Source organism: Amycolatopsis sp. QT-25 (assembly GCF_029369745.1).
GTDB lineage: Bacteria > Actinomycetota > Actinomycetes > Mycobacteriales > Pseudonocardiaceae > Amycolatopsis.
Window position 1 is genome coordinate 4800321 of sequence record NZ_CP120210.1, and the last position, 230686, is coordinate 5031006.

Consider the following 230686-nt stretch of genomic DNA (forward strand, 5'->3'; position numbering starts at 1 on the left):
CGAGGCGCGAAGACGCAGCCGTGCCGGCTTTCGCCGGGGCTGGGGGCGCGTCCGGGGATCGGGACGAGGTGCTGGCGGTGGGTCGCGGACGGCACGGCGGCCAGCAGGGCGCGGGTGTACGGGTGGGTGGCGCGAGTGAGCACGTCGCGGGTGCTGCCGCTTTCGACGACCTCGCCGCCGTACATGACGGTCACCTGGTCGGCGACATCGGCCACCACGGCGAGGTCGTGGGACACGTAGATCGCCGCCATGTCGTGGTCACGGCACAGATCGCGGACCAGCTCGAGTACGCGTGCCTGCGTGGAGACGTCGAGGCCGGTGGTCGGCTCGTCCAACACGATCAGCCGCGGCCCGGCCGCGGCCGCCATGGCGATGGCCGCCCGCTGCTGCTGCCCACCGGAGAGCCGGCGAGGACGGCGGTCGAGGAACGCGTCGTCACTGGGCAAGCGCACGGTGTCGAGCAATCCCCGGACGCGCGACAGCGCCGCACGCTTGGGCAACCGCAGTCCTTCGGTCAGCTGGGTCGCGAGGCTCAGACTCGGATTCAGCGCCGTCGCCGGATCTTGCGGGACGTAGGCGACCTTGACCCCCCGTGTGCGGCGCAGCACCTTTTCCGGCAGGGTGAGCAGGTCGACACCGTCGATGATCACCCGTCCGCCGGTGATCGTCGCGCCATTCCTGGCGAACCCGAGCAGGGCCAGCGCGAGCGTGCTCTTGCCGGAGCCCGACTCGCCGACCACGCCCATGACCTCACCGCGGCCGAGTTCGAAGCCGATGTCTCTGACGATTTCGTCGCCGGTGGCGTCCAGTGCGACCGTGACGCCGGAGATGACCACTTCTTTCCGCATTTCAGACCCTTCCCTCCGTACGGCCGACCGCTCTGGCGACGGATTCGGCGACGAGGTTGCCGCCCAGCGCCATCATGAGGATCAGCGCGATCGGCGCCAGGACCGGCAAGGGAGCGACCGGCAGGCCGTCCTGGTTCTCCCCGACCATCCGGCCCCAGTCCGCCGCGGGCGGCGCGACACCGAAGCCGAGGTAGCTCAGCGACGCGATCGCCGACACCGCCCAGACCAGCCTCATTCCGGTCTCCACCATGAGCGGCGAGGTCACGCCGGGAAGCACCTCCCGGAGCAGGATCCGCCTCGGTGGCAACCCGTTCGCTTTCGCCCAGAGCACGTACTCACTGCCGACCACCGGGAGCGCCGCGCCGCGCATCACCCGGGAGACACCGGGCACGAACGCCACGCCGACGAGTACGGCGGTCAACAGGGTGCTACGACCGAGCATGGACACGAACAACAGGACGAAGACGATCTCCGGGAAGCTCAGCAAGACATCCATGGATCGCATGAGCACCGCGTCCACACCTCCACCGCGGTAGGCGGCGGTGAGGCCGACGGCGCAACCGAGGAACACGCCGAGGCCCGCGGCGAGAACCGCCATCCAGGAAAGGGTGGCTCCCCCGTTCAGCAGACGGCTCAAGACGTCGCGTCCGAGAATGTCGGTGCCCAGCAGGAACCTCGCGGTCGGAGTCTCCAAGGGCTGCCCGACGATGGCGTCCGGGGCGTAGCGGGCGAAGAAGTGTCCGAACGCGACCACGAGTGCGACCACCGCGAGCAGCGCGAGGCCGAGCCGGGCCTGCCCGGTGCGCAGAGCGCGGTCGAGCACTGTGACCTCCCGGGTTCTCATCGCTGCCTCCCCATCATCGCGAGGACGTCCGCGAGCAGGTTGAAGACGTAGTACGCGGTCGCGAGGATGAGGGTGCCCACCTGCAGCACGGGCAGGTCATGGGAATTCACGGCGCTGACCACCGCCGTGCCGAGCCCTGGATACGAATAGACGTACTCGACCACCACGACACCCGTGACGGTCACCGCGGTGACGAGGCTCGCGGCGGGGAGGCTCGCCGCGATCGCGTTGGGCAGTGCGTGCCGGAACAGGATCCGGCGGCCGCTGAGTCCTTTGAGGACCGCCATCTGGACGTACTCGCTGTTCATCGCGTCGATGAACGAAGCCCGGACCAGGCGGCCGAGGTACAGCACACCCATGAGCGTGAGCGTGGTGACCGGAAGCACCAGTCGTGCCGGATACCACCACGGCATGTCTCCTGGCGGGATGTCGGAGACCCCGGGGAGCACGCCGAAGACCGAGGTCGCGAAGAACGCGATCAGCAGCATTCCCACGACGAACGCGGGCAGTGCGGTGAAGAGCGAGGACACCGCGACGAATGCCCTGTCCAGCGGGCTGTCCCGCTTGTGCGCGCTGAAGACACCGATGACCACCGCGAGCGGGAGGATCAGCACCATCGAGAAGAGGCCGAGGGTGAACGAGTTGAGCGCCCTCGGGCCGATGATGTCCGCCACGGGCTCACCGTTCTCCAGGGATGTGCCCATTTCTCCGGTGAGCACGCCGGTGAGCCAATGCCAGTACTGGGCGGCGAGCGGCTGGTCGAGACCGAGCCGGAGGCGGAGATCCGCCACCTGCTCGGCCGTCGCGTCCTTGCCGAGGACGATCCGCGCCACGTCTCCCGGCAACGCCTGCGTCACGAGGAAGAGCAACATCGAGACCAGCACGAGAATCAGTACCCCGAGAAGGACCCGGCGCACCAGCCATGCGACCGTCGCGGATTTCGAACCGGCCGACGACCGTGTTGTCGGATGAGACATGCCATCCCTTCCCGGTCAGCCTGCGACGGTCACGTTCGTCAGGAAGGTGAGCGAGCGGCCGTTGACGTCCGGCACCAGCCCCCGGACGGTGCCGCGATGCGGCAGGAGCACGTTGACGAACGCGGGGGTGATCATCGCGCCCTGTTCGTGTTCGATCCTGTGCATCCGGTTCATGATCGAACACCGCTCCCGCTCAGGCGCCACGAAGAGTTCGTCGGCGAGCCGGATGAACTCGGCGTTGTCCCAGTGCGTGGCGTTCGCCACGCGACCCGGCAGCAGTGACCCGATCACGGTCGGCAGGTAGGGAATCGGGTTGAAGTCGATGAACACCGGCCATTTGGTCCACTTGGACAGGAACTCCGGCACCGTCGGGACGTCGACGGTGACCTGCACGCCGGCCTTGGCGGCGTTTTCGGCGAACACCTGGGCCAGTTCCTGCATACCGGGCAGCAGGCCGTCGGTCGTGATGGAGAAGGACAGATTCGACTGGCCCGCTTCGGCGAGCAGTTTCTTGGCCTGTTCGATGTCCTGCTTGCGTTGCGCGATACCCGGGTCACCGCACCGGGGGGTGCCTCCTTCGTGGTCGTTGGCCACGCGGCCGTACCCGCCCAGCGCGTTGGACACGACCTGCTCACGGTCGATCAGCAAGCGCAGCGCCTCGCGTACCCGGACGTCGTCGAAGGGCGCGACCGTGGTGTTGAAGCCGATCCGCAGGGTGAAATCGCCCTTGCTTTCGAGCACCTGGATGTCGTTCTTGCCCGCGAGAGACTTCGCGATGGCCGGGGTCGCGCCCGATGCCACGTCGACCTGGTCGGACAGCAGGGCATTGGCCTGTGCCTGCTGGCTCTGGAACTCGATGATGTCCACGACGTCGAGCTTGGGCTTCTCGCCCCAGTACGCGCCAAATCGCTCCACTGTGGACTGCCGGCCGGCGGTGAAGGACTTGACGGCGAACGGCCCGGTCCCGATCGGTTTCGCCGGCGCCGAGCCCGCCTTGGTCATCGGGAGCAGGACGTTCGCCCAGATGTCCTTGAACGGCGCGAAAGGTTTGTTCAGTCCTACCCGGACAGTCGTCTTGTCGACCGCCGTGACGGCGTCCGGGTCGACCCGTTCGAGGAACGCCAGCCCCTGTGCGGCGTGCGCCGGGTCGCGCAGGTACTTGATGCTGGCCACGACGTCGGCGGAGGAGAATTCGCTCCCGTCGGTGAACTTGACCCCGGGCCGGAGCTTGATCGTCCACTCGGTGTGATCGGAGTTCGGAGTCATGTCCGTGGCCAGCCGCCATTCCACCTTGCCCGCGGGGTCGAGGTGGGTGAGGCCCTCGTAGAGGAGAGCGCTTCGTAGCTCCTGGGTGGGACTCTGGTTGCTCGCATACGGGTCGAGGGTCTCGCCCGGGTCCGTCGCGGCGGCGATGCGCAGCCTCCCACCCGTTCCGCTCGCGGCCTGCGGCGGCGGAGCGCAGCTCGTGAGGGCCGCGGCGATGAGCACGGCGCCCAGCAGGGCGGGCGAGCGACGTCTTGGCCCGGCAACGGGCTCGGGGTGAAGGGGAATGCGCAACACTGGGCAACTCCAGTTCCGGACGAACGGATCAGAATTTCTAAGCGATTAGATCGCTCCTCACCAGCCGGGTCTCGGCCAAGTTCCGGCACAGAGTACGTCGTTTCTCTCCCGAGGGGAAGAGCATCGACAGCTCTATCTAAGCGCTTAGATGATTGTTAACCTCCCTCTCGACCGCCACGGGAACCACCTGGAGGAGACCCATGACAAGTCCGTACGAGCACCTGTTCGTGAGGAAGATGCAGAGCTGCATCGACGACCTCGTGAACGAAGGTGCCGCCGCCGGTGTCGTCGAACCGGACAACGTGGGCCCGGCGCTCGCGCTGATGCGCTCGGAGCAGGTCCCGGAGAGCAAGATCCACCTGACCTACACGTGGATCAACGAGTGCGACACTCCAGTGCACTGGGTCAAGGAGCACGAGCACGACTACGACGAAGTCCTGATCTGGCACGGCAACGACCCGAACGACGTCGACGACCTCGGTGCGGAGATCTACCTCGACATCGAAGGTGTCCGGCACACGATCACCACGAGCGGCTCGGTCTACCTCCCGGCGGGCATCCGCCACTGCCCGCTCGGCTTCATCCGCGTCGACCGCCCGTTCCGGTTCAGCGCCCTGTCGCTGAGCCCGAACTACGCATCGGACGAGCACGAGCCCGCGCGGTGAGCAGCCGGTCCCGCCGTGACCGCGGCGGGACCGGCGTGGTCACACGCCCGAAGCCGCGTCCACCCGCGAAGTACCGGCGGCCGCACCGGGCTCGCATCCGCACGTCACACCGATGCTGAGCGCGCCGTCCAGGACCACCAGCGCCCCTGAATCCGGTTCGTCCAGCGCGTCGAAGGCGCGGACCGCGAGTTCTTCGAGCGGGAGGCTGATCGTGGTGAGCGGAAAACTGCCGAGCCGGGCCTCGCGGATTCCGTCGAAGCCCACGACCGCCAGGTCTTCGGGTACCCGCAGGCCCAGGCTCGTCGCCGTGCGGATCGCCACGAGCGCCTGCTCGTCGGTCGTGGCGTAGATGGCGTCGGGCCGGTTCTCGCTCTGGAGTACCTGTCGCACCGTCCGGCCCACTTCGAGCCGGTCGAACGAAGTCCGGACGAGTCTGCCCTCGGTGGGCAGGCCCGCGTCGTCCATGGCCTGGCGCCAACCGCCCTCCCGGCCGTGCGCCGGGCCCACGGCGATCTCACCGGCGACGCAGACGATGTCCCGATGGCCGTGCCAGAGCAGGTGCTCGACGACGAGCTTCGCCCCATCGAAGTCGTTGAAGACCACGCTCGGCGAAGCGGCCCCAGTGGCAGCCCATTGCACGTACACCCGGGGCGTTTCGTCCTCCTGCTGCGGTTCCTCGCCGGTCGTCACGAAGATCCCGCGGGGTCGCAGCTCCGAAAACGCCACGCCGTACTCGTCCGCGCGGGAGGGGTGGTAGCCGGTGTTGCCCAGCAACGTGAGCAGGCCACGGCGACGCCCTTCCGCCTCGACGCAACGCGAAAGCTCGCCGAAGAACGCGTTCGCGGTGTCGGGCACCAACAGACCGACGAGGTTGGACCGGCCACCGCTCAACGCCCCGGCGAGCGGGTTGCGCCGGTAGCCGAGCATCCGCATGGCCTCTTCGACCTTGATGCGAGTCTTCTCCGCGACCGGACGAGGCCCGCCGTTGACCACGTAACTGACGACCGCCGTCGAAGTCCCCGCGAGGCGGCTGACATCCAGCAGGGTCGGCCTGCGCGTCCCTTTTCTTCCCACGCTGCTGCTCCCCTGATGTCACGCCGGGAATCCGGTTGTCGTCGCCAGCCTAGGACACGGGGGCGGACAGCGTCCGTCACCGGCCTGCCCGCGAATCGTGAGGGAAACGGGAGTAAGCGTCCTGTCATGCCGATGTGACCTGAGGCGATTTGACGGGCGTTGAAACCTGGCGACTCGTCGGCCGGCCGGATCCCGGACTTCACGGCACTTTCCGAATGTCACGACGGCCCGCGGGGTCCACGGGACGGACACCACCACCGTGCCACCGCCTTGTTCGTGGCACCGCCGATCCCGGCGAGCGCGGCTGCGGCCACCAGGCGACCCAGCGTCAGGCCGATGATCACCGCGGCCACTGATTCGATCACCGCGGCCCGTACCACCTGCGGCCGGGTCAGGCAGGTTCACACTGTCCAAGGCCGCGACGCCGTTCGCACCGGATCCGTACAGCCGGCTGACCTGCCGCAGCTCCACCGCAGGACTGTTCACTGTCGCAACCTTCCGGTGGCCAGCACCCAGGCCACGGGCACCGCCAGCGGAATCGTCGTGAGCACCGTGACGGCCGTGACGTTCACCTCCGCCGGCAGGAAGCCGACCAGCAGGGCCAGCACCATGTTGTTCCCGGCGTGGGCGAGGCTCGCCGTCCAGACACTGCCGCTGCGCACCTGCAGCCGGCTCAGCAGAATCAGCACGTACGCGACATCCTGGCCAAGCTCGACCTGCCACCGGCCGAGGACACCAACCGGCGGGTGCTCGCCGTCCTGACCTACCTCCGAGCCACGACCTTCTGAGACAGGACACCTGCACGCGACCGCACGTCGTCGACGAACACGTACGGGGCTTCGCACCGGACTGGAGCACGGGCCCTTCGTGCCTGAACCACGCCCACGATGTCGTCGAAGATGCAGTATTTCTACAAAAGGAGACCAGTTCACCTGACAACTCTTCGGCGAGCAGCGGGCCGTGACGTACTCTCCTGATCCCCGATAACGTGGAGCCGACGGCCATGCTCAAGGGCTCGACACCGGCCGCAGAGGACGTCAGCGAGAAACCACCTCTACGCCGTCTGAACTGGTGGTAGGCGCATGTGTCGCCGACCAGAACCGCACGAGTGAACAGGATCGGGTATGACCGACGATGTGGCCGGCCAAGTGATCAAGGCCGAACAGGATCGGATCCAGTGTCTCCTCGACGTGGATCGCGGCACCTACGACCGCTTGCACGCCGCGGAGTACCGCTTGTGCACTCCGACCGGCACCGTGTGGACGAAGGCCGAATACCTGGACCTCCTCACCACCGGGCGCGTCGCCTACCGGGAACTGCGGCTGATCGGCGACGTGGACGCCATCGTCGGCACCGACGTCGTCGTCCTCCGCTACCGGTGCGTCATCGAACTCACCGTCGACGGCGCGGACATCCCGCGGCACGAGGCCTGGCACACCGACGTCTACACCGATGCCGGCGGCACGTGGCGTTGTGTCTGGTCGCAAGCCACCGGCATCATGGACCTTCCGCCGGCCGCATCCTGACCTGGCACGTCACGCAGGCGGGCTCGGTCGAGCTTGCTTCATCGCCGCGGGGGTGCCGGGAGCGTAGGCGTTGACGACCGGGGGTGCCGTCGGACGGCTTCGTCCGCTCGAAATCCCCTTTGCCGATCGCGACCGTCGTCATGTACGGCCGGGGTCTCTTCGGCCCAGACGTAGGTGGTGTCCCTCCCCCTCGGCAGTGGAGAAGTCGGGTTTCGTCGGCTGTGCCGGTGCGCCCCGGCCGACACGGGCAGGGCCGTCCGCCTGCCCATCCGACATCGACACAGGCAGACCACCGGCCGAACGAGTGACATCGCGATCCTGCCCCGTCCACGCTCTCCGCTGTCTCGAACACCACGTGACCACCGTCGACGGGGGGGGTACGAGAATGAGCAAAAATCCGGACTCGGCGGACGACGGGGTCGATTCGTCTTTCCCGGTGGACATCGACTTCGAAGTCGATCAACTTACTCAGCGAGTCTCCCGGGCGGCGGAGGTCAACCTCCGCCTGTCGAAACGCCCCGAACAACGGCGGGTGCACTCCACGGTGGCGAACTGCCTTGCTTTCGGTCGCGCCGGGAACGAACCGCTCGGCGCGATCCTGTCGGTGGTCGACGAACTGGTCTCCAACGCCTACCGGCACACCGCCACCCCCGGCGAACTCCGCATCATTCGGAAAACCGACGACATGCTGATCGAAGTCACCGACAGCGACCCCGACGTGGAGTGGATGACGGCGAGTACCGACGAAGCATCCCGCTCCGGTCACGGGCTTCGTCTTGTCACCCACCTGTCGCTCGACTGGGGTGTGTCACCCGAAGGATCCGGGAAAGTCGTATGGGCACTGGTACCGGCGCAGCTGTACTTCGAGCGGTGAACACAGCGCCGGTGATTGCCCGAGCCTGTTTCCCGGCAGCCGAGGCGGAAACTAGTCACCCGCGAGGATTTCGGCCAGCCGGAAGGTGTCTTCGAGGTAGCGCTCATAGGGGAAGCCGGCCGCGACGAGCGCCTCGCGGAATTCGTCGTAGAGCGGTTTACCCGCGGTATGGAAGGCTTTCCGGCCGAGTTCGGTGAGCTGGACCAGCCTACGCCGCGCGTGGTCCGGGTCGATGGTGATCCGCACCAGACCGTCCGCTTCGAGCGGCCGCAAAGCCCGGCTGATCGCCGGATCGGAGATCGACAGCGCCTGGGCGAGCCGATGTTGCGTCGTCGGCTCGATTTCCTCGAGAGTGCCCAGAAGCCGTATTTGACTGTAGGTCAACCCGTCGAGGTCATCGGCGCGCCGCCGGGTCGCTTCACCCATCAGCATGACCACGCGGTGCAGCAGGTCTGCGAGTCCGTCATCCACGACCTCACCATACCAGAGTGTTGACTAGTTAATATTAACTAGGTAAGACTGACTGCATGGACAAATTCTCTTACTTCGCCCAATCCGCCTTCCCGCTGGTCTGGATCATCGTTCCCGCCGTTGGGGCCTTCCTCCGGGCCCGCCACGCGACGTCACCTCGGGAACGGCTCGACATCTGGCAGCGCTGGTGGGCCATCGGCGCCTTCGGCTGCGGCAGCCTGTGGATGACGGTCGCTTTCCTGGCCTTCCCGGACGTCATGGCCACGGCGATCGGGTTCGACCGGACGCCGTTCATGTTCGAGATCGCCTTCGCCAACCTCGCGCTGGCCGTCCTGGGTTTCCGGGCCGCCTCGGCGTCCGCGCGCGAGCTGCTCACCATCGGCCTCGGCGGCGCGATGTTCCTCTGGGGAGCCGTGATCGGGCACGTCTACCAATGGTTCGCGGGCGGTGACCACTCCCCCGGCAACACCGGCGGAGTCCTCGTCACCGACCTCCTGATCCCGGCGGTCATGATCATCCTGGCCGTGCGAGCACGGCGGCTCGCGCCCGCCTCACGACCGGCCGCGGAAATCACCGCCTGAGAACGCGGGAACTGTTCCTCACCATGACGACCCAGCCGGACCACACGATCGAAAAGGCCGCCGCCGAGCGGCTCACCGTCTTCGCCGACGCGGTGATCGCGATCGCGCTCACCTTGCTGGCGCTGGATCTCCCCGTCCCCCACGGCGACACCACCGACGCCATGCTGAGTTCTATCTCGGCTCACGGCAAGGAATACCTCGCCTTCGCACTCGGTTTCGTGGTGATCGCCGCCCACTGGCGCGCCCACCACGAGATCTTCCCCTATGTCCGCTCGTCGAGCGGCCGCCTGATCAGCCTCACCCTGGGATGGCTGTTCATGCAGGTCCTGATGCCGTTCGCGACGCGGGTGATCACCGCCGAGGGAGCGTTCCCGCTCCGGTTCAGCCTGTACGCGATGGTGCAGGTTCTGGCCTCCGCGTCGTTCGCGCTGATCATCCGGGAGATCCGGCGCGAGCACCTGTACCGGACCGACGGCCCACCCGCGGTGTTCGCCCAAAGCCTGCTGCGCAGCATCTGCTTGGCCGCGGTGTTCGGGATTTCGATTCCGGTCTCGTTCCTGACCGGGGACACCGGCGCGTATCTGTGTTGGCTCCTGGCGCCGATCGCACTCGCCGTCGCCCGCCGCGTGCAGGGCCGCAAGTCGTCCGGCAATTGATCAGGACCACCCCGCGAAGCGGTCAGGCACCGTTTTCGTCTCGGCTTGGACGCCGTCGATTCCTCGCGGAGCGACGGAATCCGGGCAAGTTCGGGGAGGTCCGCCTACCCCGCGGGCGGCGTTCACCAAATGGGGACCATGGAATCTGTATGCCTTCACCACTTCCGCACTCCGGCGCAGCAGACCTCCAGCTTCCGACAGAATCTTGTCTTGTCGAAGAGAGTCAAACGTGTCGTGTCCGGGCCCGGGATCGTCGCCCTCCCACGAATTTGCTCAGGACTGGTGACTGCGTGGATTGCGGGACGTCAGATCTACCACAATCCACACAGTCCCACTTCACCAGCCCGATCATGAACTCCGCGCTGGATGCTCCCTCGCCCCACCGCCGGCACACCCGCGAACACGACACGCTTGACTCTTCTTCAAGGCCTCTTCTGACTGGGCTGTCGAAACCTTGCCGAGTCACCACTATTTCGTCCACCGCGTTCGCCGGCATCACCGCCGATTCGAATGGTGCGGGCTCGCGGCGGACCGACGGCTCCGATCCGAGGCCATGTCAACCAATCTCGCAAGCGTCCTTCCGCGCTCTCCGGAGCCCACGCGGACTTCTACCGGCTCCCCCGGAAGAACAGAACAGCGAGGCTCCGGTGGTTTCGACGACTCGCGGTAGCTCTGGCGAGTACCAGATCCACCATCATCCGCTGATTGTCGCGCCGGTCGGCGAAGTCCCGGACTTGTCCTCGACTGAATCTTCGGGCTTGGCTTCACCATCGAAGCGGTGGCGCAATTCTTCGACAGCGTGGGCGATTTGGCCGAGTTCGGTCAGCACAGCCCGATTGACCGTGCGGATGGCATCGGCTTCCTCTTCCGCGCGGGAGAGAATGAGCTGCGCCTCGCGACGAGCGGCCCGTTCGATCGCCTCGCGGGTCTTTTCCGCCTCGGCGGCCGTTTTCTCGGCTGCCGCCAGCAGTACGTCGCTTTCCTTGCGAGCCTGTTCCTTGATCTCCAGGGCTTCGGTCTTGGCGACCGCGAGAATCTTTTCGATTCGCCTCCCCAAACCGTTGGCCTGGTCCGTTTGCGCGGTTCGAGGCGCGGGAACCTGGGCTTTCGCGAGCCTGCGCTCCGCCGCCCTCCGCGCCTTCTCCTGCCGGTCCACGCGTTTCTCCGTCGCCCGCACGTACTCGTCCACCTGGCGGCGATCGTAGCCACGCAGGACGATCGGGAATCGGACGTCGGACTCCGTTGTTTCGTCGGCTTCGGACAGCATACTTTCCATGCGCCCAGTGTCGGCCAAGACAAGGGGACCGGCAATCCGAAACGTGCTGTCGGCACTACCCGAGAGCACTTTCGGGGCGTATTCCCACGAAGAAAGAGGCATCGCCGCGGCGAACCGGCAGACGTGACGACCGGTCACGTGCATTCCTCTCCAGGGCGCCGTTCATTCCTTGACGGAGGCGCACCGATCTGGACAGACAGGCCATGCCGGTCGCCACCAACGAGCGACGCATGTCGGTTCGCACAGCACTTTCCCACTGAACCATCCGAAGACGGCAGTTTCACCCATACCCGGTCGATGGTGTTCCGCCTTCCCTCCCCCTGCGGAAGTGGGAATACGTCACCGTTATCGCCCTGGACCAGGTTCGCCGTTTGATCGCACCCATATTGCGTCAGTCCACGACAATGATCGAGGCCGCATCAGCAACCAGATCCAGCCGCTATCAGCCCCCTGATCGAGTGCCGCCTTCGTTCTGCAGGGGGCTCACACGAACCGACCTTCGATGCCGGGTATTGTCCTCCTGATCGTGTCACGAAGCCTGCTTCACTGGAAACGAACGTAAACCGGTATACCGGGCGAGGCATCTCGAACCCACGGGTTTCCGCCCGGCGTACCCGAGAGAGCGAACATCCCTTGCCGTGACCCCTGGAAAGCAGCCCCGAGGTGTTCACGGACAGGTGAAAGTGGGCCCCGGTGCGGACTTATCGACTTCACCTCTGGTCGAGCCCAGGTTCGAGTCATCGGTGCGCCGACGCACGATCCGCTGATTTCACGATCCGCAAGCGTCAAGCGCTTACGCGAAGTTTCTTCGCTTACGCGCCGAGTCTTGTCACCCAGGATGTGGCCGCCGAGGCAGCCGAGCCGCCGGCGTGCGAGGTCCAAAGAGTCACACGTGACCTACCGCGTTCTTCTCGGCTGCTCCTGTCGAGTCACGCGCCGCGGGACAGGCGCGGAAGTACGTCCGCTTTCCAGCCGTCGAAGAAGGCGTCCTGATCGGGCCCGATCTGCTGGACGTACACCTCGTCGAAACCCGCGTCGACGAACGCCTGCACCTTGTCCAGATGTGCCTGCGGGTCCGGGCCGCAAGCGAACTGGTCACGCACCATCTCCTCGGTCACCAGCTCCGCCGCGGCGGTGAAGTCGGCCGGATTCGGAAGTGTCGACGGCAGCTTGCCCGGAAGCAGTTCGTTGCGCCACCGTTGATGCGCGGTGCGGACCCCGGCCGCTTCGGAGTCCGCCCAGCAGACCTTCATTCCACCCTGCACGAGGCGGCCACCTCCACCTTCTCGCCGGTAGAGATCGACCAACTCGGCATCTGGGGAGACCGTGCAGAACCCGTCCCCGGCCCGTGCGGCGAGTTTGGTGGCGGCGGGCCCGAACCCCGACACGAAGATCGGCACCGGACGCTCGGGCAGGGTGTAGACGCGTGCGTGGTCGACCGTGTAGTGCGTGCCCCGGTGACTGACCACCTCACCCGAATGCAGGGCACGAATGATCTCGATCGCTTCTTCCAGCATCTCGAGCCGGACGGGCGGAGGCGGCCACTGCTCCCCTGTGACGTGCTCGTTCAGCGCTTCGCCGGTGCCGACTCCCAGGGTGAACCCGCCGCGACACTGCACTGCCGCCGTGGCCGCCGCCTGGGCGACGACGACCGGATGCGTGCGGATGAGCGGACAAGTGACCGCCGTCGTGATCGGCAACGACGTCACCTCGCTGAGCGCGCCGATGACCGACCAGACGAACGGGCTCTGCCCCTGCTCCTCGATCCAGGGGTGGAAATGATCGGAGATCCACAACCGATCGAATCCGGCCGCTTCGGCCTTGCGAGCCTGCTCGACCAATTCGCGCGGGCCGAACTCTTCGCACGAGAGAAAGTATCCGACGCTCACCATGAGCCTGGGTTTCCCTGGATGATCATCGGTAAACCCGGCGGAGGCGGAATCGGCTCGCTTCCGACTCCGGCCCGTTACCGGGACAGGCGGTTCGCCAGCAGCCGCTTGCCTTGCTCGGCGCCTTTGCGGCTCTCCGCCTGGGCACGGTTGAAGAAGTCGGCCAATTCTTCGTCTCCGTCGCGCTCGGCGTCCTTCGCATACGTCTCCATGCGCAGAGCGTTGGACAGACAGGCTTCGGTGAACCAGATGAGGTTGTAGTGCTTGTCCTTGGTGCCGGTGACTTCGCCGGTCTCGGAGTTCGCCACGATGGCTCCTTTGCTCGTCGAACCGACCGGATACCCGGCAGACACGGTTTCATACGCGGCCGAGGGAAACCCACTGTCGGTCCCTGTCGCGGAGCGGTGCCGAGACGCGCCCGCCCAGTGAACGAATGGCGAAAGCCTTTCACTCTGGGTGACAGGCTTTCTGGCGCTGAGGTTTGCGTGAGTTCTGAACCCTGATCGTGTGTCATCCTGTCGTGATTCCGCCGAGAACGTCGAATCGAGCAAAAATCGCCGACCCTTCCCGCGCGAGACGTGATCGGCGACCTCTTCGGTGGATGAGCGAGGTCACCTTCGCCATAGCCCCCGCATGGTCGCAGCACGTCCGGCGGAGGACTTCGCAACCGAGCGCCCCGTCGACTCGCGCCCCGGTCGCTGTGGAGCCGTGTCTCGTCCCGGATTCTCCGTGGTGCCGAGAAAGCTTCGACCCGGCAGATCCTCCAGCCGTTCGAGGCCGACACGCAGGACATCCGAGTGCACTGCCCGGTTTGGTGGCGGGCCGGCTCGGGAAGTACGTGCACATGTCGAGACCGGTGGACGAGCAAGCGACCCCGACGGAACGACGACACCGAGGCCGAAGGTGGGTGTCGAGCCACGGCGGAGTGATGAGTCTTGCCGCGGCGGTGTTCTTCGGCGCGATGGGCGTGGGGTACGGCTCCGACAAAGACGGTGAAGTGAGCTGGGTGAACCCGGTGATGGCGGGAGCATCGGCGTGGTGTTCGGTGCGTTGCTCGGCTATGGCCTGTCGATGGAAGTCCGTGATTCGAAACCGAAAGGCGCGCGACGCGTGCTGGTCGTCGTCGGGCTGGTGTTCTGTGCCGCGGTAGTCCTGGGGATGCGGTACCTCCGATACCGGACGTGACTCACCGCGATCGTCGTGCCGAGCACACGGACCCCCCGGCAGGGACGACGGTGGCACTTCCCCCGCTGCGCGCGACAAAGCATGGCGTTTCGCTTCGAGCCGTCGAGCACACGGTGAAGGGGTGAGCCGTCCGCGTATCCGGTCAGTGGCGCTGAGCCGTGACTCGTGGCCCGCTCAGCCCCAGGGTCGCGAACGTGCCGAGGACGGCGGCCCCCAGTGCCACGAAGATACCCGCGGGCAGATCGGGGGTGTCGTGGCCGAGCGCGACGGTGCCGATCACCGTCGTGCCGAGCGCGGAGCCGAGTTGCGGCGCGGTGTTGAGCAGGCCGGACGCGATGCCGCGGTCCGTCTCCCCCACCACGGCCGTCCCGGCGTTCGTCGCCGCCACCGAGGCCGAGCCGAGACCGCTTCCCGAGATCGCGAGTGACACCGCGAATCCCGCCGTCGAACCGGCGCGCAGGGCGATCAGCCCGATCACCAGTGCCGCCACGACAGCGCCGAACGAGCCGAAGGCGACCGCTCGGGCACTGAGCCGGTCCAGCAACCGAGTGCCGAGCCAACTCCCGCAGACGACACCGAAGCTGAAGGGGCGATCAGGAATCCGGTCGTCCCGGCCGGCAAACCTTGCTGCTGCTGGAAGAGCACGCTGGCGGGCGTGGTGGCGAAGGTCAGCGCGAACGCCACCGCGAGCGCGGCGTCGAACCGCAGGGCGCCGGCCAGACGCGCCGGGACCAGCGGCTCGGTGGCCCGCCGCTCGACCACCACGAAGCCCGCCAGCAGACCCACGGAGATCACGAGGGCGATCGCGCGGCGACGACCAACCGGGCCCCGGCGCCGTGCAGATGCCGCACCAGATGCCCGCCGACGAAGCCGAGCCCGCCGGGGACGACGATGGTTTCCTTTTCTTCGGTCGACATGTTCGTTCCTCTATCGAACGCGATGAAGTCTTTTCGGCAGCACGGAACACCGCTGCCGGGCGAAAGTCGATTCAGCTGCTGATCGCCAGCGCGCCGCCGAGGCCGACGAGCGCCGTCCCGGTGACCCGGTCGAGCACCTTGCGCGGGCCGCCGCGGCGCATCAGGCCCGACAACCGGGCCGTGAGCAGCACGAACAGTCCCCACCAAAGGATCCCCAGTGCGATGTCCAACCCGCCGAGCAACAGCACCTGGGGCGCCACCGCGGCGTCCCGGTCGATGAACTGGGGCAGCACGCTCACGAAGAAGAGGGCTGCTTTCGGGTTGAGCACGTTGGAAAAGAACGCCTGGCGGAAGATCCGCGACGGGCGTTCGGCCACCGGTTCGTCCGCTTCCTCGGCGGGCTTCCCGTTCGCCGGCTCACTCTTCCAGGACTTCCAGAGTGCCTGTGCCCCCAGGTAGACCAGGTACGCGGCTCCGACGAGCTTGAGCACGGTGAACGCGATGGAACTGTGGAGGAGAGCGGTCGAAACGCCGAGGGCCGCGGCCGTCATGTGCACGGCCAGGCCGCACTGGACACCGATCGCCGCGACGAATCCGCTGGAGCGCCGCCGCGCCGCATAGCGCAGGATCACCATCCAGTCCGGGCCCGGAACGACGTAGGCGACCATGACCACGCCGATGAACACCGCCAGCGTCCCCGCGCTCATCGTCCTCCCTCTCCCGGATTTCTTCGCACGCCTCGCCCGTCCGTGTTCCCGATCATGGGCCGCTCCAATCACCCGTCCGGCGGCCCTCGGATCGACGCCACTCGGAAGCAGGTATCCGGCATCGGCTCAGCCCTGCCGCGGTTTCGCGATGGAGAATCGGTACAGCATCTCCACTTCGTGTCCGTCGCCGAGTTCCCCGGTGCCGAACAATTCGCTGATCTCCGATTGCCCGTCGTATTGGGCGACGGGTTTCCGCATCAGCATGATGATGGCCCTGTTGCCGGGGTTGACCGTCGTTTCGAAGGTCCGCGCGCCTTGGGCGCGGACGCGGCGGGTGATCTCGTCCATCATCGCGAACGCGAGCCCGGTACCGGCCGGTCCTGGTTGATCGCCGACTGCCAAGCGAAGTAAATGGCCGGATAGCGCGGCGGCCGGTACCCGGTGACGAAGCCGAGGATCGCGCCGTCGTGCTCGGCCAGCAGGGACGTCGACGCGAAATCGCGGCACCAGATCAGATACGCGTACCGCGTGTCGACGTCGAGCCGCCCGGAACGGCGGACGAGATCGTGCACGGCGGCCGTCCCCGGCCGTCGACGGCCGCAGGGTCACCTGCCGCGCGGTCGGTCCGGTGAGTACGGAGGTCATCGTGCCGCCTCGATTCGTGCGGTCACGGCGGTTCGAGACAGGACGGGGCGTGCTCGCCGTTCCACGTCGCGACCCGGTCCGTCGGTTCGTGTGGCTGGCTGTTGAAGCCACGCCAGGCCCTTCGGCGATTTCGCGCCTGCCTCCGACTTCAGCACGCCAAGTCTGCTTACCTCTCGATAGAACGCTCATTGCCACTCACGGCCACAAGCGGTCAAGCACCGCACGCCCGATCGCCGCATGGCGGGTATCGCCGAAGATTTCCTGCTCTCGCTCGTCGCTATCGTCCAGCGACTCGGGGACAGCACGCCGGACTTGCTCCCGCCTGCACAGCGCAGGCGAGTGCGGGCCGCTTTCCGTGTTCAGCGTCTCCGGGTGGGAGTGCGGTGCGGGGCTGTCGGCCGCTTCGCGGTCGTCGTGGTGCGACGAGTCGTGGTCCGCGTCGTCTCGGGCGTCGGCTGGGCCGTGGTGGTCACCGGGGTTTCCGGCGGTGACGACGGCAAGGTCTTCACGGGGCCTGTCGCCACCGTCTTCGGGATCTTCGGGCTTGTCGCGGGCACCACTTGGCCAGTCCCCGATCCGCCTCCGGCGCACGCGCCGAGCACCATGCCCGCGCCCACGACCAGGCCACACCACCACACCCGCATGGCTCGGACCCTAACAGCCGTCACCGACGGATCGATCTTCCTCACGACGGAAAGAAAAGCGATGTCCCGGCGGCCTTCCCAAGGAGCCGAAGGGCGAACGTGTCGCGCCCGGACGCGGGAGCGTGCCTTCCCACGATCCGGCTCAGGACCGGCGTTCGTGGATTCCGAGCCGATGGCTTCCTTCACCACATCGAACACAGCGAAAGTCGAGTTTCAACTGGTGCAGTGAAAAGATTAAGACTGTTTGTGCAGGTCAGAGGCTGCAGAAGCGCAACGAGGTATGGCGCGTGCATGCCACAGGAGGCATGCACTCGTCAGAAGTCGTCCGCTTGCCAGTCGATGCCGTCCGGCCGCTCGCCGCCCGTGGACAGGAACTGGTGAGCGGCCTTCCTGACCTCGGAAATCGGCAGTTCGGCGTCCTCCGGGAACTCGGTGTCCGAGCCCATGTAGTAGTAGATCGTTTCGGCGTCGTCCGACTTGGCGCCGCGCGAGTAGTACGCATCGACTGAGGGATCGGTGGCACCGGAGCAGTAGAGAACACCCCGTCCGCGGGCACCGTCCAGCCCGACGTTGAGCACGGCGCGCCCTGGGTCGCCAGCCACGGTCAGCTCAACGAGGTTGGGGCGCCGCGTTGCTGCTAGGACGTCAAGAACCGCGTCTAGATCTGCGGCGGTCTCGACCTGCGTAGGTCCGGGTGCTTCACGATCGAACCAGGCCACTAGTGCCACCACGGGCGGGCTCCTCCCTCATAACGCTTGACATATGGCGTGCCGTCCGGCTCGACACCATGGACCGTGAGCGCGGACCCGTCCGGCAGCAAGATGGGGACCAGGGTGTCACAGCTCAAGAGGCCTTCGCACGGGACATTATTGATCACCACCGTCGCCTCGGTGATGCCCTCGTGAGCCATCCTCGCGGCGAGCTTCATCTCGACGTCCGACGTCCTCAACGGCTTCCGCGGAATCCCCTTTTCCTGAAGTTGCTTCATGGCGAGGGAAGCGTCCTCGTCGCGCCCGCTGATCGTCTCGCGCACCGTGCCATCCGGGCCAACCCACCGCCCATGAGTCTTGCGGCCGCGATCATCGGGCTCAATGGGGTCGGGGAGCTGCCGTCTCAACCGCTCGACGTTCTCGTTTGTCAAGCGCCCCGGCGAGCCTGCTTTCCGTCTATGAGTTGCGGGCTGCGCCCCCGCGGAAGGAGACGGCGGGTTGGACCTAGGCCTGTTCATCTCTGCGATGTAGCCCTGAACGCTGGCAACCTGCTGTTCAAGGTGCCGGACCATGGTGCGAATCTGTGACTCAATCTCGACGTAATCCTAGGCAATTCAGAGATAGCTGAACCATCGGTGACCTGCCTCAGCTCAACTGCTATCTCAGCGTGCGTCTCAGCCGTCGCGGCCAGCGCGGTCACTGCCTGCTTGGTGGTCTCGACTGCTTTTCCGAGGGTGCCGAGATACTGAGCGAGAGCGCTTAGCTCACTGCCCATGCGACCACTCCGCCCCTTGTTCGCGATCAACTCGTCCGACAAGGTTGCGCGATCCGGTATCGCCCGGATCGTGACTATGGGCCATACGTGACGGTAGCTCTTTGTAAGGCGTCAAGCACACCATGTTGCAGACGCCTCTCGGCCTGAGAGCCTGTTCAGCTAGGATGAGTCCTATCCTTTCGCGGTGAGGGCCGCCCCCTTCGGATCGCCGAGCCGGGCCACGATCAGCGCGAGTTTCCGATCGCTGATGATCGGCTACCAGACTCCCTTGCCGACGATCTTTTTGCGGAACACCCGCAACCCGGCGATCACGGGGCCGAGCGCGATGTTGCCGACCTTGGACACATTCCACTCCCGAGCAAGGAATGCACCCACTGTTCCCGGTTCAGCTGCTGCGCGACCTGCGACGGAGTGTCTTCCCGCATTCGCACCAGCGCCTCATACGCCGCCTCTTGCTGCTCGGTGGATAGCACGTCGATGAACTTCGCCCAGCCGGGCTCGTCCTTCGACAGGCGCTGCAACTTCTTCACGTGATCCGTACGCCACGCATGACCGTGAGCGCACGGCACACCCGCCTCGATCAGCTCCCGCACCAGCACGGACGCGTTCGGTTCCTCGATCAGCCGATCCACGATCGCCTCCACGAACGGCACCGTCTCCGGATCCACCTCGCGATACGCCTCACCCGTCCGCTGGTCATAGACGATCTGGTAGCCATAGCCCAGCGGACCAGCCCACAGCCCTTCCAGCGCGCGAGCCTCGACACCTCGGCGTCCGCCTGCGGATCTTCTCCGACTCCCGCTCTGCGTCCACGGCGTCCTCGGCGGTGTCGATCCGGTCGTCCGGATCGTTCATGTCATAGGCCCAGTAGCCGCCGACCTTCTCCAGGATCTCCCGCAGCCGGGCGAATATCGACAGATTGCGCTGAGCCCGCGAGTTCTCCCACGTCCACAGCAGGTTCGCCCGCCCCGTCGACAGCAGGCGCAATGCCTCGGTGCAATCCTGCCGCTCCTCGGTCGCGTACCGCGATGCCGACAGGTTGTGGTCCAGCAGGACCGCCACGACAGTGATGCTGGACCCGCGTTTCCGCAGGTCCAGCACCTTGATCTACTTGGGTGTCGTTCATGAGTTCGGGAACCTGAGTTGAAAGGCCGCCAAGGGAGCCATCACCCCACCGGTACACCCCGAACCCCCCGATATCTCGGGCCAGGCACGCCACCCGATTCAGTGGTGTGGCCGCCGGGACAACGGTCTATCCGTCGAGTACCCCGGTACCGAGGAAGTCGGGAACGTGCGTGCCCAGGCCGCTTTCGCGGGCACGCCGGTGGACGAGATCCGCGAGGGCGAGGTCCAGCGCGCCGAGGCCGAAGGGCGAGAAGACGGTGAGGGTGTCCGGGTTTCGCCGGTAGCGATCGCCGTCGAGGAGGAGTTCGCCGAGCGAGTGGGCGATGAAGTCGCGATTGCCCGCCCGCTGCTCCGCGAGATGCAGTGACGTGGCGGCCCGGCAGACGTGGTCGGCGTCATCGACGACGTTGGTGCTCGCCAGGATCGTCTCCGGGGTGAGGTCGCGCAGCGACAAGTGCAGGATCAACGATCCCGGCCGACAGCGCGAGACGTCCAGATGCGGGACCGTGGCGCTGGTCGCCAGGCACACCAGCGGGTGTGCGGCGAGGGCGTCCTCGACTCCGGTGGCGACGTCGACCTTCATCTCCGGCCAGCGGGTGGTGCACCGGTCCGCGAAAGCGCTCGCCCGCGCGGGGTCGAGGTCGAACAAGGTGACCGAATCCAGCCCGGCGTACAGGGCACGCAGGAAGGTCAAGACCTCGAAGTTGATCACGCCGCAGCCGATGAGGGACACCCCGGCGCCGGTCGCGCCGAGGGTGGCGGCGGCGACCGCCGCGCTCGCCGCGGTGCGCCGCGCCGAAATGGTCGCGCCTTCGAGGAACACCTCGGGATGGCCGGTCCGCATCGAATTGAGGATGATCGCCGCGGACGCCCGGTCCAGCCCGGATCGGACGTTGCCGGGGAACGACGACACCCACTTGACGCCGGCGACCGGCGCCTCGGGCGTGTCCAGGTACGCGGGCAGCGCGATGATCCGGTTGCGCTCGTCGCCGGGGAACCGCAGGAACACCGAATGCGGAACGGCGGACCGGCCCTGGGTGTGCAGGACATAAGCCGCGCGCACGGCCGCCAGCACTTCTTGCTCCGCACCGTCGAGAACGCGCCGGACATCGCCTTGGGACAGGATCAGCATGTTCTCAGCCTGACGCGCCGTGGCCGGCTTTCGCAGGGAAGAAAGCGCAGAGAATCGACCGGGGATTCTCCCGGTGGTCAACGGTGCACGGCGACGAATCGCAGTTCTGCGGTGTACCGGTTTCCTTTGTCGTCGGTCAGCCACGCTTGCTCGGGCGAGGGCAGCATTTCCGTGATCGACAAGCGGCCGGCCGGGTCCTGCCGCACCAGCCGTCGGACCGCTTTGGCGAAAACACCCACATAGACCGGAGCGTCGAAATCGACGTAGAACGGACGAGGCTCTCCCGGCGAGACCACGAAGACGAATCTCGGCAGCCCGAGGCTTTCCCGCCACCTGCGAGCCAGCACGAATCGCCGGGCCTCCGACTTCTCCGACACGAAACCCAGTGATTCCGCCGGAACCGACCACGACTCCCGTGCCACCACCAGCTTGTCCACCGTCACCCGAGGGGAATGGTCTGCTTCGGGCATGATCCGGAACAGGTCCATCGCCAGCGTGGTCAGCACGTGACCGAACGCGTCGAGCGCGTCGAACTCCGCGCCGTCGGGCAATACGGCCATCAGCCGGTCCCCTCGCGCTTCCACCAGGACCTCGGCGCTCGACACGGCCCGCTTCCGCTCCGGGTCGACGGTATGGTCCACCAAGGCCACGTAGTAGTCCTCCGGCCGGTCCAGCGAATAGCGGATCCGGGCGGAGAGCCGGGACCTGTGTTCCTTGGGCAGCATCGGCAGCAAACGCGGACCGGGGAAGTCGGCCGCGGTTTCGTCGAGCAGCTCACCGCGCGCCGGATGCTGGTGGACGAACAGCGAAGCACCGAGGGTGTTCGACGCGACGTGCAGTTCGCCGAGCACCCACTCGGTAGCGGCACCGGGAACGACGAAGACGTCGGGACTGAGGTAGCGGGCCATGTCCCAGCCGGGGACCGGATCGCCGAACTCGTCCCGCACCCGGTCCGCTATGTCCACAAAGGACTTCCGGACGCGCCGGGCGCCATCGGGGACGTCGAGGACGCGTGCCCACCGGGTGGCCAGCTCCCGACGGAGCGCCGCGGCCTCGGTCACCGCCGTACCGTGCAGGATCGGCATGCACGCGAACCAGAACGCGGCCAGGTCGACGGGCCCGGCCGCCGCGAGACCGGTGTGGACCTTCCGCGCGTGACCCAGCACCGTGTCGGCGAGCCGCGCGGTCAACCAGGTCGCGCTGGTCAGCAGCAGGTCGATCGGCTTGAGCTCGGCCAGCAGATCCGTGCCGAGCCGCGTTCGCGCCGCCCGGACACAGTCGGAATAGACCAGGCCGCGGCACGGGGCGGTGTTCGTGCCCTTGACGCGAGTGGCGGCCGAACCGGTCGTCGCCGTGAAGTCGCTCTCCAGCGCGGCGAGTTCGACGGGCAGCTCCGCGGCGGTCGCCGTCCGGACCCGGTCACGGCCGCGTTCCAGTGCGTCCAGCCGGGTGAGCCACTGCTCACGGAGGCGGATATCGCCGACGGACGCCAGCCAGCTCCGCAGGTACCGCTCGGGGTACGCGCTCGCCGGGACGTCCAGCCGCCAGACGAGGACCTTGAGCCGCACCAGCTCCGTCACGGCGGCGGCCACGTCGATCGCCGGACCCAGTTCGTGCTGGATCGCCCGCGCCGAGCGGACTCCGTCGCACAGTTCGAGAACGGGACGGAGTTCCGCGGGAATCACCTGGGGGGATCGGCCCGGCAGACGAACCAGTTCGCCGGTCACCCGCACGAAGGGCACCCGGCGTGGCGCCATCCAGATCCGGGAGCGCGGATCGGCACTGATCGCGCGGGCCACCACGTCGACCGCCCAGCCGGCGAAGTAGACGTTCGACGTCGTGATCAGCGCGGAACCGGGCTCGACCTCGACTCCGCTCGCCGCTTCGTCCCAGCGGCCCCAGCCCACCGGTCCGAAGAAACCGATCGTGTCGTTCTTCACGCAGAACCGCTGCCAGTACTGCGCCACCAGTTCCTCCCGCTGGCGAGGCTTGCTGGTCCGGCCCGCCACCGACGGCTCCCACGCGAGGAAGGACTCCACACCGGTTCGCCAGATGGTGGAGTTCTGCCATTCGACGGCGGCCCGGAATCCGGGCGAGGACGCGATCGCCTGGAGCTCGACGGCCGTTTCCACGGCCGTGGTCGCGAACTGCTTCTCGAACACGTCCCACGCCGGACCGGACAACCGCACGTCCGCGCCGAGCCGGTCCGCGGCCGCCGCCAGTCCTCGCTCCGCGAGCCTCAGCACGCCTGCCGCGGGGAATCCCGCGCCACGCACCGCGAACTGGTCCCACAGCCGCCACTTCCCGCTCAACCAGACCATGTCCGCAACGCTCCTCGGGGCTATCGGATGTCGGCACGGCAGCGCCGCGGGGTGTTCCCACCGGACACGATGGCGACGGCGCGGCCGGTGAACCGCCTCCGCAAGGCACCGGCGAGGGCGACGCTCCCGCTCGGTTCGGCCTCGACCCCGTCGCGACGCAGCAGCGCCATCGCCGCCAGGATCTCTTCGTCGGTGACTTCGATCAGCTCGTCGACCCGGCGTCGGATGATCGGGAACGGGATCTCGCCCGGCCGCTGCCCGCGCAGCCCGTCGGCCACGGTGCGGGACGGCGGCAGCTCGACCGGGCAGCCGGCCGCCAGCGAGCGGGCGTAGCGCCGGGCCGTCGCCGGCTCGACGCCGACGATCCTCGGCGCTCCGCGCAGTCCCTCGGCGGCCAGGCACACGCCCGCCAGCAGCCCCCCGCCGCCGGTCGGCACGAAGATCACGTCGAGGTCCGGTACCGCGTCGAACACCTCCAGCCCGACCGTGCCCGCGCCGGCGACCACCGACCGGTGGTCCGAGGACGGCACGAACGCCGCGCCGGTACGGGCGGCGTGCTCGCGCGCGAACCGGTCCCGTTGGGCCACCCCTCCCGGCACCTCGATCACCCGCGCGCCGAGCCTGCCGATGATGGCCGTCTTGTCGGCGGCCGCGCCATCGGCGACGACGACCGTCACCTCGACGCCCAGCTCCGCGCCCAGCCGTGCGACGGCGATCCCGTGATTGCCCGACGAGCCGGTCACCACGCGGGCGGTGGCGAGATCGAGCATCGCGTTCGCGGCGCCGCGGGTCTTGAACGAGCCGCCGTGCTGCAGATGTTCGGCTTTGAGCAGGATTCCCGGCAGGCCGTCCGGCACCAGCAGCGGTGTGTGCCGGATCCGGCCCGCGGTCCGCCGTGCCGCCGTCAGCACGTCCGCCGCGCCGAGCCGGGGTGCTTCGACGGTCATCGGACGGACTGGTCGACCGCGACGAAGCGTAGTTCGGAGGTGTACCGATTCCCCTTGTCGTCGGTCAGCCACGCCTGCTCCGGTGACGGCAGCATTTCCGTGATCGACAAGCGGCCCGCGGGGTCCTGACGCGCCAGCCGCCGCACCGCCTTCGCGAAGATGTTCACGAACACCGGGGCGTCGAAGTCCACATAGAACGGACGAGGCTCCCCGGGCGCCACCACGAACACGAACCGCGGAAGCCCCGCTTCGGCACGCCACCGGCGAGCCAGCACGAACCGCCGCGCCTCCGACTTCTCCGACACGAAATCCAGGGATTCCACCGGAACCGACCACGACTCCCGTGCCACCACCAGCTTGTCCACCGTCACCCGGGGCGAATGGCCGTCGAGAGGCCGTAGGGCGAACCGGTCCATGACCCGGTTGGTCATCGCGTTGCTGAACACGTCGAGCAGGTCGAATTCCGCGCCGTCGGGCAGCATGGCGACCAGCCGGTCATCCCGGTCTTCCACCAGGACGTCGGCGCTCAGCACCGTCCGATCCCGCTTCGGGTCGACCGTGTGGTCCACCAAGGCCACGTAGTAGTCCTCAGGCCGGTCCAAGGCGATCCGGCTGCGCGCCGACCATCGCGGCGGCTGCTCCTTCGGCAGCATCGGCAGCAGACGCGGACCGGGGAAGTCGACCGCGGTCTCGGCGAACAGCCGCCGGGCGTCCGGATGCTGCATCACCCACAACGAGGTGCTGGCGGTGTTCATCGCGACGTGCAGTTCCCCGAGGACCAGCTCGAAGTTCCCGCGCGCCACCTCGTCGGCGTCGTCGGCCACGACCAGGACGTCGGGGCTGACATAGCGGGCCTGTGGCCAGCTCGGACCGGTTTCCCCGAACTCGTCCCGCACCCGGTCCGCGATGTCCACACTGGACAACCGGACCCGCCGGGCGCCGACGGGGATCCGCAGGATCCGCGCCCAGCGTTCGCGCAGCTCGTCCTGGATGCGGTCGATGTCGGTGATCGACCCGCCGTGCGGGGCGGGCAGGCACTCCATCCACAACGACGCAAGATCCACGCTGCCGTCCCGTTCGCGCAGGCGGTCGTACGCCTGCCGGACGCGGTCGCCGACGGCCCGTGCGAACCGGCCCGTCATCCAGCGGGCGGCGGTGAGGCACAGGGCGAGCGGGGTCAACTCGTCGCGGATCGCGGCGCCGATCCGGACCGTGGCGGATCGGCGGCAGTCCGCGTAGATCAGGGCCCGGCACGGTGCCGTGCGCGTGCCCTTGGCGCGTTGCGCCGCGACCTGGGTCAGCGCCTCGAACTCCTTCTCCAGCGCGGTGAACGCCGCGGACAGGGCGGTGGCATCGGCACCCGCCGCCTTGATCCGGTCCCTTCCGTGTTCGAGGACCGCCACTTTGGCCAACCCGTCCCGGCGCAGGTCCGGGTCCGTGATCCGCTCCAGGACCGATCGCAGGTACTGTTCGGGATACGCGCAGGTGGGCACCTCCAGCCGCCATACGATCAGCCGTCGCCGCACCAGTTCGTCCAAAAAGGACATCACGGTGTCTTCGATCGCCCCTCGCCCGAGCCCCGCCGCGATCTCCGAGGGACGACGGGTTCCGTCGCAGCGCGCGAGGATCTCCCGCTCCAGCGGCTCGAGCCGGTCCGGACGCCGTCCTGGCATCCGCACCACGTCCCCGGTGACCCGGACGAACGACACCCGGCGCGGCGCGATCCAGGCGCGCAGCCGCGGGTCGGCGCCGACCGTGCGGGCGACCGCGTCCACCGCCCAGCTCGAGAAATAGACGTTCGACTCGGCGATGAGGCCGGATCCCGGCTCGACGACGACCCCTTCGGCCGACTCGTCCCAGCGGCCCCAGCCCACCGGTCCGAAGAAGCCGATCGTGTCGTTCTTCACGCAGAACCGCTGCCAGTAGTGCGCCACCAGCTCCTCGCGCTCGCGCCGTTTGCTGGTACGTCCGTCCACCGAAGGGTCCCACGCCAGGAACAGGTCGATGCCCCGGTGCAGGAGGGCGGGGTTCTGCCACGCCACCGCGGCTCGGAAAGCAGGCAACGCGGCGATCTCCTGCAGTTCTTTGACGTTGTCCACCATCGCGCCGGTGAACAGTTCTTCGAACGCGGCCCACGCCGGGCCCGCCCCGTCGGCGAGTCCGTCCGCCGCTTCGGCGAGCCCGAACGGCGCCAGCCGCAGCACACCGGCGGCGGGGAAGCCGGGACCTCGCAGGGCGAACTCCCGCCACAGCCGCCATTCGCCGCCGGGCAGCAGGACGTCTTCAGGCATCGCGCACCGGATCTTCCCGGGTCTCGGTGCCCGCGCACCACGCGAGCACGGCTCGGGCGCTGTGATACTTGTTCTCGGCCAAGGTGAACGCGAGGCTAGCCGGTCCATCGAGGACTTCCGCGGCGACCTCCTCCCCGCGATGTGCGGGGAGGTCGTGGAGGAACACCTCCGCGCCGGACTCGGCCATCACCGCCGTGCCGACGTGGAACGGGGCGAACACCGCACGCCAGTCCGCCGTGTGTTTGACCGTTCCGGTGGTCTGCCACCTTGTGGTATAGACCACGTCGGCCTGCGGGAGGTCCGCCATGTCGTGTCGCTGTTCCACCAGCGCGCCACTGCGCTTGGCGTTGAGGTCGGCATGGTCGAGGAACCTTCGGTCGAGGCCATAACCCGGTGGTGTGCGCAAGTAGAGGGACGTGTCGCGGTAGCGGGACAACGCCAGAGCCAGCGCCGACGCGGTGTTGTTGCCCTCCCCGACGTAGAGCACGCGCAGGCCTTCGACCCGGCCGAACCGCTGGGTGAGCGTGGTGAGGTCGGCGAGGGCCTGGGTGGGATGCTCGTCCGCGCACATCGCGTTGATCACCGACATCCGCCTGCTCACGGCGTAGGCACGAAGCTCGGCCTCGCCGCCGGAGGTGCGCACGACGAGCATGTCGAGCATCCCCGACAGCACCGCGGCGGTGTCCTCGATGGTCTCGCCGGTGTTCTCCTGAAGATCACCGGGGCCGTAAGTGATCAACTTCGCGCCGAGCCGGAGTGCCCCCGCCGAAAAAGACGTCCGAGTTCTGGTGGAGGTTTTGCGAAACAAAATACCCGCAACCGAATTGCGTAACGGGCGTTCGTCCGTCCGGTGGCCGAGTGCGTACTCGACGCCGCGACCGACGATCCATCGCAGGTCTTCGTCGTCGAGATCATTGAGGGAGATCAGGTGGCGGCGCGCTGGTTCGGCCATGAGAACCTCCGAGGTGTGCTCGCCTCAGCCTGGTGCCGGAGGTGTTGGCCTGGCAGGGAAAGAGCGGCAGCATCCGCGCGGGCACCGGCTGCGCGTTTGTCCCTGCGGCTACGAACAGCGTCGTGACTACGGTGAAATTCACGCGAAGTGAGCAAGAACGCATCGCGGAAACTCTCGATTTCATGCTTAGTGAGGAAGACAACCGGCCTGCCACCCGCTCAAAATGAGCACCGGTCGGACGGGGAAGGGGAAAAGGATGGGAGAGCCCGCGAGGGTGAGTGTGGACGCGGCCGATCCGGTACTCGAAGCGGGTATCGGCTGCACACTCAACGGCAGCCCGGAGCTCACCGTGGTGACGAACGGTGAGGAATCGGACGCCACGGTCGTGGTCGTCGACCTGGTGGACGACAAGGTGCTCGACGTGGTGCACTCCATCCGGAACCAACCGCATCGGCCCGAGATCGTGCTGCTGGCCACCGAACTTTCGCCGGGTGAGGCGCTGCACGCGATCGCGGCGGGCGCGCACGGTCTGCTGCGCCGCCGGGAGGCCACCGCGAACCGGCTCTCCCGCGCCGTGCTCGCCGCGATCGTCGGTGACTGCACCATGCCACCGGACCTGATCGACCGGGTGCTCGAACAGGGCATGGAGAACCCGGCGCCCGACGCGCCGCAGACGTGGGCGCGCGGCGGGCTCAACGAACGCGAGCACGCCGTGCTACGCCTCGTCGCCGAAGGATACGAGACCGACGAGATCGCCCGGCGGCTGTCCTATTCGGCGCGCACCGTGACGGCCGTCGTGCACGACATCACCCAGCGGTTCAGGCTGCGCAACCGGGCACACGCCGTGGCCTACGCACTACGGGCCAGGTTGCTGTGATCAGTGTGCAGGTCCACGCCGGAGGCGCACTCGTCCGGGAAACCGTGGTCGAGAAGTTGCGGCAGGCGGGGATCCTCGTCGCGGCCGCGGCGGACACCGTGGTGGTGGCCGCCGGCGGCACGATCGACGAGGCGTTGAACGCCTGTCCCGCCACCCGCCGCTCGGCGGGTCATCGGTTGATCGTCGCCGCGGACACGCTCAACCCGGCCGGTGTCCTCCGCGCCTTCCGGGCCGGGGCACGGATCCTGTTGCAGACTCCCGAAACGACGCCCGCGCAGTTCGGCGCCGCCGTGCACTCGGCCATGCACGGGGAAAGCAGGCTGCCCTACGGGCTGCTGGTCCGGTTGCTCAGCGGTGGCGCCGAACTGGCCATGCCCGTCGGTGTCCACCCGGTCGCGCCCTTGACCGAACGTCAGCTCACGGTGCTCACGCTGATGGCGGACGGGCACGGCAACGCCGACATCGCGCGGAAACTGTCCTGTTCGGAGCACACCGTGAAGAACGTCATCTACGAGCTGATGGCGCGGCTTCAAGTGCGCAACCGTGCCCACGCGGTCGCGCACGCGGTCCGCGCCGGGTTGATCTGACCGGCGGGCTCAGCTCGTCGGCAGGAACTCCGGTGGCCGTCGCGCCCGGGTGGCCTGCTCGAACGCGTAGGCCAGCGCCAGGACGGTCGGCTCGCTGTACCGGCCCGCCATGATCGAGAGGCCGACCGGCAGCGGACCGACGAACGCCATGGGGACGGTCACGTTCGCGTAGCCGGACACCGCGGCGGGTGTGGACGAGCCGAACGGGTAGGCGTCGCCCTTGCCCAGCGTGGTCCGCCACGCCGGCCCGTTCGTCGGCGCCACGATCGCGTCCAGCCGATGCGCGGCGAGCGTGTCGTCCAGCCCGCGCCGCGCCGCTCCGGTCGCTTCCGCACGCAGGCGCAAATACTCCGGATCGGTCAGATCACCGCTCGTGGCCTGGGCTTCTTCGAACAGCTCCTGTCCGAAGTGGCCCATCTCGGTGTCCGCGTTGGACTGGTTGAACTCGATCAGTCCCGCCAGATCCGCGGGATGATCGCCGGGGGTCGCCGCCAGATACTCGTTGATGCCGTGCTTGAACTCGTACAGCATCGACGGCAGCTCGGAGCGGCCCACCACGTCCAGGCCCGGGATGCTCACCTCGACCGGGATCGCGCCGAGGGACGCCAGCCGCTCCACGGCGCGGGTGAACACCGCCACGGTTTCCGGGCTGGTGCCACCGGTCGCGTCCCAGACACCGATCCTCTTGCCTCGCAACGCGTCGGGATCCAGGAAGCGCAGATAGTCCGATCGGACCGGACCGCCGTCGGTGGCCGGGTCGCGGGCGTCCGCACCGTTGAGCACCCCCAGCAGGACGGCGGCGTCGGTCACCGTGCGGGCCAGGGGCCCCGCGGTGTCCTGCACCCCGGAGATCGGCACCAGGCCATGACGGCTCACCAGGCCGATACTCGGTTTGACGCCGACGACCCCGTTCGCGCCCGCCGCGGAGACGATCGAGCCGTTGGTCTCCGTTCCCACCGCGACGGTGGCCAGGTTCGCGGCGATCGCCGCGCTGGAACCGCTCGACGAGCCGCAGGTGTTGCGGTCCAGCACGTAGGGGTTGGCGGTCTGCCCGCCGACCGCGCTCCAGCCACTGGACGAGCGGCGGTCGCGGAAGTTCGCCCACTCCGAGAGGTTCGTCTTGCCGAGGATCACCGCCCCGGCCGCCCGCAGCAGCTTGACCAAATGGGCGTCGGCGGCCGGGCGTGCCCCGGCCAGCGCGAACGAACCCGCCGTGGTCCGCTGCCGGTCCGCGGTGTCGATGTTGTCCTTCAGCAGCACCGGGATGCCGTCCAGGAGACCACGCGCCCGGCCAGCTTCGCGGCGCTCGTCACTCGCCGCCGCGAGGTTCGGCGCGTCCGGGTTGGTCGTGATGACCGAACACAACCGCGGGTCGAGCCGGCGGATGCGGTCGAGGTAGAACGCCGTCAGCTCCGCCGAGGTCAGCCGACCGGCGTCCATCGCGCGCCGCAGGTCCGGGATCGTGGCCTGTTCGAGGTCGATCCCCGCGAGCGTGGGCGGTTCGACCGGAGCGGGCGCGGAAGGGTGCGCGTTCACGGGGACGCCTCCTCGGTGGCCTCCATCAGCGTGGTCAGCAACCCGGCCAGGCCGGACACGTGCGGCGGGCGCAGCACTCCCATGTGGTCGCCGCCGACACGGTGGATCTTGAGCCCGCCCGGCGCCAGCTTGACCCAGCGGTCCCGGTACTGCGCGTAGCTCTGCCCGAAGTTGGTCTCGTGCAGGCCGTCGGCCAGCTCGTCGCCGACCAGCAGATGGGTCCGGCCGGGGTACGGGCGCTGGCGGTAGCCGAGCATCGCCTGGGTCAGCTCTCGCCAGACCCGGATCCGGCGCGGCCAGAACGGGTCACCCGGCACCGGTGGTTCCTTCGTGCCCTCGTCGATGATGTAGTCCAGTACCTCGGCGAACTGGCGCCGGATCTCGGCGAGTTCGTCGGGATCGGTCGTGGAGTTCAGTTCCTCCAGGAGTTTCTCGCCACGGACGAACATGGCGGTCTCCTCCCACATGTTCTCCCGCTTGTAGAAGTCCTGTGCCGGGTCGAGCAGCATCAGCGTGAGACGGTCGCCGTCGCGATGCAGGATGCGGGCCATCTCACCGGTGACCAGTCCCCCGCCACACCAGCCGAGCAGGTGATAAGGACCCTCCGGGCACACCGCGCGGATCTGCTCCACGAACAACGCGGCCACACTCGCGATGCTCTGCGGCGACGGCGTGTCCCGGTGCAGGCCGGGCCATTCCAGCGCGGCGACCGGACGATCGACGCTCATGTGCTCGGCCAGCCGCACGTACCAGAGGCCACCACCCGGGTACATGCAGAACAACGGTGGTTTCGTACCGGTGCGGCGCAGCCATACGACGGCGTCCCGCGCCCAGGACGCGGCCGATTCCATCGCCGCCGCCTCGGTGGGCGGGAACCCGCCTTCGCTGGCCGGGTCCACCGCCGCGGCCAGGTCGATCACCGTGCGGTGCTCGTAGAAGTCCCGCAGCTCGACCGGGAGGCCGTGCTCCTCGCGGAGTTCGACCAGCACCCGGATGATCAGCAGCGAGTGCAGGCCCAGATCACTGAACGGGACGTCCACCCCCACGCGGTCGATGCCGAGCCCCTTGGCCAGCGCGGTGGCGATGATGTTCTCCACCGCGGTCCGCGGCGCCAGCGCGGCACGTGCGGTGGCCGTCGGTTCGGGCAGGGCCTTGGTGTCGAGCTTGCCGCTCGGGGTGGTGGGCAGTTCGGCCAGCACCACCCACGCGGACGGGATCAGGTAGTCCGGTACGGCACCGGCCAGCAGACCGGGCAGCCCGGACGGATCGAGTCCGTCGTGGGCGGGTACGAGGTACGCGACCAGTTCTTGGTCGCCGCGGGCGGTCCGGCGGGCACGCACGGCCACGTCGCGCAGCTCGGCGTGTGCTCGCAGCACCGCTTCCACCTCCCCCGGCTCGACGCGGTAGCCGCGGATCTTCACCTGGTCGTCGGCCCGCCCGGCGAATTCCAGCACCCCGTCGGGCCGATAGCGGGCCAGGTCGCCGGTGCGGTACAGCCGGCGGCCGTCGGCATAGGGGTCCGGCACGAACCGGTCGGCGGTCAGGCCGGGGCGGCCGCGGTAGCCGCGGGCGAGCTGGGCGCCGCCGATGTACAGCTCGCCGAGCACGCCGACCGGGACCGGCTCGAGGTCGGCGTCCAGCACGCGCAGCACGGTGTTCGGGCCAGGCCTGCCGATCGGCACCGGCCCCGCGTCGAGCTCCCCGATCCCGCTCACGTGCGAAGTGCAGCCGACGGTGGCCTCGGTCGGTCCGTACTCGTTGTCCACCAGGACGTCCGGGGCGTGCCGGATCCAGGCGGTGAGCATGTCCCTGGTCAGTTCTTCACCGCCCACGACGAGCCGGGACGCCGCGCCGGCGAACGCCTCGGCGGGCAGCATCTGGGTGAGCGCCACGAGATGCGACGGCGTGAGCTTGACCAGATCGAAGCCGCCTCCGGACAGCACCGAGACCAGCGCCTCGATCGCCGGTGTGTCGTCGTCGGGGGTGAGGGTGACCGTCCCGCCGGACAGCAGCGCCGGGAACAGCGAGGTCGCCGGCAGGTCGAAAGCCATCGAGGAGTACAGCGGCGAGTCCGCCGAACCGGCTGTACCGGCACGCCAGCACAGGTAGTTGACCAGATTGCGATGCTCGACCATGACTCCCTTCGGAGTCCCCGTCGAGCCGGACGTGTAGATGACATAGGCGAGCGTCGACGGCGTCGCGGTCCGGCCCAGATCGTCGTCCGGCTGGGCCGCGACGGCCGGGTCTGCGGCCAGGACCGCCGCGGTGCCGGGCACTCGGCCGGTCAGCGCGGATTCGGTGACCACCGTGGTCGCGCCCGCCTCGGCCAGCACCGTGGCCAGCCGTTTCGCCGGGTGTCCCGGGTCGAGCGGCAGATAGGCCGCGCCGGATTTGAGCACCGCCAGCAACGCGGTGACCAGCTCCGGACCGCGGCGCAGCAGCACGCCGACGACCGTTTCCGGGCTCGCGCCCCGCTCGCGCAGGTGACGTGCCAGCTTGTTCGCGCGAGCGTTGAGCTCGGCGTAGGTGACCGTCGTTCCGTCCGCGCAGCGCAGCGCGGTCGCGTCCGGGGTGCGCGCGGCCTGGCGCTCGAACAGCTCGTGCACGCACGCGTCCGGGTATTCGGCGACCGGCCCGTCCGCGAACGACATCAACCGGTCGATCTCGGCCGGGGCGATCGCGGCGCCGCGGACCTCGCCGTCCGGATCGGCGGCCATGGCCTCGAGCACCCGCCGGTACATCGCGGCGAGGGCGGGCACGTGGTCCGGAGCGATCCGGTCCGCCTGTGCCCGGAAGTGCAGAACGCCGGGGAAGCTCCACACGTCCACGCCGAACCCGTTGTAGCTCTCGTCCACGATCTTCGCCGTCTCCACCCGCTGGGTGTCGAAGACGTGGAAGTCCAGGTAGGCGAACGAGATGTCCACCAGCGGACGACCTGCCCCCCAGAGCCGCTGCAACTCGCCGAGCGGGAACCGCCGGTGCGGCCAGACCGCCACCTCCTCGGCGAACACCTGCCGGACGAGGCCGGCCCAGGTCCTGGCGGTCAGGTCGACGCACACCGGCAGCGGGTTGAGATGCATCCCCCTGGCGAGTTCACCGCCGGGTTCCTCCAGTCTGCCGTTGTGCACCAGCCCGGTGTGGAACCGGTTCGATCCGCTGATCGTGCTCAGCACCTTGAGGTGCGCGGCGAACAGCACGGTCTTCAGCGAGGCGCCCGCCACCGCGGCCAGCGCACGCAATCGGGGTTCCAGGTCGGCGTAGCGCACGCTGACCTGATGGGGCAGGCCGTCCGCGCTCGGCGCCGCCGCCCACCCGGGCGGCAGGGTGACCGGGTCGTAACGGTCCAGCCGCTCGCGCCAGAACTCCCTGTCCACAGTGGACTCCAGGGAACGTTTCTCGTGCGCGATGAAGTCGGCGAACCGTACCGGCGCCTGTTCGGGGAACGTCGGCGCGAGCCCGTCCCTGAGGCTGCGGTAAGTGTCCAGGAGCTCTTCGAGCAGTGAGTGGTGACTCCAGCCGTCGAGCACCGCGTGACACTCGATGAACGACAGCGTCCAGCGGCGCTCGGCGGTCTGATGCACGTGGAAACGCACCAGCGGCGCGCTCGTGACGTCGAGGGGACTGCGGCGGCTGTCGGCGACGAACGCCGCCAGTATCTCCTCCACCCGCGCCTCGGAGATCTCGCGCAGATCGTCGTGACCGACCTCCATCGGGGCGGTCCGGTGCACGAGCTGCATGGGCACCCGGTAGGTGGTCAGATCGAAGCTGGTGCGCAGGATCTCGTGCCGCCGCACCAGCAGCGCCGCCGCTTCCCGCAGCGCGGACAGCGAGAACGGCGCGTCGTCGACGATCGGGAACAGCGTGATGTTGTGGTAGAGGCTGACCTCCTTGTCCGCCACCATTTCGTAGACCATCGCGGTCTGGCCCATGGACATCGGATAGGCGTCGTCGAGGTCTTCCGGCAGCGCCTTCCGGTCGGCTTCCCCGACCAGCTCGAACGGGGCGACCCGCCGGTCCTCCACCGGGCCGGCCGCCGTCCCGGTGAACCGGGTCAGGCTCTCGACGGTCTGGTGCAGCAGCAGATCCTGCACGGTCACCGGAAGACCTCGCTTGCGCAGCAGCCCCACGACCTGGATGGCCCGGATGGAGTCACCGCCCAGTGCGAAGAAGTTGTCGTGCACCCCGACCGAGCCGACGCCGAGCGCGGTACCCCAGACTTCGGCCATGGCTCGCTCCGCGGGGTCGCGGGGCGCGACCGGACCGACGGGTGTCGCGTGGTCCACCGCCGGTTCGGGCAAGGCGGCACGGTCGATTTTCCCGTTGGCGGTCAACGGAAAGCGGTCCAGCGGCACGAACGCCGCGGGCACCATGTAGGCAGGCAGCAGCCCGCTGAGATGGTCACGCAGGTCCGCCGCGGCGAGCCGATGACCGGCGACCGGCACGGCATAGGCGACGAGGCGGTGCTCCGCTTCTCCCGGACGGCGGCGGGCGAGCACCACGGCGCGAGAGACCGACGGGTGGCCCGCGAGCGCCGACTCGACCTCGCCCGGTTCGATCCGATGGCCGCGGATCTTCACCTGGTCGTCGGCCCTGCCCGCGAACTCCAGGTCGCCGTCGGGAGTGCGGCGGGCGAGGTCACCGGTGCGGTACATCCGGGCACCCGGACGCGGCGCGTACGGATCGGGACCGAACCGGTCCGCCGTCAGTGCCGGATGGCCGAGGTAACCGAGCGCGAGGCCCGGCCCGGACACGTAGAGCTCGCCGCGCACCCCGATCGGCACCGGCTCGAGGTTGCCGTCGAGCAGGTACACGCGCAGGTCGGGCAGCGGCCTGCCGAGGGGACTGCGCGGGCCCGCCGTGCTGTCCTCGGCACGCAGCCTGCGGTAGGTCACGTGCACCGTCGTCTCGGTGATCCCGTACATGTTGACCAGGGCGGGCCGCTCGTCACCGAAGCGGGCGAACCACGGCGCCACGTCGGCCACGTCGAGGGCCTCGCCACCGAACACCACGGCCCGCAACGCCAGCGACTCCGGCGGGGTCTCCGCCTCGGTGACCGCGTCGACGAGCCGCCGGAAGGCCGACGGGGTCTGGTTCAGCACGGTGACGCCCTCGGTGCTCAGCAGGTCGAGGAAGTCCCAGGGGGAACGGGAGATCTCGAACGGCACGACGACGGCCCGCCCGCCGTGCAGCAACGCGCCCCACAGCTCCCACACCGAGAAGTCGAAAGCGTAGGAGTGGAACAAGGTCCAGACGTCGGACGGGCCGAAGGCGAAATCGGCGGCGCACGACCGTAGCAGCCGCAGGACGTTCGCGTGAGTGACCGGAACGCCCTTCGGCCGTCCGGTGGATCCGGACGTGTAGATCACGTACGCCACGTCCCCCGGTCCCGCCAAGGAGCCCAGGTCCGTCTCCGGCCAGTCGCCGGGCTGGTCGAGCAGCACCGCGGTGACCGGCTCGTCCGTGAGCCATCCGGCCGGCTCACCGCGGCTGACCACGATGCCGACCTCGGCGTCGGCCCGCATCATCGCCAGCCGCCCGGCGGGCAGGGACGGGTCCAAGGGTACGTAGCCGGCACCGGATTTCAGCACACCCAGCAGGGCGACCACGAGGTCGAGCCCCCGGTCGAGGGAGACGCCGACCAGCCGTCCCGGCGCCGACCCGAGCGAGCGGAGCCGGTGGGCAAGCCGGTTGGCCCGCGCGTCGAGCTCGGCGTAGGTCAGCCGTGCGCCGTCACAGCTCACGGCGACGGCGGCGGGGTTTTCGGCGAGCCGGGCCGCGAACACCTCGGTCAGGCTTTCGTCCGCGGGGAAGGTCGTAGCCGGGCCGTTCCCGGCGGCCAGCAACCCCTCGCGCTCTTCGTCGGTCAGCATGGCGAGACCGTGGACGCGGCCCGTCGGCTCGGCGGCGATGCTCTCCAGCAGGCGCACGAAGTGACCGGACATGCGGCGAGCCGTCGAGGAGTCGAACAGGGCCGTGGCGTACCCCAGGCGCCCGGTGATCGAACCGTCGGGCCGGGTGGCGAGCGTGAGGTCCAGATCGTATTTCGCCACGTCCCAGCCCGGGGATTCCGGTTCGGCACCGAGGCCGGGCAGCCGCTGTGGCACGCCCTCGTCACCGAGCTGGAACACCACCTGGAACAGCGGGGTGCGGGACGGGTCGCGCTCCCCCACGAGTTCGTCGACCACCAGGTCGAAGGGCGTGTCCTGATGGGTGTAGGCGTCGAGCGCGGTCGCCCGCACCCGCGACAGCAACTCGGTGAAGGACAGGTCCGCGGACAGGTCGGCGCGCTGGGCGATCATGTTGACGAACATCCCGACCAGACCTTCGGTCCGGTCCTGCGCACGTCCGGCGACCGGGCTGCCGACGACCACGTCGGGCTGCCCGCTGTAGCGGCCGAGCAGCACCTGGAACGCCGCCAGCAGCACCATGTACGGCGTCGCGCCGTGTTCTCGGCCGAGGCGGGTCAGGGCTTCGGCCAGCGGGCCGGGCACGAAGACCGGCACGGTGGCGCCCGCGCTGTCGCGGACCGGGCCCCGCGGCCGGTCGACAGGCAGTTCGAGCGGGCTGCTCCCGTCCAGCTGCTTGCGCCAGTACTCGATCTTCTCGGTGAGCCGACCGCCGTTGAGGCGATCCCGCTGCCATACGGCGAAGTCGCCGTACTGCACGGCGAGCGGTTCGAGCGGAGACGGCCGTCCGGCGGCGAACGCCGCGTACAGTCTGTCCAATTCGGACAGAAGAATCGACTCCGAGACACCGTCCGACGCGATGTGGTGCACGGACAGGAGAAGCACGTGGTCCACATCGGACAACCGGACCAGCAAGGCACGCAGTGCCCATTCCGCGGACAGGTCGAGTGGGCGGGCACCGGCGTCGGCCAGCGCGCCTTCGAGTGACTCCGGCCGGTCCGCGAGGTCGAGCCGCTCGAAGGGCACCGGGCCCGGCTCGTCGACCACCTGCACGGGCTCGCCGCCGGGACCGTCGGCCAGGTACCGGGTCCGCAACACCTCGTGCCGGGCGACGACCTCGTCCAGGGCCCGGCGCAGCGCCGGCTCGTTCACCTCTCCGCGCAGCCGCAGCCGCACCGGCATCAGGTAGTCGGCGCCGCCCGGTCCGGTCTGGTCGAGCAACCACAACCCGCGCTGCGCGAACGACAGCGGCAGCGGCCTGTCCCGGGGCACCGGGACGATCCCGCCGCCCGCCTCCGGAGTGCCGGAACCTCGCAGCCGTCGCCGCAGCAATTCGGCACGGGGGTTGCCTCGGGTGTCCATGAGCCGCCTTCCTGTCCTGCCACCAAAGACCGGGAGCCAGGGATGATCGGTCGAGGATGCCCGGCCGCCGCGGGCTCGCGGCAGGGTGAAGGTGGCGCGCGTTCACGCAGCCGATCGCGCGCCGGAGTACCGATCCTTCTCTGTGCGGGCACGCCGGTGGCGGTAAGCATCGGGTGCATGGATGCCCAGACGCCGCCGCTGCGCCGAAACCGCGACTTCGTGCTGCTGTGGACCGGATCGGCGGTGTCGATCCTGGGCTCGAACGTGTCCAACGTGGCCTACCCGCTGCTGGTACTCGCCTTGACCGGCTCGGCGGCCGACGCCGGCCTCACCGGATTCGTCTCACTGCTGCCGCAATTGCTCTTCCAGCTGCCCGCGGGCGCACTGGTCGACCGGTTCGATCGCAGGCGGACGATGATCTACTGCGATCTCCTGTGCGGCCTGGCGCTGAGCACCGTCGTGGTGGCACTGCTGTTCGGACGGCTGACCCTGCCGCACATCCTCGTGGTCGGTTTCCTCGAAGGCACTTTCGCGGTGTGCTATCGCCTGGCCGCCGCTGCCGCCGTGCCCAACGTGGTCGACCCGTCCCAGGTCGCCCAGGCGCTGGCCCACAACGAAGCCCGCCGCCGGGGCGCGGCCATGCTGGGCAAGCCGCTCGGCGGGATGCTGTTCGGCCTCAGCCGCGCGGCGCCGTTCGTGTTCGACATCGCCAGCTACCTGGTTTCCGTGCTGACCCTCGCGCTGATCCGCAAGGATTTCCAGGTCCGGCGCGACACCCCGAACCGGCGCCCGCGGGGAGCCGAGTTCACCGAGGGCGCGGTCTGGTTGTGGCGGCAGCCGTTCCTCCGGACGACCACGTTCCTGATCGCCGGCAGCAACCTGTTGTTCCAGGCACTGTTCCTGACCGTGATCGTGATCGCCACCGACCACGGCGCGTCACCGTCGATCATCGGTGTCATGCTCGGCATCATCGCGGTCGGCGGGGTACTCGGCTCGCTACTCGCACCCGCGGCGGCCAGACGGCTGTCACTGAAGACGGTCGTGATCGGGGCGAACTGGGTCTGGCTCCTGCTGGTGCCGCTGCTGGCACTGGTGACGGAACCGCTCCTGCTCGGCGCGGTGTTCGCGGCGATGGCCTTCGTCGGTCCACTGTGGAACGTGGCGATCTCGGCCTACCAGCTCGAAATCACCCCGGACCACATCCAGGGCCGGGTGCTCGCCGCCGCGGGCATGATCGCCTTCGGGGCCGTCCCGCTCGGCTCGCTGATCGGCGGCGTCCTGCTGAGCAAGGCCGGCGCCACCACGACGGTGTGGCTGTTCACCCTGTGGATGGCGGCGCTGGCGCTGACCACCGTGATCAGCCCGGCCGTCCGGTCGGCGCCGAAGCTGGTGGACACCCCTTTGGCCGCGCCGACGAAACGGTGACGCGCTGAAGGCAGGGAAGGCACTTCGGCAGGGCGAGGTTCGGCTTTCGTCGATTGTGCCGGCGCGCCCAGTACATGAAGGCCCCCTTCCTTGCGCTAGACGCAAGGAAAGTCAACTTCGGACTTACGCAGTGAAGCAGCCAAGTACGGTTTTCGCTGGTCAACGGGGTGTAGCCGCGCAGACTTCGCCGGGCAACACCACTGTCTCGCTACAGCTAGTAGCGCCTAGTGCCCGTATAGATACAGTGCGTCGTAGTGTGCGGTGGACTCAAAGGCCCGTCCGCTAGTCTTGTGGCGGACCTCTCAATGAGAGGTCCGCAGGTGGAAGGGCAGTTGCCGCGAACAAGGATGGTCCCGAGATGGCCGACGACTTGCCAGCTGACGCACCCGTCGGTGCGCGAATCCGGTACTACCGCGACAAGCGAGGCATGTCTCGCCCAGTACTTGGCGGCCTGGTGGGCAAGGGGCCCGACTGGGTTAAGGCGGTGGAATCAGGGCGCCTTCAGACACCACGGCTGCCCATGCTGCTCAGGATTGCGCAGGCGTTGGAGCTCAATGACCTCGCCACGTTGACCGGCAACGGAGATGCTGTCCCCGTTGCACTCTATGCGGGCCCGCGACACTCGGCGCTTTCCGATGTTCAAGCTGCGCTGACTGAGTATCGAGTGTCTCTGAAAGCCGAAGCGCCCTCCGTGTCACACCTCATGGAACGGCTCCGCTCTGCGTGGCTAGTGCGTCACTCCTCATCGGATCATCGAACGCAACTGGGTGCACTCCTGCCAGGCTTGATTCGAGATGCGCAAGTTGCCGCTCGGGTGCTACGGGACGGTGAGCGTCGCGAGGCGCGACGGTGCCTAGCAGGCGTGTACCAGCTTGCGGATTTTTACGTGGCTTACCAACCAGCGCCCGAACTGGTTTGGATGGTTGCTGATCGCGCGCTCACCGAGGCGCAAGAAGCCGACGATCCCTATTTAATCGGAGCCGGAGCATGGGCGATGGTCCAGGCTCTGCGAGACGCTGGGCGATGGGACGAGGCCATCGACCTAGCGACTGATGCCCGAAACTCTCTTGCGCAGCACCTTGAAACTGCCCCCGACAACTGGCGAGGCATGGTAGGAGCACTAGATGCCGAACTCGCATACGTACACGCCCGGCGTGGTCGTCACGGACTGGCATGGGGCCATTGGGAAGAAGCCGAACGAGTAGCACGACAGCTCGGCCCTGACTACCGGCACACCCAAACTAGTTTCTCTTTAAGTGTCATGTCAGCACATGCCGTTACGCTAGGCGTTGAGTTGCGGCGCAATGGTGAAGCATTGCGAGCAGCTAACACCTTCGATCCGACCACGATTCCTTCCCTTGCCCGACGTGGTCGACACCTAATCGAGGTGGCGCGCGCGTATGCGCTCGAAGGGGACGGCGATGCTGTCTTCAAGCTCCTTGAGCGGTCGCAGGCAGTAGCGTCCGAGACGATCAGCTACAACGGATTCGCCCGCGACATGCTGATTAACTTGAGGAAGAAGCCTCCCGTCGGACGAGCAGCTGAAGTTCGCCGACTGTGCAACCGAGTCGGGCTGGCCGCATAGACCAATCGAGTGAGGGTACAAACTGTACCTCTCGCAGCCCTCGATCGCCCTTACGTTTTCGCGTGTGACAGCACGCGATGGCGCCCACCCTGTCAAAGCCTGGGTGACTAGTAAGTGCCGTTGGCGACTTCATGCCCGGACACGCAAAGATCCCGCCCGATCCGTGCTGTCACGCTTTCGTGTTGCTCGCTTGAGCTGTATCCGCGAGCCGGTGTGAGGGGCGATGATGGACAGCGCAAGGGTGAACTTGGGTGGCCTTCTCTGTGGCCTGTTAGTGGCGTTGTTCGCCTTGGGGTATGCCTGGTGGCTGACCTGGGACAAGTTCTTTCGATCTATCGGCAGGCACGCCAATCCCACCGAGTTCACGTCCTGGAAGACGCTGAAGGGGACCGTCGCTGATCGGGACCGGGCGGAGCGGAGAGAAGGTCGGCGCCGTTCGGGCGACGTTCGTCCTCGTCGGCCGGTTGATGCGGATACAGCGGTGTTCCCGCGCGTTGAGGCGTTGCCGAAGGTCCCGCGCGAGGTGCACCGGGCACCTGTCGATCCGTCGTTCCTGGATGACGTGACGCGGCCTGACCTGCCCGTCGTGGACGCTGAGCCGCCGACGAAGCCGAGTTACGAGCTGCCGCCCGGCTCGGTGTTGAGCGTCGGGAACCTACCGGAGGAGCCGCCTCCGCGGTTCACCCAGATAACGGCGAGGAAGGTCTTGCCGTGTAGCGCCGGTGACCGAGGGCTCGCAGTTCGTTTGCCTAGGCAGTCGTCTTCGCGCGAAGCACAGCGACCCGGAAACGAGAACTTCGAGCGGACTGCGAGGTGAGGGCGCTGTCTGTGGACGAACTCTTGGGTGAACTGGCGCGCCGGAGGTGGACGGTATATCTGTTCGGGCCGAAAGGGGCGCCGGAGTTGATCGCTGCGACGTTTCAGTGGCCGACGTGTGCGGATGTGCTGATTCTCCGGAGTCAGGACCGCGCAACCGCCTACCGCGTTCCCACGTCGGACGACACCGATGTGTTCATGCCCGAGATCGTGTTCTGGCAGTACCACAGTGACCCGGAGTGGACGCTTCGGGCGGTCCTGACCATCGGAGCACCCGGTCATTTCGACGCGCCTCTGGCGATTCTCCAGCCACACCCACTGTGCCGAATCCCCGTCGCGAAGCGACGGCCGGTCACGATCCGCCCGGCCGGACTCGTCCCCAGCCCCGCACCACGGCAGGTGCGGTGACAATGAAAACAGCATCAGGAGGTCATCATGGTCCAGCAAGTCCCTGCCCCGAGTGGACGTCACGACAGGGGCGACGACGACTCGCAGACCGACCACACCAACCAGGGCTCGGACGGTCACACCACGGAGAGCGGGGACGACAGGTGACGAATGCCGCCAGAACCCCTGCGGATTTGGTGGCGGAGCTGGACCGGTCCGGCGAACTGCCCGCCGGTCTCGGCCCGCTCCTGACGGCGGTCCCCCGCGAGGACTTCATTCCGGCGCGGGTGTGGGTGAAGCGGCGGCCGGTCGACCGGTCGGCCGACCCCGTTGACTGGATGAACGCCGTGTACTCGGACACCGCCATCGTGACCCAGTACGACGACGGCCGCATCGAGTGGCCGGACGTCGGGGACTATCCGACATGCTCTGCCTCGCAACCGTCCGTCGTGGCGAAGATGCTCAAGGAACTGCGCGTCGAGGAAGGTCACTCGGTGCTGGAGATCGGCGCGGGGACCGGGTTCAACGCCGCCCTTCTTCGCCAGATCGTCGGCTCCTCCGGGCGAGTGACGACGATGGAGGTTGACCGGGATCTGGCTACGTGGGCCGAGGGTTCTCTTCTCGCGTCCGACTGTGGCGATGTCTCGTTGATCCCGCAGGACGCCACGTTCGGCTGGGAGAAGAACGCCCCTTACGATCGGATTATCGCGACTGCGGCTGTCCATCTCGGGCGGGTTCCTTACGCCTGGGTGGAGCAGACCACGCCCGGCGGTTTCATCCTCGCTCCCGTCCGGACGGACATGACCGGTGGACCGCTCGTCCGGTTCACGGTGCACGGCGACGGGACCGCAACCGGGAGGACCCTCCCGATGGGTGTGGTGTTCATGGAGTCGAGGTCCCAGCGGTCACCGGATGTGCCGGACCATCTCCCGGAATGGGACCACGGCCCGGTCATCGAGTCCGAGGCCGCCATCCTTCCGTGGTCGCTCCTCGATGATCCGTCGGCACGCTGGGCGCTGGCGGTCGCGATGCCCGGATGCCGGGCGGGTGTCCAGGACCCCGATCCCCGAGGTACGCGCCAGGTGTGGTTCCGCGATCCGGTCACTCACTCCTGGGCCTCGGTGCGGGAGGTCCGCATGGGCGAGTGCACAGTCCGCCAGAGTGGCGTCCGCCGGCTGTGGGACGAGGCTCAAGCCGCCTACCGCTGGTGGCGTTCCAAAGGTGACCCCCACATCACCACGTGGACGTGGACCATCACGCCGGACAACCAGAGCATCACCCTGCCGTAAGTCGTGTCAGGGCAAGGGCACCGTGATCGGCTTGCCCTGTCCAGGGAAGCGCGTCGCGCCCCCTTCGTCTGCGACCCGCCACACGTTTTGAATGGGCCATCAACAGGACTCGCCGTCGTTGGGTCGATTACCTGCAAGGAAGGGGAAGACGCCTTTTCGGAGGTTGGTGATGAGCTCTCGGCCGCTGCGTCTGTGTAGCCCCCCGCCAGGCGCGGCGGCCGAGGTCCAACCCCGTCGTCATGTAGGGACGGCGGTTGCTCGGGGGCGGCCTGACTCCCCGCCCCCGAGCCTTAACTCACTGGGGAAAGTCTTCGTGCCTTGAGAAGAAGGGCGCGGGGTGTTGCTGGAACGATCAGAAAGAGGAATGTTGAGAAAGACGATTCTTGCGGTAACTGCGGCGGTTCTCGCCATGCCCGGCCTGGCCGGCGTCAGCCCGGCGACGGCGGCCGACGATGTTCAGCCGAACCTCGTCGGTGGCCGGGAAGCGACCGGGAACACCAGTTGGATGGCGTCGCTTCAGTCCGACGCCCCGGCGTACAACCGGTTCAACTTCCACGAGTGCGGCGCCACCGTGCTGTTCCCGAACTGGGTGGTGACCGGCGCCCAGTGCGTCACCGACATGCCCGGCGTACCCGACCGGGTTCCCGTCTCGGCGAAGAAGTTCAAGGTCCGGGTGGGGTCGAAGGACCGCACGCGCGGCGGGGAAACAGCGAAAGTCGTGAAGATCGTGGTACATCCGGGCTGGAAGTGGGGCGAAGGGGCACCCGGCAGCAAGGTCAGTGACGTCGCGATGCTCAAGCTCGACCACCCGGTCAGCGCGCAGCCGCTGCAACTGGCCGGGCAGGCCGCGCGTGCGGGCGACCGGATCAGGCTGTACGGCTGGGGTAGCGCCCAGCCGGACGGCGACCCCACGAACCTGCCGAAGAAGCTTCAGCAGCTCGACACAACCGTGCTCGGCGCGGCCGAGTGCGCCAAGGGCGACCAGTCCGAAGGCGAGATCTGCACGGACAACCCGCACGGCACCGATGGCCCCGGCCCTGGAGATAGCGGGAGTCCCGCCGTAGCGGTCGTGAACGGCGTTCCGCGGCTGGTCGGTGGATGCAGCCGCGCCGCCGGAGCCCGGTTGCCCGGCGTCTTCCCCACCATCTATACCAGCACGCCCGAGTTCCGGAAGTGGCTCTACGACACCGCGCGCGGTACCCCGGCCGCCTGACCGGTCGTGAAGTAAGCAGGGTGGGGCGCTGGCATCAACAGCGCCCCATTTTGCTCAACGAGGCGTCTCCGGTGGGTCGACGTCGCGTCGCCGCTGTTCCAGGTCGTTCAGAAGCTGGGCCAGGTCGGTGGTCATGGGGGTGCCTTCGCTGATGAGGGCGGCGAAGGCAGGGTGGGTGACGAGCCGGTATGGCTCGTCGGGCGGCAGCGTTGCAGGCGGCACGACGTTGACGAGCGGCAGCTCGTTCACACGCTCGTCGGTCACGTGTTCCTCCCCTTGAACCGCCTCGGCCGGATCGGCGGCCCGAGGCAGCGTCACGCGTTCGTGGGTCGTCTGGTCCCCGCCCGGCATGTTCGCCGGTCCAGACGGCCTTGCTGCTTGTGTTTGTTGTGGATTCAACCTACCCCACTGGCGCCTTCCACCTGCGGAAATAGCACAGAGGCGGACGCCTGGTGTGCGACTGGCGACAAGCTGTTAACACTGTCGGGCAGTCGCACGATAGGGATGCTGCTCGAAGCTCTCGACTATGGCGAGTAGGCGTTTCTGGTCGCAGTCGGGTAGCTCGCGGAACCGGTGGATGAGGTCGATTTCAGCCGCGCTGAAACTCTCGCCGGTGTCGAACTGGGCGTCTCGCACGAACGCTTGGCTGACCTCGTCCAGCGGGGCGCCGAGCGCTTGCTCGAAGCGCTCCATCACGTCGAGGCGTGGTACGCGTTGCTTCCGGCCCGTGGATGACGGTTTCAGGTAGTAACCGAGCGCGCCCTCGTTCAGTCCGGCGGCCCGTTCGATCTCTTTGATTGATCGGCCATTCGCGTAGCGCTGGACCAGGGCGGCTATGTGCGTGTGTGGTTCCGCCATGAGTGAGAGTCCTCTCGCGGCTTCCGTGCCGATGATGGGCGACCGAGGCCACTCGCCCGGTGACGCGAGTTGCCCGGACTGGCACGCCGGTGGTGATGATGTGTGGGACACCAAGCGTAGCCAAAGCTTCCTTAGAACTCGCTGTGCGCGACAGAGTACACGCGGCAACAAAACGACACTGACACGTCGAGCGCGAAGATCACTTGACGCGCTTGGGCTTTTTCGAGAAGCTGGCCTTTCTCGGGCGTCAGGCCCGAGCACCGCCATTCCGCGGGGCCGCTAGGGGGCGGCGCCGCCGGTCCGATGTGGTTTGCCCGCGTTGGACCGGCGGTGCTCGGGCTTGACTCTCGTTGCTACGCAATAGGGCTAGGGACTCCAGACCTTTGGTCCCATGAGGAGGCGGGGAAAGATGACGAGCGCGACGCCCACGACGGCGCGACGCAGCGTGCCGGGCAAGGCGGTGGAACTGACTGGGCTCTCCGCAGTGATTGACGCCCTGACCGAGGCGAAAGAGCGCGTGAAATTCTACGAACAGCTCTGTGATGATCTGGAGGCACCAGTCAAGGCGCGCATGGGCGACGCCGAAATCGGCTTGATCGACGGCGAGCCGGTGGTCAGCTACAAGTCCACCGTCCGGTCGGGACTATCGCAGAAACTCCTGAAAGAACGGTTCCCGCTGATCGCGCTGGCGTGCACGTCGAACGGCGTGGTCAGCACCTTCCGGCTCCTGGGCGTGTGAGCGCCGCCGCCGCGCGGGACGAGCACGCCAGTGCCGGCCAGGCCCAGCCCGGCGAATCGCCGCAGCCCGTTGCGGCGGCCCAGTTGGTGCCGCTGGCCGAGGCCATGCTCGACCACGCACGCCACGCAAGCGACGCCGCCAAGGCGGGCGACGCGGAGACCGTGAACGCGATTTCCGCCCTGTTGCTGGTCGAACCGAGGAATCAGTCCGCCGTGCTGGCGGTCGTGTCCGCGATTGTGGGCGACGCGATGGCAGATCCCTTCCGGGAGACCACCGCGAACCGCTGGCGAGGGTTGTTGCCCTCGTGGATCGCGCCGCCGCTGATCGGCGCGACGGTCAACCGGCTACGTGCCGCCGGGTTGCTCGTCGCGACAGGCCGATACGTTCGCTCAACAGACACAGCCGGACGCAACGGCAACAAGCTTCAGCCCGTCTACGCGCTGGACCTGGCCGCCCTGCCCCGTGAACCATTCCGGGACCAGGACGCGACCGGGGAACCCGCCTGATGATGGGTGCAGCTCGCCACGCAGACACCGAGGCCGCACGCCGGTGTCTGCGTGGCGCCCTGCTCGCTGAAGAACTGAGCCCGCAAGGGCGTGAACTCGTCGTGACCTGGTTGCACCAACGCGGGTGCACCGACCTCGACACCGCTCGGCGGACAGGTATGACCACCTACACCGCCGCCCGGATTCGCGCACGGCTCGGCCTGGCCTGCCACCGGTAGGCCAGGCCGCCGGGCTCGGCTTTCGCTTCCACTCGCACAGTGCAGCGCTTCACGCTGCCCATTTTCGGTTCCATAGGGAGTTTTTGTGGCGCGTGACCACGCCCGTATCTACCTGCGTATCTGGAATGATAAGGAATTCGTCGCTCTCTCACTCGCGGCGAAGATGATCTACGTACAGCTCATGACACAGGTCAAGCTCTCCTACGCCGGGGCGCTGGACCTGTCGGTGAAACGGTGGAGCCGGACGCACCCGGACCTGGATCTGGCCGAGGTGCGCGCGGCGCTCTCGGAGCTGGACGCCGCACGGTTCGTGGTGATCGACCAGGACACCGAGGAACTGCTCGTCCGGTCGTTCATCCGCAACGACGAGCTGTACAAGCAGCCGAACATGCTGCGCGGCGCGCTGCGCGTCGCGTTCGAGATCGAGTCACCGATCCTGCGGGCCGCGCTGGCGGCCGAGCTGCGGCGCCTGCCGGTCGAGATCACCGGCCCGGCCCCGCTCGTGGCGGCCGAGGCGCTGGAGGCCGGAGCACCCGAACTGCCGCCGGAGGTCAAGGCCGCGATGACGATTCGCGGCACGGGCCGCCCACCCGCTGCCACGCAACCGGCCACCGGCCAGCCCGCCGAGCCTCCTGCGGCCCCGGCTAACCCTCCGGCAAACCCTTCCCGAAACCCTTCGCCGAAGGACCTGGGAGAAGGGAGTAGGGAGCGGGAGACCGGAGAACTCTCCCTTCCGTTGCGTAGCAAGAAAGTGGGGTCACCCGCGCCCGCTCCACGCGGCGCGCGTTCTGCCGGAGAACCCGCCGCCCGGCAAGGTGAAGCCGATCACACCCGTAACGGAAGCTCGCTACGGCAGGAGCGCCGGACCGAGGCTGCGCGGCTGGTGGAGTTCTACGCCGAGTCGGTGCCCGCGCGTGTCCGGTCCCAGCTTGTGGCCGAGGTGATTCCGTTGCTGCGCGAGGGAATCACCGGTGCGGTGATCGGGTCTGGGCTGGCGGCCTGGTCGACCAAGACCTTGCCGCCCAGTTTCCTGCCCATGCTGGTCGGTGAACGGATGCGCGCCGGTCGCGTCGCGGGTACCGATCCGAAAAAGAGGGCTCGGGACGCGGAGATGGTCCAGCGTTTCGAGGGTCTGCGCGCGTCCGCGATCGCCGAGGACGAACAGCACGGGGTCGGCCTGGCCGTCCGGCAGGCCCGGCCGCAGCACGCCGACGCCGACCAGCTCGCCGCGATCCTGGACGCCGCGCTGGCCTCGGCCGTCGACGAGCGGGCGGCGTGATGGGCACGATCTACGCGGTCATGAGCCGCAGCGACGTGCGCGGTCTGCTGACCCGCCACACCGACACGCACGTGACCGACGACCTGGTGACGGCCTGGCTGTCCGGCCTGGCCGGATACAGCCTCACCGAATGCCACGCGGCGATGAGCGCGATGGGGACCAGCGCGCGCCGGGCGACCCCGTCCGACGTCGCCGGAAGCTGCGACGCGGCGCGCGACCGTTCCGCGGAGCAGGCCCCGTCGGGGCCGGCTGCGGCTTCGACGGCGATCCCGCCGCAGCGGGGCGAACGCCCGGCCACCGAGCGGGACTACCACCGGCAGGCCGGGATGCGCGGCATCCGCACCGCCTACGAGGTCATGGGCTGGCGGCGCAACCCCGAGCACGATCTCGCCCGCAGCGTGGAGTGCCCGTTCTGCAAGGCCAAGGCGTGGGTCGTGTGCGGTCCGCTGTCGCGCAACCGCGCCGGAGTGCGGGAGCTGCGCGACAAAACCACCCGGATGCATCCGTCCCGCCTCGAGTTCGCCCGAGCACAACTCGCCCGCCAGGCGGTCAGCACGCCGCAGGCTGAGAAGGAGACCGCACGATGATCACCCGCACCACCCCGGCCGAGGACCAGGAGACCCGGTGCGTACTCGGCTGCCGCACGCGCACGGGAGAACCGTTCCCGGCCCAGCAGGGCTACCGCACGTGCGATCCGTGCGCGGACGAGCTGCGCGCCGACATTCAGGAACTCGCGCGGCTCTACCCCGAACTCATCCGGGCCGCCGTGCCCGGCGGAGCGTCGACCAGCGGGCGGGTCTCTCCCGGCTACGGGTCGCGGTCCCCGGCTCGGGACAGCGTCCTGGTCCTGACCGATCGTCGCACCCGCGCCGAGGACGACGGCGACGCGCATTCGGTGCTGGAAATCCTGTCGAGCTGGGCGGACAACATCCGCGAGGACACCGGCATGGGCGTGCCCGACCCGGCCGCGCGGCGACAGGGACAGCTTTTGGTCGGGTGGCTGGACTTCACCGCCGACCAGCCGTGGGCGGGCAAGCTCGACACTCCACTCGGCCAGCTACGGGACGAGATCGCCGAACAGCTCGGCCTGAGCGCCCGCACCGTCCACGGAGAGACCGCGTTCCTGGTCGAGTGGTTTGACTACGTCACCCGCCAGTACTGGGTCAGCGACTTCGCCGAGGAAGTGCGCGGTCTGCTCGCCACGGTGCGCGCAGCGACCGGCACGGCCGAGTCCAGCATCCCGGTCGGCACATGCCCGACGCTCAACGAGACGACGCAGCGGCCGTGCGGTGCCCGGCTGCGCGTGCGGGCCGAGGCTGACCGGATCACCTGTCCGAGGTGCCGGACGCGATGGCCGCGTGCGCACTGGGACGAACTCAGCGACGCACAGGGCACACCGCTGTCCGACGTCGCGGCGCTCTCGGCATGGCTGGACGTCCCGGCCGGAACCCTGCGGCGCTGGCGCAGCGAAGACGGATGGGCCAATCACGGGTCCCGGCGGCGCCCGCTCTACGAACGCAACGCCGTGCTGACCTCCTGGCAGCGTCGCCGCGGCGCACTCCTGGCCGGCTAAGAGGTGGCGAGACCGGTCGACCGCCCCGAAGGGTGGCTAGAACCGGCCGGTCTCGCCCGCTTCACCGTCATCACGGAGGAAGCATCGCCAGTATATGGGGCGGGTCACACACCCTCACCAACCCTTCCCTTTGGCGCCAACATCAGATATAGTTCTTGTTGTTGGGAACGGACCTAGAACCCCGCTCTCAGCGCCACATCACCGTCATCGCAAACGGAAGGAATCCGTTGAACCACAACGTAATTGAGTGGTGGGTACTCTACCGCTACACGGAGCTGAACAACCACCTTGACGGCTACCCGCAGGGCACGGTTCCCCGGACCGAGGACCCCGAGCCCGTGACCATCTGGGAACCGTCGATCGTGCGCTTGCTGGCGGACATGACCACTGGCAGTGAGCCGTGCGTGTTCTGCTTCGAGCGGAAGCAGGCGACCTGCCCCGGCATGGCGCTTCACGTGGCTATGGAACGCGATCGGGCCGAACTGGAAGCGGGTGCCGAACTGCACACGGCCAAGGTCAAGCTTCCCGACGGGCTGGACTGGCGGCTGGCGATGCTGGCTATTAAGCGCTTGATCCTGGACCGGAAGGTCATCTCTCAGCAGTAGGCCGAGGGCTAGCCCGCACGGGGCGGCGGAAGCGAAAACCCTTCCGCCGCCTCACCTTCCAGTATTGCCCGGCAGTCAACCGGGCAAGCCGATCGGCTGCCGGGTCTCGCAATCCGTGAGCCCGAGAGGAAACCTTCCATGACTGACCGCAATGGACAACCACGCCCGCGTCAGGTCTGGGTCGTCTACAGCCTGCCGCAGCCCCCGAACGCTCCCATTCCGTCCGTGCTGTGGACGCTGCCCGTTCCCGTGAGTGACACGGAGCCGTGCAGTCAATGCCGCCGGATCGAGCACGAGGGACCGTGTCCCGGCCCGAAGGCGCACGCCTTCGCGCAGCACGCACGGCTGAGCTTGAGGACCGGCATCCGGCCGCTTGAGGTTGACGTGTTCGAGCTGCCTCCGCACGTGTCGTTGATGATGTGCGCAACGCACCTGTTCACGCTGATTATCAAGCGTGCCAACGGAAATCAGTCGTCCTCGGACGACTGACAGCGGTACCGGAATCCGCGCCTGATCGCAGGGATGGCCCGCCTCAACGGAAACGTGGGGCGGGTCACCCCTGCACCCCTTCCGCCTGTCCTTAACATCAGATATAGTTCTTCTTGTCGGGAACGGAACTAGAACCCCGCTCCCGACAACCACAACTCACCGTCATCACTGGAAGGGAAACACCATCATGGCTACCACTCCCAACATCGCTGACCGGGTCCGCAAGCTGCTGGACAAGGCCGAGGACAACGCGGTCACCCCCGAGGAGGCCCAGACCTACGCGGCGAAGGCCGCCGCGCTGATCGCGAAGTACAACCTCGACACCGCGACCCTGCGCCACCGCGAGGGCAAGCGGCCGGAGCCGATCAAGCTCCTTCAGTTCGAGATCTCCGGCCAGGGCTGGCACGGCAAGGCCCGCGCTTCGCTGGTCTACGCGGTCGCCGAGGCGCACGGCTGCTCGGTGTGCACGATGGGCAACAAGATGAACGGCAACGCCCGGTGGGTCCTGATCATGGGACCGGCTGCCACGCTCAAGGCGCTGGAACTGCTGCTGCCCTCGATCCTGCTTCAGGCCGAGACTCAGGGCATGGCCGCAGCCAGGGCGCACATGGCCGAGCGTAAGGGCATGTTCGACACCGCCGCTAACGCCAACATCGAACGCCGCACGTTCTTCCGCTCCTACCTGCCCGGCTACGGCCGGGGCGTCGCGGACAAGATCGCCGCCTCCCGCGCCGAGATGGCCGAGAAGGTCGCGGGCAAGGCCGGGGAACTGGTCCTGGTGTCCGACGCGGAGCGGACGCAGGCGGCTTTCGAGAAGAAGTTCCCGAACCTCGGATTCAGCCGGGAAGACAAGCACAGCGTCGCCGGGGCTGACGCGGGCCGCCGGGACGGCCGCACTGCCGACACCGGTCAGAGCAAGGTCGGACGCAACGGAAAGGCCGCGCTGAACGGCTAGTGACCAACCCGCCGCCCCGGCTCCGACTCGGAGCCGGGGCGGCCTACTACCCTCAACACCAGCACGAGACAGGCCAGGGAGGGGACGGAGTTCACGTGATACCGGCGGGCCGCACGCTCATCACTCAAGAGGACATCGCTGCACTGCACGGCATGAGCCTGCGCACGGCACGGCGAGCCGACCCGCCGCCGTGGGACCAGCCGGGACACCCGGAGCAAGTCAATCCCGTTCGCGGCCGGACACACCGGAAGCTCTGGGATGCCGAGCAGGCCGCTGCGTTCGCGCGCGGCGAGCCGGTGCCCGTACTTCCGGCACTCGGCAATCCGGGGGATCTGCTGGACCGGGTCGAGGCGGCCGAGGCCGCAGGGATCACGCCCGCCACGTGGCTGCGTTACGAGAGCGCCGAACGCGAACGGTCCCGCGCCGAGGGTGAGCGCCCGCTCGTTCCCGCGCCGGACGAAGAACACGGCGGCGTGCCCTTCTGGCACCGCAGCACGGTGGAGACCTACCGTGCCGAGCGCGAACAGCCCGAGCGCAGACACAGCGGCGGCCGACCGGCCGGAGCAACCGACAAGGCCCCGCGCGGCGAGCTGGCCGCGCGCGTGGCCGAGCTGCTGACCGAAACCGGCGACGACGGGCTTCCGCTGACCGTCGCGGAGATCGCCCGTCGCCTCGGTGTGCACTACACCACGGCGCACAAGTACGTCTCTGCTGCCCGCGACTAGAACCCGGTTGCGCCTGACCTGCACCGAACGCTAGATTGATCATGTTGGACCCGTGTGCGTGCACGGCATTCCTTTGAGACTCGGTTGAGAGCCCCGGCTACTACCCCTCGGTAGTCGGGGCTCTCCCGCGTTCACACGCGGACAGAACGGTTCCAGGGCGGTGAGTACATGCCCGCCTGGTCCGGCAGTAATCGCGCGTCCCGCCTCCCACGTGACTGGCCGCGCCGCCGTACCCGCATTCTGCGACGCGATCCGGTGTGCTGTCTGTGCTTGGTGGCGTCCTCGACCGAGGTCGACCACATCACTCCCGGCGACAACCACTCGGACGCGAACCTGCAAGGGATCTGCTCCCCGTGTCACGCCACCAAGAGCGGACGCGAAGGCGGCCGGGCCGCCGCTGCCCGGCGGCCGTCCGCGAACCGTCCACCCGAACCACACCCCGGATTGATCGAGAGGTGAACCCATGCGCGTGCTGTTGCTGCGCTCCCTCGGCGGACACCCCGCCCGCACCATCGTGGACCAGGACCAGGCCGCCGCCGAGTGGCTGCTCACCACCGGCATGGCCGTAGCCGCACCCGACACGGCGGCCGAGCCCGCCGAGTCCTCGACCACCGAGCCGATCGGCCCGGCCGAGACCGAGACCGCCGCACCGGCCGAGCCGGTGACCAGCACCGCCGCGTCACGTGGTCGGCGGTCCTCACGCACCGCCACCCCTGGGGGGTGACCCCTTCGCCGCAGCGCAGGCCCACCGGTTAGGCATAGCACCTCGCGGTGTGTACGAAACTCCGGCGATCTCGCCAGTGCATCCGGGTGCCGGCCTCGGCGTGAAAGACACGGCGGGCTCGGCACGCCGCTTCCGCGGCGCGCCGACCCCGCATCCGGCAATGTCGGTTTACCTCCTGCTGACGAGCTGGACCAGGTATGCCAGGAGACCCGGCCCGCCGACGATGACCATCGCGAGGGCGAGCGCCCCCGTGAGGACAAGGAGACAGACCAGCCGCCGGTACCGCTTCGCGCAGCTCAGAGCGTTATCTGCGGCTCCGGCCAGCGTGTCAGGTTGGTGAGAGTCGTGCGGGCATGATTTGCCACATCGACTACACTTGCACATACGCAATATCTCTTTTCTCGCCTGGAAGCTAGTTTTGAGTTGTTGCGCAGGGACGTCTAGCAGCTGTAACTGTTAGGCGTCCCGTTTATTTTATGTAAACTATAATTTGACACTTCCTTTTGTTGTAATTTATAGATTACAAGGGCTCAAATATTAAACATGGCCCTAAACTCATTAATGAGTTAGGGCCTCTAGTACGGCTGCGACGGAAAAGTAGGGATAGAACCTGACTGGGTCGCGTGCCCGCGACCCGGCCTCAATGCGAGGCCCATCCGTCTCGGCCAGCTTACCCCGCTCCTTCCGCTGTCGGCGGTGGGGTGGCAGCCGCGCCGCGCCAACCTCTGACCTGCTGGGAGGTGACGCGCACATGGCCGCCACCTCCCCCCGTCCCCGGACCAAGGATGCCCGCGAACCCGACTTCCGTCCGATCACCGACGTCCCCCGCCTCGACCAGCTCTCCGCCCGGACTCTGGCTCGCCGAGCCTGCGGAGCGGCCCCCGCCCGGCGGACCGCACGCTGACCCGGCCGTCCCGCTGCTGGTTGCTCCGTGCACCTGGCACGCGGCGCAGTACGCGGTACTGCGCTGGCACTACTCGCAGAAGATGCCGAGAAGCAAGATCGCCCCGTTCGGGGTCTGGGAGCACGGCGAGTTCACCGGCGTGGTGATGTTCGGCCGGTCCGCCACGGCCGCGCTCGGCAGCCCTTACGGCCTGGATCAGACCGAGTGCGTGGAGCTGCTGCGCGTCGCGCTGCGCCCGCATGAGCACCCGGTGACTCAGATGGTCGCGGCCAGCCTGCGCCAGCTCCGGGCCGCGTGCCCCGGCCTGCGGCTCATCGTGTCCTACGCCGACACCGCCCAAGGCCACAGAGGCGGGATCTACCAGGCCGGGAACTGGATCTACGCCGGTTCCACCAACCCCACGAACGCGTCCTACGTCGTACACGGGCAGCTCGTGCACGGCCGGACCCTGCGGCACATGGCCGTCCACCGGCCGAGCGGGGAGACCGCCGAGGAGTTCGTTCGCCGCACCGTGGACCCGAACGTGCGCCGGGTAGTCGAGACCACGATCAAGCACCGCTACCTGTATCCGCTGGACCGCGCGATGCGCCGCCAGGTCACCCCGCTGGCGAAGCCGTACCCGGCCGCCCCTGCCTGAACTGGGGGTGAGCCGTGGCGATCACCGGACGGCCGCCCTCGGCCAACCCTCGCAACCGCAACCCCAAGGCATACGACTGGACCACGGTCGAGGCAGTCCCGTTCGACGGGGACTCGCCGGAGCTGCCGCGCAACGGCCGGAAGAAGTGGCACCCGGAAACGCTGGCGTGGTGGGACGCGGTCCGCCGGATGCCGCACTGTCGCCTGTGGACGGAGACGGACTGGCGGTTCGCGATGGAAACCGCGGTGCTGGTCGACGCGTTCTGGCGCGGCGAGGCCAACCGCGCCGCCGAACTCCGGCTGCGCGCGGCCAAGCTCGGCCTGACCCACGAGGACCGGCTCAAGCTCCGCATCCGCTACACCACACCCGGCGACGACACCGATGCCCCACCAGTCCCGGACGCTGCGGCGGTGACCCGCCTGGACGAGCGGCGCAGGAGGCTCGGCGGTGCCTCGTGAACTCGTCTACGCACCCGGCCACGACCGGGACCGGTCGCTGGGCTGGCTGGCGGCGGCCTGGACCGAGCACTTCACCGTGCACGGCCCCGGTGACGTCCAAGGCGATGACGTCGACCTGGACGACGAGTTCGCCGGGTTCCTGATCGACACCTACGCCCTCGACACCAACGGACGCCGCCAGTACAGCCGCGCTGTCCTGTCCCGCGCGAAAGGCCGAGCCAAAAGCGAAATCGCTGGGTTCGTCGGGCTGTTCGAGGCGTTCGGCCCGTGCCGGTTCTGCGGCTGGGCCAAGGGCGGCGAGACCTACCGGTGGCGAGACTTCACCTACACCTACGCACCCGGCGAGCCGATGGGCCAGCCGCTCATCTACCCCTACATTCGTTGCCTGGCAACCGAAGAGAGCCAGACCGGCAATACCTACGACGTCATCCATTTCAACCTGACCGAGGGCCCGCTCGGTGAAGACCTGCCGAATGATGCGGCCGGGCTGACCCGTGTGCTGCTGCCTGGCGGCGGGGAGATCGTCCCGTCTACCGCCAGCTCCTCGGCGAAGGACGGCGGCAAGGAATCGCTGGCGATCTTCGACGAACCGCACCTCTACATCACGCCCGAGCTGCGGCGGATGTTCAAGACCGTGGACCGCAACCTGCGCAAGCGTAAGGCCGCCCAGCCCTGGGGCCTGTTCACGTCCACGATGTACCAGGGCGGTCAAGACTCCATCCTCGAAGCCCTGGACCGGCAAGCGAAAGCGATCCGCGAAGGCCGTACCCGCTCGGCCCGGCTGCTGTGGGACCACCGCGAGGCCCCGGCCGCTGTCGCGCTGACCGATATGGACGCGATGGTGGCGGCGCTGCGGGAGGTCTACGGCCCGGCCGCCGAGTGGATGGATCTTCGCGGAATCGTGGAAAACGAGTTCTGGGACCTGACCAAGGACCCGGAAGAGAGCCGCCGCTACTTCTTCAATCAGCGTTCCTCTGCGGCCTCGGCGTGGACGACGGCCCCGGAATGGTCCGCCTGTCACGACCCCGAGCGACCCCCGCTGGTCGACGGGGACACCGTGGTGATGTTCTTCGACGGCAGCAAGAACGACGACGCCACCGGCCTGGTGGCGGTGCGCATGTCCGACGGGCACGCCGCCGTGCTGCACTGCCAGGAGAAGCCTGAAGGCCCCGCCGGGGCCGGCTGGGAGGTCGACCGGGCGGCCGCCGATCTGGCGGTTCGGACGGCGTTCGACCGGTTCGACGTGGTCGGGTTCTTCGCCGACGTCCGCGAGTTCGAGTCCTACGTCGACACGTGGGGATTCGAGTTCGGGGACCGGCTGCTGATCGACGCCACCACCGGCCGCAGCCGCGCGGCCGTCGCGTTCGACATGCGCGCCAAGGTCCCCGAGTTCACCCCGGCCGTGGGCCGCACCCTGGCCGAGATCAAGCAGAAAGCCCTGACCCACGACGGGGACACCCGGCTCACCCGGCACGTGCTCAACGCGCGGCGCCTGCCGACCCGCTACGGCGTGCTCATCCGCAAGGAAACGCGGGACTCGCCGCACAAGATCGACCTTGCTATCTGCCTGATCGGCGCCCGCCACGTCCGACGCCTGGTCCTCGCCTCCCCGGAATGGGCCAAGCGCGGACGCAAGCGCACCGGCAAACTCCGCGTCTTCATTTAAATCGCTTCAAGATGAATAGCCAGAAACGAGCCCTAAGAGGTGGATTGGCGGCGACCAGTTTGTCCATTGAATTCTGCATTTCAGCTAAGCGTTCAAAGCCCGATCCGGTCCTAGGATGAACTTTCCACGTTTTCCCGCTGTTATCTTGTACGCGGACCTCTTTGACGATCATTGCCGCTGTCATTGTGCTCTCGTCGTCCATTTGAATCTTAGACTGAATGTAGCGACCTGTAATGATATTGCTTGAGCCTACAATTTCTTTCGTCTCACCTGGAGGAATGGTGGCGTGGCTCAAGTTACCCTTAAAGTGCAGCGGTCGCGGCTTCCGATATCCAGAGGTTTTCTGAAGGTCAGCAAGGATTGCGAACACCTCGTAGTCCACCGAGATTACATATACAGGCAAGTTGCTAGCATTCTTAATGTACAAGATCGGCGTTATCTGAGTTCTTTCTTCGCCAGATTGCATGAACGTCCCAGAGGTAACCTCCCCCCAGAATCCTGTGCTGTCGAGCTGTTGTCGTCTTTTATGGGTTCGATCGCGAAAGATTACATACGCGGCAGCGGAAAAGGATGCTGCCGTGAACCACGATGGCACATTTCCCCAGTCTAAGCCCAGATAACCCACGTCGCCCTCTCTGTTGCCTCGTGGCTCGGTCCAACCGGAACGCTTCATGTTACCGATCTGAGGGAGAGGAGGTATCTGCTTGCCGCTCAAAGTGTCCGAAGCTGTCGATATAGCACACCGCATCGAATCCGTCTGGCCGGACCGGGCCCGCAACGACCGGATTCATCGTTACGTTCAAGGTGATCATGATCTGCCGTTCGCGCCGCGTTCGGCGCGTGCCGCTTACCGGTGGTTGCTGGATCGGTCTCGGACGAACTGGTGTCGTCTGCTGGTCCAGTTGCTGAGCCAGAACCTGTTCGTGGACGGCTACCGTGCGCTCGGCGACGACCAGGCGGACGAGCCGCTGGGCTGGTCGCACTGGAGCCGCAACGGCCTGGCGCGTCGCCAGGCCGCAGTGCACCGCGCGACCCTGAAATACGGCTGGTCCTACACCACCGTCTTGCCGGGCGACACGGCCCCGTTGATCCGGGGCGTGTCTCCGCGCAACATGACCGCCGTCTACGCCGATGACGCCGATCCCTGGCCGATCTACGCCTTGCAACGGAAGACGTCGTGGACCCCGGACGGACCGCGCCAGGTCTACCGGCTGCTGGACGATCGCGCTGTCTACACCCTGGCCGAGAATGACCCCGGCAAGGGACCGTCCTATCTCGACCACGTCGAGCATGGGCTCGGGGTGTGCCCGGTGGTGCGGTTCCTGGACGAGGACGACCTCGACGCCGACAGCCCCGGCGTGGTCTCGCCTGTGCTCGATATCCAGGACAGGCTGAACTATCAGACGTTCCTGTTGATGACGACCGGCGAGCATGGCGCGCACCGGCAGCGCTGGGCCGCCGGGCTGGAACTGGACGACGACGAGGAACCGCCGATCGGCCCGGACCGGCTGCTGCACTCCGACAGCCCGGAGACACGGTTCGGGACGTTCGATTCCACGGACATGACCGGCTATGTGGCGGTCCTGGAACAGATCCTGCGGCATCTGGCCGCGATCACTCAGACTCCGGCGTGGGCGCTGCACGGGTCGTTGTCGAACCTGGCGGCCGACACGATCGACGCCGCAGACGCCGGGCTACAGCGCCGCGTCGGTGAACGGAAGACGTCTTACGGGGAGTCGTGGCAGCAGACGCTGCGGCTGTCCTGCCTCGCAGCCGGGGATGAGGCCGGATGGCTCGACACCACGGCCGTGGTCCGCTGGCGCGACACCTCGACCAGATCCCTGGCCGCTGTGGTCGACGCGTGGGGCAAGGCCGTGCAGATGCTCGAAGTCCCGGCCCGCGCAACGTGGGAACGCCTTCCGGGTGTCACCGATCAGGACGTCCGCCGCTGGGAGCAGATGCCTGCCACCCCGGACGGGCACGCGCTGCTGGCCGACAGCCTGAGCCGCGCCACCGACCCGGCCGGGCGGTGATCGGTGGCCGTCACCTCGGCCGGACGCGCGGCCACCACGGCGCACCGGCTCGCCCAGGGCCGGGTCTCGGCGCGGGTCGTCGCTGACGTCCTCGGGCTCTGGCGGTCGCTGGACCCGTTACGGCTGGTTGACCCCGCGTGGATGGGCCAGGTCCTGACCGCGCTGGCCCGGCACCGCGAAACCTCCGCCGAGCTGGCCGCGAGCTACTACCGTGACTTCCGGCGAGCCGAGGTTCCCGCGGCTGCGGCGTTCACGCCGTCCGCTGGGCTGGCCGGCACTTCCTCGCCGTGGCGGGGCCGGGCCGTGACGTCGTTGCGTGTCACTGGCACCCGCCTGGTGGCGCGGCTGATCCTCGGCGGCTGGGACCCCGCGCGAGCCTTGGACAAGGCCGGGCCGGGTGTCGCGGCCGCGAGTTCCCGCCACGTACTCGACGCGGGCCGTGAGTACGTACAGACCGCGCTGCGGGCTGATCCGGTCGCGCGCGGATGGCTGCGCGTCACCGGCGCGGACCCGTGCTCGTTCTGCGCGATGCTCGCCAGTCGCGGAGCGACCGGGAAACCCGTTCTCTACCGCTCCGAGCGGTCCGCCACGACCTCGTCCAAGACCGGCGAGGAGTACCACGACGGATGCCATTGCCAGGCCGAACCCGTGTTCGGCCCCGTCGTCTTGCCCGAGGCGTCCCAGCGGTTCGCCGCGCTGTGGGAGACCTCGACCGAAGGGCTGTCCGGCAAAGCCGCCCGCAACGCCTTCCGTCGCGCTTACAACGCCGCCCGTCGCGGCTGAGCGCCCCCTTGACCGGCCGCCCGCCCGGATTCCCACGACAGCCCAACAGCTTCTCCCCGCTGTCGCATGGAGAAACCGGGCGGGTGGCCTTCCACCCCCGCCCCTGTCCACCGACTTTTCCTTTGGAGATCGAGCAAATGTCCGACGCACCTGCGGCCGAGCCCGGCCAGCCCACCGAGACCCCAGCCGCGCCCGCAGCCCCGGCCGCTGATGCGCCGGTCGTCCCGCAGCAGCGCCCGGCAGCGGAGCCTGCCGAGCTGGCGGCCTTGCGTGATCAGGCCCAGCAGCTCACCGAGCAGGCCGCCGCCGCGCAGCAGCGCGCCGAGACCGCCGAACTCGACCTGTCCCGGCTGACCGTGATCCGCGCCGCGCAGCTCCCTGACGCGCTGGCGTCCCGGCTGACCGGCAGCACGGCCGAGGAACTGACCGCCGACGCCGCCGCCCTGGCTGAGGTCATCACGACACTGGTTGCGGCGGCCCCGGCCCCGCGCATGGCGGGACTGCCGCCGGTGGAAGCGCTGCGCCCGGCGGCCAGCGCCCCGGCCGACCCGGTCGAGGACACCCCCGAGCAGATCAGCCGCCTGGTCTGGGGCAAGTAGCCCCGGCCCCGCCGTCACCCTCCTGTCCCGCTACTCATTGGAGAACCGCACCCGTCTATGGCTAACAAACTCCTCACTCCCAAGCAGATCGCCGCCGCCTCGATCGCGGCCCTGACCCAGCAGACCGTCCTGGCCGGGACCACGTGGCGCGACGCCGAAGCCGACTTCAACGGCAAGCAGGGCGACACCGTCACCGTCCGCACCGATACCGTGGTCGGCCCGGCCCGGACGTTCAACCGGGCCGAGAACAAGCCCATCGTGGTCGATGACGTCGAAGAGAAGTCGGTAGACGTCAAGCTGGATACCTACCTGTACAAGGGAATCAACCTCCCCGACGAACAGCTCACGTTGCAGATCAAGGACTTCGCGAAGCAGATCTCTACCCCGCAGGCCAAGAGCGTGGCCATCGGGGTGGAAACGATGGTCGCCGGGCAGATGAACGCCCTGTCCTCGTCCGTCACCGTGAAGGCGGACGGCTCCGACATTCACACCCAGATGATCCGGGCCCGCGCGCTGCTGAACAAGGCGGGCGTGCCGTTCGATCAGCGCTGGTTCGCCGTGTCCACCGAGCTGGAATCCATGCTGCTCAACGATCCGCAGAAGCGGCTGGTCCCGGTCGACGCGTCCGGCTCGCCCGATGCGCTGCGCGAAGCGATCATCGGCCGCCTGTACGGGTTCACCGTCCTGCCATCCAACTACCTCGCGGACGGCTCCGGCGTCGCCTACCACACCACCGCGTTCCCGCTCGTGACCCGCGCGCTGGACGTCCCGGCCGGTGCGACGTTCGGGCAGGCCATGACCTACGGCGGGTTCGCCATGCGCCTGATCCGCGACTACGACCCCGGCTTTCAGCAGGACCGGAGCGTGGTCTCGACACTGGCGGGCACGAGCACCACCGTGGACGACGGCACGGTCAAGCGCGCCGTGCGGTTCACCACCGCCCCGGCGGCGTGACCGAAGCCGCGGAACCGGCCCCGCTGGCGACCCTGGACCAGCTCAAAGCCCGGCCCGGTGTCGTCATCGTCGGCACGGACGCCGAGGCCCGCGCGCTCACGGCCCTGATCGACGCGTCGAACCTCGTGCGCGCCGAGCTGCCGCCCGCGCTGCTCGTGCCGACCGTCCCGCCCGCCGTCGTCACCATCGTGTGCCAGGCGGCGGGCCGGGCGGTCCGCAACCCCGAGGGCTACCAATCCGAAACGGCCGGGCAGTACACCTACCGCTACGGCGACGACGCCACATCCGGGGTCTACCTCACCGCCCACGACCACAAAGTCCTGCGGCGCCTGGCCCGCCGCAGCGGCCTGCGGTCAGTCCGCACCCCGTATGCGGCCGAACCGGACTACCTCGGCCCGCGTGCCCTGCCCGTCCTCGGCCCGGACGGGCAGGCGGCCGAGCCGTTCCCGTGGGAGGAGCCGCCCCGGTGAGGCTGCCGCACCAGCTCGTGGTGATCACACCCCGCGAGGTTCCCGACGCCTACGACAACCCCACCCCGGCCCTGGACTACGGCCCGGACGCGGCCCGGCGCACCGTCGCCGGGCTGCTCCTGCCCCGTGACACCCGCAGCGGCGGCACCGACGCGTCACCCGGACGCGTGGCGGTGACCGGGGCCTGGTGGCTGCTGACCACCGAACCGATCCGGGCACGCGAACGGATCGTCTTCGACGGTCGCACCTTCGCCGTCGAGGGTGAGCCCGCACAGTTCGCGCCCCGGCCCGGATTCGTCCACTACGAAACCGTCCTGACCCACACAGAAGGCTGAGACAGGGGGCAGACTCATCGCCATACCCCGCATCTTCGGCATCACGATCGACTCGGACGGCGCGCGGGAACTGCTGACCTCCCCGGAGGTCGCCGAGGCCGTGCGCGCCGCCGCGCAGCGGGTGGCTGACACCGCCAGCGCACAAGGCCACCGCGTCACCAGCGGGGCCGCGCTGCCGGTGAAGGTCATCACCGAGCTCGCCACCGACCGGGCCTCGGCCACCGTTGCGATCACCCACCCCGCAGGGGTCGGCATGGAAGCCCGGCACGGACTGCTCAAGCGGGCCGCCGAGGCGTGCGGGTTCGAGGTGACCGGCCTCGACCCCGGCGACGCAGGGTGAGCCCGCTCCCGCCGGTCCCGCTGGACGTGGCCGAACTGGTCGTGCGGAGCCTGCGCGCCCAACTCGCGACCGTGACCGACCCGGCCGCCGCGCGAGTGAAGGTCTCCACCGAGACCGGGCGCGGCCACGACGGCGGACCCCCCTCCCTGCCGTGGGTACTCGTCGCCGAAGACGGACACGGCTGGGACTGGCCCGCTATCCAGCGCACCGTCATCCGGTTGACCTGCTGGCACCGCGACACCCACACGGCGAAGCGACTCGCCGGCATCGCACTTGGCCTGCTCTGCACACCGACGGCGACCGGAGCCCTGTTCCAGGGCGAACCGGTCGCCGCGCCCATCGCGGGGATTGACCCCTACACAGCTGGGCCGCTGGCGACAACCACCGCTACTGTCCGCGCTAGAACACCAACTTAAGTTGTTTACGGCGACGGCCGTACCTAGAGATCAGTCGTCGATATCCGGCTCTGTTTGACCGCGCTTCTTCGCGCAGTCAGGACAATAGTCCGCACTCCAAGTTCCACTGTGCTTGGCGTTGCATTCCTTGCAAGTAAGCTCCGACACGGCGACCAACGTAGACTCCTAGTTTGATAGTTAAAGAACGATCACTGACTCATGGTTATTCAGGTATGGGACCGATAATATCCCCGGCCTCCTTCAGGAAGACGCGCCATTTCTCGGCCTCGGCGTCACCGTGCCGTTGCATGACAATCGCCCAGCTTTGCATGATCCATCTCATGAAGTCCTTGAAGATGTGCGCATTTCCTGGCGGCAAAAGTTCGTGGACTGCGCGAAGCCGATTCAAGATCTCTTCTTTTTCAGTGTTCGATATTGGCCTCTCGTCAACTGAGCGCTGCCAGGCTCCAATCTCCTCAAATAGGACACTCAGCCTGTCCGTGTCTGTCATATTTCCACCTAGCCGTAGGCGATGGACGCTACCCGATCAGCCTGTAGTCGCCACGACGCGTGTTTGTGTTACAGCTCGCCTTACATCACTTCTCAAAATACTGAAAACTGCCGGAGGTCCAATTTTGGCAATGAACAGCGCGCTTGTGCGCGTCCCTGGTACCGGCGAGGTGTCTCTCGCGGCCCCGGATACTCCGGAACCGGCTGACGCTACGGTGCCTCTGGGGGCTGCGTGGTCCGGTTTGGGGCTATCCACCCCGGATGGCACCACGCTGTCCCGGAAAGTGGAGAAGGAGGGCACGGAACACTGGCAGCAGCTCACCCCTGCCCGCTACATCTACAAAAGCCAGGAACTCACCGTGGCGTCGGTGTTCCAGGAGACCAAGGGTGAAGTCCTGTCCGCCTACTTCGGCGGGATGAAGTTCGCCGCCGTGGGCACCGGCACGAAGACCTACCGGGCGGAGATTAGCTCGATTCCCAAGAGCGACGTTCGCGCGCTCTGTGTCGATTGGACGGACGTCGTCTCCGATGAGGAGGTCTACAGCCACCGGCTCTACCTGCCGCGCGCGGAGGTCTCCGAAACCGAGGACTCCCAGTTCTCCCGGACGCAGGAAGCCCGGTGGGGGATGACGTTCTCCGCACTGGCCCCGCCGAAGGGCAAGACCTACATCGCCGTCTGGCTGACCAACGACCCGGCGGTTCTCTTCGGTGCCCCGGCCGTCGCGACCGGCGCACTCGACGTCATCACCGAGGACCAGCCGCGCGCGAAGTGATTATCTTCGGACGTCGCGCCACACCAACATTTCCTCACCCCGAACCCACTTCACCGAAGGAGCACCCACCTGATGGCGACTCGACAGCGCGCGGAAGCGACCGGTAAGCCCGCCTCTCCTGGCGCGGTTCTGACCGTGACCTGGCGCGGTAAGCGGTTCACGCTGCCCAGCGCGCAGGAGTTCCCGCTCGAAGCGCTGGAGGCCGAGGAAGAGGGCAAGCACTTGACCGCGCTGAAGCTCATTCTCGGCGGAGACCAGTACGCGACCTGGCGTGCCCTGGCCTCGACGGCCGCTGACGCCGAGGACTTCTCGTCCGTGGTCATGCGGGAGCTGGGGCGGGGAAACCGGTAACGGTCGCCGCGCTCCTCGCGGACGAGGCGACCGCCGAAGCACTCGAAACTGATCTGCTCCGGTACGGGGTCGACCTGCTCGACCTCTACCGGGGCGGCCTGTCCTACCGGCGCGTGTGTGCGCTGGTGACCCACCTTCCCGGTGACGCGGCCGTGTGGCGGGTGCTCGACCCGCGCAGCGGCTGGACCCGCGCGGATCTGCTGGCCTCGGTCACCGAACGCCGGATCACCGCCCTGTGGGCCACCGTCGCCAGCGCGCTGGGCCAGGAGATCACCGATGCTCAGCTGGCCGACCCGGTGGAGGCGTTCACCACGCCCGCCACCCCGAGGTCCGCCCGCGCTCCTGCGGCCGGCTCCGGCGAACCGGAAGTGAAAAGTCTGCGGGAGATCGCGGTATGGATGCGTAGCGGGTAACACCCCCGGCAACTGGGCGGGGGTGAGCGCCCGGTGGCGACGGTCGGTCACGCCTATTTCAAGCTCATGCCCAGCCTGCAAGGGCTCGGCCGTGAGATCCGGGACCAGGTCCGGCAGAACGAGCGCGACGCGCCCGCCGTCACACTGACCGCGCAGGTTCAGACGGCGCTGCTGCGGGAGCAGATCCGCGCTGCCGCCCGTGAGGGCAACGAGTCCGCCGTGCGGCTGCTGGCCGAACTGGACGCGGTCCCGGCCGAAACCGAGTTCCAGCGGCTCATGCGGAACCTAAGCGGTCACTCGGTCGCGATCAAGGCCGTGGCGGACAAGTCGCTCGGCGCGACCGTGCGCGGCCTCGGTGCGCTGGACGACGGCCTAAACCGCACCACCGCCGGGTTCACCCGCATGACGCTGTCGGTGGGCGCGTCGGTGCTCAAGTACGCCGCGCTGGCCGCCGCCGTCGGGCAGGCCGTGACCGTGCTGGGCGGCCTCGGCTCCGCTGCGGCTACCGCCTCGGGCGCGCTGCTGGTGGTGCCCGCGGCTGGACTGGCCGCCGCTGCGGCGATCGGCACACTCAAGCTCGGTGTCGCCGGGTTCTCCGACGCGCTCACCGAATCCGACCCGGCCAAGTACGCCGAGGCCATCAAGGGTTTCGCGCCGTCGATGGCGGCGGCCGCGAACGCAGCCCGCGCGCTGCGCCCGGAGCTGACCGGCCTGCGGCAGACCGTGCAGCAAGCTCTGTTCGCCGGGCTCGCGGGCGAGATCACCGGCCTAGCCGGTACCTACCTCCCGTTGTTGCGTGCCGAACTGGGCGGCATTGCGACCGGTTTGAACGCCGGGGCGCTCGGGTTCACCGCGTTCGCCCGCGAGGGCCGCACGGTCGGTGACGTCCGTGCGATCCTCGACAACACCTCGACGTCGCTGAGTGCTGCGGCGGCCGGTGTCCGGCCGTTGCTGCAAGCGCTGAGCGATATCGCGGCAGTCGGTTCGGAGTTCCTGCCGGGATTCGGCGCGGGACTGGCCACCGGCGCGCAGCGGTTCGCCGACTTCATCGCCGCCGCCCGCGAGTCCGGGCAGTTGCGCGGGTGGCTGTCTGCTGGGTTGTCCGCGCTTGGTGACCTGGTGACCGTCATCGGGAACCTGGCTAAGATCGCCGGAGCGGTTTTCGCTGCTGCCAACGCTTCCGGCGGCGGTTTGCTGTCCACATTGGCCGAGATCACCGGCCAGGTGCTCGCGTTCGTCCGCTCCGCCGAAGGCGCGGGCGCGCTGGCGCAGATCTTCACCGGTCTGCACGCGGTCGTGTCCGGGCTGTTGCCGGTGCTGGCGGCGATCGGTCAGGCCGTGGTGACCTCGATAGCCCCGGCGATCGCGCAACTCGGCCCGATCATCGGGCAGGCGTTCACCGCGCTCGCCCCCGCGATCGCGCCGCTGGGGCAGGCTCTCGCCGCGCTGGCTCCGGTCCTTGGCGCAGCCGCGCAAGCGCTGGCGGCCATTCTGGTGCCCGCGCTGGCCGCTCTGGCGCCGATCGTGTCGGCACTGGCTCCGGTTATCGCGCGAGTCGTGGGGCTGTTCGGTGACGCGCTGGGGTCAGCTATCGCGACGATCACACCCGCGCTCGTCCAGCTCGCGGGAGTTCTCGCGCCGCTGGTCGAGGGTTTCGGCGGGCTGCTCGTGGAAGCGCTGCGGCTCGCTGCTCCGGCGGTCGCGCAACTGGTGTCCGCGCTGGCGCCGTTCGTCGCGCAGCTCGGTGGTGCGCTGCTGCAAGTCCTCTCGGCCGTGCTGCCGGTGCTGTCCGCGCTGGGCGGGGTGGTCACTTCGGTCGTGCTGGCTGCGCTGAACGCGGTCATGCCGGTGCTTCCCGTTGTGGTGCAGACGATCCAACAACTCGCGGGTGTGGTGTCGACCGCGTTGCAGGCGGCCACTCCGGTGCTCGCGGAGGTCGGCGGTCTGCTCGGGGTGATCGCCGGTCAGATCCTCGCCGCGCTGCTGCCGGTCATTCCGCCGCTGGCGCAAGCGTTCCTCGGGATCGTGACCGCGCTGCTGCCGATCCTGCCGCCGCTGCTGCAACTGGTCTCCGCGCTGCTGCCGCCGCTGCTGGACCTGGTGACTTCGCTGCTGCCGGTCATCGTGCAAGCCGCCGACGTGTTCAGCCAATTGGCAATCGCGGTCACACCGCTGATCGTTCAGCTCAGTGAATTCCTGATGCCGATCATCCTGCAACTGTTCGACGTGGTGAAAGGAAAGTTCGCCGCGATCGTCGAGGTCATCTCCGGTGCGCTGTCCGTGATCTCCGGCGTCATCTCCGTGGTCACCGGCTTGATCTCCGGCGACTGGGAACAGGCGTGGACCGGTGTGAAGAACATCGTCTCCGGCGCCTGGCGGATGATCACCGGAACCGTTCAGCACAGCATCGGCGGGCTGCTCGATCTCGTCGCCAGCATCCCCGGCCGCATCTTGAATGCGCTCGGTGACCTGGGTTCGTTGCTGTACACCGCCGGACGCAACATCATCGCTGGTCTAGTCAACGGCCTGACGTCCGCGTTCGGGTGGGTCCAGGATCGCTTGTCGGACCTGACGGACTGGATCACGGAGTGGAAAGGCCCGCCAGCCAGGGACAAAGTCCTTCTGACGGCCAACGGGCGGCTCATCATGGGCGGCCTGCTCACCGGTCTGCGGGACGGCGAACCGCAACTTCGTAGCTACCTCACCGGCTTGACGGACTCGCTTCCGCTGAACGTGTCCGGCGAGGTGTCCGCCACCGCCGGGTCGAGCGTGGCCGGCCAGCGGGCGACCGCCGGGGCCGCGGCAAGCCTCCCCGATTCAGCCGCGTTCCTGGCGGCCGTGACCGCCGCTGTCACCGCCGGTGTGGTCGCTGCTCTGGACGGGTCGCGGATGCAGGTCGACGGTGCGGGGTTAGCGCGGCTGGTGAATCAGACCAACGCTGTGAATGCCCGCCGCTGACTGTCACTCCACATAGGACGGGGGTGGTGTGCATGGCTGACGACCCAGTGTTCTGGCTCGGGCCGCTGTCCTTGCTCCGGGCGCTGCCCTCACCCGCGCTCGGCAGCGGCCCGCACGCGACCCCGGTCCGGGTCGGTGGGACACACCGCACGCTCAACGGCACACCCACTGTCGACGTGCTGGGCCGCAAACGCACGTGGGTGCTGTCCTGGCCGTATCTGGACGCCGAGACCTTCGCGTTCCTCGATGCCATCGACGCCGGGACGCTGGCCGACACCCCGCTGTGGCTGATCGACCCTGCCCGCCCAAACCGGCTACCTGAGCAAACCGCCTCCGGTGGCTCCGCCCGGCGCAGCACTGTGAGCTTCACACCGGTCGGGAGCACCGATCTCAGCTACCTGGCGGGCACAGTCCCGACCGGGGTTGGGTTACCGCTCGGCGGCGGGCTGAGGTTCATGCGGCCGCAGAACGGCGGGCAGATCATCACCGGTGACCGGCCTCCGGTGCTCGCCGGGGAAACGGTGACCTTCTCGGCCTGGTGCCGGGGTTTGGCACCGGTCGCTGTGTTCGTGACGTTCACGTCCGCCACGGGCACAGCACTGGGCACGGTCGAGTCCCCGTCTATCTCGCTCGGTGGCCGCTGGACCCAGGTTGCCGTGACAGCGACCGCACCAGACACCAGCGGCCCGGCGGTCACGTGCGCGGTCGGAGTGAACACCACCTCCCCGCTACCCCCGTCATACGTGTTCACCACCGGATGGCAACTGGAGTCCGCGACTGAGCCCGGCCCGTTCGCCATCGGCGGCGGCGCGGCCGTGGTCGTCATCGAGTCGCTGAAGGTGTCCTACCCGCTGCCCGGCTCCTACGCCGCCGAGCTCACGTTGTTGGAGGTGTAGTTGCTCTCCACCGGTAACCCGCACACCGACGCCGCACTCGCCGACGCTGTCACCTCCCGGAACCGGCGTGTGCTCTGGTCGCTGACCGCCGACGTTGGCAGGACCGGGAAGTTCGACCACCCGTGGTCGGACCTGTCCGGGCTGGTATCGGACCTCACAATCAACCGTGCCCTGGCGGGTGATCTTCCCGCGGAAACCACCTTGGTCGAAGGGTTCGCCTCAGCGTCGCTGACCGCGACCCTGGAAGGCCGTATCGGCGCACACGATGTGATCGACCTCTTCGGCGCCTACCGGGGAAACCCGCAGTGGGCAGGCGTGGCGGTGCGGTTCGACCTTGGCCTCGACACCCGGTTCGGGCCGGTCCTGCTGCGCCAGTTCACCGGCACCGTGCGTGCGGTCACCTCCCGCACCGCCGCACGGACGGTCACCCTGACCGCCGCTGACGGTGCGGACAGCCTGCGTGCCGGGGTCACACTTCCCGTGGCGGGAGCCGATGGCATCGCTTTGGCCGCGCTCGGCGAATCCCGATACCGGCCGTGGATGAACACGCAATGGGTCATCGACACCGCGTTGCGCGCCAACGCCGTGTACAACTCACCGGCTCCGCTGCCTTCGGCGATCCTGTCCGCGACCTGTCACGGCTCACTGGCGCCGGAGATCGGGACCTACGGTTCCCCGTACTCGACAGGAACCGGCGGGTACACCGGACCACTGTGGACACCGGGAAAGTTCGGGCTGCTCGCCGCCAACGGCGGGGGTCCCATCCCACTCCACTCAGGCGCCTACATCACCACCGCACGCGTGACCTTCCAGCACGGAACCGCGCTCGGCCTGGGCGCGTTCGTCCACTGCGGAACGGAGGCGAAACTCCCGGACGGTCTCCCCTCGGCGGGGCTCATCGAAGTCAACGCCGGAATGACGCGGCTGCTGCGCCTGACCCTCAACGATACCGGCACCGTATCCCTGATCGTGCGCGACGGCGCGAAGGAATACATCTTCAACCATCCCACCGTCCTGCCGGGACAAGCCTGGCGCTACATCGGTGTTCACGTCCAGTTCGTCGGTGACGCCACCACCATCAACACGGTCGTGATGCGCTGGAACCTCGACGGCGTCATCACCAACGCCACCCTTCCCGTGTCCCTGCCCGCGAACAGCTCCACCACCTACCCGGCCGCGCTGGCCGGACTCAACGTCCTCCGCCCGATCAGCAACGTGCAGGTCTGGAACGCGACCCAGCAACCCCTGGACACCGGATGGCCGGACAAGGCCACCTCGGTGTCCGACATCGACCCCGGTCTCGGCGAACTCACCCACCTGCCGACTGTGGCGGGACAAGACTCCTGGGACCTGATCAAGGAAGTAGCCGCAGCCGAGTACGCGGTTGCCGGATTCAACGAGAACGGCCGGTTCTTCTTCCTGAACCGGGACACCCTCACCGCTCGCCGCGCCCTGCCACCCACCTCCACAGTGGACGACAACACGCTGAAAGACGTGTCCGCGACCATTAGCATGGACACCGTCCGCAACGAGATCACCGCGTCCGCAATCCCCGCCTACACCGGCGGCCAGGTCCCGGTCATCACCGCCACCGCGCTGGACGAATGGAATGTCAACCCGAGATCCACCGTCGCACGGACCGTGCCCCTGCCTGACAACACCGTCTCCGTTCTCGACGGCTTCAACACCGCGATACCCCCGATAGCCACAGCGGACTGGAACAGAGGCGCGCCCAACGGATACTGCGCCGCCCGCGCGGACGGCACCGGAACCGACGTGTCCTCGGTGTTCGTCACCGTCGCCCAGACCACTCCCACCAACGCCCTGGTGACGGTCAAGAACGACAACTTCTTCGCCATCCGGCTGTCCACCACCGGAAGCAACCCCCAGCCCGCTCTGCGGATCGCCGGACTCCGGATCACCGCCGCGCAGATCCAGACCGCTACCGTCACCGACAGCGCCTCGATCCAGACCAACCGGCGCCGATCCCTGTCGCTGCCCTCCAGCCGGTGGCGGCACCGCATCGAACCCTTGCGCGCGCTGGCTGCGAAGCTGCTCGGGGAACTCGCCAAGCCCCGTCCCGTGCTGGACGAGATCCCCGTCGTCGGCGACCCGCGCCGCACCCTGCTCGACACCGTCACCCTGTCCGATCCCACCGGACTGGGCACCACCACGGCATCCGTGGTCGCCATCACCCGGCACCTGTCGGTGACCGACGGCCTGAGCGACAGCATCACCGTCCGCCCGACCACATAAGACGGTCTCTGGTGGCTGACTGCTCAACCACCGAGACCGCACCCCGCGAATAGCCGCACATGACTGCGGTAAACCCTCGGCGCGCGAAAAGTCTGGAGGTGAACTCATCACCCCCGAATGGCTCACAGCGCTGGCCGTCTTCCTCGGGCCCGCGACCGGTGCCCTTACCGGATTGCTCGCTGCCCGCCGCGCGATCCGCACCGCCCGCACCTCGGCCGACCACCAGGCACTGGCCGCGCTGCACACCGGATATCAGGCCCTGCTCAAAGACCGCGCGACCCACACCCGCGACGTCCTGGCCGAGCTGACCGCCGTCAAGGCCGAACTGTCCGCCGTGCGGCAGGAAAACGCCCGGCTCCTGATCGAACTCGGCGCGCTCCGCGCCCAGCTCAACCGACCCATACCCACTGATTTCCCGCTACAGCAAGGAGAATGAGCCCTGACCGACTACGGTATCGACGTCTCACACTGGAATGCCGTCACCGACTGGAACGCGGTACGCGGCAACGGCATTTCGTTCTGCTCGTTCAAGCTCACCGAAGGCACCGCCTACACCGACACCACCAGCCCCGGCCGCATTCCCGCCGCCCGGGCTGCCGGGATCGCCGCAGGCGGATACCACTTCGCCCGGCCCGGCAACATCGGCGGACAGGTCGATCACTTCGCCGCGAGCCTGCGCGCGGCCGGCCTGCTCGGCGGTGGCGCGCTCGCCCCGATGCTCGACATGGAAGCCGCGGAACTGCGCGGTGGCGCGAACGGATTCGTGCGCGACTTCATCGGCCGCCTGCGCGCGGCCACCGGTATCCGCCGCGTGCTCGTGTACGCCAACCTCGACTGGTACCGCAACGTCCTGCGCCCCGGCGACTGGATCGACCCGGACGTGCTGCTGTGGATCGCCCGCTACAACGGCGACCCCGGCCGCCCCGGCTGGGCACACCCGCAGCTCGCGGTACACCAGCACACCCAACAGGGCCGCGTGCCCGGCGTCGCGGGCAACGTCGACCGCAACGCCACCGTGGGCGGCTACAGCCTCGCCAGTCTCACCCTGGACGGCTCCGCACCCACCCCGCCGACCCCGGCACCGCCGCCCCCGCCGCCTGCCGCTGGAGGCGGCACCTACACCGTGCGTTCCGGGGACACCCTCTCCGGCATCGCCGCGAAATTCGGCACGAGCGTGGCCGCCCTGGTCGCGCTGAACGCGATCAGCAACCCGAACCTGATCCATCCCGGACAGACCCTCCGCCTGCCCGGCTCCGGGGACAGCGGCGCCCGCCGCTACCAGGTCCGGCGCGGAGACACCCTCTCCGCGATCGCGGTCCGCCACGGCACCACCGTGGCCGCCCTCTGTGCCCGCAACGGCATCGCCAACCCCAACAAAATCCAGGCCGGTCAATGGCTGGCGCTGCCGTAAACGGCACCGCCACGTCCGCAGGTGCCGGCAGCGGCGGGCACCTGCTGCTGCTGGTCCTGGCGGTCTACGCCGCCTGGAAGCTCGGCCGCGCGTTCGTGGGCGCCTATGACCTGATCGACAACCTTCCGCCCCGTCCCAAACGAGAACAAGGAGAACCACACCTCATGTCCCGTTTCCCGCTGCGCGTCGCCGGTTCCATCGTCGGCGCGCTGACCGCACTGGTGTCCGGCTTGGTCGGCTCCGGGCTGTTCACCGCAGACCAGGGCAGCGCCGTGACCGGTATCATCACCGGTGTGATCACCCTGCTGGCGACCTTCGGCGTGGTCGTCTCCACCGAAAAGAAGGTCACCCCGCTGGTCGACCCGCGCGACCAGCACGGCGACCCGCTGGTGACCGCACCGGCACCCAAGCAGGGCAAGCCGCTGGACTGGGGGACCTTCGATGCCTGACACCACGAGCGGACCGGTTGCGCTGGTCCCGCATTCCGCGCTGACCCCGGCCGAACTCGCTGCCGTCCACGCTCGGGCCGCAGCCGAGGACGAGCACCCGTTCACCGACAGCCAGCGCGACCAGTTGCGCCAGATCTTCGGCCCGGCCGTCCGCCGAATCCAGACGCGCACGCCCGAGTGACCTGCTAGGTTCGATCATGCGGGTCAGGACGGACTTACACGCCGGTCCAGACCCGCACACAACCACAAAGCGGCCCCGGTACTCCACGCGAGTACCGGGGCCGCTTTCGTTGTATCCGGGTCTTCTTATGCCGCCACGGCGTCCCCCGTGTCTTCGACGTCGTCCACACCCGGAATCGGCGCGGGCCGCCCCAGCCACGACACCGTGATGTGATCGGGGTTGAACGGAGCCCGGCCACCCGCCGTGCGCAGCAGCCGGGGCCGCACCACTGCGCGCAGGACCGCCCGTTTCTGGCTGACCGACAGCGTTTCCCACACCTCGGGTGCCTGCGGGCCGACCAGTTCCGCCACGGTCGGAGATATCCCGATCTGCCGGGCGCGTTCCTCGGCCGCCTCGATCTTCGGCACGAGCTTCGCCTCGATCCTCGACAGCCGATCCGGCGACAGCTCGCCATCGGCGGCCTTATCGGTGAACCCGTCCAACCGCGCGCGCAGATCCTGTGCCGTCTTCACGGCCTCGGTCAGGTCTTTGGCCTGCCCCTCGTACTGGAAGAACTCCCGAGCCGCGTCCGAGGCCAACCGGCGCAGCACCCGTTCGACCACCACAGAGTCCGTCTTCGCCATGTTCCTGGACACATGGCCGTCCGGGCATCGGTAGGTCTTGCGCGCGTCGGACTTGCCCGTGGTCACAGGCTTCTCGCACACACCGCACAGCAGGATGCCGGAGAGTAAGTACTTCACCCGCGCTCCGTCTTTGACCCAACGCCTGCTCGGATCACCGATCTTCGCCACCACCGCGATGTGCTCATCTTCGCTGATGATCGCTTCCCACGTGCCCTTGCCGATCACCTTGCCCCGGAACACCCGCAGAGCGGCAAGCGCAGGATTCAGCCCGATATTGCGGACCTTCGCAGCGTTCCACTCACCCGGCATCGGGTGAGCCCACTGACCCTTGTTCATGTCCTTGGCCACTTGGGACGGCGACTCGGTTCGTACCCGCATCAACACCTCATACGCGGATTCGAGCTGTTCCGGCAACAGGGTGGCGGTGAACTTGGCCCAGCCTTCCGCGTCCTGCGACATGAGGTGAAGCTTGCGCACATGATCGGCCCGCCACCGAGTCGCCCGCGCACACGGCACACCGCGCCGTTGCAGATCCAGCGCGAGAGCGGTCTCGTTCCCGGTCTCGATCAAGGTGAGCACGATCTCCCGCGCGTACTCGCGTGTGGTCTCGTCAACCTCACGCCCGGCCTCCCCGGTGTCGCGGTCGTAGAAAATCCGGTAGCCGTAGGACAACGGCCCGGCCCAAAGCCCGTCCATCGCGCGAGCCTCGACACCGCGACGCACCCGCTTCCGAAGCTTCTCCGTCTCCCGCTCGGCGTCTACCGCGTCCTCGGCCGTGTCCACCCGGTCATCCGGGTCGTTCATGTCATACAGCCGATCGTCATAAGCCCAGTAACCACCAACGTCGACCAGGATCTTGCGCAGCCGCACGAACACGTCCAGCTCACGCTGAGCGCGGCTGTTTTCCCACGTCCACAAGCAGTTAGCCGCTCCGGTCGCGAGCAACCGGAGAGCTTCCTCATAGTCTCCACGGGCCTCGGTCGCGTACCGCGACGCTGACAGGTCGTTGTCCACCAGCACCGCGACGACCACGGCCCCGATCTGCTGGCACCATTTCCGGCCCTGAGCGATCTGCGAGGCAACCGAGATCTTCCGGCCCTTGCCGTCCTTCGACGCACGCGCATAGATCACTACAGCCAACCGGAGAGTGCCCCCGGTAGCCGCTTCACGCAGCCGACGATTCAGCGCTTTACTCACCGACAACCCCCAGTCACTCGACGCGGACACTCCGACACGAGCAAAAACCTGCCGTGCTGATCAAGTCTAGTCGAGAAACCGCAGGTCAGCGACCATTTTGAGGTGTGGTGGCCGCCGTGTTTCCGCGTGTCGACCGAGGTCGCGGCCCCAACCGGGGAAGATGGGGCTTGAACCCGCGTATCCGCAGGTCCAGGCCACTTCTTGGGCTCTATCAGGTTCATGGTTTAGCAACGTAAGTTGCAAGACAGCGAAGGGGGCCTTCATGTACTCCACAAGAGAAACCACGGCGGCGGCTTAGCGACACAGGGATCGTGAGTAATTTTGCGGGGTAAGGCAAAGGTGCCGTGTGGGTGGCAAGTCCGTGAAGGCCTCCTTGAGGGACCCAGGGTCCCTCAAGGAGGCCTTCACGGACTTCACGACCCGGCACCGGCGTCCCCTGTCAGCAGGGAGCACATCCGAAGGTGGCGAAGGGTTTCTTCCCTACCTTCGGAGTGGCGAAGATGCTTTCACGAACAGCAAACCGCCTACAGTGCGCAGAGCTCAAATCGGCATCGACATCAGAAAAACGTCCTTTGTGGACATGCTGAGAATGAGGCCACGACACCCTCAATAACGCGTCAGGACCTCTTCGGGTTCGTCCGAAGGGACACCACCGAAGTGGGTCGTGACCCAGCCGTCGTCGTAGATCGTGTCGAGATACCGCTCGCCCCGGTCGGGCAGGACGATCGCGCAGTTGGCGCCGCGTGGCACCAGCTCGCGGACGCTGTGCACGGCGGCGACCACCGCGCCGGACGAACCGCCCGCGAGGATCGCTTCGCGGGCGGCGAGCCGACGGCAACCGCGCACGCTGTCCACGTCGGCGACGTGCACCACCACGTCGGCCAGGTCGTCCGCGTGGTGTGCTGGGCGGACGGCCGCGCCGTGGCCAGGGATCAGCCGGGGGCCGGGAGTGTCGGCGAAGATGGCGCTGCCCGCGGCGTCGACCGCCACGATGGTCACCGGCAGGTCGTTGGCCCGCGCGTACTCGGCACAGCCACGCAGTGTCCCGCAGGAACTGGTGGCACAGAACAGGAAGTCGAGGGTACCCGGCATCTGCCCGACGATCTCGCGCATGGTGGTCCGGTGCGCCGCCGGGTTCCCGGGGTTGGCGTACTGGTTCGGCCAGTAGGCGTGCTCGAGACGTTCGGTCAGCTCGCGGATGCGGCGGAGGCGGACCGGGAGGTAGTCACCGGTGACCGGATCGGCGTCCTCGATCATCTCGATCTCCGCGCCCAGCGCGCGCATGATCGCGAGATTCTGCTTGCTGGTGCGGGGATCCACCACGCAGACGAAGCGGATCCCGTGGTACCGGCACACCTGGGCCAACCCGATTCCCAGGTTGCCCGAGCTGGATTCGACCACCACCGAACGTCCGGCGACGAGCCGTCCCGCCTGGATCTCACCGCCGAGCATGGACAGTGCGGCGCGGTCCTTGCTGCTGCCGCCGGGATTGTGCCCCTCCAGCTTGGCGAACAGCCGGAACCCCGCGGACGGGTACAGCCTGGTCAGTTCGACCAGCGGCGTCGCGCCGATCGTGGCGAGCACACCCGCCGGTTCGTCCTCGTTCAGGTCCATGGGAGTTCGCCGGCTCACCCCGTGGTCGGATCGAGTCGCCGTCGCAGGCTCAGAGGCCGCATGTCGGTCCACACCTCGCCGATGTGGGCGAGGCACTCCTCGCGGTCGCCGCGCGTCCCCTCGGCGCGCCATCCCGCCGGCAGGTCACGGTCGGACGGCCAGATCGAGTACTGCTCCTCGTGGTTGACCACGACCAGGTAAGCACGCTGGTCGGTCTGCTCCTCGCGCATGGGTGTCTCTCCTGGAAGTCACTGGCGCACCCGGCTGTCGGTTCACCGGTGGGTCGAGCCTGCCCGCGAGGGTGTGCGCGGGTGCAGAGAAGAACGCGCAGAACCTCCGGCACGGCGGTGGGGTCCGCACTACCCGTCATTCTCTTCTGGGGCACGGGCCGAGCGGACACGATGGCGGACATGACCGCTGTACCGTCCGTCTCCCCGGCAAACGACCCGTCCGGGCAGGAACGCGCGCTGCCCTTCGTGGTGACTCCCGGCCAAGGCGAGGCCAAGGACGTCGCCTCACTCCCGGCCCGCCGCACCGCGATCCGGGACCGGCTGCTCGAACACGGCGCCGTGTTGCTGCGCGGGTTCGACGTCGACGACGTCGACGGGTTCGACACCACCGTCCGCGCGCTGGCGGGCCCGCCGCTGACCTATCAGGAGCGTTCCTCGCCCCGCAGCACGATCAAGGGGCAGGTGTACACCTCGACGGACTACCCGGAAGCCGAGGAGATCTTCCTGCACAACGAGAACTCCTACCAGGCCGCCTGGCCGCTGAGCCTGTTCTTCTACTGCGTGCGGCCTCCGGACACCCTCGGCGCGACGCCGCTCGCCGACACCCGGCGGATCCTCGCGGCGATCGACCCCGCCGTACGGGCGGAGTTCGAGGCCAGGGGCTGGATGGTGACACGGAACTTCACCGACTCGTTCGGGTTGCCGTGGCAGCAGACGTTCAACACCACCGACCGCGACGAGGTCACGGCCTACTGCGCGCGCAACGGTGTCGAGACCGAGTGGCTCGACCGGAACGGGCTGCGCACCAGGGCCCGGCGCCAGGCCGTGCACCGGCACCCGGTCACGGGCGAGGCCGTGTGGTTCAACCACCTCACGTTCTTCCACGTCACCACGCTGGCCGAGGACGTCTGCGCCGGGTTGCGCGCCATGCTCGCCGAGGAAGACCTGCCGACCAACACCTACTACGGCGACGGGGGCACCATCCCCGACGAGGTCGTGGCTCACCTGCGGGACTGCTATCGGACCGCGTCCCGGCGCTTCGACTGGCAGCGCGGCGACGTGCTGATGGTCGACAACATGCTCTCCTCGCACGGCCGTGAACCGTTCACCGGTCCCCGGAAGATCGCCGTGGCCATGGCCGAACCCTCGACCGGCGAAAACGGTCGGTAGCACCGGACACGAAAGGCTGGCCATGGTGGAAAGCGGGGACGTCCACCCGTTGTCGTCGGCGCAGGAACAGCTGTGGTTCATCGATCAGCTGCGTTCCGGCGCGGCCATCGAGCATCTGCTGTCGGCGACCCTGCGGTTGCGCGGCGACCTCGACGTCGAGGCCCTGACCGCGGCGTTGACGAAGATCGCGGCACGGCACGCGGTATTACGGTCCCGGTTCGACACGGTGACCGGTACCGCGGTGCGGATCGTCAAGGATCCCGCGCCGGTCGAACCGGCCAATGTGGACCTCACGGGGCTGCCGCCCGGTGACCGGGAAGCGAGTCTGCGGGAGATCCGGCTGCGCGATCTGCGCACCCCGATCGACCTGCGCACGGAACCGCCGTGGCGGGTCACGCTGGTCCGGCTCGCCGAAGACGAGGCGGCCCTGGTGATCGCCGTGCACCACATCGCCTTCGACGGCTTGTCCTGGAGCGTGCTGGCGAGGGAGCTCGACGCGTTCTACGGAGCGGCGGAGCTGCCGGAGCCGGGCCTTCAGTATCACGAAGCCCTGCGCCGCCACGAGCGGAAGGCCACCGACGGCGGGCTCGCGTACTGGGTGGACCGGCTGGCCGGACTCGGCCCGCTCGAACTGCCCACCGACCGGCCCCGGCCCGCCCGGTGGGCGGCCGACGGCGACTGTGCCGACTTCGTCGTGCCCTCCGCCCTGGCCGCGAAGCTGCGGGAGCTCGGCCGCACCCATCGCGCGACCCCGTTCATGGTGTACCTGGCCGCCTACCAGCTCCTGCTCTCCCGCTACGCGGGCCAGGACGACATCGCCGTCGGCGTCTCGGTCTCCACCAGGCGTCCGGACGAGTTGTCCCTGATCGGGATGTTCCTCACCACACTGGTGCTGCGTGGTGATCTGTCCGGCACACCGTCCTTCGCGGAAATCCTGGGGCAGGTGAGGAAGTCCGCCCTCGAGGCGTACGCGCACCAGGACGTGCCGTTCGATCAGGTGATCACCCGGCTGGAGCCGGACCGCGACCCGTCCCGGAACCCGGTGTTCCAGGCCGGGATGGCCTGGTATGACGCCCGTCGCCGGCCCTACCGGCTGCCCGGTCTCGACGTCTCGTTGTGCCCGCCGCTGTGGGCGGCCTCGGCCTTCGACCTGTCGCTGCACCTGGCCCAGTTCGCCGACGGCTCGGTACAGGGTCAGCTCATCTTTCCGACGAGCCTGTTCGACCGTGCCAGGATCGACCGGATGGCCGCCAACTACCTGCGGCTGCTCGAAGAGATCACCGCCGCGCCGGAGGGCCCGGCACCGCTGCTCGAACTGGTCGCGGAAGCCGAACAGGACCGGTTGCGGTCCTTCGGCACGGGCACGACCGAGCCGGCCGGGCGGTCCTTGCCGGAGCTGTTCTTCGACCAGGCGGCACGATCCCCCGCATCCGTGGCTGTGCTGTCCGATGTGGACGAAGTGAGCTACGGCGAACTCGCCGCGCGCGTCGACGCCTTGGCCGGTCACCTGCGACAGCACGGCGTCGGCACGGAGACCCCCGTCGGCGTCGCGCTGGACCGCGGCACCGATCTGGTCGTCGCGTTGCTGGCGATCCTCACCGCGGGCGGCACCTATGTCCCGCTGCCACCGGACCATCCGGCCGGACGTCTTCACCAGATCGTCGCCGACACCGGTGCCACGCTGGTGCTGTCGCACTCCACTGTGGACGTCCGACTGCCGGACACCCTCACCCGGATCGATCTTGACGGGCATCGGGACACCATCGCCCGTCACACCCTCGCCGAACGCCCGGTGATCCACGGCGCGCAGATCGCCTACGTCGTACACACCTCGGGTTCGACCGGCACCCCCAAGGGTGTCGCCGTCACCCACGGCGGCATCCGCAATCGGGTCCTGTGGTCGGTCCGCACCCAGCTCACCGCCGCGGACCGTGTCCTGCAGAAGACCACGATCGGGTTCGACGCCTCGCTGTGGGAACTGCTGGCGCCGTTCGCCGCCGGTGCCACGCTGGTCATGGCGCCGCCTGGCGCCCACCGGGATCCCGCCGCGATGGCGGGGGCGATCGTCCGGCACGGCGCCACGATCCTGCAACTCGTCCCCTCGGTCCTGCGCCTGCTGCTCGACGAGCCCGGCTTCGCCGAATGCGCGTCGTTGCGCCTGGTCTGCTCGGCAGGTGAGGCACTGCCGGCTTCGCTGTGCCGTCGCCTGACCGCGCTGCTCGACGTGGAGGTGGAAAACACCTACGGCCCGACGGAATGCGCCATCGACGTCACCGCGTGGCGGTACCGGCGTGAAGGCGAGGACGGCACCGTGCCCATCGGCACGCCCTTGTCGGGAACCCGGGTGTTCGTCGTGGACGCCTCGGATCGGCTCGTGCCGATCGGGGTGCCGGGTGAGCTGTGCGTCAGCGGCGCCGGCCTCGCCCGCGGCTACGTCGATCGCCCGTCTCAGACGGCCCGCCAGTTCACCCCGCATCCCTACCCCTCGGTTCCCGGCGAACGCTGGTACCGCACCGGCGATCTGGTTCGCTGGCGACAGGACGGAGTGCTGGAGTTCGTCGGCCGCGTCGACGACCAGGTCAAGATCGGCGGCGTGCGGATCGAGCCAGCCGAGATCGAGGCCGCGCTGTGCGCGCATCCGGGTGTCGCGGCGGCCGCCGTCGTCCCCCACTGGACTCCAGCCGGGGACACCACTCTCGTCGCCTACGCGGTTCCCGCCGACGGGCCCCTGCCCGCCGACCTTCGCGAACACCTGGCCGCGCGGTTGCCCGCACCCATGCTCCCGCGGGCCGTCCACGCCCTCGACGCACTCCCACTCGGTCCGAACGGCAAACTCGACCGCGCCGCGCTGCCCGCGCCGGACAGCGCCCCCGAGTCCACTTCGGACGATCGCACGGCTCCGCACACACCGACCGAAGAGCTGGTCGCCACCGCGATGGCCGAACTGCTCGGGGTCGATCACGTCGGCGTCCGCGCCGACTTCTTCGCCCTCGGCGGCCACTCGCTGCTCGCGATCCGGCTCGTGCTGAGACTCCGGCGTGAGTTCGGTGATGAGCTGACGGTCGGCGAGCTGTTCGACGACCGGACCGTCGAACGGCTCGCCGCCCGGCTCGACGCGAGCACCACCGGCACCGCCCCCTCGGTGATCCGGCCGGTCCCGCGCGACCGGAACCTGCCGTTGTCGTTCGCCCAGCAGCGGATGTGGTTCCTCGACCAGCTCGACCCGGGCAGCGTCGAGTACCTGATCCCCTTGGCCTTGCGGCTTTCCGGCCCGCTCTCCGTCGAGACGTTCCGGGCCGCGCTGGACCGGCTCGCCGCCCGGCACGAGGTGCTGCGCACCCGTTACGCCGACCAGGACGGCGAACCCGTGCAGATCGTCGACCCGCCGGGACCGGTCGCGTTCCGTCTCGTGGACCTGACCGGCGAGCCCGCCGCGGCGCGCGAGCTGCTGGGCCGGGTTTCGGGCCGTCCGTTCGACCTCGAACGCGAGCACCCGCTGCGCGTCACCGTGATCCGGGTGGCCGAAGACGAGCATCTCGTCGCGCTGACCCTGCACCACATCGCCTTCGACGCCTGGTCGATGGCCATCCTGTTCCGGGACCTGAACGAGCCCCACGGTCAGGCGCCGCCCCTCCAGTACGCCGACTTCGCCGCCTGGCAGCGATCCGAACGGTCCCTCGAGGACATGGCGGACCAGCTCCGGTACTGGCGCGGCAGGCTCGCCGGGCTCACCCCGGTCGAACTGACCACCGACCGGCCGCGCCCGGCGCAGCGTGACCCGCGCGGGGACACCGTTTCGGTCACCGTCCCGGTGCCGGTCGCCCGTGCGGTGACCGAGCTGGCCGCCCGGCAGGGCGCGACACCGTTCATGACGATGCTGGCCGCGTTCCACGTGCTGCTCGGCCGCTACACCGGGCGCACCGACGTCTCGGTCGGCACACCGGTGGCGGGCCGCACCCGGCAAGAGACCGAGGAATTGCTGGGCCTCTTCACCAACACCTTGGTCCTGCGGGCCGACCTGTCCGGCTCGCCGACCTTCACCGAGCTGCTCGACCGGGTGCGGCGTGGCTGCACCGAAGCGTTCGCCCATCAGGACCTGCCGTTCGAGCACCTCGTCGACGCGTTGCAGCCGGACCGGGACCTGTCGCGGAACCCGCTTTTCCAGATCATGTTCGAGCTGGAAAATCTGGAGAACAGGCCGGGCACCCTGTGCGGCACCGCCGTCCGGCCGATCCCGGCGGGCGCCTCGGTGGCCAAGTTCGACCTCACCGTGTCCGTCCAGCAACGCGACGGCGGCGAGCTGCGTTGTGTCTTCGAGTACGCGACCAGCCTGTTCGACCGCGCGACCATCGAGCGGATGGCGGGGCACTACCTGCGTCTGCTGGCCGACATCGGAGCCTCCCCGGATCGCGAGCCGGCCGAGTTGGAGGTCCTCGCCGACGACGAACGCCGGCGCCTGCTGCACGACTGGTCCGACCCGGATGGCGAGCGACTGTCCACGTTGGACCCGACCGGCGAATACCCGTTGTGCGTACCCGAGTTGGTCGAGCGACAGGCGGCACGCCGTCCCGACGCCGTGGCCGTGGTCTGCGGTGGTCAGCGGCTGAGCTATGCCGAGCTGAACGCGCGCGCCAACCGGCTCGCGCGGGTGCTGCGGTCACGCGGGGCCGGACCGGAGACCGTCGTCGGGGTCTGCCTGGAGCGTTCGCTCGACGCGGTGGTGGTCCTGCTGGGCGTGCTCAAATCGGGCGGTGTGTACGCCCCGTTCGACCCGAGGCACCCCGCGGAACGGCTGGGCTTCATGCTCGCCGACGCCGGCGTACGGCTCGTGGTGACCACCCGCGAGTTCTCCGGGCGTTTCGGCGACCACGAGGAACTGGTCGTAGACGGCGTCGAGTGGTCCGACGGTGACGCCACGAACCTGGACGTCCGGCCGGATCCGCGCACGCTGGCCTACCTCATCTACACCTCCGGCTCGACCGGGCGCCCCAAGGGCGTCATGACCGAGCACCGGTCCTACGCCCACCACTGCCGCGTGATCGCGGACGCCTACACCATCGGCTCCGACGACCGGGTGGTCCTGTTGTCCGCGCTCACCTTCGACGTGTCCATGGACCAGATCGGCGCGACCCTGCTCGCCGGCGCGACGATCGTGGTGAGCGACCCGCTGTTCTGGACCCCGGCCGAACTGCCCGCCAGGCTGGCCGAGCACGGGGTGACGATCATCGACACGACGCCCGCCTACTACCGCGAGGCGATGCGTTACGGCCCGGATCTGCTGGCAGGACTGCGCTTGATGAACGTCGGCGCCGACGTGGTCACGGTGGACGACGCGCGGATGTGGGCGGAATCCGGCCTGCCGGGACGGTTCCTGTGCAGCTACGGGCCGACGGAGGCGACCATCTGCTCGGTACTGCACCCGGTGACCGGCGGCCTCGACGGCCTGCCCTCGGGCGCCGCGATGCCACTCGGCCGGCCGGTCGCGGGCACCCGCGCCTACGTCGTGGACGCCGAACTCCGCCTGGTTCCCACCGGGGTACCCGGCGAGCTGTGCCTCGGCGGGGTCCGGCTGGCCCGCGGCTACCACAACGACACCGCCCGCACCGCCGAACGGTTCGTCCCGGATCCGTTCGGCCCGCCGGGAGCGCGGCTCTACCGCACGGGTGACCTGGTGCGGCACCGTCCGGACGGGACGATCGAGTTCCTCGGGCGCATCGACCAGCAGGTCAAGATCCGCGGCCTCCGCCTCGAACTCGGAGAGGTCGAGGCGGCCCTGCTGCGGCACCCGGACGTGGACGCGGCCGTGGTGGTCACCACGGCGGACCCGGCGGGCGAGCCGCTGCTGGCCGCCTACGTGGTCGGCGAGCCCGGCGCGGAGGCGTTGCGCGAACATCTGCGCACCCTCCTGCCGGAGTACATGGTCCCGACACGCTGGGCGAAACTCCCCGCCCTGCCGCTGACGGCGAGCGGGAAGGTCGACCGGAAGGCCTTGCCCGCGGCGGAGCCGACCGCGTCCGGTACCGGCCCGGCCGAGGCGCCCCGAAACCCTGCCGAGCAGCTCATCACCGAGATCTGGTGCGAGGTGCTCGGTGTGGACCGCGTCGGGGTGACGGACGACTTCTTCGCGCTGGGCGGGCATTCGCTGCTGGCCACCCGCGTCCTCGCCCGGCTGCGGAGCGCGTTCGCCGTGGAGCTCCCGCTGCGTCGCCTGTTCGAAGCCACCACGGTCGCCGAGCTGGCCAGGGCGGTGACCCAGGCTCTCGAAGACGAGATCGCCGGGCTCTCCGACGCCGAGGTGGCGCAACTGCTGGCAGGCGAGCCGACATGAGTTTCGTCGACGACCTGTTCGCCCATCCCGCCGGGGCACCCGCGATCCGCACCCCGGACGGTCACCTGAGCTACGGGGAGCTGACCGACCGGATCCAGCGGCTCGCCCGGATCCTGGCAGGCCACGGGCTGGGACCCGAACGGGTGTGCGCCATCGCCGTCGGCCCCGGCGTGGACGCCGTGATCGCGATGGCCGCCGTGGCGCGGGCGGGCGGCGCGTTCCTCGCCCTCGACGCCGATCTCCCGCACGCACGGCTCGAAGCCATGTGCCGCACCGGCGGCGCGTGGATGCTGGTGACGACGACGGTGCTCGCCGGACGGCTCTCACTGCCCACGACCGGCCCGGTCGTGCTGATCGACCGGCTCCCATCACCGGCCGCGGCGACGCGCTCGCCCGAGGTCACGCCGCGCACGCTCGCCTACGTCAGCCACACGTCCGGGTCGACCGGTGCGCCGAACGCCGTGCTGATCGAACACGGCGGCCTGCGGTCCTATCTGCGCGCGATCGGTACGGACAACGGGCTGGGGCCGGGAACGGTCACCTTGCAGGTGGCCCCGGTCGGTTACGACGCGTCGATCCGCGACGTGTTCGCGCCGCTCGTCGCCGGGGGCTGCGTGGTGCTGGTCCCCCGCGCCAGGCTGCTGCGGCCTGCCGAGTTCGCCGATACCGTGCGCGCTTTCGGCATCACCACGCTGCTCAGCGTGACCCCGACCTTCCTCGGCTTCCTGACCGGACACGAGGCCGCCGCGGCGGCGTTGCGGACGGTCGGGCTGATCGTCTCGAGCGGGGAGTCGCTGGTGCCGTTCCTGGCCTCCGGCGGCAGGCGGCTGCTGCCGGGCGGGCTGGTCAACCAGTACGGCCCGACCGAGTGCACGATGACCTCGACCCGGTACCCCGTCCCGCGCGACCCGGTGACGACGGCCGACGTGATCGGCACGCCGATCGACGGCGTGTCGGTGTGGCTGCTCGGTCCGGATCACCGGCCGGTACCCGACGGCGCCACCGGCGAACTCCACATCGGTGGTGTCGGTGTCGCACGCGGCTACGGCGGACGTCCCGCCCTGACCGCCGAACGGTTCGTCCCGGATCCGTTCGGCCCGCCGGGAGCGCGGCTGTACCGCACGGGGGACCTGGCCCGGCGACGCTCCGACGGCACCCTGGTGTACCTGGGCCGGATGGACCGCCAGCTCAAGATCCGCGGCCACCGGGTGGATCCCGCCGAGATCGAAGGCGCACTGCTGACCCATCCGGCCGTGACCGGCGCGGTCTTGACGGCGGACAAGGACGAACGAGGCCGGATCTCCCTCAGCGCACACGTCGTAGGCGAACTGGCCGACGTCCCGGACACCGCGCTGCGCGCCCACCTGGCCGAAACCCTGCCGCCGCACATGATGCCGCGCCGCTTCGTCCGCATCGCCCGCGTACCCACCACCCACAGCGGCAAGATCGACCGAGCCGTACTGACCCGGACCGACGAGAACGGATCACCATGACCACCACCCGCGGCCTGCCCGAGCTGATCGTGTCGCTGTACCGCGATTCCCTTGGCGACGACACCTTGGACGCCGACAGCGACTTCTTCGAGTCCAACGGGGACTCACTGGCCGCTTTCCAGATCACCGCGGGCCTGCAGGACGCCCTCGGGATCGAGGTCTCGGTCGCCCTCGTCTTCGCTTATCCGTCCCCGGCGGACCTGGCGGCCGTCCTCGCTTCGGACCGGCAAGAGCTTTCCTGAGTACGTGGCGGATCGTTCGGCCCGGAGCCGATCGACCTGCCACTCACGGCACTTCCTTTCGCGCCGTCGCGAGGAGGACCGGGTCACGTTGGTCATGAATGGCGATTCGGGCTGAAGCCAATCAGGTCTCAGGTACCTACCGTCGGGCGGCACGCGTGCTCCGACGGACGACACCGGTGATTGGATGGACGACACGCGTGTCCAGCCGGACGACTCGCGGCAGGACCGGTCGCTTCGCGTGTCGCCCATCCAGTCACGCGCGTCGTCCGTCGGAGCACAGGTGTCGTCCACTCAGTCACGCGAAACCGACTCGGCTGGGTGGCGACTGGCGTTTCGGGTTCTATCGAGGGGTACGGAAAACTTGACTTCATGAAGTCGGAAGCAGGCGCGAAATCACTGAAGGGAGCTGATGCGCCTCATAGTCCACAACGGACATAACGCCTCTCTGCGCGCCGCTTCAAGGGCTTTGCCTGAGGTCGCAAGTGGTAACGATCGCCCTAACGACACTTATCCCTCACGACCCCCGTGCCCCGTAGTTCTCTCTCGCGGGGGTACATGAAGGCCCCCTTCCTTGCGCCTAGCGCAAGGAAGGGGGCCTTCATGTACCCCAAGGTCGCCCCCGGGCGCACCGGCGCAGCCGACGAAACCTCCGCGCGAGGCTACGCATGGACGGTAATGGGTCAGACCCCGGCGATAGGGCCTTCAAAGCTTTGGCGGCCTGACACGTTTGGCTTACCCCTCAATAACCCGAATCGCCACTCACGCCCCCTTGACGAGTGCGGTCCGTGCGACGCACCCAAGACCGCCCGCCGTTCGGTCCAGGTCACCGATCACCGCTGAGCCGTAGCCTGCAATGGCCGATCCGGGTCAGGTCATCGCGACCAGGGTCCGCCGCTTGCCCGTGAACGGCTCGCGTCCGTGCGCCATCAGCATGTTGTTGATCACCATGATGTCGCCCGGTTGCCACGGGAACGCGTAACCGACCTCGTCGTAGGTCGCCTTGATCGTGGCCAGGTCCGCCTGCGGGATGGGCGAGCCGTCGGCGAAGTACGCGTGGCGGGGCAGGTCCTCCTCGGGATACAGGTCCAGCAGCGCCTCGCTGACCTCCTCCCCCAGGCTCGAGACGTGGAACAGGTTGGCCTGGTTGAACCACACCGTCGCGCCGGTGTGCGGTTCCGTGACGAAGGACGGACGCACGTGCCGCGTGCGCAGCCCCTCGTCGGTCCATTCGTACGTCTGGCCGTTGCCGGTGCAGTAGTCCTCCACCGCCTGGCGGTCGTCGGTCTGGAACGCCTCCTGCCAGGTCAGCCCGAGGCCTTCACGGAACGCCCGCGCGTAGGTGACACCGCCCTCGAACCGCTCGCGCAGGTCGGACGGCAGCAGGCGGTACATCGCGCGGCTGTCGGCGATCGGCGTCGCGCCGCCGGTTTCGGCCGCCGTGTCGCACAGGAAGAACAGGCGGGCGGGCCAGTGCGCCGAGTACGAGTTCTCGTTGTGCATCGGGATCGACTCGGCCGCCGGGTACTCCGTCGAGGTGTAGATGTTGCCCGAAACCACCGACCGCGGTGTCGATCGTTCCGTGTAGGTCAACAGCGAGCCGCCGATCTCCTCGGTGACCTGGTTGAACACCGCCAGATCGGCGGGCATCCCGCGCAACAGGATCGCGCCGTGCTCGCGCAGCCGGTCCTGCAGCGCTTCGCGGTGCGCGCGCACCCAGTCCGGACCCGTGGCGGCGTACACGGTGAGCTTCGTGTGTTCGTTGCCCTCGACGTTATAGGCGCTTTGGGCGCTGCCGAGGTTCGCCGCGAGTTCGGCGGTCATGATTCCTCCAGTTCGAATCGGATCAGCTTGGCGGCCTCGGCGTGCAGGGCGGCGAGGTCTTCGGTGTCGGCGAACCCCGCGGCGAGCACGTTCACCGCGTAGATCTCCTGGTCGTCGGTGAGCAGTTGGCCGGGGCGCACGATGGTGACGACCTCCAGGACCTCGGGCAGATCGGCGACCTCGTCGGTGCCGTCGACGCGGACCAACCGCCCGGTGCCCTCGGCGTAGAAGATCAAGTAACCCACCGGCACCGGCAGGCCCGCACCTCGTGCGGGCGGTGGCGTGCCCAGCGCGAGCGACACGGCCTCGGCGATGACGTCGATGCCGGTCGCGAGCTTCAGCAGCACCGGCTGGGCGCCGCCGGCCGGGCGGCCCGCGTTCACCTCGACGATCGTCGGTCCCAGTTCGGCGTCGTCGATCAGTTCCACATGCGCGCACGTGTTGTCCAGGCCCAGCGCGAGCACGGCGGCCGTCGCCGCCGCGAACAGCCGCCGGGTGTCCTCTTCGGACAGTTCGAGCGGCGGGCAGACCATGCCCAGCTCGAACTTGCGCTCGTCGATCAGCGGCTTTTCCACCACGGCCACCGGCTCCGCGACACCGTCGCGCACCAGGACGTCGACCGCGTACTCCGGGCCGCGCAGCATGCCTTCCACGAGGAACGCCCTCACCGGGTCGATCGGCGACGGCCCACCCCCGACGAGCCGGTGGTACCGGGCGTCCTCCGACAGCGGCAACCGCTCGGCCAGCAGCCGGTACGCCGCCGCCAGTTCGTCCACGGTGGACACCGTGCGCACGAGATTGCTCGCCGCGCCGTTCACCGGTTTGACGATCGCCGGGAACCCGACCGCCGAAGCCACCGACGCCGCCTCGGACTCGGCGGAGATCAGCGCGCAGCGCGGCCCAGGCAACCCGGCCGCAGCCAGCGCCTGCCGGACCGCGAACTTGTTGTGCGTCAAGGTGAACACCGACGCCGGGCAGCGCGCGACACCGAGCAGTTCGGCCGCACGGGCGACGCTCGCGATGATCCCCTCGGCGACGGTCAGCACCCCGGCCGCACGAGTGTTCCGCGCCCGGATCGCCTCGGCCACGGCTTCGGCGTCACGGACGTCGTCGACGAAGACGAAGCCGTCCACCAGTTCCGTCAGTTGTGCCTGTTCGGCCGGTTCCAGGGGCTGGGTGACCAGCTCGACCCGCAGCCCGGTCGCGCGCACGGTGGCCATGACGTCGGCGAACCACTGCCCGGCGGTCTCCCGGACCACGAACGCGGTGCTCACACGTCCTCCAGTTCCAGCCGGACGAGCTTGCTCGCCTCCGCGTGCAGGGCGGCGAGGTCGTCGTGATCGGCGAATCCGGCCACGACGAGGTTGACCGCGTAGGTCTCTTGTTCGTCGGTGAGCACCTGCCCCGGCGAGACGGTGGTGACGACGTCGATCACCTCGGGCAGCTCGGCGATCTCGTCGAGCCCGCCGATGCCGGTCAACCGGCCCGAACCGGCCGCGTAGAGGATCAACATGCCCAGTGGGATCGGCAGTTTCGCGGGTTCCCGCACCGGCGGTGGAGCGCCCACCGCGAGCGCCGCCAGCTCGGCGAACACGTCGATGCCGGTGCGCAGCTTGGCCAGCAGCGGCATGATCGACCCGGCGGGCCTGCCCGCGTTGACCTCGACGATCGTCGGGCCGCGGCCGACGTCGTCGATCAGCTCGACATGGGCGCAGGTGTTGTCGAGCCCCAGCGCGCGGACGGCGGCGACCGCCGCCGCGGTGACCAGCCCGGCCCGGTCACCGGTGAGCCCGGCGGGCGGGCAGGACAGCGCCAGCTCGAACTTCCGCTCGTCGATCAGCGGCTTGTCGAGGATCTCGACCGGCTCGGCCACGCCATCGCGGACCAGCACGTCCACCGCGTACTCCGGGCCGGACAGCAATCCTTCGACGAGGAACGTCGTCGAGGGGTCCAGTGTCCCCAACCGGCGGTGGTAACGCGGATCCGCGGACTCGGGCAGCCGCGCGGCCAGCAGCTCGTACGCGGCCGCCAGCTCGTCCACAGTGGACACGACGCGGACGAGATTGCTGCCCGCCCCGTTGACCGGTTTGACGATCGCCGGGAGCCCGACCGCCGAAGCGACCGGAGCCGCCTCGCCGGCCGACGAGATCAAGGCGTGGGCGGGCCCGGGCAGCCCGGCCGCGGCGAGTGCCTCCCGGACGGCGAACTTGTTCGCGCACAAGGCGAACACCGACGCCGGGCAGCGCGTCACCCCCAGCAGTTCCGCGGCGCGGGCGGTGCTCGCGATGGCGCCGTCCGAGCCGGTGAAGATACCGGCCAAGGCGTCGCCGCCGATCTCCCGGACCTTCGCCGCGACGGCTTCCGGATCGTGGACGTCGTCGAGCGCGACGACGTCGTCCACCACGCCGTCCAGCGCGGCCCGCTCGTCCGCGTCCAGCGGCGGGGCGAGCAGCACCACGCGGTGCCCGGCCGCCCGCATCGCCGGCGCGACCTCGCCGACCCAGTGCCCGCGAGCCTCCCTGATCAGCACTGCCGTGCTCATGCGGCTTCCTTCCCGGCGAGCTTGCGCTCCCGTTCCTGCGCCCCCACCAGATCGTCGGGCAGCGAATCGGGCACCTCGGTGTCGAACCGCCGCAGCCGCCGCATCGAGAACCCGCCCACGTTGATCAGCAGCAGGAGCAGCGCGAAGACGACATAGGCGAGCCCGATGCCCCGGGTCTCACCGGTACCGAGCAGTGCGCCCGCCGACCCGGCCAGTGCTCCGCCCGGCGCCAGCAGCGGCGAGAACCAGCCGACGGCCAGCGGCGCCAGCACGGCGAACCCGATCGGCAGCGTCGACCACGTGATCGTCTGGTTGATCGCGAACACCCGGCCGTGGAACCGCTGCGGCACCTTGACCTGCACCAGCGTCGCGTAAATGCCTTGTGACACCGACATCGCGGCGGCCAGGAGGAACACCCCGGCCGCGACGACGATCAGCGACGGCCGCAGGCCCATCACCAGACTGCCGAGCGCGATCCCGATGTTGCCGGCGAGCACGCCGACCATCCGCCGGTGCCGCGGGCCGCCCCACAGCGCCATCCCGATCCCGCCTGCCACCGCGCCCACGGCCTCGGCCAGCGCCACCTGCGCGACGTCGGTGACCGAGCCGAACGACAGCACGAGCGGCGAGACCAGCACCAGCGCGGGGGCGAGGAAGACGTTCGCCAGCGCGAAGTACAGCAGCATCGTGCGGAAGCCGCGGTGGTTCCACGAGTACCGCAGCCCGCCCGCGATCGCGGTCAACAGCGGTTCGCGCGGGCGCCAGCCCAGCAGATCCGGGAACCGCACCAACAGCAGGCCCACGATCGCGAACGCGTAGCTCGCCATGTCCAGGATCAGGATGCCGGAGAGCTGGATCGTCGCCAGCAAACCGGCCGCGAGCACCGGCATCAGCAGCTGGGCGAACCCGGTGGACAGCTGGGCGAGGCCCATCGCGTGCCCGAGGTACTGCTTCGGCACCAGCTGCGCCACCGACGACTGATAGGCGATGCGCTGGAACGAAGCGGCCACCGACCCGAGCGGGATCAGCACGTAGAACAACCACAGCTGGACGTGCCCGGTGATCAGCAGCAACGCCAGCACCAGCTGGATCCCGCCGGCGACGCTGCTGGCCGCGATCATGATCCGCCGCCGGTCGCCGCGGTCGACCAGTGCGCCCGCCACCGGCAGGACGAGCACGCCGAACAACAGCGCGAGCGCCCACAGCAGGCCGAGGTCGGCGACCGAGCCCGTGCGGGTGTAGAGCCAGATCGGCACCGCGAACGACGTCAGCGCCGAGCCGGTCGAGGACACCAGCTGCCCGACCGTGATCGTGACGAACCGGGCCATGCTCGGCCGCACCACGGGTTCGTGGTCCATACCTGCCCGATAGGTCTCGTGCACCGCCCAGGCCGCGTCTTCACCGCGGGCCCGGACGTCGAGCTCGCCGGGATCGTCCAGCGCCGGGTGCACGCGCGTGACGATCTCCGCGAGTTCGTCGGCCCGATAGCGCAGGAAGAAGTGCCCCGCCCGGTCGAGCACCACGAGCGCGGTGGTGTCGGTGAGGAACTCCCATTCCCGGTACCGCTCGGTGTAGTAGTCGGTGACCGGGTCCTCGGAGCCGACCACCGACACGATCGGCGCGCGCAACTTGGCCACGCGGGCGTCGAGCAGGCCGCTGAAGTACTCCTCGGCGGCACGGCTGTCGGCGCGCATGTTCGTGATGATCCGGTCGGCCTGCGCCGGGTCGAGGTCGTCGGTGTCGACGCCCATGCCCTTGAGCCAGTTCGAGTAGTACCGGTTGCTGCGCAGCTTCTCCAGCCGGGTGCGCAGGGTGCCCACCGGGCCCTTCACGCGGGCGAACGGGAAGATCGCGCCGATGTAGACGACCTCCAGTTCACGTCCGCGCTCTTCGAGCAGGCGGGCGACGGCGACGGCGAGCGCGTTGCCGACACCGCAGTGGCCGTAGATGGCCAGCGGGCCGTCGACGCGATCGAGGATTTCGGTGGCCAGCCGCTCGACCAGGTCGTCGAAGGGCACGGCCTCTTCGGACAGTCCGACGTCGTGGCCGGGGATGGCGACCGAGTAGAGCGAGTAGCCCTCCGGGAGCGCGTCGGCCAGCGGCTGGTAGACGATCGCGCTGCCGCCGCCGTAGGGGAAGCAGACGTAGGTCAGCGTCCGCTGCGTCGTCGGCTTGGTCAGCTCGTAGAGCAGGTGGCGCGGCCGGTCGGCGGTGTCACCGTCCATGAAGGACGCCAGCTCGCGGATCGTGCGGTGCTGGAACAGGTCCATGACCCCGACCTGGCCTGCCCCCGCCTTGCCGATCCGCGCCACCACCTGGGTGGCCAGCATCGAGTGGCCGCCGAGATCGAAGAAGTCGTCGTCGACGCCCAGTTCGCCCACCTTGAGCACTTCCCGCCAGATTTCGGCCAGCAGGGTCTCGACCGGGGTCGACGGCGCGACCAGTTGCTTGGTCGCGTCACGGGACGCGACCGGAGCGGGCAGTGCCTTGCGGTCCAGTTTGCCGTTCGGGGTGAGCGGCAGTTCGTCGAGCGGGACGAACGACGGGGGGACCATGTAGTCCGGGAGGCTCCGCTTGAGCGCCGTCCGCAGCGCGCCGGGTTCGGCGTCGCCGACGACGTACCCGACCAGCCGCTTGTCCCCCGGCGTGTCCTCGCGGACGATCACGGCGGCGTCGCGCACACCCGGCTGGGCGCGCAAGGTCGTCTCGATCTCCCCCAGCTCGATGCGGAGGCCGCGCAGCTTGACCTGGTGGTCGATCCGGCCGAGGAAGGCGATGGTCCCGTCCGGGCGCCAGTGCGCGAGGTCACCGGTGCGGTACATCCGTCCACCGTGGAACGGGTCGGGCACGAACCGCTCGTCCGTCAGCTCCGGGCGGTTGTGGTATCCGAGGGCGAGGCCGACGCCGGCGATGTGCAGTTCGCCGGGCACGCCGACCGGGCACGGCCGGCCGGCACGGTCGAGCACGTAGATCCGGATGTTCTGGATCGGCGCTCCGATCGGCACCGACGCGACCTCGGCGAGCGCGGCGGGCGTGCAGTGCCAGGCGGTGACGTCGATGGCGGCCTCGGTCGGGCCGTAGAGGTTGTGCAGCTCGCAGTCCGGCAGCCGCCGGGTGAACTCGCGGGCGGTGTCGAGCGGCAGTTCCTCGCCGCTGCACACGACCCGCCGCAGCGCCGTGCAGGTCTCGACGTCCTGCTCGGCAAGGAAAAGCGTGAGCATCGACGGCACGAAGTGCGCGGTGGTGATGCCTTCGGACGCGAGCAGCTCACGCAGGTACGCGGCGTCCTTGTGGCCGCCGGGTTCGGCGAGGACGAGCCGCGCCCCGGTGATCAGCGGCCAGAAGAACTCCCAGACCGACACGTCGAAGCCCGCCGGAGTCTTCTGCAGCACCGAATCGGTGCCGTCGAGGCGGTACGCGCGCTGCATCCAGTCGAGCCGGTTGACGATGCCGCGGTGACCGTTGGGCACGCCCTTCGGCTGCCCCGTGGAGCCTGAGGTGTAGATGACGTACGCGGGATCGTCCGGACCGGCGAGCGGCTCGGGCGGCCCTGCTGTCTCGGCGAGGTCGGCAGGGTCGGCAGGGTCGTCCAAGACGACTACGGCCGCATCCCCCGGTGGCAGCGTTTCGCGCAACGCCGCCTGCGTCAGCACGACGGGCGCGGCCGCGTCCCGCAGCATGAACGCCAGCCGGTCGGCCGGGTACTCCGGGTCGAGCGGGACGTACGCGCCACCGGCTTTCAGCACCCCGAGGAGCGCGACGACCAGTTCGAACGACCGCTGCGCGAACACACCGGTGAGCACGCCCGGCCCGACGCCGAGCCCACGCAACCGGTGCGCGAGCCGGTTGGTGCGCTCGTCCAGCTCGCGGTAGGTCAGCGACGCGCCGCGGAAGGTCACCGCGGGCGCGTCCGGCGTCCGGGCGGCCTGCTCCTCGACGAGCGCGTGCAGCGTGGTCTGCGGGAACTCGGCCGTCGTGGCGTTCCAGCGCTCCAGGACGAGTTCGCGCTGCCCGGTGTCGAGGATGTCCACTTCGGACAGCCGCCGGTCCGGCCCGGCGACGATCGAGCGCAGCAGCGTGACCAGGCGCCCGGCCATCCCGGCGACCGTGTCCGCGTTGAACAGCGCGGTGTTGTACACGAGCTTGCCGATCAGCCCCCGTTCGACCTCGATCGCGTGGAACTCGAAGTCGAACCGGGTCGCCGGCAGGTCCATCGGCAGCCAGCGGAAGCCCACATCGGACGCACCGGCCGCGCCCATCCGGCCCATCTCGTAGTTCTGCAGCACGAACATCGCCTGGAACACCGGCGAGCGGCTGACATCGCGGGGCACGCCGAGCGCGTTCACCAGCCGCTCGAACGGGACGTCGGCGTGGTCGAACGCGTCCAGCACGTGCCGCCGGGTGCGTTCGAGCAGCTCCGTGAACGACGGGTCGCCCGCCAGCTGGGCACGCAGGGGCAGCATGTTGACGAACATGCCCGCCACGCCCTCCAGCTCGGGCAGGCCGCGCCCGGCCGACGACGAGCCGATCGCGAAGTCCTCCTGGCCCGAGTACCGCGCCAGCAGCACCTGATAGGCGGCCAGCAGGGTCATGAAGAGCGTGACGCCGTGCCCGCGGCTCAGCTCGCCGAGGGCACGGGCGAGGTCGCGCTCGACGAAGAACTCGTGGATCGCGCCGTCGAAGCTCTGCTTGGCGGGCCGGGGCCGGTCGGTGGGCAGCTCCAAGGGCTCGACCCCGGTGAGCTGCGCCCGCCAGTGCTCCAGTTGCCGGTCGAGTTCGCCGCCGGTGAGCGTGCGGCGCTGCCAGTGCGCGAAGTCGCCGTACCCGATGCTCAGCGCGGGCAGCTCGGCCGTACCGCCGGTGCTCAGGGCGTGGTACTGCGCGGCGAGGTCGCGCAGCAGCAGGTCGACCGACCAGCCGTCGCCCACGATGTGGTGCGTGCACAGGACCAGCAGGTGTTCCTCGTCGGACACCCTGGCCAGGGTCGCCCGCAGCAGCGGGCCCGTGGCGAGGTCGAACGTCTCGGCCGCGGCGGCGTCGACGGCGGCGCGGGCCGCTTCCTCGCTCCCGACGTCCACTATGGACAGAACCACGGTGACCGAGGGTTCGATGTGGACGGTCGGCTCCCCGTCTTCCCCGGCCGGGAACCGCATCCGCAGTGCCTCGTGCCGCGCGGGCAGGGTGTCCAAAGCGGACTGCAGTGTGGCGACGTCGAGTCTGCCGGTGAGCCGGATCGGCACCGGGATGTGGTAGGACCCGGTACCCGGTGCGAACTGCTCCATGAACCAGACGCGTTCCTGCTGATAGGACAGCGGGACGACGGCGTCGGCGGGCCGCGGCGTGATGGTCGCGGCCGTCTCCGTGCGCCGCCGCAGCCGCCGTTCGAGCAGCGCGCGGCGCGCGGCCGCGCGGCCGGTTTCGTCGATCGTGGTCATGAGAGCTCGCCTTCGGCCAGCTGGCGCTGGACTTCTTCGTCGCTGAGCTGGTCGAGGTCCTCGGCGAGCCGCCGCTCGATTTCGGCGGCGAGCCCGGCGACGGTGGTGAGGGTGAACAGCCCTCGCACCGGGATGTCGACTTCGACCTGTTTGCGGATCCGGGACATCGCGCGGATCGCCAGCAGCGAATTGCCGCCACGGGCGAAGAAGTCGTCGTGCGCGCCGAGGTCGTCGACGCCGAGCAGGTCGCCGAGCACCTCGGCGACGAGTTCTTCGGCCGCGGTGCGGGGTGCGACGTACGCCGGTGCCTCGCCGGGTTCGGAATCCGGCAGCGCGGTCCGGTCGAGCTTGCCGCTGGTCGCCATCGGCAGCGCGTCGAGCGTCACGAACCTGGTCGGCACCAGGTAGTCCGGCAACGTCTTCCGCAGGGCCTCGGCCGCCCCCTCGGCGCTGCCGACGACATAGCCGACGAGTGTCTCGCCGCGGACCGCCACGGCCGCGTCCCGTACCTCCGGCAGCTCGCGCAGCGCGGCTTCGACCTCGCCGGGCTCGATGCGGTAGCCGCGCAGCTTCACCTGCTCGTCGACCCGGCCGAGGTAGTCGAGCGTGCCGTCACGGCGCCAGCGGGCGAGGTCTCCGGTCGCGTACATCCGGCCGAAGGGACCCTCGGTGAAACTCTCGGCGGTCCGGTCCGGCGACCCGAGATAGCCGCGGGCGAGCTGCGATCCGGCGACGTACAGCTCGCCCGGGACGCCCGGCGGCACCGGTTGCCGCCGTTCGTCGAGGACGTACACGCGGGTGCCGGGCACCGGGCGGCCGATCGGGACGGCTCCGGACGGCAGCTCGTCCCCTGGTTCGATCCGGTGCACGACGCAGCCGACCGTGGCCTCGGTCGGACCGTACTCGTTGACGACGAGGGTGCCGGGATGCCGCTCACGCCACGGCTGAACGGCTTCGGCGGTCAGAGCTTCCCCGCCGAGCACCAGCTCTCCCGTCGGGAACAGCTCTTCGGCGAGAACGGCGAGGTGCGTCGGAGTCGCCTTGACGAACGTCGGGCGACCACCGTCGACCACGGCGCCCCCGGCGGTGAGGGTGCCGAGCAGCGTCGTCACGGTGAGGTCGAATGACGCCGAGGTGTGCAGCAACGCCCGGCCCGCCAGGCCGGGGTAGGCCTCCCGTGCCCAGGCCAGGTACGTGTCGAGGGCCCGGTGCTCGACCTCGACACCCTTGGGCCGCCCGGTCGAGCCCGACGTGTAGATGACATAGGCGACGTCGCCCGGCCCGGCCGCCGGCTCCGGGTCCTCGGTGGCCGCGGCGGACCACTCGGCCGGGTCGTCCAGCGCCAGCGTTTTGGTGTCCACTGCAGACTGCCCGGTGACCAGCGCGAACGGGACACCGGCGTCGGCGAGGATCAGCGTCAGCCGCGGGGCGGGGTTCGCCGGGTCGAGCGGGACGTAGGCCGCGCCGCTCTTCAGCACCCCGAGCACCCCGCTCAGCAGGTCCGCCGAGTTCGGCACACACACGCCGACGACGGTGCCGGGACCGGCGCCCAGCTCGCGCAGCCGGTGTGCGACGCGGTTGGCTCGCGCGTTCAGCTCGGTGTACGTCAGGCGCACCCCGCCGAAGTCGACGGCCGGCGCGTCCGGGGTCCGCCGCACCTGGGCCTCGAACCGTTCGGGCACGGTTTTCGGGTCCGAAGTGGACAGTTCTGCCGAGTGCCACTCGGTCAGGACCAGTTCACGCTCGGCGTCCGACAGCAGTGGCAGGTCCGCGACCGGCCGAGCCGGCTCGGCCAGCGCCGCGGTCAGCAGCCGCAGGTACCGGTCGGCCACCGCTTCGGCGGTCTCGCGGTCGAACAGATCGGTGCGGTAGACGAGCCTGCCGTCCACGGCGGTCAGGTCGATCGCGATGTCGTCCTTCGCGGTGGCCGAGCGGATCGGCTCCAGCCCCGAGTCGGGCAGGAAGTTGAACCCGAGCTGATACACCGGCTGCACGCCGGGGTCGCGCTCGGCCACGGCCGCCTCGGCGACCGCCTGGAACGGCACCTGGCTGTGGTCGATCGCCTCCAGCAGCGTGGTCCGGACCCGGCCGACCAGCTCGGTGAACGCGGGTGCGCCCGAACAGTCGACGCGCACGGCCATCTGGTTGACGAACATGCCGATCAGGTCGGCCAGCTCGGGCAGGTCGCGGCCGGCGACCGGGACGCCGACGACGATGTCGTCCACTCTGGACAGTCGGGACAGGAGGGCCGCGTAGCCGGCCAGCAGCACCATGAACGGCGACGCCGAGAGCTCCCGGCCCAACTCCCCGACCCGGTCGATCAGCCCGTCCGGGAGAACGAAGTCCACCTGACCACCGGCGAACGTCAGCTCCGACGGGCGCGGCCGGTCGGTGGGCAGGCCGTGCACCGGCGGCACCCCGGCGAGCTGCGTTCGCCAGTAGTCCAGCTGTTCGCCCGTCGTTTCGAGCTGCCCGCGCTGCCAGGCCGAGTAGTCCGGGTACTGGATGGCCAGTTCGGGCAGTTTCGGTTCGCGGCCCTCGAACACGGCTTCGCACGCCTCGCCGAGTTCGGCCCCGAGCACCAGCACCGAGGTGGCGTCGAAAACGGTGTGGTGCACGACGAACGTGAGCACCCACTCGTCGTCGGCCGTACGGCACACCTGGGCCCGCCACGGCGGCGGCGAGTCGAGCGGGATGGCCTCCCGCGAAACGGCGCCGACGAGTTCGGCGAGCCGGTCACCGCGGGCGTCGGCGGACAGCTCCCGCAGGTCGTGCACCTCCGGCTCGATCGGCACCTGGGCGTGCACCACCTGCAGGAGTGCGCCGCCGTCCATGCGGAACGACGTGCGCAGCGCCTCGTGCCGTCCGACGATGACGCCGAGGGCGGTGCGCCACTGCGCGGCGGTCAGCGGGCGGTTCAGCCGGGCCTGGCAGTGCAGGTTGTACACCGGGGACGCCGGATCGAGCTGGCCGGACAGCCAGATCCGCTCCTGCCCGAACGAGGCCGGGAACGTCCATTCCTTCGTGTCGCTCATGATTTCCTGTTCTCGGTCTCTATGGGTGGACCCGTGTCCGCGAGGAGCAAGGCAAAGGTGGCGTGGTGGGTACGGGTGGCCGTGAGTGGCGTTTCGGGTGCTGACCCGCAACGCCACTCACGACCCCCGCGACCCCCGGTTCGGATCCGCCATCAGGCTCAGCGCTCGAGCTTCGGGATGGTGGTCCGGGCGGGTTCTGCGGGCGCCTCGGCCTTGCCGGCACGCAGCTCCTCGATCCGCTCGGCCAGCGTGGCCACTGTGGAGGCTTCGAACAGCGTCTTCATCGCCAACCGCGTACCGGTGGCCTTGCGCACCTGGGCGATGAGCTGGATGGCGACCAGCGAGTTGCCGCCCAGGGCGAAGAAGTCGTCGTGCACGCCGATCTTCTCCACGCCGAGCAGCTCGGTCCACTGACGGGCGATCTCGGCCTCCAGTTCGGTGCGCGGGGCGACGTAGTCGTCCTCCGACACCTTCACCGGCACTTCGTCGGGTTCGTCCAGCTCTTCGACGCCGACCTGGTGCTCGATCAGCTCCCGCACCGGCAGGGTGCTGATCACCACCTGCCCGCCGAGGCCGGGGGCCAGCGCCCGGACGAACGCCTCGGCACCGTCCACCGGCCGGATCCCGGTCGACGCCGTCCTGGTGTCCACTGTGGACACCTCAGGCGCGGTCGACGCCGAAGTCAGACCGCCGCCGACGGCGTCCTGATCGACCTGGCGCAGCACGAAGTCCTCGATCGTGACGAGTACACGGCCGGTCTCGTCGCACAGCGACAGGTCGGCCGCCACCACCTGGTCGCCGCCGGAGTCGCGGTAGCGCAGGTGGCTGCGGAAACTCGCCGGGAGCGCGTCGTGCACGACGATCCGGCCGTAGCTCATCGGCAGGTAGGTGCCGCTCCCCCGGCCGCGGCCGAACGCGGTCGCGACGTCGAGCAGTGCCGGGTGCAGTCCCCACGCACCGGCGTCACCCGCCGCCGCCTCGGGAGCCGTGATCGTGGCCAGCTCCTCCTGGGTACCGATGCGGTGTTCGCGCAGCGCCGCCCAGCGCGGGCCGAAGGTGACCATGCTGGTGCGGCCGGCGCCGAAGCCGTGCCCGTCGTCGATCGGCTCGGTCCGCCCGGTCACCTTCTCGATGTCCACAGTGGACGTGGCCCCGGCCGCCACCCACCCGGCGGATCCGCGCACGTGGGTCCGGCTCGCGCCGGCGACATGACTGGCCACCGTGAATTCGTCGCCGTCGAACTCCACGCGGTACTCCGCGGTGGCACCGTCCGGGACACCGAACGGCTCCAGGAACACGACGTCCCGCAACTCGACGACGTGCTCGTCACCGGGCTTCGGCAGCGCCGCGGCCACCGCCGCGCGGACGGTCTCCAGGTGTCCCGTGCCCGGCACCACCGGCACCCCGGCGATCCGGTGCTCGTCGAGCAGCCAGTGCGTGGCGGCCGAGACGAGCCCGTGTGCGCCGTCCTCGGTGCGTGTGGTGAGCACGGGGTGCTCGACCGGGCCGAGTGCCCGCGATCGGGTGGTGCGGATCGTGGTCGGCGCGGCCACCTCCGCGGCCATGCCGACCTCCTCCCAGCCACCCCAGGCATGCGAGACGAGCCTCGCCCGCCAGCCGTGGACGCCCCGCGCGTAAGCGTCGAGGAAGTTGTTCGCGGCGCAGTAGTCGACCTGCCCGATCCCGCCGATCACCGCGGTGATCGACGAGCACAGCGCGACGAAGTCCATCGGCAGGTCGGCGAACGCCTCGGCCAGCGCCAGCGTCCCGGCGATCTTCGGGGCCAGCACGGCTTCGGCGGCGGCCCGCTCCTTGACCTCGGCGACGCCGCCGCCGGGCAATCCGGCGGCGTGCACGACCCCGTCGAGGCCACCGAACTCGCGTTCGGCCAGCTCACGTACCTCGCGCAGACGTGCCGCGTCGGTGACGTCGGCGGCGACGACGTGCACCGTCGCGCCCGCGGCCTCCATCCGCCGCACGGCCAGCATCGCGCGCCCGGCGCGGTCGGTGCCGCCGTGCGCGGCGAGGTGCGCGTCCCACTCCGCCCGCGGCGGCAGCCCGGTGCGGGCGAGCAGCACGAGCTTCGCCCGCACCCGGCGGGCGAGATCCTCGGCGAGCGTGATGCCGATGCCGCCGGTTCCGCCCGTGATCAGGTACCGGCCCCCGTCCCGCAGCACCGGCTCGGTGCTCGCGGGCAGTTCGAGCTGGGTGTGGTCCAGCACCCAGCGACGGCCTGCCCGCAGCACGACCTCGGCCGCCGCGTCGGCCGGGCGGAACAGCTCGGCGACGGCGTCCTGCGGGCGATCGGCATCGGCGGCGGCGACGTCGATCCACCGCACCACCGTGCCCGCGACCTCCAGCGGCACCACCCGGGCGATGCCCGCGAGGGTCGCGTGCTCGGGGCGGGTCAGCTCGGTGCCGGTGACGTCGGCGGTGCCGGTGCTCAGCACGTCGATCCGGACCGGCTCGCCCCAGGCCTGGACCAGGTTGAGCAGGCTGAAGAACCCGTGGTCCTGGGCGGCCATGCCGCGCTCGTCCCCGGTCAGCGTCCAGGCGTGCACGATCCGCTCGGGCCGGGCGGGCAACGCGGCCACGAGCGCGTCGTAGTCCTCGCACACCCCGGGCCGGACGGTGAACCCGGTCTCCGTCGCGGCGAACCCGGCACCGGGACGCACCTCGGTGACCGTCACCCCTTCGTCGCGCAGCAGGCCCGGCAGGACGTCGTCGGCGGCGAAGACGAGCGCGTTCGCGAAAGGCACGCGTCTCAGCTCCGGTTCCGCCTGCCGCCACGCCGGGACGGCGAACCATCGGGACAGGGGCAGCGGACCGCTCGGCCGCTCGGGCCGGATGGCCGTGGCCGGATCCGGGTCGACCCAGTACCGCTTGCGCGCGTACGGGTAACCGGGCAGCGGTACCCGGTGGCCGGGCGCGCCGAACGCGCGCGCCTGGAGCGAAACCCCGTTCGTCCACAAGAGACCCGCCGCGCCGTACAGGGTTTCGACGTCTCCGATGCGCTCGGTGCGGCCCGGCAGGCTCGGCTGCGGCGCGGGCAGGCCCTTCGGGACCTGGCCGCGGGCCAGTCCGGACAGCTGGTGGCCCGGGCCGCATTCGACGAGCGCCCAGTGGCCGCCACGCGCGAACAGCGCCTTGACGCAGTCGCCGAACCGGACGGCCTGACGCAGGTGGGAGGCCCAGTAGGCGGGATCGGTGGCCTGGGCGTCGGTGATCCAGTCGCCGGTGACGTTCGACAGGAACGGCAGTTGCGGCGCGGTGCGGGCGACGGCGGCGACGGCCGCGGTGAACTCGGCGAGGACCGGGTCCATCATCGGCGAATGGAACGCGTGCGAGGTCACCAGCTCGCGGCACTGCACGCCGCCGGCCTTGAGCGTCGCCGCGAAGTCCGCGACCGCCTCCGACGGTCCGGCGACGACGCACGTGCCAGGCCCGTTCACCCCGGCGACGGCGAGGGTTTCCGGGAGCCGTGCGGTGACGCTCTCCTCGTCGAGCTGGACGGCCAGCATCGCCCCGGCGGGCATCGACTGCATCAGGCGGCCTCGCGTGGCGACCAGGTCCAGCGCGTCCGGGAGGGTGAAGACCCCGGCGACGGTGGCGGCGACGTACTCGCCGACCGAGTGACCGATCATCGCCGCGGGCCGCACGCCCCAGCTCCGCCACAGCATCGCCAACGCGTACTCGACGACGAACAGCGCGGGCTGGGTCACGCGGGTTTCCCGCAGCGCCTGCTCGCCACCGGGCCGGAAGATCAGGTCCCGCAGCTCCGGCAGTTCGGGTTCGAGCAGCCGCAGGCACTCGTCGACGGCCGCGGCGTACACCGGCTCTGCCTCGTACAGCTCGGCGCCCATCCCGGCGTATTGGGCACCTTGGCCGGGGAAGAGGAACGCCACGTTCGTCTCCCCGGCCTGTGCGGACACGAGGCGGCGGGGGTCCCGCAGCCCGTCGACCGCGTCCTCCGCGTCACGGGCGACGACGACCGCGCGGTGCGCGTACTCGGTGCGCCCGGCGGCCAGGGTGTGGGCCACGTCGGCGAGGTCGAGGTCGACGTCCTCGGCCAGCCGATCGGCCAGCCGGTCGACCGCGGCCGAAAGGGCTTCCGCGGTGTTGGCCGAGACCCGCAGCAGGTGCGCCGGATGCGGCGTCCGGGACCGCTCCGGGCCCGGAGCCTCCTCCAGCACGACGTGCGCGTTGGTGCCGCCGACGCCGAACGAGCTGACACCCGCCCGCCTCGGCGCCTGGCCCGCCTCCCATTTCGTCACCTCGCGCGCCGGGTAGAACGGGCTCGCCGGGAAGTCGATACCGGGGTTGGGTTCGTGGTAGTTGATGGTCGGCGGGATCAGCCCGTGCTCCATCACGAGCACGGCCTTGATCAACGAGACCACGCCCGCCGCCTGCGACAGGTGACCGATGTTGGACTTCACCGAGCCGATCGCGCACCAGCCGGTGTCCACGGCCCCGTTCCCGTACACAGTGGACAGTGCGGTGATCTCCATCGGGTCACCCAGCGCGGTGCCGGTGCCGTGTGCCTCGACGTAGCCGATGGTGCGCGGATCGACACCGGCCATGCCGACGGCCTGCGCGACCGCTTCCGTCTGCCCGGACACGCTGGGCGCGGAGAAACCGACCTTGGTGGCGCCGTCGTTGTTGATCGCGTTGCCCAGCACGACACCCCGGATGTGGTCGCCGTCCTCGATCGCCTGCGACAGCAGCTTCACCAGCACGACCCCGGCGCCACTGCTCCAGACCGTGCCGTTGGCGCCGGCGTCGAACGCGCGCACGTGACCGTCGGGCGAGGTGAAGCCGTCGACGCCCAGGTAGCCGATGCCGTGCGGCATCTCCAGGTTGACCCCGCCTGCCAGCGCCATGTCGCACTCGCCGTTGCGCAGCGCCTCGCACGCCAGGTGCACCGCGACCAGGGACGTCGAGCAGGCGGTGAACACCGCCAGGCTCGGGCCGCGGAGGTCGAGCTTGTACGAAACCGAGGTCGTCAGGTAGCTCGGCTGGTTGCCGGTCGAGATGCCGATCCCGCCGTGCTGCGAGGCGAGGATCCGCTCGTTGCGCAACAGGTTCTCCGTCAGATAGCCGGTGCCCCCGGACCCGCCGTACACGCCGATCGCGCCGTCGAAACGGGTCGGGTCGTAGCCCGCGTCGGTCAACGCGGCGTGGCACGACTGGAGGAACAGCCGGTGTTGCGGATCGGTGATCTCGGCCTCACGGCTGGTCATGCCGAACAGCTCGGCGTCGAACTCGTCGAAGCCGTCGACGACGGCGGTCGCGTTCACCCAGCTCGGATCGTCCACGGTGTCCGGTTCGGCGCCGCGGGCGATCATCTCCTCGCGGGTGGCGGGCACGATCGACTCGACGCCGTCGACGAGGTTGCGCCAGAACTGCCGCGCGTCACGCGCGCCGGGCACGCGCACGTCCAGTCCGACGATCGCGATCGGTTCGGCTCCGGGATCCCCGGTGCCGGTCTCGGGAAGGTGGGTCACGGTGGTGCTCCTATCAGGGACCGGCCGGGCCGGCGGTGCGACGGGGTCTTCTGGTCTGGGTGCGGCCGCGGCGGGCCGCGACGCGTTCGGCGGCACGGGCCAGCTCCGGGCCGGGGGCGCCGCCGGAGTGCAGGTGCGCGGCGAGGGCGCGGACGGTGGGATGGCTGAACAGGTCGACCATCGGGATCCGGCGGGCGAGCCGGGCGGTGAGCTGGGCGTGCACCCGGGCCAGGGCGAGTGAATGTCCGCCCACGTCGAAGAAGTTGTCGGTGTGCCCGACTTCGTCGACACCGAGGACGTCGCACCAGGCGCGGGCGATCACGGCCTCGGTCACGGCGAGCGCCGCCGGGTCCGCGGTCACCGACGGCGGCCGTACCCGGGCGCGGGTCGTCGCGTTCGGCGCGGCGGTGCGGACGCCCGCCCTCGGCAGCTCCGGCACCCTCGCCCCGACCGGCTCGTCCGGCGCCGCGGCCAGCGCGCCGAGCAGGGCGACGTAGTCCTCGGCGAGCCCGGCCATCCGGGCGTGGTCGAACAGATCCGGGTTGTACAGCAGTTCGACGCCGTCGTCGTGGACGTACACCGTGAGGTCGAACGGCGACCCCGGCTTGTCGACCGGTAGCCACGCCGACCGCACGCCGGGCAGGTCCAGCCGCGGCTCGGTGAAGTTCAGGACGTTGAACATCACCTGCACGAGCGGCGCGTGCGCGGGATCACGGGGCACACCGAGCGCCTCGACGAGCCGCTCGATCGACGCGGCCGGATGCGCGGTCGCGGCGAGGAGTTCCGCGCCACCGTCGCGCACGTGCGTGGCGAAGTCGGCGGTGTCGTCGGCCCGCAGCCGCACCGGCACGATGTCCACGAAGAACCCCGCGACCTCCTGCCACTCGGCGAGTTGCCGGTCCGCGACGACCGTGGCGACCAGGTGGTCGGTCGCGCCGGTGAGCCGCCGCAGCAGCTGACCGAACGCGGCGAGCAGCACCCCGGCGCGTGTCGTGCCGGTGCGGGCGGCCAGCGCCCGGACCGACTCGGCGGCACCGTCCGGAAAGGACCGACGCAGGCTCGCGCCCCGATAGGTCTGCACGGCCGGGCGCGGCCGGTCCCGCGGAAGGTCCACTGTGGCCGGTGCGCCGGCGAGCCGTCCGGTCCACCAGGCGACGTCCACGGCCTCCCGGCGTTCGTCGCGTCCGGCCCGCCACACCGCGTAGTCCGCATACGACGCCACCGGCGGCGGCAACGGCTCGCCCCGATAGGCCGCCGACAGGTCGGCGCAAAGCAGTTCCTGCGACCAGCCGTCGAACACCGCGTGGTGCAGCGTGAAGCCGAGTACGTGCTCCGTCTCGCCGAGGCGGTGGAGCCGTACACGCCAGGGAGCTTCGCGGTCGAGGTGCACCGGCGTCGCGGCGTCGGCGGCCAATCGCGCCCGCAGGCCGTCCTCGGTCACCGGCGCCACCGGCAGCGGGACGTCCGACGGCGGCAGGCGATCCACCAGCGGAACGCCGTCGACGGCCCGGATCCGCCAGCGGAGCACGTCGTGCCGTTCGGCGACCGCGCGCAAGGCGCGGCGCACCGCGTCGACGTCCAGCGCGCCGGTCAGCCGGAACGCCATCGCGATGTTGTACGGCGCGGCGTCCGGGGCGAGCTGGTCGAGGAACCACAGCCGCCGCTGCGGCGGGGACAGCGCGGGCGCGTGCCCGGTGACCGCCCCCGGCCCGGTCAAGGGCGCCGCGGCCGCGACCCGCCGGATGAGCCCGTCGAGGGTGCCACCGGCGAAGACGTCCTCGGTGGCGACGTCCGAGGCCAGCTCCGCTCGCAGCGCCGCGACCATGCGCATCGCGGCGATCGAGTTCCCGCCCGAGGCGAGGAAGTCCGTCCCCGCGCCGTCCCCGAGCACTCGCCGCCAGACGGCCGCGACCGCGCGTGCGGCCGGGGTGCCGAGCGGGCCGAGGTCTTGTCGTCCCGCCAGCGCCGCTTCGGCGAGCTCGCGCAGCGCGGGCCGGTCGATCTTGCCGGTGACCGGGTTGACCGGCAGCCGGTCGAGCACCCGGACCGCGGCCGGGCGCATCGCCGCGGTGAGCCGGTCCCGGCCGAGTACGTCCACATCGGACGGTGCGGACGCTGGGGCGAGGAAGGCCACCAACCGGGTACCCGGCCGCCCGTGCACGGCCACCACGGCGGCGGCGTCGACGTCCGGGTGGGCCGTGAGCGCGGACTCCACCTCGCCCAGCTCGATCCGCTGGCCGCGGACCTTCACCTGCCGGTCGGCGCGACCGGCGAACTCGAGACGGCCGTCGGGCAGCTCGCGGGCCAGGTCGCCGGTGCGGTAGAGCCGTTCCCCGGGCGTGGCCGGGTCGTCGACGAACTTCGCGGCGGTCAGCTCCGGGCTGCCGAGGTAGCCGAGCGCGACACCCGGACCGCCGATCAGCAGCTCGCCGAGCTCGCCGGGCGCGACCGGCCGCAGCTCGGCGTCCACGACGTACGCCCGGTGGTTCGGCGTCGGTCGGCCGAGCGGCAGCGGGTCGGTGGGAATGCCGGTGACCTCGTCGGTGACGACCACCACGGTGGTCTCGGTCGGGCCGTAGGCGTTGAAGAACCGACGGCCCGGCAGCCAGCGCGCGGCGAGTTCCGCGGGCACCGGCTCGCCACCGCAGGCGATGACGCGCCAGCCGGGAACGGCCGCGGGATCCACCATGGACAGCAGTGTCGGCGTGACGAAGCCCCACTCGACGTCGTGCTCGACGAGGAACCGCCGCAGCCGTTCGGGGTCGGCCCGGTCGGCGGAACCGGTGAGCTGGACCGATCCGCCGTGCGCCAGCGGAACGAACACGTCCATGGTGAAGGCGTCGAAGGCGAGCGAGGAGATGCCGAGCGTCCGGGTGCCGGGCCGGATCCCGAGGGCGGCGGGGAATCCGGTGACGAACGCGACCACGTTGCGGTGACTGGTCAGCACGCCCTTGGGCCGTCCGGTGGACCCGGAGGTGTAGAGGAGATGGACGAGGTCGTCCGGGCCGGCGGGGCACTCGACAGACCCGCCAGACCCGTCTGCGGGCTGGGGCACGTCAAGGGCCTCGATGCCGTCCGTGGCACCGAATTCGGCCCGCGCGCGATCACCGACGACCAGGGAGAGCCCGGCGTCCGCGGCGATTTCGGCCAGCCGTGCCTTCGGGCCACCGGGTTCGAGCGGCACGTAGGCGGCCCCGGACAGCAGCACGCCCACGACGGTCGAGATCAGCTCCGGCCGCCGGTCGGCGCAAACGCCGACGCGGGTGCCGGGTCCCGCGCCCCGGGCCCGCAGCAACCGGGCGACGCCGGTCGCCGACGCGACCAGTTCACGGTAGGTGAGCCGGGCGTCACCCTGCCGGACGGCGACGGCGTCCGGGGTGCGCGCGGCCTGGGCGAGGATCAGCGCGGTGAGCGTGGTGTCCGGATAGGACAGTGGCGGGCCATGTCCGCCCGCGACGGGCAAGGTGTCGGTCACCGAGGGCTCCCCTGGTCGGATGGGTGATGCGGCGGGGGGTCGATCCAGTACCGCTGCCGCTGGAACGGGTAGCCCGGCAAGGGGACTCGGCCCGGCTCACCGCCGGCGGCCCACTCGATCCCGCCACCCCGGACCCAGTGGTCGGCCAGGTCCCGCTCCACCCCTGCCGGGCCCTCGACGTCGGTTCCGTCCGCCAGCAGCGCGCCGAGCGCGGCGACCGCCGACGCGACCGAGTCCGCCACCACGGCGGCCCGGCACGCGAACGCCCGCCGGACCGAAAGCGTGTACGCCACGTCCCCGAGATCCGGCGCGTCCGCGGCGAGCCGGTCGCGCAGCCGGGACACCGCCTCGCGCAACGCCTTCGCGTCACGCGCGGACACCGGCAGCACGAACGGCCCCCTCGCCGCCTGCCGAGGTGGGACGGCAGGTGCCTCCGCCACGAGCACGTGCACGTTCGTGCCGCCCATGCCGAACGAGCTGACCCCGGCCACCCGCCGCTCGCGGACGGGCCAGTCGGCGGCTTTCGCCGGGACGTACCAGGGCCCGCCCGCCAAGTCGATCTCCGGGTGCGGGGCCGTGAAGTGCAGGCTCGGCGGGATGACGCCGTGCCGCACGGCCAGCACGGCCTTGAGCAGCCCGGCGATACCTGCCGCCGCGTCGAGGTGCCCGATGTTCGTCTTCACCGAGCCCAGCGCACACGTCTCCGGCGGCGTGTCCCGGTAGACGCGATTGAGCGCGGCCACCTCGATCGCGTCACCCAGTGGGGTGCCGCTGCCGTGGGCTTCGAGCAGCGCGACCTCGTCCGGGGCGACCTCCGCGACGGCCAAGGCCTCGGCCACCGCGGCAGCCTGTCCGGCCGGTCCCGGCACGGCGTAGCCCGCGCGGTCGGGGCCGTCGTTCGTGATCGCCCAGCCGGGCAGCACGGCGTAGACGTGGTCGCGGTCGGCGAGTGCGTCCGCCAGCCGCCGCAGCACGACCACCCCAGCACCCGAGCTGAACCCGGCACCCGCCGCGGCGACGTCGAACGCGCGGCACCGGCCGTCCGGCGAGGCGAGCCCGCCGCCGCGGTACCGCGGCCACGTCACACTCGCCCCGCCCGCCAGCGCGACGTCGCACCGGTAGTCCGCGAGGTTTTGCGCGGCCAGCGCCACCGCCGCGAGCGAGCTGGAGCACGCGCTCTGCACGGCGACCGCCGGGCCCGTCAACCCCAGGCGGTAGGCGACCTGGCCGGGCAGGTGATCGGTGAGCTGACGGCCGGGCAGCCGCCCCTCCCAGTCGTCCGGGTCGACGTCGCCGGTCACCGCCGGGTTGCCGAACAGGTGGAACAGGAAGTAGCGGTTCACCGAGGTGGCCGTGAACACTCCGACCGGCCCGGTCTCGGCGGCGGGATCCCGTCCCGCGTCTTCGAGTGCCTGCCACGCCGTTTCGAGGAACAGCCGATGCTGCGGATCGGTCCGCGCGGCCTCGTCGGCGGTGAACCCGAAGAACCCGGCGTCGAACTCCTCGACCCCTTCGATCCGGCCACCCGCCCGCACGTACGCCGGGTCGGCACGCAGGCCCGGCCCGATGCCCAGCGCCGCCAGCTCGTCGTCGCCGTAGTCGTGGATCGAGTCGACGCCCGCGCAGAGGTTCCACCAGAACGAGGCGGCGTCCGGCGCGCCGGGGAACCGGCAGGCCAGCCCGACGACGGCGATGAGATCCCCGGAGGGCTCCTCCGCGGTGGCCGGCGCCGGAGTGTCCGAAGTGGACTCCGTGAGCCAGTCGGCCTGCTCGGCGATCGTCGTGTGCTCGAACAGGGCGAGCAGCGGGACATCGACCCCGAACTCGTCGGCCAGCCGCGCCTGCACCCGGCCGAGCCGCAGCGAGTCACCGCCGGCGTCGAAGAACGCCTCGGTGCGCCCGACCCGGTCACGGTCCAGCACCGCGCACCAGATCCAGTGCACGCGTTCCTCGGCCGGGGTCAGCCGCTCGGCTGGGACGGCCGCTGCCGCCCGCGGGTCCGGCAACGCCAGTTCGTCGAGTTTTCCGGTGACGGTCAGCGGAAAACCGTCCGATACCGCGACGGCCGCGGGTACCGAATAGCTGGGCAGGGCCTCCGCCAGCGCGGCGCGCAGCACCCGGCCGTCCGGACGCGGGCCGGCTGCGGTCACGTAGGCGAGCAAGTCGCCGTCGCGCACGATCGCGCGGGCTTCGGCCACCCCGGGCTGTTCGGCGAGCCGGGCCTCGATCTCGGTCAGCTCCACCCGGAAGCCGCGCACCTTGACCTGCCGATCGAGCCGGCCGAGACACACGAGGTTCCCGTCCGGCAGCAGGCTGCCGAGGTCGCCGGTCCGGTAACGACGGTCGCCGCCCGCCGTCGTCCCGAACGCCGGGCTCGGCTGGTCGAGGTAGCCGTCGACGAGGTGCCGCCCGCGCACTTCGAGCTCGCCGCTGTCCAGCACGGTGAGCGTGAAACCGGGCAGCGCGCGCCCGATCGGCAGCGGTCCCTCGGCGTCCGGGTCCAGCTCGGCGGCGGTCGTCCGGTAGTGCGCGGCGAAAGTCACCTCGGTGGCGCCATAGCCGTTGACGAACACGCACTCCGGCGCGAACCGGCCGCGGCGGACGTCGGCGTGGGTAGCCTGCTCGCCACCGAGCAGCACGGTCCGCACGGACGGGAGACCGGTCTCGCCGAGCACGTCGAGCAGGTGCCGGTAGACCGTGGGTGTCGAGTGGTAGACGGTCACCTCGTGCCGGGCCAGCTCGCGTGCGGCGTGGGCGAGGCCGTGCGCGCGCAGGTCGACCGGCACGAGCGCGGCGCCGGTGAGCAATGCCGGGTAAAGGTCCGGGATCGCCGCGTCGAAGCCGAACGACGCGAGCAGGCTGAGCCGGTCGGCCGCGGTGATGCCGAGCGCGGCGACCTGGTTGTCGACGACGTGCAGGAGATTGCGGTGGGTCTGGGCGACGGCCTTCGGCCGGCCGGTGGACCCGGAGGTGAACAGCACATACGCCGGGCCGTCCGGATCGGGCTCCGGCACCGGGAGTAGCGCGGTCTCCGTGCCCGAGCGCACTAGCCGCGCGGATCCCGTGCGGCACAAGGACTCCGCCAGCTCTATGTACTCCGGATCGGTGAGCACGGCGGTCACCCGCGCGGCCGCGAGCTGATACTCGAGACGCTCCCGGGGGAAGGTCGGGTCCAGCGGGACGTAAGTGCACCCCGTGGCGAGAGTGCCGAGGATCGCCGCGATCGCGTCGCTGCCGTGCCCGGTGACGAGCCCGACCCGTTCCCCCGGCCGGACACCGGCGTCGCGCAACCGCAGCGCGCGGCCGCCCGCGAGCCCGGCGAGCCGGCCGTAGGTGAGCCCGGTGCCGTGCTCGAAGACCGCGATCCGGTCGGGCGTTTGCCGGGCGTGCACGTCGAATCGGCTGACGCAGCCGGGTCGTGTCATCGGGCGTCGAGCAGTCGCTCCGAGGTTTTTCGGGCGCGCGACGACAACTGCGTGGACTTCATCTTGCTCCCCAGTGACGATTCAGGTGAAGAATCACGCAAGGTTAAGTCGACCGGCCGCGTCGAGGAATACGACTTCCGGGTATTTGGTCCGAACGATCCATCTTATTGGACCATACGTCGCAGTTTTCCGCGTCTCGCACCCGAATCGCGTCACTTCACGACCGACCTCCGGCCACCAAGGACACCCGGTCGATCACCTGCAGTGACACGTCGGATATTAACCGACACCGTGCCGACGAATACGTTCACGAGCAACCGGCGGGACAATTTCCACGACCGATTCAGAAATGTGATCCGATCGCACGGGATCCTCGCCTTCAACGCCGGGGCCGCGGCGGCGTCGGACGTTTCAGGGACCACCAGGACGGTCATGGCAGCGCGCCGGGCCGGTAACCAGCGCCCCAATACCGTGACCGCATCGTGATCCCCCGGCCTCCGTCGCCGCAATCGACAGCTGCGCGCGCCGCTCCAAAGGTGTCGGCGCCGACGACGCGAACCAGCCGATACCGAACGCGAGAAAAAACTCGCCGAAGTGAGCTTGAACGGTCATGGTGTGGTATGCAGGATGGCATTCATGGAGCCGGATGAGCCGATCACACCGCGAATGCCTGCCGGGATTCGGGCAGACAATCGACAACCTCGTATCTCTCGCCGCCGAAGAGCACGATGTCCGCGTCGGACAGGGGATCCGACAGGCGGGGTGGAGCCAATTCCCCGAGGAAAGAGTAATTGGCCGCCGATGACGCCCGAAAAGCGTCCCCGTGTACGAAAAGCTCCGTGACGTGAAATCGGCGCAGCCGCAATGCCACGCAGCTTGAGTTGATCGTGAAACGCGGCGCGACTGAGGGCGAACCTTCCCCAGATGCCCTACGGCGTGGGCGTGACGGATGCGACCGGTGTGGCGTTGGCGCAGGAAGGCAACTTGGCGTACTGGAGTCGGAGGCAGGCGCGAAACCGCCGAAGGGGCCTGGCGTGGCCTGAACAGTCCGTAAGGAGCATCTCGATCCCAGTGCCCGCCATGCCGTCGCCGTGGTCTCTCTTCCTGGGGTACATGAAGGCCCCCTTCCTTGCGCTAGGCGCAAGGAAGGGGGCCTTCATACCTGGCGCACCGGCACAGCCGACGAAACCCGACCTCACCCTGCCGAAATACGTGAAGGCCTGCGGTCAGCCCAAGCCGGAATGCAGTAGGCATCCAAGACACTGTTGACCCTGACCGTCTTCACCACTCGCCAGCCCCTGTACCGACGCCCTCGTACCCCTGGCTTCACACCGACGTCAGTCCACAGTGGATACATTGAACTGAAGTGTGCACGCTGTCGTCACCGACAAGAAACCGCAATCTGACCAAGTGCCCAACTTCAAGACGTGAAGTCGGCTCAGCTGTGCCGGAACGCTGTCGCACTGATCGAGACCGTGCTCTGCCGGGGCGGATGACCACCGTCAGGCGTCCACCTCTGCCGCGGCACGCTTCGTCTTACGGAACCGCGATGATCGCGGGTAAAAGCAGGAGCACGCGGTACCCGCGGCCGGACATGCGCGAAGCGATCACCCCAAAGTGTTCGGTCGGGACTCCCGGTATCGGTCATCGGGCCTGCAGCGCGGCGACGACGGCCTCGCCGACCGCGCGGGCACTACCCGGGTTCTGACCGGTGATCAACCGCCCGTCGTTGACGACGTGGGTGTCGAACGGTTTGTCGGCGATGCTGTACTTCGCACCTCGCTCGATCAGCTCGTCCTGCAGACTGAACGGAACGGCGTCGGCGCGCTGCGCGGCTTTCTCCTCCGCCCAGGAAAAGCCGGTCACGTTCCTGCCCTTGATCAATGCATCACCGTTGTCGAGTATGACGTCCAGCAGCCCGGCCGGGCCGTGGCAGACCGCCGAGACGATCCGGCCGCTGTCGTGGAAGCGTGCCGTCAACGCGGCGAGTTCCTTGTCGCGGAAATCGAACATCACCCCGTGGCCGCCGGTGAAGTAGATCGCGTCGTGGTCTTCGACGTTCACGTCGCCGGCCTTCTCGGTGTTCTTCAGCAGGTCCATGAACTCGCGGTCCTGGTAGCGCCTGTCGGTGCCGAGTTCGCCGAGCACGTCGTGTGCCAGACTCTCCGGGTCGATCGGGACGTAGCCGCCGGCCGGGCTGGCGATCTCCAGCTCGAACCCGTTGTCCAGAGCGTGGTCGTAGAAGTGGGTCAGCTCGCCGAGCCACAGCCCGGTCCGCATCCCCGCCGTCTCGTACTCGCGCACGTTCGTGACGATGATCAGGATCTTGCCGGTAGCCATGCGGTACCTCCGTGAAGTGCGTTCGGCATCCCTGGCCGCCGCGCCACGCGTTCCGGATCGCGGTCCGTCTCGACGGCAGGGATCGACATGCATTCCAGTGTGCTCTCAGCTCACCTCCCCGCAACTCGGCCGATCGACCCAGGAGCCCAGATGGTTGCCGCTCCGCCGGGTCCACTTCGGCGGAAGTCGAGCGGCTTGGCAGGCAATGAGATCCGCTGACCTGCCACATCCGGCGGACCCACGGCGCGGACAGGCGGTGGACCGGCTGCCCGCGGTATGCCATGCAGAACGTGGCGGACGCGGCTCTACGTCGCTGACCGATCGACCACCCCGCCCGCAGCACGAATCGGTCGTTCACCACCAAGGAAGCATTTCGGCACCACCGGGGTCAGAGGCTCCCGGCGTTCTCGAGCAACTTCCGGACGGGTTCGCTCAGCGCGGCGCCGCTCAAGTCCAGGGTCACGAGGTCCTCGTTCATCGTTCCCCGGCTCGTGACGCTGAAGATGGTCCCCTTGCCCGTGGCGGGATCGAAGTTCCGCAGCCACGGGCCGCCGCTGGAGCCGCCGGCGAGATCACAGTCGGTCTTCCACGAAACGCTGACCGAATTCACGTCGAGTGCGGCGGGCCGGGCACAGGAGAACAACGCCTCACCGCCCGCCGCCTTCGACACCGGGTAACCGAGGAGGGTCGCGTCCACAGGGGACGGGGGCGCCTCGAAGGAGACGTCCTGCGTGCCCGCGACATCGGCGACATGGCGGCCGTCGACCGGGTCCAGGGCGAGCACGGCGTCGTCGTCGATTCCACTGGACGGACCGGGATAGGTCGCCGACCAGGCGAACGCCCGCGCCGCGAACACCCCATACGGCACCTCACCGTGGTCGTAACCGGGAACGAACACGACGTTGACGATCTCGATCCGCTCGTCGTAGCGGTCGAATCCGCCGTTGACACAGTGGCCCGCCGTGAGCGCCACATCCTTGCTGGCGCTGGGAACCACCGTCGCCGTGCATGATCCGTCGACGCCCGGTTTCGCGGTGAAGAACAGCCGTCCGACCCCGGAGGGTGTCGGTCCCTCCCATTCGCGGCCGATTCTCTCGGCGGGCGGCAGTTCGTCGTCACCCACCCACTGACGCATCCGCTCGGGAGTCCAATGAGCCAACGCCGCTTCCCGATCGGCCTCACTCACCTGAGTCACCACCTGGTCGTCAGCCGCCGACGCCGGGACGGCCACGGCCGCCAACACGGCGCCGAGAGTCCCCGTCAGCACGATCATTCGGCGGAATACGAGCCTCAAGTCCATGATCAGTGGACGTGCCGACCGTCAGGAAGGTTGTTCGGCGAAGCACCCGAAGATCATCAGCGACCCGTCACGCGAGGCTCAGGACAACGTCGCCCCATCGGGTCGTGGCGGCTCCCGGAGTCCGAGTGACGTCTGTGGTGACTTGTCACTCCCTTCGGGTGGTTCAAGGGGCGGGTAACGCCGCCGTGACCGGGCGTGCGACGGACGGCGGGACCGGCCGGGCGCGGACGAGGGGAAATCAGGGGAGTCCGAGTGTGGGCTCGCGCCTGGGTGGCGGCCGGGATCACCGCGGTGGCCGTACTGGGACCGACCACGCCTGCCACGGCGGACACGAATGGTGTCACGGGGAGGAGACCGCCTGTTACGCCGGGACCACGATCTGCAACAACACCTACGGCAAAGGCGACAGCATCTCCGAAGTCGTGATTCCGGAACCTCAACACGACGGCGGAATTCGGGTTCTTCGAGCTTTTCGGCCGGGGATTTCCAAGCAGACCGGCCCGACCGACCGCGAGTCGGCTCACCCGTTCAGGATCAACGCGCGCTTTCCGAGCGGTTCGCTGATCTGCGTGAGCTTTTGGAACAGGAGCGCCCACGGTTCCTTAACCAAGGTAGGTGGCCAGAACGGTAACGCCTGCACGTCGATCCCGATCGGCTGAACCGAAGTCCGCCTGGCCGGAAGCGGGCTCGATCGTCTCCTTGCGCAGGGCAGAAGCCCCGCTCCTTGGGAGGGGCGGGGCTTCAGTCGTCCGATGGCAAGGAAAGGGCGACCTCACGGACGAGCCGAAATCTCGCCCGGCCGCTGGGTTGCCTCGATGGACGGCCAAGCCGACACGGCGGCCCGCGCCCAGGAAATCAGGAGCGGGCCGCCGTCCGGGCGATCGTCAGCCGTCGTACCAGCCGTAGTTGACGATGGTGCCGTTGCCGTGGCAATCGCCGCCCCACAGCCAGGTGCCCGGTCCCACCAACGGTCCATGGTGGTGGCTGCCGTCCGAGCACTCGGTCCACGCGCCGCTACGGCCGTAGTCGACGAACACCGTGGCGTTCCACGCGACGCCGTCGTTGTAGGTCGTGGTGAACCTCGCGACGTGGTTCGTTCCGACCTCCCCGCCGCTGACCGAGTGGTGCTTCACCTTGGTGTCGGCGGCCGCGGTGCCCACGCCCGCCAGCAGCATGCCCCCGGTCACCGCGGCGACCCCGGCCGCGGCGACGATTTTCCTGATCCCCACTTTATTCATTTTCCCTCCAGTACTGATGTTCTGTTTCCGTAGCGGAAACCGCGCTTTGGTTCATCGACGCGCGGCGTGCCGCTGCTGCCTGTCTAGCGCGTCGGGGTTGTTCTGTGCCGGGCAGTGGACAACGAACGACAAACTTCCGGATAATGAAGTCAAGCCGACACCTGGGGGGGTGGCTGATGCCACGGCGTGAGCGTCCATTTGATACGGACGAAGATTCGATGTCACAGTTCGCCGGGGATCTGCGGCGGCTGCGCGAGAAGGCCGGAAGTCCGCCGTACCGGGAATTGAGCAAGCGAGCCCACTATTCGGCGAGCACGTTGTCCGACGCCGCCGGCGGGCGCAGATTGCCGACTCTGGCCGTGACCTTGGCGTATGTCCGAGCATGCGACGGCGACGTCGCCGTCTGGGAAGAGCGCTGGCAGGAAACGGCCGCGACGAGCAAAGTGCCGTCGCCGGAAGAGACCGACGAGGAGATCCCCTATCCGGGGATCCAAGCGTTCAGCGCGCGGCAGGCCGGTTGTTTCTTCGGCCGCGAGGCCCTTGTCGACCAATTGTCGCGCGAGCTCGCCGAACGACGGCTCGTCGCGGTGACCGGCCCCTCCGGCTCGGGCAAGTCGTCCTTGCTGGAAGCCGGGTTGATCGCGGATCCCGGCCGGGCCCGGATCGTTCTACGCCTCGTCCCTGGCCCGCGCCCGCTCCGTGAATGCGCGATCCAGCTGGCCGCGGTGACCGGCGGCTCGGCGCTCCGGCTGCATCAGGAGCTGACGGCGGATCCGGCGGGGCTGCATCTGCGCGTCCGTCAATTCCTGACCGGGCGGAGCCCGGAAGCGGAACTCCTGCTCGTGGTCGACCGGTTCGAAGACATCTTCACCCGCTGCCGCGACGAAGACGAGCGAGAGTCCTTCGTAGCGGCGCTACTGCATGCCGTGCTGGAACCGGACAGCCGGCTCAGGCTCGTGCTCGGCGTGCGTTCCGACTTCACCGGTCGCTGCGGCAGGTATCCGGAGATCGCCGCGGCCGTGAGCGCCGGGCGCCGGGTCGACACCGGGCCGATGACGGCGGAGCAGCTGCGTTCGGCGCTGGTGCGCCCGGCGATCACCGCCGAACGCCGGCTGGAAGGCGCGCTGGTCGCCACGGTCATGGCCGAGGCGTCCGGCCAGCGCGGCGCTCTCCCGCTGGTCGCCCAGGCGATGCGCCGCACCTGGCAGCAAGGTCATGGTGCCACGCTCACCCTCGCCATGTATCGAGCGTCCGGTGGGATCTCGCGCGTTCTGGCGGACACCGCCGAGAAGGTCTTCAGTGAGCTCGACGAATTCCAGCGGCGCCAGGCTCGGGACGTGTTCCTCCGCCTGACCAGTCTGGGCCCGGCCGGTCACGACACCCGGCGGCGTCTCCCCGCGCATGAGCTCGACCCGGCAACCGGGGCGGTGGTCACCCGGCTGATCGACGCCCGCCTCGTGACCGCCGACATCGACGGCCTGGACCTCGCGCACGACGCGCTCATCAGAGATTGGCCGCGGCTGCGCCGTTGGCTCTCCACCGACCGAGACGGCCTGCGTCTGCACCGGCGGCTGACCGAAGCCGCGGAGTTGTGGGACGGCGCGAATCGCGACCCGGCACCGCTCTACCGCGGTAGCCAGCTCGACGAGACGACCGCGTTGGCCGGACGGATGATGCTGACCCACCGGGAACACAGTTTCCTGAACGCGAGCCTCCAAGCCCGCGAAGAGGAGGCCGCCCGGGCGCGTTCGTCCGCGCGGCGGTTCCGGCGGCTGACGGCCGCGATGGCGGTCGCGAGCGGGCTGGCCGCGGTCTCGGCCGCGCTGGCCGTGCGGGAGCGGAGACAGACCTCGGCACCATGCTGGTGAACACCTTCCAGGGAGCGTTGTCGAGGAGTGAGTGAGAAGTGGCGCGCTGGAGGCGGAGCCGGGAGCGAACTCGCCGCAGGGCGCTGATCCGTGGCTTTCGCGACCGGAGCACCGGGCACGCGCTCAGAACCTCAGGGGCGGCGCGCACCACCGAGGCTCCGGCCACGCCACGTTCGGCTCACCCTCGATTCAGGTACTGGGAGAAGACGCCCCACACGGGCTTCTTCAGTGAGACGCGCATGAGAGGCTTCAAGTTTCTCCGGCGGGGTACCCATGCGTTGCCACTCGGAACAGGAGGACACCGTGAGTGAAGTCAGTCGAGTCGTCGATGTGCCGCCGGACGCCGTTTTCGCCGTGCTCGCCGACGGCTGGTCGTATGCGGGTTGGGTCGTCGGCAGCTCCCACATCCGCGATGTCGACGAAGACTGGCCTGCTCTCGGTTCGCGGATCCACCACAGCGTCGGACCGTGGCCCTTCCACATCCAGGACGTCACCATCGTGAAGGCCGTCGAACCCGGCGTTTCCCTGTCGCTGGAGGCGAGGGGCTGGCCGCTCGGCGCGGCGGCGATCGGGCTCACCCTGCTCCCCCACGGTGAAGGCAAGACCGAGGTCCGGATGCGGGAAAGCGTGCTGCGTGGTCCCGCCAAGGTGCTGCCCGAATCGGTTCAGGCGCTCGTCGCCAAACCGCGCAACACCGAGGCCCTCGCCCGCTTGGCCGATCTGGCGACCGGGAAGTACACCAACCGCAAGGGCGCTCAGCGGTAGACCGCCCGGTTGGCCGCGGCGATCACCGCCGCGTAGCCCTTGCCGAGCATTCCCGCCCTGGCCAGCGCGGCGCGGGCCGCGTTGGCGCCAGGGCCGCCGTGGACAGCGCCTCCCGGATGGGCCGACGCGCCCGCGAGGAACAGGCGGTCCACCGGAGTGTCCGCGCGGCCGAGGCCGGGGACGGGGCGGAAGAACAACTGCTGGTGGATGGCCGTGGTCCCGCCGCTGATCGCACCTCCGACCAGCCCGGGATCGTGGGCCGCCAGTTCGAGCGGGCCTTGCACGTACCGGCCCTGGATGAGGTCGGTGAACCCCGGCGCGTTCGCCTCGACCGTCTCTTCGATCCGGGTGACCTGCCGGTCGAGCGCCTCACGGTTCTCCATCAGGCCGCGGGGGACATGGCTGTACGCCCAGGCCGATTCGGTGCCCGGCGGCGAGCGGTGCGGATCGCTCGTCGTCATCTGCCCGAACAGGAGGAACGGATTCCGCGGGCTCCGGCCGCGGACCAGGTCACCGCCGAACTCCGACAAACCGTCCAAGTCCGCGCCGAGGTGGATGGTGCCCGCGCCGCGAGCGCCTTCGGCCGTCCACGGGACGGGGCCGGAAAGCGCCCAGTCCACCTTCACCGTGGCACTGTCCCACTGGAACCGGCCGAGATCGGTGATCAGCCGCGAGGGAAGCCAATCCCGTGAGACCAGCTCGCCGTACAACGTCGGTGCCGGGACGTCCGCGAGCACCGCCTTGCGCGCCCGGATCGGGTTGCCGTCGCCGTCTCGCACGCCCATCGCCCGGCCGCCCGCTACGAGCACTTCGGTGGCGGGACAATGACACCGGACCTCACCACCGCGGGCGGCGAGCCGTCGCACCAGTGCCGCGATCAGCTCCCCGGCGCCGCCGGCCGGTACGGGGAAGCCGACGTCCTGTCCGGTCATCGCGAGCAGCCAGCCGAAGACCGCGCTGCCCGCGTTGTCGACGGAGATGTCGCTGTGCGCGGCGTTCCCGGCCAGCAGCAACCGAGCGCCCTCACCGGCGAACTGCTCCTCCCCCAACCGGCGAGCGGGCAACGTGAGCATTCGAGCCAGTCGCAGCGCCTCGGCGGTCCCCGTTCGCCGCAACAGCCGCACGGCCGGGCGCACCGGCGGGAACGGCGTGAACAACGCGTTCAGCAGCGGCTCGCGGATGTCCTGCCACTGCGCGAACAAGCTCCGCCACGCGGCGCCGTCTCCCCGCGCGAATTCGTCGGCCGACGCCGCCGTCCGCTCGATGTCCCGGGAGAGCACCACGCACCGATCGTCGGGCAGCACGTGCGCGAGCACTTCGGGAGCGTGCCGCCAGCTCAACCCGTACTCCTCGAGCCCCAGTCCCCGCATCACCGGCGATACCGCGGTGAGGGGGAAGAACGCACTGCAGAGGTCGTTCCGGAATCCGGGCGCGGTGACTTCGTCGGTCCGCACCGCGCCGCCCGGTTTTTCCGCCTGCTCCAGCACCAGTACCGACCAGCCGGCGTCGGCCAGGAGGTTCGCCGCGACCAGGCCGTTGTGGCCGGCGCCGATCACGACCGCGTCGAAGACTTCCGTGCTCATCCGAGCCTCCCGATCGTCAGGCTTGCGATTGGTGGCTGGGCTTGCCACGGGCGAGCGAGCGTAGCCGGGTCAGGAGACCGTGCCCCCGCGGCGGGGCGAGCGGCGGGCTCGCGGCGCCTTCACCCGACCGGAGTCCGGCGATCAGTTCCGCGACCACACTGGCGGCGTCGTACCGAGGGTGCCAGCCCAGCGCGGTCTCGGCGAGCGAGGTGTCCATGAGCGGCGTCCTGTCGGCGAGATCGAGCCAACCGGGATGCATCGGTAACGCGCCCGTCCGCCAGGCGGCGTGCGCGGCCACGCGGACGAGTGATCGCGGCGCCGGGACACGGATCCCTCCGAGGAGACCGGCCAGCGCGTCGGCGGTGAGCACACCGGGGGCGGCGAGATTCACCGCTCCGGTGAATCTCTGCTCGAGCACCAGCCGGATCGCTTCGGCGACGTCGGCGCTGTGCACCGCCTGAGCCCGCAGGTCCGCCCACAGCGGGAGAGGCAGCCATTGCCTGCCCACCACGCCGGCGGGAACGGCCGGGCCCAGCAGCCAGCGCTCGAACTCCCCCGCCGCTTGCCGCTGCAGGATGGCGCACGGCCGCAACCTCGCCACCCCGGTCTCCGGATGGGTCTCCTCGAACCGGTCGAGCAAGACTTCCAGCGCGGCTTTGCCCCGGCTGTACGCACTGGTCGCGATGCCGTCGCACGGCCAATCCTCGGTGACCTTCTCCCACCGTGGCGCCGGCCCGTAGGCGGCGACGGAGGACAGGACGACCAGATGCGGTACCCCGGCCGCCGCCACCGCGGCGAGCACGTTGCGGGTGCCGTGGTCGTTGGTCCGCCACATCGGCGGATCCCCGCGCTCCGGTGAAATCGCCCAAGCGAGATGGACGACCGCGTCCGCTCCCTCCACCAGCTCGGTCAGCTTCGCGCGGCCGACGTCGTCCCCCAGGTCCAGGGCCGACCAGCCCGCCGCGCGATACGGCACGGCCGTGGTGTCGGGCAGCCTTCTCGCCACGCCGATCAGGTCGTCTTCGCCGGGTTCGAGGGCGTGGAGCAACGCCGTCCCGACGTTTCCGGTCGCCCCGGTGATCACAATCCGCACAGTCTGCGCTTACCCGGCCCGGTGAGCGCGGAAACGTCTCCCGGCGAACCGGTCAGCCCGACGCGAGGTCGCTTCGCACGGTTCGGGCAGTCCGGCCGCCGGACGCCAGCGCGCCTTGCAGTGAGCTGGTGTCCCGGTGATCGCCGCAGACGTAAAGCCTTTCGCCGAAACGGATTTCGCGGCGAATCCGATGCGGCGCCGTCATGGACGGCAGCGCGTGAGGGATCTCGTAGCGACCGGCCAGCGGCCATCGGGACGCGTCGGCGCGATACATCCGGCCCAGTGCCCGCCGCACGTCCGCCTCGTCGAGCGGCGTGAGCGCCGAGGCACTGACGAGAGCGGCGCCGTCCGGGGCGTAGGTGGGACATACCTCGCTGAGCACGGCGGTGTTGAGGATCGGCCCGCCCCCGGCCGTCGATCATGATGACCGGCTCCCGCAACGGTGACCGCGGCGGCGTGAAGTACCACGTCGTGACGCTGTTCCAGCGTGGTTCCGGGACCTTTTCGACAAGCCGCGCGGCGGTGGTCCCGTCCGTGGCGACGACGACCGCTCGCGCGTTCCAGACGTCTCCGCCGGAGGTGCGGACCCGGCCGCCTTCGATCTTTTCGACCGGAGAACCGGTCCGCACGGCGGAAACGGGCAGCGTCCGTGCGAGCTGTCTCGGCAGTTCTCCCATGCCCAGCGCGGGCAGCGAAGGCGCGGACCGGAGAAAGCTTCGCCACACCAGCCGGAAGAACCGCGAAGAGGTATTCAAGCCGGCTTCCAGGAACACCCCGGACAGGAACGGGCGGAGCACGGTGTCAACGGCCCGGTCCGACAGCCCGGTCCGGCGCAGTTCGTCGGCGGTCGTGCCGTCGTCGCCCTGGACGATCGACCGAGCCGGGCCGGCGGCGACGCGGGCGCTCAGCGCGCCGAGCGCGGCCAGATCCTTGGCCGAAAGGTAGCGCCGTGCCGCGATGTCGCGCAGCGCCTTGGGCGTGTCGAGGGGATTTCCGAGCAGGCTCGTGCGCTCGTCGTCGGAAACCCGGACCGCGCGCCAGAATTTGCCCAGCCGCAGCGCGTCGACGTCGACCAGGCGCTGGATGGCGGGATAAGCGGGATTGAGGATCTGGAAGCCGCGGTCCAGCCGGAAACCGTCGACGACGTCGGTGCGCACCCTGCCGCCGACCTCGTCCCCGGCTTCGAGGAGCACGCAGGCGATCCCGGCCCGGTGAAGGTGCAGTGCCGCGGCGAGACCGGCGAGCCCCGCGCCCACGATCACGACGTCGGTCTCATGCCCGGCCATCGGCGACGTCTCCCGCTCGCAAGGCGTAGCGCCGCTCGGCGTAGGCGAGGTCGTCCCGCCAGAGACGTGTGGACGCACGGCGCATCAGAGGTCGCAAAGCGGGTGCGATCCGGGTGGCCTTGGCGAATCCGGGCCGGTCGGAGGTGGCGATCGTCGCCTCGATCACGGCGGTGCGCGGCCGTCCGTCGGGGCCGTTCCCGAGCGGGGTGGCGTGGGTCTCGACCACGCTGCCCGCGCCTTCGCCGTCGACGATGGTCATCAGCACCGTGCGGGGCTCGGGGCAGGTGAACTCGGCGATCACCGGCACCCCCAGTTTCCCGGCGAGCCGGAAGGTCACTTCGACGACGAACTTGTCCTCGGCGTCGGTGACGTCGTTCCCCTGCGGAGCCGAGAGAACCTTCAACCGGGTGAACGAGTACGGATGGAACCACGCGCCGTGCCAAGGATCGAGCCGGTTCGCGACGACGTCCACCGGTTCGCAGGTGCCGGTCAGCGTCGCGACCGCGTCGATGGCGCCGTCGCCTCGCGGCCGGACCGGCACGATCGGCCGCTCCGTGGGGCTTTCGCCACCGAAGCGGTCGAGGCGAACCCAGGCGAGCACTCCGTCGTCATAGGACGGCAGCGGTGACCAGCCCGGTCGCCCGGGCCCGATCCGCATTCCGTGCCACCGGCAGACCAACTCTCCACAATGGACACGAGCCTGTTCGAGCGGGGCACCGAGATGCGGGCAGGCACCGGGGCCGATGACCAGGTCACCGTCCGGACCATGCCAGGCCACCAGTTCCCGGCCACCGGCGCGCAGACCCCGTGGCTGATCCGCGCCGATCTCCCGACTGGCCGCGACGACGAACCAGTTGCCCGCCGGACGCGCGTCGGCGCGTTTGACCGCGGCGTCGATCAGCGCGGGGCCGCAGTCGCGGTAAGTCGGTTCCTGCCGGGCCCAAGCCGGTTCCCGGAACGGCTGGACCGGCCATTTCGCCGGCCAGCGCTCGACCACCTGCCGCCTGAGATCCACCGGAAATCCTCCTGCCGCGTGCTCCAGCCGAATCGATCCGTGCCCCGCCATCCTCAGGCACTTGAAGCGATCCCGCAACGGTTCAGGCTTTGAAGCAGGCGGCCGCGAGATCGAGCGCGGCGGTCAGCTCGTTCACCCAGGGGGCGCCGCGAACGTCGAGTCCTTCCCAGCCGGGGCCGGCGACGACGACCTCGGACCCCTGCCGTCGCAGACGCTCACCCAGCAGGACGTCGACGGTACTGGCGGACATCGACCACAGCACCACCAGGACCGGAGCCAGTTTCGACGTCAGGCCCGCCAAGGTCTCCGCGGGCACCATCTCACCGAGGTAGACGGCGGGGACACCGTTCTCCGCCAGCGCCGCGCGGAGCACCTCGACCGGCAGACCGTGCCGCTCCTCCGGGCAACAGGCGATGAGCACGCCGCGTTCGGACGGTGCGGTGGTGAATCGGGCGGCGTAGCGTTGCAGCGCCAGGGAAACCTCGGTGGTGAGCGCCCATTCCGACTCGAAGCACACCTCCCCCCGGGACCAGCGGCCCCCGAGGCCGCGCAGGATCGGGCACAACACGTCGGCCCACGTCGCCGCCGCGCCGATCGCGTCGAGGGTCTCGTCCAGCAGCGCCGCGATGGAGGTGAGCTGGAGGTCTTCCGCGGCCTGCTCGAGTTCGCCCACCAGCCTGTCGACGGGTACGTCCGGGACCGTCTCACCGGGACCGGAGAACGCCGTCGCGGCCGCCTCGCGGGCGGGGATCCCCCGGTCGATCAGCCGCTGCATGTACTGCAGCCGCCGAACATCCGCGTCCGAGTAGCGGCGATGACGCCCGCCTGCCCGGATGGTGGGGCCGACCCCGTAACGCGAATCCCACGTCCGGAGCGTGACCGGCGAGACGCCCAGCATCTCGGCGACCTTGCCGGGGGTCCACGAACCACCGGTTCGGGGGCCGCCAAGGCCGCTCATCTCGTCGACGTCCATCCGCTCCACATTTCCGGTGCCGGTGCCCGCTCGGAGGGCCATCACTGCGGGCAGCTTACGAGGTCACCGGACGTGATCAGGCGCATACCGTCACCTGAACGAAGGAACGCCCGGCGGCGCCGTGGCGGGCCCGGGAAGGGACCGGTCCACGCCAAGCGCCGCCGGGCGTCCGGAGCCGGGCGCGAGGGGCGCCGGGCTCCTGAGGGTGGCGGGGACCGGGCCACTCTCGTCTCACGAGACGGTCTTCTGCGATCCGGGTTTGAGCCGGGAAATCGCGGGAAACCCCGAGACTTCCTTGTCTCTACGACCGACACCGCTCGAGTTGCGGGCGCGCCGCCGGATCTAGTAGACAAGGTACACCAAGCGTGAAACGATTATGAAACGAAATCACCGGATCGGCGGAGGGAAGGGCGGATGGCGTCGACCATGGCGGCGGGAACGATGCCGTCGAAGGAGGCGCAGGCCGCGTGGCTGGACGCCTTGGGCGAGCGTTGTCTCGCCGAGGCCCACGGCTTCGTCGAAGCACGGGCCACCGAGCATTTCTCCGGCCGCGCCGAGGGCGAACTCGCGGAGACCGTCCTCCCGCAGTTCCTCGCCGGAGGGAAGTTCCTCCGGCCGATGTTCGCCTATGTCGGCTGGCGGTGCGGAGGCCCGGAATCGGACGCCGCCCTGCGGGCCGCCTCGAGCTTGGAACTGCTCCATTGTTTCGCGCTGGCACAGGACGACGTCATGGATGCCTCGGCGCTGCGGCGAGGCCGTCCCGCGCTGCACGTGCGATTCGCGCGGTGGCATGCCGAACAGGGGTGGGGTGGCTCCGCCGCCCGGTTCGGCGAATCCGCGGCGACCCTCGCCGGCGACCTCTTCCTGGTGTGGTCGGAGCAACTGCTCCGCGAGTCCGGCTTGGCGGCGGAAGCACTGTCGCGCGGCTGGCCGAGGTACGACGCGATGCGCGCGGAACTGGCGGTCGGGCAACTCGCCGATCTGGTGAACGACGCCCGGACGCTTCCCGGCTGGGACGCGCTGCTCGACGTACTGCGCCGGAAGTCCGGCAACTACACCGTCCGCAGGCCGCTGGAGTTCGGCGCGGCACTGGCGGGCTGCGGTCCGGACGTCATGGCCGCCCTCGCCGAGTACGGCGGCCTGATCGGTGAGGCGTTCCAGTTCCAGGACGACCTGCTCGGTGTCTTCGGTGATCCCGCGGTCACCGGCAAACCCGCCGGCCAGGACCTCCGCGACCGCAAGGCGTCCAGCGTCGTGGTGCTCGCCGTGGAGATGGCCGACCGGCGGCAGCGCGCCGACCTCGGTGAACTGCTGAACCTGACCACGGTCGACGACGACGCCGTCTCCCGCTGGCGCGAGTTGATCACCGCGGCCGGAGCACGCGAACGCCTCGGCGAACTCATCCGGGAGCGCGCCGACAAGGCGCTCGCGGTGATCGACCCTGCCGTCGTCCCGCGACAGGCCGCGGACGCGCTGGCCGTCCTCGCCACCCGGTGCACGGAGCGCGACCAGTGAAGACGGTGCCCGGCCGGACGGAGAAGGTCGTCGTCGTCGGAGCGGGGCTGTCGGGCCTGGCCGCGGCTCTGCACTTGGCGGGCCGCGGGCGCGAGGTCACCGTCCTCGAACGCGACCCGGGCCCCGGTGGCCGCGCGGGCCGCGTCGAACGTCAGGGCTACCTGCTCGACACCGGTCCGACGGTGCTGACCATGCCGTCGATCCTTCAGGACACCTTCGGCGCCGTGGGCGCCGAACTGGACAGGGAATTGCCGCTCACCCGGCTCGATCCGGCCTACCTGGCACAGTTCGCCGACGGCAGCACGCTGCCCGTGCACACCGACGCCGTGGCGATGACGGACGCGATCCGCGAATTCGCCGGGCCTGCCGAGGCCGCGGGCTACCGTCGGCTGCGCGACTGGCTGACCCGGCTCTACCGCATCGAGTTCGGGCGGTTCATCGACTCGAACATCGACTCACCGCTGGGCATGCTCAATCCGGACCTGGCCCGGCTGGTGGCACTGGGCGGATTCCGACGGCTGAACCCGAAAATCGGGTCCTTCCTGTCCGACGAGCGGCTCAAGCGGGTGTTCACCTTCCAAGCGCTCTACGCGGGCGAGTCGCCGATGCGGGCGCTGGCGTTGTACGCGATCATCTCCTACATGGACACCGTCGGCGGTGTCTACTTCCCGCCCGGCGGGGTCGCGGCGCTCCCCCGGGCACTCGCCCGGGTCGCCGCCGAGCACGGCGTCACCTTCCGTTACGGCGACGCCGTACACACGCTCGAACGCGACGGCAGCCGGATCCACGCGGTCCGCACGGCCGCCGGCGAACGCCACCCGTGCGACGCCGTCGTCCTGACCACCGAGCTGTCCGAGAGCTACCGGCTGCTCGGCCGAGCTCCGAAGCGGCCTGTTCCGCTACGTGCCGCGCCGTCGGCGCTGATCCTGCACACGGGTGGCCCCGATACCCGGCCCGACATCGGGCACCACACCATTTCCTTCGGACACGGCTGGCGCTCGACCTTCGACGAACTCATCACCGCCGGCCACCGCATGAGCGATCCGTCCCTGCTGATCACCCGGCCGACCGCGACCGACCCCGGCCTGGCACCCCCGGGCCGTCAGCTCTACTCGATCCTCGCGCCGGTCCCGAATCTCGACCGGGGCCCCGCGGATTGGGCCGCCGAAGCCGGACCGTACGCGGAGGAAATCCTGGCCGTCGCCCGGCAGCGGCTACTGCCGGATTTCGAACCCGAGTTCACCGAGATCATCAGCCCCGCCGACTGGGCCGACCGCGGGCTCGTGGCAGGCACCCCGTTCAGCTACGCCCACTCCTTCGTCCAAACCGGACCGTTCCGTCCCCGGAACCTTCCTCGCGGAACCGAAAACGTCGTCCTCGCCGGAGGCGCGACGGTGCCGGGCGTGGGCGTGCCGACCGTCTTGATCTCCGGCAGGCTGGCCGCCGACCGGATCACCGGCGGGTCCGGACGCCGCGCGCGCGTCCTCGATCTGGCCACGGAGGCGAGCCGATGACCCGACGCGAACTCGACGCCGCCGAAATCCACGATCCCGGCCTGCGAGCCGCGTACACCTGGTGCCGCGACGTCAACGCCCGGCACGGCCGGACGTACTTCCTGGCGACCCGCATGCTGACGCCCGCGCAACGGCCCGCCGTCCACGCGCTCTACGGTTTCGCGCGGTGGCTGGACGACATCGTCGACGAACCCGACGCGGACGCCACCCCGGACTCCCTGACCGCCCGGCTGTCCGAAGTGGAGGAACGCTTTCTCGCCGACCTGACCGCGGGCACGAGCGGGGATCCCCTGTTGACGGCGGTGATCGACACGGCGGCCAGGTACGAGCTGGAAGAATCGCTGTTCCGCGACTTCTTCACGTCGATGCGGATGGATCTGAGTGTCACCGACTACGCCACCAGGGGTGACCTCGACGAGTACGTGCGCGGTTCGGCGGAGGTGATCGGCCTGCAGGTGCTCCCGATCCTCGGCACGGTCGCGCCCCGCGAAGAGGCGGCACCGCGAGCCGCCGCGCTCGGCAAGGCCTTCCAGCTGACGAACTTCCTCCGTGACGTCGCCGAGGACTTCGCGCGCGGACGGGTCTACCTGCCCGCCGACGAGCTCAAGGAACACGACGTCGACCGCGAACGGCTGTCCTGGTGCGCGGAACACGGCCGATCCGACCCGCACGTTCGGGCCGCGATCAAGGAACAGATCGCGGTGACCCGGCGCATCTACGCCGAGGCGCGGCCGGGAATCGCGATGCTGCATCCGGTCTCGCGGCCCTGCGTGGCCACTGCCGCGATCCTGTACGGGGAAATCCTGGACCGGATCGAAGACGCGGACCACGACGTCTTCGCCGGGCGGGCGACGGTGTCCCGGCGGCGGCGGCTCGGGGTGGCTTGCGGCGCGCTCGCTCGTTCGCAGTGGGCTCGGACGCGGCATCCCGCCCCCGCTCCCCCGTCGGCGGTGGGCTGAGTGGGCAAGTTCGAATACCTGGTCGTACTGGCGGCCTGCGTACTGGTGACGTTGCCGGGGGAAATCGCGGGTGCCCGGGTGTACCGGCAGCCGAAACGTCTTGCCCGCGCGCTGCTCCCGGTGGCCGCGGTCTTCCTCGTCTGGGACGCGCTGGCGATCGCCGGCGAGGTCTGGACCTACGCGCCCGAATTCGTCACCGGCGTTCGTGCGCCGTTTTCCCTCCCGCTGGAAGAGATCCTGTTCTTCGTCGTGATCCCGATCTGCGGGGTGCTGACCTACGAAGCGGTCCAGCTCACCCTCACCTCGGTCCGGCACCGCGGTAAACAGCCGGTCCGGCGATGATCCCTTGGGGTTACACCGTTCCGGCCGTCGCCTCGGTGATCGTCGTCGCACTCGTCGAGCTCGTCGTGGTGAGAACCGGCCTGTTCCGCAAACCCGCCTACTGGCTCACGATGGTGATCGTCACCGGTTTCCAGATCCCCGTCGACGGCTGGCTGACGAAGCTTTCGGCGCCGATCGTCCTCTACGCGCCCGAGCACATCACCGGCTGGCGGTTCCCCTGGGACATTCCGGTCGAAGACTTCTTCTTCGGTTTCGCGCTGGTGACCGCCGTACTGCTGCTGTGGGAACGAGCCCGATCACGAGAGGAAGCGCGATGAACGCCATGGCGCGAGACGGTTTGCCGCGCGAGACCGTGCCCTCGGCCTTCGACACCGAAGCCCGGTTCTACGACCGCCTCGTCGGCGCGAATCCCGGCTACCACGAACATCTGCGCCTTTCCGCCCGGCGGCTCGCCCTTCCCGAAGAGGCGCCCGGACCGCGGGTGCTGGACGCCGGCTGCGGCACCGGCGCGTCCACCGCGGCCCTCTTGTCCGTGCTGCCGAACGCCCGGATCACCGCCTTCGACGCGTCCGGCGAAATGCTGGCGCGAGCCCGGAGCAAGACCTGGCCAGACAGTGTCGAATTCGTGCACACACCGGTCGAGGAACTGGCCGGGATCCGCGGCCCGTTCGACGGTATCCTGGCGGCGTACCTGCTGCGAAACCTCACCGACCCGGCCACCCAGCTACGACGGCTTCGCGACCTGCTCCGGCCAGGCGGCCGGATCGCCGTGCACGAGTACTCCGTCCGCGACTCCCGGCGCGCACGCTGGGTCTGGAACACCGTCTGCGCGGGCGTGATCATCCCGCTCGGGAAACTCACCACCGGCGACGCCACGCTCTACCGTCATCTTCGCCGCAGCGTCCTCGAGTTCGACGGCATCACCACACTCGCCCGGCGCCTCACCGACGCCGGCTTCACCGACGTCCACACCGCGACCGTCCCTGGCTGGCAGCGGGACATCGTCCACACCGTCGTCGGCACCGCACCGCCGGAGACGGCGTGACCCGAGCCGGGGTTTCCCCGCGTTCTTCCGCCAGTACCACAACCTGCGCGCCCAACGCCGAGCTCTCGACTCCGCGACGGCGGCCGCGCCTTCCCCGCTGTCACCGGTGACCGAAGACTGCCACACCGGCGACCGCCTGGCTCCCTCATGGACACGCTCCCGCTCCGGCAAGGTCACCGTTGGGCAACTTCGCCGACTCGCCGAAGACCCCGTCGTTACGCTCCTGCCGAACCTGGGCGAAGTGCCCGTTCCGGAAGGGAGAACCATGAGTCGCAAGTATCGCCTGACGACCATGCTGGCCGCCGGTATCGCCGTCGCGGCATCGGTGGTCGCACCCGCGACCGCCATGGCCGCGCCGAACTGCACGTCGGATCTGTGCCTGTGGTCGGGCACCAACTACACCGGCACGAAGAGCTCGGCGGGGTACTTCGACAAGAACACCCACTGTTATCCGGACAAGCACTACAACTCCGCGGTCAGCCGCACCGGGTACAGCATCCGGATGTACAACGGCTCCTCGTGCAACGGCCCGTCGTTCGTGCTCGGCCCGGGCGCGCAGGTCGCGAAGACGAAGTTCGTGGTGCACAGCTTCCGCCGCGCCTGATCGGAAGGTTGCGCGGGTCCGATCGCGCTCGCGCATGTCCACAAGGGACAAACCCGATCGGTCGACGCTCGTTTGACGGCTGTAGAACGAGTCCATTCGGGGTCGTGCCACACGTACGTCCTGCCGTCTGATCCCGGCAGTCCCGGTGTCCCCATGCCGCGAAGGGGGGACACCGGGCGCCGGACTCACCGGAAGAGCCGCTGTCGCGGAACTTCGCCTACGCGAGCAGGCCAGGCCACCCGCACGGCTCCGGTCATCGCGCGGTCCAGCGTTTCCGAAGCCAGAGGCTGACGTAGACCAGCGCGACCAGAACGGGCACCTCGATCAGCGGCCCGACCACCCCGGCGAGCGCCTGCCCCGATGTCACGCCGAAGACACCGATGGCGACGGCGATCGCGAGCTCGAAGTTGTTGCCGGCGGCGGTGAAAGCCAGCGTCGTCGTGCGCTCGTACGACAGCCCGGACGCCTTGCCCAGCAGGTAGCCGCCGATCCACATGATCGCGAAGTACACCAGCAGCGGCAGCGCGATCCGCGCGACGTCGAGCGGACGGGAAGTGATGTTGTCACCTTGCAACGCGAACAGGACCACGATGGTGAACAACAGGCCGTAGAGCGCGATCGGACCGATCTTGGGCAGGAACCTGCTCTCGTACCAGTCCCGTCCCTTGTTTCGCTCCCCGATACGGCGCGAAAGGTATCCGGCGGCGAGCGGGATACCGAGGAAGATGATCACGCTCAGCGCGATCTCCCACGGCGAGAAGTCGACGCTCGTGGTGTCGAGGCCCAGCCAGCCCGGCAGCAGATCGAGGTAGAACCAGCCGAGCACGCCGAACATGATGACCTGGAAGACCGAATTCAGCGCGACCAGCACCGCCGCGGCCTCCCGGTCGCCGCAGGCGAGGTCGTTCCAGATGATCACCATCGCGATGCAGCGGGCGAGACCGACGATGATCAGCCCGGTCCGGTACTCCGGCAGATCGGGCAGCATCAGCCAGGCGAGCGCGAACATCAGCGCCGGACCGAGAATCCAGTTCAGCACCAAGGACAGCACCATCGTGCGCTTGTCGCTGGTGACGGTGTCGAGTTTGTCGTAACGGACCTTCGCCAGCACCGGGTACATCATCAGCAACAGACCCAGCGCGATCGGCAGCGAGACCTGCCCGATCTTCACCGCGTCCAGCACTCCCTGCAGACCGGGGAGCACGCTGCCCAGCAGGAGCCCGGAGCCCATCGCGACGATGATCCAGACCGGGAGGAACCGGTCCAGAAAGGACAGTTCGTGCAGGACGCCGGTGTCGGCCTTGTCGGCGGTTCGAGTCACGAGGCTGGTCTCCAGAAGTCGGCAGTGAGGATCAGGCGTCGAGAATTTCGGCGACCAGGCCACGGACCCGCCGGTCGATCTCGTCGCGGATCGGGCGAACGGCCTCCACGCCCCGGCCTGCCGGATCCTCCAGCGGCCAGTCGAGGTACCGCTGGCCGGGGAACACCGGACAGGTGTCACCACAGCCCATCGTGATCACCACGTCGGAGGCCTCGACGTCCTGCGTGGACAGCTTGCTCGGCACCTCGGCGGTGATGTCCAGACCCCACTCGGCCAGTGCGGCGGCGGCGGCGGGGTTCACTTTCTCCGCGGGCTCGGAGCCCGCGGACCGCACGGCGATGCGGCCGAGCGAGTAATGCTGCAACAGCGCGGCGGCCATCTGCGAGCGGCCGGCGTTGTGCACGCACACGAACAGCACCTCGGGCGTGCGGGTCATACCCGTTCCTTTCGCCGGCCTTACTGAATCGAAGTATGCCGATGCAATTGAAGAGCTTGGATCGAGATTTGTCAATTCAGTGGGTATGGTGGACTTCGACGGAAGCCGGCAGCGAAGGAGGGCCCGTGGCGAGCGAGAACGGCCGTACCCGGAAACCGGTCGCGGTGACCCTGCTGATGGCCGAACCCGCCGCGGTCGTCGACCCCGGCGACGCCGAGGCGGCGGCCAAGCTCTTCAAGGCACTGTCGGACCCGGTGCGGATCCGGCTGCTGTCGCTGGTGCGGTACTCCCCCGGCGGCGAGGCGTGCTTCTGCGACCTGGCCGAAGAGTTCGACATGCCCCAGCCCTCGCTCAGCCACCACCTGCGCGTACTGGTCTCCGCCGGCATCCTCGAGCGGGAGCGGCGCGGCACGTGGAGTTGGTACACCATCGTCCCCGAACCGCTGGAAACCCTCGAGAGCCTGCTTCGCTCGGGTGGCCCACTCGCCGACCGGCCTGCCCGCCTCACCGAAGCGGAACGCGACACGAGGTGCTGACCGGACGCCGCGTCAGCGGCTGCGCGGGAACGCCGCCGGTCACGGGCGGCCGGACAACCCCGGTTTCGGACGAGGAACGCCGGTGAGGTGAACTGGACCCAGCGGCAGACGCTCATGATCGCACCCCGGAGGAGTCGAGTGTGACGGCAGGCAACACGGTCCAGGCCGGCGGGCCCGAGGTGATCGCCGAGGCGAGCCGTCGGCGGACGTTCGCCGTCATCAGCCACCCCGACGCCGGCAAGTCGACGCTGACCGAGGCGTTGGCACTCCACGCCCAGGTGATCTCGCAGGCGGGCGCGGTGCACGGCAAGGCCGGACGACGCGGGGTGACCTCGGACTGGATGGAGATGGAACGCGCACGCGGGATCTCCATCACCTCCGCCGCGCTGCAGTTCGCCTACGGCGACACCGTGATCAACCTGCTGGACACGCCGGGGCACGCGGACTTCTCCGAAGACACCTACCGGGTCCTCTCGGCCGTCGACTCCGCCGTCATGCTGCTCGACGCCGCCAAGGGCCTGGAGCCGCAGACGCTGAAACTGTTCGACGTCTGCCGTTACCGCGGGATCCCGGTGATCACCTTCATCAACAAGTGGGACCGGCCCGGCCGGGAAGCCCTGCAGCTGTGCGACGAGCTCACCGACCGGATCGGCCTGCAACCCATGCCGCTGACCTGGCCGGTCGGGACGGCCGGACATCTGCGCGGCGTCCTCGACGTCCCACGCGGGGAATTCGTCCGCTACCTGCCCACCGCGCACGGGACGACCATCGCACCGGACGAGCGTCTCGGCGCGCGGGAGGCGGAAGCCGACCTCGGTGCCGACTGGACGCAGGCTCAGGAGGAATCGGAACTCTTGCGCGCCGCCGAAGGCGAGTTCGACGCGTCCCGCTTCTCCGCCGCCACCGCGACCCCGGTGCTGTTCGGCGCGGCCGTCCGCAACTTCGGCGTCCGCCATCTGCTGGACCTGCTGGTCGAACTCGCGCCCCGGCCCGCACCGCGCGCGGACGCCGACGGCCGGATTCGCGCCTTGGACGCGCCGTTCTCGGCGTTCGTGTTCAAGGTCCAGACCGGAATGGACCGCGCGCACCGCGACCAGGTGGCCTTCGCCCGCGTGTGCTCCGGGGTGTTCGAACGCGGCATGGTCGTCACCAACGCCACCACCGGCAAACCGTTCGCCACCAAATACGTGCAACAGGTGTTCGGCCAGCAACGCTCCACAGTGGACACCGCCTATCCCGGGGACGTCATCGGGCTGGTCAACGCCACCGCACTGCGGGTCGGCGACACGCTGTACTCCGGCAAGCCCGCCGTGCGGTTCCCGGGCCTGCCCAGCTTCGCCCCCGCGCACTTCGCCGTCGCCCGGCCCACCGATCTCGGCCGCGCCAAGCAGTTCCGCAAGGGTGTCGAGCAGCTCGGCGCCGAGGGTGTCGTCCAGGTGCTGCGCTCGGACCTGCGCGGTGACGCCGCGCCGGTGTTCGCCGCCGTCGGGCCGATGCAGTTCGAGGTCGCCGCCCACCGTATGGACGCCGAATTCGGCTCACCGATCCGGCTGGAGCACCTGTCCTACCAGGTGGCCCGGCGCCTCGCCGACCCCAGCCAGCGTGCCCTCGTGGACAAGGGCCGCAACAGCGAGATCCTCACCCGCCTCGACGGCGCCGACCTGGCCCTGTTCGCCGATGAACTGGCCCTGCGGCTCATGGTGCGGGCGAATCCCGGCCTGGCGCTGGAGCCCTTGGTCGCCGAAGGCGGCTGAGCAGCGGAGCATGGGCACCGGCATGATCTTCGCTTCGTCGCGAGCTCTGCCGAGCCACGGTCACATGCGACCCCAGGGCCGAGACGTCGTCCGCGTGCCCGGAACCGCAACTCGCGTGCTTGAAGCCGTAACACGCGTGTCTGGAGCCGTATCACGTGAGTTACGCCTCCAGTCACGCGAGTTACGCCTTCCAGCACGCGAATTACGCCTTCCAGCACGCGAGTTACGCTTTCCCTGCGGAGGCGTTACGGAACTTCGGGGCCGAAACTGACCGGGAGGCCCGTGACCGGAGCGGGGTCGAGGATGCCGGTGCGGGCCGTGCAGCCACACCAGCACCGGCCTGCGTCCGTCATCGAGGCCCGGCGTGCCGATCGTGAGGTCGAGACAACCCGCGCCCTGCGGCAGGCGATCGCGCGGCGGGCCCATCACACCATTCCGCGAGAGGCCCTCCGGATGCTTGCGGGCTCGAACACGAAGTGCTAAGAGAGAATTAGCACTCTTTGGCCGAGAGTGCCAATCCTTCACGACACGGAGAGCCTGACATGACAGCTGTGATCCTCTTCAGCGCCGTGGTCGCGGCCATCGTCGCCATGGTCGCCACCGCCGCCCGCAAATACCACCTGGACGATCTTTCCCGGGACTGAAAACGGACTTCCGCCTAGCGAGCCGATGGAGCGATTCAATGGGGTTGGACAAGATCTGGATTCGCACCCTCAGTGATGGTCTTCTCCGTGCCGATCAGGTCGTCGGCCTGACCGCGCACGCCACACCGTCGATCCCCGGCAAGTCACCGCGCTGGCTGCTCGACGTCACCGTCACCGTTCCCGCGGGCAGCGGCAACACCAGCGGCTGGGACGTCGGCATCCTGCATCGCACGCTGGTCCAGACACCCGTGGAACCCGTCGAGGCGCCCGAGGTGCTCGCCCGCTTGCTGGCCCGGCTCGACGAGCCGGGCACCGCCGGGATCATCGAGCCGAAGGCCACCCGTTCGACGGCCGGCGCGGGGGCGATTCAGTTCGACTTCCGTTCCTTCGACGACCAACGCGACGTATCAAGCCTCCGATGAAGGGATACTCCGGCTGAAAGGTCGGTACAGGCTGCACGTCGGCCTTTCGCGCCAGGGTTGGCGAGTGCTGCACGGCGCCGTGCTCACCGCGGAAACGGGGAGATACGCACCGGCTCGGACGTCGTGATCACGGAGCACGCGCTGGTCCGCGGCCGCGCCCGGCATCCGGCGGTACTCGGCGACGCGCTCTTGATCGGGCCGCACTCCCACGTCGACGGCGCCACCGTCGAAGACGAGGTCTTCACGGCGACCGGCGCGTCGCTGTTCCCCGGCTCGGTCGCCGGCGCCGGTGCCGAACTGCGGACCAACAACGTGAGCAGTGAATCCTGCGCTCAGCAGGGAGGCACCGCTTAGCACTTCGCACCGGAGCGGCACACCTCGCCTGGTACCCCCTACCGGTATAGTGTTCGGGCGATCGACCGGCAGCGTCAGGAGGAGCTCGGACCGGTGAACGCGCCTGCCGAGCAGTCCACAAAGGAGAGACCCGCTCATGTCCGCTGAACACGAACACCACGGCCACGAACACCATGAGCACCACGCGGCCAAGGCATCGTGGGGAATGGCGGCGTCGGCCACCCTGCACTGCCTCACCGGTTGCGCCATCGGCGAGGTGCTCGGCATGGTGATCGGCACCGCGCTGGGCTGGGGTAACGTCACGACGATCGTGCTCGCCGTCGCGCTGGCGTTCGTCTTCGGTTACGCCCTGACCATGCGCGGTGTGCTCCGCGCGGGTGTCGGGTTCAAGCAGGCGCTCAAGGTCGCGCTCGCGGCGGACACCGTGTCGATCCTCGTCATGGAGATCATCGACAACGCGGTGATGGTCGTCGTCCCCGGCGCGATGGAAGCCGGACTCGCCAGCCGGCTGTTCTGGGGAGCGCTCGCCTTCGCGCTCGCTGTGGCGTTCGTGTTCACCACCCCGGTCAACAAGTGGCTCATCGGCCGCGGTTCCGGGCACGCGGTGGTCCACGCCTACCACCACTAGGAAGGCCCAAGGTCAGCACCGGCACACCGCCGAGGCGCTCGTGCGGCATCGACCGTGCCGCACGAGCGCCCCGAACCGGATGTCAGCCGGCTGTGCTGCGGAATCCCTTGAGCCGCAGGCTGTTCGTGACCACGAAGACCGAGCTGAACGCCATCGCGGCGCCGGCGATCATCGGGTTGAGCAGCCCCGCCGCGGCCAGTGGCAGCGCCGCGACGTTGTAGGCGAAGGCCCAGAACAAGTTGCCCTTGATGGTGCGCAGGGTCCGCCGCGAGAGCCGGATCGCGTCCACCGCCGCCCGCAGATCGCCGCGGACGAGGGTGAGATCCGACGCCTCGATGGCGACGTCCGTGCCGGTGCCCATGGCCAGCCCGAGATCGGCTTGGGCCAGCGCCGCCGCGTCGTTGACGCCGTCGCCCACCATCGCGACCACCTTGCCGTCGGCCTGGAGCCGCTTGACCACGTCGACCTTGTCCTTGGGCAGGACCTCCGCGATCACCTCGGTGAATCCGACCTCCGCCGCCACCGCGCGGGCCACGGCCTCGTTGTCGCCGGTGAGCAGGACCGGCGTCAGCCCGAGCGCCCGCAGCCGCGTGATGGCTTCGGCAGAGGTCGGCTTCACGGTGTCCGCCACCACCAGGACCGCGCGGGCCGCGCCGTCCCAGCCGACGACGATCGCGGTCCGGCCCGCCTTCTCTTCGGCGGCCTTCGCCTCGACGAGATCCTCCGGCAGGTGATGCGCCCAGTCCGCCAGCAGCGAACTGCGCCCGGCCAGCACCGCCTTGCCGTCGACGATCCCTTGCACACCAAGGCCTTCGACGTTCGTGAAGTCCTCGACGGCCGGGAGCTCACCGACCCTCTCCCGTGCGCCGGTCACGATGGCCTGGGCGATCGGGTGTTCGGAAGCGTTCTCCAGCGCACCCACGAGCCTCAGCGCCTCGTCGGCGTCGACGCCGTCGGCGACGTGGACCTCGACGAGTGCCATCCGTCCGGTGGTGACCGTGCCGGTCTTGTCCAGCACGACCGTGTCGACCGCGCGGGTGGATTCCAGCACCTCCGGACCCTTGATCAGGATCCCGAGCTGCGCGCCCCGGCCGGTGCCGACCAGCAACGCGGTCGGCGTGGCCAGGCCGAGGGCGCACGGGCAGGCGATGATCAGCACGGCGACCGCGGCGGCGAACGCGGCCGACGCCGTGCCACCCGCACCGAGCCAGAAGGCCAGGGTGCCGACGGCGAGCGCGATCACGATCGGCACGAAGACCGCCGACACGCGGTCGGCCAGCCGCTGGACCTGCGCCTTCCCGGTCTGCGCTTCCTCCACCAGTTCGGCCATCCGCGCCAGTTGCGTGTCGGCGCCGACACGGGTCGCCCGCACGACGAGCCTGCCGCCCGCGTTGACCGTCGCGCCGACCACCGCGTCACCCGGCGCGACCTCCACCGGCACGCTTTCCCCGGTCAGCATGCTCGCGTCCACCGCGGAACTGCCTTCGGTGATCACACCGTCGGTGGCGATCTTCTCCCCCGGCCGCACGACGAACAGATCACCGGCGGCCAGCCGGTCGACCGGGATTCGCTCTTCCTTGCCGTTCCGGAGCACGGCGACGTCCTTCGCGCCCAGCTCCAGCAACGCCCGCAGCGCGGCACCGGCCCGGCGCTTGGCACGCGCCTCGAAGTACCGCCCGGCGAGGATGAACGTCGTCACCCCGGCGGCGACCTCGAGATAGATGTTGCCGTCACCGGCCATCCGTTCCACGGTCAGCTCGAAGGCGTGCGTCATCCCCGGTGTTCCCGCGCTGCCGAACAACAGGGCGTACAGCGACCACAGGAACGCGGCGAGCGTGCCCATCGAGATCAGCGTGTCCATGGTGGCCGCGCCGTGGCGCAGATTCGCCGACGCCGCCTTGTGGAACGGCCACGCCGCCCACACCAGCACCGGCGCCGCGAGCGTCAGCGAAATCCACTGCCAATAGGTGAACTGCAGCACGGGCACCATCGCCAGCAGGATCACCGGCACCGACAGCACCGCGGAACCGATCAGCCGCCGCCGCAACGGTGCGCTCGGATCGGCCTCTCCGGCGGACCCGTCCCGCTGCTCCTGCTTCGGTGGCGCGGGCAGGGCGGCGGTGTATCCAGCGGCTTGCACTTGCTCGATCAGCCGCTGAGGTTCGATGTCGCCGCTGTAGGTGACCTTCGCCTTCTCCGTGGCGTAGTTGACCGTGGCGGTGACGCCGTCCAGCTTGTTCAGCTTCTTCTCGATGCGCATCGCGCACGACGCGCAGGTCATCCCGGTGATCGCGAGTTCGACCTCGGCCGTGGTGTCCTGGTCCAGATCGGAAGTCATCGTGGTCGCTCCTCTCCGGCCCGCGGTCAGCCGTGTCCGCCGTGGCCGTCGTCGGCCGCCGGTGGTGGGGTGGGGTGCTGGATGCCCGCAGTGGGAACGGTGAACTCCGCCATGCGGACCTTGCCCTGGTGCTGGAAGTCCAGGAACAGCCGGTAAGTGCCGTTCGACGGGACTTCGGCGAAGAAGGTCACCGCGGGACCGGGTTTCGTGCGGCCGTCACCGGGTTCGCCGTCCGGGTGGACGTGCAGATACGCGAGGTCGCCGCCGCGCAGCGCCACCAGATGTCCGTAAGCGCCGAGGTACGGCTCCAGATCGGTCACCTCGCGGCCGTCCTTGGTCACCGTCAGGGTGATCTTCGACGACCGGCCCGGCATCAACTCCCCGTCCAAGCGGACCTGGTAGCCGTCGACGGTCGCGACGCGTGACGGCTGGTGCTCGACGGGCGTGAACTCCCCCGCCGCGGCTATGTCGACACCCAAGGTCGTGGCGCTTGCGCCAGTCGGCTTGAAGTCCGCGAAAACGCGGTACGAACCCGCCTGCGGCAACGCGAGCGGCACGGTCCAGAGACCGCCCGCGCCCAGTTCGGGGTGGACGTGCTGGAAACCGGCCGTGTCGCGGCGGACGACGACGAGATGCATCCGCTTTTCGTGCTCGACGTCGTAGCCGGTGACCGGCGCGCCGTCGGGTCCGAGAACCTTGAAGGAGAAGTGCTGGTCGGTCCCCGGCGTGAGCGTCGTGGTGGTGGGCGTGAGGGTGTAACCGCCCCTGGACGACGCGAGCCCGCCGGGCTCGTCGGTCGGCGCCGCCTCCGCGACGGTGCCGCTGTGAGCGTCCCCCTGCCCGGCGTCCTCGCCGGCGGGCAGGCCGGCGGCGCCGGCGAAAGGACCGACAGCGGTGCCTGCGACCCAGGCGCCACCGGCGACCAAGGCAAGCGCCACACCGTAGGCGGAAAGCTTCGCAGCTGTGTTCATCTCGAGTCCTTTGTGCGGGCCGTGCCCGCGGTCAAGGAGCCGGACCGCGAATCAGGCGGTCAGCTCGTATCCGGCTTCTTCGACGGCCGCGCGCACATCCGCGGCCGCGGGCTCCGCCGCGCTGACGACGGTCACCGCGCCGGTCGGCAGGTCGACACGGACAGCCGTGACGCCGCTGATCTTCCCGACCTCTTCGGTGACCGAGCCGACGCAGTGGCCGCAGGTCATGCCGGTGACGGTGTAGGTGGTCTCGCTCATCGTGGTTCTCCTTCGGATTCGTTGTGCTGCTTCAGGAACGGACGAGGCGGGCGATGACGTCGCTCGCCTCCTGGATCTTCTCGTCGGCCTCGGCGCCGCCCTTGGCGATGGCATCGGACACGCAGTGCTTGAGGTGTTCGTCCATCAGCCCCAGCGACACCGACTGCAACGCCTTGGTGGCCGCGGACACCTGCGTCAGGATGTCGATGCAGTACTTGTCCTCCTCGACCATCCGCTGCAGGCCCCGGACCTGTCCTTCGATCCGCCGTAGCCGGGTCAGGTATTCGTCCTTGCCTTGCGTGTATCCGTGCATCTCTCGTCCTCCTGGAACCGACTCTACATACCCTAGGGGGGTACGGCAACGCAGATACCCCCGTGCCGTATGTCACCACCTGCCCGGGACAGCATCACCCGCTCATCCGACAGCGCGGGCCGCCTCCCAGCGAGCATGATCGAGGCGTGGACGGATTCCGGACTCGAGGAGTGAGCGTGATCGGTCACGGCGCCGGCACGGAAAGCCGACTCAAGCGCGTCCGGCGCATCGAGGGGCAGATTCGCGGACTGCACCAGATGGTCGAAGAGGACAAGTACTGCATCGACGTCCTCACCCAGGTCTCCGCGGTGACCCGGGCACTGGAGTCGTTCTCGCTCGAACTTCTCGAACAGCACATGACGCGCTGCGTCGTCGACGCAGTGGCGAAGGGTGACGTCGAGGCGGACCGCAAGATCCGGGAAGCCTCCGAAGCGATCGCGCGCCTGGTCGCTCTTAGCGTTCACCGCACGCGAGGGGTCGCGAGTAGCGATTCGGGTTCTATTGAGGGGTAAGGCAAACTTGGCGTACTGAAGGCGGAGGCAGCGCGAAATCGCTGAAGACTTGAACAGTACTCAAGGGATATCACGACCCCTGCGCCCGCTAGGCCGTCGCCGTGGTTCTCTCTCGTGTGAGTACATGAAGGCCCCCTTCCTTGCGCTAGACGCAAGGAAGGGGGCCTTCATGTACTCCAGACGTACCGGCACAGCCGACGAGACCAGACCCTTAACCCTGCCCGAAGTACGTGAAAGCTTCTATTCTGCCTTCAACGTAAGTATTCAAGACACTCCTGGCCCTAGCCGTCCTCACCACTCATGACCCCTGGAACCCCCAACCGGGCACCTGAGAAGCTTTGAACGTCCCTTGTGGACAGTTGAAGCGAGATCGGCCTGTCCGGCCCACGGCCCGGGATCGCAGGTCCGTGAAGGCCTCCTTGAGGGACCCTGGGTCCTTCAAGGAGGCCTTCACGGACTTCGAGACCCGGCGCGGGCGTCCCACTGGCACCAGGGAGCACATCCGAAGGTAGGCAAGGAGGCCGCGAGCGACGAAATGGGGCCGGTCGTCGAGACCGGCCCCACTTCTCATCCCACCCTGGTCAGAACGTGATAGCGAATCCGTCGATCGAACCGGTGTCGAACTGGTAGACGTCCTGGACGCTCAGCTTCCAGGCCCCGTTGGCGTTCTCGCCGGAAGCATCGACCGTGTAGGTCTCGTGCACCCCGGCCCAGCTGCCCGTGCCGCCCGCCTTCTTCAGCCGATAGGTGGTGCCGCTGGGCCCGATCAGGCTCACCGCCAGATCAGCCGAATAGGTGTGGCTGATGTCCACCTTCACCGGCAGCGTCGAGGATGCCTTCCCGTCACATCCTTCCTGTGTGATCGAGCTCGTCACCGCGGCACCGGCGTCCGGAATCGCCACCGGGGCGGTGTTCGACTTCGGGCCACACGTCGGTTCCGGGCCGCCGCCACCGATGAACGACACGTTCAGCAGTTTGTTCGGCGAGCCATTGCCGGGATTCTTGACGACCGCGTCGGAGGCGTTGCCGACCAAGGCGTCCCGCACCTGCTTCGGCGTCGCGGACGGGTTGGCCGCCAGGTAGAGCGCGGCGGCACCGACGACGTGCGGCGTCGCCATCGAGGTGCCGTTCATGACCGCCGACCCGCCGTTGCTCGGGCTCAGCGACGTGATGTCGGAGCCCGGCGCGAAGATGTCCGTGCACGAACCGTAGTTCGAGAACGACGACCGGTTGTCGCTGGAGTCCGTGGCGTTCACCGTGATGGCCTCGGGAACCCTGGCGGGACTGGTGTTGCAGGCGTCGGTCGACGCGTTGCCGGACGCGACGCCGTAGACGACACCCGACGCGATCGACTTCTTGAGCGCGTCGTCGCCCACACCGGGCGCGTCCATGGTGAGGCTCATGTTCGCCACGGCCGGCTTTTTCGCGTTGGCGGTGACCCAGTCGACGGCGTCGATGATGCCCGAGTCCGGTCCGGAGTTGTCGCAGCCGAGTACCTTCAGCCCGACGATCTTGACCTTCTTGGCGACACCGTAGGTCTTGCTGGCGATGGTGCCCGCCGTGTGGCTGCCGTGGCCGTTGCAGTCCTTGCCGTCACCGCCCATGAAGTCCTTGCCGAGACTGGCCCGGCCTTCGTACTCCGGGTTGTCGGGGTTGATGCCGCTGTCGAGGTCGTACGCGGTGACGCCCGCGCCGCTGTTGTTGTAGGTGTACTTCTTGTCCAGCGGCAGGGTCTTCTGGTCGACGCGGTCCAGGCCCCACGTCGGGTTCGTCTGCGTGTCGGCGCCGCGGGCGGTGCCGTCCTGGTAGACGGTCTTGACCGACGGATCCGCCGCGAGCCGCCGGGCCTGCTTCTCGGTCATCTTCTTGACCGAGAAGCCGTTCAGCGCAGCGGACCAGGTGGACCGCACCTCGCCGCCGAAGCGTCCGGTCAGCGACGACGCGGACGCCTGCGCGGTCGCGACGCCGTTCTTCAGCACGACGATGTATTGCTCGCCGTAGTGCTGTTTCGCTTGAACCACAACGCCTTCGGCTTCGGCCGCCACGGCGTTTCCGATGCCCAGCGCCAGTAAGGGGGTCAACGCGCCCAGGGTCAGCAGTAATTTACGCATGGTTTGCCACCTCGGTGATGAGTACGGTCACTGGACGGTGAGCGTGTACGTGGCGGTCGAGGTCTTGCCCGAGCCGTCCTTCGCCGTCACGGTGATGGGATAGGTACCCGCCTGGAACGGCGCGAAGATCTGCATCGTCGAGCTGCCACCGCTGGAGATGCTCTGCGGGTTGAAGAACGGCGCGATCGGCAGGCCCGAACCGGAGGCCGACAGGGTGATGGAGCCACTGCCGCCGGTCGCGGAGACGGTCGCGCTGACCAGCGAACCGGCGCGCGCGGTGCCCGAGGCGGGGTTGAGCGTCACCTTGAGATCGCCCGGTTCGGTGCCGCCCTTGCCGACGGTCAGCGTCAGCGTGGTCGTCGCGGTGTCGGTCGTTCCCTTGCCGGACACGGTGATCGGGTAGTTCCGTTCGGGCGTTCCCGCCGCGGTCTCGATCGTCAGCTTCGCGGTGTCACCGGACATGATGGACGACGGCTGGAAGGTCGCCTTGGCGCCGTCGGGCAGCCCGGACGCGGTCAATTCGACGTTCTCGCTGCCGTTCTTGCCCGCCTTGCTCGTGATCGACGCCGACACGTACCTGCCGGGGTCGGCCTTCACCGAACCCGGCGAGGCCGCGAGGGTGAACTTGTCGGTGCTGGGCACCTCGCCGATCTGCTGCTTGACCCAGTCGCCCATCTCGTTGTTCAGGCGGCTGTAGACGCTGTACCACTTGAAGTCGCTGCGGCTCCACGACGTGATGCCGACGACGACCCCGTCGACGATGAACGGGCCACCGCTGTCCCCGGGCAGCACGGTCTTGCGGCCGTCGGAGTACCCGGCGCAGATCATCGTCGCCGGGTCGACGCCGTTCTCCACCCCGGTGCACTGATTCGGGTCGACGATCGGCAGCGTGAGCTTCTGCAGCGTGACGTCGGCGGGGCTGTCGTTGTAGCTCTTCTTGCCGTAGCCCAGGCTGAAACCGTCCTTGCCCGGCGTCTCGAGGCCGGTGTCGGCGGAGGTGGCGACCTTCGCGTAACCGCCGGCGGGGACGGGGATGTCGGCGTCGGTGGTGATGATCGCGACGTCGTAGCCGTTCCAGGGCTGGGTGAACTTCGGGTGCAGCTGGTAGTCGACGGCCTTGAGCTGGGTACCGCCGGTGCTCACCAGATCGTCCAGTCCATAGAGGACGGACTTCTCCCCGGCCAGTTCCTTGCAGTGCGCCGCGACCATCACCTTGCGGGGCGCCACGACGGAACCACTGCAGCTCTGCCCCTTGGGACGTGAACCGCCCTCACGCAGAGCCGCGATGGCGAAGGGGTGGTCCTTCACCGAAGCGGGCACCCCGCCGATGCCCTGGGCATGGGCTCCGTCGGGAAGCCGGACGTCACCGGTGGGAGCGATCGCCGAGGCGGTCGGCTGGGGCGCCGCCCCGGCGGTTCCGCCCGCCACGGGGATCGACAACGTCGCCACACCCAGTGCCAGCAGGCCGAGGACTCTTTTTCTCTTCACGGTATTTCCTTTCAGCAGGGAGGGAAATCAGAAGGTCAGGCCGAAGCTGTCGAGCACGCCGGTGTCGAACCGGTAGACGTCCTGGACACGCAGCTTCCAGTCGCCGGAACGGTTCTCGCCCGAGGTGTCGACGGTGTAGGTCTTGGAAAGGTCGACGGTGCCTTCGCCACCCGCTTGCTCGAGGTTGACGACCTTGCCGCTCGGCGTGACGAGGTCGATCCTGAGATCGCCCGTGTACGGGTGTTTGATCGCCACGGCCACCGAAGTGCCGGAGGTCCCCTTCGCGTCGCAGGAACCGATGGTCACGGTGCTGCTCACGGCTTCACCGGCGTCCGGGACGGCCACGTCGTCGGTGCTGGTGCCGCCCGCGCAGGACGGCGGGTTCGGCGTGCCTCCACCGAGGAAACCGGTGTACAGCAGCTTGTTCGGCGATCCCTTGGCGTCGGAGATCTTGCCGGGGGTGGCGTTGTCGAGCAGTGCCTTGCTCACCTGCTCGGGGGTGGCCGACGGGTTCGCGGTCAGGTAGAGCGCGGCCGCGCCGGCGACGTGCGGGGTGGCCATCGACGTGCCGCTCATCTGCTGCGTGCCACCGCCGTTGCGGGTGGAGGTGATGTTGCTGCCCGGTCCGAACAGATCGGTGCAGGTCCCGTAGTTCGACGACTGCGAAGAGTTGAAGATCGACCGCTTGTCCTGGATGTCGCTCGCGGCGACCGTGATCGCCTCCGGCGTCCTGGCCGGCGAGACGTTGCAGGCGTCCTGCCCCTCGTTGCCCGCCGCGACCGTGACGGTGATCCCGGCCTGGACCGCGCCGCGCACCGCCTGGTCCACAGTGGACGTCACACCGCCACCGATGCTCATCGTGAGCACCGCGGGCTTCTTGGCGTTCTTGGTGACCCAGTCGATACCGGACACGATCGTCGACCACGGCGCGCTGGAATTGCAGCCGAGCACGCGGACGGCGACGAGCTTCACGCCTTTCGCGACACCGTAGGTCGTGCTGCCGACGGTGCCGGCGACGTGTGTGCCGTGGCCGTGGCAGTCCACGGCGTCGTTGTCGTTGTCGACGAAGTCGTAGCCGCTGCTCGCGCGTCCACCGAACTCGCTCTGCCGGTAGTCCGTCCCGGTGTCGAGCACGTAGACCGTGGCACCGTCGCCTTTATCGGCATAACCGTACTTCTTGTCGAGCGGCAGATCCTTCTGGTCGACGCGGTCCAGGCCCCAGGTGGGATCGTTCTGGATGTCGGTGGCGTGCGCGACGCTGTCCGGTTCGACCGAAGCGACGGCCGGATCCGCGGCCAGCCGCCGAGCCTGAGCCTCGGTCATCCGTCCCGCGAAACCGCGCAGCGCCGAATCATAGGTGCGGGTGACCTGACCACCGTATTCCGCCGCCAGTGACCGAGCCTCGGCGGCGGGCGACGGCCCGGTTTTCAAGGTGACGAGGTAGGAACCTGGAATCGCGTCCGGCGTCCACGCCTGGACGATGGCTCCGGCGGGCGAGGCGAAGGCGGGTGGTGCCGACAAACCGAAGACGAGCGCCAGGCCGGCAAGGACCACAGCCCTTCCTGGTCGAAGACTTTCACGCATCGAGTCACTCCTGAAAGTGGGGAAATCAACACCGGGAGACGGTGCAACAACAATGAGTTCTCCGAGAGACGAGAACAATAAGTATCACGCCCGGCAGGCTACTCAATTAACTGTTCGCGTCCGGATAATCAGTGCCGTAAGACCATTGAATAAGTGACCTCATCAAAGGAAAAGTACGTGTCGAGGCCACCTCGTCGCCATTCGCCGGCTCAGGAGCGTGGCATGCCGTCGAGTTCGCGCGACAGATGTTCGCCGAGCACCGCGCGGGAAGGCAGCTCGAGCTTGTTCAACGCCCGGCTGATATGGACTTCGACCGTCCGCGCGGACAGGAAGAGCCGCTCCGCGATTTCGCGGTTGCTGAGATTCTGGGCGGCCAGGCGAGCCACCTCGAGTTCGCGCGGCGACAAGGCCTGGCCATAGCCACGGCGACCACGCGACGGAGTGGTGGGATCGTGGCGCGCCAGGGTCCGACGGCATCGCTGCGCGTCGGTGACGGACTTCAGGGAACGGTAGATGGTTTCGGCCGAGGTCAACGCGCCCAGCAGTTTCCGATGGTCACCGAGTGCGGCGTAACACTCGCCGGCGAGTTCGCTCGCCCCGGCGGCGGCATGGGGGCGCGGCAAAGCCTGATAGGACAGCGCCGCCTGCCTGAAGAATTCGACCGCGTCGGCAGGGCGGGCCCTGGCGAGCAGACCCCGGCAGAAGAGAGCCGCCGCGTGGGCGAGCGGCGCGTCCCGTCCGGCGATCCCTTCCCCGTACTCGGCCACCAGCCGCTCCGCCGCGTCACTCTCCCCTCGGGCGAGGAGGACCTGGACCGCGGGCGGGAGAAGTTCCGCCCCCCAGACCCAGTTGTTCTTCCGGCGCACACTTTCGAGCCCGCTCTCCACGAGCCGCGCGGCGACGGCAAGTTCCTTGGCCGCCAGGAGAACGGCCACCCTCCCCGCGAACGCCGACGCCCGCTGTGGCACGTTCCCGGCCGCGAGGGTGAAGGCGGCGTCGAAGTTCCGTGACGCCTCTTTGCGACGTCCGTTGCCCAGTTGGTACCAAGCCAGCGCGAGCAACGGTTCCGCGGCGAGCGAACTGTCCCGGCCGACGCGGCCCACCAGTCCGAGGACTTCGGTCTCCACCTCGGGCCAGATACCCGTGGCGACGTCGAGCCGGAGAGCCGTCCCGGCCGCGAGCGCTTCCAGGTAGGGTTGCTCCTCGTCGTGGACCAGCCGCCGGGCGGTGGCGAGATAGGTCCTCGCCACCGGGTAGTACCCGTTCCAGGCGGCCGCGTCGGCGAGGTTGACGTAGGTCCGGCTGACCTGCCTGCGCACCTCGGCGGACCGGGGCGAGGCCGGAAGCGTGCCGACGTCCTGCCAGACGCCGGGGTCGGCCACCTGCATCCGGCCGGACACCCGGTTCGCGGTCACCGCGGCGAGCAATTCGACGTCGCCGGTGCCCTTGCTGGCCCGTTCGGCCTGATCCAGCCGGCGCAGGTTCTCCTCGACCGGCACCGGCCCGATGTGCGGAAGCGCCAAGGTGATCAGTCCACGGGCGAGAAGCGCCTGCCGTCCGTCCAGATCCGCGATGGCCAGCTCGATCTCGGAACGGCCCGCGTCGACCTGCCCGACCTGATTGATCAGGACCCGGCCGAGGTTGATCCGGATCTCGCCGCGAGCGGCGTCGCTCAGCGGCCAGTCGTGCGCCGCCGTACGCAGCAGCCGCAACGTGGACTCGCCGATCAGACCGTACGCGGTCTGCCGGCTGAGACGAACGGCGAAGTTCTCCTTGCGCGCCCGGGAGAGCGCGGGGTCCCTAAGCGCGGCCTCGAGCAGCCGTACCGCTTCACCCGGCCGGCCCTCGGCCGCCGCCTGGTCCACGGATTCCGAGACGTACCGTGCCCATTCGTCGAGCTCACCGGCCTCCCGATGGTGGTACGCGACCCTCCGCGGTTGCGGCTCGTCCGCACAGGCGAGCAGCCGCGCGGCGCCCGAGTGCAGCTGCGACCGCCGCGGGCCCGGGATGGCGGCGTCGACCGCGTCGGCGACCAGCGGACTGCGCACCGCGTAGCGATCGTTGCCCAAATCGCGCAGGAACCCCGCCGCCATCGCCTGGAGCAGGTCGTCGACCATGCCGGTGGCGTCCGAGCCCGCCACGGCGGCGAGCGCCTCGCCGCCCGCCGGCCTGCCGAGGGTCACCGCGGCGGAAACGATCGCCGCGGCGCCGTGCTCCAGCACGGCGAACCGCGCGGCGAGTTCTGCCGCCCAAGCGGCGGGGACGACCTTCTCCACAAGCTTCATGGCCGCCGGCACGTCGAGTCCGGAGATCGCTTCCAAGACCGCGGTGACCGCCGCGGCCACCCCGCCGGTTCGGCGATGGACCCGCTGGGCGAGCTCACACGAACCGGTCTTCTCCACGACGTCCGCGATCCGCAACGGCTTCAGGACGTGGCGAGCCGTCACCCCGGACCGGGGAGGCCACCAAGCATCGCGAAGGGTCCGTTGCTGCAACCGGAGCGCGGAACCGGTCACGACGGCCAGCCGTTCGGACGGCCGGGCCGCCAGCAGGCGGAGGAAGTCCTGGGTCTCCTCGTCGGCCTGGTCCGCGTCGTCGACGATCAGGAGGGCCCGCTCCGGCAAGGTCAGCAGTTCGCGGAGCGCACGGTGCACCAGATGGCGATCGGAGCCGAGCGGCTCGGGCAGGACGGCGCTGAATTCGGGGAGCAAGGGGCGCAGTACCCCGGCGAGCGGCGACAGGCGACCGGCCGGCCCCGTCCACCTGTCCGCGGCGGCACCCAGCGCGTCGAGCAGGGGCGCGAGCGGCACCGGATCGCGCTCTCGTACGCAGCGGAACTCGAGCACGGTCCGCTCCTGAGCCGCGGACCGCGCCACCCGGCGGAGGAGGTCCGTCTTACCGGATCCGGGTTCGCCTTCGACCACGATGAAGGCGAACGGCTTGGCGATCTCCCGTTCCACCCAGGACAACTCCACCACGGCGCCCCTTACGTCAGCGTGAACGACCCCGGCTCGGCAAGCATCACCCCGGACCACAGCGGTCGCCAGCTTGTGGGCAATAAGTCGGGGCACGTAGTGAATGCGTCCGGTCCGCATATCCGAGGGCGGACGTACCCCGGCACCGCTGCCCCTAGAATGGGTGCGGAGAAGTCGGCGACACGGTCAGTGGGAGCTGGATTTGGACATGCCGGTGAGACCGGGAACGGGATGAGCGCGCTGTGCGTCAACCGCGCGAACGCGGGTATCCGGTCACGGTGAAGGCGACCAAGACGGCGACGGGCACCGACCCGTTCGTCCACCCGGCGCTGTTCTACCGGGGACCGGACGACTATCTGGCGGGCACTGTTCCGTTCATCTTGCGGGGCTTGGAGAGCAGCGAACCGGTCGCGGTCTCGGTGCCCGGCCCCAACCTCGAACTGCTGCGGGCCGCCTTGGGCCCGGACGCCGAGCGGGTCCTGCTGCTGGACATGACGGAGGAAGGCCGCAACCCCGGCCGGATCATCCCCGGTGTCCTCCGGGCCTTCGCCGACGAGCACACCACTCGGCGGGTCCGCATCATCGGTGAGCCCATCTGGGCGGAACGGTCCGAGCTGGAATATCCGGCGTGTGCCCAGCACGAGGCCCTGATCAACCACGCGTTCACCGGCCGCGAAGTCACCATTCTCTGCCCCTACGACGTCACCCGCCTGGACGCCCGCGCCCTCTCCGACGCCAAAGCCACCCATCCGGTCTTGATCGACTCCACCGGAGAGCGAGCCAGCACCGGCTACGACCCCGACCGCATCATCACTGGGTACAACACCCCGCTGCCCGAACCGCTCCCGATCGAGCCTGCCGGGTACAGCGTCATCGACGCCGTCACCGGCGAGGCGGCTTCCCTGGCTCAAGCCCGCGCCGTTGCCCGTGCGCAGGCGCGGCGTGCCGGCCTCACCGACGATCAGGTGGCGGACGTCCAGCTCGCGGTCGCCGAACTCCTGGCCAACAGCGTGGATCACGGTGGCGGACGAGGACGGCTCAGCATCTGGTCCGAGGCGGGCGGGCTCGTCTGCGAGGTCCACGACACCGGCCACCTGACCGATCCGCTGGCCGGACGGCGGCCCGCCTCCCCCGAGCAGCGACGCGGCCGCGGGCTCCTGCTGGTCAACCACCTGGCCGACCTCGTACGCGTCCACACCGGCCCACAGGGCACCACGATCCGCGTCTGCTTCACCACCAAGCGTCACTGAGCCCCGACACGGTTCGCGCGTGCAGCCGTTTCGAGTGGGGCGGGAGGGTTGTGACCTCGGAGGTGGGTGAGCGGGGCCGAGAGTGCCGGTCGGGCTTCGTCGGCTGCGCCGGTGCGCCGGGAGTACATGAAGGCCCCCTTCCTTGCGCTAGGCCTAGCGCAAGGAAGGGGGCCTTCATGTACTCCCGGCGACAGAGAACCACGGCGGCGACGTAGCGGGCACTGGGGTCGTGATGTCCCTTGTGGACTGTTGAAGCGACGCCGTGCGAACGGACAGCGTTCCTTGCCCGAAAGGGCACCGGTCCTTTGTGGATGCGGCGCGGCTCAGAGTGGCTCCAGATAAGACCTGTCGGACCAATCGTCGTCCTCATCGTCACGAGGCGGCCGGCTGGGGGCCGGCGTGTCCCGCGCCACCGCGGAAAGCTCTTCGAGTTCGGCGACGGCGGCGTCGACGTCCATCGTCGCCAGTTCGCCGACCTGCCGTTCCAAGGACGTCCAGGCTTCCGCGGTCAGGCGTCGCCGTTCCTCGGCGGGCAGCGCGTCGATGACCTGCCACCAGCCTCGCGCCTCCTCGACGAACTCGTCCAGCACCGGGCCGTGCGCCAGCAGCTCGCAGGGTCGCCGTCGCCCGGCGACGACTTCGCCCGCGAAGTCCCCGGCGGCGCCGCCGGTCGCCGCCAGCAGCCGCATGACCGTCTGCCGCGCCCGGTCCCCTTCGGCGGAGTCGAACGGATCGTGGATCGCGTGCCCGCCCGTCACAGCAGCACCCGCTTGCGCTTGGCCGGGCACTCGGCGTCCCGGTGCTCGTAGCCCTCCGGCCACTGCGGCGGGTCACCCATCGCGATGGTGGTTTCCAGCACCTCGTCGAGGGCCTTCTCCCCCGCGAACATGTGCGCCAGCCCGTACGCGGCGCTGATCAGCGTCTGAATGATCCCGACGATCTCGTTGAAGGACAGCACGAGGTGGATGATGTCCAGCAGCTCGCCTTCCTTCACGACTTCGACGAGCTTGCCGCGACGGCCGAGCTGGGACAGCGCTTCGCTGATCACGTCCACGACGCGCATCCCTTTTTCCAGGCCGAGTTTCTTGCCCTTGGTGAGGATCAGCAGCGCGATGTCGATCGCCGAGCTGTAGCCGTGCCGGATCTCCTGCATCAGGTGGTAGGCGAGCTTCGCCAGCGCTTGGATCGCCAGGCTCGCGCCACGGAAGTACTGAGCCAGCCGCAGCAGACTCGACCGATAGGTGGCCAGCCAGTTCTTCGCCCGATCGGCGCCCTCCCCTTCCCAGGCCCCCTGGATCCCGAACCGGCCCTGGTCGATGTTGGCCGCGGTGTTCTCCAGCCCCAGCGCGGCGTCGTCGTAGAGCACCGCCTGCCGCTGCAGCACGGTCCAGTCGCCGACGAGCAGGTCGGCGATCATGGTGATGAAGTCCTTGTCGGAACCGGTGAGCATCTTGATCACCTCGGCGACGTCGCCGAGGGAACCGCCCAGATCGAGCAGCTTCTCGCGCTCCGCTTCAGCTTTCACCGGCCACCAGGTCGGGTCGGCCACGGACGCGGGATCGGGTCCGCCGTAGCCCACCGGGACGGCGTCGCGGAACGACGCGGCACCGGCCGGATCGCGCACTTCGTCCACCGGGACCCGTGCGGCGTCCGGCTCCGGATCGAGCCGGTCCAGCACTTCCGCCGCCCGCGCGTTCACCACGCCGTACCAGTGCGCCACACAGCGCAGTTCGTGTCCGCCGCCCGCGGCGAGGTCGGCCGCGAACCGCGTCTGGCTCAGCGCCGTGCGCTGCCACTCGTCCAGTTTCGGCCAGGCGGCGGCGAAGAAACCCTCACCGCTCTCGGTGTCGAATCCGGCTCCGGCGCCGACCAAGCGGTCGAACCACTGCCGATAGGTGTCGACGCCCGCGCCCGCCCGCAGGACGAGGTCGCCGAGAGCGCGCACCGCGGCCGGTTCGACCGAGAACCCCTGCCCCATTCATCCCCCTGTTGCTCCGAAGTATCCCTTCGACGTAACTGGAGTTTGACAGGTTGCCATCAAATGTCACATCACTGAAATGGAGTACCCGTGGTCCGGTCAGGGGTCCGGCCCCGCCGCGAGACGCGACGGGGCCGGATCAGGGTTTCCGCGGGGTCAGCCGACCGGACGCGGCTTGAGGTTCACCTCCACCGTGTTGCCGGCACCCGAGGCGACACCGCTCACGATGTCGTTCAGGAACCCGCAGCCCTGCAACGGCGGCAGGGTGTAGGAACCGGTGAGCTTGCCACCGGCCAACGGATCGAAACCGGCCTTCGACTGGAGCGGGATCTGGACGGGCGTCTTCGTCCGGCAGGCCGGGCTCGCCGACACCGGGAAGCCGAAGACGCTGATCCGCGGCAGCTTGACCGTCACCGCCGACGTCGACTTGAGCACCCCGGCCGCCAGCGTGCCGGTGGTCTTGCCCGCCGACGCGAACTCGATCTTCGCGTTGACCGGGACGAAGCCCCAGAGCGTGAGCTTCGCGCTCGTCGGGTTCAGCGTGAGGTCGGCGTCGAAGGTCCCGTTCGCCAGCGTGATCGCGGCGTTGATACCGCCACGCAGGTCGATCGGGCCGGCGAGCTTCTTCAGCTGCGTCTTGCCTGCCAGGTCGTAGCTGTACTTGACGACCGGGGAGGTGTTCGGCCGGGTCTTCGCCGTGACCGGCGAGGACGCGGCCGACTTGTTCCCCGCGGCGTCCTTGGCGACGACGGTGAAGGTGTACTCCGTGTCGGAGGTGAGGCCGTCCACGGTCGCGGAAACCCCCGTCACGGATTTCACCAAGGCGCTGCCGTTGTAGACGTCGTAACCGGTGACGCCGACGTTGTCGCTCGCGGCATCCCAGGCGAGACTCACGCTGGTCTGCGTGGTCCCGGTGGAACGCGGGTTGGCAGGCGCACCGGGCGCTTCCGTGTCGGGCGCGGCCTGCGTCCGGACGGTGATGGCGGTGCTCGGGGTCGACAGGTTGCCCGCCGCGTCCTTCGCGACCACGGTGAACGAATACTCCGTATCCGCGGCGAGCCCGTCCACCGTCACGGAAGTACCGGTCACGGACTTCACCAAGGTGGCGCCGTTGTAGACGTCGTAACCGGTGACGCCCACGTTGTCCGTCGACGCGGTCCACTCGAGGCTCACGCTGGTCCGCGTGGTGCCGGTGGCACGGGGAGCACCCGGCGCGACGGGAGCCTGCGTGTCGGGCGCGGCCTGCGTCTTCGCCGTGACCGCGGCACTGGGAGCCGACGCGTTGCCCGCGGCGTCCTTCGCGACCACGGTGAAGGAATACTCCGTGCCCGGCGCCAGACCGTCCACGGTCGCGGCGGTCCCGGCCACCGTCTTGACCAAGGTGGTCCCGTTGTAGACGTCGTAGCCGACGACACCGACGTTGTCGCTCGACGCGTTCCAGGACAGCGCGACGCTGGACTGGGTGACATCGGCCGCGGCGAGACCCGCCGGGACACCGGGTGCTTCGGTGTCCGGGACCGTGGCCGTCCGAGCGGTCACCGGCGCGCTGGGCTCCGACCTGTTCCCGGCCGCGTCCTTGGCGACGACGGTGAAGCTGTACTCGGTGTCGGCGGTGAGACCGTCGACCGTGGCGTTGGCCTCCGTCACCGACTTCACCACCGTGCCGCCGTGGTAGACGTCGTAGCCGACGACACCGACGTTGTCACTCGACGCGTCCCACGCCAGGCCGACGCTGGAGGCCGAGGTACCGGTCGTGTGCAGGTTGCCCGGCACAGCGGGCGCCTGCGTGTCGGGCGCGGCCTGCGTCTTCGCCGTGACCGCGGCGCTGGGAGCCGACGCGTTGCCCGCGGCGTCCTTCGCGACCACCGTGAAGGAATATTCGGTACCGGCCGTCAGCCCGTCGATCGTGGCCTGGGGTTCCGTGACCGACTTGAGGACTTCGGCACCCTTCAGAACGTCGTAGCCGGTGACACCGACGTTGTCGCTCGACGCGTCCCAGGCCAGCGTCACACTGGTTTGGGTCGTTCCGGTCGAGTGCACGTTCGCGGGTGTCGTCGGCGCCTGCGTGTCAGGAGCCTTCGCGGTCTTGGCGGTGGCGGGCGCGGTGGCGGGCGAGACGTTGCCCGCCGCGTCCTTGGCCTTGACGGTGAAGGAGTACTCCGTGTCCGGGGTCAATCCGTCGACCGTGGCCGACGTGCCGGTCACGGACTTCACGAGATCGGCGCCCGCGTAGACGTCGTAGCCCGCGACGCCGACGTTGTCGGTGGCGGCGCCCCAGGACAACGCGACGCTGTTCTGAGTCACTTCACCGACCGTCACGGCGCCGGGAGCCGAAGGCGCCGTCGTGTCGGCGGCGGGAGTGACGGTGAAGGTGTGCAGGACGTTGGCCTGACCGTTCGCCGGGGTGCAGTCCGCGACGAACGTGCCGAGGCCGGTCTCCGCACCGGAAGCCGTCAACGGCGTCATGGTCAGCACCAGATCGTGCACCGAAAGCGTCGCCGTTCCCGGCTGGTCGAATCGCAACGCCGGCGCGGAACCACTCGCGTTGACGATCAGGTCGTTGCCCTTCGGCGGAATCGGCTGTCGCGGGATGGCCGTCGGCACGCCGACCGCGAGGTGTCCCTGCGGACTGGAGACCAGCGAGGTGGCCAGCGCGGAACCCTTGAGGGATTCGGCGCCGACGAGCCGCAGCCCTTCGGTCGCGGTCTTGCCCGCGTTGGAGACGGCCGTGATGTCGATCCTCGGGGTGAACTGGCCCACCGGGATCGTGTCGGGCAGCGTGGCGTTGATGTCGACCGTGACGTCCTGGTTGCCGATCAACGGGAACGGGCAGCTGTAGAGCTGCCGCAGTGGCGGGTGATCACCCGTGCCGACAACGGCTTCCGGGGCGACCGGCGAACCGGTCACGGTGTAGGTCTGGAGGACGGTCCCCTGCCCCGGCGCGAGAACGCAGTCCGAGGTGAAGGTGCCGAGACCCGTCGGGGTTCCGTCGGCCTTGAGCGGGGTCATAACCAGCTGGAGACCGGTCACGGCGAGCGACGCGGTGCCCGGCTGGTCGAACCTCAACGCGGGAGCGCTGCCCGTGGCGTTGACGACGAGGTCGTTGCCCACCGGCGGAATGGGCTGGTTCGGCACGTCGGCGTCGACCTTCACCGTCATCGTGCCCTGGCTGCCGGGCATCGTCACGGTCGAGGTCGCCTTCGCGGTGCCCTTGATTGTTTCGGCACCGACAAGACGAAGGCCCTCGGTCGCCGTTTTGCCCGCGTTGGACACGGCGGTGATCTCGATGACGGGCGTCAATTTCCCGGCTTCGATCGTCGAAGGCTGAGTGGTCTTGATGGTGACCGAAACTTTCTGGTCGCCGATCAACGGAAATGGACACGAGTAATTCTGGGTGAGCTCACCCGGAGCCGCGGCACTGGTGCCCGAACCCACCGCTATACCCAGCGCCACCAGTGCGGCCGTGCTCACGACGGCGATGCCCCCAGTGACCAGTCTTCGACTACGTCTTCCGTGTTTCACAGGTCCCTCTCCAACACATAGACCACGCTCGCCGAAAACACCGAAAACGAATGACACCCGCTTTCGCGGGGTTCCTCTTCAGCGGGCGCGTGTGCACGTTCACGGTTATGCCACAGGGAATTAACACACCCACCGGGTACGCCAGGCAAGCAAAATCACAGAGCCCGTGAGACCATTCGATGTCTTTGTCACCCGCGATCGATTCACCCTTCGCGAATCTGTCAGCCGCGCCTTCAAAACGTCCGCCAGCACGTCATCGAAGGTGGTTAATCGCCAACAGGAGCGCGATCAGGTCGGCACGCGCGGGGATATCGGTGCGCCTGCTCGCGGAGGAAGCGAACCGGGCGACCGTCTCCCTCAACGACCGGCCGAGTACTCCGAGAGGATCTCGCCCAGCACACGCCGCGCGTCCGCGGCTTCTTCGTCGACACGACCTCTTGTCCGCGCGCAGGTGTCCAGGGTCTTCCACAGGGCCCAGCCCCGTCCTCGCGCCCACGCCGCGTCGCCGACCGATAGCCGGTCGCGGAACGCCTGCCTGCCGTCGGCGCTCAGCAACGTCCAGGCAATGGCCGTGTCGCAGGACGGATCGCCGACACCGCAGGTTCCGAAATCGATGACAGCCGCCAGTTCTCCGCCCTTGAGGAGCAGGTTCCCCGGTGCGATGTCACCGTGGAACCAGGAGTCCACTCCGTCCCAAGGAGCGTCCAGCGCCGTCTGCCAGATCTCGCGGGCCGAGTCGACGTCGACATCGCCGTCCAGCACCGAGAGTGCGCGCTCGGCCGGCGCGTCATAGGTGCGCAGAGTGGCGCCACGGAACCAGTTGTGCTTACCCGGCCGCGGGCCGTCCGCGGCGTCGACCTTTCGCAACGCCGCCAGGAAACCCGCCAGGTCCGAAGCGAACCGAACAGGATCCGGGATTCGGTCCGCTCTCGCGGGTTCGCCGTCGAGCCACCGGTAGACCGACCACGGGAAGGGATAGTCCGCGCCGGGCCGTCCCTTCGCCAGCGGCACGGGGATGGGCAGTGGCAGCCGGGGCGCGAGCGCCGGAAGCCAGTGCTGTTCCTTGTCCACCGCCAGCGCGTACTCGGCCGCACTCGGCAGGCGCGCCACCATTTCCTCGCCGAGCCGGAACGTGACGTTGTCCCAACCGGATTCGGCCACGGGCCGGATCGGAAGCCCGGCCCACCGCGGGAACTGCTCGGCGACCAATCCGCGCACCTGCGCCGGGTCGACGGCGACTCGCCGCGGCATCGGACCGAGATCCGGTGTACTGCTCACCACGACATCCTCGTTCGACGGGGTCCAGACGGTCGCGCCGGCCGAGACACGGCTCGGCCGGTGTCGCCGAGACGCTAGTCGAGTGTCCAGTGGACCGCAGGGGATTTTCCGGCGGCGGTGGCGGCGACACCGACGACGCGGCCGTTGTCGCTGATCCGGTAAGCCTGGCCGCGGGTACCGCCGGGCAGCTTGCCGAGCTGCCGGCATTCCCCGTTCCGGAACCAGACCGTCGCCTGACTTCGGAAAGTGCCCGCTGCCGGTCTGGCGCAGGGCTTCCCGCGGCGTCACCGTACGGTGACGCAGTCCGCGATTTCCTCGATCTCCGCCGGAGCGGGCGATCGCCTGGGATCACCCGGCCGGTGCGCCCGGCCCGTCCGTCACGCGGGAACGGCACGGGCTGGGCTCGCGTCAGCCGCTCACCCCGAGCGGGTCCCCCGGCACGAGTTCGGCGACGAGCGCGGACTGTTCCCGGCGGTAGGCTTCGACGTTCGCCAGTTTGACGTCCTCGTAACCGCGGATCAGATCGGGCAGCTCGGCCAGCGCCAGGAGCCTGCCGCGATCGGCGTCCTCGGTGCCGAACGCGGCGAGGATCGTTTCCCGGTACTGCACGACGAGTTCTCGCTCCACCTTCCGGACGTGTGCCTTGCCGAACGGGTCCCATCGCGTGCCGCGCAGTTTCCGCGCGGCACGCAGCGCGACGAACACCGGGCGGAACTTCGGGCCCAGCGCGACCTTCCGCTTCATGCCCAGCGCGCGGAGCACGGGCGGGTGCAGACGGTAGGCATAGCGGCTGCCCACCCCGAACTCCGCCTCGATCCCGGCGAGCACGGCGGGATCGAGCGACAGCCGCGCGACCTCGTACTCGTCCTTGTAGGCCATCAGTTTGTGCAGGTTGCGGGCCACCGCTTCGGTGACGACGGTCGAATCGCCTTCGAGGATCCGGACGCGCTCGACGAACTCGGCGTACTCCCGCGCGTAGCGAGCGTCCTGGTACCGGACGAGTTCGGCCACGCGGATGTCCAGCAGGCGCGCGAGTTCCGAACCCGGCTCCGCGTGCACGAGCGCGCGGGCACGCAGGGTGGCCGCCGACGGGGCCGGGGTCGCGGCGACGGCCGGAGGGGCGACAGCGGCGTGCAGTCCGCCAGGATCGGCGACGAGCTGTCTGCCGCGGCGGAACGCCTGGAGGTTGCCCGCGACGGCCACGCCGTTGAGTTCGATCGCGCGTTCCAGGCTGGCCGCGTCCAGCGGGATGGCGCCGGTCTGGTGCGCCGCGCCGAGCTGGAGGATGTTGGCGAACTGGTCGTCGTCGAACAGGGTTTCCGCGAGCGCCCGCGCGTCGAGCGCCACGGTGCGCGCCGCGCTCTCCGAGATCGCGCCCCGCACGGCCGCCGCGTCGGGGAAGGACACGGTGGTGTCGACGACCATCCGGCCGGTCGGCACCTCGGTCGTGGAGATCACGGCGGTGGTCCGGCCGGGGTCCGTCACCGTCAGATTCGCGGGATCCGCACCGACGAGGACGTCACAGGACAGGTACAGATCGCATTCTCCGGCCGCGAGTTTCGGGGCCTGCGGTGTCGGCTCGGCGGTGATCTTCAGATCCGAGACGACGGCGCCGCCCTTCTGCGCGAGCCCCGTCTGGTCCAAGGTCCGGACCTGCCTGCCCTCGAGCACGGCGGCCGTGGCGAGGATCTGCGCGACGGTGACCACGCCGGTCCCGCCGACACCGGTGATCCGCACGGTGAAGTCGGTCCCGGTGGTCTGGGGCTCCGGCAGTTCGGCCGCGGTGATCTCCGCGAGCCGCGCCCGGTGTTTGCGCCCGGTGGGCAGCACCGTCATGAACGACGGGCAATCCCCCGCCAGGCACGAATAGTCCACATTGCACGACGACTGGTGGATCGCGGTCTTGCGGCCGAACTCGGTGCCGACCGGCTGCACGGACAGGCAGTTCGACTTCTCGCCACAGTCGCCGCACCCTTCGCACACCCGCTCGTTGATCACCACCTTGGCGGCCGGGGTCTCCAGCTTGCCGCGACGGCGTTTGCGACGCTTCTCCGCGGCGCACTCCTGGTCGTGGATCAGCACGGTCACCCCGGGAACACGCGCGAGTTCCTCTTGCGTGCTCAGCAGCTCGTCGCGGTGCCGGACCTCGACGCCGTCGGGCAGCCGGACACCGCGGAACCGCTTCGGCTCGTCACTGGTGACGACCACCTTGGCGACGCCTTCGACCAGGAGCAGCGACGCGAGCCGCTCCACCGGCAGCCCGCCGACGGCGTCCTGTCCACCGGTCATCGCGACGGTCGCGTTGTAGAGGATCTTGTACGTGATGTTCACCCCGGCCGCCACCGCGGCCCGCACCGCCAGGCTGCCGGAATGGGTGAACGTGCCGTCGCCGATGTTCTGCACGAAATGCGTGGCGTCGACGAACGGCTCCATCCCGAGCCACTGCGCGCCCTCGCCGCCCATCTGGGTCAGGCCGACCACGTCGCCGACCTGTTCCGGTTCCATGAACAACGCCATGGCGTGGCAGCCGATGCCGCCGCCCACCACCGTGCCCTCGGGCACCTTGGTCGAGGAGTTGTGCGGGCAGCCGGAACAGAAGTACGGCGTCCTGGTCAGCAACGGCACCGAAATGCGCTCCCGGCGTCGTCGCTGCCGCCACGCGGTCACCGACGGGATGTCGTGGTGCTCACTCAGCCGCGCGGCCAGGACCCTGGCGATGGCGTCCGGATCGAGTTCACCGAGTTCGGTGCACAGGGTGCGGCCGTCCGGACCGGTCTTGCCGTGCACGGCAGGCGCTCCGGCGGTGCCGTAAAGCACCTCCTTGATCGCCGATTCGACGAAGGAACGCTTCTCCTCCACCACGACGATCTCGCTCAGGCCGTCGGCGAACCGGCGGACGATCGACGGTTCAAGCGGATGGACGACGCCGAGTTTGAGGATCCGGATCCCGTGCCGGGACAACGCGTCGGCGTCCAGGCCGAGCAGCCGCAGCGCCTGCATCAGGTCCAGATAGGACTTTCCGGCGGTGACGATGCCGACACGGTCCGCCGGCCCTTCGTGGACGATCCGGTTGACCCCGCTCGCGCGCACGTACTCGACGGCCAGCGGCAGACGTTCGGTGTACAGGCTGCGTTCGAGCGCCATCAGCGTGGTGCCGAGCAGCCGGGAGCTGGGCTTGTGCCGGTACGCGGGCAAGGCCAGCTCCGGCGCCGTCCACCGTGGCCGGACGTGCGCGGTGCCCGCGGCGTCGGCCACGTTCGCCACGAGTTTCATCGACGACCACAACCCGCTCGCCCTGGACAGCTCGACGGCGTGCAGGCCGAAGTCCAGCACGTCCTGCGAGTCGGCGGGAAAGAACACCGGCATGGCCAAATCGGCCAGCGCGAGCTCGGAGGCGCAGGGCACCGAGGAGGACTTGGCGTTCGGGTCGTCGCCGACCAGCGCCACCGCGCCGCCCGCCGGATCGGTGCCCGCGAGATTGGCGTGCCGCAGGGCGTCGGTCGCCCGGTCCAGTCCGGGTGCCTTGCCGTACCAGAACCCGGTGACCCCGCCGCGCGACGAGCCGACCGACGCGGTGAGCTGACTGCCCATCACCGCCGTCGCGGCGAGTTCCTCGTTCAGGCCGGGGCGGTGCACGACGTCGTGCTTTTCGAGCAGGACGGAGCGGCGGCCGAGTTCGAGGTCGTACCCCGCCAGCGGAGAGCCTTCATAGCCGGAGACGAACACCGCGGGCGAGGCCCCGGCGGCGCGGTCGTGCCGCACCCGGTCGAACAGCATCCGGACCAGGGCCTGGACCCCGCTGAGGTAGACGGTGCCGTCCTCCCGCAGATACCGGTCCTCCAACGTGAACTGCTCCACCAGACCTGCCTCCTTCGGCACCCCCGTGCGATGTCACGACAGGAGACCCGACCACGCGGGCCGTCGCAACAAGCGGCAGTCTATTGACCGCCAGCACGCAAAAAATCCGGCCCATCCCCGCCGGTGGCCGAGATCCGTTGCGTCTGCGTACCATCCTCGCTCATGGCCGACCAGCTCATCGACGAGACCGATCGCGAAATCCTCGAACTGCTTCGGGAGGACGCCCGGCGCACTCTCGGCGACATCGGAGCCCGCGTCACGCTCTCGACCGCGGCGGTCAAACGCCGCATCGACCGCATGCAGGAGGCCGGCGTCATCGTCGGCTACACCGTCCAGATCGACCACGCCAAACTCGGCTGGGCCATCGAGGCGTTCACCGAACTGCGGTTCACCGGGACCACCAAGGTCGGCGAGATCGTCCGCACCACCACCCGGATGCCGGAAGCCCAGGCGGTGTTCACCATCGCGGGCGACCCCGACGCGCTCGTCTGGCTGCGGGTGCGGGACATGGGCCACCTGCAGCACACCATCGACGAGATCCGGCGGCACCACCAGGTGACGGGCACGAAGACCCTGATGGTGCTGGACTCCTGGACGCGCGGGCAGCAGTGGCCCCACCCCGGCGACACCTGACCGCCGTGTTCGCCCTTCAAGCACGCGAGTTACGTCTCCAAGCACGCGTGTTCGCCCTTCGATCACGCGTGATCGCCGTGGGGTCCCTTGCTCCCGCGCATCAGCCGTCCCCCGATCCGCGCGAGGTACTCGCCGAACTCCGCCGGTTCCTCCACCGTGAACGAGAGGTCGGCGAGGACGAGGACAACGGCCAGCCACTCGAAGGAATCGACGTACGCGACATAGCGGCAGCGATGGTCACCGAGGGCTTCGAAACTCCCGTCGATCCGGTGAAGGCGGGCCGCGGCCTCCTCCGCGCCGACGCCCAAGGTCAGCGTGATCCGGAGCGACTTCGGACTGTGGAAGCGTTCTTGCAGATGAGCCGCGACGTCGTCGACGGGGAGGGCGCGGGGCTCGAAAGCCACGTCGGTCGTCTTCGGCTCGGTGATCCGGTCGAGGCGGAAGCTCCGCCAATCCCGTCTGCCGAGGTCCCAGGCGTAGAGATACCACCGCCTGCCGAGCTGGACGAGGCGCATCGGCTCGACGGTCCGTGACGACAGGCCGTCTTTCGCCGTGTACGCGAACTCGACGCACCGGCGAGCCGCGATCGCCGCGGCGAGGACGGTCAAGACGTCCGGAGTGACGCGCGGTGGTTCACCGATCCCGAACTCGACCGCGGCGAGCATTTCGTCGGTCCGTTTCCGCAGCGCCGCGGGCAGGACACGCCGGAGTTTCGCGGCGGCGCGGTCCGCCGACTCGGCGGTCAGGTCGACGCCGGTCCCGCCCGCCGCGGCGAGCCGCAACCCGAGCACGGTGGCGATGGCCTCGTCGTGTTCCAGCATGAGCGGCGGCAGGGCGGCCCCCGCGACGAGACGGTAGTTCCCGCCCGGACCGCGGCTGCTCTCCACGGGATACCCCAGGCCGCGAAGGTGGTCGATGTCGCGGCGAAGCGTGCGGGGCGGGACTTCCATGGCCGTCGCGAGGTCGGCGGCGGGCCAATGGCGGCCGGACTGCAGGAGCGACAGCAGCCGCAACATCCGTTCCCGTGGTGCCGTCATGACGCCTCCCGTTAATTGTGGCCGAAAACCGGCCACATCTCATCGTAGCCTGGCTTCATGGCGAAATTTCAAGATGAGCGTGGCCGGTGGATCACGGTGGAAGGAGCCCGGACGAACAACCTCCGCGACGTGTCGGTGCGGGTGCCGAAACACCGGTTGACGGTGTTCACCGGCGTGTCGGGGTCGGGCAAGTCGTCACTGGCGTTCGACACGATCGCGGCCGAAGCCGAGCGTCTGGTCACCGGGACCTATCCCGCCTTCGTGCGGAACCGGCTCCCCCAGCATCCGCCCGCCGAGGTCGACCGGATCGACGGTCTGGTCTTCACCACGATCGTCGATCAACGGCGGTTCACCGGGAACGCGCGGTCCACCGTGGGCACCGCGAGCGACATCGCGCCGCTGCTGCGGCTGCTGTTCTCCCGCCTCGGCAAGCCGGGTGCCGGGTTCACCCCCGCCTACTCGTTCAACAGTCCCGAGGGCATGTGCCCGCGCTGTGAAGGACTCGGCGTGATCGACGACATCGACCTCGACCGGCTGCTCGACCGCTCGCGAAGCCTGCGTGATGGCGCCGTGCGCTTCCCGACCTTCGCCCCCGGCACCTACCGGTGGAAACGGCTCGTCGACTCCGGACTCGTCGATCCCGATGTCCCGCTGGGACGGTTACCGGCGGGGAAGGTCGAGACCCTGCTACACGCCGAAGGACTACGCCTCGACGATCCGGGCTCCGGCTATCCCAAGCACGGCGTCTTCGACGGCGTCGTCCCCCGGCTGCGGGACTCCTACCTGCGCAAGACGCCGTCGCGCCTCACCGCCGAGGAACAGGAGGGGCTCGACGGGGTCGTCAGCCGCGGCGTCTGCCCGGAGTGCGCGGGGACCCGCCTCTCCGAAGCGGCGCGCGGCAGCCTGATCGACGGGCGGTCCATCGCGGACTGGTCCGCGATGCCGGTCGGCGATCTGCGTGACGTCGTCGCGGCGGTGCGCGATCCGTCGGTGGCACCACTGGTACAGGCGATCCGGGAACACCTCGACGCGCTGGATTCGGTCGGCCTCGGCTACCTCAGCCTCTCCCGGGAGTCGAGGACGCTTTCCGGCGGCGAAGCCCAGCGCGTCAAGATCGTCCGCCACCTCGGCAGCGCGCTCAGCGACGTCTGCTACGTGTTCGACGAGCCCAGCACCGGCCTGCATCCGCACGACGTGCACCGGTTGCTCGAACTGCTGACCAAGCTCCGCGACGCGCACAACACGATCCTCGTGGTCGAACACCATCCCGCGGTCATCGCGGCGGCCGACCACGTCGTCGATCTCGGACCGTCCGGCGGCGAGGGCGGCGGACGCGTCCAGTTCGAAGGTGCCCCCCGCGATCTCGTCGCGGCCGGCACCGAAACCGGACGGGTTCTCGCTGCCCCGCTGCATTTCCGCGAGCGGCCCCGTGCCGCCCGAGGGACCGTGACGATCGCCGGCGCCCGCAGCCACAACCTGCGTGACGTCACCGTCGACATCCCGCTCGGCGTCCTGACCGTCGTCTCGGGTGTCGCCGGTTCCGGGAAGAGCACCCTGATCACAGGCGAACTTCCCCGGCGGCACCCCGATTTCGTCGTCGTCGAACAGGCTCCGCTGCGCGGTGGCATCCGCTCCACCCCCGCCACGGTGCTCGGTGTCGCCGAACCCATTCGCGAAGCCTTCGGCAAAGCCACGGGGAAACATCCGTCGTGGTTCAGCGCCAACGGCCGGGGAGCCTGCCCGGTCTGCAAGGGGAAGGGCGTCATCATCACCGATCTGGCGTTCCTCGACGACGTCCAGACCGGCTGCGACGCCTGCGGCGGCACCCGGTTCAACCCGGCCTCGCTCGACGCGCGCCTGAACGGCCGGACCATCGCCGACATCCTGGCGATGAACCCCGCGGACGCCGCCGCCCTGTTCGACGAGAGCGCGCCCATCGCGCGGCGGTTGCGCTGGCTGGACCGGGTCGGGCTCGGCTACCTGACGATCGGGCAGGGCCTCGACACCTTGTCCGGCGGCGAACGTCAGCGGCTGCTGCTCGCCCGTCACCTCGCCGACGCGGGTCCCGCGGACGAAGTGCGCCTGATCCTCGACGAACCCACCGCCGGACTGCACGGCAGCGACGTCGACCGGTTGCTCGCCCTCTGTGACGAGCTCGTCGACGGCGGCGCGACCCTCGTCCTGGTCGAACACGACCAGCGGGTGATCGCGCACGCCGATCACGTCATCGACATCGGGCCGGGCGCGGGCGCCGACGGCGGGACGGTCGTGTTCGAGGGGACGCCGTCGGCTCTGGCCGAAGACTCCGCGTCGCTCACCGGCCGTCACCTGCGAACGCGTTCCCGGCGCCGGACGGCGCCGGGAACACCCACCCGCCCGGGAACAGTTCCCGGGCGAGCGAGATGATTCCCGACGCGGCTTTGCCCGACACGCCGGTACCGAACAGTTCATCGGCCGACTTTCCGTGAGCTAGCCGACAAGCTCGCACGCTTTGTCGGCCTTCATCGCCGAATCGAGGCCGGGAACCTCACCGGTCTCGACGACGGACCTGTGCGACACCAAGTCGATCCCGATCACGTGGAGGGACGCTTGGGCGTATTCCACGCCGCCCTTCGGAAGCAGCGCCAGCGACTCGGTGACCTGTTTGCGCAGCTTCCGGTAGAAGGCCAGCTCTCCGGCGGAGAGCGTGTTGGCCTCCTGCGCCGGCGGCGCGGCCGGTGGCAGCTTCTCCAGTCCGCCGATCGCCGCCGCCAGCGCGGAGTCCAGCTTGGTCAGCGAAGCCGCCGCTTTCGGCAGATCCGCGCGGCTCTTGATTTCGTATCCCTTGGCCAGGCTGTAGACGATCACTCTCATGTCCTTGACCGCGCCGCAGTACTTTCCCGCCCAGGAGACGAGCGCGGGATCCGGACCGGTCGGCGACGGCGCCACCGTCGACGGTGCGGGCGCCTGCTCCGGTGGGTTCGCACCGCACCCCGCGAGCAGGCAGCCGGCGGCGAGCGCCACGGTCACTCGAACGCGCGCCGCCGTCTGGAGCTTCATCAGGCCGAGGGTAGACCGGTCCCGCGGGACCGGTCCCCCGCTACTCGACCGCGGCCCGCCGTCCGGTCTCCTCTTCCCTGTCGACGACCTTGGTGAGGAAATGCTGCTGCCCCAGCGTCCACACGTTGGTGGCCAGGAAGTACAGCAGCACGCCGATCGGCACCGGGAAGAACGCTCCCGAGACCAGCATGCCGACCGGCGCCAGGTACATCATCAGCTTGGTGATCCCCGCCGCCTCCGGGGCGGTCGCGGTCTGCCGAGTGAGCCCCGAACGCAGCGAGAAGAACGTGGCCAGGCTCGCGATCAGCATCAGCGGCACCCCGACCGCGATCATGTGGACGTGATCGGTGCCGAACGCGGCCAGCTCCGCCGCCGATTGCGAAAGCCAGTTGCCGAGCTTCGCGCCGAACAGGTCGGCGTTCAAGAAGGACTCCACCCCGGCCCGGTCGAAGACGTGGTTCGACGCGGCTCCCGGGGTGAAGCGCGCAGAACCCAGTACAGGGAAAGGAACACCGGCAGCTGGATCAACGCCGGAAGGCAGCCGCCCAGCGGGCTCACCCCGGTCTCGGCGTGCAGTTTCTGGATCTCTTTCGCCATCCGCTGGCGATCCTTGCCGTATTTCTGCTTGAGCTGCCGCATCCGCGGAGCGAGCGCCTGCATACGGCGGCCCGCCCGCAGCGCGCTGAGAGCGGGTTTGACCAGCAGGAGGCGGAGGGTGAAGACGAGGAACACGATGGACAGCACCCAGGCGACGCCCGAGTCCGGGCTCGAAACGGCGCCGAAAACCTTGTGCCAGAACCAGAGAATGGCGGAAACGGGGTACAGGAAGACATCGAACACGACCAGGTCACTCCGTCGATTGAAGGTGTGTGGGCAGGAGTGACTGCCTCACCTTCGGACGAGGAGAGATCAGGCAGCCACGATGCCCGCTGACGGAGCCCGGGGCCGGACGCGGCCACGCGCGTCGGGGTCGCGCAGGCTCAAGTACAGCCGCGCGCGTTCGCGCAGGCTGATGGCGCGCACCTGCATCGCGGCGGCCGCCGGTTCCAGGCCGAAGTGCGCCGCGAGCGCGAGCAGGACGACGGCGAGGGACGCGGTCAGGGCGGCGGCCAGCCCGAGCGGGTTCGCCAGCGCCACCGACGCCGTCAGCGCGGCGGCCAGGCTCAGCGGGTTTTCCCCACCGACGACCGGGAACATGACGAACAACTCGGGCAGGAACAACGCAAGCATCAGCTTGAGCCGCACGCCGAAGTAGGTTCGCTCCACGTCACCGACACTACCGGAGATATTGCGTTGCGTGACGCCCGCGTCCGCGGGCAGGCTGACGGAATGGGTCACGTCGAAGTCGCACACGTCGAGTACCACCTACCCGACGGGCGGCTGCTCCTCGACGACGTCTCGTTCCGGGTCGGGGAAGGCAGCGTCTGCGCGCTCGTGGGCGCCAACGGTGCGGGCAAGACCACTTTGCTGCGGCTGATCTCGGGCGAACTCACGCCCGACGGCGGCTCGGTGACCATCAGTGGCGGACTCGGCGTGATGCCCCAGTTCGTCGGATCGGTGCGCGACGAACGCACCGTCCGGGACCTGCTCGTGTCCGTTTCGTCGGAAGCGCTTCGCGCCGCCGCCCGCGCCGTCGACGAGACCGAACTCGCCTTACTGGAACGCGACGACGAAGCGAACCAGATGGCGTATGCCCGGGCGCTCGGCGATTGGGGTGACGCGCGCGGCTACGAAGCCGAAGTCGTGTGGGACAAGTGCACGACGGCGGCGCTCAACCTGCCGTACGAGAAGGCACGCCGGCGTGAGGTGCGCACCCTGTCCGGCGGTGAACAGAAACGGCTGGTGCTGGAGGCGTTGCTGCTCGGTGGTTCCGGCGTCCTCCTGCTCGACGAACCGGACAACTACCTCGACGTCCCCGGCAAGCAGTGGCTGGAAGAGCGGCTGCGTGAGACCCAGAAGACCGTGCTGTTCGTTTCGCACGACCGGGAACTCCTCGCGCGGGCGGCGAAGAAGATCATCAGCGTCGAACCCGGTCCCGCCGGCGGCGACGTCTGGGTGCACGGCGGTGGCTTCGACACCTACCACCAGGCACGCGCGGAACGGTTCGAACGCTTCGAGGAACTCCGCCGCCGGTGGGACGAGAAGCATACCCAGTTCAAGAAACTCGTCGCCGACCTGCGTCAGTACGCCGCGCGCAGCGACGAAATGGCTTCGCGCTACCACGCCGCGCAGACCCGTTTGCGCAAATTCCAGGAGGCCGGAGCGCCTGCCGCCCCCCCGCGGGAACAGAAGATCACCATGCGCCTGCGCGGCGGCCGGACCGGTGTCCGCGCCGTCACCTGCGAAGGGCTCGAACTCCGCGGTTTGATGAAACCCTTCGACCTGGAGGTCTTCTACGGCGAACGGGTCGCGGTGCTCGGCTCGAACGGCTCCGGCAAATCGCATTTCCTGCGACTGCTGGCGGGCGAGGACGTCGCGCACGACGGACGGTGGAAACTCGGCGCCCGCGTCGTCCCCGGCCATTTCGCGCAGACACACGCCCATCCCGAACTGCTCGGGCACACGCTCGTCGACATCCTCTGGACCGGCTACGCGCGAAGCCGCGGGCCCGCGATGAACATCCTGCGCCGCTACGAACTCGACGGCCAGGGCGACCAGCGGTTCGAGAAGCTGTCCGGCGGGCAGCAGGCGCGGTTCCAGATCCTGCTGCTGGAGATCGGCGGCGCCACCATCCTGCTGCTGGACGAGCCGACCGACAACCTCGACCTCGCCTCGGCGGAAGCACTGCAACAGGCGCTGGAAGCCTACGAAGGCACCACCGTCGCGGTGACGCATGACCGGTGGTTCGCGCGCTCGTTCGACCGGTTCCTCGTGTTCGGCTCGGATGGGCGGGTCCGGGAAACGCCGGAACCGGTATGGGACGAGCGGCCGGTGCAGCGGGTGCGATAACAAGCCTGCCGGACAAGGAAAGGCGACACCCACCGACGGCACCACCGGTGTCCCCGTCGTATGGTTCACTGCCGCCGCATCGTCCGAAGGCTGGAGATCTCGTGAGGGCCGCCGCAATTCCCTTCGCCATCGCGGCCTTGTGCTGCGCGGCTTTCCTGATGAGCTTCCTTCGCGACCGGCGACGGCTGCGGAACGGCTTCTACCTTTTCTTCGCGCTTCTGTTCCTCGGCGTGACCTTCATCGCGTTGCTCGCCTCGGTGTCGCCGGAGGCCGCGGGCTTCGTCGCGGTCGGTGTGCTCCTGCTGATCGTCCCGACGGCCCTCGCGCTCACGGTCTTCCTGATCTGCAACGGGATCACCATGCTCCGCCGCGAAGGACGCAGGCTGTCCAACGTGCTGTCGCTGTTGACCGGGGTCGGTATCTGCGTGCTGATCGTGTTCAACGCGACGGTCACGCAGCTGGCATGGGAGCCTCTCGACATCCTTCGCGGCAGCCTCAATGGAATCGTCGTCTACGTTTCGTTCCTCTTCGTCTGCTTTCTCCTGTACTCGATCGTCTATGGCCGGATCCGCACCGAGAAGGGCGTGGATTTCGTCGTGGTACTGGGCTCGGGACTGCTGGACGGTCACCAGGTGCCGCCGCTGCTGGCCAGTCGCCTGAAGCGGGCCGAACGCGTCGTGGCCGCGGAGGCCCGCCGCGGCCGGGAACCGATGGTGGTCACGTCGGGCGGGCAAGGGCCCGACGAGGCCTTGCCCGAGTCTCACGCCATGGCCGACTATCTGGCCGAAAACGGGCTCGCGCGGGAGCGGATCCTCCTGGAGGACCGGTCGCGGACGACCTTCGAGAACCTCACCTTCAGCGCCGAGATCATGGAGCAGCGCAAGCCGGATTACCGGTGCACGGTGGTGACGAACAATTTCCACGTGCTCCGCGCCGCCCTCATCGCCCGCCGCGCGAAGGTGAGCGGCCAGGTCATCGGATCGCCGACGGCGTGGTACTTCTGGCCGAGCGCCACCATCCGCGAGTTCGTGGCCATCCTGGTCGACCACAAGTACAAGAACCTGGTCTTCTGCGGGCTCATCGTTCTCTCGCAGGTGTCGCGCGCCTTTTGAGCCGAGTACGTGAAGCCCAGGATTCGGCGCGGTCGCGTGACCGCTGGTCGGTGCGTGATTCGGATCTCGGCGGCGGGACGGACTCGTCACACCCGATTGGGCGTTTCGCAAGAAGGTCGTAAGTGGCGCTCCGGGTTCTGCGAAGGGAACCGGGCCGGTATTTGCTCACCTACACCTGACCAGGCAGGTCTCGGGTCGACCCCATTCCTCCATCGTCTTCCTCCATCGTCGAGGGGGCGTGCCGGTCGGTCGAAGCCCGGAACCCCTCCCCGCCCACACCACCCGGCACGAACCCCGACCATCGGATACGAAAGTGGCGTTCGCGACACGCGGGCCGGATGCCTCCACAGCCCGGCCGAAGAATGGACACCCCGGAACGAATCCCCGGCACCACCGCCCACAGCGACATGACAAATCCCGGCATCCGGTTGACAACGCGGTTTTCGCCGGGTCATCGTCCTGCGCATGAGCGCTTACACGCGGCAGGCGATGGCGCGGCTGTTCGACCGGACGGCGGAGACCTACGACGCTCTCGGCGTCGACTTCTTCGGCGTGTTCGCCGCGGAGCTGCTCGACCGGGTCGGGCTCGTCCCCGGCGAGCGGGTGCTGGACGTCGGCTGCGGACGTGGCGCGGTGCTGTTCCCGGCGGCCGGACGGGTCGGCGCGAGCGGATCGGTGCTGGGTATCGACCTTTCCGCGGGAATGATCGGCCGCACCGCGAAGGACATCGAAGACCGCGGGCTCACCAACGCCTCGGTTTCCCTGATGGACGCCCAAGAACCGACACTGGACGAGGCCGCGTTCGACGTGCTCCTCGCGTCGTTCGTGGTGTTCTTCCTACCGGACCCGGTCGCCGGTCTGCGATCCTGGCATCGGCTGCTCGCGCCGGGCGGCAGGCTGGGCGTGACCACGTTCGGCGCCGACGATCCCCGGTGGGCGGCCGTTCGCGAGGTGTTCAAACCGTTCGTACCGCCGGAGCTGGCCTGGACCCTGGCCGTCAGGTCCGGCCTGTTCGCCACCGTCGAGGGTTTCGGCCAGGCCGTGGAGTCGGCGGGCTTCACCGGTGTCACGTCCGTGGAACATGTCTATCCGGTGAAGTTCGCCGACCCCGGGCACTGGATCACCTGGTCCTGGTCGCACGGCCAGCGGATGTTCTGGGAGCTGATCCCGGAAGACCGCCTCGACGCCGTGCGCCGGGCCGTGCTCGCGGAACTCGAGCCGCTGCGCGAACCCGACGGGAGCGTGGTGCTGGCGCAGACCGTGCGCTACACCGTCGCCCACCGTGGTTGACGGCTCATAGCGCGAGCCTCGGCCAGTTCTCCGTGTCCCGCGACAGCTGCCTGTCGTGCGTGACGATCACCACCGCGGCAGGAGTCACCTCGAGTGCGGCGGTCAGCTCGTCGACGAGCGTGGCGGACAGGTGGTTGGTCGGCTCGTCCAGCAGCACCACGTGCGGACGGCGGGCCAGCACCAGTACCAGGTCCAGCCGCCGCCGGGCACCGACCGACAGCTCGGCCGCCGGACGGCGCCGGTCGTGACCACCGAGCAGACCCAGCTCGCCCAGCCCCGGAGTGCCCGCCCTGGCGAGCTGCTCGTCGGCGGTCAGGTCACCGGCGAGCACCCGGAGCAGGGTCGTCTTGCCGCGACCGTTCTCCCCGACGATGGCGACGCGCTCGCCGGCGGCGGCGGCGAGCGCGACCCCGGAGAGCACGGGCCGTTCCCCGAAGGAGAAGTGGACGCCGGACAGGCGGACGTGCGCCGCGGGCGAAAGAGGGGATGACATGAAGGGACTCCTCCGGTGAAAAGGTGATGAGCAGGAAGAACGAACTCCGGTAGCGCGCTCGCGCGGTGCCGGTGGAGGCGTCGTTCCTCAGAGGAACAGCAGTTGCTGCATCACGAGCACCAGGGTAGGGCAGGCGCGGACACCCCGCAGCCGAATTCTCGACGCGACAGATCCACACCTTCGCACCAATCCAGACTCCGCGATCACAGCCCGCAGACCCTCTTTCACCTGCGAGAACACGGCGGACATAGCCCGTCGGAGCGCCTTCAAACCATCACTTTCAGGGGTCACCCACAGTTACCCCACGGCGGTTGCCATGATCACCGGCCCGGCTGACGGTGGGCTTCTCAGCAGCATCGTTCGAGAGGAGCAGGCAAATGGCGAAGACCATGCAGCCGCAGGAACTCATCGACAGCGCCGTGGTCGACCCGACGGGGAACAAACTCGGGAAGGTCGGCAACGTCTATCTCGCCGACGCGACCCGCCAGCCGGAATGGATCACCGTCAAGACGGGGCTGTTCGGTACCAAAGAAAGTTTCGTCCCGCTCTCGGGCGCCCATGCGGACCGCGACGGCGTGCACGTCCGCGTCGACAAGGAGGCCGTCACCGACGCGCCCCGGATCGAAGCAGACGGGCACCTGTCCGCGGAGGAGAGCGCGCGGCTCTACAAGCACTACGGGCTGCCGATGCCGCGGACGTCGCCGGACGGCCGGATGGACGAGCGGGCGCAGGGGCGACCGGGCGGAACCGATCGCGACAAGGCCGCGATGGACGCGGGCGCCGGCATGAAGGATCGGGACACCGAGTCCACCATGACGCGCTCCGAAGAGCGGTTGAACGTCGGCACCGAGCGGGTCGAGACGGGTCATGTCCGGCTGCGCAAGTACGTCGTCACCGAGGAGCAGCAGATCACCGTTCCGGTCAGCCACGAAGAAGTGCGGATCGAACGGGAACCGATCACGAAGCCCGGCGGCGAGCGGGTGGAGATCGGCGAGGACGAGCAGGAAGTCGTGCTGCACGCCGAAAAACCGGTGGTGAACAAGGAAACCGTCGCGGTCGAACGGGCGCGGCTCAAGACCGAGACCGTCACCGAGGACCAGACGGTCTCCGGCAAGATCCGCAAGGAGCAGTTCGAGGTCACGGACGACGAAGGCAAGCACCGCAAGTCGTGACCCGGAGCGGGGGCGGCCGCCGACGGCCGCCCCCGGGGTTCAGCGCGAGCGCCGGGCGCGACCTGGCCCTCGACCGCCCGAGTGCGCAGCCCGGCGACAGGCTGTCCGCGACGGGCAAGGGCTGCCGCCCGGCGAGCGCGTCACTCCGGTTCCCCTGACCCTCAGCGCGGTGGCCGCATCGCCGCGAAGACCAGCAGCAACGCGGCGAAGAAGAGGGCGGCGACCGCCACGTCGAGCAGAAGGCCGACGACGAGTCCGGTGATCATCGCTCACTCCTGCGCCGTCCGGGTGGCTTCGCGACGCCGTGCGTACACGCTGGTGAACGAGACCGTGACGAGGACGGCGACGATCACGCCCAGCGAGACCGGGGTCGGGACCTGCGGCACGGCAGGCCAGATCCCGTGTGCCCAGTGCAGGACCAGCTTCACCCCGATGAAGGCGAGGATGATCGCGAGGCCGTGGTTCAGGTGGACCAGCTTCGCGAGCGCGGAATGGAGCACGAAGTACAGGGCGCGCAGCCCCATCAGGGCGAAGGCGTTGGTGGCGAACACGAGGTACGGGTCTTCGGTGATGCCGTAGACGGCGGGCACCGAGTCGACCGCGAACACCACGTCGGTGGCGAAGACCGCGACGACCACGACAGCCAGCGGGGTGAGCGCGCGGCGCCCGTGCTCACGCACGGTCAGGCGGGTGCCGCGGTAGTCGTCGGTGACCGGCATCAGCCTGCGCAGCAACCGGACCGACCGCAGCTGCGAGAGATCCTTTTCGCTCGGGCCGTCGGACATCGCCTCGCGCAGGATCTTGATCGCCGAGACCAGCAGGATCACGCCGAAAACCAGGAACGCCCAGGTGCCGGCCGACAGCATCGCGGCACCGGCCGCGATGAACACGCCGCGGAGCACCAGCGCGCCCACGATGCCGTACAGCAGCACACGTTGCTGTACGGCAGGCGGGACCGCGAAGGCGGCGAGCAGGAGCATGAAGACGAACAGGTTGTCCACCGACAAGGACTTCTCGACGACGAACCCCGTCATGAACTCGAGCGCCTGACCGCCACCGAATTCGAGCCAGAGCCAGAGCCCGAACACGACCGGGAGCGCGAGGTAGAAGACCGACCAGCCGGCGGCCTCCCGTATCGACACCTCGTGCGGGCGACGAGTGACGGCGAAGTCGGCGACGAGCAGCCCCAGCAGGACGGCGATGCTGATCGCCCACAACCCCGGCGATCCCACGGTTGCCACGGACTCGGGCATGAAGCCTCCTCGAAGTCCGAGGTCTCCTTCACCCGATGGGCGGCCTCCCGGGGACACAGCGGAGTGTCCGTATTGACCGGGCAGACTCTTGGGAAGTACTCCCCTCGCCGGTCCAGTATCGCACTTGGTAAAGAGTTGTTAAAGACCGGGTCAAGCGGAGCACTTCCGCAGCACGCCACGCGCCGCGTCGACGGACAGGGTCATCCCACGGAAATTCGGCCGGCCACCAGGTCGCCCGCCGCGGCGGGCTCCTACACGGAACACACGTGTCTCCAGGCGTAACTCGCGTGCTTGGCGGCGTAACTCGCGTGATTCGGGGCGTAAGACTCGCGCGATCCGGCCTCGCGTGAGTTACGCCGTCAAGCACGCGAGTCACGGGTCTGGACACGCGAGTTACGCCTTCCGGCGCAGAAGGGGGGAACCTTCCCGCAGCACCTCCCGGGCTCGCGCCACCCCGTCCTCCTCGCGCAACCGGGCGGCGACGTACTGCGCGCCGCGGCGGAACAGGAGGTTGCCGGACAGTTCCAGCAGCCGCGCGGTCAAGGAGTCCTCGGTGAGTTCCCGTAGCGGGAGCGGAATCGGCCCGGCGCCGAGCCGGGAAACCCGGCCGCCCCAGTAGGGCTGGTCGGAGAAGACCGGGCAGACCAGCGACGGGACGCCCGCGCGCAACGCCGCCGCGGTCGTACCCGCTCCGCCGTGATGGACGACCGCCGCGGTGCGCGGGAAGAGCCACGCGTGCGGTACGTCCCCGACCGTCAGCAGATCGTCGTCTTCGGCCACGAGGTCGGTGCCGAGCAGGCCGCGCAGCCCCACGCGGCGCAACGCCGCGCGGACGGCGGCGAACGTCCGTTCCGCCTCCGACGGCCGCATGCTGCCGAAACCGACGTACACCGGAGGCGGCCCGGAGGCGAGGAAGTTCCGCAAACGCGGGTCCGGGCGCCACTCGGCCGGGGTTTCGAGGAACCAGTACCCGGTGACGTGGACCCTGGCGGGCCAGTCCTTCGGCCGGGGCACCACGGCGTCGGAGAATCCGCACAGCACCGGGGTTTCCCTCCGCCGGGGCCCGCGTACGCCCGCCCTGGACAGGCCGAGTGAGCGCTCCCGCCACCGGTCCACCTCGGGGCGCAGCACCTGCCACGCGACGGCATCGACGGCACGGAAGCTCAGCTGACGACCACAAGGCCCGGTCCTTGCGGCCCACGGCAGCAGCGGATGCGCGAACGCCCGTGTCGGCACGCTGGGCTGATAGTGCAGTTCGACGTCGGGAACGCCGAGCGAGGCGCCCAGATGCGCGCCGAGGAAGCCCAGTGTCGGGGCGAGTACGAGGTCCGCCCCCTCCGCTCCTCGGTGGACGTCGGCCAGCAGGCGCTCCAGCACCGGGGCCAGCGCACCCCGTAGTCCGCGCAGGAAGGTCGCGGGATCGCGGCCGCCCTCGGTCCATTCGCGTCCCCCGGCCGAACCGAGGACCTCACCGGGATCGGCCGAGAGCGGCGCGAAGTCCAGGCCGTGCCCGGTCACCAGCGTCCGGAACCGCTCGGCCGCCAGCACCCGGACCCGATCACCGTCGAGACCACGTCCCAAGGCGATACACGGCTGGACGTCGCCCCGCGAACCGGGAGCGACGATCACGACGAGCCGGGTCACCGCTTCGCCGCCGTCAACCGGTAGCGCAGGCGGAACGGCAGGTTCGCCAACGCCGCCGCGACATGCGCGTCGCGGCCGACCAGGTAGCGCGGCGCGGGACGGCGAGCGGTGAGCGCGTGGACCACGACCCGCGCCGCCCGCTCGGGCGGCACACCGTTCCGGGCGGACCGTTCCGCGCTGCGTTCGGCTTCTTCCAGCTGCGCGCCATACCTTTCCCGCGCCGCCTCCGGCAGGGCGGCGCGTATCGCCTCGGCGGCCGCGCGAGCGCGTGGCCAGATCGAGGTGGCGACCGCGCCGGGCTCGACGAGGACGACGCCGATCCCGGAGGGGGCCAATTCGGCGCGCAGGCTGTCGGTCAAGCCGACCAGGGCGAACTTCGACGTGTGATACGGCCCGACCATCGGCCCGGCGATCCGCCCGCCCATCGATCCGACGGTCACCACCCTGGCGGCGGACGCGGCGCGCAGTGCGGGCAGCATCGCCTGCGTGACGGCGAGCTGACCGGTGACGTTGACCTCCAGCTGCTGCCGGAAATCCTCGAGCGGGACGTGTTCCAGCGGTCCGGGCCGGGCCATCCCGGCGTTGTTCACCAGTCCTCGCAGCGGTCCCGCCGCCGCGACCTTCTCGCCGCAGGCCGCGATCGACGCCGCGTCCCGCAGATCCATTCGCAGCACGGTGACCGCTTCGCCGTACGTGCCGTCGAGTTCCGTTTCGTCCGCGTCGGTGCGCACACTGGCCCAGACGTGGGCGCCTCTCCGGACGAGTTCGGTCACGCAGGCCCGGCCGATCCCGCTCGACGCCCCGGTGACCACGAAGGACGGACGAGTCATGACGCCTCCCCCGCCTTCACCGGCGCCGAGAGCGCGCTCAGCATCCGCGGCCAGGTCTTGTGCAGCTGGTCCTGCCAGTACGCCCAGTGATGCGTGCCCGGCCCGTAGAAATCCGTCTCGACCGGGACGCCGAGACGGTTCAGCCGGGCCGCCATCGCGGTGGTCTGGCCGGCACAGAGGAATTCGAGCAGCATCGCGCCGGGCAGTACGTCGACCGGGAGCTTTCCGTCGTACGGTCCGGGCAGGCCGTTGCCCGTCGACAGGTACAACTCGGTGCCGCGCAGGCGATCCGCGTTCACCAGCGGATCGTGCGCGTCCCAGCGGGACGCCTGGCGCCGCCGGTCGCCCCAGAGCGCTTCGGGATCCTGCCGGGCCGAGGCGACGATCGCGCTGGTCAGCAGCTCGCCGTACGGGCCGGTGGGGTTGAGGTTGCCGCTGAACGACCCGGCGAAGCGGAACACCCCCGGTCTCCGGGCGGCCAGTTCCACCGCGCCGTACCCGCCGAGGGAGAGCCCTGCCGCGACCCGCCGCCCGTCTCCGCGATAGCCGCGGTCGATCAGTTGCGGGATCTCGACCGCGGTGAACGTCTCCCACTGGTTGAGCACGACGTCCTTGCCGTAATTCCACCAGTCGGAAAAGAACCCCGCGGAACCGGAACCCGGCATCACCACCAGCGCGCCGGAGTCGTCGGCGAGTTCCCGGATGTCGGTGTTGGCCGTCCAGCCGCGATAGTCCTGCAGCCGCGTCTCCCCGGCGAGCAGGTACACGGCGGGCCACTCGCGGTCCGGTTCGGCGGCCCACCGCGACGGCAGGATCAGCCGGACCATCGCGTAACTCCCCACGCCGACCGAGCGCACGGTGAGATCCAGCATTCGCGGGTCACCGTCCACTGTGGTCTGGGCGACGACGTGCGAGCCGTCGTCGGCGCGGACGTCCGGGACCCCGCTCTCGGCCCGCGCCGGGGCCGCGACCAGCCACGGCAGCAAACACGCCACGGCCGCCAGCGACGCGACGGTCCGCGGCCGCCTCGAAGTAATGCGCATAGGTCAATCCTTTGTCCCGGTCGTTCGATCGAATCCGAAAATGTGACGGCGATTACTCGGAAAAGAAATCCGGTGGTGCGGCCACATTAAGCGGACGACCCCCTTGCGGGCAATTGTCCTGCCCACAATCCGGGAGGACAATATGAATGCCAGGGAAACAAGAAATGCGCCCACCTCCCCCATCAGGGTGACCCCACCACTCACGGACAGTGAGCGACTGTGGCACGGCGGTACCAAATTGGCTCGAACACCAGCGAAACTCTTGGAAGTCGCAGGTCACCGCCTGTACACGAAGGACATTTACGTTCTCTTGACGCCTTCCGGTATTCGATTTCCCGTCGTAGCCTTCGTCCTGCCGCCCCGGTCGGCGTCCACTGACGTGACCCGGCGCCTGCGTCCCACCGAAGGGACCACGACTCCATCAGGAACCCTTCCGAAAGGGCTATTCATGGCTGCCCGAATTCGCGCGCTCGTCGTCGCCACCGCCGCAGTGGTGACCATTTCCGGAGCACCGGGAGAATCGACACCGGCGGCCGCGGCGCCGCCTGCCCCCGCCGTTCCGCCCGCCGCCCTCCTTCCGCCGGAAACCGTCCCGCACGCGTCCGGGCGCGACGGCTTCGACCTCCGCGCGGCACTATCCACTTCGGACACGGGAAATCGGCGGCAGAGCCGGGTCGACGTCGACGGCTGTGCGGACGTCGTCCACGGCAGGCTGGTCGGCACCGACGCCACCGGCCGGGGTTTTCAGTCCGCCGTGCCCGGCGGGCAGGTCTCCGAACTCGTCGCGCGCACGACGAACCCACCGGATCTGACGGCATGGGCCGCTCAGGCCGGGCGGTGTTCGAAGGTGACGGTCGACGACGCGGCCGGAACCGCGGTGTCGGCCGTCACCGTCCACCCCGCTCCCGTCGTTCCGGGCGCCGGAACCCTTTCCTATCAGCAGCTCCTGACGCTCCCCGGACAGCCCCCCGAGCTGCCGGGACTGCGTCTGCGCACCGTCGCCATCGCCGCCGACGACGTACTGGTCGTGCTTCGGGACGCCGGGACCACCGGCCTCGATCTCGACGCCCTCGCCGTCGCCGCCTGGCGGCACGCCGCCGGACCACTCGGCCGCTGAAATCCCCGCACCCCGAGCCCGCCTGCCGAAGGCCCCGCTATCGCGGTGGCAGGGCGCCTTTGGCCGCCACCGTGACGTAGCCGGCCGAACAGCGCCCTGCCGACGTCGATCGCGTCCGCGGGTTCACCACCAGACACTGAGGAGACGTCATGTCCCTGGCCCCCGAAAACCTGCCCGAACCGGCCGGCCCCACCCTCCCCGCCTGCCTCCGGCAGTGGGCGGGCACCGAGGGCGACCGGCCCGCGGTGACCTTCACCGACTTCGCGACCGATCGCGCCGGGCGGCGACGGACCCTGACCTGGAAGCAGCTCCAGGAGCGCGTCGACGCCGTCGCGGGAGCGCTGCCCGTCCGGCCCGGTGACCGGGTGGCGGTGCTGTGCCCGCAGAGCGCCGAGTACGTCGTCGCGTTCCTCGGCGCGATCGCCGCGGGCGCGATCGCCGTTCCGCTGTTCGACCCCGGGCTGCCCGGGCACGCCGGACGGCTCGCCGCGGTGCTGACCGACTGCTCCCCCACCGCGGTGATCACCACCAGCGCCGCCGAGGACTCGGTCCGCGAGTTCCTGGCCGGACTGCCCGGCGGCGACCGGGTCACCGTCGTCGCGGCCGACAAGCCCGTCGCGGGCCCGGTCCGCGCCTGGCCCGCCCCGTCCCCGGCGCCGGACGACGTGGCGTACCTGCAGTACACCTCCGGTTCCACTCGCAGCCCGGCGGGAGTGGTGCTCACCCACGCCAACGTGCTGGCCAACGTCAGCCAGGCGGTGCACGGGCTCGGCATGGACCCGGCGGGGACCACGGTGTCGTGGCTGCCGCTGTTCCACGACATGGGTCTCGTGCTCGGCCTGATCACGCCGCTGGCGTTGGGCATGCGTTCGGTGCTGATGGATCCGCTGGCCTTCATCGAGCGCCCGGTGCGCTGGCTGGAGTTGCTCGGCGACCACAACGGGAGCTGGAGCGCCGCCCCGAACTTCGCGTTCCACTACGCCGCGAGCCGCGTGCGCGAGGAAGACCGCGCCAAGCTCCGCCTCGACCGGGTCGCCGCCATCGTCAACGGCGCGGAACCGATCAATCCCGACGTCCTCGACCGGTTTCACGCCGCCTTCGCCGGCTCCGGTTACCGGCCGGAGAAGACGCGTCCCGCGTACGGGCTGGCCGAGGCGACGGTCTTCGTCACCACCGGCCCCGCGACTCCGCCGCGGGTCACCACGTTCGACCGCGCCGCCCTGGGCGCGGGGACGGCGCGACAGGCGGACACCGGTCTCCGGCTGGTCGCCTGCGGCGTCCCGGTGGGGCAGCGGGTCGCGCTGGTCGACCCGGATACCGGGGTCGCGCTGGACGACGGCTCGGTCGGCGAAATCTGGGTCCACGGGCCCAACGTCGGCACGGGCTACTGGCAGAAGCCGTTGGAGAGCACCGAAACCTTCGGGGCCCGGCTGACCGGTGACCACGGTGGACTGCCTGCCGGACCGTGGCTGCGCACCGGCGACCTCGGCGTCCGGTACGACGGCGAGGTCTACATCGCGGGCCGGATCAAGGACCTGCTCATCGTCGACGGCCGCAACCACTACCCGCAGGACGTCGAAGCGACGGCGGCCTCGGCCGATCGCGACATCCGTCCCGGCAGTGTCGCCGCGTTCGCCGTCGAAGGCACCGACACCGAAGCCGCGGTCGTCGTCGCCGAACACCGCGGCCACAGCGCACTGACCCCCGAGGACGAGCGGGCGCTCGCCGTGGTGATCCGGCGGCTCGTCTCCGACGCGCACGGCCTCGCGCTGCGCGACGTCGTGCTCGTCCCCGCGGGACTGGTCCCGCGGACCTCCAGCGGCAAGATCGCGCGCGCCGCCTGCCGCGACCGTTACCTCGCAGGCGACTACGGAAAGGCCTTGGTGCGATGAGAAACCCCTCGCTCGACACCCCCACACTGCGCCGCTGGCTGCTGGACACCGTCGCCGAACACCTCGGCGTCGACCCGGCCCGGCTCGAAGCCGATCGTCCGCTCAGCGACTACGGCCTGTCCTCCCGTCAGGCCGTCGGTATCGCCGGCGATCTCGAAAACCTGCTCGGCACCCCGCTCCCGGCGACCCTGCTGTGGGAAAGCCCGACCCTCGACCACCTGGCCCGCTCCCTGACCGGTGGTGCCGAACCGGAACCGGAACCTTCGGGCACGGACCGACGCCGGACCGACCCGATCGCCGTCGTCGGCCTCGGCTGCCGTTGGCCGGGGGCGGACGGCCTCGACGAGTTCTGGGACCTGCTACGCAGCGGACGGGACGCCGTCCGGACCGCGCCGCCGGGCCGCTGGAGCGCCGACGCGGCGCCGATCGTCGGCGGCTTCCTGGACGACGTGGCCGGGTTCGACGCCGAGCACTTCGGCATCACCCCGCGTGAAGCGGCCACGATGGACCCGCAACAACGGATGCTGCTGGAGGTCGCCTGGGCGGCGCTGGAACACGCCGGGATCGCCCCGGCCTCCCTGCGCGGCAGCCGGACCGGCGTGTTCACCGGGATCTCCACCCACGACTACGGGCACCTCACGATGGCGGGCGGCGGAGTCGACCTGTGGACGGCGACCGGTGCCGCCGGCAGCATCTCCGCCAACCGGCTCTCCTACGTCTACGACCTGCGCGGGCCGAGTATGGCGGTGGACACCGCCTGTTCCTCGTCGCTGGTCGCGGTGCACCACGCGGTGCGCGCGCTGCGCGACGGCGAGGCGGAGCTGGCGTTGGCGGGCGGGGTGAACCTCATGCTGCTGCCCGGGCCGACGGCCGCGTTCGCCGCCGCCGGACTGCTCGCCGGGGACGGCCGGTGCAAGACCTTCGCCGCGGGCGCCGACGGCATCGCGCGTGCCGAAGGCTGCGGCGTCGTCGTGCTCAAGCGGCTGGCGGACGCCGAGTACGACGGCGACCGGGTGCTGGCGGTGATCCGCTCGACCGCGGTCAACTCCGACGGCCGGTCCCAGGGCATGGCGGCGCCGAACCCCGTCGCGCAGCAGGACATGCTGCGCACGGCGTACCACGGCGCCCGGCTCGACCCGTCCACTGTGGACTACGTCGAGGCGCACGGGACCGGGACGCTGCTGGGTGACCCGATCGAGGCACGCTCCCTCGGCGCCGTTCTCGGCAAGGACCGCCCGGCCGACGCCCCGCTGCTGATCGGTTCGGTGAAGACGAACATCGCGCACGCGGAGGCGGCGGCGGGGATCGCGGGGCTGATCAAGGTCGTGCTCGCGATGACCCACGGCGAGCTGCCGCCCCAGCTGCACTTCACCGCTCCCAACCCGCACATCCCGTTCGACGACCTGCGCCTGAAGGTGGTGACCGAACCGACGCCGTGGCCACGCCGGTCCGGCCGCGCCACGGCGGGCGTGTCGGCGTTCGGGTTCGGCGGGACCAACGCGCACGTCGTCCTCGAGCAGGCTCCCGCCGCGGAACCGGCCCCGGACCGCGAGGACGTCCGGATCGGGCTGCTGTCCGCCCGCACCCGCGACCGGCTGACCGAACGCGCGACCCAGCTGGCGAACTGGCTGGAGTCCCCGGCCGCGTCGTCGCTTTCCCTCGCCGACGTGACCCACACGCTGTTCCGGCGCGACAACGGCGGACCGCATCGCGCCGCCGTCGTCGCCGGGGACACCGCCGAGCTCGCGGTACTGCTGCGCGCCGTCGGCACCGGCGCCGATCCGCTGCCCGCCGGCGCCGCCGCCGGCACCACGCGGAGCGGTGACGGCCCGGTGTTCGTGTTCTCCGGTCACGGCTCCCAGTGGGCGGGGATGGGACGCGGGCTGCTGGCCGCCGAGCCCGCCTTCGCCGCCCAGGTCGACAAGCTCCACGACCTGTTCACCGAGCACACCGGCCGATCACTGCGCGCCCTGCTCACCAGCACCGAATCCCTGTCCCTGCCCGGAACCCAGGCCGCCATCTTCGGCACGCAGATCGCGCTGGCCGCCCAGTGGGAGGCGCTCGGGGTCCGGCCCGCGGCCGTCGTCGGGCACTCGCTCGGCTCCGCGGCGGCCGCCGTGGTGAGCGGCGTGCTCACCCCCGACGAGGCCGTCCACCTGGTCGCGACCCGCGCCCGGCTCCTGGGCACCGTCGGGCCGGGAGGGGCGATGGCAGCGGTGGAACTGGCGCCGGAGGAACTCGAGCTGTACCCGGACATCGAACTCGCCGTCGAATCGGCGCCGGGCCGGCTGACCGTCGCCGGGGACGCGACCGTGCTCAAGCTGCTCGTCGCGGAACTCGAAGCCGCCGGGCAGACGGCGCGGCTGCTGCCGGTGGAGGTCGCCGGGCACTCCGCCCGCGTCGACCCCATTCTGCCCGCGCTCCGGGAAGCGCTCGACGAACTGGGGGGCCGCCGTCCGGCGGTGCCTTGGTACGACACGGTTCTCGCCGATCCACGGGAGCTGCCGGACTTCGACGCCGGGTACTGGGCCGCGCATCTGCGCCGTCCGGTGCGGTTCCGGCAGGCCGTGGCGGCCGCCGCCGCGGACGGGCACCGCGTCTTCCTCGAGGTGTCGCCGCATCCGATCCTGCGGGGATCGGTGGCGAGGACGCTGGAAGCCGAGGGGATCCACGACGCCGTCGTCACCGGAACGCTGCGCCGGGGCCAGGACGAGGTCCGCGCGCTGGGCGCCGCGGCGGCCGAACTGTACTGCGCGGGTACCCGGATCACCCCCGCCGATCCGGACGACGGCGCCCGCCTGGTCGACGTCCCGCCGATGCCGTGGCGGCACGAACGGCACTGGTACACCGACGCCGAGGAAGCGCCTTCGTTCGCGGCCCGTACGCCGGAGCCCGAACCCGTGCGGAGCGGCGGAGGTGACCGGCTGACCGAGATCGTCGCCGCCGTCATGGGGCTGCGGCCCGACCGGATCGACGCCGACGTCCCGCTGGTGGAACTCGGACTGGACTCCTTGATGGCGAACCGGATCCGGGAGGCCGTCCGCCGGGAGTTCGGCACCGAACCCGACGCCGTCAGCGTGCTCCGCGGTGCCACCCTCGCCGATCTCGGCCGCGATCTCACGCCACGCGAGGACGAAGAACCGCTCGCTGCCCGCGGGCGGGCCTGGGACGCGGCCGACCGCCTGGTCCTGCGCCTGTGGCAGGAGCACACCGGGACCGACGCGGGCGGCACGCAGGTCCGGCTGACCGAGACCGGCACCCCGGACCGGCTGGCCGAACTGCTCGCCGAGGGGCTCAGCGCCGAACTCGACACGCCTGTCGACGCCGCCGAACTCCGGCGGCACGACTCCCTCGCGGCCATCGCCGAGGTCGCTCGCGCCGTTCTCGACACGAGGGAGGAGCGGGGACCGGTGCACGTGCTCGCCGCCGGTGAAACCGGGGTCGCGCCGCTGCTGCTGTTCCACCCCGGCGGCAGCACCTGCACCGTGTACCGGCCGCTGCTGGACCGGCTGCCCACGTCAGTGCCGTGCGTCGGGTTCGAACGCGTTCCCGGTGTCGGCATCGAGGAGCGCGTCGAACAGCTCCTGCCGCTGGTCAGGGAACAGGGTCGCGGCCGGCCGTACCGGCTGGCGGGCTGGTCGTTCGGTGGCGCGCTGGCCTACGGCGTGGCCTCGCGCCTCGCCGAGGAAGGCGAAGAGGTCGAATTCGTCGCGCTGATCGACACCATGCTCCCGCTGCCGGAACCGGATCTCGATCCGCGCGCGTCGTCCGCCCGGCGGTTCCTGCGGTTCACCGGCTACGTCGAAGGGACCTACGGCCGCGAAGTGCGACTCGGGCACGAGGAACTGGCACCGCTGCCCGAGGAGGAACAGATCGAGCTGACCATGCGGCGGGTCGCCGAAGCGGGCCTGCTCAGCCCCGGCGTGCTCCGGCACCAGCGGCAGTCCTTTTTGGACACACTGGCGGCCGAACGCGGCACTCCCCGCCGTTACGACGGCCGTGTCGTGCTCTACCGGGCGACCGAGCAGTACGCGGCCGGACTGGCGATGGAACCGCGGTACTCGCGCACGGATCTCGCGGCGGGCTGGGCGGAACTGTGCCCAGGGCTGGAGATCGTGCCGGTCGAGGCGCATCACCTGTCGGTGGTCGACCCGCCCCACGTCGACGTCGTCGCGAGGCATTTGACGGGGCTTCTGTGACCACGGCCCGGGCCGAGCGAGCGGTCATCCGCGCCTGGCCGCTGCTGGCGGTACTCGGCGCCGGGCTCTTCCTCGTCGCGGTGGACGCGACCGTGCTGCACGTCGCGTTGCCCGACCTCGTCCGGCAGTTGCGGCCCGGCGCGGCGGCGCAGGTGTGGATCGTGGCGATCTACCCGCTGACCGCCGCGCCGCTGCTGCTGCCGTTCGGCACCCTCGGCGACCGGTACGGGCGACGGCGTGTGCTGGTCTCCGGGTACGTCGTGTTCGGTGTCGCGTCGCTCGGCTGCGCGTTCGCGCCGAACGTCCCGGTCCTGCTGGGTTTCCGCGCCCTGCTCGGCTGTGGCGGCGCGATGATCATGCCGGTGACGATGTCGCTGCTCCGCGAGCTTTTCCCGGAGCAGCGGCATCGCCGCACGGCGATCGCGGTGTGCAGCGGGATCGCGGGCACCGGGTCGGTGTTCGGGCCGATCCTCGGCGGGGTGCTCGTCGAGGCATGGGGCTGGCGGGCCACGTTCCTGCTGAACCCGCCGGTGATCCTGGCGGCGGTGGTACTGGCGCTGCGGTGGCTCCCCCGTAATCCGCCGGGCCGGCGGCCGTGGGACGCGCTCGGCGCCGCCCTCGCGGCGGGCGGTGTCCTGGGGATCGCGTTCGCCGCCGGGCAGCCCGGTTCCTGGATGACGGCCGCCGTTTCGGGGGTGACCGGCAGTGTCCTCATCGGACTGTTCCTGCGCCGCCAGCGCCGGACCGATCCGCCGCTGCTGGACCTCACCCTGTTCCGTCTGCCGGGAGTGCGAGCCGCGGTGGGCGGGGTGCTGCTGGTGATGAGCACACTGGTCGGCCTTGGCCTGCTGTTCGCCCAGTACCTCCAGGTGGTGCTCGGCCTCTCGCCCACGGCGGCGGCGTCCCGGCTGCTCCTGGTGCTGGGTGCTTCGGCCGTCGGCAGTGTCGTGGCCCCTTCGCTGCTGGGACGGTTCGGCAACGCGCGGGTCCGCACGGCCGGGTTCGCGGTGACGGCGGTGTCGTTGCTGGTCCCGGCGGCGGGTCCGGCCGCGCTGACCTCACCGGTGCTGCTCGCTGCCGGAATGACGGGACTGGGGCTGGGTATGGCGCTCGCACTCACTTCGAGCACCGACACCCTCCTCTCGGCGACCTCGGAAGACCAAGCGGGCGGCGCCGCCGCGGTGGAGAAGACGGGCTACGAACTCGGCGCCGGTTTCGGGACGACGGTGTTCGGCTCCCTGGCGGCCGCGGTGTACGCGGGGCACTTGTCCGTTCCGGCCGGGCTACCCGAACCGGCGCGGCTGCTCGCCTTGTCGGGACCCGCTCAAGCCGAAGCGGCTGCCTCGGGTCTTGAGCCGCGTTTGGCCGGTGAAGTGCTGGAAGCCGCGAAAGCCGCCTGCACCACAGGACTACAGGTGTCGGCGGCCGTCGCTGGTGGACTGTTTCTGGTGGCCGTTCTCGTCAGCGCGGGCGTGCCTCGTCGGTGAACCCCCCGCTCGGCACCGATGTTCTACGCCCGTAACGCGAAAGGGCCCACCCTGACCGGGTGGGCCCTTCACTGCGGTGGGCGATACTGGGATCGAACCAGTGACCTCTTCGGTGTGAACGAAGCGCTCTCCCCCTGAGCTAATCGCCCGCGGTACGAACTCCGGTTCACCGGGGAAGTGAACCTGGTGCGCGATACTGGGATTGAACCAGTGACCTCTTCCGTGTCAGGGAAGCGCTCTCCCGCTGAGCTAAACGCGCGTGGTGAAGTCGTTCGTACCGGAGTCAGTTTAGCGGACCCGTTTCCGGGTTCGCACAGGGGTTCCCCATCGCGATCGACACCCGGCCGGCTCAGGGTTTCGGCAGCTTGGCGGCGACCGAGACCGCGACCTCCTTCGCCCGATCGCAGGCGCGTCCGTCCTCGCGCGCGAGCAGCCGGACGGCGACGTGTTCGGCCTCGCGGTCCGACAGCGGACGATGCTGCCACGTCACGGCACAGTTCGAGCCACCGAACTCCCTGAGGTCGCCGGTGACTCCGCTGCCGAGATCCACCGGCGAACCCTCGGGTGCGTACGAACCCCGCTGGAATTCGACGGTCAGCGTGTCGCCGCCGCCCTCCCACTGGCAGATCCGCAACGTCCGCGGGGCCGCCTGCCCGCCTGCCACGTTCTTGGCGAGCACCGCCGGATCGGCGGCCGCGCACGGGTCGAGCGGAAGGATGCTCGCCGGGTCGCCGTCACGGTCGACCTCGTGGGTGCGCAGCCGGGTGAGGGCGGCGGCGAGCATGTCGTCGGCGGCCTTGCAGGGATCTCCGTTCCGGCCAGGATGGGAGACGACGACACCGAGCCGCCGGTCCGCCGGCAGCTGCGCGACCGAATCACAGCCACCGCTGATCGTGCTGCGCAGCAACGGAAGTCCTTCGGCGGTGCGTCCGGTCCGCTCGAGGCTGCCGGCGGACACGCCTTCGCCGAGCCGCAGCTCGAAGTCGACGCCCTTGAGGCCGGTGTACTTGCAGCGGGCCGGAAAGGTCAGGACCGTGTCCGGTTTCACGGTGCCGAACTCCGGCACGAACCGGCCGGCGAGCACCTTGCACGGGTCCACCAGCCGCAGGCGTTCCGGGCCGAGCGCGTCGGTCGCCGACAGCGAAGTCGTTCCGGGGTTCTCCGGCTTGGCGTAGTCGGCGATGGCGAGACCGAGCGCGACCATCCCCGACACCACGAGCAGGACGACCGCGGCGAGCGCGCCGAACAGGATCTTCTTCGTCTTCGGTGCCATCTTCTTCGGCGGTGGCCGCCAGATCGGCAGCGGCAGTGCCAGCACGGAGCGCACCTCGGCGTCCTGCCGCTGGATCCGGACGTGCACGGCGGGTGGCCAGGGCGCCGCGCCGGGCGGGACCGGGCCGAGGAAGTCCAGGATCTGTTCCGGTGTCGGCCGTCGCGCCGGATCCTTGGCCAGACAGGGTTCGGCGAGCCGCCGGATCTCCTCCGGAACCACGCTGAAATCCGCCGTGCCGTGAACGACGTTATACAGCGTCTGGGGTGCGGTCGGGCCGGTGAACGGGCCGCGTCCGGTCGACGCCATGATCAGGATCGCGCCGAGGGAGAACACGTCGCTCGCACCGGTGACCTGTCCGCTGCCCGCCTGCTCCGGTGACATGAAGGCGGGCGAACCGATGATCGCGCCCGTCCCGGTGAGCTCCTGTGCGTCCTCCGCCACCCGCGCGATGCCGAAGTCGATCACCCTGGGCCCGTCATTCGTCAGGATGATGTTACCGGGCTTGAGGTCCCGGTGGATCAACCCGACGCGGTGGATCTCCGTCAACGCCGCGGCGAGGCCGGACGCCAGCAGCCGGACCGACTCGGCGGGCAGTGGGCCGGCGGCGTCCACGGCCTCCTTCAGCGACGGACCGGTGACGAAGACCGAGGCGAGCCACGGGGTTTCCGCTTCCGCGTCGGCGTCCATGACGGCCGCGGTGTACGCGCCGGAAACCAGCCGCGACGTGGCGACCTCGCGCCGGAACCGCTCACGGAAGCGCGGATCGTGCGCGAACCGGGCGTGCAGCTGTTTGACCGCGACGAGCCTGCCGTCCGGGGCCAGGCCGAGTACGACGCGCCCCATGCCGCCTTCACCGATCTCGGCGATGATCCGGTACGGGCCGATCTGCCGGGGTTCCCCGGGGTTCAACGGTTTCACTGGTCAGCCCTAGGGTTTCGGAAGTTTCGGCAGCAGCGCCCCGGCGAATCCCTTCGCCTTCTCGCAGGCTTCGTCGGCCGACATCTTGGTACCACTGGTCCCGACGGTCAGCTCGACGTTCTCCCCGTCGCGCTCACTGACGGATCGGTGTTGCCAGGTCAGCGAGCAGAGGGAACGGGCGACGCCGTCGTCCTTCTTCGCCAGGTATACCTTGGCTCCGCCGAGATCCAGGGTGGCGGTCTCGGTGTAGTACGAATCCTTCGGTTGCACCGGCGGATACGCCCGTACGAAGCTCACCCGGACACTGCCCGCCGCGTCGTACCGGCATTGGTGCAGATGTTCGCGGAACGTTTCGACGACCGGGCCGATCAGCCGGTCCGTGGTCGCGGGGCCGAGCAGCGCGCACGGGTCCAGCGGAGCCAGTGTGCCCGCCGGAAGCGCGCGCTCGTGGCCTCCGGCGCGGATCCGCTCGACCGCGTCGGTGAGCGCGGCCTTCACCACCGAACACGCCTCGTCCTTCGTGGACATCGAATCGACGCGGGCGGCGAGTTTGGTGTTCGGCAGGCCACTGACCGGGACGGCGACCGCGCACGCGTCGCCGGAGCCCTTGATGCGCAGCGGAAGCCCTTCCAGGTCACCGCCGGCTTGGCCGTCGACCAGGTCGCCGCCGATACCCAGCTCCAGCCATTCGCCCGTGGGCGAGGAATACGTGCACGAGTCGAAATGGATGTCGATCTCCGTGCTCAGCTTGCCGAACCCGGGCACCTCCCGGCCCGCGAGCACCTTGCACAGGTCGACTCGGCGCAGGCTGTCCGGGCCGAGCGGATCCTGGTTGACCGGGGTGGCGATCGGTTCGTCCGGCTGCAGTGACGAACTCGGCGCGATGGCGGCCGGGGGCGCGTCTTCCCCGGACAGCGAAACCGCCGCGACGGCGCCACCGGCCAGCAGCACCACGGTGGCCGCGGCCAGTCCCGCGTACAGACCGCGCCGGGATCGCTTCGGCGGAGGCGGGTTCAGCAGCCGCCGGATCTCCGCCTGCTGGGTCTCGATGAGCTGCGACACCATCGGCGGCCACGGGCTGGTCATCGGCGGGATCGGGCCGAGCCGCTCCAGCACCCAGGCCGGGGACGGCCGGGCCGCCGGGTCCTTCGCCAGGCACGGCTCGACGATCTGCCGCAGCTCCGGCGCCAGACACCGCAGATCGGGCTGGACGTGCACGACGTTGTACAGGGTGTGCGGAGTGGACGTGCCGGTGAAGGGGCTCCTCCCGGTCGCGGCCATCACCAGCAGCGCGCCGAAGGAGAACATGTCGCCGGCCGCGGTCAGCGGCTTGCCCTCGGCCTGCTCCGGCGACATGAACCCGGGCGAGCCGATGACAGCGCCGGTGTGGGTGAGGTCGGAGTCGCCCTCGACGGCGCGGGCGATCCCGAAGTCGATCACGCGGGGGCCGTCACCGGCGAGGATGACGTTGCTCGGTTTCAGGTCCCGGTGGATCAGCCCGGCGCGGTGGATGTCGCCCAGCGCCAGCGCGAGCCCCGCGGCGAGCTGCCGCAGCGCCATCGGCGGCAGTGGCCCGCCCACGGAGACCGCCTCGGACAGGGCAGGCCCTGGCACGAACACCGACGCCAGCCACGGTGTCGGCGCGTGCGGATCGGCGTCCATGACCGGGGCGGTGTACGCGCCGGACACGAGCCGGGAGGTCTCGACCTCCCGGCGGAACCGCTCGCGGAAGCCGGGGTCGTGCGCGAAACCCGGGTGGACCTGCTTGATCGCGACCAAGCGCCCATCGGAGGAGACCCCGAGCAGCACCCGGCCCATCCCGCCCTCACCGAGCGCGGCGAACACCCGGTAACGTCCCACGCCGGTGGGTTCGCCGGTGTTCAACGGCTTCACGAAGGCCCCCTTGTCCGGGGCGATGGTACAAAACCACCCGGAAGTGTCACGCAGCGCGTCGGTCCGCACGGCCGCGGTCCTCGAGCCGGCGGCTGTGGGACACGACGAGCACGGAAGACAGCGGCATCGTGGCTCCGGCGATCAGCGGGTTCGGCAGGCCGAGTGCGGCCGGCGGGATCGCGGCGACGTGGTAGCCGAACGCCCGGACCAGGTTGCCCCGGATGATCCGCGGTGTCCGGTCGGCGAGCCGGATGGCGTCGGGGACCACGCGCACGGCGGCTTCGTGACTGGATGGACGACACGCGGCGGTCACGCGATACCGCCAGCCATCACCGCGGCGCGCGAAGGCTCCTTCCCCGGTACATGAGGGCCCCCTTGCTTGCGCCTAGGTACAGGAAGGGGGCCTTCATGTACCTCGACACGACCCGCACGAGCGCGGGGAGCTAGCGCGGGGTCAGCGTGAGCTCGAAGGTGTTCCCGTCGCCCTGGACGAGCGAGCTCACGTACGGCGTGAACGCGCCGCAGCCGGTCAGCGGTGCCAGTGAATAGGTTCCGGTGAGCGTGCCGCCCGCCGCCATGGTGAAGCCGTCGCCGGTGCGCAGTTCCGCCGTCGACGGGGCCGATGTCCGGCACCCCGCCCCGCTGCTGACCGGCATGCCGACGAGCGTGACGAGCGGGAAAACGGCGGTGAACCGGGAACGCGCGACGAAACCGGTCCCGGTGAGATCGCCGCCCTGCGGTCCGTCGGCGACGAACTCCAGATCCGCCGAACCCGGCAGGAAGCCGAACAGCCGGAAGTCGGCGTGCGCCTTGTCGAACACCGGGCCGCCGCTGAACACCGTGGCCGCGGTGGGGTTCAGGTCGAACGAGCCGGTCAGCGGCGCGGCGGCACCGAGTGCTTTGAGGCCGGTCTTTCCGGCGACCGTGTACCGGTGCCCCGCGGGCTTGCCGCCGAGTTCGAACGAGAGCAGCACCGGGTCCTGGCCGGGGTCGAGCGCGCAGTCCGAGGTGAACGAGCCGATCCCGGTGAACGAGCCGTCGGCCTTCTTCGGGGTGAGGCGGGTGGTGAAGTCGCCGATGGTCAGGGTGGTCTTGCCCGGTTTCGCCAGCGTGATCGTGGGCACGGAACCCGTCGCCACCGTGTCGAACACGCCGGACGGCGGGAGGTCGGTCTTGGCGACGTTCAGCGGGAGGCGCACCGGGAGCGGGTTCGCGTCACCGTTGACCAGCGTCACGCCCGCGGCCGCGGTGCCCTCGATGGTGGCGGCGCCGACGAGGTTCAGCCCGCGCGCGGCCTTGTCCGGCACGGTCACGGTGATGGTGAGCCCGGAGGTGGTGAGCGTGCCGCCGGGCACCGTCGGGACCTCGAAGTCGGCTTTGATGTTCACGTCGAGCTTCTGCAGCCCGATCAGCGGGAACGGACAGGTGAACGACAGTTTCTTGGCCACGGGGGTGCCCGCCGCCGCGCTCCGGGCGGCGACGAACAGCAGGCTGCCGGCGGTGAGCAGGACGATGAGGCCCGCCGCGAGGAGCATCCGGACGTTGATGCGAAGGGGCATGGTCGCCTTCCTGGACGGCACAGAAACGGCACCGGTCCCCGTCACGGAACGCGACGGGGACCGGCTGCCTGACTTACTTCTTGGTGAGGTTCAGATCGAGCGTGTTGCCGTCGCTCTTGGCGAACATGCTGATGATGTCGTTGAACGAACCACAGTTCTGCAGGGCCGACAGCGAGTAGGTACCGGTGAGCTTCCCGCCCTTGAGCAGGTCGAAGTCCGCACCGGTGGTCATTTCGCTGGTGGACGGGCTGACCGTGCCGCACTTCGGGTCGCTGCTGAGAGGGATCCCGAAGATCTGCACGCTCGGCAGGAACACGTTGAACTTGATGTGCGCCTTGAACCCGGTGCCGACGAGCTCACCGGACTGCTTGCCGACCTGCTCGACCTTGACCTCGGAACGTCCGTCGACGAACCCGAACAGCTTGAACTGGGTCGACGTCGGTTCGAGCTTCAGGTCACCGGTGAACGTCTTCGACGCGAGGTCCACGTCCGCGTCGAAACCACCGTTGATGGCCGCCGTGCTGCCGAGCGACTTCAGCGCGGTCTGTCCCTTGATGTTGAACGCGTACTTGATCCCGCCGCCACCGGGCGTGGTGGTGGTCGGGGTCGTCGGCGTGGTCGGCGTCGTGGGGGTGGTGGGAGTGGTCGGGGTGGTGGGCGTGGTCGGGGTGGTGGGCGTGGTCGTGCCGCCACCGCCGTCACCGATCTTGATCGTGGCCAGGGTGTTGTTCTGGCCGGGATCCTGCTTGCACGGCGCGTCGATCGTGCCGTCCGGCGTGATGCCGGTGACCGAACCGTCGGCCTTGCGCGGGGTGACCTTCAACCGCAGGTCGCCCACGGTGATCTTCGCTTCGCCGGGCTGGTTGAAGGTCAGCGAAGGCGTCTTGCCCACCGCGTTGACCGTCATCTCGCCCGAGGTGGGGATGTTCTGCTTGGCGATGTCGTTCGGGACGCTGACCGGGAGGTTGAGCCCCGGCGCCGCCACGGTCGCCGCCGCGATGGCCTGTCCTTCCAGCGTGGTCGCACCGATCAGGTTGAGCCCGCTGACCGTGTCCGCGTTGATCGTGGAGACGGCCTTGATGTCGAACGTGCCGGTCGGCTGACCGGTCTTGACCGACAGCGGAAGATCGGTGTTGATCACCACCTTCAGCGACTGTGACCCCACGAGCGGCAGGTCGCAGTGGTAGTTCAGGGGCAGCGAGATCGGATCGGCGACACTGGACTGCGCCCCGACCACGAGTACCGCGGTGGCAAGCCCCACGGCCCCGGCAGCGGCGGCGGCGACCGCCTTCTTGGTTCCTCTACGGTGACTCACGATCGTCCTTCCGTGGTATCAACGATGATACGAAACGGCGTACAATTCCCCAGAGCAATTAATATCGGCCCGAGGAAATTCTCCGGGTAGCGACGATGTCTGACGGATCGCAACCGAACAGTAAACTAACGACGCGGGAGTACTGCTATCAAGTGGTTCACGGGAAAAGTTGACGCGTCGCCGGTAAATTGTCACGCTGGCACGGTACCTCCGGCCGGTTCCTAGTAACGGCACATGGGTTTTCCCAGCACAGAGCCGCAGCACGCCTTCCGATGAACCGCTGACGAGAGTGACAATCGTGCGGCGGGAAACTATCTCGCGCGTGCCAACCATCCTTTCTCGGCCGCCGCCCGCCTTGCCTGCCGGAATCTTTCGTGAGTAACCTCGCTTTTCAGCAAGCCGGTCACCGCCGACCTTCGCGGAATCCCGCTCGTCGTGCCACGGCCGGCCCTCTTTCGCCGATTTCGACGGGGAAACCATGAAAAGAATGCGCCGCACGGCAGCGCGAATCGCGTTCGCCACCGTCTCCGCGACCGCCACGGCGGTCCTGCTGAGCGCCTGCGGGTCCGACAAGCCCGCCGACACCGGCAGGCACGCCGACCCGGCCGCGCTCGCCTGGGTGGACAAGGTGTGCTCCGGAGTCGCCACCGGCTCGGCGAAGCTGACCCAGCCGCCGGCGTTCGACCCCAACAACCCCCAAGGTGCGAAGAGTGCCATGGTGGGCTTCCTGAATTCGCTCACGGTGGCGCTCGACGACATGGCGGGCGGGATTCGCAACGCCGGGGTGCCGCCGGTCCCGGATGGACAGTCCGCGGTGGACAAGGCCACCACCACACTCGACGAGACCAAGTCGAAGGTGTCCGCCACCCTGGCGAAGATGCAGGACGCGAAGGTCACCGACCAGGCAAGCCTGCAGAAGGTGGTCGCCGACGCCGACGGTTCGATGAGCGGGTTGAGCGAGCCGGAAGGCCCGATCAAGCATCTGCGCGCCAACCCGGAACTGGATCTCGCCTTCGCCGAGTCCCCGACCTGCCGCCAGGTCTACGGCGGCAGCGCCTGAGTGAGCCACTTTCGGGACACCTGATGTCACGGTCGGCCAGTTCGTGGCAGGAGCGGGTTCGCGGTACCGGACGTTTCGCGTGCCTAGACGACTGTCGCTCGCGGCCGGATTCCGCGCGCGATCACGCGAGTTCGCCGTCTGGACACCCGTGATCGCCGTCCAGACACGCGTGCCGTCCACGAACACGTGACCCCCGGCAGCGCCTCGCGTGGCCACGAGTTCGCCGACACCGACACCGACGCCCCGAAAGTGGCCTTCGCGACACTCCACCCCACCAGCCCATCCGCTCTGGAGGCCCGGCCGTGCCGACCCCGTTCCCCCGCCCGTCCCGCCGGATACTCGCCGCCGCGCTGGCGATCGTCCTGTCCGCCGGTCTCTTGACCGTGCTGAGCGGGAGCCCGGCGAGTTCCGCCGTCGCGGCGCCGTCCGACGACTCGTTCTACACCCCGCCGTCCCCGCTCCCGGCGGGCAAGCCGGGCGACATCATCCGCTCGCGGATCTCGAAAGCCGGTCCGCGCAAGGATTCCGTCGACGCGTGGCAGGTCATGTACCTGTCGACGGACGCCCTCGGGCGGCCGGACGCGGTGACCGGGACCGTGCTGGTGCCGAAGAACGTCGACCCGGCGAAGGCGCCGATCGTCTCGTTCGCCGCCGGTACGCACGGTCCGGCGTTCGACTGCACGCCGTCGAAGATGATCGACATCGGCGCGTTCTACGAGCAGTCGGGCCTCGACGACGCGCTCGACGCCGGGTACGCCGTCGCGCTCACCGACTACGAGGGCTACCGCCGGGATCCGAAGACGACGTACGTGGTCGGACGTTCGGAGGGACCGGCGGTCATCGACGCGGTCCGGGCCGCGCAACGTCTGCCGGAGGCGAAACTGTCCACCGACGCCAAGGTGCTCTTCCGCGGGTACTCCCAGGGCGGCGGGGCGGCGGCCTGGGCCGGTGAACTGCAACCGGCCTACGCACCGGAGATGAACCTCGTCGGCGTCGCCGCCGGCGGGGTGCCCGCCGACCTCGTGCAGGTCACCCTGCAGCTCGACGGGAAGTCCGGCTTCGGCGTCTTCGCCTATGCCTTGGTCGGCCTGGACAACGCCTATCCCGAACTGAAGCTGGACTCGTTCCTCAGCGACAACGGTCGCGTGAAGCTGGCGGAAATGCAGAAGAGCGCTTGCACGTTCGAACTGCTCACCACCTACGCGAACCAGAAGATCGCCGACTACACGACCAGCGCCGGCTACGTGCGGCCGGAATGGGTGAAGCGGCTCAACGAGAACAAGCTCGGCGGCACACCGCCGAAGGTTCCGGTGCTCCTGTACCACGCCACCCAGGACCAGCTCGTGCAGTTCGCCCAGGCCGACGCGTTGCACAAGACCTACTGCACCGCCGGGGTCAAGACGACCTGGAAGACCTTCGACACCGACCACATCACGGCGGTCTACACCGGCAACGCCGACGTGCTCGCCTTCCTCGAAGATCGGGTCGCGGGCGTCCCGGCGACGTCGAACTGCTGAGCCCATCGTGCTCAGAACCGCGCCTTCGTCCTTTGTAGACGGTGTGGCCACCGGCGGTGCGCGGACCGGGAAGCGGCGTGAGCTGCTCCGGTTCGCCACCGTCGGCCTCGCCGCGTTCGGCCTCACCCTCGGCGTCAACTACGGGCTGAAACTGACCGTCCTGCAGGAGAAACCGGTCACGGCGCTGGCCATCGCCACCGTCATGGCGACGGCGTTCGCGTACCTGCTCTCCCGGCGCTGGTCGTTTCCCACCCGCGGCGGCAGGCGGCGGCTCCCCGAGGCGGCGTTGTTCTTCGTGGTCAACGCCATCGCCGTGACCATCACCCTGTGCCCGCCACTGATCTCGCGCTACGTCCTGCGGCTCGAAGCCTCCGAAATCGGCTTCCTCGCCCAGGAGATCGCCGACTTCGTCAGCGGCATGCTGCTCGGCACCGCGGCGGGTTCGGCGTTCCGCTGGTGGGGCTACCGTCGCTGGGTGTTCCCCGTCGCCGACGCCCGTCAGGCTTCGGCGGGCCGCAGCCGTTCGGCGCGCAGCGCCAGCTCGATCCGCAGCCGCTGATCCGGATCGTCCAGCCGTTCGCCGAACAACTCCGTGAGCCGCCGCAGCCGGGCCCGCACCGTCTGCGGGTGCACGGCGAGCTGCCGGGCGATCTCTGGCGCGCTCCCCCGCGTCTGCACCTGCGTGAGCAGGGTCGCCGACAGCTCGTCGTGCTGGCGCGGTGCCAGCCCCGACAAGGGCTCCAGCGCCTCGACGGCCAGCCGGTCGAGCAGGAACTCGTCGGCGAGCAACAGCAGGGTGGTGAGGTGCTCCTCGCACCACAGCACCGGCCCGACCGCGGTGAGCATCCCCCGCTGGGCCAGTTCGGACGCGCGGCGCGCGATCCGGAACGATTCGGCGGCCTTCGTCGTCGGGACGGCCACCCCGACCGTCGCCGACCAGCCGGAAGGCAGTTCCCGCAGGCCGCCGAGGTCGGCTTCGGGACACGCGACGAGTGCGCCGGGCGCGTCGGAGACGAGGTCCACGGGAATCGCCGAGGGCAGCAAGCCGGCGGGGAACGCGGGCGCGCCGGGCGCCGCGGTGAAGACGACGGCGGTGATCCGGTCCGGGATCCGCCAGCCGATGGCGACGGCGAGCGCGCCGGCGTCGGCCTGGCTGTATCCGGCACCACCGGTCAGCAGCCGGAACAACCGCGCCCGCTGCTCCGCCGGACCCGTCGCCTCGGCTCGGGCGGCGTTGTACCCGTCGGTCAGCGCCATCGTCACCTCGACGACGTCGCCGAACAGGCACTCCGCCGCGCCGTAGAGCACGTCGCCCGGCAGCCGGAGCCGTCGACCCGCCGCGGCGATCGAACGCCACAGCACCCGGCTCGAGACCCTGAACGCCGCCTGCGCGGCCTCACGGCTGAGTCCCTGGTGGAACGCCATCCGGCCCTGCGTGCGGAAATCCGCCAGCAGGTCGTCCTGCAGCAGTTCGGGAACGCCGATCCGGTCTATCGCGCGTTCGATACCGCGCCTGGCCAGCTCGACGGCGGCGGCACGGGCCTCACTGTCGCCGAACACTTCGGCACATTCACCGATCTCGGACACCACGGCTTCGACGCACTGCCGGGCGATCGCCGGGATCCGCGGGCGGACGGCGTCGCCGAGTTCCCTCGGCAGGCTTGCCCACAAGGCGCCGACGGGCTGCCAGCTCACGTGCGTGTTCCCCCGTTGTGCAGTAGGTGCGGTAAGTGCAGTAGGCCGACGATTCCGGGCACCCATTCCCTTTCGTCCGCGCGCCACCGGCGCACTCGAATGCTCGGAGCGTAGAACCGTCGCCACATCCGTGTCAAAAGCCGCCCATCGGCGACTTTTCGTCGTCCATTCCACGTCACATTCGCGGTACACGCCGTCGGCCGATCCAGTAGAAACACTGCGGCACCCGTTCCCGTCGATCCGACGCGGTTGTGCAAAGGGATTCACGTTTCCTGTTCCGGTTCGAAGAAAATCAAAGGTGGTCTCGGTGGTCCGGTATCGCGGTTTCGACATGCTGGCGACGTTGCCGCGTTCGCTCGGCGAAGAACTGCGTCCGTACACCGGGCACGCCGCGGCGGCCATGGTCAACCAGGTGCAACGGTCCGTCACCGCGTATTCCCAGCCGCTGCGCGGTGTCTTCGGCCGCGTCCTGGTCGTTTCGTGCGATCGGGCGGTGCGGCATTACGTCGACTGCATCGGCGATCCGGACGTGCCCCACGACCGCTGGATCGACTTCTACCGCATGCGCGGGCGGGTCGAGTTCACCGAGGGCCGGAACCTGGAACCGTTGCACGACAGCGCGACGGTCGGCGCACGGGCGGCTTGGCGGGCGATGCGGCCCATCGTGCGCGGGCTCGGCGTCGGGCTCGACGTCATCGCGCTCGCGGCCGAGTCCGTCTTCGTCTACGTCGACGAACTGTGCGCCACGACCATCGAGGGCTACCAGGAGGCGGAGGCCAGGGCGGCGGGCGCGATCCCGCTCCGGCGCCGCCGTCTGCTCGAACTGATCGCCCAGGCGCCGGAAGGGTCCGCGTGCAGCATCGCCAGCCTGGCCGACGGCGCCGGCTGGCGGGTTCCGGGGACGGCCGCCATGGTCGCGCTCCAGCGCGCTCCGGGCGCGCCCGCGTTCCCCGTCCATCTGCTGGACGACACCGTGCTGGCCGACCTCGACACCGCCGAGCCGTACCTGCTCACCGCCGATCCCGACACCGACCTCGCGCCACTGAAGGACGCGCTCGACGGCTGGCGCGCGGCGGTGTCCCCCGTCGTGCCGCTCGTCGACGCCCCGGCCGCCCTCCGCACCGCCCGCCGCGCCCTGCTGCTGAACAGCGAAGACGCGCCCGGCCCGGTGATCTGGTGCCGGGACCACCTCGCCACGCTGTGGTTGCTCGCCGAGGACTTCCTCGGTGCCGAACTCGCCAAACAGAGCCTCGACCCCTTCACCTCGCTGAGCGAGAAACAGCAGGAGCGGCTCAGCGAAACCTTGCTGGCGTGGCTGGAAGCCCGCGGCGGGGCACCGGAGATCGCCCAGCGGCTCGGCGTGCACCCGCAGACCGTGCGCAACCGTCTCCGGCAACTGGAGGATCTGTTCGGCGACCGGCTCAGGGACGCCGACGACCGGCTGAACATGCAACTGGCGCTGCGCGCGCGGCTGCTTATGCGCGCCCACCGCCGCGACGAAGAGCCGCCAGGGAACTGACGCGCCGGACCCGCCGTTCCGGTGGCGGCACGGTGGGAAGCACCCAGCGGAGGCCGCGGCGGGCGCGCTTCGCCCTCGGCTGATCGACGTGGAAGTCCGCCCGGCAGGCCATCGCTTTCCTCCCCGTGGTGACGGGTGTTTACCGACGCTTTCCTGAATACAGGGAGGGTGGGAGAATGTCGATGTGCGATTGCCCGGCCGTCCCGGTTTTGGCATCCGCCTCGGAACAGGCCCCGGAATTCTTGTCACCCCGGTCGCAAATACCGGACGTGTCCCGCGACACGCTGACAGAGCGGGTGTTCTTCACGTTATTTTGACGCCTGACAAGCGAAAGGCGGGCCATGGTCCTCGAAGCGCGCATACTTACCCTGCACGGGCGGGAAATCCGGCTACGGGAATATCTTCCGTCCACAAAGGACGCAGCGGGCGAGCCGCTCGTGCTGCTGCACGGGATCTCGGGCAGCGGTGAGACCTGGGCGCCGTTGCTCGGCCATTTCGAGCGGACGGGGTTCGGGCGCCGTGTTCTCGTACCCGACCTCCCCGGCCACGGCGATTCGGCCGCCCCCAGAGCCGATTACGGCCTCGGCGCGATGGCCAGCGTGGTCCGTGACGTCCTCGCGCTCACCCGGAACCGGCACGCGACCATCGTCGGGCATTCCCTCGGCGGCGGGATCGCGATGCAGTTCGCCTACCAGTTCCCGGAGATGTGTGCCCGGCTGGTACTGGTGGGCAGTGCCGGACTCGGGCCGCAGGTGACCTCGGTGCTGCGGGCGACCGCACTGCCGGGTGCCAACGCGACACTCACCCTCGCGGTCAACCCGGTCACCGTCGCGATCGCACGCGGGCTCGCCGCGGTCGGCCGCTCGCTCGGCGGAAAGCTCTCCGCCGAGTCCCGCGAGCTGACTCGTCACTTTGCGTCACTGGCCGATCCCGCCCGGCGGCGGGCGTTCCTGTTCATCGCGCGCAGCCTGATCGACCTCCGCGGGCAGCGCGCGAGCGCGATCGACAAGCTCTATCTCGCCCGCGAAGTGCCCACTCTCGTCATCTGGGGCGCGCACGATCCGCTCATCCCGGTCGACCACGGCCGCAAGACCGCCGAATTGCTGCCGGACAGCCGCTTGACGGTGTTCGAAAATGCGAAACACTTTCCACATGTGGCCGACCCGGCCCGGTTCGGCGGCGAACTCGAACGCTTCCTCGCCGACACCGCGCCCGCCCGGTTGACCCTGGACGAAGTCGTCGAGGTGCTCATCCGCGCCAGCGAGGCGGCGGAAGAGCTCGAAAACGTCCCGGAAAAGTTGTCATCCGGACGCCATCTCAGGCCCGCCTAAATGTCACGCGCCGCCGGAATGGACCACCCGTTCGGGTGTAGTCCATCCAGGTGGCCGATCAAGGTCCCGCCAGCCGTTGACAGTCCTCTCGGCCGGATTTTATGTTGCGTGAGCCACAAAATCTGGATCGGCTTCACCGTTGAAGAGGCTGATTTTGTTGCCAGCAAGGATAAAAAACATGACCGACTTGGATACCGGATTCTCGCGGCACGATCTGCGGACCGCACGGCCAGACCCGGACGTGCGTCACCCCGCCACCCCGCACCGCCAGCCACCGGGTCCGGTCCACCGACCGCGCGCCTTCACGCCGGCACCGAGAACCCCAGTGGAGAACCGACCTGTGCGCAGCACCGGTGCGAATGGACTGTGGGCGTCACTGCCCAGAGACCTGGGCGAGCGGTTCCGGCCGCGGGCCGACCCCTTGGCACGAGCCATCCTTCAGGAGGTGCAACGAGCCGTTCCCGAGTACGCGCAGCCATTGGAAGGCGCGTTCGGACAGATCATCACGCAGGGTATCCGGCAGGCGATCCTGCACTGCCTCGACACCATCGGACAGGGGACGACGGCGCTCGACAAGTGGTCGGCGGTGTTCCGCAACCTGGGCAAGGTCGAGTTCAACGAAGGCCGCAGCCTCGATTGCCTGCAGACGGCCTACCGCGTCGGCGGGCGCGTCGCCTGGCGGCACGTTTCGGAATTCGGGCAGGCGATCGGAGCGGACGCCGATCTCCTGTGCACCGCGGCCGAAGCGATATTCGCTTACGTGGACGAGATTTCCGCGCTGTCGATCGAGGGCTACACGGCCGCGCAGGAGCGGGCCGCGGGCACCAGGGCGAGGCGCAGGCGAAGGCTGCTCGAACTGATGCTCTCCGATCCGCCGTCCTCACCGCAGTCGATCGCGTCCCACGCCGCCAACGCCCAGTGGGCGCTGCCCACCGAGATCACGGTCGTCGCGCTGGAGCGACGGCTCGGCCCACTGGACCCCGACAGCGCCGACCTGGACTCCGACGTCCTCGTCGACTTCGAGGGTCCCAAGCCCTGCCTGGTCACCGGCGACCCCGAAAAGCACCTGAAGGACCTCGCCGAACGGCTTCCCGGCTGGCGCGCGGTGATCGGCCCGGCCGTGCGGCTCACCGAAGCGCCGCGCTCCCTGTTGTGGGCTCGCCGCACGCTGCGGCTGGTCCAGCGCGGGATCCTGCCGGACAACCCGGTCACGCGGTACAGCGATCACCTGTCCACCCTGTGGCTGCTGGCCGACGAGTTCCTGGTCCGTGAGCTGTGCACGCGCAGCCTCGCCCCGTTCGACGACCTCACGCCCAAACAGCGGGCGCGGCTCGGGGAGACGCTGCTGATCTGGCTCCAGTCGCGGGGCAGCGCTCCGGAGATCGCGAAGAAACTCAAGGTCCACCCGCAGACCGTCCGGTACCGCATGCACCAGCTCATCGATCTCTTCGGCGACCGGTTGAACAACGCCGACGACCGGCTCGACATGGAGATCGCGCTGCGCGCGGAGGCGTTGCTCGCGGAGGACTGACAGATCAGCGTTCCCCACTCACAACGAGGTGACGAGGTGACCCGACCGCAGGATGCCCGCCGCGGGGTCGAGGCGACGTACGGCCCGCTCCTCACGCCCGCTCGGCCGGGCGGGTCGAGCGGGCGCCCCGTCCAGCTCTGGGCGCTGCTGCCGAGAGAGCTGGCGACCGTGTTCCGGCCGGTGCTGGCCGACGTGGCCGGGGAGGTGGTCCGCGAGATCCAGCGGACCATCCCCGACTACGCGCGGCCACTGGACGGAGCCTTCGGGAAGGCGCTCAAGACCGGCGTCCAGATGGCGTTCCTGCAGTTCGTGGAACGGATCGGGAATCCGGAGGCGCCGTCGGAAGACCGCCGGAGCGTGTTCCTGAGCCTGGGTGTCCAGGAATTCCAGCAGGGCCGCAACGTCGACGTCCTCCAAGCGGCGTACCGCGTCGGCGCCAGGGTGACCTGGCGCCGCGTGGCCGAGGCCGGCCGCCGCGCGGGGGTGCCTTCCGCGACGTTGTGCCTGCTCGCCGAGGCCATTTTCGCCTACATCGACGAGCTTTCGGCGCTGTCGGTCGAGGGCCACGCGGAGGCGCGGGAAAAGGCCGCCGGCGCACTCGAACGCCGTCGGCACCGGCTGATGGAACTGTTGCTCGCCGAGCCGCCTTCACCGCCCGAAGTCATCAACCACGCCGCCGACCTCGCCCGCTGGCGACTCCCCGACCGGCTCGTCGCCGTCGCGCTCGACCAGTCGCCGGACGAGCCCCCGGCGATCGCCTCGACCGCGCTGGCCGACTTCGAGAGCACCTCTCCTTGCCTGCTGCTTCCCGCGCCGGAACCGGACGACCGGGAGCGCTTCGCCGAAGAACTGGCGGGACGGCGGGCCGCGATCGGCCCCGCCGTCCCACCCGCCTTCGCGGCGCGTTCCTTGCGAGCCGCCCGAGAGGCCCTGCGGCTCGTCGACTCCGGGGCGCTTCTCGACGAACCCGTGACGTGGTGCGTCGACCATCTTTCGCGCCTGTGGCTGCTCAAGGAACCGTTCCTCGCCGCGGAACTCGTCCGAGAACGGCTCGGGCCACTGACCGGGTTGACCGGCAAACAGCATTCGCGGCTGGCCGGGACGCTGCTGGCGTGGCTGGAAACCTGCGGGAACGTCCGCGAAGTGGCGGAACGGCTCGCCGTGCACCCGCAGACGGTGCGATCGCGCGCCCAGGAACTCGAGGCGCTGTTCTCGGACGGGCTGCGGGACCCTGAACGGCGGTTCGAGATGATCCTGGCCCTGCGGGCCGCCCCTTCGTGACGCTTCGCGCGCTACGGGATCCGGGAAGACTTTCGCGACTCCATCCAGTGGTCCATGAAGGCCCCCTTCCTTGCGCCTGGCGCAAGGAAGGGGGCCTTCATGGACCGAGGAGGGGTCGCAGGCCGACCGGGCGGACCGTTGGACGTCAGGCCGCGGCCAGGGTGGTGACCCGCCACTTTCCCTCGGAGCGTTCCGCGCTGACGCTCAGCTGAGCCGCACCCGTACTGCGCTGCCCGTCCCCGCGGACGCCGGTCTGGTCCAGGAACACCAGCAGCGACGCCCGGTCCCCGTCGAGGACCTTGACCCCCGCGACCACCGGGGTCGAGGTGACGACCAGCTTCTGCTCCGCCGCCAGCCCTCTGACCTGCGCGAAAAGCTGGTCGTACTGTCCCAGCGCCGGTCCGGTGAGTACCTCTTTCGCGGCCTGTTCGCTCTTGGCGGGGTCGTCGTAACGGTACGAGAACACGGTGCCGAGCGCCTTGCCGATCTGGTCGCCGACCTCCGCGGTGGTGGCGACGTCGGTCAGCGCGGTGTTGTGCGCCAGCACCGCCGTGGTGTCCCGCGCCTCGATGGCGAACCATCCCGCGAGGCCGGACATCACCAGCGCGACGGCGCCGAACACCAGGGCGCCCCGCCGCCGCACGGGAACAGCGACCGGCGTCTCTTCAGCGACAGTCCCTCCTGGGTCAGCCTCTCCTGGGTCAGCCTCTCCTGGGTCAGTCTCTCCTGCGACCGCCTCTTCAGCGACCGCCTTTTCGGCAACCTCATCGTCGGGCGCTTCGAGAACCCGGGTGCTCCCGCCCATCTTCCCGGCCACCTTCACGGTGCGCCGCGCCGGTTTGACGGCTCGTTTCGTGGTCATCCCGTCCTCCGTCAGGGCTTTCCGGTGTCGGTCACCGGCACCTGGCCGAGCGACGTGACGCGCCACCCGTCCGGCGTGCGGTTCAGGCCGGCGCGGAACCGGTTGTGCTTGGTGACGGCTTCCCCGCCTTCGGGCCGGACTTCGAGTTCGACCGAGGCGATCACCTCGGCGGTCCCGCCGCCACTGTCCACTTCGGTCACCGCGGCGTCGACGACCCGCCCGGTGGTGACGGTCTTCGCCTGATCGATCCGGCCGAGTCCGCCTTCCCGGTCCCGCGCCAGCTCCTCGTGCAACGCGCCACCGGACAGGTTCAGCCAGTTCTGGTAGCCCTGCTCCGCCTGCCGGTAGTCCAAGGTGGTCAGTGCGGTGACCGCCTGCCTGCCCACCTGCAACGCCTCCTCGCGGACCGTGGCCCGCGCGACGCCTTCGTCCCGGCCGGCGTCCCACCAGGAGTAGCCGAACCAGGCCGCCAGCGCGGTGGCGACCGCCGCGAGGAATGCGGTGATTCGAGTCATGGCCTTCACCTTCCCGGCACGTTCTGCGAACCGCGCACGTTCGTCGGGTTGCCCTTGGGCAGGGCACAGCGCGCCGCGGTGTTCAACGGCCGCGGCGACGTGTCGAGTCCGTCGCGGTAGGCGGTTCCGTAGCCGGTGACGCACGGCGGCGGATCGAAGAACGTCAGCGACAGGCCCACACGCGCGCCGTCCGGCCCCATGATCGCGTGCCCCGCGGCGACTGCTTTCGGTGCGGTGACCAGCAGTTGCTCGAGGCCGTCCTGTCGCGTCTCCAGTACGTCCGCGGTGGTCAGCAGGTTCGCCAGCAGGACGCCGAGGTTCGGTCCGGTCTCCCGCAGGAGTGTGCTGACCTCGTTCGCGGCCGCCGGGACGGCCGGGATCAGCCGGCGAAGATCACCGTCGGAGTTCTTCAGCGTCGCGGCGAGCAGTTTCGCGTTGGCCCCGAACGAGCGGATCGCGTCCGCCTGCGAGATCTGCGTGTCGAGCACGGTCTGCGCGTCGGTCACGAGCCTGGTCACCGGCCCGACGTGCGCACTGGCTTCCCGCACGAACTCGATCCCCCGCCCGACGAGCTGGTCCAGTGCCGGACCCGCGTCGGAGGTGGCGTTGTACAGCTCGTCGACCACGGTGCGCAGGGCCGGTTTCGGCACCGAGTTGGCGAAGGAGTCCACACTGGACAGCACGACGTCCACCGGCAGCGGGATCTTCGTATCCGCCTCGCTGATCACCGAACCGTCCCGCAGCATGCTGCCGTCACCACGCCGCGGCCGCAGGTCGACATACTGCTCGCCGACGGCGGACCGGTTGGCGACGACGGCTTCGGTGTCCGCCGGCACTTCCGGGGCACCCGGCTCGATTTCGAGATCCACCTCCATCCCGGAGGTGGTCAGCCGCAGTTCGCCGACCCGGCCGATCGGCACTCCCCGATAGGTGACCTCGGCGTTGCCGAAGATCCCGCCACCGGTGGCGAGCCGCACTTTGACGGTGTACCCGCGGTCCAGCACCATTTTGTCCAGTCCCGCGTACGTCGCGCCGACATACGCGACGCCGAGGACCGCGATGACCACGAAGACCACCAGCTGGGCGCGGACGAATCTGGTCAGCATCAGCGGCCACCACTGTTCTTGAAGGTGAGGAACGTGTTCAGGTAGTCACCGCGGATGGCCTCGAGCGCGGCGTCGGGGAACGGGAAGGTGAAGATCATCTCCATCGCCTTCGGCAGCTTGTCCCCCGAGTCGGCCAGTTTCCGCAGCAGCGGTTCGAGTGCCTTCAGATCCGCGACGAGGTCGTCCTTGCTGCGGTTCACCGTGTCGACCGCGACCGAAGTGAGCCCGTCCAGCGACTTCAGCATCCCGACCAGCGCCTGACGCTGCTGGTTCAGCACCTCGATCCCCGGCGTGAGCCCGTTCAGTGTCGCCTTGATCTCCTCGGTGTTCGCGTTCAGGGTCACCGCGAGCTTGTTGACGCTCTCGATGGCGCGGGTGATCTCGGCCTTGTGTTCGTCGAGCCCGCGGACGAAGGTGTCCAGATTGGCCAGCAGACTGCGGGCCGCGCTTTCCTTGCCGCCGAGCGCGTCGTTGAGTTCGCGGGTGATGTTCTGCACCTGCGCGACGCCTCCACCATTGAGCAGCAGGGAAAGCGCGCCGAAGACCTCTTCGATCTCCGGGGTCAGCGACGATCGCGCCAGCGGGATCACCGCGCCGTCGGCCAGCCGCCCGCTCGGGGTGCCGTCGTCCGGCGGCGCGAGCTCGACGAACTTCTCGCCGAGGATGCTCGCCTGCCGCAGCCGCGCGACGGCGTTGGCAGGCAGGTTCACGTCCCCGTTGAGCAGCAGTCCGACCACCGCGCTGCGGCCGTCCGGCGCCAGTTCGACGGTCCGCACCTGGCCGACCGGGACGTCGTTGACCTTCACCCCGGACTGCGGCACCAGATCCAGCACGTTGCTGAAACTGGCCGTGACGTGGATCGGCCGCTCGCCCAGCGCGGCACCGCCCGGCAAGGGGATGTCGTAGACGTCGACACCACCGCCGCACCCGGTGGCGGCCAGCACGAGGACCAGGACGGCAGCGAGCCGGGTTTTCATTTCGCCCCCGAGAATTCGGTGATGTTCCCTCGGCCGTCCAGTGTTCCGGCGCCCTGGTTGTACGCGCCGAGGACGTTCGCCAGCGCGTTCGGCGCCGCGTCGAGCGCCTCGCTCAGTGACGCCTTCTGCCGGCTGAGCACCTTGGTGATCTCGGCGAGTTTGTCCACATCGGACTTCACCTTTCCGCGATTGTCCTTGATGAAGCCCTGAACCACGCTGAGCGCCTCGGTGAGTTCGGTCATCGCGCCGGAGAACTGGTCCCGCTGATCGGCCAGGATCCTGCTGATCGAGGAGATCTGCTGGATCGCCTGTTTCACCTGGCCGTCGTTCGCGGCGAGCATCGCGGTGAACTTGCTGATGTTGTCGACGGAGTCGAACAGGTCGTCCTTCGAATCGCTCGCCGTCCGGGCGAACTCGCCGAGGTTCTTGATCGCCTCGCCGAGTTTGCCGCCGTTGCCGTCGAGATAGGCCGCGGCCTTGGTCAGGACGTCACTGACCGCGCCGTCCCGGTTGGCGCCTTTCGGCCCCAGCGCGGTCATCAACTGGTTGAGGCTGCCCAGGAGTTCGTCGACCTCGACCGGGGTCACGGTGCGCTCGGGCGGGATGCGGGCGTCATCGCCCAGTTCCGGCCCGCCCAGGTACACGGGGGTGAGCTGGACGTACCGGTCGGCGACCAGGCTCGGGGTAATCACGACGGCGCCGACGTCGGCCGGCAGTTTCACGTCCGGCCGGACCGTCATGGTCACCTCGACGTTCGTACCCCGCGGCTCGACCTTGGTCACCGAACCGATCGGGACCCCGAGCACACGCACCTCGGTGTTCGGGTACACCCCGACGGTCGCGGTGAAGAACCCGGTCACGACGCGGTCGGCCTGCCGGGTCAGCAGCGGCCAGGCCGCCGTGACGAGCAGCCCCACGACGACGGCGAGCGCGATTCGCCGCATCCAGGACCGGCGCCGGGCCTGTCCACCGAGATCGGCCAACGTGAAGTGGCGCCCCATCAGCGTCCCCCGTTCCTTGACGGCATGCAGCTGCCCGGTGTGCCACCGGTCGGGACGAGCCCGCAGAGGTAGGTGTCGATCCAGCGGCCGTTGCCGACCGCGTTGCCGAGCAACCGGTAGAAGGGGCCGGCCAGCCGCAGGCTCTCGTCGAGTTTGTCCTGGTTGCGCTGCAGCACGGTGGCCACGCGATCGAGCTGGTCCAGCGCGGGTCCGAGCGTCTTCTGGTTGTCCGCCACCAGCCCCTTGAGCTGCACCGACAAGTTCTTCACGCCGCTGAACAGTTTCGCGATGGCGTCCTTGCGCGCGTTCAGTTCCGTGAGCAGCGTGTTGCCGTCACGGATCAGCGCCTCGATCTGCTGCGACCGCTCGCCGAGGGTCTGGGACACCTTGTTGGTGTTCTGGAACAGCTTCACCAGCTCCTCGTCGCGCGAAGCGAGCGTCTTGGACAGCGCGGTGATGCCGTCGAAGGCCGTCCGGACCTCCTGAGGCGTGGAGGCGCCGAGCGTTTCCGACATCGTGCCGAACGCCTTGGCCAGCTGATCGGTGTCGATCGCGCCGACCGTGTTCGCGAGGTCGTTGAACACCGTGGTGACGTCGTAGGGCGAACTGGTGCGCTGCACCGGGATCGGCTCGTCCGGGTCGAGTTCCCCACTGCCGACCGGGTCGAGGACCAGGTTCTTCTGCCCCAGCAAGGTCTTGATCTTGATGGCGGCGGTGGTGCGGTTGCCGATCCAGGTGTCCTTGACCCGGAACAGGACCTTGACGTGGCCACCGTCCAGCAGGACGTCGGACACCTCGCCGACCTTCACCCCGGCGACCCGGACCTCGTCGTTGCGTTTGAGCCCGGCGGCTTCGGTGAACTCGGCCGCGTAGGTGGTGCCACCGCCGATCAGCGGCAGGTCGTCGGAGAAGAAGACGGCCGAGCCCGCCGCGGCCATCAGCACCGCCGTGACGGTGCCGACGACGATCGGGTTGCGGGCCCGGAAGGGTTTGATCCTCGGCGCTTTCACCGGCACCGTCCCTGGGTCACCGGGATGCCGACCGGCGGGCCGCCCGGTGCCGGTGGCGCGTCCGATTCGACCGAGCACAGGTAGAAGTTGAACCACGAGCCGTAGGAGACCATCGCGCCGATGCGGTCCAGCTTCTTCGGGAGGTTCGTCAGGAACTGCTCGAACACCGGGGTGTTGTCGGCGAGGTTCTTCGACAGGTCGCCGAGGGCGTCGATGCTGTCCTTCAACGGCGCGCGGCCGTCCTGGAGCAGGTCCGCGGTGGCCGTGGTGAGCTCGCCGAGCCCGCCGATCGCCTGTCCGATGGGTTTCGCGTCACCGGCGAGCCCGGAGACCAGCTGCGCGGTCACGTCCACGAGTTCGTCGAACTGATCGCCTTGCGAGTTCAGCGTGTCGAGCACCGTGTTGAGGTTCCCGACCACCTGGCCGATCACCTCGTCCTTGCCCGCCAGGGTGCTCGTGAGCGACGCGGTGTGTTCGAGCAGGCTGTCGACGGTGCTCCCCTCGCCCTGCAGCACCTGGACGATCTCGAACGACAACTGGTTGACGTCGTTCGGCGACAGCGCCTGGAACAGCGGTTTGAACCCGTTGAACAACGCGGTGAGATCCAGTGCCGGACGCGTCCGCTCCGGCGGGATCAGCGTGCCCTCGTCCAGTACCGCCGGACCGTCCGGGCCGGGATCGATCGAGAGATACCGCTGGCCGACGAGGTTGCGGTACCTGATCGTGACCGTGGCTCCGGAAGTGAGCCGTCGCTTGTTCTCGATGGAGAACCGCACGTCCGCCAGCCGTCGCTCGACCACCCCGATCGAATCCACCTGTCCGATGCGGACACCGGACATGCGGACCTCGTCGCCGGGGTTGACCGACGTGGCGTCGGTGAACCTGGCGGTGTAGCCGACCGTCGTACCGACCCCGGAGTTGGCGATGGTGACGGCCAGGATCCCGGTCGCCACCACCGTGATCACGAAGAAGATCAGGCCTTTGATCGCCGGCCCCGCGATACCCCTCATCGGACGGTCACCTCCGTACCACGCAAGGCCGGGCCCACGAGCACGCTGCTCCAGTCCGGGACCTCGGCCGGCTTCATCCCGAGCGACGGCGCCAGCAACTCGGCGACCAGCCCTCGCTCCCCCTTCGAATTGGCCGGTCCGAGGTCCCCATCGGCGGCGAACGCCACCGCCGCCGAAGTCCCGCCGCCGCCGTAGCACCGCGGGCCGCCCTTCTGGTCGAACCGCGGATCGTCCCGGCCGGGCACGTACTTGTCGCGCGGGTCGTGGACGGACAGCGTCACGTGCAGCCCCGGCTCGCCGGTGCCCTTGCCCAGGGCCTTCTCCATCACCGGTTTGAGCCGGTTCACCGCGTCGAACAGACAGGGGAATTCCGGGGAATACCGGGAAAGCAGCTCCAGGGTCGGCCTGCTCTTCACACTGACGCCGATGATGTTGTCCTTGTTCTGCACCAGGAACTTGTTCAGGTCGCCGCTCGCGGTAGTGACACTGCCGTACAGTTTGTCGAGATCCGCCCGAGTGTCCACGATGGTCTTCGCCGTCGTCGAGAGATCCGAAAGGGCCTTGAGGATGTCCGGCGCCGCCCCGGTGTAGAGGTCCGCCACGTCGGCGAGGCCGCTGATGTCGGCCTTGAACCGCGGCATCAGCGGGTTCACCTGACCGAGCAGGTCGTCGAGCTGGACGATGCTGTCCCCCAAGGACTTCCCGCGATTGTCGAGCGCGAGCGAGATCGCGCCGAGGGAACTGTTCAGCTTCTGCGGCTGCACCGCCCGCAGCAGCGGCAGCAGATCACCGAGGACGCGTTCCAGTTCGATCGCGTTGGCCGACCGGTCCTGGCCGATGACGTCGCCGTCCTGCAACGCGCCACCTTCCGGCCGGTCCGGGAGCACGAGATTGACGTACCGCTCACCGAAGACCGTCTTCGGCAACAGCCGGGCCGAGACGTTGCGCGGCAGCTGATCGATCTTCGCCGGGTCGATGGCGAGGTCGATCTCCGCGCCGTCCGCACTGCCCCGGACGGCCCTGACCTCGCCGAACGGAACCCCTCGGACCTTGACCTCGGCGGGCGGGGCGAGCTGGTTGCCGACCCGGTCGGTCTTCAGGGTGACCAGTTCGGCGCGGTCGAAGTCCTTGTTGAAGATCGCGACGGAGAGCCAGCCGAGCAGCACCAGGATGACGAGGAAGATCACCCCGGCCGCCTGCGTCCGTGCCCGCGCGCTCATCCGGAGACCTTCACCGTCGTGGTGGCGCCCCAGATCGCCAGGCTGAGGAACAGATCGAGCACGCTGATCAGCACGATCGACGTCCGCACCGCGCGGCCGACCGCGACCCCGACGCCCGCCGGGCCGCCCGCGGCGCGATAGCCGTAGAAGCAGTGCGTGAGGATGACGCCGACGCTGAACACGAGCACCTTGGCGAACGACCACAGGACGTCTTCAGGCGGGAGGAACAGGGAGAAGTAGTGGTCGTAGGTTCCGCCGGACTGTCCGAAGAAGACGACCGTGGTCACCCGCGAACCGAGGTAGGAGATCAGCAGGCCGATCACGTAGAGCGGGATGATCGCGATGAACCCGGCCACGATCCGGGTGGTGACGAGGTACGGCATGCTGCGCACGGCCATCACCTCCAGCGCGTCGATCTCCTCGGAGATCCGCATGGCGCCCAGCTGCGCGGTGAACCCGGCGCCGACCGTCGCGGACAACGCGAGCCCCGCCGAGAGCGGCGCGATCTCACGCGTGTTGAAGTACGCGGTGAGGAAGCCGGTCATCGCGGAGATGTTGATCTGGTTCAGCGCGCTGAACCCTTGCAGCCCCACCGTGATCCCGGTGAACACGCACAGGCCGACCATCACGCCGACGGTGCCGCCGATCACCGCCAGTGCCCCGCTGCCGAAGGTCACCTCGGCGAGCAGGCGTACCACTTCGCGGAAGTAGCGGGTGACGGCCATCGGGATCGCCGCGAGCGCGCGGATGTAGAACAGCAACTGGTCGCCCAGCTCGAAGAGACTGTTGCCGGGGCGTTTGAACGCTTCCTTGGCCCGTTCGGGGACGCTGGTCACGGGATCAGGTTCCCTTCGCCGGGACGAGCTGCAGGTACAGCGCGGTCAGGATGGTGTTGACGAAGAACAGGAGCAGGAACGTGATCACCACCGACTGGTTCACGACGTCACCGACGCCTTTGGGGCCACCCCTGGGATTCAGCCCCCGATAGGCCGCGACGACACCGGCGAGGAAGCCGAAGATGAACGCCTTGATCGAGCTGACCACCAGGTCGGGCAGCTGGGCCAGCGCGTTGAAGCTCGCGAGATACGCGCCCGGAGTGCCGCCCTGCACGATGACGTTGAAGAAGTAGCCGCCGAGCACACCGACGACACTGACCAAACCGTTCAGCAGCACCGAAACGCCGATGGCCGCCTGCACACGGGGCACGATCAGCCGGTGGATCGGCGAGACGCCGAGCACCTCCATCGCGTCGATCTCCTCGCGGATGGAGCGGGCACCCAGGTCCGCGCAGATCGCCGAACCGCCCGCGCCCGCGATGATCAGCGTGGTCACGATCGGGCTGGCCTGTTGCACCACGGCGAGGACACTCGCGGCACCGTTGAACTGCTGTGCGCCGATCTGACTCGTGAGCGAACCGAGTTGCAGCGAGATGACCGCGCCGAACGGGATCGACACGAGGATCGCCGGCGTGATCGACACACTGGCGATGAACCAGAACTGCTGGATGAACTCCCGCACCTGCACCGGGCGGCGGAACATCGCGAGGACGACGTCGATCCCCATGGCGCACATGCGGCCGAATTCGCGCAGTCCCGCGGCGGCCTTCTCCGGCGCGCGGGCGAGCAGGGCGACAGGATTGGCCATCGTCAGGCTCCGCATCCGTTGGGGGGCGGGCCCGAGCCGACGCACCGCAGCATGAGGTGGGTGACCAGGGTGTTGCCGGGGCCGGAAACCAGGCCGGTGAGCAACGGGCTCAGGTCTTCGCGCACGCCGCACCCGGTGAACCCGGGTGTGGCGAAGGTGCTGGTGACCTTCACCGGCGAAGCGGGGAACGCGAGGGGCACCAGGGCCTTGATGTTCACCACCGCCGGCTGCGCGGTCCGGCAGTTCGGCCCGACGTCGAGCACCTTGCCGTCCACTTTGACGTTCGAGAGCTTGATGAACACCTTGTTGGTGACGTCGGTGTCCGCGCAGATCGAGGTGCCGACCGCTTTGCAATCGCCGGTGGGGCCGGTCTTCACGAGCACGGTCCCGGTGGCGTCGCCGTCCGGGACGAGTTCGACGTCGCCGGTGGCCGGCATGAACCGGAACGACACGAAATAGCTCGACGTCGGCGGGATGGCGAGCTTGCCGGTGATCGGCACCCTGCCGGTGAAGCCGAGGATCGCGCCGTCGAACAGGCCCTGCGGGAACGTGATGTCCGAGCCGAGTTTCGCGACGTGGCTCGTGGTGGGCTGCTTATCGTCACCGACGTAGAAGCTGAACTTCAGCCCGGCTTGCGCGGCGGCGGGCGGGTTTTCGGGTGGGGCCTGCTGGATCCGCGCGGGCTCGGCGGAGGCGGATGCCAAGGAAAGCGCCCCCAGCCCCAGCATCACCGGGAGCAGGAAGGCGCGCGGAACGCGCCCGGTCAGCACTGACATTCGGGCTTCCTCACTTCTGCTTTCTCCGGCCGAACGGCCAACTCGTGCAGCACGCTACTGGCGGAAGATCAGCGACACAAGCAATGCGGGAATGGCGGGGCGGAACCGCGGAAATATTGTAATGGCCGTAACTGTTCTGCGTCGGGTCCCGTGAGTGGCGATGACGGTTCTCCCCTCATCACCACTCACGGGACGGGGACCTAGTTCTTCTTCAAGGTGATCTCCAGGCTGTTCCCGTCGCCGGAGGCCATCGCGCTGATCATCGGGGTCAGCAGGCCACAGCCGCGGAACTGCGGCAGCTTGTATTCAGCGGTCAGCTTGCCGCCCTTCATCGGGTCGAAGCCGTGCGACGAAACCAGTGGGATGTCGGCAGGCCGGGCGGTCTTGCACGTCGAACTCGCCATGATCGGGAACCCGAACAGCCGCACCGTGAGCAGCTTGACGTCGACCTTCGCGTCGGCCTTCACCGCGCCGGCGTCGACGGTGCCCGTCACCGCACCGACCTGGTTGATCTTCACCGTCGCCGAAGCCGGGAAGAAACCGAGGAAACGGAACTGCACGTTCGACGGCGGCAGCGACAACTGGCCGGTGAACCTGCCCGACTGCGCGTTCAGCTTCGCGCTGAACTCACCGGGACCGAGCGGGAGCCTCGCGTTCAGCCCGGCGATCGTGGTCTTGCCCTTGACGCCGTAGATGATCCGGGTTTCACCCGGCGGCTGCGTCGTGGTGGTCGTCGTGGTCGGGCTCGTCGGCTTCGTCGTCGGCGTCGGCTCCGTGGTGGGCGTCGGCTGGGTGCTCGACGTGGGGGTGGGCTCGGTCGTCGGCGTCGGCTCCGTGGTGGGCGTCGGCTCCGTGGTGGGCGTCGGTGGCGTGGTCGGGCTCGTCGGCTGGGTCGTGGTCGGCGTGGGTTCCGTCGTCGGCGTCGGTTGCGTGGTCGACGTCGGCTGAGTCGGGGTCGGCTCCGTGGTCGGCGTGGGTTCCGTGGTGGGAGTCGGCTGGGTCGTGGGAGTCGGCTGCGTGGTCGACGTCGGCTGAGTCGGCGTCGGCTCTGTCGTCGGCGTCGGCTGCGTGGTCGACGTCGGCTGAGTCGGCGTCGGCTCCGTGGTCGGCGTGGGTTCCGTCGTGGGCGTCGGCTGCGTGGTGGGCGTGGTGGGCGTGGTCGGCGTCGTGGTGCCACCACCCGCGGGTTTGATCTCGAACGTCCCCAGCTGCTGGTTCTGTCCCGGCTGGACGACACAGTCCGAGGTGAAGGTGCCGAGGTCGGTCGGCTGCCCCTGCGCGTTCTTCGGCGTCATGGTGGTGCTGAAGTTCCCGACCGTCACCGAAGCGGTGCCCGGGCTGGGGAACGTGACCGCGGGCGCTTTTCCGCTCGTCTTGACGTGGAATTCGCCCGATTCCGGCACCGGCGTGACCGGGATGGCCAGCGGCAGGCCGAGGTTCAGCGTCTTGTCGACCGGATACTTCAGCACCGCGGCGGCCTTCGCGCTGCCTTCGACGGTGGTGGCACCCACGAGCGTGAGTCCCGCTGTCGCGTCCGCCGGGACGGTGACGTCGACGTCGAACGTGATCGGGGTGGAGGTCTTCCCGGCCACGGCGTCGTCCGGCAGGACGGTGTCGATCTTCACGACCAGGGTCTGGGCGCCGATCAACGGGAACGGGCAGGTGTACTTCAGCGTCAGCGACGCCGGCGCCGCCTCACTCAAGCCGGAACCGACGACGGCCAGGGTGGCCGCGACGGCGGCCACCGTACCGGCGGCCAAGGCCGGCACGGATCTTTTCGACTTCGGTGGGAACTTCACAGCGGTCACTCCCGGGGAATCGGAGAATTGCGTGTTCCGGCCGAACCGGCGTGGACACGAAATCGACAAATTACCTGCGCGCTCCCGCACCGGCAAGAAAACCGAAATCGTCGCTTTTTCTTTGTCATACGCATGCGGTCGGCCGGTTGATTCACTGGCATCGGCTTCTTCGCGAAATCGCTTTTGTCACCTCCGTCAGCGGCCGTGAGCGAGGAACTGTCACACGCACCAGGAGTCCGCTCGCGTTCATTGCGGCCGTGTCGGAACAGCCGCTACGTTCGGCGAATGGAGCAGGCTGCCATCGAGGTGACCGGCCTCGCCAAGCACTACGGTGAAGTGACGGCCCTCGCCGGCGTCAGCCTTCGCGTCGGCCGCGGCACCGTGCTCGCGGTACTCGGCCACAACGGCGCCGGCAAGACGACGCTGATCGACATCCTCAGCACCCGCGTCAAGCCGAGCGGCGGCAGCGCCAAGGTCTGCGGTTTCGACGTCGTGCGCGCCGGGCAGCACGTCCGGCGGCGGATCGGGGTCACCGGCCAGTTCGCGGCGGTCGACGACGCGCTCTCCGGCCGCGGCAACCTCGAACTCGTCGCCAGGCTGCTGGGCGCGAACCGGCGCCAGGCCAGGGCCCGCGCGGCCGAACTGCTCGCCATGTTCGGCCTCGACGACGCCTCGGACCGTCCCGCGCGAACGTACTCCGGCGGTATGCGCCGGCGGCTCGATCTCGCCGCCGGGCTCGTCGGTTCCCCCGAAGTCCTTTTCCTCGACGAACCGACGACCGGCCTCGACCCGCTCAGCCGGGCCGGGCTCTGGGACGGCGTCGAACGGCTCGCCGCGCGCGGCACCACCGTCGTGCTCACCACGCAGTACCTCGAGGAGGCGGACAGACTGGCGGATCAGGTCATCGTGCTGGGGCTGGGGCACGTCACGGTTTCCGGGCGGCCGTCGGAACTGAAGGCCCGGCTGGGGGAACGGACCGCGACCCTGACCTTCGGCACCGACCTCGCCGCCCGCCGGGCGCTGGCCGCGCTGCACCGGCTCGGCATGGGCTGCACGACGTCGGCCTCCGGGCTGGTGATCGGTGTCGCGCTTTCCGGGCCCGCCGACATCACCGTGCTGGTCCGCGCGCTCGACGCGGCGGGCGCGCCGATGAAGGACCTCACCGTCGCCGAGCCGACGCTCGACGACGTCTACCTTTCCCTGCACCGGAATCCGGTGGTCGCGACATGACCGAAGCCCGCCACCGCGCGCCGACCCCGTCCGTGCTGACCGATCCGGCGGCCTGGCCGCCGAGCACCTTCGTCACCCAGGTCCGGGTGCTCGCCGCCCGGTCGCTGAAGACCGCGTTCGGCGACCGGCGCCTGGTGTTCTTCGGTCTGCTGCAGCCGATCGTGCTGCTGCTGCTGTTCAGCCAGGTCTTCACCGGGGTCAGCACGCTTCCCGGGGTCGCGGCCTATCAGGGGTACGTGAACTTCCTCGTCCCGGCGACGCTGGTGAACATCGCGATGACCACGGCGATGAGTTCGGGCGCCGGCCTGCTCGCGGAGATCTACAGTGGCTTCACCGGACGTCTCCGGTGCATGCCCATCAGTCTTTCCGCCGTCCTGGTGGCGCGCACCATCTCCGACTCCGCCAGACTCGGCGTGCAACTGCTGGTGACCGCGCTCGCCAGCGTGGTGCTGCTGGGCTTCCGGCCGACCGGCGGCGTTCTCGGTGTCACCGCGGCACTTCTGCTCACCCTCGTCGTCGGCTGGTGTCTGAGCTGGATCTTCGTCGCCATCACGACCTGGCTGCGCAAGGCCGAAACCCTGCAAATGGCTTCCTTCGTGGTGATGTTCCCGCTGATGTTCTCGTCCAGCGCGTACATGCCGCTCGAGACGATGCCCGCCTGGCTGCGGGTGGTTTCGGCGCTCAACCCCCTGACTTACGCGATCGACGCGACGAGAGCGCTCGCGCTGGGCAGGCCTTCGGGCTGGTCGATCCCGGTCTCGCTCGCGATCGCGGCCGTGGCCGCGTCGGCGGGCGGATGGATCGCGGCGCGGACGTTCCGGACCCCGCGAGACGTCACCCCGATGGCCTGAACCCCGGAACTCACGTGCTTGGAGACGTAACTCGCGTGCTTAAGGACGTAACTCGCGTGCTTGAAGACGTAACTCTCGCACCGCGTGAGTTACGGCCTTGGACACGCGTGATGCGCCTCCAGACACGCGTGTTACGCCTTCGCACACGCCTGACCGTCAGCGCGGCAGGGCCTCCAGGTGGTCCGCTGCCGCCACGACTCCCCCGGCCGCCGCGAACGAGGCCCGCACCCGCGCGGCCGCCGCGGCGTAGGCGGGCTCGGTCAGCACTTCGGTGACCGTGCGGCGGATGCCGGAGGCCTTCACGCGGTCGAAGCGCAGCCGCAGCCCGGCGCCGGCGGTCTCGACCTGCTGAGCGAGCATCGACTGGTCGTCCCGGATCGGCGCGATCACCAGCGGCAGCCCGGAAGCGAGGGTCTCGCTGACGGTGTTGTGCCCGCCGTGGCAGATCACCGCCGCCGCCTTCCGCACCAGCTCCGCCTGCGGAATCCGGTTGGCCAACAGCACTTCGTCGCTGATCAGCTCACCGGTGGGATCGACGACCAGACCTTGGACGGCCGGCATCCCGGCGAGGGCGTCGACGCATTCGGACAGGAAGCGGCGGCCGAGGGCGGCGTTGGCGGTGCCGAGGGTGGCGAGGACGAGCGGACGGCCGTCGAGCAGGTCCCACGAGAACCTCACCGGGGGCGCCGGGGCCAGCGCGGGGCCGACGAACCGGACCGCGCCCGCGTCGGCGACCGGCCCCGTCAGGGACACGGTCGTGAAGGCCAACACGAGGTCCGGGGAGAAACGCAAGTCTCCGCAGGACACCTTGTGCCGCTCACGGAGACCGTCTTGCAGCCTGCCGACCCAAGCGGCGATCTTCGGCATGGCGCCCAGCGGATCGCCGAGTTCGGTCGACGTCGACGCCGACGTCACCCACCGCACGGCGCGGCGGCTCGCCACGAGGGCGCCCGCGAAGGCCTGCTGATCGGCGATCACGACGTCGGGACGGAAGGCGGCGGCCGCCTTCTCGACGCCGGGCACCATCGCGTCCGCGAGCGGGACGAGGTACTGCTCCCACAGGAACTTCAGCGCCGCGAAGCCGCGCAGGCCTTCGGGACGGCGCTCCACGGCGAACTCCAGCGCGTCACCCGCCGCGTACACCCGGCCCGCGCGCGTCAGCTCGGACGTCGTCGGTTCCGGGCCGCACCAGGCGACGTCGTGGCCGCGCCCCACCAGTTCGGCGGCCACCGCGCGCAACGGCGCCACGTGCCCGGTGAGCGGCGGGACGACCAGCAGGAACCGGCTCATCCGCGTGGCCTCCCGTGCCGGGAGATCCAGTCCAGCAGCAGCTCACGGACTTCCCGGTGCTGCTCGACGAGCACCGAATGCCCTTGGCCTTCGAACACGTGCAACTCCCCGCGGGGCAGCAAGGACGTCAGCGCGGTGAGGTCGTCGGCCTGATAGCCGTGACTGCCCAGAATGGACAGTACGGGACAGCCGATGCTCGCCACCTGATCCTCGGTCAGCAACGGGCCGAGCGGGACCTCCTCGGCCATCGACGTCGCCATGATCCGCTCCGCCGCCATGCGCGCCAGCCGCCGATGATGGGCGCTGTAGTTGGCCTCGATCCAGTCGAAACTCTCCTCGACCTTCAGGAACCGCACGGTGTGCTCGAGGATCTGCGCCATCTTGCCGGCCCACAGCTCGGTGGCGGGCTCCGATTCGATGCACACGATGCTGCGCACGCGGTCCGGTTTCGCCACGGCGTAGCTGTAGGCGAGGGTGCCGCCGAAACTGTTGCCCACCAGGTGGACCGGCCGGTCGAGGTCGAGCTGGTCGAGCAGGTCGTCGAGGTCGGCGACGAAGTCCGCGATCGTGTACCCGCGCTCGGGGCGTTCGGTCTTTCCGTGCCCGCGCAGGTCGTAGCTGATCACGTCCACACCCGCGGCGGCGACCGGCGGGGCCAGCGTGAGGTAGAAGCTCGCGAGACTGTCGGTGCCCATCCCGTGCAGGAACACCACGGTCTCCGTGCCCCCGCCGGGCACGAGCTGCACGTTCGTGCGCAGCCCGTTGACGGTCATCGTCGGCACCGCCTCACCCCCGTTCGCCGAGGCGGGCGGCCACGTAGTCCGCGATGTCGCCGACCCGGAGCCCGATCACGTCGTCCAGGTCCTTCTCCGCCAGGAACTCCGCGAGGTTCACGTCCGCGCCGAAGAACTCGGCGAGGATGCTCGCGAAGGTGACCAGGTCGATGCTCTCCAGCTGGAGATCCTCGTGGAAGGTGGTCTGCGGGGTGATCTCGATGCCGAGGACGTCGGTGTCCCCGACCAGTTCCCTCAGCAACTCGGCCACGGTCCCGAAGACCGACACCGGGCTCTGCTGTTCGATCGTCATGCTCTGCTCCTGTTCCTACCCGCGGTTCCAGGCCACGACGTGCCCGGGTATCCCGGCGTACTCCACTCCGGTGCCGATCTCCTCGGCCTGCGCCGGCGACTCCCCCTCGGCCCGGACGGCGATCCAGGGTGGTGTCGCGGTCGGGTCGCGGACGAGGGCGACCGCGACCTCTCCCGTCGACGCGACGGCCACCGCCAGCGGCGGCACCGTCCGGCCGTGGAGGCCGGTCACCCTGGTCCCGTCGGCACTCACGCGGAGCTCCGCCGGGTACACGCCGTCCAAGCCGAGTTTCGCGCGGACGGCGTCCTTGACCGCGATCCGTTCCAGCAGCCAGCCGCGCTGCCGCCGCGGCGCGCAGGCGGCGAATTCGGCGCGTTCCCCCGCGCCGAGGTAGACACCGGCGTAGATGTCGCGCGCGGCGGGACTCGGCCAGCGGTCGGTGACCAGTGTCCAGCCGCCGTGGTGCTCCTCCGACAGCCGGTGCCGGTCCGGGAAGGCGTAGACCCGGTGGGCGGGCCGGTCACACGGGAACCGGATGTCCCGCCACTGTTCGATCCTGGCCAGCACGGCGCCGTCGCGCACGAGTTCGGCGTCCATCTCCAGCACGTCCGGCCGCGGCAGCCGCACCCGGACCACGCACCGCAACCGGGTGCCCGGCGCCGGTTCCGGCCCGTACCAGGTGATCCGGCCCATCGACGTCGGGAAGGCCAGCAGCGCGTCCGCCTTGGTGGCCATCAGCCAGCAGCCGAGCAGCTGGCCGACGTTGTCCAGCAGCGCGCCGGGCGCCGACGGCACGACGAGATCGCCGCGGATGTGCCGTTCGCCCAGCCCGATGAGCTTGGCGAGCCCTTGGTAGGCGGGACCGTGGAACATCTCGCGGCGGGTGTAGATCTCGGCGGCGGTCAGCGGCGGCGCGGTCTCCGGCCCCGGGAGCGGGGACGGCCGGGGTGCCGCGGGATATCGCCGCGCCAGGTGGACGTCCATACTGGCGTGCGGTCCGATCTGGACGCTGATCCGGTCGCCCTCGCGGGTCATCGAAAGCGGTACGCGCACCGCCGGGGCGGCGATCAGCCATCGGGAGAACGCGGCGTTGCTCACGCCGGTCGCGACCGATCCCGGCCAAGCCCGTTCCGCTTCCCGGCAGGCCAGGTCGACCAGTGTCGTGGCCGGGACGGTGGGGCGGAAGTCGGCCTCGTCCGGCCAGTCCTCGCGTTGACGGAAGAACCGGTGATCCACCAGGTACGGCATCGTGGCGAGCGAGACGTCCACAGTGGACTCGAAGGTCCGCCGGGCCGCCGCGTTGACGACACTCGCCGCGGCCTGGCGGGTCTCGGCGAGCAGCGCGGTGAATTCCGCGACGATCGCGTCGGGGATCCCGTCGGCCAGTTCGGGCTCCGCACCGGTGCCCGCGAACATGCCCTTGACCTCGCCGTCGACCGCGAGCAGCGTGCCCGCCGTGTCGATCCGGGTCCGGCGCGGCTCCAGCGCGTCGAACGCGGGCCGTCCGCCCTCCACCCAGACCGCGGTGGCCACCCGGCGCAGTTGGGCGAGCCCTGGCCTCGTGCCGGAGGACGCCGGGACGACCAGATGCGGCCGCGAACCGAGCGTGTCCGTCACGAACGAACCGAGCTGACCGGCACCCGCCTGCACGAAGACACGGGCGCCGTCGGTGTAGAGGGCCTCGACGAGTTCCCGGAACCGGACCTTGCGCACCAGATGGGCCAGGTACAGCTCGCGGACCTCCACCGGATCCGCGGGGTACGGCCGCGCCGTGGTCGCCGACCAGACCGGGACCCGCGGCGGCTTCAGGTCCAGTTCCGCGGCGAGCCGGGTGAACGGGCCGAGCCGGGAGCGCATCAGCGGGGTGTGGAACCCGGACCGGAACGGCAGTGTCCTCGCGACGACGCCGTGCTGGGTGCACAGCTTGGCGAGCCGGGCCGCCGCCGCCGGATCCCCGCACACGATCGTCTGCCGCGGCGCGTTCTCGTGGGAGATCATCAGCTCCGGTTCGGCGGCGAGCAGCGCCTCCGCCCGTTCGGCGGAACAGCCGAGAACGAGGAATTCGGCATCGGGCAGAGTGAATCCCCGCGGCCAGTACTGGTCCAGCATGTCCTCCGTGGACTGCCGCGGGTACATCCCCGCCGCCTGCATCGCGGTCCATTCGCCGACGCTGTGCCCGGCGAGCAGATCCGGGGTGATGGCGAGCCGCCGCAGCGCGGTGTCGAGCAGCAACCCGACCTGGGACACGCTGGAAGCGCGCGCGAGCACGCTCGCGGTCGACCACTCGGGCCGCTCCAGGCCGAAGTGCCGGGCGACGTCGGCGCAGCGCGGTTCCGCGTCGGCCTCCAGGCCCGGGTAGACGAACGCGGTCTTCGCCCCCGCCTGCGCCAGCAAGGGAGCCGTACCGCACCAGATGTCGTTGGGCCCGTGCCAGGACCTGCCCTCGGCCGTGACCTTCGCGAGCACCCGCCGCGCGACTTCCAGCCGCTTGCCGGTCGGCCCGACGATCCCGATCCGGCACGGGCCGTGTCCGCCGGATTCCGGATGCGGGCGGTCGAGCAGCACGCGCAGTTCGTCCGGCGTGGCCGCCGCGAGCCGCAGGACCTGCTCGGGCTCCCCGATGACCTCGGCCCGCCGCGGTCGCGCGGGCGCCGGGTCGGCTTCCTCCAGCACCACGTGCGCGTTGACACCGCCGAAGCCGAAGGCGTTGACCGCCGCCCGGCGGGGGACGTCGCCCGCCTGCCACCGCTCGGCGGCGGACAACGGGCGGAACCGGGTCTTGTCCAGCAGCGGACTGGGATCGACGCAGTTCAGGGTGGGCGGCAGGACGGCGTGGTGCAGCGCGAGTGCCGCCTTGATCAGGCCGGCGGCCCCGGCGGTCGGCATGGTGTGCCCGATCATCGCCTTGACCGCCCCGATCGCGGCACGCGGTCCGTCCGGCGGGCCGAACACCTCGGCGAGGGTGGCCAGTTCTGCCGCGTCCCCGGTCGGTGTCGCGGTCCCGTGCGCCTCCAGCAGGCCGAGCGCGCCGGGCGCGGTGGGATCGAGACCCGCCGACGCCCACGCGCGGCGCAGCGCGAGGGTCTGACCCGCCACGGCCGGACTGAGCAGGCTCGCGCCCTTGCCGTCGCTCGACGTCCCGGAGCCGCGCAGTACCGCGTAGACGCGATCGCCGTCGCGGCGTGCGTCGTAGAACCTCTTCAGCACCACGATCGCGGTGCCCTCGCCGATCAGCAGGCCGTCCGCGTCGCGGGAGAACGGGCTGATCCGCTGGCTCGGTGACAGGGCACCGAGCTGGGTGAACATCGACCAGAGTGTGTCGTCGTGGCAGTGGTGCACGCCGCCGGCCAGCACGACGTCGCAGCGACGACGGGCCAGTTCGCCGATCGCCTGGTCCACGGCGAGCAGCGACGACGCGCAGGCGGCGTCCACCGTGTACGCCGGGCCGCCGAGATCCAGGCGGTTGGCGACCCGCGACGCGGCGAGGTTCGGCACCAGGCCGATCGCGCTGTCCGGCCGGAACTCGCCGAGCGGTTCCAGCAACGCTTCACGGAGCCTGTCCAGCATCTCCGGACGCGCCGAGGGAAGCAGGTCCCGGACGGCGCCGGTGATCTGGCGGACCGACCGGACACGCTGGTCGAACCGCTGGAGCCCGGGCGAGAGGTAGCCACCCCTGCCGAGGATCACGCCCACGCGTTCGAGGTCGCCCAGCCGCCGCGGACCACCGGCGTCGTCGACCGCGGAAGCGGCCACGGCCAGCGCCACCAGCTGGTCGGGCTCCATCCCGGCGACGGAACTGGGGGCGATGCCGATCGCCGTCGCGTCGAAGTCCAGGCTGTCGGCGACGAACCCGCCGCGCCGCCCGTAGGTGCGGTCGGGGGTGTGACCGTCGCGAGCGTGGAAACTCGGATCCCGGCGATGCGGCGGGATGTCGGTGATCGCGTCGGTGCCGGAAACGATGTTCTGCCAGTATTCGTCCACAGTGGACGAACCGGGAAGGAAGACACCCATCCCGACGATCGCGACCGGCTCCTGGGTCACTGGGGCCTGGTTCACCACAGTGACGCCGTGTACAGCACGGAGCGGACGTCGGCCGGGCCGAAAGCGAGCTCACGCAAGAGTGCGGTGGTGCCTTCGTCGGGGTCGATGAGCGCCACCTCGCGGCGTTCGTACTCGCGCGCCAGTTCCGGCGACACCATGCCCGCGTGGTCGTCCGAGGGCGCCCACGGTCCCCAGTGGACGGTCAGCGCCCGGCAGCCGGTGCGCTCGGCCCACTGTTCGCCCAGGGTCTCCAGTGCGTCGTTCGCCGCCGCGTAGTCGGTCTGGCCCCGGTTTCCCAGCACCGCGGCGATGCTGCCGAAGAACGTCACGAACGCGGGCCGTACACCGAAATGCTCCAGAGCGTCGAGCACCGCGCGGGCACCGTCCACTTTGGTCCCGTAGACCGTGCGGAACGAGTGCTCGTCCTTGTCGGCCATCAGTTTGTCGTCGATCACCCCGGCGGCGTGGACGACACCGTCGATCCGGCCGTAGCGGGTGTGCAGATCCTTCACCACTTGCCGGACGGCGGCGGCGTCGCGCACGTCGAGCGACCGGTAGGCCGCGACACCGCCCGCCGCGGCGATCTGGTCGAGTGTTCTCGCGATCTCACGCTGGGCCAGCACGGTACGCACCCGGCGTTCGATGTCCGCCAGCGAACCACCCCGCGCGGCCAAGGCCGAGCGCATCCCCGGCGCGTCACCGGGCAGGTCTTCGTCGCCGGGTTCGGCAGGCCACGGGGTGCGCCCGGCGAGTTCGATCCGGCATCCGCTCGCCGCCAGCGCGACCGCCGCCCGCGCGGTGATCCCCCGTGCGCCGCCGATCAGCAGCAGCACCGAATCCTGGTCGAGGCCGAGTGCCTTGACCTCTCCGCCGCCGGGGCCGGCGCCCGCGTACGCGATCGAACCGAGAGAGCCCGCGGAGGGTTCGAAGGCCGCGCGCCCCGCGGTGTCGTAACGGACGGCCGCCGGTCCGTCGGCGATCGCCTCTTCCAGCACTATCCGTGCCAGGTCCACCGTCGACTCCAGCTCCACCAGCCTGGTCGGCTCGGTCCGCTCCCGCGCCGCGGCACGGACGAGACCGCGCAGTCCGGCGGTGTGCCCGGCGCCCGCCCTCGCCACCACGACCACCGCGCCCTTGGCCGCTTTGAGCAGGCCGAAGACCTGGGCGGCGACCGGTTCTTCGGTGTCCGACAACGGATTCAGCACGAGGACGAAGTCGGCCTCTGCCCGCTCCTCCGGCACGGCGCCCGCGTCGAGGAACATCCCGCGGACCGACTCGGCCAAGTCCTCCTGGCCGGGCTCGAAGCTCACCGAGACCGTCTTGCCGGTCACCCTGGCGAAATCGGGTGTCGGGAGCGGCGCGGACACGCGGCCGAGCAGATACCGGCCGGGCGAGGTGCCCGCCGGGGCCGCGGCGACCGGGGCGGCCGGTTCGAGCCATTTCCGCAGCCGCGCGGCCAGCGCGCTCGCCGTCCGGTCGCGGCTGAGCTGATCCTGGGCGTCGTCGGGCACCCGTGCGGTGAGGCCGAGCTTCGCGAGCAGCGCGCCCGCGATTTCGGTGCGTTTGATCGAGTCGATGGAAAGGTCCGCTTCCAGGTCGAGATCGGCGTCGATCATCTCGGCCGGATAGCCGGTGCGTTCGCTGATCGCGCCGACCACGGTGGCCAGGACGTCGGTGATCGGGGCTGATGCCGGCATCGCGGCGGCCGGTTCCGGCTCGACGGCGGACCGGGGCGCGGCGACCGGGGCCTCGACGGGCGGCAATACCGACGGCACGACCGGGACCTGCACCGGGGCCGGGGCGAGCGGCGCGGTGCCGAGGTAGCCCAGCATCACGTCCCGTTGCGCCGCCAGCATTTCGCGGCTGGTGCGGAGGAATTCGACGACGGCCTGGTCACGACCGGGCGCGGGCTGGTTCATGGTCGTCCTCGGGATTCGTCGGGCGGGCACGAGCCCATGAGCGGGGACCTCGCCGCCGGGCGCGCGGACGGTCTGGCCGTCCACGGTCCAGGCGGGTGCGGGAAGCGGGCCGACGCGGACACGGCCGTGGAAGAGCCGTTCGGTGCGCACGTCGACACCCATGAGCGCCAGGCGCGCGAGCGTGGTGAGGAACCCTCGCAGCCCCGGCCCACCGGGGTCGCAAGCGAGCACGGTATGCGGCCGGTCACCGAGGATTTCCTTGGTCAGCCGGGAAAGCACCTGCCCGGGGCCCGCCTCGACGAACGTGCGCGCACCCGCCGCGTACATGTCCTCGACCAGCTCGACGAAGCGCACCGGCGATCCGATCTGCGCGGCGAGTCCGGCGCGTACGGCACCGGCGTCGTACGGCCGGGCGGTATGATTCGACCACACCGGCGCGCCCGGCTCACCGATCTCGGCGTTGTCGAGATCGACGGCGAACACCTCACTCGCCCCGGCCACCAGCGGACTGTGGAAGGCACAGGCGACGGGGATCCGTTTGGCCGCGATCCCCTGGTCCCGCAGCATCCGGACGGTCTCCTCCACGGCGGCCGTCGGTCCGGAAAGGACGGTCTGGTCCGGCGCGTTGTGGTTGGCCAGTACGACGTCCGGGTGCTCGAGCGCGGTGGCCAGTTCCTCGCGGGACGCCTTCACCGCGGCCATCGCGCCCGGGTCGGTGCCCGCGACTTCGGCGATCGAACGAGCCCTGGCCCGGCTGAGCGCCACCAAGGTCGGGGTGTCGAAGGCGCCCGCGACCGACAGCGCGGTCAGCTCGCCGAAGCTGTGCCCCGCCAGCAGGTCCGGCCGGACACCGAGATCGGCCAGCAACCGGCACACGGCCGACTCGACGAGCCCGAGCGCGGGCTGCGCGACCCGCGTGTCCTTGAGTGCCTCGTCCTGGGCGGCCCGTGCCTCTTCGGTGAACGCACGCGGCGGGAAGGCGGTCGCGGCGACGTCGGGAGCGAGCCTCAGCACGTCGGCCAGTTCGGGGAAGTGCACGAACAACTCCGCCAGCATTCCCGTGCGCTGGCTGCCCTGGCCGGGGAACAGGAACGCGACGGCACCGGTTTCGACGTGCTCGGCGGTGAGCCCTCCGCCGTTCTCGGCGGCCTCACGCAGCTCCGCGAGGTCACTCGCGACGACCGCGAGCCGCACCGGTTCGGCTCCGCCGCGTTCGGCGGCGAGCGCGGCGATCTCCCGCAGCGGACGGCCTTCGTTCGCCGCGAGCAGGTCACGCAACGCGGCCCTGGCACCGTCCACATCGGACCCTCGGAGCAGCACCAGCTCCGCGTCCCAGTCACGCGGGCCGTGCCGCCGTCCCGGCGGGACTCCCGGGGCGGCGAGCACCGCGTGGAAGTTGGTCCCACCGAACCCGAACGCGCTCACTCCGGCGAACTCCCGGCCGCGGGGAACCGGCGCCGGCCGGGCCCCGGTGGAGAAGGTGAAGGGACTGCGCTCGGCGTCCCAGGCGGGGTTCGGCGTGCGCAGGTGCAGCGTGGGCGGTACGACCTCGTGCCACAACGCCAGCGCCGCCTTCATCAGGCCTGCCAGCCCCGCGGCGCATTTGGTGTGCCCGATCTGGCTCTTCACCGAGCCCAGTGCGCATCGGCCCGGTTCGGCTCCCGCGTCGAGGAAGAACTCGGTGAGCGTGGTCAGTTCGGTGGCGTCGCCGACGACCGTGCCGGTGCCGTGCGCCTCCACCAGCGAGACGTCCGCGGGAGAGACCCCCGCGTCGCGGTAGGCACGGGCGAGGGCCCGTCGCTGCCCCTCGGGACGCGGCGCGGTCAGGCCGAGCGCCTTGCCGTCACTGGCGGCGCCGACGCCCTTGACCACGGCGTAGACACGGTCGCCGTCGCGTTCGGCGTCGGCCCGGCGCTTGAGCACGAGGCACGCGACGCCCTCGCCGAGCGCGATCCCGTCCGCCCCCGCGTCGAACGGGCGGCACCGGCCGGTCGGCGACAGGGCCCCCGCGGAGGTGAACATGAGGTAGTCGTTGACGCCGTTGTGCAGGTCGACGGCGCCGCACAGGACCATCGAGCTCGTACCCGACCGCAGTTCCTTCACCGCGAGGTCCAGCGCCGCCAGCGACGAGCCGCAGGCGGCGTCCACGGTGTAGTTGGCGCCGCCGAGGTCGAGCCGGTTGGCGATCCGGCCGGAGATGACGTTGGCGAGCGTGCCGGGGAACGAGTCTTCGGTCAGCTCCGGCAAGCGCGCGAGGAGTTCCTCCGGGACGTCTTCGAGATAGCTGGGCAGCAGCGCGCGCAGCACACCGGCGTTCGCCAGATCGCCGCCGGCCTCGGCACCGAAGATGACGCTGGTGCGCTCGCGGTCGAAACCGCCGTCGCCGTAGCCCGCGTCTTCGAGGGCTCGGCGTGCCGTCTGCAGGGACACCAGCTGGGCCGGGTCGATGCTGCCCATCGACTTCGGCGGGATGCCGTACGCGAGCGGGTCGAACTCCACGGACGGCAGGAAACCACCCCATTCGGACGTCGACTGGTCCGCGTACACCTCCTTGTCCCAGCGTCGATCCGGCACCTCGGTGACGGCGTCCGCGCCGCGCAAGACGTTGGACCAGAAGGCAGGCAGGTCGGGCGCGCCGGGGAACACGCACGCCATGCCGACGATGGCGACGTCACCGTCCACAACGGACTCCACCACGGACTCCACGGCCGGCGCGCGGCCGGCGAGCAGTTTCGCCGCGCCCTCGGTGACTTCCCGGTGCAGGGCGGCGATGTCGGTGCGCTGCTCGCGCAGCACCGTCACCTGGCCCGCCAGGTACATTCCCTCGGCGAGCTGGCCGAGCGCGTCGACCTCGACCAGGGCGTCGCCTTCCCGCCGGATGCCCTTGCTCGCGATCCGCAGCCGTCCGGTGTTCAGCTCCTCCAGCCGTTGCCAGCTCTCCTGCGGCGGGACGCCGTCCGCCCGGAGCCCGGCCTTCACCGCGGCGAACTCGTCGGTGTACGGGCTGGGCAGGCAGCGGGTCAGATGCCCGGGCGCGGTCTCCAGGGTGACCGTGGACCGGGCGTCGAGCACACGGTCCTGGAAGACCTCGGTGATGGCGCCGTGGGTCACGGCTTCCTCGGTGAACAGGTACGCGGTGCCCATCAGGACACCGATTCCGGTCAGCGGTCCCGCCATCGCCGAGACCATGGCGGCGGACCGGGCGTCGTGGATCCCGCCCGCGAACAGCACCTCGACGTCCTCGGCACCGTGTTCGCGGAGGATGTCCAACTGCTGTTCCCACAGCACGAAACTGGACCGCGGGCCGATGTGCCCGCCGCATTCGGCGCCTTCGAAGACGAACCGGCGGATCCCGGCGTCGAGGAACTGCCGCAGGAGGATCGGGGACGGCACGTGGAGGAAGGTCGCGATCCCGTCGGCCTCCAGCGCCTTGGCCTGCGCGGGTTTCCCGCCGGCGATCAGCACACAGCGCGGACGCGCCGCCCGGATCGCCGCGAGTTGTCCGGCACGCAACGCCTCCGGGACGAAGCCGAGAATGCCCGCGCCCCAGGGCCGCTCGCCGAGCGCTTCGGCGGTGCGGCCGAGCAGTTCGGCGGTCTTGGCACCGTTCGCCGTCGCCACCGCGACGAACGGGAAGCCGTCGTGCGCGGCGACGGCGGCGGCGAAACCGGGCTGATCGCTCACCCGTGTCATCGGCCCCTGCACGACCGGCAGGCGGGTCCCCAACGTGCGGCACAGCCGTACGCCTTGGCCCGAGGGGCTCGCCGAGACCGGCACGGAGAGGGAACGCACGACCGTCCGGACAGCGCTTTCCGCATCCTCGAAGCGGTTCACGAACAACGCGGAGAGCCCGTCATCGGCCCTGGCCAGCTCGGCCCGCGCGATCGCGGGCACGTCGGCCTCCGGGAACAGGCCGAGCCCGTCGAGCACCACCCCCGCCGCGCCGCCGGCGATCGCGGCCACCGCCGTCCGCGGCCCGATGCCCCCGTACGCCCACACCGGGACGTCGTCGCCGAACCGCTTCAGCAACCGCTGCAGCAGAACGAACGTGGTGAGGTCCGAGCCGCCCGATTCGGCTCCCTTCGCCACCAGACCGGAGGCGCCCGCGTCGAGCATCCGGACGGCCTGCTCGACACCGGTCACCTCGGCCAGTACGGGAAGATCGGCCCCGCCCCGCCAAACCGCCCCCTCGGCCAGGAGGACGAGCCCCGCACCGCTCTCCCGCACCTCTTCGTCCCGCAGGTGCCGGCCCGCCGGGACGCGGACGCCGAACGGAGACCTGCCGTCCGACAGGGACGAGACGGACACGGTGGACCCGATGTCCACGATCCCGAGGCCGCCACCCCTGGCGACGGCGACCGCCAGCCCCGGATCCGGACGTCCGAGCGGGTTGACGCCGAGTACCCGCGTGCGCGCCGTCGCATGACTCACCGGCGGACCTCCTGTTCGGCTGGGGCTGGTCGAACCTCGCCGGGTTCGGCGATCTTTCAGCGGGATTCCCAAGAAATAACCTACTTGCCGCAGAGAGCGCAATACTCCCGTACCAAACCTCGGAAAACAAGGGATCACATGCTAAAGTCCGGCGCCGGAAACAAATATGTCGACACTGTCGGAACATGCTCTTGACCTGCACTTTTATCATCGTCGTCGCAGTTTCGAACAACGCGTTGCTCACCGGCATCACAAAACAGAAGAATTGTCATCGAAAGCAGGATCGATAACCATGGAGCGCATGTGGAAGTGACAGGACGAGTCGTCGTGCTGACCGGCGCGGCACACGGTATCGGCGCCGCGATGGCCCGGCGGTTCGCCGCCGAGGGCGCCGCCGGGGTGGTGGTCTCGGATCTCGATCTCGAGGCCGCCGAGCAGGTCGTCGCCGGGATCACCGCCTCCGGTGGCGCCGCGATCGCGCGACACGCCGACGCGTCGTCCAAAGAGGACCTGAAGATGCTGGTGGCCGAGGCCCGCACGGAGTTCGGGCCGGTGGACCTGTTCTGTTCCAACGCCGGTGCCGCGTTCGGGACGGGCGTGCACGCCGCGGACGAACAGTGGACGCGCTCGTGGGCGATCAACGTCATGCAGCATGTGCACGCCGCCCAGGTCGCACTCCCCGCGATGTTGAGCCGGCGCACCGGATATCTGCT

Annotated in this window: 183 protein-coding genes, 2 tRNA genes and 3 pseudogenes (2 of these 188 only partly in view); 86 read left to right on the forward strand and 102 right to left on the reverse strand. The window is 69.5% G+C overall.

Translation table 11 applies throughout. From position 1 onward, the window contains the following. The 4 genes in view from P3102_RS22260 to P3102_RS22275 are tightly spaced (at most 15 nt apart) and all read right to left on the reverse strand, a layout consistent with a single transcriptional unit that may run on beyond the window. Positions 1–848, reverse strand: the beginning of a protein-coding gene (locus tag P3102_RS22260; protein WP_276361432.1) for an ABC transporter ATP-binding protein. It extends 910 nt beyond the left edge of the window; the window shows 848 of its 1758 coding nt (coding positions 1–848); it begins with the start codon at positions 846–848; its stop codon lies beyond the left edge, outside the window. 1 nt (position 849) lies between these two features. After that, complete coding sequence (locus tag P3102_RS22265; RefSeq protein WP_276361433.1) at positions 850–1692, reverse strand: ABC transporter permease; 843 nt, start codon at positions 1690–1692, stop codon at positions 850–852. Beyond that, complete coding sequence (locus P3102_RS22270) at positions 1689–2669, reverse strand: ABC transporter permease (RefSeq protein ID WP_276361435.1); 981 nt, start codon at positions 2667–2669, stop codon at positions 1689–1691. The genes P3102_RS22265 and P3102_RS22270 overlap by 4 nt, the downstream gene beginning before the upstream one ends. A gap of 15 nt (positions 2670–2684) precedes the next feature. Beyond that, the gene (locus P3102_RS22275) at positions 2685–4229 is read right to left on the reverse strand and encodes an ABC transporter substrate-binding protein (protein WP_276361436.1); all 1545 of its coding nucleotides are present in this window, start codon (positions 4227–4229) and stop codon (positions 2685–2687) included. 200 nt (positions 4230–4429) lie between these two features. Between P3102_RS22275 and P3102_RS22280 the strand changes: the two genes are divergently transcribed. Next, on the forward strand, positions 4430–4894 hold the full coding sequence (locus P3102_RS22280; RefSeq protein ID WP_276361438.1) for a hypothetical protein: 465 nt from the start codon (positions 4430–4432) through the stop codon (positions 4892–4894). A 39-nt stretch (positions 4895–4933) separates the two neighbouring features. On the opposite strand, the gene P3102_RS22285 is transcribed toward P3102_RS22280, so the two are convergent. From P3102_RS22285 to P3102_RS22295, 3 genes are all read right to left on the reverse strand, one after another. After that, a complete protein-coding gene (locus tag P3102_RS22285) occupies positions 4934–5968 on the reverse strand; it encodes a LacI family DNA-binding transcriptional regulator (protein ID WP_276361439.1) in 1035 nt (344 codons plus the stop codon). A 218-nt stretch (positions 5969–6186) separates the two neighbouring features. Further along, a complete protein-coding gene (locus P3102_RS22290) occupies positions 6187–6333 on the reverse strand; it encodes a hypothetical protein (RefSeq protein WP_276361441.1) in 147 nt (48 codons plus the stop codon). Positions 6334–6450: 117 nt separating this feature from the next. After that, positions 6451–6657, reverse strand: coding sequence for a hypothetical protein (locus P3102_RS22295; protein WP_276361442.1), 207 nt, complete (start codon positions 6655–6657; stop codon positions 6451–6453). A 435-nt stretch (positions 6658–7092) separates the two neighbouring features. On the opposite strand from P3102_RS22295, the gene P3102_RS22300 reads away from it, so the two are divergent. Together P3102_RS22300 and P3102_RS22305 are read left to right on the forward strand one after the other, a co-directional pair. Further along, positions 7093–7494 (forward strand): nuclear transport factor 2 family protein, encoded by a 402-nt coding sequence (locus tag P3102_RS22300; protein ID WP_276361444.1) that lies wholly within the window; start codon positions 7093–7095, stop codon positions 7492–7494. Positions 7495–7849: 355 nt separating this feature from the next. After that, positions 7850–8368: an ATP-binding protein gene (locus P3102_RS22305; RefSeq protein ID WP_276361446.1), complete on the forward strand. Its 519-nt coding sequence runs from the start codon at positions 7850–7852 to the stop codon at positions 8366–8368. Between the two features lie 51 nt (positions 8369–8419). On the opposite strand, the gene P3102_RS22310 is transcribed toward P3102_RS22305, so the two are convergent. After that, the gene (locus tag P3102_RS22310) at positions 8420–8839 is read right to left on the reverse strand and encodes a MarR family transcriptional regulator (RefSeq protein ID WP_276361447.1); all 420 of its coding nucleotides are present in this window, start codon (positions 8837–8839) and stop codon (positions 8420–8422) included. Positions 8840–8895: 56 nt separating this feature from the next. On the opposite strand from P3102_RS22310, the gene P3102_RS22315 reads away from it, so the two are divergent. Beyond that, complete coding sequence (locus tag P3102_RS22315; RefSeq protein WP_276361449.1) at positions 8896–9420, forward strand: DUF6790 family protein; 525 nt, start codon at positions 8896–8898, stop codon at positions 9418–9420. Between the two features lie 23 nt (positions 9421–9443). Further along, positions 9444–10076, forward strand: a complete 633-nt coding sequence (locus P3102_RS22320) for a TMEM175 family protein (RefSeq protein ID WP_276361450.1) — start codon at positions 9444–9446, stop codon at positions 10074–10076. 694 nt (positions 10077–10770) lie between these two features. Here the strand turns inward: P3102_RS22320 and P3102_RS22325 are convergent. The 3 genes from P3102_RS22325 to P3102_RS22335 all read right to left on the reverse strand — a co-directional run bounded on the left by P3102_RS22325 (position 10771) and on the right by P3102_RS22335 (position 13549). After that, the gene (locus P3102_RS22325) at positions 10771–11490 is read right to left on the reverse strand and encodes a DivIVA domain-containing protein (RefSeq protein WP_276361452.1); all 720 of its coding nucleotides are present in this window, start codon (positions 11488–11490) and stop codon (positions 10771–10773) included. A 791-nt stretch (positions 11491–12281) separates the two neighbouring features. Next, positions 12282–13244, reverse strand: a complete 963-nt coding sequence (locus tag P3102_RS22330; RefSeq protein ID WP_276361453.1) for a TIGR03557 family F420-dependent LLM class oxidoreductase — start codon at positions 13242–13244, stop codon at positions 12282–12284. Positions 13245–13318: 74 nt separating this feature from the next. Further along, positions 13319–13549, reverse strand: coding sequence for a hypothetical protein (locus P3102_RS22335; RefSeq protein WP_276361455.1), 231 nt, complete (start codon positions 13547–13549; stop codon positions 13319–13321). Between the two features lie 727 nt (positions 13550–14276). Between P3102_RS22335 and P3102_RS22340 the strand changes: the two genes are divergently transcribed. After that, the gene (locus tag P3102_RS22340; protein WP_276361457.1) at positions 14277–14426 is read left to right on the forward strand and encodes a hypothetical protein; all 150 of its coding nucleotides are present in this window, start codon (positions 14277–14279) and stop codon (positions 14424–14426) included. A 142-nt stretch (positions 14427–14568) separates the two neighbouring features. On the opposite strand, the gene P3102_RS22345 is transcribed toward P3102_RS22340, so the two are convergent. From P3102_RS22345 to P3102_RS22420, 16 genes are all read right to left on the reverse strand, one after another. Then, positions 14569–14916, reverse strand: a complete 348-nt coding sequence (locus tag P3102_RS22345; RefSeq protein WP_276361458.1) for a hypothetical protein — start codon at positions 14914–14916, stop codon at positions 14569–14571. Next, the gene (locus tag P3102_RS22350) at positions 14901–15221 is read right to left on the reverse strand and encodes a hypothetical protein (RefSeq protein ID WP_276361460.1); all 321 of its coding nucleotides are present in this window, start codon (positions 15219–15221) and stop codon (positions 14901–14903) included. The genes P3102_RS22345 and P3102_RS22350 overlap by 16 nt, the downstream gene beginning before the upstream one ends. Beyond that, complete coding sequence (locus P3102_RS22355) at positions 15218–15343, reverse strand: hypothetical protein (RefSeq protein ID WP_276361461.1); 126 nt, start codon at positions 15341–15343, stop codon at positions 15218–15220. The genes P3102_RS22350 and P3102_RS22355 overlap by 4 nt, the downstream gene beginning before the upstream one ends. 71 nt (positions 15344–15414) lie before the next feature. Next, positions 15415–16050, reverse strand: coding sequence for a LysE family translocator (locus P3102_RS22360; RefSeq protein WP_276361463.1), 636 nt, complete (start codon positions 16048–16050; stop codon positions 15415–15417). A 126-nt stretch (positions 16051–16176) separates the two neighbouring features. After that, on the reverse strand, positions 16177–16398 hold the full coding sequence (locus tag P3102_RS22365) for a hypothetical protein (protein ID WP_276361464.1): 222 nt from the start codon (positions 16396–16398) through the stop codon (positions 16177–16179). Continuing rightward, positions 16398–16622, reverse strand: coding sequence for a hypothetical protein (locus P3102_RS22370; protein WP_276361466.1), 225 nt, complete (start codon positions 16620–16622; stop codon positions 16398–16400). Before P3102_RS22370 ends, P3102_RS22365 begins: the two co-directional genes overlap by 1 nt. A 432-nt stretch (positions 16623–17054) precedes the next feature. Continuing rightward, positions 17055–17339, reverse strand: coding sequence for a hypothetical protein (locus P3102_RS22375; protein WP_276361467.1), 285 nt, complete (start codon positions 17337–17339; stop codon positions 17055–17057). A 314-nt stretch (positions 17340–17653) separates the two neighbouring features. After that, positions 17654–18070 carry an Imm1 family immunity protein gene (locus tag P3102_RS22380; RefSeq protein ID WP_346660139.1) on the reverse strand — a complete coding sequence of 139 codons (417 nt, stop codon included), beginning with the start codon at positions 18068–18070 and terminating at the stop codon, positions 17654–17656. Continuing rightward, positions 18058–18621 carry a DddA-like double-stranded DNA deaminase toxin gene (locus tag P3102_RS22385; RefSeq protein ID WP_346660140.1) on the reverse strand — a complete coding sequence of 188 codons (564 nt, stop codon included), beginning with the start codon at positions 18619–18621 and terminating at the stop codon, positions 18058–18060. Before P3102_RS22385 ends, P3102_RS22380 begins: the two co-directional genes overlap by 13 nt. A gap of 511 nt (positions 18622–19132) precedes the next feature. After that, positions 19133–19468 carry a hypothetical protein gene (locus P3102_RS22390; RefSeq protein WP_276361470.1) on the reverse strand — a complete coding sequence of 112 codons (336 nt, stop codon included), beginning with the start codon at positions 19466–19468 and terminating at the stop codon, positions 19133–19135. 52 nt (positions 19469–19520) lie between these two features. Beyond that, entirely contained in the window at positions 19521–19886 is a 366-nt protein-coding gene (locus tag P3102_RS22395) for a hypothetical protein (protein ID WP_276361472.1), read from the reverse strand. A gap of 190 nt (positions 19887–20076) precedes the next feature. After that, positions 20077–21081, reverse strand: a complete 1005-nt coding sequence (gene sbnB, locus P3102_RS22400; RefSeq protein WP_276361473.1) for a 2,3-diaminopropionate biosynthesis protein SbnB — start codon at positions 21079–21081, stop codon at positions 20077–20079. A 77-nt stretch (positions 21082–21158) separates the two neighbouring features. Further along, entirely contained in the window at positions 21159–23402 is a 2244-nt protein-coding gene (locus P3102_RS22405; RefSeq protein WP_276361475.1) for a lantibiotic dehydratase, read from the reverse strand. Between the two features lie 20 nt (positions 23403–23422). After that, positions 23423–24349: a threonine/serine dehydratase gene (locus P3102_RS22410; RefSeq protein WP_276361477.1), complete on the reverse strand. Its 927-nt coding sequence runs from the start codon at positions 24347–24349 to the stop codon at positions 23423–23425. Continuing rightward, on the reverse strand, positions 24346–26640 hold the full coding sequence (locus tag P3102_RS22415; RefSeq protein WP_276361478.1) for a lantibiotic dehydratase: 2295 nt from the start codon (positions 26638–26640) through the stop codon (positions 24346–24348). The genes P3102_RS22410 and P3102_RS22415 overlap by 4 nt, the downstream gene beginning before the upstream one ends. Then, positions 26633–27592: an ornithine carbamoyltransferase gene (locus P3102_RS22420; protein ID WP_276361480.1), complete on the reverse strand. Its 960-nt coding sequence runs from the start codon at positions 27590–27592 to the stop codon at positions 26633–26635. The genes P3102_RS22415 and P3102_RS22420 overlap by 8 nt, the downstream gene beginning before the upstream one ends. 32 nt (positions 27593–27624) lie before the next feature. Between P3102_RS22420 and P3102_RS22425 the strand changes: the two genes are divergently transcribed. From P3102_RS22425 to P3102_RS22435, 3 genes are read left to right on the forward strand one after another with little or no spacing between them, the layout of a single operon-like run. Continuing rightward, positions 27625–27819: a hypothetical protein gene (locus tag P3102_RS22425; protein WP_276361481.1), complete on the forward strand. Its 195-nt coding sequence runs from the start codon at positions 27625–27627 to the stop codon at positions 27817–27819. Between the two features lie 29 nt (positions 27820–27848). Next, a complete protein-coding gene (locus P3102_RS22430; RefSeq protein ID WP_276361483.1) occupies positions 27849–28469 on the forward strand; it encodes a response regulator transcription factor in 621 nt (206 codons plus the stop codon). Then, positions 28466–29056 carry a LuxR C-terminal-related transcriptional regulator gene (locus tag P3102_RS22435; RefSeq protein WP_276361484.1) on the forward strand — a complete coding sequence of 197 codons (591 nt, stop codon included), beginning with the start codon at positions 28466–28468 and terminating at the stop codon, positions 29054–29056. Before P3102_RS22430 ends, P3102_RS22435 begins: the two co-directional genes overlap by 4 nt. A gap of 9 nt (positions 29057–29065) precedes the next feature. Here the strand turns inward: P3102_RS22435 and P3102_RS22440 are convergent, their stop codons facing one another. Together P3102_RS22440 and P3102_RS22445 are read right to left on the reverse strand one after the other, a co-directional pair. Continuing rightward, complete coding sequence (locus tag P3102_RS22440) at positions 29066–30592, reverse strand: amidase (protein WP_276361486.1); 1527 nt, start codon at positions 30590–30592, stop codon at positions 29066–29068. Then, on the reverse strand, positions 30589–37860 hold the full coding sequence (locus P3102_RS22445) for a non-ribosomal peptide synthetase (protein ID WP_276361487.1): 7272 nt from the start codon (positions 37858–37860) through the stop codon (positions 30589–30591). The genes P3102_RS22440 and P3102_RS22445 overlap by 4 nt, the downstream gene beginning before the upstream one ends. Before the next feature lie 177 nt (positions 37861–38037). On the opposite strand from P3102_RS22445, the gene P3102_RS22450 reads away from it, so the two are divergent. The 5 genes from P3102_RS22450 to P3102_RS22470 all read left to right on the forward strand — a co-directional run bounded on the left by P3102_RS22450 (position 38038) and on the right by P3102_RS22470 (position 44575). After that, on the forward strand, positions 38038–39285 hold the full coding sequence (locus P3102_RS22450; RefSeq protein ID WP_276361489.1) for an MFS transporter: 1248 nt from the start codon (positions 38038–38040) through the stop codon (positions 39283–39285). Positions 39286–39643: 358 nt separating this feature from the next. Beyond that, positions 39644–40870 carry a helix-turn-helix domain-containing protein gene (locus P3102_RS22455; RefSeq protein WP_276361491.1) on the forward strand — a complete coding sequence of 409 codons (1227 nt, stop codon included), beginning with the start codon at positions 39644–39646 and terminating at the stop codon, positions 40868–40870. Positions 40871–41698: 828 nt separating this feature from the next. Further along, positions 41699–42094, forward strand: a complete 396-nt coding sequence (locus P3102_RS22460) for a hypothetical protein (protein WP_276361492.1) — start codon at positions 41699–41701, stop codon at positions 42092–42094. 143 nt (positions 42095–42237) lie between these two features. Further along, a complete protein-coding gene (locus P3102_RS22465; protein ID WP_276361494.1) occupies positions 42238–43362 on the forward strand; it encodes a protein-L-isoaspartate(D-aspartate) O-methyltransferase in 1125 nt (374 codons plus the stop codon). 409 nt (positions 43363–43771) lie between these two features. Continuing rightward, entirely contained in the window at positions 43772–44575 is an 804-nt protein-coding gene (locus tag P3102_RS22470) for a serine protease (RefSeq protein WP_276361495.1), read from the forward strand. A gap of 54 nt (positions 44576–44629) precedes the next feature. Here P3102_RS22470 and P3102_RS22475 read toward each other — a convergent pair whose 3' ends face one another. Beyond that, complete coding sequence (locus tag P3102_RS22475; protein WP_276361497.1) at positions 44630–44839, reverse strand: hypothetical protein; 210 nt, start codon at positions 44837–44839, stop codon at positions 44630–44632. Between the two features lie 210 nt (positions 44840–45049). Further along, positions 45050–45433: a hypothetical protein gene (locus P3102_RS22480; protein WP_276361499.1), complete on the reverse strand. Its 384-nt coding sequence runs from the start codon at positions 45431–45433 to the stop codon at positions 45050–45052. A gap of 409 nt (positions 45434–45842) precedes the next feature. Between P3102_RS22480 and P3102_RS22485 the strand changes: the two genes are divergently transcribed. The 13 genes from P3102_RS22485 (at position 45843) to P3102_RS22550 (ending at position 56911) form a co-directional block, all read left to right on the forward strand. Further along, positions 45843–46172, forward strand: a complete 330-nt coding sequence (locus tag P3102_RS22485) for a hypothetical protein (protein ID WP_276361500.1) — start codon at positions 45843–45845, stop codon at positions 46170–46172. Next, complete coding sequence (locus P3102_RS22490) at positions 46169–46678, forward strand: hypothetical protein (RefSeq protein ID WP_276361502.1); 510 nt, start codon at positions 46169–46171, stop codon at positions 46676–46678. The genes P3102_RS22485 and P3102_RS22490 overlap by 4 nt, the downstream gene beginning before the upstream one ends. Positions 46679–46981: 303 nt before the next feature. Continuing rightward, the gene (locus P3102_RS22495) at positions 46982–48175 is read left to right on the forward strand and encodes a hypothetical protein (RefSeq protein WP_276361504.1); all 1194 of its coding nucleotides are present in this window, start codon (positions 46982–46984) and stop codon (positions 48173–48175) included. Next, complete coding sequence (locus P3102_RS22500) at positions 48175–48762, forward strand: hypothetical protein (protein WP_276361506.1); 588 nt, start codon at positions 48175–48177, stop codon at positions 48760–48762. The genes P3102_RS22495 and P3102_RS22500 overlap by 1 nt, the downstream gene beginning before the upstream one ends. Beyond that, positions 48759–49748: a hypothetical protein gene (locus tag P3102_RS22505; RefSeq protein WP_276361507.1), complete on the forward strand. Its 990-nt coding sequence runs from the start codon at positions 48759–48761 to the stop codon at positions 49746–49748. The genes P3102_RS22500 and P3102_RS22505 overlap by 4 nt, the downstream gene beginning before the upstream one ends. Before the next feature lie 227 nt (positions 49749–49975). Beyond that, a complete protein-coding gene (locus P3102_RS22510) occupies positions 49976–50353 on the forward strand; it encodes a hypothetical protein (protein ID WP_276361509.1) in 378 nt (125 codons plus the stop codon). A 225-nt stretch (positions 50354–50578) separates the two neighbouring features. Then, positions 50579–50842 carry a hypothetical protein gene (locus P3102_RS22515; protein WP_276361510.1) on the forward strand — a complete coding sequence of 88 codons (264 nt, stop codon included), beginning with the start codon at positions 50579–50581 and terminating at the stop codon, positions 50840–50842. A gap of 187 nt (positions 50843–51029) precedes the next feature. Further along, positions 51030–51797, forward strand: coding sequence for a DUF2786 domain-containing protein (locus P3102_RS22520; RefSeq protein ID WP_276361512.1), 768 nt, complete (start codon positions 51030–51032; stop codon positions 51795–51797). Between the two features lie 152 nt (positions 51798–51949). Next, complete coding sequence (locus P3102_RS22525; RefSeq protein WP_276361514.1) at positions 51950–52522, forward strand: hypothetical protein; 573 nt, start codon at positions 51950–51952, stop codon at positions 52520–52522. 463 nt (positions 52523–52985) lie between these two features. Further along, the gene (locus P3102_RS22535; protein ID WP_276361517.1) at positions 52986–53246 is read left to right on the forward strand and encodes a hypothetical protein; all 261 of its coding nucleotides are present in this window, start codon (positions 52986–52988) and stop codon (positions 53244–53246) included. Between the two features lie 785 nt (positions 53247–54031). Further along, on the forward strand, positions 54032–54787 hold the full coding sequence (locus P3102_RS22540; protein WP_276361519.1) for a protein Mom: 756 nt from the start codon (positions 54032–54034) through the stop codon (positions 54785–54787). Between the two features lie 14 nt (positions 54788–54801). Continuing rightward, on the forward strand, positions 54802–55245 hold the full coding sequence (locus P3102_RS22545; protein WP_276361520.1) for a hypothetical protein: 444 nt from the start codon (positions 54802–54804) through the stop codon (positions 55243–55245). Continuing rightward, positions 55235–56911 (forward strand): Terminase, encoded by a 1677-nt coding sequence (locus P3102_RS22550; protein ID WP_276361522.1) that lies wholly within the window; start codon positions 55235–55237, stop codon positions 56909–56911. The genes P3102_RS22545 and P3102_RS22550 overlap by 11 nt, the downstream gene beginning before the upstream one ends. Here P3102_RS22550 and P3102_RS22555 read toward each other — a convergent pair. Next, the gene (locus P3102_RS22555; protein WP_276361523.1) at positions 56904–57536 is read right to left on the reverse strand and encodes a hypothetical protein; all 633 of its coding nucleotides are present in this window, start codon (positions 57534–57536) and stop codon (positions 56904–56906) included. The two genes, P3102_RS22550 and P3102_RS22555, sit on opposite strands and share 8 nt — an antisense overlap. Positions 57537–57627: 91 nt before the next feature. On the opposite strand from P3102_RS22555, the gene P3102_RS22560 reads away from it, so the two are divergent. The 8 genes from P3102_RS22560 to P3102_RS22595 all read left to right on the forward strand — a co-directional run bounded on the left by P3102_RS22560 (position 57628) and on the right by P3102_RS22595 (position 62841). Further along, entirely contained in the window at positions 57628–58944 is a 1317-nt protein-coding gene (locus P3102_RS22560) for a phage portal protein (protein WP_276371300.1), read from the forward strand. A 3-nt stretch (positions 58945–58947) separates the two neighbouring features. After that, positions 58948–59727 carry a hypothetical protein gene (locus P3102_RS22565; protein ID WP_276361524.1) on the forward strand — a complete coding sequence of 260 codons (780 nt, stop codon included), beginning with the start codon at positions 58948–58950 and terminating at the stop codon, positions 59725–59727. A 137-nt stretch (positions 59728–59864) separates the two neighbouring features. After that, the gene (locus P3102_RS22570) at positions 59865–60326 is read left to right on the forward strand and encodes a hypothetical protein (protein ID WP_276361526.1); all 462 of its coding nucleotides are present in this window, start codon (positions 59865–59867) and stop codon (positions 60324–60326) included. Between the two features lie 57 nt (positions 60327–60383). Continuing rightward, the gene (locus P3102_RS22575; RefSeq protein ID WP_276361527.1) at positions 60384–61280 is read left to right on the forward strand and encodes a P22 phage major capsid protein family protein; all 897 of its coding nucleotides are present in this window, start codon (positions 60384–60386) and stop codon (positions 61278–61280) included. Next, positions 61277–61750: a hypothetical protein gene (locus P3102_RS22580; RefSeq protein WP_276361529.1), complete on the forward strand. Its 474-nt coding sequence runs from the start codon at positions 61277–61279 to the stop codon at positions 61748–61750. The genes P3102_RS22575 and P3102_RS22580 overlap by 4 nt, the downstream gene beginning before the upstream one ends. Continuing rightward, complete coding sequence (locus tag P3102_RS22585; RefSeq protein ID WP_276361530.1) at positions 61747–62085, forward strand: hypothetical protein; 339 nt, start codon at positions 61747–61749, stop codon at positions 62083–62085. The genes P3102_RS22580 and P3102_RS22585 overlap by 4 nt, the downstream gene beginning before the upstream one ends. Positions 62086–62206: 121 nt before the next feature. Further along, positions 62207–62425, forward strand: a complete 219-nt coding sequence (locus tag P3102_RS22590; RefSeq protein WP_276361532.1) for a hypothetical protein — start codon at positions 62207–62209, stop codon at positions 62423–62425. Next, positions 62422–62841, forward strand: a complete 420-nt coding sequence (locus tag P3102_RS22595; protein WP_276361533.1) for a hypothetical protein — start codon at positions 62422–62424, stop codon at positions 62839–62841. Before P3102_RS22590 ends, P3102_RS22595 begins: the two co-directional genes overlap by 4 nt. A 202-nt stretch (positions 62842–63043) precedes the next feature. On the opposite strand, the gene P3102_RS22600 is transcribed toward P3102_RS22595, so the two are convergent. Next, a complete protein-coding gene (locus P3102_RS22600; protein ID WP_276361535.1) occupies positions 63044–63331 on the reverse strand; it encodes a hypothetical protein in 288 nt (95 codons plus the stop codon). Between the two features lie 283 nt (positions 63332–63614). Between P3102_RS22600 and P3102_RS22605 the strand changes: the two genes are divergently transcribed. The 10 genes from P3102_RS22605 (at position 63615) to P3102_RS22650 (ending at position 73018) form a co-directional block, all read left to right on the forward strand. After that, the gene (locus tag P3102_RS22605) at positions 63615–64103 is read left to right on the forward strand and encodes a hypothetical protein (RefSeq protein ID WP_276361536.1); all 489 of its coding nucleotides are present in this window, start codon (positions 63615–63617) and stop codon (positions 64101–64103) included. Positions 64104–64175: 72 nt separating this feature from the next. Then, positions 64176–64454: a hypothetical protein gene (locus P3102_RS22610; RefSeq protein WP_276361538.1), complete on the forward strand. Its 279-nt coding sequence runs from the start codon at positions 64176–64178 to the stop codon at positions 64452–64454. Between the two features lie 125 nt (positions 64455–64579). After that, a complete protein-coding gene (locus P3102_RS22615; RefSeq protein ID WP_276361540.1) occupies positions 64580–64867 on the forward strand; it encodes a hypothetical protein in 288 nt (95 codons plus the stop codon). Positions 64868–64900: 33 nt separating this feature from the next. Continuing rightward, positions 64901–67825, forward strand: a complete 2925-nt coding sequence (locus P3102_RS22620; RefSeq protein WP_276361541.1) for a hypothetical protein — start codon at positions 64901–64903, stop codon at positions 67823–67825. A gap of 32 nt (positions 67826–67857) precedes the next feature. Further along, positions 67858–68721, forward strand: a complete 864-nt coding sequence (locus P3102_RS22625) for a hypothetical protein (protein WP_276361543.1) — start codon at positions 67858–67860, stop codon at positions 68719–68721. Then, complete coding sequence (locus P3102_RS22630) at positions 68722–70977, forward strand: hypothetical protein (RefSeq protein WP_276361544.1); 2256 nt, start codon at positions 68722–68724, stop codon at positions 70975–70977. It begins immediately after the preceding gene. A 172-nt stretch (positions 70978–71149) separates the two neighbouring features. Then, entirely contained in the window at positions 71150–71413 is a 264-nt protein-coding gene (locus P3102_RS22635; RefSeq protein WP_276361546.1) for a hypothetical protein, read from the forward strand. A gap of 18 nt (positions 71414–71431) precedes the next feature. After that, entirely contained in the window at positions 71432–72388 is a 957-nt protein-coding gene (locus P3102_RS22640; RefSeq protein WP_276371302.1) for a LysM peptidoglycan-binding domain-containing protein, read from the forward strand. Continuing rightward, a complete protein-coding gene (locus tag P3102_RS22645) occupies positions 72370–72837 on the forward strand; it encodes a hypothetical protein (RefSeq protein ID WP_276361548.1) in 468 nt (155 codons plus the stop codon). The genes P3102_RS22640 and P3102_RS22645 overlap by 19 nt, the downstream gene beginning before the upstream one ends. Beyond that, positions 72830–73018, forward strand: a complete 189-nt coding sequence (locus P3102_RS22650; RefSeq protein ID WP_276361549.1) for a hypothetical protein — start codon at positions 72830–72832, stop codon at positions 73016–73018. Before P3102_RS22645 ends, P3102_RS22650 begins: the two co-directional genes overlap by 8 nt. A gap of 125 nt (positions 73019–73143) precedes the next feature. On the opposite strand, the gene P3102_RS22655 is transcribed toward P3102_RS22650, so the two are convergent. The 3 genes from P3102_RS22655 to P3102_RS22665 all read right to left on the reverse strand — a co-directional run bounded on the left by P3102_RS22655 (position 73144) and on the right by P3102_RS22665 (position 76682). Next, positions 73144–74772 (reverse strand): recombinase family protein, encoded by a 1629-nt coding sequence (locus tag P3102_RS22655; RefSeq protein ID WP_276361551.1) that lies wholly within the window; start codon positions 74770–74772, stop codon positions 73144–73146. Positions 74773–75444: 672 nt separating this feature from the next. Next, a complete protein-coding gene (gene sbnA / locus P3102_RS22660; protein ID WP_276361552.1) occupies positions 75445–76452 on the reverse strand; it encodes a 2,3-diaminopropionate biosynthesis protein SbnA in 1008 nt (335 codons plus the stop codon). Positions 76453–76466: 14 nt separating this feature from the next. Next, positions 76467–76682: an MbtH family NRPS accessory protein gene (locus tag P3102_RS22665; protein ID WP_276361554.1), complete on the reverse strand. Its 216-nt coding sequence runs from the start codon at positions 76680–76682 to the stop codon at positions 76467–76469. A gap of 180 nt (positions 76683–76862) precedes the next feature. Here P3102_RS22665 and P3102_RS22670 point away from each other — a divergent pair, with 180 nt between their 5' ends. From P3102_RS22670 to P3102_RS22685, 4 genes are read left to right on the forward strand one after another with little or no spacing between them, the layout of a single operon-like run. After that, positions 76863–77852 (forward strand): TauD/TfdA family dioxygenase, encoded by a 990-nt coding sequence (locus P3102_RS22670; protein WP_276361555.1) that lies wholly within the window; start codon positions 76863–76865, stop codon positions 77850–77852. A 22-nt stretch (positions 77853–77874) separates the two neighbouring features. Continuing rightward, the gene (locus P3102_RS22675) at positions 77875–84180 is read left to right on the forward strand and encodes a non-ribosomal peptide synthetase (RefSeq protein ID WP_276361557.1); all 6306 of its coding nucleotides are present in this window, start codon (positions 77875–77877) and stop codon (positions 84178–84180) included. After that, positions 84177–85673, forward strand: coding sequence for an amino acid adenylation domain-containing protein (locus P3102_RS22680; protein WP_276361559.1), 1497 nt, complete (start codon positions 84177–84179; stop codon positions 85671–85673). Before P3102_RS22675 ends, P3102_RS22680 begins: the two co-directional genes overlap by 4 nt. After that, positions 85670–85915 (forward strand): phosphopantetheine-binding protein, encoded by a 246-nt coding sequence (locus P3102_RS22685; protein ID WP_276361560.1) that lies wholly within the window; start codon positions 85670–85672, stop codon positions 85913–85915. Before P3102_RS22680 ends, P3102_RS22685 begins: the two co-directional genes overlap by 4 nt. 867 nt (positions 85916–86782) lie before the next feature. Here the strand turns inward: P3102_RS22685 and P3102_RS22690 are convergent. The 10 genes from P3102_RS22690 to P3102_RS22735 form a co-directional block, all read right to left on the reverse strand. Next, a complete protein-coding gene (locus P3102_RS22690; RefSeq protein ID WP_276361562.1) occupies positions 86783–87736 on the reverse strand; it encodes a TauD/TfdA family dioxygenase in 954 nt (317 codons plus the stop codon). After that, positions 87733–89010, reverse strand: coding sequence for an ATP-grasp domain-containing protein (locus tag P3102_RS22695; RefSeq protein ID WP_276361563.1), 1278 nt, complete (start codon positions 89008–89010; stop codon positions 87733–87735). The genes P3102_RS22690 and P3102_RS22695 overlap by 4 nt, the downstream gene beginning before the upstream one ends. Beyond that, positions 89007–90278 carry an ATP-grasp domain-containing protein gene (locus tag P3102_RS22700; protein WP_276361565.1) on the reverse strand — a complete coding sequence of 424 codons (1272 nt, stop codon included), beginning with the start codon at positions 90276–90278 and terminating at the stop codon, positions 89007–89009. The genes P3102_RS22695 and P3102_RS22700 overlap by 4 nt, the downstream gene beginning before the upstream one ends. Continuing rightward, complete coding sequence (locus P3102_RS22705; RefSeq protein WP_276361566.1) at positions 90275–95713, reverse strand: non-ribosomal peptide synthetase/MFS transporter; 5439 nt, start codon at positions 95711–95713, stop codon at positions 90275–90277. Before P3102_RS22705 ends, P3102_RS22700 begins: the two co-directional genes overlap by 4 nt. After that, a complete protein-coding gene (locus P3102_RS22710; RefSeq protein WP_276361568.1) occupies positions 95710–98748 on the reverse strand; it encodes an amino acid adenylation domain-containing protein in 3039 nt (1012 codons plus the stop codon). Before P3102_RS22710 ends, P3102_RS22705 begins: the two co-directional genes overlap by 4 nt. Positions 98749–98906: 158 nt before the next feature. Then, complete coding sequence (locus P3102_RS22715) at positions 98907–104252, reverse strand: type I polyketide synthase (RefSeq protein WP_276361569.1); 5346 nt, start codon at positions 104250–104252, stop codon at positions 98907–98909. Between the two features lie 13 nt (positions 104253–104265). Beyond that, complete coding sequence (locus P3102_RS22720; protein ID WP_276361571.1) at positions 104266–107727, reverse strand: amino acid adenylation domain-containing protein; 3462 nt, start codon at positions 107725–107727, stop codon at positions 104266–104268. Further along, positions 107724–111152, reverse strand: coding sequence for an AMP-binding protein (locus tag P3102_RS22725; protein ID WP_276361572.1), 3429 nt, complete (start codon positions 111150–111152; stop codon positions 107724–107726). The genes P3102_RS22720 and P3102_RS22725 overlap by 4 nt, the downstream gene beginning before the upstream one ends. Before the next feature lie 1644 nt (positions 111153–112796). Then, positions 112797–113492 carry a type 1 glutamine amidotransferase domain-containing protein gene (locus tag P3102_RS22730; protein ID WP_276361574.1) on the reverse strand — a complete coding sequence of 232 codons (696 nt, stop codon included), beginning with the start codon at positions 113490–113492 and terminating at the stop codon, positions 112797–112799. 388 nt (positions 113493–113880) lie between these two features. Beyond that, positions 113881–114765 carry a hypothetical protein gene (locus P3102_RS22735; protein ID WP_276361575.1) on the reverse strand — a complete coding sequence of 295 codons (885 nt, stop codon included), beginning with the start codon at positions 114763–114765 and terminating at the stop codon, positions 113881–113883. Positions 114766–115046: 281 nt separating this feature from the next. On the opposite strand from P3102_RS22735, the gene P3102_RS22740 reads away from it, so the two are divergent. Continuing rightward, the gene (locus P3102_RS22740; RefSeq protein ID WP_276361577.1) at positions 115047–115451 is read left to right on the forward strand and encodes a hypothetical protein; all 405 of its coding nucleotides are present in this window, start codon (positions 115047–115049) and stop codon (positions 115449–115451) included. Positions 115452–115676: 225 nt separating this feature from the next. Here the strand turns inward: P3102_RS22740 and P3102_RS22745 are convergent, their stop codons facing one another. Continuing rightward, the gene (locus P3102_RS22745; protein ID WP_276361579.1) at positions 115677–116021 is read right to left on the reverse strand and encodes a hypothetical protein; all 345 of its coding nucleotides are present in this window, start codon (positions 116019–116021) and stop codon (positions 115677–115679) included. Positions 116022–116248: 227 nt separating this feature from the next. Between P3102_RS22745 and P3102_RS22750 the strand changes: the two genes are divergently transcribed. Both P3102_RS22750 and P3102_RS22755 read left to right on the forward strand, forming a co-directional pair. Further along, a complete protein-coding gene (locus tag P3102_RS22750) occupies positions 116249–117898 on the forward strand; it encodes a hypothetical protein (protein ID WP_276361580.1) in 1650 nt (549 codons plus the stop codon). Between the two features lie 303 nt (positions 117899–118201). Beyond that, positions 118202–118663: an SRPBCC family protein gene (locus P3102_RS22755; RefSeq protein ID WP_276361585.1), complete on the forward strand. Its 462-nt coding sequence runs from the start codon at positions 118202–118204 to the stop codon at positions 118661–118663. Here the strand turns inward: P3102_RS22755 and P3102_RS22760 are convergent. The 5 genes and pseudogenes from P3102_RS22760 to P3102_RS22780 form a co-directional block, all read right to left on the reverse strand. Beyond that, the gene (locus tag P3102_RS22760) at positions 118654–120246 is read right to left on the reverse strand and encodes an NAD(P)/FAD-dependent oxidoreductase (RefSeq protein ID WP_276361586.1); all 1593 of its coding nucleotides are present in this window, start codon (positions 120244–120246) and stop codon (positions 118654–118656) included. The genes P3102_RS22755 and P3102_RS22760 overlap by 10 nt on opposite strands. A gap of 16 nt (positions 120247–120262) precedes the next feature. After that, positions 120263–121339, reverse strand: coding sequence for an NAD-dependent epimerase/dehydratase family protein (locus P3102_RS22765; RefSeq protein WP_276361588.1), 1077 nt, complete (start codon positions 121337–121339; stop codon positions 120263–120265). Between the two features lie 52 nt (positions 121340–121391). After that, positions 121392–122625, reverse strand: a pseudogene (locus tag P3102_RS22770) (NAD(P)/FAD-dependent oxidoreductase). After that, positions 122612–123640, reverse strand: coding sequence for a DUF5914 domain-containing protein (locus P3102_RS22775; RefSeq protein WP_276361590.1), 1029 nt, complete (start codon positions 123638–123640; stop codon positions 122612–122614). The pseudogene P3102_RS22770 and the gene P3102_RS22775 overlap by 14 nt, the downstream one beginning before the upstream one ends. Before the next feature lie 82 nt (positions 123641–123722). After that, positions 123723–124613: a MerR family transcriptional regulator gene (locus P3102_RS22780; protein WP_276371303.1), complete on the reverse strand. Its 891-nt coding sequence runs from the start codon at positions 124611–124613 to the stop codon at positions 123723–123725. A 414-nt stretch (positions 124614–125027) separates the two neighbouring features. Between P3102_RS22780 and P3102_RS22785 the strand changes: the two genes are divergently transcribed. From P3102_RS22785 to P3102_RS22815, 7 genes are all read left to right on the forward strand, one after another. After that, positions 125028–126128 carry a polyprenyl synthetase family protein gene (locus P3102_RS22785; protein WP_276361592.1) on the forward strand — a complete coding sequence of 367 codons (1101 nt, stop codon included), beginning with the start codon at positions 125028–125030 and terminating at the stop codon, positions 126126–126128. Beyond that, entirely contained in the window at positions 126125–127642 is a 1518-nt protein-coding gene (gene crtI / locus P3102_RS22790; protein ID WP_276361594.1) for a phytoene desaturase family protein, read from the forward strand. Before P3102_RS22785 ends, crtI begins: the two co-directional genes overlap by 4 nt. Beyond that, on the forward strand, positions 127639–128601 hold the full coding sequence (locus P3102_RS22795; RefSeq protein ID WP_276361596.1) for a phytoene/squalene synthase family protein: 963 nt from the start codon (positions 127639–127641) through the stop codon (positions 128599–128601). Before crtI ends, P3102_RS22795 begins: the two co-directional genes overlap by 4 nt. Next, a complete protein-coding gene (locus P3102_RS22800; protein ID WP_276361598.1) occupies positions 128602–128943 on the forward strand; it encodes a lycopene cyclase domain-containing protein in 342 nt (113 codons plus the stop codon). After that, the gene (locus tag P3102_RS22805; protein WP_276361600.1) at positions 128940–129260 is read left to right on the forward strand and encodes a lycopene cyclase domain-containing protein; all 321 of its coding nucleotides are present in this window, start codon (positions 128940–128942) and stop codon (positions 129258–129260) included. Before P3102_RS22800 ends, P3102_RS22805 begins: the two co-directional genes overlap by 4 nt. Further along, positions 129257–129988, forward strand: coding sequence for a class I SAM-dependent methyltransferase (locus P3102_RS22810; RefSeq protein WP_276361602.1), 732 nt, complete (start codon positions 129257–129259; stop codon positions 129986–129988). Before P3102_RS22805 ends, P3102_RS22810 begins: the two co-directional genes overlap by 4 nt. Positions 129989–130253: 265 nt before the next feature. After that, positions 130254–130592: a peptidase inhibitor family I36 protein gene (locus P3102_RS22815; RefSeq protein WP_276361603.1), complete on the forward strand. Its 339-nt coding sequence runs from the start codon at positions 130254–130256 to the stop codon at positions 130590–130592. Positions 130593–130845: 253 nt separating this feature from the next. Here P3102_RS22815 and arsB read toward each other — a convergent pair whose 3' ends face one another. Continuing rightward, entirely contained in the window at positions 130846–131913 is a 1068-nt protein-coding gene (gene arsB, locus P3102_RS22820) for an ACR3 family arsenite efflux transporter (RefSeq protein WP_276361605.1), read from the reverse strand. Positions 131914–131944: 31 nt separating this feature from the next. After that, complete coding sequence (locus tag P3102_RS22825) at positions 131945–132349, reverse strand: arsenate reductase ArsC (RefSeq protein WP_276361607.1); 405 nt, start codon at positions 132347–132349, stop codon at positions 131945–131947. A 125-nt stretch (positions 132350–132474) separates the two neighbouring features. Here P3102_RS22825 and P3102_RS22830 point away from each other — a divergent pair, with 125 nt between their 5' ends. The 5 genes from P3102_RS22830 (at position 132475) to P3102_RS22850 (ending at position 136687) form a co-directional block, all read left to right on the forward strand. Next, positions 132475–132885: a metalloregulator ArsR/SmtB family transcription factor gene (locus tag P3102_RS22830; protein WP_276361609.1), complete on the forward strand. Its 411-nt coding sequence runs from the start codon at positions 132475–132477 to the stop codon at positions 132883–132885. 140 nt (positions 132886–133025) lie between these two features. Then, the gene (locus P3102_RS22835; protein ID WP_276361611.1) at positions 133026–134639 is read left to right on the forward strand and encodes a peptide chain release factor 3; all 1614 of its coding nucleotides are present in this window, start codon (positions 133026–133028) and stop codon (positions 134637–134639) included. A gap of 682 nt (positions 134640–135321) precedes the next feature. Continuing rightward, entirely contained in the window at positions 135322–135705 is a 384-nt protein-coding gene (locus P3102_RS22840) for a hypothetical protein (RefSeq protein WP_276361614.1), read from the forward strand. A 123-nt stretch (positions 135706–135828) separates the two neighbouring features. Beyond that, positions 135829–136059, forward strand: coding sequence for a hypothetical protein (locus P3102_RS22845; RefSeq protein ID WP_276361615.1), 231 nt, complete (start codon positions 135829–135831; stop codon positions 136057–136059). 136 nt (positions 136060–136195) lie between these two features. Next, positions 136196–136687 carry a DUF4396 domain-containing protein gene (locus P3102_RS22850; protein ID WP_276361617.1) on the forward strand — a complete coding sequence of 164 codons (492 nt, stop codon included), beginning with the start codon at positions 136196–136198 and terminating at the stop codon, positions 136685–136687. A gap of 82 nt (positions 136688–136769) precedes the next feature. Here P3102_RS22850 and P3102_RS22855 read toward each other — a convergent pair whose 3' ends face one another. From P3102_RS22855 to P3102_RS22870, 4 genes are read right to left on the reverse strand one after another with little or no spacing between them, the layout of a single operon-like run. Next, complete coding sequence (locus tag P3102_RS22855; protein WP_276361619.1) at positions 136770–139025, reverse strand: heavy metal translocating P-type ATPase; 2256 nt, start codon at positions 139023–139025, stop codon at positions 136770–136772. A 26-nt stretch (positions 139026–139051) separates the two neighbouring features. Next, positions 139052–139996, reverse strand: coding sequence for a hypothetical protein (locus tag P3102_RS22860; RefSeq protein WP_276361621.1), 945 nt, complete (start codon positions 139994–139996; stop codon positions 139052–139054). A gap of 51 nt (positions 139997–140047) precedes the next feature. Next, positions 140048–140254: a heavy-metal-associated domain-containing protein gene (locus P3102_RS22865; protein ID WP_276361623.1), complete on the reverse strand. Its 207-nt coding sequence runs from the start codon at positions 140252–140254 to the stop codon at positions 140048–140050. Positions 140255–140285: 31 nt separating this feature from the next. Beyond that, positions 140286–140567: a metal-sensitive transcriptional regulator gene (locus P3102_RS22870; RefSeq protein ID WP_276361625.1), complete on the reverse strand. Its 282-nt coding sequence runs from the start codon at positions 140565–140567 to the stop codon at positions 140286–140288. A 176-nt stretch (positions 140568–140743) separates the two neighbouring features. Between P3102_RS22870 and P3102_RS22875 the strand changes: the two genes are divergently transcribed. Further along, complete coding sequence (locus tag P3102_RS22875; protein ID WP_276361627.1) at positions 140744–141079, forward strand: metal-sensitive transcriptional regulator; 336 nt, start codon at positions 140744–140746, stop codon at positions 141077–141079. 581 nt (positions 141080–141660) lie between these two features. Here P3102_RS22875 and P3102_RS22880 read toward each other — a convergent pair. The 4 genes from P3102_RS22880 to P3102_RS22895 form a co-directional block, all read right to left on the reverse strand. Continuing rightward, a complete protein-coding gene (locus P3102_RS22880; RefSeq protein ID WP_276361629.1) occupies positions 141661–143190 on the reverse strand; it encodes a S8 family peptidase in 1530 nt (509 codons plus the stop codon). A 27-nt stretch (positions 143191–143217) separates the two neighbouring features. Continuing rightward, on the reverse strand, positions 143218–144678 hold the full coding sequence (locus tag P3102_RS22885; protein ID WP_276361630.1) for a trypsin-like serine protease: 1461 nt from the start codon (positions 144676–144678) through the stop codon (positions 143218–143220). A gap of 27 nt (positions 144679–144705) precedes the next feature. Beyond that, complete coding sequence (locus tag P3102_RS22890) at positions 144706–146232, reverse strand: S8 family peptidase (RefSeq protein WP_276361632.1); 1527 nt, start codon at positions 146230–146232, stop codon at positions 144706–144708. 239 nt (positions 146233–146471) lie between these two features. After that, a complete protein-coding gene (locus tag P3102_RS22895) occupies positions 146472–149237 on the reverse strand; it encodes a LuxR family transcriptional regulator (protein WP_276361634.1) in 2766 nt (921 codons plus the stop codon). 278 nt (positions 149238–149515) lie between these two features. Here P3102_RS22895 and P3102_RS22900 point away from each other — a divergent pair, with 278 nt between their 5' ends. Next, positions 149516–150487, forward strand: coding sequence for an anti-sigma factor RsbA family regulatory protein (locus tag P3102_RS22900; protein WP_276371305.1), 972 nt, complete (start codon positions 149516–149518; stop codon positions 150485–150487). A gap of 323 nt (positions 150488–150810) precedes the next feature. Here the strand turns inward: P3102_RS22900 and P3102_RS22905 are convergent, their stop codons facing one another. The 5 genes from P3102_RS22905 to P3102_RS22930 all read right to left on the reverse strand — a co-directional run bounded on the left by P3102_RS22905 (position 150811) and on the right by P3102_RS22930 (position 161123). Further along, positions 150811–151245 (reverse strand): hypothetical protein, encoded by a 435-nt coding sequence (locus P3102_RS22905; RefSeq protein WP_276361635.1) that lies wholly within the window; start codon positions 151243–151245, stop codon positions 150811–150813. Beyond that, a complete protein-coding gene (locus P3102_RS22910) occupies positions 151242–152465 on the reverse strand; it encodes a hypothetical protein (protein WP_276361637.1) in 1224 nt (407 codons plus the stop codon). The genes P3102_RS22905 and P3102_RS22910 overlap by 4 nt, the downstream gene beginning before the upstream one ends. 156 nt (positions 152466–152621) lie before the next feature. Then, a complete protein-coding gene (locus P3102_RS22915; RefSeq protein WP_276361639.1) occupies positions 152622–155936 on the reverse strand; it encodes a fibronectin type III domain-containing protein in 3315 nt (1104 codons plus the stop codon). A 408-nt stretch (positions 155937–156344) separates the two neighbouring features. Then, positions 156345–157238, reverse strand: a complete 894-nt coding sequence (locus tag P3102_RS22920; RefSeq protein WP_276371306.1) for an aminoglycoside phosphotransferase family protein — start codon at positions 157236–157238, stop codon at positions 156345–156347. Positions 157239–157673: 435 nt separating this feature from the next. Further along, entirely contained in the window at positions 157674–161123 is a 3450-nt protein-coding gene (locus P3102_RS22930; protein ID WP_276361640.1) for an indolepyruvate ferredoxin oxidoreductase family protein, read from the reverse strand. 162 nt (positions 161124–161285) lie between these two features. On the opposite strand from P3102_RS22930, the gene P3102_RS22935 reads away from it, so the two are divergent. Beyond that, positions 161286–161756: an Lrp/AsnC family transcriptional regulator gene (locus P3102_RS22935; RefSeq protein ID WP_276361642.1), complete on the forward strand. Its 471-nt coding sequence runs from the start codon at positions 161286–161288 to the stop codon at positions 161754–161756. A 62-nt stretch (positions 161757–161818) separates the two neighbouring features. Here the strand turns inward: P3102_RS22935 and P3102_RS22940 are convergent, their stop codons facing one another. Beyond that, positions 161819–162793 carry a YafY family protein gene (locus tag P3102_RS22940; RefSeq protein ID WP_276361644.1) on the reverse strand — a complete coding sequence of 325 codons (975 nt, stop codon included), beginning with the start codon at positions 162791–162793 and terminating at the stop codon, positions 161819–161821. A gap of 57 nt (positions 162794–162850) precedes the next feature. Between P3102_RS22940 and P3102_RS22945 the strand changes: the two genes are divergently transcribed. Next, the gene (locus P3102_RS22945) at positions 162851–165199 is read left to right on the forward strand and encodes an excinuclease ABC subunit UvrA (RefSeq protein ID WP_276361646.1); all 2349 of its coding nucleotides are present in this window, start codon (positions 162851–162853) and stop codon (positions 165197–165199) included. Positions 165200–165262: 63 nt separating this feature from the next. On the opposite strand, the gene P3102_RS22950 is transcribed toward P3102_RS22945, so the two are convergent. The 4 genes from P3102_RS22950 to P3102_RS22965 all read right to left on the reverse strand — a co-directional run bounded on the left by P3102_RS22950 (position 165263) and on the right by P3102_RS22965 (position 167098). Next, positions 165263–165832, reverse strand: a complete 570-nt coding sequence (locus P3102_RS22950; RefSeq protein WP_276361648.1) for a hypothetical protein — start codon at positions 165830–165832, stop codon at positions 165263–165265. Positions 165833–165872: 40 nt separating this feature from the next. Next, the gene (locus P3102_RS22955; RefSeq protein ID WP_276361649.1) at positions 165873–166256 is read right to left on the reverse strand and encodes a YidC/Oxa1 family membrane protein insertase; all 384 of its coding nucleotides are present in this window, start codon (positions 166254–166256) and stop codon (positions 165873–165875) included. Beyond that, the gene (gene yidC, locus P3102_RS22960; protein WP_276361651.1) at positions 166253–166672 is read right to left on the reverse strand and encodes a membrane protein insertase YidC; all 420 of its coding nucleotides are present in this window, start codon (positions 166670–166672) and stop codon (positions 166253–166255) included. The genes P3102_RS22955 and yidC overlap by 4 nt, the downstream gene beginning before the upstream one ends. Before the next feature lie 69 nt (positions 166673–166741). Continuing rightward, positions 166742–167098: a DUF6412 domain-containing protein gene (locus P3102_RS22965; protein WP_276361653.1), complete on the reverse strand. Its 357-nt coding sequence runs from the start codon at positions 167096–167098 to the stop codon at positions 166742–166744. 63 nt (positions 167099–167161) lie between these two features. Between P3102_RS22965 and P3102_RS22970 the strand changes: the two genes are divergently transcribed. From P3102_RS22970 to P3102_RS22980, 3 genes are all read left to right on the forward strand, one after another. After that, a complete protein-coding gene (locus tag P3102_RS22970; RefSeq protein WP_276361654.1) occupies positions 167162–168781 on the forward strand; it encodes an ATP-binding cassette domain-containing protein in 1620 nt (539 codons plus the stop codon). Positions 168782–168882: 101 nt separating this feature from the next. Further along, positions 168883–169893: a YdcF family protein gene (locus P3102_RS22975; protein ID WP_276361656.1), complete on the forward strand. Its 1011-nt coding sequence runs from the start codon at positions 168883–168885 to the stop codon at positions 169891–169893. A gap of 465 nt (positions 169894–170358) precedes the next feature. Next, the gene (locus tag P3102_RS22980) at positions 170359–171183 is read left to right on the forward strand and encodes a class I SAM-dependent methyltransferase (protein ID WP_276361657.1); all 825 of its coding nucleotides are present in this window, start codon (positions 170359–170361) and stop codon (positions 171181–171183) included. 4 nt (positions 171184–171187) lie between these two features. On the opposite strand, the pseudogene P3102_RS22985 reads toward P3102_RS22980, so the two are convergent. Continuing rightward, positions 171188–171592: pseudogene (locus tag P3102_RS22985) on the reverse strand (ATP-binding cassette domain-containing protein); the annotation flags it as partial. A 461-nt stretch (positions 171593–172053) separates the two neighbouring features. On the opposite strand from P3102_RS22985, the gene P3102_RS22990 reads away from it, so the two are divergent. Further along, on the forward strand, positions 172054–172848 hold the full coding sequence (locus P3102_RS22990) for a PRC and DUF2382 domain-containing protein (RefSeq protein ID WP_276361659.1): 795 nt from the start codon (positions 172054–172056) through the stop codon (positions 172846–172848). 269 nt (positions 172849–173117) lie between these two features. On the opposite strand, the gene P3102_RS22995 is transcribed toward P3102_RS22990, so the two are convergent. From P3102_RS22995 to P3102_RS23010, 4 genes are all read right to left on the reverse strand, one after another. Further along, on the reverse strand, positions 173118–174101 hold the full coding sequence (locus P3102_RS22995) for a TerC/Alx family metal homeostasis membrane protein (protein ID WP_276361661.1): 984 nt from the start codon (positions 174099–174101) through the stop codon (positions 173118–173120). A 393-nt stretch (positions 174102–174494) separates the two neighbouring features. Then, entirely contained in the window at positions 174495–175745 is a 1251-nt protein-coding gene (locus P3102_RS23000; protein WP_276361662.1) for a glycosyltransferase, read from the reverse strand. Beyond that, the gene (locus P3102_RS23005; protein WP_276361664.1) at positions 175742–176575 is read right to left on the reverse strand and encodes an SDR family NAD(P)-dependent oxidoreductase; all 834 of its coding nucleotides are present in this window, start codon (positions 176573–176575) and stop codon (positions 175742–175744) included. The genes P3102_RS23000 and P3102_RS23005 overlap by 4 nt, the downstream gene beginning before the upstream one ends. Further along, positions 176572–177618: an alpha/beta hydrolase family protein gene (locus P3102_RS23010; protein WP_276361665.1), complete on the reverse strand. Its 1047-nt coding sequence runs from the start codon at positions 177616–177618 to the stop codon at positions 176572–176574. The genes P3102_RS23005 and P3102_RS23010 overlap by 4 nt, the downstream gene beginning before the upstream one ends. A gap of 448 nt (positions 177619–178066) precedes the next feature. Between P3102_RS23010 and P3102_RS23015 the strand changes: the two genes are divergently transcribed. The 4 genes from P3102_RS23015 to P3102_RS23030 all read left to right on the forward strand — a co-directional run bounded on the left by P3102_RS23015 (position 178067) and on the right by P3102_RS23030 (position 186313). Further along, positions 178067–178735 carry a hypothetical protein gene (locus P3102_RS23015; protein ID WP_276361667.1) on the forward strand — a complete coding sequence of 223 codons (669 nt, stop codon included), beginning with the start codon at positions 178067–178069 and terminating at the stop codon, positions 178733–178735. Positions 178736–178884: 149 nt separating this feature from the next. Beyond that, complete coding sequence (locus tag P3102_RS23020; protein ID WP_276361669.1) at positions 178885–180627, forward strand: fatty acyl-AMP ligase; 1743 nt, start codon at positions 178885–178887, stop codon at positions 180625–180627. After that, positions 180624–184826, forward strand: a complete 4203-nt coding sequence (locus P3102_RS23025; RefSeq protein WP_276361670.1) for a beta-ketoacyl synthase N-terminal-like domain-containing protein — start codon at positions 180624–180626, stop codon at positions 184824–184826. Before P3102_RS23020 ends, P3102_RS23025 begins: the two co-directional genes overlap by 4 nt. Then, positions 184823–186313, forward strand: coding sequence for an MFS transporter (locus tag P3102_RS23030; protein ID WP_276361672.1), 1491 nt, complete (start codon positions 184823–184825; stop codon positions 186311–186313). The genes P3102_RS23025 and P3102_RS23030 overlap by 4 nt, the downstream gene beginning before the upstream one ends. Before the next feature lie 77 nt (positions 186314–186390). Here P3102_RS23030 and P3102_RS23035 read toward each other — a convergent pair. The 7 genes and pseudogenes from P3102_RS23035 to P3102_RS23065 all read right to left on the reverse strand — a co-directional run bounded on the left by P3102_RS23035 (position 186391) and on the right by P3102_RS23065 (position 193271). Next, positions 186391–186462: transfer RNA gene (locus tag P3102_RS23035), tRNA-Val, on the reverse strand. Between the two features lie 35 nt (positions 186463–186497). Next, positions 186498–186572: transfer RNA gene (locus tag P3102_RS23040), tRNA-Val, on the reverse strand. 90 nt (positions 186573–186662) lie between these two features. After that, on the reverse strand, positions 186663–188504 hold the full coding sequence (locus P3102_RS23045) for a serine/threonine-protein kinase (protein ID WP_276361673.1): 1842 nt from the start codon (positions 188502–188504) through the stop codon (positions 186663–186665). A gap of 9 nt (positions 188505–188513) precedes the next feature. After that, on the reverse strand, positions 188514–190397 hold the full coding sequence (locus P3102_RS23050; RefSeq protein WP_276361675.1) for a serine/threonine-protein kinase: 1884 nt from the start codon (positions 190395–190397) through the stop codon (positions 188514–188516). Between the two features lie 46 nt (positions 190398–190443). After that, positions 190444–190671: pseudogene (locus P3102_RS23055) on the reverse strand (cation-transporting P-type ATPase); the annotation flags it as partial. A gap of 169 nt (positions 190672–190840) precedes the next feature. Then, on the reverse strand, positions 190841–191956 hold the full coding sequence (locus P3102_RS23060) for a DUF6801 domain-containing protein (RefSeq protein WP_276361677.1): 1116 nt from the start codon (positions 191954–191956) through the stop codon (positions 190841–190843). A gap of 73 nt (positions 191957–192029) precedes the next feature. Then, entirely contained in the window at positions 192030–193271 is a 1242-nt protein-coding gene (locus P3102_RS23065; RefSeq protein WP_276361678.1) for a DUF6801 domain-containing protein, read from the reverse strand. Positions 193272–193758: 487 nt separating this feature from the next. Between P3102_RS23065 and P3102_RS23070 the strand changes: the two genes are divergently transcribed. From P3102_RS23070 to P3102_RS23080, 3 genes are all read left to right on the forward strand, one after another. Further along, positions 193759–194331, forward strand: a complete 573-nt coding sequence (locus P3102_RS23070) for a hypothetical protein (RefSeq protein WP_276361679.1) — start codon at positions 193759–193761, stop codon at positions 194329–194331. 302 nt (positions 194332–194633) lie between these two features. Then, positions 194634–195848 carry a lipase family protein gene (locus P3102_RS23075; RefSeq protein WP_276361680.1) on the forward strand — a complete coding sequence of 405 codons (1215 nt, stop codon included), beginning with the start codon at positions 194634–194636 and terminating at the stop codon, positions 195846–195848. 7 nt (positions 195849–195855) lie between these two features. Next, a complete protein-coding gene (locus P3102_RS23080) occupies positions 195856–196407 on the forward strand; it encodes a GtrA family protein (RefSeq protein ID WP_276361682.1) in 552 nt (183 codons plus the stop codon). On the opposite strand, the gene P3102_RS23085 is transcribed toward P3102_RS23080, so the two are convergent. Continuing rightward, a complete protein-coding gene (locus P3102_RS23085; protein ID WP_276361683.1) occupies positions 196347–197543 on the reverse strand; it encodes a PucR family transcriptional regulator in 1197 nt (398 codons plus the stop codon). The genes P3102_RS23080 and P3102_RS23085 overlap by 61 nt on opposite strands. A 298-nt stretch (positions 197544–197841) precedes the next feature. Between P3102_RS23085 and P3102_RS23090 the strand changes: the two genes are divergently transcribed. The 4 genes from P3102_RS23090 to P3102_RS23105 all read left to right on the forward strand — a co-directional run bounded on the left by P3102_RS23090 (position 197842) and on the right by P3102_RS23105 (position 203205). Continuing rightward, entirely contained in the window at positions 197842–199062 is a 1221-nt protein-coding gene (locus tag P3102_RS23090) for a PucR family transcriptional regulator (protein WP_276361685.1), read from the forward strand. A 341-nt stretch (positions 199063–199403) separates the two neighbouring features. Further along, a complete protein-coding gene (locus P3102_RS23095; protein ID WP_276361687.1) occupies positions 199404–200393 on the forward strand; it encodes an alpha/beta hydrolase in 990 nt (329 codons plus the stop codon). A 340-nt stretch (positions 200394–200733) separates the two neighbouring features. Next, positions 200734–201924: a helix-turn-helix domain-containing protein gene (locus tag P3102_RS23100; RefSeq protein ID WP_276361689.1), complete on the forward strand. Its 1191-nt coding sequence runs from the start codon at positions 200734–200736 to the stop codon at positions 201922–201924. 36 nt (positions 201925–201960) lie between these two features. Continuing rightward, on the forward strand, positions 201961–203205 hold the full coding sequence (locus P3102_RS23105; RefSeq protein ID WP_276361691.1) for a helix-turn-helix domain-containing protein: 1245 nt from the start codon (positions 201961–201963) through the stop codon (positions 203203–203205). Between the two features lie 145 nt (positions 203206–203350). Here P3102_RS23105 and P3102_RS23110 read toward each other — a convergent pair whose 3' ends face one another. From P3102_RS23110 to P3102_RS23165, 12 genes are all read right to left on the reverse strand, one after another. Continuing rightward, on the reverse strand, positions 203351–204067 hold the full coding sequence (locus P3102_RS23110; protein WP_346660141.1) for a hypothetical protein: 717 nt from the start codon (positions 204065–204067) through the stop codon (positions 203351–203353). 11 nt (positions 204068–204078) lie between these two features. Further along, positions 204079–204582, reverse strand: a complete 504-nt coding sequence (locus P3102_RS23115) for a hypothetical protein (RefSeq protein WP_276361694.1) — start codon at positions 204580–204582, stop codon at positions 204079–204081. Between the two features lie 5 nt (positions 204583–204587). Continuing rightward, positions 204588–205688: an MlaD family protein gene (locus P3102_RS23120; RefSeq protein WP_276361695.1), complete on the reverse strand. Its 1101-nt coding sequence runs from the start codon at positions 205686–205688 to the stop codon at positions 204588–204590. Beyond that, positions 205688–206665, reverse strand: a complete 978-nt coding sequence (locus tag P3102_RS23125; protein ID WP_276361697.1) for an MCE family protein — start codon at positions 206663–206665, stop codon at positions 205688–205690. The genes P3102_RS23120 and P3102_RS23125 overlap by 1 nt, the downstream gene beginning before the upstream one ends. Further along, the gene (locus tag P3102_RS23130; RefSeq protein ID WP_276361698.1) at positions 206662–207666 is read right to left on the reverse strand and encodes an MCE family protein; all 1005 of its coding nucleotides are present in this window, start codon (positions 207664–207666) and stop codon (positions 206662–206664) included. Before P3102_RS23130 ends, P3102_RS23125 begins: the two co-directional genes overlap by 4 nt. Then, positions 207666–208682: an MCE family protein gene (locus P3102_RS23135; protein ID WP_276361700.1), complete on the reverse strand. Its 1017-nt coding sequence runs from the start codon at positions 208680–208682 to the stop codon at positions 207666–207668. The genes P3102_RS23130 and P3102_RS23135 overlap by 1 nt, the downstream gene beginning before the upstream one ends. Then, positions 208673–209686 carry an MlaD family protein gene (locus tag P3102_RS23140; protein WP_276361701.1) on the reverse strand — a complete coding sequence of 338 codons (1014 nt, stop codon included), beginning with the start codon at positions 209684–209686 and terminating at the stop codon, positions 208673–208675. The genes P3102_RS23135 and P3102_RS23140 overlap by 10 nt, the downstream gene beginning before the upstream one ends. Then, a complete protein-coding gene (locus tag P3102_RS23145) occupies positions 209683–210906 on the reverse strand; it encodes an MCE family protein (RefSeq protein ID WP_276361702.1) in 1224 nt (407 codons plus the stop codon). The genes P3102_RS23140 and P3102_RS23145 overlap by 4 nt, the downstream gene beginning before the upstream one ends. Further along, positions 210903–211742: an ABC transporter permease gene (locus tag P3102_RS23150; protein WP_276361704.1), complete on the reverse strand. Its 840-nt coding sequence runs from the start codon at positions 211740–211742 to the stop codon at positions 210903–210905. Before P3102_RS23150 ends, P3102_RS23145 begins: the two co-directional genes overlap by 4 nt. Positions 211743–211746: 4 nt before the next feature. Beyond that, positions 211747–212550 carry an ABC transporter permease gene (locus tag P3102_RS23155; RefSeq protein WP_037340326.1) on the reverse strand — a complete coding sequence of 268 codons (804 nt, stop codon included), beginning with the start codon at positions 212548–212550 and terminating at the stop codon, positions 211747–211749. 2 nt (positions 212551–212552) lie between these two features. Beyond that, positions 212553–213326 (reverse strand): hypothetical protein, encoded by a 774-nt coding sequence (locus P3102_RS23160; RefSeq protein WP_276361706.1) that lies wholly within the window; start codon positions 213324–213326, stop codon positions 212553–212555. A gap of 200 nt (positions 213327–213526) precedes the next feature. Continuing rightward, a complete protein-coding gene (locus P3102_RS23165; RefSeq protein ID WP_276361708.1) occupies positions 213527–215125 on the reverse strand; it encodes a DUF6801 domain-containing protein in 1599 nt (532 codons plus the stop codon). 285 nt (positions 215126–215410) lie between these two features. On the opposite strand from P3102_RS23165, the gene P3102_RS23170 reads away from it, so the two are divergent. Continuing rightward, complete coding sequence (locus P3102_RS23170; protein WP_276361709.1) at positions 215411–216355, forward strand: ATP-binding cassette domain-containing protein; 945 nt, start codon at positions 215411–215413, stop codon at positions 216353–216355. Continuing rightward, complete coding sequence (locus P3102_RS23175; RefSeq protein ID WP_276361711.1) at positions 216352–217206, forward strand: ABC transporter permease; 855 nt, start codon at positions 216352–216354, stop codon at positions 217204–217206. Before P3102_RS23170 ends, P3102_RS23175 begins: the two co-directional genes overlap by 4 nt. A gap of 156 nt (positions 217207–217362) precedes the next feature. Here the strand turns inward: P3102_RS23175 and P3102_RS23180 are convergent, their stop codons facing one another. From P3102_RS23180 to P3102_RS23200, 5 genes are read right to left on the reverse strand one after another with little or no spacing between them, the layout of a single operon-like run. Next, complete coding sequence (locus tag P3102_RS23180; RefSeq protein ID WP_276361712.1) at positions 217363–218496, reverse strand: nucleotide disphospho-sugar-binding domain-containing protein; 1134 nt, start codon at positions 218494–218496, stop codon at positions 217363–217365. Next, on the reverse strand, positions 218493–219278 hold the full coding sequence (locus tag P3102_RS23185; RefSeq protein ID WP_276361714.1) for an alpha/beta hydrolase: 786 nt from the start codon (positions 219276–219278) through the stop codon (positions 218493–218495). The genes P3102_RS23180 and P3102_RS23185 overlap by 4 nt, the downstream gene beginning before the upstream one ends. 4 nt (positions 219279–219282) lie before the next feature. Next, positions 219283–219582 (reverse strand): phosphopantetheine-binding protein, encoded by a 300-nt coding sequence (locus P3102_RS23190; RefSeq protein WP_276361715.1) that lies wholly within the window; start codon positions 219580–219582, stop codon positions 219283–219285. Between the two features lie 15 nt (positions 219583–219597). Next, entirely contained in the window at positions 219598–223623 is a 4026-nt protein-coding gene (locus tag P3102_RS23195) for a beta-ketoacyl synthase N-terminal-like domain-containing protein (protein WP_276361716.1), read from the reverse strand. An 11-nt stretch (positions 223624–223634) separates the two neighbouring features. Next, the gene (locus P3102_RS23200) at positions 223635–229973 is read right to left on the reverse strand and encodes a type I polyketide synthase (RefSeq protein WP_276361718.1); all 6339 of its coding nucleotides are present in this window, start codon (positions 229971–229973) and stop codon (positions 223635–223637) included. A gap of 303 nt (positions 229974–230276) precedes the next feature. Here P3102_RS23200 and P3102_RS23205 point away from each other — a divergent pair, with 303 nt between their 5' ends. Beyond that, positions 230277–230686, forward strand: partial view of an SDR family oxidoreductase gene (locus P3102_RS23205; protein ID WP_276361719.1) — the 5' portion only. 391 nt of this gene lie beyond the right edge of the window; the window shows 410 of its 801 coding nt (coding positions 1–410); it begins with the start codon at positions 230277–230279; its stop codon lies off the right edge, out of view.

Bases quoted from the DNA above. Each gene is read 5' to 3' on its own strand.
- P3102_RS22795 (WP_276361596.1), top strand. From the start codon at position 127,639: ATGACCCGACGCGAACTCGACGCCGCCGAAATCCACGATCCCGGCCTG.
- P3102_RS22505 (WP_276361507.1), top strand. From the start codon at position 48,759: ATGATCACCCGCACCACCCCGGCCGAGGACCAGGAGACCCGGTGCGTA.
- P3102_RS22825 (WP_276361607.1), bottom strand. From the start codon at position 132,349: ATGACCCGCACGCCCGAGGTGCTGTTCGTGTGCGTGCACAACGCCGGC.
- P3102_RS22730 (WP_276361574.1), bottom strand. From the start codon at position 113,492: ATGGCTACCGGCAAGATCCTGATCATCGTCACGAACGTGCGCGAGTAC.
- P3102_RS23005 (WP_276361664.1), bottom strand. From the start codon at position 176,575: ATGACTCGTCCGTCCTTCGTGGTCACCGGGGCGTCGAGCGGGATCGGC.
- P3102_RS22320 (WP_276361450.1), top strand. From the start codon at position 9,444: ATGACGACCCAGCCGGACCACACGATCGAAAAGGCCGCCGCCGAGCGG.
- P3102_RS23070 (WP_276361679.1), top strand. From the start codon at position 193,759: ATGCGCCGCACGGCAGCGCGAATCGCGTTCGCCACCGTCTCCGCGACC.
- P3102_RS23160 (WP_276361706.1), bottom strand. From the start codon at position 213,326: ATGTCAGTGCTGACCGGGCGCGTTCCGCGCGCCTTCCTGCTCCCGGTG.
- P3102_RS22920 (WP_276371306.1), bottom strand. From the start codon at position 157,238: ATGCCGCGGCGAGTCGCCGTCGACCCGGCGCAGGTGCGCGGATTGGTC.
- P3102_RS22330 (WP_276361453.1), bottom strand. From the start codon at position 13,244: ATGGTGAGCGTCGGATACTTTCTCTCGTGCGAAGAGTTCGGCCCGCGC.
- P3102_RS22280 (WP_276361438.1), top strand. From the start codon at position 4,430: ATGACAAGTCCGTACGAGCACCTGTTCGTGAGGAAGATGCAGAGCTGC.
- P3102_RS23125 (WP_276361697.1), bottom strand. From the start codon at position 206,665: ATGAAAACCCGGCTCGCTGCCGTCCTGGTCCTCGTGCTGGCCGCCACC.
- P3102_RS22450 (WP_276361489.1), top strand. From the start codon at position 38,038: ATGGATGCCCAGACGCCGCCGCTGCGCCGAAACCGCGACTTCGTGCTG.
- P3102_RS22315 (WP_276361449.1), top strand. From the start codon at position 8,896: ATGGACAAATTCTCTTACTTCGCCCAATCCGCCTTCCCGCTGGTCTGG.
- P3102_RS22365 (WP_276361464.1), bottom strand. From the start codon at position 16,398: ATGGACGAGATCACCCGCCGCGTCCGCGCCCAAGGCGCGCGGACCTTC.
- P3102_RS22700 (WP_276361565.1), bottom strand. From the start codon at position 90,278: ATGAGCACGGCAGTGCTGATCAGGGAGGCTCGCGGGCACTGGGTCGGC.
- P3102_RS22810 (WP_276361602.1), top strand. From the start codon at position 129,257: ATGAACGCCATGGCGCGAGACGGTTTGCCGCGCGAGACCGTGCCCTCG.
- P3102_RS22665 (WP_276361554.1), bottom strand. From the start codon at position 76,682: ATGCGCGAGGAGCAGACCGACCAGCGTGCTTACCTGGTCGTGGTCAAC.
- P3102_RS22570 (WP_276361526.1), top strand. From the start codon at position 59,865: ATGTCCGACGCACCTGCGGCCGAGCCCGGCCAGCCCACCGAGACCCCA.
- P3102_RS22270 (WP_276361435.1), bottom strand. From the start codon at position 2,669: ATGTCTCATCCGACAACACGGTCGTCGGCCGGTTCGAAATCCGCGACG.
- P3102_RS22850 (WP_276361617.1), top strand. From the start codon at position 136,196: ATGTCCGCTGAACACGAACACCACGGCCACGAACACCATGAGCACCAC.
- P3102_RS23140 (WP_276361701.1), bottom strand. From the start codon at position 209,686: ATGAGGGGTATCGCGGGGCCGGCGATCAAAGGCCTGATCTTCTTCGTG.
- P3102_RS22610 (WP_276361538.1), top strand. From the start codon at position 64,176: ATGGCGACTCGACAGCGCGCGGAAGCGACCGGTAAGCCCGCCTCTCCT.
- P3102_RS22645 (WP_276361548.1), top strand. From the start codon at position 72,370: ATGGCTGGCGCTGCCGTAAACGGCACCGCCACGTCCGCAGGTGCCGGC.
- P3102_RS22805 (WP_276361600.1), top strand. From the start codon at position 128,940: ATGATCCCTTGGGGTTACACCGTTCCGGCCGTCGCCTCGGTGATCGTC.
- P3102_RS22500 (WP_276361506.1), top strand. From the start codon at position 48,175: ATGGGCACGATCTACGCGGTCATGAGCCGCAGCGACGTGCGCGGTCTG.
- P3102_RS22710 (WP_276361568.1), bottom strand. From the start codon at position 98,748: ATGAGCGACACGAAGGAATGGACGTTCCCGGCCTCGTTCGGGCAGGAG.
- P3102_RS23095 (WP_276361687.1), top strand. From the start codon at position 199,404: ATGGTCCTCGAAGCGCGCATACTTACCCTGCACGGGCGGGAAATCCGG.
- P3102_RS23110 (WP_346660141.1), bottom strand. From the start codon at position 204,067: ATGACCACGAAACGAGCCGTCAAACCGGCGCGGCGCACCGTGAAGGTG.
- P3102_RS22535 (WP_276361517.1), top strand. From the start codon at position 52,986: ATGCGCGTGCTGTTGCTGCGCTCCCTCGGCGGACACCCCGCCCGCACC.
- P3102_RS22430 (WP_276361483.1), top strand. From the start codon at position 27,849: ATGGGAGAGCCCGCGAGGGTGAGTGTGGACGCGGCCGATCCGGTACTC.
- P3102_RS22860 (WP_276361621.1), bottom strand. From the start codon at position 139,996: ATGAACACAGCTGCGAAGCTTTCCGCCTACGGTGTGGCGCTTGCCTTG.
- P3102_RS23025 (WP_276361670.1), top strand. From the start codon at position 180,624: ATGAGAAACCCCTCGCTCGACACCCCCACACTGCGCCGCTGGCTGCTG.
- P3102_RS22420 (WP_276361480.1), bottom strand. From the start codon at position 27,592: ATGGCCGAACCAGCGCGCCGCCACCTGATCTCCCTCAATGATCTCGAC.
- P3102_RS22725 (WP_276361572.1), bottom strand. From the start codon at position 111,152: ATGACACGACCCGGCTGCGTCAGCCGATTCGACGTGCACGCCCGGCAA.
- P3102_RS23015 (WP_276361667.1), top strand. From the start codon at position 178,067: ATGGCTGCCCGAATTCGCGCGCTCGTCGTCGCCACCGCCGCAGTGGTG.
- P3102_RS22945 (WP_276361646.1), top strand. From the start codon at position 162,851: ATGGCGAAATTTCAAGATGAGCGTGGCCGGTGGATCACGGTGGAAGGA.
- P3102_RS22415 (WP_276361478.1), bottom strand. From the start codon at position 26,640: ATGCCTGAAGACGTCCTGCTGCCCGGCGGCGAATGGCGGCTGTGGCGG.
- P3102_RS23060 (WP_276361677.1), bottom strand. From the start codon at position 191,956: ATGCCCCTTCGCATCAACGTCCGGATGCTCCTCGCGGCGGGCCTCATC.
- P3102_RS23115 (WP_276361694.1), bottom strand. From the start codon at position 204,582: ATGACTCGAATCACCGCATTCCTCGCGGCGGTCGCCACCGCGCTGGCG.
- P3102_RS23155 (WP_037340326.1), bottom strand. From the start codon at position 212,550: ATGGCCAATCCTGTCGCCCTGCTCGCCCGCGCGCCGGAGAAGGCCGCC.
- P3102_RS22815 (WP_276361603.1), top strand. From the start codon at position 130,254: ATGAGTCGCAAGTATCGCCTGACGACCATGCTGGCCGCCGGTATCGCC.
- P3102_RS22650 (WP_276361549.1), top strand. From the start codon at position 72,830: ATGCCTGACACCACGAGCGGACCGGTTGCGCTGGTCCCGCATTCCGCG.
- P3102_RS22485 (WP_276361500.1), top strand. From the start codon at position 45,843: ATGACGAGCGCGACGCCCACGACGGCGCGACGCAGCGTGCCGGGCAAG.
- P3102_RS22540 (WP_276361519.1), top strand. From the start codon at position 54,032: ATGCCCGCGAACCCGACTTCCGTCCGATCACCGACGTCCCCCGCCTCG.
- P3102_RS22760 (WP_276361586.1), bottom strand. From the start codon at position 120,246: ATGAGCACGGAAGTCTTCGACGCGGTCGTGATCGGCGCCGGCCACAAC.
- P3102_RS23175 (WP_276361711.1), top strand. From the start codon at position 216,352: ATGACCGAAGCCCGCCACCGCGCGCCGACCCCGTCCGTGCTGACCGAT.
- P3102_RS22690 (WP_276361562.1), bottom strand. From the start codon at position 87,736: ATGACCGCCGAACTCGCGGCGAACCTCGGCAGCGCCCAAAGCGCCTAT.
- P3102_RS22455 (WP_276361491.1), top strand. From the start codon at position 39,644: ATGGCCGACGACTTGCCAGCTGACGCACCCGTCGGTGCGCGAATCCGG.
- P3102_RS22705 (WP_276361566.1), bottom strand. From the start codon at position 95,713: ATGACCACGATCGACGAAACCGGCCGCGCGGCCGCGCGCCGCGCGCTG.
- P3102_RS22950 (WP_276361648.1), bottom strand. From the start codon at position 165,832: ATGAAGCTCCAGACGGCGGCGCGCGTTCGAGTGACCGTGGCGCTCGCC.
- P3102_RS22265 (WP_276361433.1), bottom strand. From the start codon at position 1,692: ATGAGAACCCGGGAGGTCACAGTGCTCGACCGCGCTCTGCGCACCGGG.
- P3102_RS22300 (WP_276361444.1), top strand. From the start codon at position 7,093: ATGACCGACGATGTGGCCGGCCAAGTGATCAAGGCCGAACAGGATCGG.
- P3102_RS23145 (WP_276361702.1), bottom strand. From the start codon at position 210,906: ATGAGCGCGCGGGCACGGACGCAGGCGGCCGGGGTGATCTTCCTCGTC.
- P3102_RS22360 (WP_276361463.1), bottom strand. From the start codon at position 16,050: ATGAGCGCGGGGACGCTGGCGGTGTTCATCGGCGTGGTCATGGTCGCC.
- P3102_RS22385 (WP_346660140.1), bottom strand. From the start codon at position 18,621: ATGGTCCGGCACCTTGAACAGCAGGTTGCCAGCGTTCAGGGCTACATC.
- P3102_RS22675 (WP_276361557.1), top strand. From the start codon at position 77,875: ATGGTGGAAAGCGGGGACGTCCACCCGTTGTCGTCGGCGCAGGAACAG.
- P3102_RS22970 (WP_276361654.1), top strand. From the start codon at position 167,162: ATGGGTCACGTCGAAGTCGCACACGTCGAGTACCACCTACCCGACGGG.
- P3102_RS23130 (WP_276361698.1), bottom strand. From the start codon at position 207,666: ATGGGGCGCCACTTCACGTTGGCCGATCTCGGTGGACAGGCCCGGCGC.
- P3102_RS23010 (WP_276361665.1), bottom strand. From the start codon at position 177,618: ATGCGCATTACTTCGAGGCGGCCGCGGACCGTCGCGTCGCTGGCGGCC.
- P3102_RS22445 (WP_276361487.1), bottom strand. From the start codon at position 37,860: ATGGACACCCGAGGCAACCCCCGTGCCGAATTGCTGCGGCGACGGCTG.
- P3102_RS23120 (WP_276361695.1), bottom strand. From the start codon at position 205,688: ATGCTGACCAGATTCGTCCGCGCCCAGCTGGTGGTCTTCGTGGTCATC.
- P3102_RS22865 (WP_276361623.1), bottom strand. From the start codon at position 140,254: ATGAGCGAGACCACCTACACCGTCACCGGCATGACCTGCGGCCACTGC.
- P3102_RS22870 (WP_276361625.1), bottom strand. From the start codon at position 140,567: ATGCACGGATACACGCAAGGCAAGGACGAATACCTGACCCGGCTACGG.
- P3102_RS23180 (WP_276361712.1), bottom strand. From the start codon at position 218,496: ATGAGCCGGTTCCTGCTGGTCGTCCCGCCGCTCACCGGGCACGTGGCG.
- P3102_RS22990 (WP_276361659.1), top strand. From the start codon at position 172,054: ATGGCGAAGACCATGCAGCCGCAGGAACTCATCGACAGCGCCGTGGTC.
- P3102_RS22750 (WP_276361580.1), top strand. From the start codon at position 116,249: ATGTCACAGTTCGCCGGGGATCTGCGGCGGCTGCGCGAGAAGGCCGGA.
- P3102_RS22980 (WP_276361657.1), top strand. From the start codon at position 170,359: ATGAGCGCTTACACGCGGCAGGCGATGGCGCGGCTGTTCGACCGGACG.
- P3102_RS22840 (WP_276361614.1), top strand. From the start codon at position 135,322: ATGGGGTTGGACAAGATCTGGATTCGCACCCTCAGTGATGGTCTTCTC.
- P3102_RS22575 (WP_276361527.1), top strand. From the start codon at position 60,384: ATGGCTAACAAACTCCTCACTCCCAAGCAGATCGCCGCCGCCTCGATC.
- P3102_RS22940 (WP_276361644.1), bottom strand. From the start codon at position 162,793: ATGACGGCACCACGGGAACGGATGTTGCGGCTGCTGTCGCTCCTGCAG.
- P3102_RS22735 (WP_276361575.1), bottom strand. From the start codon at position 114,765: ATGATCGTGCTGACGGGGACTCTCGGCGCCGTGTTGGCGGCCGTGGCC.
- P3102_RS22670 (WP_276361555.1), top strand. From the start codon at position 76,863: ATGACCGCTGTACCGTCCGTCTCCCCGGCAAACGACCCGTCCGGGCAG.
- P3102_RS22855 (WP_276361619.1), bottom strand. From the start codon at position 139,025: ATGACTTCCGATCTGGACCAGGACACCACGGCCGAGGTCGAACTCGCG.
- P3102_RS22680 (WP_276361559.1), top strand. From the start codon at position 84,177: ATGAGTTTCGTCGACGACCTGTTCGCCCATCCCGCCGGGGCACCCGCG.
- P3102_RS22520 (WP_276361512.1), top strand. From the start codon at position 51,030: ATGGCTACCACTCCCAACATCGCTGACCGGGTCCGCAAGCTGCTGGAC.
- sbnB (WP_276361473.1), bottom strand. From the start codon at position 21,081: ATGCTGATCCTGTCCCAAGGCGATGTCCGGCGCGTTCTCGACGGTGCG.
- P3102_RS23190 (WP_276361715.1), bottom strand. From the start codon at position 219,582: ATGACGATCGAACAGCAGAGCCCGGTGTCGGTCTTCGGGACCGTGGCC.
- P3102_RS22880 (WP_276361629.1), bottom strand. From the start codon at position 143,190: ATGCGTAAATTACTGCTGACCCTGGGCGCGTTGACCCCCTTACTGGCG.
- P3102_RS22600 (WP_276361535.1), bottom strand. From the start codon at position 63,331: ATGACAGACACGGACAGGCTGAGTGTCCTATTTGAGGAGATTGGAGCC.
- P3102_RS22355 (WP_276361461.1), bottom strand. From the start codon at position 15,343: ATGTCGACCGAAGAAAAGGAAACCATCGTCGTCCCCGGCGGGCTCGGC.
- P3102_RS22410 (WP_276361477.1), bottom strand. From the start codon at position 24,349: ATGACCGTCGAAGCACCCCGGCTCGGCGCGGCGGACGTGCTGACGGCG.
- P3102_RS22470 (WP_276361495.1), top strand. From the start codon at position 43,772: ATGCCCGGCCTGGCCGGCGTCAGCCCGGCGACGGCGGCCGACGATGTT.
- P3102_RS22625 (WP_276361543.1), top strand. From the start codon at position 67,858: ATGGCTGACGACCCAGTGTTCTGGCTCGGGCCGCTGTCCTTGCTCCGG.
- P3102_RS22910 (WP_276361637.1), bottom strand. From the start codon at position 152,465: ATGGGGCAGGGGTTCTCGGTCGAACCGGCCGCGGTGCGCGCTCTCGGC.
- P3102_RS23170 (WP_276361709.1), top strand. From the start codon at position 215,411: ATGGAGCAGGCTGCCATCGAGGTGACCGGCCTCGCCAAGCACTACGGT.
- P3102_RS22685 (WP_276361560.1), top strand. From the start codon at position 85,670: ATGACCACCACCCGCGGCCTGCCCGAGCTGATCGTGTCGCTGTACCGC.
- P3102_RS22375 (WP_276361467.1), bottom strand. From the start codon at position 17,339: ATGCGGGTGTGGTGGTGTGGCCTGGTCGTGGGCGCGGGCATGGTGCTC.
- P3102_RS22525 (WP_276361514.1), top strand. From the start codon at position 51,950: ATGAGCCTGCGCACGGCACGGCGAGCCGACCCGCCGCCGTGGGACCAG.
- P3102_RS22935 (WP_276361642.1), top strand. From the start codon at position 161,286: ATGGCCGACCAGCTCATCGACGAGACCGATCGCGAAATCCTCGAACTG.
- P3102_RS22995 (WP_276361661.1), bottom strand. From the start codon at position 174,101: ATGCCCGAGTCCGTGGCAACCGTGGGATCGCCGGGGTTGTGGGCGATC.
- P3102_RS22405 (WP_276361475.1), bottom strand. From the start codon at position 23,402: ATGGTCTGGTTGAGCGGGAAGTGGCGGCTGTGGGACCAGTTCGCGGTG.
- P3102_RS23020 (WP_276361669.1), top strand. From the start codon at position 178,885: ATGTCCCTGGCCCCCGAAAACCTGCCCGAACCGGCCGGCCCCACCCTC.
- sbnA (WP_276361552.1), bottom strand. From the start codon at position 76,452: ATGGACCTGAACGAGGACGAACCGGCGGGTGTGCTCGCCACGATCGGC.
- P3102_RS22785 (WP_276361592.1), top strand. From the start codon at position 125,028: ATGGCGTCGACCATGGCGGCGGGAACGATGCCGTCGAAGGAGGCGCAG.
- P3102_RS22780 (WP_276371303.1), bottom strand. From the start codon at position 124,613: ATGGACGTCGACGAGATGAGCGGCCTTGGCGGCCCCCGAACCGGTGGT.
- P3102_RS22480 (WP_276361499.1), bottom strand. From the start codon at position 45,433: ATGGCGGAACCACACACGCACATAGCCGCCCTGGTCCAGCGCTACGCG.